Origin of the sequence: Streptomyces sp. NBC_00075 (assembly GCF_045041225.1) — a bacterium.
Classification (GTDB): Bacteria; Actinomycetota; Actinomycetes; order Streptomycetales; family Streptomycetaceae; genus Streptomyces; species Streptomyces adonidis.
Genome location: NZ_CP108243.1, coordinates 57,672 through 286,305 on the forward strand (window position 1 = coordinate 57,672; position 228,634 = coordinate 286,305).

A 228,634-nucleotide genomic window follows, 5' to 3' on the forward strand; every position below is an offset into this window, starting at 1 on the left:
AGCAGCCGCCAGGGCGGAATACCCGTCGCGCGCAAGGTCCTGATGTGTTCCTGCCCCAGGGCCTCGACCATGGAGGCGCGCGCCTGCCGGGCCACGAGGGCAGCCCCGCCGATCGCCAGGCTGAGCACCGGAAGGGCCAGGCTCTTCGCCCAGTCGACGGGAGAGTCCGCGAAGGGGGTGTAGCCGGTCGCCGGGAGCCAGCCGAGCCGGATGGAGGCGACGTAGACCAGCAGGATGCCCAGCCAGAAGGTCGGCAGGGACACCACGATCCCGGAGAAAGCTGTGATCAACCGGTCGACGAGACCGCCGCGGACCGCCGCCACCACTCCCGAGACGATGCCGAGCACACCGCTCAGGGCAGTGGCGCCGAATGCAATGGCCGCGGTCACCGGGAGCCGGGACGCCAGGTCCGGGCCGACCTCGTTGCCTCCGGTGAGGGAGGTGCCGAGGTCGCCGCGGACCGCGTGGGTGATCCAGTCCCAGAACTGGACGGCCAGCGGCTGGTTCCAGCCGAGCAGTTCGTTCTGGGCGTGGATCTCCTGCGCGGAGGCTCCCGGGCCGAGCATCACCGCGCCCGGGCTGCCGGGAATGGAGTGAACGAGTGCGAAGGTCAGGACGATCACCGCCAGCAGCGTCAGGACCGCCATCGCGGCCCGCCGGGCGAGGAATCTGGTCACGGAGCCTCCTCCTTCCTCTTCTTCTTCGAGTGGTCCCCGACCGGGCCGGTCGTCAGGAGGCCGGCTTGATCGAGGACAGGAGCGGGTAGGCGTCGTTGCCCGCGAAGGTGAGGGGCTTGACCTTCTTGGTGTTGTAACCGGCGTAGGAGTAGCTCTCGTACAGCGGGATCAGCCAGCCCGCTTCCACCAGGCGGGTGTTGAGCTTGGTGAGAGCCTCTGTCCGCTTCGCGCCGGTGGCGCCCGCGGCGGCGTCCGTGTCCTCCGTGAGCTGCTTGTCGGTCGCCTTCTGGGTGTTCAGGAACCCGCCGAGGACGACGGCCTGCATGGCTACCACCGGTTCCGGCCAGTTGAACGCGAGGTAGCCGAGCGGGGTGGTGTTCACGGCTGCGAAGGCCTCTTCGGTGGAGGCGGCGGCCTTGAGCTTCATGTCGATCCCGACTGCCTCGAGCTGCTTCTGGATCGCTTCCAGGTCGGTCTGATTGGCCTGGCTGGTGACCACCGTGAAGGAGAAGCCCTTGGCGTATCCGGCCTCGGCGAGCAGCTTCTTGGCCTTGTCCGGGTTGTAGCCCCAGGTGGTGTTGAGCGAGGCGTCGTAGCCGTCGAAGGAGGACGGGAAGGCGTTGGAGGTCGGCTTGTCGCCCTTGTGGAGACCGCTCACCAGGTCCTGGCGGTTGACGGCGACCTGGATGGCCTGGCGTACCCTCTCGTCGCCGAACGGCTTGGAGACCGTGCCCTTCTTGTCGAAGACCGGCAGGGTCACCACCGTGCCGCCCAGGGAGGACAGCCCCGTGCCGCGCGACTTGACGAACGAGGAGGTCGATCCGGCGACCGCGGCGACGTCCACCTGACCGGAGACCAGGGCGTTGGCTCTGGCCTGCGGGTCCGGCAGGGCACGGTAGACGACGGTGTCGTAGGCGAAGGCCGCGGAGTTCCAGTAACCCTTCCTGCGCACCATCGTGTACTTGCTGCCCTTGACCGATCCCGACTTGTCGAGGGTGTAGGGGCCCGAGCCGTAGGGTGCGACGCCGAGGGCCTTGCTGTCGGCGAGCCCCTTGGCGCTGACGATCATTCCGGCGTCGGAGGCGAGCTGCTCCTGGAAGGTCGGCTGGGCCTTGGCGAAGGTGAGGACGACGGTCTGGTCGTCGGGTGCGGTGACCTGCTTGATCTCGGCCTGTCCGCCCTTGGCCATGTTCCCGTACGCGACCAGGGCGGCGTCATTGCGTCGGTCGAGGTTCTTCTTGACCACGCCGGCGGTGAGCTTGCTGCCGTCTGCGAACGCCACCCCCTTGCGCAGCGTGAGGGTCAGCTGCGTCTTGTCCTTGTTGTACGCGAACTTGGTGGCCAAGCTCGGCTTGACGCCGCCGTCGGCGGTCTTGACGAAGAGCGAGTCGTACACGCTCTCGAAGAACTGCCGCATCTCCGTGTACTTGGCGGGGTCGTAGCCATTCGCGGCCGAGTCGCCGTCCATGCCGACCGTGAGGGTGTCCGACGCGGACGCCGAGGAACCGCTCGCGGAGGACGAGCTGCAAGCCGTGACACCGGTGGAGGCGAGGGCGACAGTGGTCGCCAAGAGCATGCTGTTTCTTGCCGAAGAGAGTTTGAAACGATTCATTACCGAGGCTCCTTTGCCTACGACCTGGGCGGGTCGATGCCGACGGGCGGGGACGGGGGTGGAGTCAGAAGGCGCGCACGGCGGCGGGCCGGCGGGGGGTGCGTGCCGCGATCGGGGCGCAGACACGCAGGGCGAAGTCCAGGGCCTCGTCGAAGACGGTCCGCGGATCGGGCAGACCGGCCCACAGATGGTCCGCGGAGTCGATGAGCCGCAAGGTCACCTCGCCGCCGCAGGCTCGCAGCGCGTCGGCGAACTGTTCGCTCTGGGCGCTCGGGACGAACCGGTCGGCCGTCCCGTGGGCGAGCAGGAAGGGGGGAGCGCCGGCGCAGGCGTAGGTGACCGGGCTCGCCTCCGCAGCAAGCCGGGGCGCGTCGGGGACGGGCGCACCGATCAACCGGGCCTCCCGGGAATCCGCCGCGTCGGGCACGGTCACGGCGTCGGGGCGGGACTGGCTCTGCATGGTCCGCAGGTCGGCCGGCCCGTACCAGTCCACGACACCGACCACATCGGCGTACGGAGCAGCCACCACGGGGTCGGTTTCCAGCTCCGGTCGGCAGGCAGTCAGTCCGAGCAGTGCGGCGAGGTGGCCGCCCGCCGACTCGCCCCACAGCACGACCCGTTCGGCGTCGAGCCCCAGCGCCTCGGCGTGCCGTCGTACCCAGCGCAAGGCGGCCTTGCCGTCGTGCAGTTGAGCGGGGAAGACGGCCTCCGCGCTGAGCCGATAGTCGATCGAGGCGACCGCGAAGCCGGCCGCCGCGAGCAGGTCGAACGGACTGACCTCCCACGCCTCGAAGGCCGGCCCGAACCGAGCGCGACTTCCGGTCCTCCAGCCGCCACCGTGCAGGAAGACAACGACCGGCACGGGGCCCCCGGCAGGGTGCGCGGCGGGGAGGTGGAGATCGAGCAGGAGCGGGCGGAAACCGTCCGGTGTTGCATACTCGACCCCTCGCAGCAGCCGGGTGCCCGCCGGTGTGACTTCCGTGGTGGGGAGCGGCGTGGCGCGCCCGGCCATGTCAGCCGTCCAAGGGACGCAGGTCGAACCGGAAGTCGTTGCCGTACTCGCGCGCCGCGCGGCCGATCTGTTCCGGCGAGGGGATGTACGGCGGCCGGGGCGGTTCCAGGGAGTCCGTACGGGTGCCGGACGCGGCGAAGAAGCGCTCGAAACCGCCGCTGGACACGCCCATGATCCTGGTCTCGTCAGCCTCTACACGGAAGGTGTGCAGGCAGCCCGCCGGTACGTAGCCGAAGTCGCCGGTCCTCAGCAGCTTCTCGTGTTGCTCCCCCTGCGCGTCCTGGACCCACACACGAGCCCGCCCGGAGAGCAGGAAGAACGTCTCGTGGACATCGGCGTGCGCATGTGTGGGGATCGCGTCGCCCTTGGGAGCGGAGTAGGTGAACACTCCGAACTGTCCGTCGGTCTCGTCCTTGCTGAGCAGCACGGTGATCAGTGAGTCGTACAGGTGCGCCCGCTCCCCCTCACCTGCCTCCAGGAAGAAGGGCACAGGCTTGCCCGGAAGGGAGAACTGCTCCGCACCGCTCTGTGTGAACTCCGCAGTCATGGGTCTCCTCGGAATCGGCTCGGCTCGGAACCTGAGAGGCGTCTCGTCGACGTGTGGGGTAAGAGTGGGAGAACGACCAGATCGGCACCAGCGGCAATTCCAATGAATGGCATGCGATCGAAACCTTGCCGCAATGTACGAGGAGCGGCCCGGAGGGTGAGACTGCAGGCATGACGAACCCCCCCAGCGTCTCTCGGGGCCGCCGGCCGGCCCAGGGCGATCCGGTGATCGACCGGGCGTTCGCTCTGCTCACGGCCTTCAACGAGAGTCGCCGCGCCATGACTCTCGCCGAACTGAGCCGGGTCACGGACACCCCGCCCAGTACGACACTCCGGCTCGCCCGGCGCCTGCTCCACTGGGGGGCTCTGGAACGGGAGGCCGACGGCCGCTTCGTCGTCGGTCTGCGTCTGTGGGAGGTAGCCTCACTCGCCCCCCGCGCCCACGGACTGCGCACGGTGGCGCTCCCGTTCATGGAGGACCTTTACGAGGCGACGCACCAGCACGTGCTGTTCGCAGTCCTGGACGGCACGGAAGCTCTCCTGGTCGAACGGTTGTCGGCGCGTGAGGCCATCGACGTGCTGTACCGCGTGGGCGGCCGCCTTCCGCTGCATTCCACCGGGGTCGGTCTCGTTCTCCTTGCCCACGCCGACCCGGATTTCCAGGAGACCTACCTCGCCCAACCACTGGTCCACGAACCGGAAGGCGTGCCCCTCTCCTCGGCCGCGTTGCGCCGCGCCCTCGCCGAGGTACGCCGCAACGGGATCGCCGTCGTCAACCGACAGAAACCTCGCCCGCTGCTCGCTGCCGCAGTGCCGGTGCGAGGCGCGGACGGAGACGTCGTCGCGGCTCTCTCGGTTGTCGTACCGGCGGGCCACACAGAGCCACGGTTCATCTCTCCCGCTCTGCGGGCCACAGCCCGCGCCCTGTCACGGGGCCTCGGTGCGCCCGTATCCGCCGCGCCGCCTCTGGGCCGATTTCCGGACCGTCCGTGATGATCCGACAGGGCGAACCCGGCAGTTCAGCGGCAGGTACGGTCGAAATGCCCTCCGGCTCGGCCGCCAGTTGTCGCCGCAGCGATCGGCCCTCTACTGAGCGCGCCGAAGACACCGCCAACAGCCGACCGACTCCAGCGGCGAGGTAAGCGGCGCCGATCGAGATACCGCGGGCCGGGCTCTCACTGATTGGGCGCAGACACCCGAGCAGCATCGAGGGCATCGGGCCAGCCGCGGCAGCCACGTATGGCCTGTCCTGCATGGCCACGGCTCGCACCACGGGCGCAGCATGCGAAGGCGCAGCCCGTCGGGCTGGCCCAGACGCGGCGGCTTCGGCATCGCCGCATCCGCGATCACCGACCCCGTATCCACGCCCTTGGCCCCTGTCGGGCACCATGCGCCTCCCAGCAGACTGCGGGCGCATACGCCGATCACGATCGTCAGATCCACCGCGGGCGAACAGCCGCCGCCCGGGGCGACCTCAAGCCGCCGAACATGCTGGTCGACCGCCGACCGACACAGCCTGAGGCGATGCCGGGATGAGCGTCGCACACGGCTCCGGACGCCACTCCGGCGAGGCGCCCCCGAAGCGTGCGCTCGACGTCGCAGGCCGCGGAGCCGCGACTTCCCAGGACTTGCACTTGACACGATCACCTTATCGGCAACAGTGTATCCATTATGAGTACCTGGTCTGAGCCGCAGCCCGATTCCCGGTTCGTCGTGGTAGATGGATTGCGGATCCACTACAAACGCGCCGGCGGCGGCCCGGCACTCGTCCTGCTGCACGGCAGCGCGTCGTCGCTTCAGCACTTCGACCGTGCGGCGGACCTGCTGTCGGAGTCGTTCGACGTCATCCGCCCCGACCTGCCCGGGTTCGGCCTGACAGGCCCTCGCACGGACCGCGACTACCGCATCCCGGCCTATGCCGCGACGGTGGCGGACTTCCTGGAGACCCTGGGCATGCCGCGCTACGCGGTGGCGGGCAATTCACTGGGCGGCAACATCGCCTGGAACCTCGCGCTGGACCACCCGGAGCGGCTGACCGGCCTGGTGCTGGTAAACGCCACCGGATACCCGGAGAAAGAGATACCGGCCGGCATGCGCCTGACACGCAACCCACTACTGCGCCCCCTGCTGCGGCGGGTGATGCCGCGCGGCGCCATCGAACGCAACCTGCGCTCGAACGTCGGCTCGCACTCGACGATCGTGGACGACGCCATGGTGGACCGCGCCCACCAGCTCATGAACCGGCCCGGGAACCGCTCGGCCTTCGTCGACTTCTGCAACACGGACCAGCCCGACCGCAGCGCACAGATCCCCCACATCACGACACCCACGCTGGTACTGCGCAGCACGGGCATCGACGGCCAGCACTTCACCCGGGACATCCCCGGCGCCGCAGAGCTGGTGCACCCCAACGGCGGTCACCTGCTGCCCGAAGAGGAGCCCCACTGGGTCTCGGACGCGATCGCGAAGTTCCTGCGCTCCTCCACCGACACCCCCACGCACTGAGGCCAAGGAGGCCCGTTCCATGAAGTACTTCGTCGCACCGGGCGAGGACCGACGGCTCACCGCCGAATCGCGGCAAGCCCTGCGCGGCAGTTTCGTCGAACTCTCCGACGGCGTCACGCACTACGAACTGAAGGGCCCCGAGGACGGCGAGATGGTCGTGATGGCGGGCGGCCTGACCATCCCGCTCTTCTACTGGGACGACCTCGTCACCGAGCTGAACGGCCGCGGGCTGCGGACTCTGACCTGCAGCGCGTACGGCCGCGGCTACTCGGACCGGGTGCGGGGGCGATACGACGAAACCCTCTTCGCGCGACAGCTGACCGAGTTGACCGAACGGCTCGGCCTGACCACGCGCCCGCTGCATCTCGTGGGCACCTCCATGGGGGCGCTGGTCGCCATGAACTACGCCGCCCGGCATCGCTCGTTGGTGCCCACCCTGACCATCGTCGGCCCCGCCGGTCTCGCGAAACCGCGGCCGACCTCCCCGCACCGGCTCCTGCGCAACGATCTGCTGGCCGGTGTCGTCGCCCGGCGGCGCGGCCGCCGGATACTCGAGGGGCACCTCGGGCACAACGTCCGCGACCCCGAGCTCGGCTCGAAACTGACGGACATGGTCCTCGACGCCTTTCGCTTCGAGGGTTCGCTGTACGCGGTCTTCGACACGCTGCAACACCTGCCGGTCTCCGGCCGTGACGACCTCTTCCGGCAGACGGGCGCACTGGGCATTCCCACACTGCTCCTGTGGGGCGACGAGGACGACGTCACACCCCTGGCCCACCTCAACACGGCTCGCGCCCTGCTGAAGCCCCAGCATCATCATGTCATTCCCAAGTGCGGGCACATGGCCCCATTTGAACGCCCGCGCCACGTCGCCGATCAGATCGTCCCGTTCGTGGCCGCACGCGCCGAAAGGCTCGACTCATGAACAACCCGCAGGTCGTCGACGTCCTGGTCATCGGTGCGGGCCCTTCGGGCTCCGCTGTGGCGATCGACCTCGTACGGCGGGGACTCGACGTACGGATCATCGACAGGTCTCCCCACGCCTTCGAGGGGTCCCGCGCCAAGGGCGTCCAGCCCCGCAGCCTCGAAGTCCTCGAAGACCTCGGTGCCCTCGACGAGGTGCTGGCCGGCGGCAGCATCTACCCCAAGCTCGGGATCCATGCGGGCCCCATCGCCGTGCCCTGGAAGATGTTCCCCCACAGGGAGGCCGCCCCGGACGTCCCCTACCCGAACACCTGGCTGATCCCTCAGTTCCGCACGGACCGCGCACTGCACGCCCGGCTCAGCGAACTCGGCCGTGAGATCGAGTTCGGCAGGGAACTGACCGAGCTGACGCAGGACCAGGACACGGTGGTCGCCAAGGTGGCGGGCGCGGACGGCACCGAGGAGATCGTCGCCCGGTACGTCGTAGGCGCCGACGGCGGTTCCAGCGCGGTGCGCAAGCAACTCGGCATCGGATTCGTCGGGACGACGCACGAGAGCGACCGGATGCTCATCGTCGATGCCACCGTGACCGGGCTGGCTCGCAACCGGTGGCACATGTGGCCCGGCCGCGGCGGCAAACGCATCGGCGCCTGTCCGCTCCCCGGCAGCGACATGTTCCAGTGGATGATCAGCCTCGGGCCGGACGAGGAACCTCCCTCGGACAAGGACGACATCCTCCACCGGATCCACTCCCACACCCGCGACCGGCGCATTCAGCTGCACGACATCCACTGGACGTCGGTGTTCCGACCGAACATCCGCCTGGCGGAGAACTACGGCCGAGGACGTGTCTTCCTCGTCGGTGACGCCGCGCACGTCCACACCCCGGCCGGCGCCCAGGGCCTGAACACCGGCATGCAGGACGGCTACAACCTCGGCTGGAAAGTCAGTCAGGTCCTCGCCGGGGCGAACGCGGCGCTGCTGGACACCTATGAGGCCGAGCGGCAGCCGATCGCCGCCGGGGTGCTGGGCCTATCCACGGAGAAGTGGGGCGGCATCGCCAAGCTCGACCCGTCGAGCATGAAGCGGGGCAAGGACGAACAGCAACTCGCCCTGACCTATTACGGCGGTCCGCTCGCACCCGCCGACGGCATGCGTACCTCGACGCTGCGCGCGGGTGACCGCGCCCCGGACGCCGAGCTGCTCCGCGCCGACGGGACCGGGACCCGGCTGTTCGATGCCTTCCGCGGGCCCCACTTCACCGCCATCGCCTACGGCGCCGGCGCCGCCCGGGACCTCGACGTGCTGGCCTGGCCGACGGCCGGCGCTCAGCTGAAGCGGCTGACGGTCGGGGCGCGTGCCGCCGACAACCTCACCCTTTCCGACCCTGAGAACACGCTGAAGGACGCTTACGGCCTGGACGGCGACACGCTTGTGCTGATCCGTCCCGACGGCTACATCGGGCACATCGCCACCCGGGACCTCCTCACCACCACACAATCCGCCGCGCGGGCAATGACGCCATAAGCAAGGAGCCGCACCATGTCCCAGCAGAGCCACACCTCCCCCGGCTGGAGGTCCACCGCATGAGTCGCGTACTGCTGCGCGGGGCGCAGGTCATCACGATGGTGCCGGGCCGTCCGGACGCCGAGCACGCCGATGTCCTCGTCGACGGTGACCGCATCGCCGCCGTCGGCGAGAACATCGAGGCGCCCGACACCGAAATCGTCGACTTCTCCGGCCGCATCGTCATCCCCGGCCTGGTCAACGCCCACCTGCACACCTGGCAGACCGCTCTGCGCTCCGCGGGCGCCGACTGGACGCTGATGGAGTACCTCACCCACCTCCACGGCGAGTGCGTCGGGCACTACACCCCCGCCGACATGCACATCAGCAATCTCGCCGGCGCACTGAACCAGCTCAACTGCGGCACGACCACCCTCGGCGACTGGTGTCACAACGCCCTGTCGCCCGAGCACGCCGACGCCGCCGTCGAAGGCCTGGCCCAGGCAGGCATCCGCGCCGTCTTCCTGCACGGCACGCCCTACCGCGCGCCGGACACCCCCCACCCCCTCACCGAGATCGACCGACTGCTCGAGGGCCCCGTCCGCGACCACGCCCTCCTCACCCTGGGCATGGCACTGCAAGGGCCGCAGTACACCTCGCCCGACACCGCCGTAGCCGATTTCCGAGCCGGCGCAGAACGCGGCCTCGTCGTTTCCATGCACCAGAGCGGCGGAGAACCCGCACCCGGCTGGGAAGCCGTGCGCGCCGCCGGACTGTTCAGCCCTCTGACCAACATCGTGCACGGGATCGACCTGCCCGACGACTGGCTCAAGATGCTCCTCGAAGCGGGGGTCACCTTCACCACCACCCCGGAGAACGAACTGGGCCAAGGACACGGCACACCCATCACAGGGTCCCTGCTGCGCCTGCACGCGGCGCCCTCCCTGGGCACCGACATCGACACCGCCGTACCCGGCAAGCTCCTCACCGCAGCCCGCATCGCCCTGGCCCACCAGCGCGGCCTGGACCACGCCCAACACCGACAGGAGACCGGCATGCACGCCAACACCGCTTCGGTCACCGCCAAACAGGCACTTACCTGGGCCACCGTCGAAGGAGCGAAGGCACTCGGCCTGGCCGACCAGGTGGGCCGGATCGAGGTAGGCATGCAAGCCGACATGGTCGCCATCGACGCCCGGGCATTCAACCTGTGGCCGGCACACGACCCGGTCGCCACGGTCCTGCACGCCGACATCGCCAACATCGAAGCGGTGATGGTCGCCGGCACCTGGCGCAAACGCGATCACGCCCTGCTCACGTCCCAGCTCGACGACGTCAAGGACCAGCTCCGAGAGTCCGGAGAGCGGCTGCTGCGCAGCATCGGGCCCGCAGGCCCTCAGGCCTGACACCCCAACAGGCTCGAAGCAGGAACCGCGTGCCGGCGGGCACGGCACTCCGTCCTCGCCGGCACGACGGCCGCCGTCCCCAGCCCTCGGATCCGCGCCCCCTACACACAGCAGAAGGCGACGCGAACAGGACCATGACGGCGACGACAGGCACGACCCGCGATCCTCTTCGTCAGGAGCAGATCGTCCAGGCCGCCGTCGTCCTTCTGGACGAGGGAGGCATCGAGAACCTGACCATGCGAAGGGTCGGCAGTCGTCTCGGCATCACCGGGGCGGCACTGTACTGGCACATCAAGAGCAGACACGAACTGCTCCTGCTGGCCGTCGACAGCGTGTGGGGGCAGGCTCCACTCTGTCTCGACGACCTCCCCTGGCGTGCGGCCGTCCTGGCCATGGCCGACAACCTGCGTTCGATGTGTGTCCGGCACCCCTGGCTCCTGACCGCCATGACGGTCCGACCGCTCGACGGCCCCGCCAGGCACCGCCATGACCAACACCTCCTCGCGGTCTGCCAAACGGCCGGACTCACCAGGCAGGATGCCGAGCAAACCGCCCAGAGCATCATCGCGTTCGCGATCGGCTCCGCACTCGCGGACACCCCGAGCCCGTATGTGTCCTTCGGACTGCAAGTCGATTCTCGACGGCGTCGAAGCCGGGCCCGCCGCCCATGCCTGACCCAACACGGCAGTCCCCCCTTCGGCACCGCTCCAAGACAGCGGACGGCCGAGCGGGTTGAATCGCTCACCGATGAAGACGTCGACGGGCTGCTGCTGAGCAACAGATCCAGGGCTTCGACCCAGCCCGGCTGCACCGCAGGCTCATGGTGTGGCATTCGCAACCGTCGATGCCGCGCGATCTCACGTCGTGCCGTCATTCCAGTCTGATGGGCGGATGCGGCGGCTCGCGCGAAGCAGTCGCGGGATCCGTCGCCGCCCCGCATTTACGGATCAGAGGTCGTTTTCATCCATATGCAGAGCGCCGCCACCTCCTGGTTTGCCTGATCCAGGGCTGCAGTGCTGGCGCGACTGCTGATTTGGTCGATCCTGGATGGCCGAGCGGGTTGACGTCCGGGGCGTGCTGGGGCTTACGCCTGTCCCATTCCACGGCGCCCCGTTCCGTGGTCGTGCTTTCACGGTCGAAGACGCACGCCTGGGCGCACTCTCGTCCGACGTCCGGACAGCCCCCACGTTCTGACTTCCTCCCCCGCCTAAATGCGGGGGATTCCAGCAGTCGCCCGCTGCGGTTCCTGCTTAACCGACCACCGCCCCGTCCGGGAGGACTCCCGTTGAGGTCCTACACCGTCTCCACAGAAAGACGCTGCCAGCCCGGCGTCCAGGATGTTGCGTGCCGCCTTCACGTCGCGGTCATGCACGGTGCCGCACTCGCACGTCCATTCGCGGACGTTCAGCGGCATCTTCGCCGCGACCTTGCCGCAGGCCCCGCGCAGCTTCGAGCTGGGGAACCACCGGTCGATCACGACGAGTTCGCGCCCGTACCAGGCGCACGTGTACTCCAGCATGGAGCGCAGTTCCGTCCACGATAGGTGATGGCGCGGGCGAGCTTGCCGTTCTTCAGCAGGTTGCGAACGGTGAGGTCCTCGATTCCTACCGCGGCTGAAGCCGGGGGTATCCACGAAGGAGTCCCGATGAGTGAGCGACGCCAGTATCCGAGTGATCTGTCCGATGCACGCTGAGAGTTGGTCCAACCGGTCCTGGCAGCCTGGCGCCTCGAGCGCAGCGACCGGGCTGTTGTCGTCCATCCGCGACGGGCCCCTGATCGAGAGCGGCGGCGTGAGGAGCGTACGACGCTCCCCGTACGCCCTTCACTCGTGTGCAATGTGTGCCCGGTGCTCGGCCAGCACGTCCAGTCCGAAGTCGGAGGTCAGGTCACGCCACACCGAGTGGGCGTGGTTGGCGTGGCGCTGGGTGTTGTCGTACTCGATCAGGATGCGGGGATCCTGCACCCGGTAGTAGTGCGGCTTCCCGACGTCCGTGCTGCCCGCCCAGCCGAAGTGGACCAGGTCGAGGACCGTGTCGGACGCGTAGTGGGTGTCGTAGGCGTCGGCGAGGAATTCGGGTGCCCGTCCGGTATAGAGGACTACGAGACGGCGCAGCAGGTGCCGCTGCCCTTCGTCGAGGTCGCGGCCGCTGATGCCTTTGGGAGGGAACGTGATGGCCACGCGCGCATGGTCGATGTCGGTGTATCCACTGGCCGCTTCCGCCCGGCGGTCGATGTCGTTGACGAGCCGGTCCAAGTCGGGATCTTCGAACCGTCCCCGCCACAGGTCCTGCATGTGCATCATCGTGTCGCCGTGGCGGACGTGTGGCCGGTTGCCGGAGACGATGTCGGACACGGCGCAGGGGTGGAGCAGAGCTCGCCGGAACTGGTCCGCGTCGAGGCTGCGGGCCAGTCGGCGCGCGGTGTCCTCGGGACCCTGGAGTGGGCGCAGGGTGCCTCCGAGCAGCTCGGTGGTGGCGGGGTCGGCGCCGATGAAGCAGGGGGTTGTGGAGACGAGCCGACCGGCGACGACGAGGCTGTTCAGGGAAATGTGATGACCGCCGAGTCGCCATGCCCAGATGCGATCACCAGGCCGGCCGAAGATCCGGAGCCAATAGAGGCCGGGGTCCCGACCACGCTGCCTGCCCCAGTGAACGGTCCACCCTTCCAACTGGTCCAATACGTTCTCCAGGCCCATCACGGTACTGACCGTGGCGTAGCCCGCGGTGGACAGTCCGGTGGCCACCAGTTGCATGGCCAGGCTCTGCTGGCGGGGACTCTGGTCCCGGATGGCGAGCCCACCGTGTCCCGTGGGCGTGTAGAACCAGCGCAGCCGCTCGGCCTCCGCATCCGGGTGGAGCGGAGAGTCGAAGGCGGCGAGCAGGAGTTGGTCCTCGCTCAGGGTGCCCAGCCAGGCGGCGGCGGCCTCGGCCATGGCGGTCGCCGCCTTCTCCCGCCCGGCTGCCGGGATGTGGGGCGCCGAGGCCGCTCCGTCACCGGGCACGGATGGACTCCGGGTCCTCAGAGATGTCCAGCATGACCTTGATGGCGTTGTCCCGGCGCTCGGCGTAGGTGTCGAATGCCTCCGAGACGTCGGTCAACGCGAAATGGTGGGTGACCAGTTCCGCGGTGCGGAGCCTGCCGCGGGCCGCGAGGCTCACAGCGCGGGCCAGCGAGCCGGTGCCCTCCCCGCGGACCGTCTGGATCGAGATGCCGTTCATCACCGCGTGGTTCAGGTCGGCCTGCACGGGCTGCTCGAAGAACCCGACGAGGACGACCTTCCCGGAACGCCTGGCCATGCGCAGGGCGTCGTCCACCGCACTCGGGGCGCCGGAGCATTCCAGGACGATGTCGGCGCCGATCCCGCCGGTCGCCTCCCGGACCGCGGCGACGGGGTTTTCTGTCCGGGAGTTGACGACCAGGTCCGCGCCGAAGGACTTTCCGATGGCCAGCCTCGCTTCCCGGGTGCCGACCAGGGCGACGGTCCTCGCGCCGAGTTCACGCGCGACCTGGGTGGCGAGGAGGCCTATCGGCCCGGGGCCGAGCACCGCGACGGTGGATCCCACGAGGAGGGTGCCGAGAACGTCGAACGCGTGCATCACCGTACCCACGGTGCTGAGGACGACCGCCGCGTCGAAGTCGACGCTGTCCGGCAGCCGGTGGAGGGTCGACACATGGTTGAGCGCGTACTGTGCGAAACCGCCGTTGACGGTCATCCCCTGCACTCGGTGCCCGGTGTGCCGCAGGCCGTAGTTGAGGCAGTCCGTGTAGGCCCCGGCCAGGCAGTTGGCGCAACGCATGCAACCGCGGTGAGCTTCCGTCACGACCCGGTCACCGATGCGGAGTTCGTCCACGGCGCTGCCCACCGCTGCCACGACGCCCGCGTATTCGTGGCCCGGTACGAACTCCCCCGCCGCGGGACCGCCGTCCCTGAAGAAGTGCCGGCTTCGGATCTTCAGGTCCGTTCCGCACAGGGAGGCTCTGCGGACCTGCACCAGGACGTCTTCCGGACCCACCTGCGGAACGGGGAGCGTCGTGACGGCAAGGGTGCCGGGTTCGCCCAGCACCGCGGCCTTCATGGTTTTCGGCAAGGACATAGGGGCCTCCAGTCACGGCCATGGGAATGCGTGGGGAATCGGCGAATCGCAACAGCTCTTTCCCCACCCCATCGTGCACTCGGCAAGCCCGTTTTCCCATCACGGGCCTATAGGCATCCCTTATACGCAGTGCGAGGAATTCCTATTGGAGGATCACCGCATCTCCCTGGCAGAATCGTCCTGAAGCGGCGGACATCGCCGTCGGCCGTACGGCCGGAGAACGGGGCCCCGCCCGAGGAGTAAAGAACTGTGGATCTGGGAATCTCAGGAAAAACCGCGCTGGTACTGGGTGGAGGTGGGGGTCTCGGCGGCGCCATTGCGCAAGCACTCGCCGCGGAGGGCGCCGGTGTCGCCGTGGCGGACATCAGTACCCGGGCTGCTGAACACACCGTCGAAGCGGCGGCTCACCTGGGCGGAAAGGCCGTGTCCCTCGAATGGGACCTTGGAGAACTGGGCGCAGTCGACCGGCACATCACGACGGTCGAGAGAACTCTCGGCCCAGTCGACATCCTGGTCAACAACACGGGAGGACCGCCGCCCTCGCTCGTGGGCGGACAGGATCCGGAGATCTGGCTGCGGCACTTCCAGTCCATGGTGCTGCCGGTGATCGCGATCACCGACCGGGTCGCACCCCTGATGAGGACCCGCGGCTGGGGCAGGATCATCACCAGCGCCAGCTCCGGCGTGATCGCCCCCATTCCCAACCTCGGACTGTCCAACGCCCTGCGGGGCAGCCTGCTCGGCTGGTCCAAGACACTGGCCCGGGAAGTAGCGGCCGACGGCGTCACCTGCAACGTGGTCGTTCCCGGCCGGATCGGCACCCAGCGGACGAAGACCCTCGACCAGGCCAAGGCAGAGCGGGAGCAGAGGCCCGTCGAGGAGATCTCCGCCGAGAGTGCCGCTTCGATCCCCGTCGGCCGTTACGGCGAACCGCGCGAATACGCTGCCGCCGTCACTTTCCTGGCAAGCAGTCAAGCCTCGTACATTACAGGCTCGGTCATCCGTGTCGACGGCGGCCTCATCGCCAGCCTCTGAAAAATCAAGTCAGAATCACAGGAGGCAGACATGGCAGCGCTGTCCCGCGACGCCACAGGTGTATACGCCATCGCGCCGACACCCTTCGATGAATCCGGCGGGATCGACTTCAATTCGCTCAGCCGGCTGATCGAATTCTACGGATCCGCCGGTGTCACCGGATTGACCCTGCTGGGTCAGATGGGTGAAGCCCCCAAGCTGTCCCACGAGGAAAGCGTGCGCATCGTCCGGCACGTCATCAAGCGCACCGACCTGCCGATCGTCGTGGGTGTCTCCGCACCCGGCTATGCCGCCATGCGGTCCCTGACGGCTGACGTCATGGCGGCCGGTGCCGACGGTGTCATGATCGCCCCGCCGAACACGTTGCGGACAGACGACCAGATCGTGAGCTACTACGAGGGCGCGTCGACCGCCATCGGCGAGGACGTGCCCTTCGTGATCCAGGACTACCCTCTCTCCTTCTCCGTCGTCATGACCCCCACTGTCATCGCCCGCATCGCAGCCGTCGCGCCCGGATGCGTGATGTTGAAGCACGAGGACTGGCCGGGCCTGGAAAAGATCAGCGCACTCCGCAAGCTGCAGGCCGACGGAGCGATGCCTCGGTTGTCGATCCTGTGCGGAAACGGCGGCCTCTTCCTGGACTTCGAGACGGAGCGCGGAGCCGACGGCGCCATGACGGGCTACTGCGCACCCGAACTCCTCGTCGACGTGGTAGGCCACACCGCCGCCGGCGACCGTGACGCCGCCCATGACGTCTTCGACGCCCACCTGCCCCTGCTGCGCTACGAACAGCAACCGGGCGTCGGCCTGGCGGTGCGCAAGTATGTGATGAAGCGTCGCGGAATCCTGGCCTCCGACAGCCAGCGCAAGCCCGGGGCGGCGCTGTCTGTGCGCGCACGCAGCGAGGTCGACTACCTGTTGACCCGACTGGCCCGCAAGGACAGCAGGGTGGTGGTCACGGCATGATGCGCAGTGTCCCCCGTGTACCGGAGTGTGCGCCTGCGCCGACCGGTATCGGCACACCGCACGGGCGACGCGCGACGTCCGCTCCAGTAGCTTGATCGAATGCAGCTACGTCAGCTGGAGTATTTCCTCGCGGTGTGGGAGGCCGGCTCCTTCAGCGCAGCGGCCTCACGGCTCTATGTCACGCAGCCCTCCCTTTCCCAGCAGGTCGGAGCCCTGGAGAAGGAGCTGGGCGCGGTTCTGCTGGAACGTGGCAGGCAGGGAGTGACGCTGACCCCCGCCGGCCGAGTCTTCCTGCCGCGGGCGCAGGACGTCCTCCGTATCGTCCAGGACGCCCGGGACTCGGTACGCGAGGTGGTCGAGGGCCGCAAAGGCGACGTCCATGTCCTGACGGTGCGGTCCGTCGCCTCGGGCATCCTGCCGCCGTCCGCGGCACGCTGGCACTCGACATACCCCTCGACATTGCTGCGGCTGCACGACTACTCCCACCGCCGGGACCTCGAGGAGGCCATGCGCGGCGGGCAGGGCGACATCGCGGTCGGCCCACGACCGCACCTCTGGGAAGGGCCGGTCCATTCCCTCGGGTACGAGGAGATGGTGGTGATCGGCTCCGCCGAGTACCCGCCAGGCATATCGGCGAGCCCGGCCGAACTTGCTGCTGCCGACTGGGTGCTCTACGAGCCGGAACAGGGCATGAGCGAAGTGGTGGACCGCCTGGCGGGCCACTTCGGGTTCACTCCGCGTGCCGTGGCACGCACGGGCCAGGTGTCGGCCGCGCTTCTGTTCGCGGTCGAGGGGATCGGGGTGACGGTGGCACCGGAGAACGCGGTACCGCTGCGCTGGTCGCGCCATGCACGGCGGATCGGGTCCGGCTACTTCCGGGAGCTGGTGGTTTTCAGCAGAAAGCTCCCTTCCCAACTGGCTGAACGTTACCGGGACATGCTCACCTCCGTGGAGCTGCCACTGACCGCGGAGCGCGATCTGCCCGAAGGAGCGGTCCGTGTCCAGAACTCGTCCGAGTGATCACGTCGCTCGGTCAGACCTCCTCGCGCAGGCGGGCAAGCCCGCTGAGAAGCAGGTCGAGGCCGAATGAGAACTCGTCCTCGATCGGAACCGGCATCACCCCGGCAACGGCGACGGTGGCCGGGAACAGGTCCGGATCCACACTCTGAAAGGCGGCCTCCGCCTGTGTGTCGTCGGGTCGTCCTGCGCCGCCATGCCCGTTGACCTGTACGGCGAACCCGAGGACGTAGCGGGCCAGAGTCGCGTACGCGTACGCGGCAACTCGCGGCGGAAAACCACAGTCGAGCAACACCGCGACACAGCTCTCCCGCAGTGCCATGGCGTTCGGCCCCAGCGGAATCTGCTCGACCATCAAGCGCGCCGCGTTCCGGTGCCGGGCCAAGGCGTCGAACATGGTGTGCGCGACCGTCCGCAGCGCCCGCTCCCAGCCCATCGCGAGGAGTTCGTCGCCGTTCAGCTCCACGACGCCGAACATGCGGTCCACTACATGAGCGATCAGGGCCGCCCGGTTGTCGAAGTGCCGATACAGCGTCGCCGTGCCCGAGCCCAGACGCTGAGCCAGCGTCCGCATCGACAGAGCGTCGGAGCCGTCCTCGTCCACGATCCGCAGTGCTGTGGCGACGATGCGCTCCAACGGCACCGGCGGCCGCCCAGGAGAACGCCGAGCCGACGCCGAGCCCGCCCGCGCAGGAACAGGTTCTGCCACGGAACGTCCCACCTCCTCAAGCAGCCATAACAGCAACACCGTAACCGATATGAAGACCAGCGATCCGACGAGGAGTCTGATCATCCTCCCAGCACGGGACTGTAACCGGCCCTAACAAAGCCTCTGGACGTGCCGGTGGGTGATCAGGTGGCTGCATAGCCTTCAACGAGTGTCGTTTGTCGATGAGTTCGGATGTCACGGAGGGACTGTGGGCCTCTGAATGTCGGTGAGTTCGGATGTCACTCGGGTGCGCGGATGTCTCTTCTCAGCCCGGGATCGACGGCGAGCAATTTCGCCGCGCCGGCCGAAAGCTCTGGACGATGTCGGACTGCTCGTCGGCCATCCAGCGTTCGGTGGCCGGGCGGGCCGGCCATGCCGACATCAGTGTGGCCCGCCGAGCCGTCTGCTGATCGCAGCCGTGTACTTCAGGTCTGGTTTCCGAGCCGGAGCCTCAGCTGTTGGCCAGCCTGCGGTCGAGGAGGGGGAGCAGGCGCTCCCAGTGGCGCTGTAGCCCGGCGGGGTCGAAGGCGTCGGTGTCGGACATGGTGAACCCGTGGACCGTGCCGGGGTAGATCGCGGAGGTGTAGTCGACCTTCGCGACATCCAGGGCCCGGTTGAGCTCGCCCAGGGCCTCGGGCGTCAGGTCGCTTCCGCCGCGACCGTGGTGCCATCCGTGCCCAACGACAAACGCCATCGCGACTCACCGACAGAGGCACGTCGCCGACACTTCGAAGCGCACCAGGTGCCCAGGTGTGCGCTGGACGGGACCGGACACGCATACGTGCTCGCAATCACCGGTGGCGCGGCGTACGTCAAGATCGGCTCCACCACACAACCTCGTTCACGCCTGGAGGCGTTGCGCACCGAGGCCCACCGTCAAGGAGGCGCTGTCACGCGAGCATGGCTGTCTCCGGCTCATCCCGCCTACAAGGACACCGGAGCCCACGCGCTCAGGAACTGCCGCGCGATCGCGCCGTCTACCACCGCGCGCAGCGAGTACTTTCCCGATCTCGACTTCACGGCGGCACGACGCGAAACCGTCAAAGCCTTCCTGGGCGTCCATGACACCCCGCAGTACTCAACAACGACTCCGGCAGCCGGCCTGCACCAGCCGATCCCCGGTCATGTCTGAAGCCGGTTGTCGCCCAGCGTGTGGGTTGAGTACGGGCGGCAGGTGGACTACTTCCGCCAGGGCAGTCGGCACAGCCGCTTCCGCCGGCGCCACGATGTCCCCGCACCTCGACCCGCCCCGCGCGTGTTTCCGGTCCCGAGAGTGCCTTCGCGGAGATCGCCCTGCCCTCGGCTCCCGTGATTGCCCTGTCGTGCCGCCGCCGCTGATGTGACGCCTGGCCGGCGGAAGTGTCAACACTCTCCGGCGTCCGGAACAGCACCCCAGCCACCACGAGAGCAACGCCCAGACCCAACCGAACAGCATCCGAGCAACGGACCCATTGCAGCCGGCACTGCGCCGTGCAGAACAAGCAGCAGCGCCCCAGGCCAAGGAAGTCCGGGGCGCTGCGCAGGTGCTCGGGAGGCTCCTACGCCTCAACGTACGCCACGATGGTGATCGCCCCCAGAGCCGTCGTATAGAAGATCACGCGTACCCCGTCGATCTCGTCCACGTAGTCGCGCAGCAGGGTCCCGGGCACCGCGGTGCCGAGCTCCGGGTTGACGCTGATCGCGACGATCGCGCGGTCCAGGCGGTGCGTCTCGGACGCGGTGAGCTTCGCCAGCTGGGTAAGCGCGGGCTCCACCAGGATGACGCGGGAGCGCCGCGCGCCGTGCTCAGGCGACACGGGGCTCCCCGTCGGCGAGACGGGCGAGGTGGGCGTCGCGGGCGACCTCCCACGGCACGCCGGACTCGGGCGAAGGGTAGCCGTTGGCAGCGATGTCCTCCAGTACGGAGGCGAGGACGTCGACCCGCGCGCGCTGGTCGGCCGCGTACTTGCGGACCGAGGTGGCGGCGGTCTCATCGAGCGGCTGGCGGTCGGGCGCGGGGGCCGGCTGCTGGCTCATCCGGTGCTCCTGGGCTGTCATCTGGCGGGTGTTCTCACGGTATCGCTAGAGTCCGGCCTGGAGCCCCAGAGCGGACCAACGAGGTGTGCACTCAGTGCGCCAGGGAGTTCTTACGCGCCGCCTTCGCTGCCGCTACAGCTGCGTCGAAGTCTGCGCCGTAGAAGTACTCGCCGTCGCGGTCCGTGCCGTCGAGTGCTCCGACGGCATTCAAAGCCTTCTGTTCCCAGTCACGAACCATGGTTCTGACCGGCCGCGAAATCCATGCGCGGACCAGGAAGCATCTGTAGGCTTCGGCCCTTCGCTCGTGGCTCCTGAGGTACTGCCTCACGGAGTTGTCCGGGCTGCTGGGCGTCCGCGTGACCATGCCCAACTTCAGACTGGGCTTGATCCGCTTTGACGGACATCCGAGATCAGGGGTTCTGCCCCGGGAGGATGTCCATTATGGAGAGCATGGGGAAGAAGAAGCCACGCCCTCGCCGCTCGTTCACGCCGGAGTTCAAGGCCGAGATCGTCGAGCTGTGCCGGCGCGGTGACCGCTCGGTCGGTCAGATCGCCAAGGACTTCGATCTGACCGAGACGGCAGTGCGGCTGTGGGTCAGCCAGGCCGAAGTCGACGCAGGCGAACGCGACGGACTGACCAGCAGCGAACGCGAGGAACTAGCCGCGCTGCGGCGGGAGAACCGCCGGCTGCGCGAGGACGTCGAGGTCCTCAAGCGGGCGACAGCTTTCTTCGCGAAGGAGACCCGGTGACGGTGCACCCGTTCATCGAGGCGGAAAAGCATGGCGGTCACAGCGTCAAGCGTGCGTGTGAACTGCTGCAGGTCTCCCGAACCGCCTTCTACGCCCGCCGCACCGCCAAGCCCGGTCCGCGGGCGGTCCGGGACACCGAGCTGACCGAGAAGATCGCCGAAGTCCACGAGCGGTCCCGTGGAACCTACGGGGTCCCGCGGGTCCATGCCGCCCTGCAACGACAGGGCGAGGACTGCGGACGGCGCCGCGTCGCCCGACTGATGCGCGACGCCGGGCTGCAGGGCCGCCACCGCAGGCGACGGCGGCTGACGACGATCCCCGACCCGCGGGCCGCCGCCCGGCCCGACCTAGTCGTCCGCAACTTCGCTCCCGACCCGGACGGCCTCGACACCCGCTGGTGCGGTGACATCACCTACGTTGCCACCGATGAGGGCTGGCTCTATCTGGCCACCGTCATCGACATTGCCTCCCGCCGCGTGGTCGGCTGGTCCACTGCCGACCACCTGCGGACCGAACTGGTCGCCGACGCTCTCCAATCCGCCTGCCGCGAGCGTCGCCCCGCGCGGCCGGTGATCTTTCACTCGGATCGCGGCTGCCAGTACACCAGTCAGCAATTCGCCTCGCTGGCAAGGGAGTTCAGCGTCCGCCTGTCGGTCGGCCGCACCGGGCAGTGCTGGGACAACGCGCTCGCCGAGTCCTTCTTCGCCACCATCAAACGGGAGTTGCTCGACACGAGCTCCTGGCCCAGCCGGGCCGCCGCCCGCACCGCGATCTTCGACTTCATCGAGGGCTGGTACAACTTGCACCGACTGCACAGCAGCCTCGGCTACCGCAGTCCCGCCGAATACGAGACCGCACTCGCAGCCTGACCACCACACCAATGGTGTCCGTCAAAGCGGAACAAGCTCAGGGAATCGAGCCTCCATCAGACCCGGAGCGCTTCACAACCACATCAGCCACAGCCACGTGGCGACCAGCGGATCACCAGCGGCTAGCTGATTCCAGCGATCACCGCGACACGTAATCATTCCAGTGCTGCGACGAGTTGAGCGAGGAACTCCGGCGAATTCCCGTGCGGCCAAGAGATCCGGTCCTGGCCACAAGGCAGCTCTCGGCGGCGAGGACCGTGCACTGCCGGAGTAGTTCCCCGTCCACGCGCTGCCCCTTCAGCGCCTAGTTCAGAGAAGTGACCAGCCCAAAGCTGATCGCGCCTGACCACGCGGTTCGGGGCACAGCACACCTCCGCGACGGGCCCCGAGAACACCACCACCGTACGAGCGCCAGCGCCCTCCGGCACGAGGAAGCCCAGAGCCTGCGCCCGGCCCGGGCATCACCGAGGCGACCGGGACCGCGCTGGCGTACTGGTACGCCAGGATGCCGGCATGACACCTGCGAACCCCCATGATCGAATAGGGGATGACTTCGTTCTGGACTGGTAAGCGGGTACGTCTGCGCGGTATCGAGCCTGACGACTGGGCGGCTTTCATGGGCTTCGCTGTCGACGAGGAGCGGTTGGGAGACCTGCTGAACCCGCCCCGGTCTGCCGAGGCGCTCCGGGCCTGGGCGAAGGAGCAGGCCGTCGCGAAGTCCGACGGAGACTGCTTCGGGTTGGTCATCGAAGCCGTGGACACGGGGAAGATCGTCGGGGCTGTCAGCTCGCGCGACGCTGATCCACGTGCGGGGCGGTTCGAGTACGGCGTCACGATGGGCGCCGGGCACCGGCGTAAGGGCTACGCGGCTGAGGCTGTGAGGATGCTGCTGCGCTTCATGTTCGCCGAGCGGCGATACCACAAGTGCGAAGCGCGGATCTTCGCGCACAACGAGGCATCGCTGGCCCTGCACCGTCGGCTTGGCTTCGCCGAGGAGGGGCGCCTGCGTGATCACGTGTTTTGCGCCGGCCGGTACCACGATCTCGTGGTGATGGGCATTCTCGCTGATGAGTTCGCACAGCTGCACTCGATGGGTGAACTCGAGTGAGTGCTGAGCCTCCTGGCAGATCGAGGTTGCGGTGGCTAGGGCGTCCGCCAGCGGCTCCACCGAGGCATTCACCGGCTGGTCCAGGACCTTCACCGACCCGCGGCTCTGCGCGGCGATCGTGGACCGGCTCACCTTCAACGCCACCCTCATCGAGACCGGCACCCAGTCCTACCGCCTGGCCCGCACCAAGGCGAACAAGGCGAATGAAACGAAATAGCCGACCGCGAGGGATCAGGAGCTCAGATGCTCATGCAGCATCTTCCAGCAGCCGTCCCGCCACACGATGAGGTTGGTGCCCCGCCCCTGGCCAGAGCGTGGTTCGCCGTCGACAACACCGGTCCAGGCAAACCGATAACGGCACACCGCGACTTCCGCGGTGAGCACCGGCCACTCTAGATCCCGGATCTCATACACCTCGTCGAGGATCTTCGCGAACGTCTTCTCGATCGCGGACCGGATCTCCCCGATGCCCTGATATGACCCGTCCGAGAACCAGTACGTGGCGTCCTCAGCGATGAACGGCACGACCCGCTCGATGTCATGACCGTTGTTGGCCCGCTCGTACTCGCCCATGAACGCCGCGAGTTCGGATTCCAGGGATGCCTGATTCGTCACGACGGTCATCATGCCGATGGCCGCGCTCGACCGTCACCACCGTCGTCCCCATTTGCCGCCTGGTGGTCCCACTTCAATCCGCCCTCCGGGCCACCGCGCGACGCCCGATCTTCACTGGAACAAGGGGCGCACGAGACACCGTGGACGCCCCCTACGGCTCATCGGTGGGCCAAGAGAACTTTGAATCGTGGTCCCCAAAACAAGTGCGTATAGACATCCGCATGCCGGTGACCTGTGCCCGGCCCTCGCCGGCCCTCCCGCCGCCCCGGCCGGGACCCCGCCGTACGGCGTCGCCGCCCACATGATGGGTGAACTGCCGCTGCGGGGACCCCGTTGGCCCATCACTGGGCAGATGACCGCCGTTCGGACCGAGTCCTCCGGCGCCGTACACGACCGCATTCACTGGTCCGGGGCCGGGCTGGATGTGATGGCCTCTCATCAGGGTCCGGTCAATCGGTTGCGCTGGACGCGGATCTCGCCGTGCACTGCTGACAACTTCTCTCCGCACCCGGAAAGATCACGGGCATGGCATCCCACCCGAACCAGGCCCGCGCCCTGTCCTTTGACACTGTTGCCACTCAGTACGCTGCCACCCGGCCGGACTATCCGTCGGCCCTCTTCGACGCCGTTGAGGAACTCGCCGGCCGACCGCTGGCCGGCGCCGACGTACTGGACTGCGGGGCCGGCACCGGTATCGCCACTCGGCTGATGCGCGAACGAGGCGCCCACGTCGTCGCCCTGGAGCCGGGCGCCGGTATGGCGGCCGAGCTGCGCGCGGCCGAGCCGGAGATCCCTCTGGTGCGGGGCGAGGGAAACTGCCTGCCGTTCGCCGCCTGCAGTTTCGACGTGATCACCTACGCCCAAGCCTGGCACTGGACCGACCCGGCCCGCTCCGTCCCCGAAGCCCTGCGTGTGTTACGCCCGCACGGCGTGCTGGCCCTGTGGTGGAACCAGGCCGACGTCCGCGTCCCGTGGGTCGCGGCGGAGGATGCCCGACTCGCGCCCTTCACCCGCAACTACCCGGCAACCGTGGCCGAGCTGCTCGCCTCGTTCCCGGTCCACGTGGTTACCCGCGAGATCCCGTGGTCGCGCCGGATCACCGTCGAGGAGCACACCAGGTACCTCGCCACCCACTCGCACTTCGCGGTCATGGACCCCATCGAGCGGGCCGAACTCCTCGACATGAACCGCACCGTACTGGCTCGGATCTTCCCCGAAGGCGAGCTCGACGAGCCATACCTGTGCGGCCTGACCGTCGCGCGATCAGCCACCACCCACACCTGAACGGAACCCAGCGCCCACAGACACCTCACCGCTACCAAGGTCACCTCAGAACACCCACAGTGCGTAGTCCGCCTGCGCTGACCTCCAGGGCCGTGAAGGCCGACCAGGGTCAGAAGCGGACCTCCGGGCCGTTGCCGACCGCGTGGAGGACCACGCCGAAACCGCCCAACACCCGTACAGCCTCCTCCTGATCCACAGCGGCCAGGACCTGCGGCAGCAACCGCAGCGAACCGGTCCTCGATGCCCTCTACTTGCAGCGCGGCCTCGCAACGCCGCCGACACCGCCGCCAACTGCCTCTGCCGCCACCGTCTGCGGCAGCGGATCACCACACTCCCGGCAGTACTGCCGAGCCGCCCCGCCAGCCCTCACACCACAGATCATCCAGCCGTACTTACATTACGGCCAGGGATCAAGAAACCTACTGCGCGGATGGCTGGCGGGCTCGGCCGAGTCACAGCAGGCCGGGCTGCTGCCATTCGGTGCCGAGGACGTGGTGGTCGAGGAAGTTGAGGAACGTCTCGTACCACAGGCGTGTGTGGTTCGGCTTCAGGATCCAGTGGTTCTCGTCCGGGAAGTAGAGGTATTTCGCGGGGACTTCGTGCCGCTGCAGTTCCTGGAAGAGCGTGGCGCCCTGCCCGACGGGCACGCGGTAGTCCTTGGCGCCGTGGATGACCAGCATCGGGGTGCGGATCTTCGTGACGTCCAGGTGCGGCGAGTCGGCCTCGTATCGCTCGGGGCGGGTCAGCGGGTCGCCGAAGATCCGCTGGAAGTACCAGGGCACATCGGTGTCGCCCTGAAACATTCGCAGGTCCCACAGACCTGCATGGCTGATGATCGCCTTGAACCGGTCGGTGCTGGTGGCGACCCGGTTCGCCATGTATCCGCCGTACGAGCCGCCGGCGAGCGCCGTACGTGAAGCATCGATGTCGTTGCGGGCCTCGGTCGCGTCGGTCAGCGCGATCACATCCGTGTAGGGGCGCCCGCCCCACTGCCCCCAGCCGCGCCGGTGGTTGATCTGCCCGTAGCCGGTCGACAGGGCCGGATCCGGCAGCAGCACCGCATAGCCGCGCGCGGCGAACGGCCACGGGTTCCACCGCCAGGTCCAGCCGTTCCAGCTGAACTGGGGTCCGCCATGGACGGCGACGAGCAGCGGAGCGGGCCGCTCGGCGGACGCGCCCTCGGGCAGCACGAGCCAGCCGCGCAGCACGAACCCGTCGTCCGCCTCCGCGTGCACCTCGGTGAGCTTGCCGGGCAGCTCCCCGACGCCACCCGGCGCGGGCAGCCCGGCCGGAGTCTGATCGACGATGTCGGCGTCGATCCGGACGGGCGTCGGCGGCGCGTCGACCGCGTGGCGCAGGGCGTAGAGCGTCCGCCCGTCGGGGCCCACGGTCAGCGAGCCGTACGCGCCCGAAGCGGTGAGACGTGTGACACCACCGTCCGGGTCGCGGCGGAAGACGGGCGCGTGCCCCTGCTCGTCGGACGTGAAGAAGAGCGTGTCGTCCACCGGTGAACAGGCCACGCCACCAGGCCAGTTGTCGAACCCGGGCAGCAGGTCCTGCACCGCGCCGTCGGCCAGGTCGATCCGGACGAGAGTCGCTTCCCAGGGGTCGTCGTACGTCGGGTATCGCATCCGGCAGCACACGAGGGCCGAGCCGTCGTGGGTGAACCGCGGCGCCTCGTAGAGGTGTTCCAGATCGCCGACGACGTGGATCTCCTCACCGCTCACCGCGTCGGCCACCACCACGGCGGTGCGATGCTCGTCCGGAACCCACCCAGGCACGAACCGGCAGTACGCCACCCGCGTGCCGTCCGGCGACAACGCCGCGTCCCCCGGATCCTCCAGACCGATCCCCTGCCCACCGGCGACGACCGGCTCCGCGTCAACACCGGCACGGACGAAGGTGTGCGGCTCCGCCGGGCCGAGGTCGTGGTCCCAGGCACGGGTCGGCCCGGCCTCATACAAGATCGCCGTGACCTTCGCGTCCTTTCGCGCCGCGTACAGCTTGCCGTGCGCCTCGGCGTCGGCGGCACCCGGCAGCAGCCCCGCGGTGTGGCACAGCGCGCCGGAGTCACGGGCGACGGTGACCGCGGCGATCCCGCCTGAGTGCCGGGCCACGACGACGGCCTCCCCGCGCGGCGGCAGCGCCCACAGCGCGGTGCCCTCGTCCTCGTCGCCGTCCGCAGCGCGTTCGGACAGGAAGTACAGCGTCCCGTCCGGACCGAACACCGGCCCCGACTCCCCCTTGTCGGACCGGGTCAGCCGCAGCGCGTCGCGCTCCCCAGTCGGATCGATCTCCCACAGACCGGACACGAACCGCGTCCCATCCCCGGACAACGACTGCACGGCGGCGACGAGACGAGTGCCATCGACGGACAGGGCAAGGGAGTTGACGCGGGGACAGGCGACGAGGGCGGACAGGTCACGGAAGGTGGACGGGCCACCGGAGGACTCGATCATGCGGGCGATTGTCGCCCGCGCACGATACGGACGGCCAGGGAGCATGACGTGGGGCGCCCGTCTGCCAGCAACCCTTCCGGCACACTCGCACCTCCATGGATGTAACGCCGTCCGTTAACGCCGTTACCGAGACGCTTTCACGGAACGGCCACTCCTGCCCCAGAGGCCTCACGACAGATCTCACCTGCCGCGTTGAGGAAGGAAAGCACCTACTTACCTTGTTCTTTGTCTTCCGCCCGCGTCGTAGGGCGGGGACGGAAGGTTCCAGACGGCGTCAGACCGACTGACGATCTTTCGAAGTTCGCGGGCGCTTCGCGGCGACACAGCCTGCATCACGGTGTCGAGGAGGGTTCGGGCTTCGAGAGGGTTGCCGCAGCAGTACCAGTGCACGTTGTCCCACTCGTAGTCGTGCCACAGATCACGCTCGGGCTGGTGGACGTAGTCCTTCCACAGGCCCACAGCCGCGCTGACATCCCCTGGCTGCAGATAGTTGCGTGTGTGCTCGAGACGGATGATCTCGGACAGTGCACGCAAAGACAGGCCGTCGATGATTAGCCTTGCACCTGTTGTCCGGTGGCTGCCAGGGGCGCCGACACGGATCTGTCCTGGCCGTCTACGCGGCATGGACCTTTCGGTTCGTCATCATGCGGTACATGGTGCCACGGTCTCGAATGGCGTCTCGAACGGATTCGCTCGCAAGGGGATTCGCCGGACTCGGGGGCGGCCTGCGTCTGATCATGTGCTCCGACCAAGGTGCACGTGACCACGACGAAGGCCGTGAGGGTGAGTCTGCTGCCTGATGCTGTCGGGCGGGAAGCGTTCGCAGAAGCGTCACGCTTTCTCGAATGTCGGCGGCCAGTATCAATTCCCCACGTATAGCCAGCTCGACTCCCCACGTGACGGTCACACTCAGTAGCCTCGTTTCCGGCTCGGAGGCATGGCTCATGAAGGGGTTCTGATCGTGGCGCGTACATGGCTGTCCATTCGGGTCGAGTTGGTCTCTGGGCACGGCGCAGACCTGTGGCCGCGCCCTGGCCGGATCTTCGCTGCCGCGCCCTCACACTCCTTCACCCAGTTCGCCTCGGCTATCGATCTCGCCTTCGGCCGCTGGGACTTGGCCCACCTGCACCTGTTCACGCTGTCCGACGGCACCCGGGTCAGTCCTCTGGACCGGTGGGACGGCGAGGCCCCCGACGGTACCGTGGACGGTCCCGCCACCAAGCTGAGCAGGTTGCAGCCGGGCGAGCAGTTCGCCTACGTATTCGACATGGGTGATGACTGGGCCCATCTGTGCACGGTGGCGGACAAGCACATCGACCCCCTCGACGAGCTCGGCGAGGCTCCCGATCGCCCGGCTCCCTACTGGGGTTGGGGCAGCCTGCCAGACCAGTACACACGTCGCTGGGACGGCGACGACGGGGAGACGCCGATGCCGAAGCGGCCGGCCCACGGACTCAGTGACCTGCCGCCACTCCTGCCGTGGTGGGGCGATCAGCGCCGAGGGTGACCTCACGCTACGTACACGAAATGGCCGCCACTGGGGAATCGAAGTGGCCATGGTGGGGAGCTGAAGTGGCTGCGTGCGGGGAAATCCGTGGACGGGGCCGCGGAGGAGATCCCGCGAGACCCGCGGCGGTGACGGTCACGGGGAGGATCAGGCCGATCGTGTCGGTGAGGGTGCCCCGCTTCCGCCTCACGATCTTCTTCGCGTCGTCCGTTCCCTGGCTCGTCACGGGCACGTCAGTGGAGGTCAGGGCACGTCGGCGCGCGCGCCGGTCCGGCGGCGGCAGCACGGCGGCGCCGGGGCTGCCATGGTCATGTTGTTCTCCTTGCTCGTGCCGTCCGGCTCAGTGCGGCGGCTCTCGCCAGGTGCAGATGTACGCGTTCCTCGGGGAGGTCCGGTCCGCGCATGCGGACGTGGTGGAGGTGCAGCAGGTCCGGGAGAAGGTCCTGCGGGGGCAGCGTCCCCGCGCCCTCCAGCGCGCTGCGGTAGGCGGCGAGCGCGGCGCGGCGTGCGGACCAGCTCGCGATGACGGGCGTGTCAAGCACCGGTGTGCCGGGACCCGGGGGCTTGAGGAGGGCGGACGTCAGGGCGATGGTCTGGTCGTAGACCGCCCGGGGTGGGGCGTTGCGGTCTGTGTGGGTGTGGCCGACGATCCAATGCATCGCCTCCTCGCCGTCCCCGAGCAGGCCGACGGCGATGTCGACCATGCTCGCTGCGGTCACCGCACGACTGTCGGGAGCATCCCGACCGGCGAGTGCGGTCAACTGGGCAAGGACGGCTGCCGAGTCGGCGGCGAAGAACTCCTCGGCCGCCTCCATGACCGTGGGACCACCGAAGCGCGCGGACTGCGGATAGTAGGTCTCCAGGCTCGTGTGGGTGATCAGGCCCGCGTGGCGAAGCCGCCGGGTCCACTCGCCGACCTGCCCGACCACGGTGCCGATCGAACCGGGTGCGCAGATCAGCCGGAGACGCAGGTGGTCCTCGGGATCGCGGTGGCGCGCGAACCACCAGCGGGGCTTTCCCAACTCCCCGAGCAGGGACGGCAGATGCCGGATCAGGAGCGAATCCTGACGGTCGCGATGCCCGTACAAGCCAATGGAGAGCGGGCTGCCACAGCCGGGCAACCGGCCGGCCTCCCGACCGACGACGTCACCGGATGCACGGACCGGTGCTCGGGTCCGGTCCACGGCGGCCAGCGGGATGACGATCTCGTGGACGCGCCCGCCGGTCCAGCCCAGATCCTCCGGCTCGGGCGCGGCACGCAGCAGCGCGTGGCCGTCGCGCTCCACGTGGGTACGGAGCAGGACCCTGTGCGAGGGCTCCGCCAGGTCCAGGATCATGCGCCGGTCTGAGTCGCCCAGGTACACGTGCTCGGGCAGGCCGACCTCACGACGCCACTCGGCCAGGGCCTCGTCCCACCGCGGCCACGGCGTCCCCGCGTCGGGCAGGTCACCGCTCCGGAGTGTCCAGCGGGCCGGAGACAGTACGGTGCGCCCGTAGCGCAGTGCGGGGAGGAACGGCAGGCCGGAAACGGCGGCTCCCCACGAGAACCCTGTGCAGGGGACGGCCAGTGCCACCGGTGCCTCGACCAGGAACCGCGCCAGTGGATGGGTGTGGTGGTTCAGATCCACCGCGTTGAGCAGCATCGTGTGCACCGGACGGCGGCGGGAGACCGAGAGCAGGTGCAACCGTTCGGCGTCGGCGGTCACCGCCAGGTCCGTCACGGGCAGTCGGCCCGTGTCCGGGCCGTGGTAGTCGCCGACCGGGATCACCAGCTCCGCGACCTGCGGGGCGTGCGCGACGTTCACCGAGCGTATGTACAGCGGAGTGGTACTGATCTGCGCGATCAGCGCGTCCTGTTGTGCACCGGGCAGGCCGGCGTACACGTCGGTCATTCGGCGGCGGTCGTCGGTGTCGAACAGGTGGAGAAAGCGTCCGGTGGCCATGCCGGCCGCACGGGCCACCCCGACGACGTGCAGCGTGAACTGCCCGTGTTCCAGGGCGGATACGCTCGCGGCGTGGATCCGTACCGTCACCTCGGTGCTCGGCTGCACGGGCCTGCCGGGGTTCGCCACCGCCAGTTCGTCGATCGCGGCGTCATCGAGTCGGACCTGGGGGTGGCGTCGCAGTGCGGCGTTGTACGCGAACGCCAGCAGCCTGCTGTCCCGGGCAGTCAGCGGCGAGCCCGTCGGTGCGACCGGGGAGCCGAGGTAGCCGGCCGGGTAGCCCAGGAGGTCGATGGCGTCCAGGACGGGGACCACTGCCCCCGGGCCGTAGCGGTCGAGGAAGCGAGCGTGCCAGGCAGCCCACCCGGGACTCAGTACCGCCCGCGGCGCGAGGCGGGTCAACACCGCGGCGGCCGACGCAGCCTCCACGGCCACCGCCTCCGGGATCACCAGGTCCCAGTCCAACCGCAGGTCGAGGGCGAGCACGGGTTTCACGGTGGGAGCCAGACGTCGCATCGCGGCCGTCACCCGTGCGCGCTCGGTGTGGGCGCCCGCAGAGGCGGTGGACGCGTCGTCGTGCCGTGCCAGTCCCGCCGCGACCTCACGCAACTCGGCGGTTTCGGCCGCGGGCAGGTGCTGTAGCCGTCCCAGAAGGACGGCGATGGGGTCGGAGGCCGTGACAGCGGGACGCAGATCGGTGATCAGGAATCGCTGTCGTACCAGGTTCGCGAGAAGGTTCTCGATCGCAGTGGGTGAGGCGGACGGGAAACCGGCGGAGAGCATTCTGGCAAGATCCGCCCACAGTATTGGCGCCCGCGCTCCGTCCATGGCCATGCGGACCGGCCCGGTCGCGCGTATCCGCACATGCACGGGGTCGCCGCCGTGCGCACTGCTCGCCCGGTGCTCGATCATCAGGCGTCCGTCGCGCTCGAGCGCGAGGCTGGAGGCGAGCAGCGTCAATCCGGGCCGCAGCACACGGTGTTCCTCCAGACGCTCGACGACAGCCGCCGTCCATACCGCGTCCGGTCTGGAGACCGCCCGGTGCCGGATGCCCGCACGCACCACGGGAACGGACCCCGTACGAGCGGCCTGGGCACCGGCGAACAGGCCGAACGGAGTGGCCCGTGAGCGGGCCCGCAGAAGGTAGCGCAGCACCGAAAGCACCGCGCGCCGCACGGCGAGGTCCGGCACCGGCTTGCCGGCGCATATCTGATGCACCTGTCTCGCCAGGTCCGGGCTGGAGAAGTCGACCGCGGCGGCGAAGTCGGTCGCCTGCCACAGCTGTTGAAGCCATGCCCGCCACGACTCCGGGTGTGCGGACGGGCCGGTCAGGTCCGGCCAGACAACCGGTTGGCCGGGACGCCAGACTGCCGCCCGCACCACGACCGCATCGACATGGCGGTACAAGCGGCCCCCCGGCGGCTGGGCGGTGTGGTCGTCCATGTTTCCTGACTGCCCGGTTCCGACGGCGATTACGAGTCATGGTCGTCACGGCGGCTCCTGCGCCACTCCCGTGCCCCAAGGTCACTATCAGCCGCTGACCTGGCTGAATTCCGTCCAGAGGAAACGACGTTGTAGGGGCTATTGACACATGTACGGTCTGGCTAGCGTGGGCGGATGCACGGCAAGCGGCATATTCCCATCACATCGGCGAAGGGGAGAAGACCATGACTGCTGCAATTCCCGAGAAACTGGTTGATGAGGAGTTCGGTGAACTCGACGAACTCGAAGTGATCGATTCCAGCGAGCTGAAGCTCGGCGCGGCCTACCACACGTACACCTACATCGCGGCGGAGAACACGGACGACATCTCCGACTAGGACGTCCGAGGGCCGGAGCAACTCTGCGACGGACGAGACCGGTGAGACGAGGAGGTGGGTCGTGCCGTCCAGCTCGTCGGCGGACCGTACCCGCACCGACGTCCTGTTGATCTTCCCGCCGCAGAGCGAGGCCAGGTTCTTCCCGTATCTGAGCACGCCCTACCTGACCGGCCACCTGCGGCGCCGGGGTCGGCGGGTTCACCAGGTGGACCTGAACATCGCCGTGCTCCATGAGTTGCTGCGAAGTCCCACGCTGCTGGACGACGCGGTCCGAGCCCAGGACACGGGCGACGACGGTACGGCCGTGGGCACGTGGTATCGCCGGGCGGTGGCCGACGTCTTCGCCGCGCACATCGGCGCGCTGCGCGCCCACGTCCTGCACAAGGAGCCAGCCGGCGAGCTGGGCCCCGACCTCGCGGTCCGGCTCGCCACTCTCGCCCTCGAACTCCTGGTCCGCGACACCTTCCTGGTACGCACCTGGGAGGACCTCGGACAACTCGACGACGCAGTGCACCGGGCCGCGGACCGGCCGCCCGCCGCGTCGGGCGTACCGGTCGGGTCGCTGCACAGCATGGTCACCGAACTGCTCGGCCGGCATCGCCCCCGGGTGGTCGGCCTGTCCGTGGCGTTCTTCAGCCAGCTCGCGCCGACGCTGCTGATCGCCCGCTGGGTCCGGCAGCTGGCGCCGGACACCCTTATCTGTCTGGGCGGTCAGCAGGTGATGCTCCGCCACGACAGCCTCGCCCGGCTGCCCGGTGTCCGGGAGACGGTCGACGCCCTGTGCCCGACCGCCGGGGAAGAGCCACTCGAACGCTGGCTGGACGCGCTCGACGGGACGGTTCCGCTCGCCGCAGTACCCGGCATGACCTGGCTGCCGCGTTCCGGGACCGGGCCGCGCACGGGGCCCGCGGTGACCCTGCGCTTCCGTGACCTCGGGCCGCCCGACTTCACCGGACTGCCGTTCCGCTCCTATCTCAACAACGCCCTGGAACTCGCGATCGTCTCGTGCGTCGGCTGCTACTGGGGGCGGTGCGCGTTCTGCTCGTACGGCAACCGCTCGCTCCCGCAAGGCGGTTACCAACAGGGCACCGCGGCCCAGATCGCCGACGCCGTGGAGGCCGTGGTCCGCTCCACGGACACCCGGTACGTGTCGGTCGCGGACGAGAACACCAATCTGCGGCTGGTCCTCAAAGCGATGCGCGCGGTACGCGAACGCGGCATACGGGTCCGGTTCGGCGTGCGAAGCCGGCTGGAGTCGGCCCTGACCGACCCGGACTTCTGCCACGACCTCGCCGCGGTCGGCTGCGCGATGATCTCGGTCGGCTACGAGGGCACCGCGCAGCGCCTGCTGGACCGGTTGGAGCGGGGCGTGCGCGCGGCCGACTTCCAGCGGATCCTCGACAACCTCGACGCGGCGGGCATCACCGTCCGGTTCACCGCGATGGGCCAGGTCCTGGACGAGACGCCGGAGGAATTCGAGGCATCACTGCGCTTCCTCGTCGACAACGAACGGCGGATCGGCATCGACGCGCTGGAGCTGATGGTGGCGGAGCCCGGCAGCAGACTCGTGAGCGGCCCGAAGGAGTACGGACTCGCCCTCGACACCTCGGACCGCCTCGCCGGCAACCCCGAGCTGAGCTATCTGGCCGGCCGGGTCGGCCACCCGCTGACGGTCCCCGGCGGCCCGACACGCGCCGAGGCGCTGGACCGGCTGGTACGGATCTTCCGCACTGTCAGGCCGGGCCGGACGAACGCCCCGGCGCCGTCGCACCCCGCCCCGAACGGCCATCGCGCGCCCGCCGTCGAGGCCCTGCGTCCGCACACGTGGGTACGTACCGTGCCCGCGTACGCCGATGTCGGTACGGCAGACCGTCTCACCGTCGCCGACGTCGTCCGGGAGCGGTTCTACGCGCTCCCCCGCGCCCACGTGGGACAGAGCGCCGACGGTCTGCTGACGGCCCGTACCGACCGTGGCCGTCGGCTGCTCGCCCGCCTGGCCGATGCGGCGGCGGGCACCCCCGTCCCGGCACCTTCAGCCGTCCCGGCACCCTCAGCCAGGAGCTCGTCATGACACAACCGCCACGGACCGCACCCGGAGGCGCCCGTACCGACACCATCGTGGAAGCCCCGCGCCGGATGGGCCTGGGCGTACTGATGGACATGCCGTGGGGCGGCGGACGCCTCGGCAGGCGCGGCATCGGATTCGTGGAGAGCGACGACGGCGGCGGAGACATCACCGACCGGGTCCGCGCCTTCCTGCACCGCCACGGCGGCGACTTCGCCTACTCGGCCCTCGCGTTCCAGCCGCGCTCGCGTGCCCGCGTACGGACGGCCGACTACGTGCGCGCGTACGACCGCTTCTTCGACGCGCTGCCCGTCGGGTCGGCCCACGCCTTCCACCAGACCGAGCTGAACATGGGCACGCCCGAGCACTACGACCGCCGCCCGGCCGCCGAGTTCACCAACGAACTGGCCGCCCGCTACGGCTTCTCCTGGGTGGTCGAGGACCTGGGCATCTGGAGCCTGCGCGGTATACCCATGCCCTATCCGCTGCCTCCGCCGCTGACCGAGCCGGGCCTGGAGATCGCCACCCGGAACGTCGCGGAGGCGGCCCGGCTGCTGGATCCTCCGCTGCACGTCGAGTTCCCCGGCTTCACCGAGGGCGGCTCGTTCGTCCTCGGACACATGGACGCCTTCGTGTATTTCGCCCGGCTGGCGCAGGACGCCGACGTGTGGGTGACGCTCGACGTCGGCCACCTGCTCAGCTACCAGTGGCTGCGCGGACGTACCGGAAGCAGCATGTACGACGGGATCGAGGCGCTGCCCCTGTCCCGTTGCCGGGAACTGCACCTGTCGGGCTGTCAGATCGTGGGCGGCAAGTTCCGCGACCTGCACCACGGCGTCCTGCTGGACGAGCAGCTGGAACTCACCGAGTATCTGCTGCCGCGCTGCCCGAACCTGCTCGGGGTGTCCTACGAGGACCCGATGTACCGCGAGGACGGGCAGCTGGTCGAGAAGTCCCGGCGGAACTACGCGCGGCTGCGGGACCTGGTCGCCGCCTGGCAGCGCGGGGAGGCAGCGTGACGGCGGTGGAAGCGGGCGCGTCGCTGGACGGCGAGCGGCTGACCGATCTGCTCATGCGGCTGCTGCTGGACGCGGACCTGCGGGCCCGGCTCGCCGAGGAGGGTGCCGAGGCCGTGGCGGCGGATCCCGGCGAGCTGGAGTGCCTGGCCTCAGTCGATCTGGCCGAACTGGACACCACCGCGCGCCGGTTGCGCTCCCAGGTCTGGCGGCCGGGCAGCGGCGGCAGCCTCGCGACCACGTTCCCGCGCAGTCTGCGGCTGCTCCAGGACGCCGGTGCCACGGAGTCCGAACTGCTCACCGGCTTTCTCGGCTCGCCGCACTTCGCCCGGTTCCGGCTGATCCCGTACACCGCTCCCGGGTTGTCGGCGGAGGAGGCGTTCGCGTCCTATCTGCTGGACGGCGCCGGGTCCGGGGTGCTGCGCGACACCGTGACCCACGAGCTGATGATCGCCCTGTTCACCGCGCTGACCTGCGAGCAGCCGCTGTCGTTCGTGATCGAGGCGGAGGGCATCGTCCGCACCGACCGGGGCCATGCCGCCGTACGTAGCTATGGGAAGGCGTCCGTGGCCGCCTGGGCAACCACGTCGGGCGAGCGTCCCGAGGCCGGGAGCGCTGAGAGCGCCGTGCACGCGGAGGCGGTCCAATACGCGTACTTCACCACGTCCGCCGGGCTGGCTCACGGTGTGGTGTCCGGGCGGGTGACGGCGGCCTTCGAGGCGGAATCGACGGCGCGGCGCGAGACCGCGCGGCGGGCACTGGCACGCCGCGGACTGTGGTGACGGGGAGAGGAAGCACCGTGCACATCGTGTTGGTGGACATGCCGTGGTCGTCGCTCGACGCGCCGTCCCTCGCGCTCGGCATTCTCAAGCGCCGGATCCTCGACGTCTTTCCCGACGGCGCCGCGGACGTCGAGGTGGTGCACGCCAACCTCGACTTCGCCGACTGGGTGTCCGCCCGCACGGAGTACGGCTTCGAGGAGTACGAGTTCTGCTCGACCTCGTACTTCTCCGGACACAGTGAATGGATCTTCTCGGCCGCGCTCAACGGCCGACCCCGGTGGCGGGTGGCGGAGTTCACCGAGCACTTCGGCGGGAAGATGCCGGACCGCATGCTGGCCAAGGCGCGGGAACTGCACGAACTCGCGCCGCTGTTCGTACGGGAAACCGCCGCCAAGATCGCCGCCACGGCACCGGACGTGGTCGGTTTCACCACCACGTTCGCGCAGAACGCGGCGGCCCTCGCGGCGGCCCGCATGGTCAAGGAGCTGGCACCCGGCACCGTCACCGTCTTCGGCGGCGCGAACTGCGACGGTCCGCAGGGCGCCGCGCTGCACCGCAACTTCCCCCAGGTCGACTTCGTGGTGCGCGGTGAGGGCGAGATCGCGTTCCCGCGGCTGCTCGCCGCCCTATGCGACGGCGACGCCGACGGCCTGGCCGCCATCCCCGGCCTGTGCCGCCGGGACGGGCACGGCCGGTCCGTGGCCCATCCCATGGACGCCGCCCCGCTGCCCCCGGGCGCCCTGGTCACCCCGGACTACGGCGACTACTTCGAGCGGCACGCCCGGTCCACGGCGGGCGGCTGGGTGGAGCCGCGGCTGGTGGTGGAGGCCTCCCGCGGCTGCTGGTGGGGCGAGAAGCACCACTGCACCTTCTGCGGCCTCAACGGCTCGTTCATGGAGTTCCGCAGCAAGGACCCTCGGCGGTTCGTGGACGAGATCCTCGGCCTGGTCGAGCGCCACCGCGTGCTGGACGTGTGGGTCACCGACAACATCCTCGACATGGCCTACCTCACCTCCATGGCCCCGCTCCTGAAAGAGTCCGGGTACGACCTGCGGCTGTGCTACGAGATCAAGTCGAACCTGCGGCGCGAGCAGCTGGCGACGCTGTACGCGGCCGGGATCAGCTATGTCCAGCCCGGCGTGGAGAGCCTCAGCAGCCGGGTGCTGAAGCTGATGGACAAGGGGGTGACCGGCTGTCAGAACGTACGGCTGCTGCGGGACGCGGAGACCGTCGGCGTCAACGTCAGCTGGAACTACCTCTACGGCTTCCCCGGGGAGACCGACCAGGACTACGACGAGATCATCGACCAGCTGCCCGCACTGCACCATCTCGCGCCGCCGGCCAACTCCACCCGTCTGAAGGTCGAGCGGTTCAGTCCCTACTTCGACCGGCCGGAACTGGGCTTCGGCGAACTACGGCCCGCCTCGCACTACCACCACATCTACGACCTGCCGGAGAGCGAACTCGCCGACCTGGTGTACATCTTCGACTCCCCGCACCGGGGCATCGCCGACGGCTGCCGGGATCGGTTGCGCACGGCCGTCGCCGACTGGACGCGGGCGTACCCGCGCAGCCGCCTGACCCACTGCGACCTCGGCGAGCACATCGTCCTGGTCGACACGCGGCCGGGCTTCTCCTGGCGGCTCCTCGACCTCACCGACCCGCTCGAAGTGACGGTGTTCCGGCTGCTCGACACGCCGCACAGCCCGGGGGCACTGCTGCGTAAGGCCGCTGCCCGGTGCGCGGACGCGCGGGAGCCGGACGGGAAGGTGACGGAGGAGCGCGTCGTCGGACTGCTGGCGCGCTGGCGCGACCTCGGCCTGGTCTTCTCCGAAGGCGGCCAGTACGTGCAGGTGGCGCCCGCCGTGGCCAACCAGGACCTGCTGCGGCTGGACGGCGCGGGACTGCACGGGGGCGACATGTCGCTCGTCCCCGCTCTGGCCGCCCCGGAATGGGGAGGGACCTGATGAGGCCGGAGCTGACGCTGTGGAGGGACCGCGATCCGGCGGCCAGGCGGCTGCCGGGCATCCACTGCGGCACCCTCGACGGTCCGCCGGACGACCCGGTGGACGCCGTCGGACAACTCGCCGCCGAGGGCGTCCAGTTCGTGCAGGTCCACGAACTCGTGGACCTCACCGATCCGGACGGTGCGTCAGCGGTCGCCGTCCTCCTCCTCATACGGGAACTCACCGGTCACGGCATCGCGGTGGACTGGACACTGCGCATGGCCGACCCTGCGCAGTGGCAGGCGCTGAGCCACCTGTACCCACCGGCGGCTCTCTTCCGCGGCCCCACGGGACAGGACAACGAGGAACACGTCGTCACCGCGTGGCGCGGCTCGTTCCACATCGCGAAGTGCGGCTACCGCCGCGGCCCCGGTTTCCTGGAGATCCGCGACCACCGTTGGGGCTCCTTCCGCCGCCTGGTCGTCCAGGCACCCCGGAGTACGGCGTTCCAGGGGCTGCTGGACGGCGTCCCGGTGGTCGCGTCGGCGTCGACGGAGCGGGTCCTGGAGCGTCACCTGCGCGAGAACCTGGTCCATCGCGTCGGGCGCTACGTGTGGTGGACGCCCTACCGCCTACGACGCTGGCCGCTCAGCACGACGATCCCGTAGGAACCGCTCGATCCACTGTTCCGTCAGTTCGTCGGCCTGACGCCTGATCCCCGGCGTCGGCACCGACGCGGGCGCACCGACACCGAGGAAGTCCAGGCAGTCCAGCAGGACTGCCTCGTAGTCGACGACCATGTCCTCGTAGACGACCACATGCGGAACGACACGGTGCCGGCCGAAGTACTCCTCCCACACCGACGCGTCGCGGTCGAGCATCCGCAGATGCCGACGGATCTCCTCATAGCTGTACCGGGGAGCGGCAAACGCACTCCCCTCCGGCAGATAGGTCCCGTCCAGGATCCAGACACCGGTCTGCTCGGCCATGGTGTACGACACGGCCTGCCGCAACCGGTCCCTGCGTCGGATCCAGATGTACCGAGGCGCCTGGAGGACGTCGTACGGGTCGACCTCCAGGTTTCCGAGGTGCCCCGCGTGGATCCGTAGCCCGAACACGCCGTTGGGGCTGGTGCGGTGCGTCATCAGCCGGCGCACATACCCCGCCGCCAACTCCTGCGGATCTCCGGAGTCGAATCCCCACCGCTCGAAGTAGTCCAGTACGAAGGCGTCGGCGAAGTAGTCCTCGGCGAAGCCGGCCAGCCCGGTGCGCCACAGGGCACGGGCAAGCATGTTGCTGCCGCACCGAGGGGTCGACGCCAGCACATAACGGACTGGCGGCAGACCGGTGAAGGACGGGAAGTCGAACTCCGGAGCGTTGGTCCGATAGCGCAGCACCATGAGAACACCTTCTCGCCCGGCACCAGTGGTTGTCACCGGCGGCGCAGCCCCGAGCGCGTACACCGAGCGATCTGGACCCCACCCGCATTCCCCGCACGGCCCGGGTGGCTGGGCCGGCGCCCTTGGCTCCGCCCGGGCAACTTGACCATCGCCGTGCCCACTCGCGCACAGCGGAATCTGCGCCGAGTCGAACTCAGGCCGGCAACAAGCCGATCTCGCACCTACGCCACCGCCACTACCTTCCGGCTCAAGGTCGAGTACGTCCACCGGAACTCCTTCGCCGCATGGTCCCGGCAGCCACGAAGCGGCCGTTGCCGGTGATCTGCTGGACGGGTGGGACGGCGCATCGACCGTGCTCGGCGGCTTCACCGTCGACGACTTCCGCACCGACCCAGCAGCCGGCACCGCAACCTGCCCGAGCATGAATGCGCGCATACGAAAAGCCGTCCGGACCCGCGGGCATTTCCCGAACGAGGCCGCAGCCCTCAAATGCTTCTACAAGGCCGCCATGAGGCTCGACCCCACGGGCCAGGGGCGCAAACGCTGGACCCTGCGTTGGAAGCCCGCGCGCCAGGCTTTCGACATCGCCTTCGACGGCCGACTCTCCGTCGGCCGCCGCCAACTCACACCACCCGTGTTGCACCGTCGGCTGGACAGACCCGAGAGCGTCCGGCTCCGAAGAACCCCGGTTCCGGGGCTGACGCGGTCGGCCGTTCGAGGGCGGTGCGCGTCACGAGGCCCGCCAGTGCCGACCGGGAAGGCAGTTTGGTCTTGCGGTAGATGGCCGACAGGTGGCTCTCGATCGTTCGGCAGCTGAGGAACAGCTTCGTCGCGATGGCCTGGTTGCTCAGCCCTTCCGCTACGAGCTCGGCGATCTCTCTTTCCCGTCTGGTCAGTTGGTCGAGCTCTGTCGGTGTGCTCGGGGGTTCGCCGACCTGTTCCGGTCCTGTGACGGGTCGGTCGGATTCCGTCGGACCGGGCGGGGCTTCCCCGGCGTCGGGGCGGATGAGTGCGGCGAGGTCGGACAGCAGGTGTGCGCCGCCGTCGTCGGCGATCCGGCCGGCCCGCTCCCACAGGGTGAGGGCCCGCGCGCCCTCACCCGCGGCCTGTGCCTGGATGGATGCGAGGAGCAGGGAGTACGCCTCCCAGAGCGTCGCGCCCGAGGGGGCGTAGGTCTGTGCGGCGCGCTCGAAGAGGCGGGCGGCCTCTCGTGGTTCTCCCCGGTGCTGGGCGAGTGCGGCCTCGGCGCGCAGTGCCGCACCGTGCTGGCCGTGCAGCCCCATCCGGGCGGCTTCCTCGACTGCCTGTGCGGCCCAGTGCGTGGCCTGCTCGGTGTCGCCGAGCGCGAGGGCGGTGGCGACGAGGGTGTCCAACTGGCCGGGGCGTGTGGAGGGCTGTAGTTTCCGCAGTTCGGGACCGCCCGCCGTCAGGATGGCCTGCTGAGCGCGGCGTGGGTCACCGCTGACGAGCACGGTGTGGCCGAGTACGCATCCGGCCAGTGAGGCCCACCAGTGCGCGCTGCTGCCGGCCGCGGCGACGGCCTCCTCGGCGGTCGTGAGGGCACCGGTGTCGCCCAGGGGGCGGCACAGGAGAAGGATCAGTGCCTTGAAGCACAGGGTGAAGGCCAGGAGGTCGCTGCTGCCGATGGCACGGGCGACGGATTCCGCTTCCTGCGCCGACTCCAGGGCGGCAGGCAACCGGCAGGTGGTGAGCTGTACGAAGGCCTTGCTGCTCAGCAGGTGCGGCAGGACGTGGACCTGGCCGCTGCGACGGGCGATGTCCAGCCCCCGGTCGGCGTGGCGTTCCGCGTCGGCATAGCGCTCCAGCACGGCTTCGGCCCAGGCCAGCCATACCAGCGACTCGCACAGTTCCGTGAGGTTGGGGTCGGTGCAGCCGTCCACGAGATCGGCGGCGGCATCGGCGAACCGACGGGCCGCGCCGGTGCACCCTTCGTATGCCTCCCCCAGTGACGCCAGTGCCAGGACTCCTGTCTCTCCCATGAGGTCGCCGTGCGAGCGGGCGACCACGAGGGTCCGGGCGATGTCGTCGCGCACGTCGGGGTAGGAGACGGTGTTCAGGGCGGCCATGCCGAGCGCGAGTCCCAGGGAGACCGTCTGACGCGGCCCGGGAGCGGGAGTGCGGGCCAGTTCCCGCTGCAACAGGGCGATCGCTTCCGGGGAGTGCCCGAGGTGACGTTCCATCATGGCGCACAGCGCTGTCGCGTCGCCGCGCAGTGACGCGTCGTCCTGCCCCGGGCCGCTGATCAGGGTGTGCAGGAGATCTCGGCTCTCCCGCAGGCTGCCGCCCGCTCCGAGCGCCCTGGCCCGCGCCAGCGTCAGCTCGCCGCGCTGCTGTGCGAACACGTCGTCCTCCGGCATGAGCCGCAGGACGACGTCCAGCAGATGGGCGGCCGTGCCGGGTGCCGTGTGGGCGAAGTGGGTGGCGGCCTCGCTCAGCACGGCCGCCGCCACCGGATCCCAGCCCGCCAGTGATCTCTCCACGTGGTGGGCGCGTTCGGCAGCCGGGGCACCTGCCCGGGCCAGTTCGTCCGCCGCCGTGCGGTGTATCTCGGCACGCCGGGATGCCGGGGTGTGCTCGTAGACCGACGCCCGCAGCAGCGGGTGGCGCAGAATCCAGCGACCGTCGGAGCCGAGGCGCACCAGATCCCGGCGCACCAGCGCGTCGATGCAGTCGTCGAGTTCCTCCGGCGTGGGGAGTCCGGCAGCCCTCACCATGGCTGGTGTGGCGTGGTCCCCGAGGACCGCCACCACCTCGACGGTACGGCGCTGGGCGTCGGTCAGCGCGGTCAGTTCGTCCAGAAGCAGGGAGAGGAGTCCGCTCGGCACCCCTGACGCGGTTGTCTCGTGAGCCGGGGCGGCGGTGCCCTGCTGCGGGGCACCGTGCCGGTGGGCGTGCAGAAGGGAGCGGAGATAGAGCGGGTTGCCCTCGCTCGCTTCGTAGATCTCCTTCGCGTCGGCCGCCGGCAGGTCGGGGGCGAGCGCCTCGACGGCCTCGCGTTCGGGCAGCGGGCGCAGCACCATGTGCAGGACGGCGCCGCTGTCGACGCCGCGGGTCAGCGCGGCGGCCAGCGGGTGCGGTGTCTGGCGTTCCCGGCGGGCCACGGCCAGCAGAACCCGCCCGCGCACCGGATGCCTCACCAGATGGTCCAGCAGCTCCAGGGACGCGGGATCCGCCCAGTGCACGTCGTCCAGCACCATCACCAGCCCGCCGCGCTCCCCGAGCCCGGTCAGTACGTCCGCCACCGCACGGTAGAGCCCGAACCTGTCGCGGCTGCCCGTGCCCCGTGCCGCGTCCGGCACCACACCGGCGCCGGCGCCGAACAGGACCGGTGTCGCCGCCTCGGGCACGGCATCCGAAGCGAGAAAGGCCGGGTCGGCGTCGACGAACGCGTCCGTGAACGCCTGGAACGGGGTGTACCGCTCGTATTCCGTGGCCCTGCCGCGCAGCACGGTCAGCCCGCGCCGACGCGCCCGCGTACAGAACTCGCCGAGCAGCCGGCTCTTGCCCATGCCCGCGTCTCCGGCGATGTCGATCACGGCGGGAACACCGTCCTGTCCCAGCCCGCCGATCACCGAGTCGAACCGCTGAAGTTCCTCGGCTCTGCCGACCAGCATCGTCGCCATCCCGTCCAACGCCGACACCAGCGCGTCCCCCTCCATCAATGTCCCCCTCGGTGGCGCTTCGGGCCGGTCGGCCAGGATGCCCCGAAAGTCCGTACGATCGTCATCATCTGTGCGGTGGTCATCACGGGAGGAGCCGCGTGCTGCGGCCGTGCTCCGAGTGAGAGTGGATCTTGTACACCGACGCGGCGGCCACAGCGGTCCTGCCTCGGGTCGCGGCCTCGGCGAAGAACCGGTCGCCGTCGGACAGGACGGGGTCCTGGCGGTCCAGGACGAAGGTGCCGTCGGCGCACGCCGCCCGGATCGTCGTACGGTCGTGGTAGCGCACGAGGGACCAGGCGAAGGCCCTGGCCGGGGCCGTCTCGAAGGCGTCCTGGTCCAGGACCGGGAAGTGGGCCGCCTTGCCGGGTTCCAGCGCGCCCGTGACCGCGCCCGGTCCGGCGGGTGGCCGCGTGGACCCAGGTACGGCCGACGCCGACGCCGAAGTCGTCGACAGCGAGGGAGAAGGTGAGACGCCGGGCGGTCTCCGCGGCGTCGGGGAGGCGGAAGCCGTCGTGCCGGGTGGCGTCGGTGCCCAGGCCCCGGCGGATGCCCCGTTCCGGCAGACGTGGGGTCGCGGTGTGCACGGTGCCGGAGGCCGGGGACGCCGACGCCCGTTTCGTGCCGTCGGGTTCCGCGAGGGCCTGTTCTGCGGCCGGCAGGCACCCCTCCGTGTCGGGCAGCGGCGGCCGGTCGGGGCTCATGCGGGTGGTGCGGTCGGCCGCGTCCCCGAAGGCGAAGACCACGCGGATGCCCGTCTCCAGCGTGCCCCGCAGGGCCGCCCTGCCCGGTCGTCGAAGGGTTCGCCCGCGACGACCGTCGTCGTGAAGCCGCCCCGGAGCAGTTCCAGAGCCGTCCACTTCGCCCGACTTCCCGGCGAGGGGGATCCGGCCCTGACGCGTCCCTTCAGCAGACCGAGGACGACGCCGAGACCGGCGCCGGCCAGAAACCCGATCAGGGCGCGCCTCGGCGACGCCTCCAGATCCGTCAGCGGGACCCCTTCGTCCCACATCTCGTGGGCGGCCCGTCCAACGGCCAGGGGTCCCGGAAACCGCGTGTCCGCGGCTCCGGTCACCGCCGTGACGAGCCCCCGCACCCCCCACGACTACCGCGAGCGACAGACGGGCGGTCGCCGCCGGGCTTCCCTCGGGGTCCGGCTCGTACGGACACCTGTCGACGGCATGGGGCGGCATGGGTGGTTCTCCTCCGGATCCCGACTCTTCGCCATGGGCGCTCGACCTGTTTCTAATCGATTAGAGGCATGATGCAGAAATATCATGCGATCAATGTCCACTTCTCTCAACGAAGGTGTAACTGAACGTCCGAAGGGTCCTCGTGGACAGCGACCCCGGCGTCCGGATCCGGGCAGCCGCAACTGGATGCGCCGACGAAGTGCACGGGCAGCAGGTCCGGCTCGCTCTCGGGGCCCGCCCGCCGCTCACCGAGAACGATGCGCACGGCGCGCCGCGCGAGTTCGTCGATGTCCTGCTGCACGGTGGCCAGCCGCGGTCGTTCGAAGGCACTTCGGTCGTCACCGTCGAAGGTGATGACGGCGATGTCGTCGGGAACGCGTGCACCATGGTCGAGGACCGCGCCCACGACCGCCTTCGCCAACCCGTAGGTCCCCACGACCATGCCGTCGACGTGCGGGGTGTCCCGCAGGGCACGGCCCACCTTCTCGTAGGCGTCGGCCGGTGTGAGATCGGTGCGGGCCACGGTGGTCCCGCCGGTGCTCGCCTGCCGCCACCCGGCTTCACGCAGTCCCACCACTCCCTGCGGGCCCTCCGCGCCCACGAAGACCACCTCACGTCTCCCGTGGAAGGCCAGGTGCTCTCCCGCCAGCTGCCCGGCCCGCCGGTGGTCGGAGGCGACCACCGGGGCACCGGACGCGGGAGGACGGCAGTGGATGCGCACATACCGGGCGTCCCCGGCCGCAAGCGTGTCGTCCAGCTCGAGCGCTTCCTCCTCTGCGGCCACGAAGACCCCGTCGACGTTCATGTCGAGAAACGCCCGTGTGATGGACAGCTCGGCCACCTCGGAGAAGCCGGTGTTGCCGATGAACATGAGCCCTCCGGCGGCGAAGACCTCGCGTTCGAGGGCTCTGGCGAGCGAGCCGAAGAACGGCAGGGTCGCATCGGGCAGCACCAGCCCGAACAGGCCCGTCCGTTCTCCGCGCAACGCGCGAGCCACCCGGTTCGGCCGGTATCCCAGCCTGCGGATCGCCTCCAGGACACGGCGTCGGCGCTCCTCCGACACCTGGCGCGGACCGTTGTTGAGTACGTAACTGACGGTGGCGGTCGATGTCCCGGCTTCCCGCGCGACGTCAGCGAGAGTCGGTCTTCCGATGGCGAACCCCTCACTCCCGACTCGATCACCCGGTTGGGCAAGACAACCGCCCGGCCGGCCCGGGCACCACGGTCGGTGCAACGGTACCGGCCGGGAGAGCCGCGGGGAGTTCACCGGCGAAGGCGGGAGAAGGCGGACGCCACGGCAGCGGGAGGGGGCGGCATGCGTCCCGCCGCACGCGGGTGTTTCGTCGGGTCCGGGATCGGAACGCCGCCGAAGCCCTCGCATCACCGGACACGTGGACCGCGCCCTCGCCCCCCGCTGGAACGCCCCGGCAGAGCCCTGCGATCCAGGTCGCCCTACGCCTGCGCTCCCCGCCCCGTCTCGCACCCCACCTACTACTACCTGATGGTCGGGTGAGGGGCGTGCAGTCCGTCTCGTACCGAAGCGCCCGGAAGGCCTTCCGTGAGACGGTCTGCTGGACAGACGTCCCGATATCGGCGATCTGTAGCCGAATTCGCCAAGTGGTTGAGTGTCTGTCGTCCGTTCTTCACTCTTTGCCTGTCAAGTGCCCGACGGCCAGGCCTCGGGCCCCACGCTGCAGAAGCGAGACCGGCATGGTGCGTGTCCGTGCGTCCCTTTCCCGACTGCCCGCCTATGTCCCTGGACGCAAACCCCACGGGGCGATCGTCCTGGCCAGCAACGAATCCCCGTACGGCCTGCTGCCCGGGGTGGCCGAGACCCTCGCCGAGGCCGTCGGCGGTGTGTCCCGCTACCCCGATCTGCGGGCCGTCCCGCTGATCGAGGCACTGGCCGCCCACCACAGGGTCGAACCGGAGCGGATCGCGGTGGGCGCCGGCTCCTCCGAGGTGTGTGCGCAGTTGCTGCACACGGTCGTCAGCTCCGGGGACGAGGTCGTCTTCGGCTGGCGGTCGTTCGAGGCCTATCCGATCCTCACCACCGTCGCGGGCGGTACGCCCGTGCCCGTGCCGCTGCGCGAGCACACTCTCGACCTCGATGCCATGGTGGCGGCGATCACGTCACGGACCCGGGCGGTCTTCGTGTGCAACCCCAACAACCCGACCTCCACGGCCGTGGGCGCAGGGGCGCTGTCGGACTTCGCGGACCGGGTGCCCGAGGACGTGCTGATCGTCGTCGACGAGGCGTACCGGGAGTACGCCGATCCGGCCGCCGTTCCCGACGGTCTCGCCCTCCTCGGCGACCGGCCGAACGTGGTGGTGCTGCGTACCTTCTCCAAGGCGTACGGCCTGGCGGGGCTGCGGGTCGGCTACTGCGTGGCGCCGCCCGGCATCGCCGCGCACGTGCGGCGCACCCAAGTGCCCTTCAGTGTCAGCGCCCTCGCCCAACTGGCTGCGGTGGTCGCCCTCGGCGAGCCGGCGGAGGTCGCCCGGCGGGCCGCTCTCACGGTCGCCGAACGGGAGCGTGTCACAGGGCGGTTGCGCGCGCTGGGCCACGAGGTGCCCGACTCCCAGGCCAACTTCGTGTGGCTGCCGCTGGGCGGGGACGGCGAGAACTTCGCCCTGCACTGCGCCGACGGGCAGGTCGTCGTCCGCCCGTTCCCCGGCGAGGGAGTACGGGTGACGATCGGACTGCCGGAGGAGAACGACGCCCTGCTCGCGCTCGCAGAGACCTGGAAAGGCTGACGGCCGTGCGCCCCGGTCTCTACGAACGCCACCACGAACTTCTCCGCGACGTACTGGCCGCTCTCGCGACCGGCTCGTGTCTTCGCCCCTTCAGCGAGGCGACCGGGCGGGCCCCGGCCGACGCCGGCATGAGGTCGACCCGTACGGCGGCCAAGGTGTTCCGTTCCCTGCTGGGACGCCCCTTCGAACTGGGCCAGCCCGGCGCGCTCGGCCTGGCGTGCACGGAGTCGTCGCCGTACGGCATCCGTCTGGACATCACCCACCCGCGCTGCGATCCGGCCGTGCTGGTCGCCGCGGCCGGGCGGGCGGCGGCCGGCTGGCGGGCCGCCGGGCCGTACCGGCGTGCGGGGCTCGCGGTGGAGATCCTGCGGCGACTGAACACCCGCAGTCACGAACTGGCCCTCGCGGTGCACCACACCACGGGCCAGCCGCTCGCAGCCGCACTGCGCGCTGCCGGGCCGCGCGCACAGGACCGGGCTCTGGAGGTGGTGGCCCGGGCGTACGCCGAGTCCGGGCAGGTCCCGGCCGACGGGTACTGGGACGGATCCGGGCCCGGCGGGCCCCGGCAGTCGCCGCGGGGCACCAGCACGCTCGCGCCCCGCGGGGTCTCGTTGCTCGTGGGCTGTCCCGACTTCCCGCTCTGGAACGGGTATCCGGGCCTGTTCGCCAGCCTGGTGACCGGCAACCCGGTCGTCGTGGCCCCCCACCCGCGCTCGGTGCTGCCCCTCGCGATCACCGTGCGGGTCGCCCGTCAGGTGCTGGCGGAGGCCGGGCACGACCCCGACGTGGTGACGTTGGCCGTCGCGGAACCGGAACGGCGGGTGCACCGGCGGCTGGCCGCGGACCCGGCCGTGCGCATAGTCGACTTCACCGGCCCTGCTCGCTTCGCCGACTGGCTGGAGCGCAACGCCCGCCAGGCCACGGTGTTCGCCAACCGGACCGGACCAGGCACCGTGGTCGTCGACTCGACCGACGACTACCGGGGCCTGGTGCGGAGCCTGGCCCTGGCCTCCTGTCTGTGCAGCGGTACGGTGCGCACCACACCGCAGAACATCCTCGTGCCGGAGGCGGGCTTCCCCACCGACGAGGGGCACCGGACCCTGCGGGACCTGGGCGCCGACATCGGCGACGCCGTGGACCGGCTGCTGGCGCACCCGGCACGGGTGGCACGGCTGCTGGGCGCGATCACCACCGAGGAGGTGCGCGAGGCGCTGGCGGAGGCCACGCTCCAGGGACCGGTGCTGCACGCCTCCGGCCCCGTGCCCCATCCCGGCCATCCGGACGCCGACGTGCGCAGTCCGCTGCTGGTGCGGCTGCGCGCCGGGCACACACACGTCTACACGCGGGAGTGGCCCGGGCCGGTGTCCTTCCTGGTGGGGACCGAATCGGCCTCGCACAGTCTGGCGCTGCTGCGCACCATGGCGGCACGGCACGGCGCGCCGTACGCCTCGGTGTACTCCACAGACCCGTTGGTACTGGCCGCCGCGGAGACAGCCGCGCTGGACGCCGGGGTGCATCTGGTGGAGAACCTCGCCGACCTGCCCACGGACCCGTCGTCCGACCTGGCCGAACTGCCGGGCGCGGACGCGCACTTCGTCACCGGTCGGTTCCGTGTGGTGCGCGCCCGGCGTCGCGCCCCGTCGGCGACTGCCGTCGCTCCGCCCCAGCCCCTCGTCGTACCGGCGCCCGACTGCGGTCCCGCCGCCGAACTGGTCGACGTGTGACCGGATCCGGCCACCCCCGGGTCGTCAGCTCGCCAGGTCGTCAGTTCGTCCAGTTGGCGCCGGGCCCCCGCACCTCGTCGAAGACCAGCCAGGTCCGGGTCGAGCGCACCCCCGGCACCGCCTGGATGCTCTCCAGCACGACCCGCCGCAGCGCCAGGTTGTCCGGCGCGCGCACCAGCACCAGGACGTCGAAGTCACCGGTGACAAGGGCGACATGCTCCACGTACGGCATCTCCCGCAGCGCGCGGGAGATGTCCCGCCAGGCGTTCTGCTCGATGGTCATCGTGACGTACGCACTCGTCCCCAGGCCGGCCCGCTGGGCGTTGAGGCGTGCGGTGAAGCCGGTGATGACGTCCTCGGCGACGAGCCGGCCGATACGTGTGTAGGCGTTGGCCCGGGAGATGTGCACCTGCTCGGCGAGCGCCCGTACGGAGATCCGGCCGTCCTCCAGGAGCCGGTGCAGGATCTGCCGGTCGATGTCGTCGAGCGCGACGGCAGTTCGTCCGGCCGTGGCCCCGGGCAGCGGGATTTCCTCGGACATCTTGTTCTCCCATGCCTCTGTTTTCGGCAGTTCATCGCCGATTCACCCGAAGTATTGAACACATATTTCGTGACAGCCACCATTCTCCTGTCAAGTGTCCAGAGAAAGCGAGTGCCCTCCATGTCCGTGAAGAGCCTCCGCCAGACGGTCCAGGGCCTGCTGCCGTCCCTGACGCCGGTGCGGTTCGTGGCCGAGGACGGCACACCGGTCGCCAGGCCGCCCTCCGACTACGCCGAGCCCCCGGCCGAGGCCCTGCGCGAGGCCTGGCGCCGGATGGTCCTGGGCCGCCGGTTCGACACCCAGGCGACCGCCCTCACCAAGCAGGGCCGCCTCGCCGTCTACCCCTCCAGCCGCGGCCAGGAGGCCTGCCAGATCGGCGCCGCGCTCGCGCTGCGGGAGGACGACTGGCTGTTCCCGACCTACCGCGACTCCGTCGCCCTGGTGACCCGGGACATCGACCCGGTCGAGGTGCTGACCCTCCTGCGCGGCGACTGGCACTGCGGCTACGACCCCGCCGCCACCCGTACCGCCCCCCAGTGCACTCCCCTGGCCACCCAGGTACTGCACGCGACCGGCATGGCCGAGTCCCTGCGCCGCAAGGGCGAGGACGGCGTGGCGATGGCACTCGTCGGGGACGGGGCCACCAGCGAGGGCGACTTCCACGAGGCACTGAACTTCGCGGCCGTGTTCCGCGCGCCGGTCGTCTTCTTCGTGCAGAACAACAAGTACGCGATCTCCGTACCGCTGGCCCGGCAGAGCGCGGCGCCCGCCCTGGCGTACAAGGGTGTCGGCTACGGGGTGCGCTCCGAGCAGGTCGACGGCAACGACCTGGTCGCCGTGCTGGCGGTGCTGGACTCGGCCGTCGGGCACGCCCGCGCCGGACACGGACCCGTCCTGGTGGAGGCGCACACCTACCGCATGGACGCGCACACCAACGCCGACGACGCCACCCGCTACCGGGAGGACGACGAGGTCGAGCGGTGGTCGGCGGCCGACCCGGTCGACCGCCTGGAGGCGTACCTGCGCTCGCGCGGCGCGCTGACGGACGAGGACGTGACGGCGGTGCGGGAGGAGGCCGAGCAACTGGCGGCGCGGGTGCGCGCCGGCATGAACGCGGACTCCGTGCTGGACCCGCTGGAGCTGTTCGACCACGTATACGCCGAGCCGACCCCTCAACTGCGCGAACAACGCGCCCAGTTGGTGGCCGAGCTTGCCGAAACCACCCAGGCCCAGGAGGACTGACGACCATGGCCAAGGTCACGATGGCGCAGGCGCTCAACACCGCCCTGCGCGACGCGCTCGGCGAGGACGAACGGGTCCTCGTCTTCGGGGAGGACGTCGGCCCGCTCGGCGGCGTGTTCCGCATCACCGACGGGCTGACCCGCGACTTCGGCGAGCAGCGCTGCTTCGACACCCCGCTCGCGGAGGCCGGCATCGTCGGGCTCGCGGTCGGCATGGCGATGGGCGGTTTCCGGCCCGTGGTGGAGATGCAGTTCGACGCCTTCGCCTACCCGGCGTTCGAGCAGATCGCCTCGCACGTCGCCAAGCTGCGCAACCGCACCCGCGGCCGGATCGGCCTGCCGATGGTCATCCGCATCCCCTACGCGGGCGGGATCGGCGGCGTGGAGCACCACTGCGACTCCAGCGAGGCCTACTACGCGCACACCCCCGGCCTGAAGGTCGTCACCCCGGCCACGGCCGAGGACGCGTACTGGCTGCTGCGCGACGCGATCGCCGACCCCGACCCGGTGGTCTTCCTGGAACCGAAGAAGCTGTACTGGTCCCGCGAGGACACCGACCTCCGCACGCGCACGGCGCCGCCGTTCGGGCGGGCGGCGATCCGGCGCGCGGGGCGGGACGCCACACTCGTCGCCTACGGCCCTTCGGTCCCGGTGGCGCTGGCCGCGGCCGAGGCCGCCGCCGAGGACGGGGTCGAACTGGAGGTCGTCGACCTGCGCACCCTCGTGCCCTTCGACGACGAGACCGTCACGGCGTCGGTGCGCCGGACCGGGCGCTGCGTGGTCGTCCAGGAGGCACAGGGTTTCGCCGGTGTGGGCGCGGAGATCGCCGCCCGGGTACAAGAACGGTGCTTCCACTCGCTGTCCGCGCCCGTTCTGCGGGTGGCCGGCTTCGACATCCCGTATCCGCCGCCGAAGCTGGAACACGCGCATCTGCCCGGCGTCGACCGGGTCCTCGACGCCGTCGACCGGATGCAGTTCACCGACGAGCCCGACCTCCGGCATCTCGTGGACGGAGCGGTCGCGTGACCGCCCCGACGCTGCACGAGCAGCTGTTCCGTCTGCCCGACCTCGGTGAGGGGCTCACCGATGCGGAGATCGTCGAATGGAAGGTGGCCGTCGGAGACACCGTGACCGTCGACCAGATCGTGGTCGAGGTGGAAACCGCCAAGGCCGCCGTCGAGGTGCCGGTGCCGTACGCGGGCACCGTGCTGGGGCTGCACGCGGAGGCGGGCACACCGCTGGCGGTGGGGGAACCGCTGATCACGGTGGGAGCCGCGATCACGGCCAGGCCCGCCGCCGACGCCGCCGAGCGCTACCGCGAGGAGGAACAGGCCGGGTCCGGCAACGTACTGATCGGCTACGGCACCGGACACGGACCGGCACCACGCCGTCGTCGCGGGCGTACCGTCTCGACGGCGGCCGGCGCGCCGAAGGCCGCCGCGGCCCCGACGGCCGAACCGCACGCTCCACGGGTCATCTCCCCCCTCGTGCGGCGGCTGGCCCGGGACCACGGCGTCGACCTCTCCGCACTGGCGCCCTCGGGCCCGGCCGGGGTCGTCCTGCGGCGCGACGTCGAACGAGCCATGGCCGGGAGCGTGCCGGAAACCGCCCCGGAGGGCCTGGTGCGCGCCCCGGAGAACCCTGTACGCATGCCGGAGGGCCCGGTACGCATCCCCCTGCGCGGTGTCCGCAAGGCCGTCGCCGACAAGCTGACGCGCAGCCGCACCGAGATCCCGGACGCCACGACCTGGGTCGACGTGGACGCCACCGGCCTGCTCCAGGCCAAGAAGGCGCTCGAAGCCGCCGAACCCGGCCGCCGTATCGGTCTGCTGGCGCTCTTCGCCCGGATCTGTGTCGCCGGTCTGCGTCGTTACCCCGAGCTGAACTCGGCGGTGGACACCGAACGCCGGGAGATCCTGCGCTTCGACGAGGTGCATCTGGGCTTCGCCGCCCAGACCGACCGTGGACTGGTCGTCCCCGTCGTGCGCGACGCGCACCGCCTGACGACGGTCCAACTGGCCGCGGAACTTGCCCGGTTGACCGAGCTGGCTAGGACCGGAAGCCTGCCGCCGGACCGGCTGACCGGGGGCACCTTCACCCTCAACAACTACGGGGTGTTCGGCGTCGACGGCTCCGCACCCATCATCAACCACCCGGAGGCGGCGCTCCTCGGCGTGGGCCGCATCGTCGACAAACCCTGGGTGATGGACGGCGCCCTCACCGTCCGCAAGGTCACTCAGCTGTCCCTCAGCTTCGACCACCGGGTCTGCGACGGCGGCACCGCCGGCGGCTTCCTTCGCTTCGTGGCCGATTGCGTGGAACGCCCGGCGACCCTGCTCGCCGACGTCTGACCCCGCCCCCGCCCCCGCGTCGTCGGCGGCGAGTCGACGGCCTGCCGACCGGCAGCCCTCGTCGGCCCGGCAGTTGCCGGTCCAGCTTCATCGGCGCAGCCCGTACCGCTTCGGCGAACGTGGGGGCGAGGGCCGCCAGGAGCTCGACGACCGTGCGCTAGGAGGCGTCCTGCGGCTCCTCCGGTTCCTCCGTTGCGGACGGTGCGGCGAACCGGGCCATCGCGGCGAGGTCCGGGACCATGGCGGCCAGTTCGTCCAGGAGACCGCCCAAGTCCACCACGTTCGACATCGGGAAGAGGAAGCACACTCCGAAAGTCGCGTGCGAGACCGCCGGTCCACCGAACCGCGCCAGCCGCTCCGGCAGATCCGAGGCGTAGAACCGCTCGGTCATCGCCTCCCGGTCGTCGCTCATCACCAGGTACGGGATGTCCCCGGGGAAGCGGAGGCCGAGCTCCGCCGCGCTCCAGTGCCGCTCCAGACGCAGCATCGGCCCGCTGTCCGGCACGTCGAAGCAGACCACCAGCCAGTGCCGCACGTCCCGCCGCCCGACGGGTTCCCAGAACCTGGCGACGGTGGCCGGGTGCTCGTCGAGCGGGCCGGCGACGGCGGTGCCGTAACGGGTCCGCGTCATCCAGGGGAAGTGGCCCGCGTACCCGTTCCACGGTCCGCCGTCCCTGGCGGGTACGAGCCGCCTCCAGCCGGGGCATTCGGCCAGCACGCGCATCACCCGGTCCGCCTTGCTCGCCTGGCGCGCGGTACGGACCGCGAAGGTTGCCCCGACGATGAACGGCGCCAGGAGGATGACCGACCACACGATCCACGGAAACATCGAAGTTGACGTCCTTTTCGCTCGGACTGCGGCAGTGCGTGGGCACGCAATCCTCGCCGGGGCGGGCATGTCGGCACATCGGGGGATCCACGGAGAGGCCTACGCAGAAACACGGGGACGAAGGTCGGTGCTCAGTGGCGCTTCACGGAAAACGGAACCCCTGTTCGATCGTCACGCCCGGCTTCGGCGGGCGCGCAGGGCTCGCGTCACACGCGTGATGCCGTACCCGAGCAGCCAGGGAAGAACAGTGACGCCCAGGACGCAGACGCCGATCGTGCCCAGGAAGTCGCCCCTCCAGACCGGATCGCCCGGGTGGGGTTCCCGCCGCAGGAAAAGGAGCGGCGGGAGCCCCGCCGGCTCCAGCGGGAGCAGCACCGACAACCGCCGCGGCCACCGGCCGGGACTGCCGGGTCTGCGGGCGCACATTATTCCGAGCGCGCCCATGACGAAGGGCCCGAGCGGTATCCACAGCACCGCCGGGACGAGCAGCAGCATCCACCAGTCGTCCGAATACCCCGCCTGCATCGAAGGCCCCCCTGGCACCGCGCACCACTTCCACCCCGTTCCGGGCGACTCTCCCACCCGCATTTCCGGGAGTCATCAGGGGAACCACGTAGGCGAACACGTGGTTCATGCGGGGCGCCCGACCGGAATCCGGGTGCATCAGCGGCACGCGGCCGGGGGGATTCCGCCAGGTCGGCCCCGCTCAGCGCAGAGCCGACGCCACCAGCCCGCCGATCTCCTCCGCCGACACCTCCCCGCCGTTGACCAGCCGGTCGAAGACCAACCCGTCCACGCAGGTGAGCAGGGTGACCGTACGGCCGGGCGCGTCCCGTACTCCGCGGCCCGCCAGGAACTCGGCCGCAACCCGCCGGGCCGGGTTGTCGCGCGGGACGAGGATCTCCCGCAGTTCCGGATGGCGCACACTCTCGATCGCGCAGGCGTACCGCGCGAGGGAGCGGCGTCGGCCCTCCCCGGTGAGCCGCCGTGCGCAGAAGCCCACCAGGCCGGTCACCAGTTCCCCGGTGTCGCGCGGCACCGGGGTCGCCTCACCGAGTTCCCGGAGTTCGGCCTGGTCCAGGTCGACCAGCCGGCGCACCAGGGCGGTCAGCAGGGCCTGGCGGGTGCGGAAGTACGCCGAGGTCGTGCCGGACGGCAGCCCCGCCGCCGTGTCGACCGCTCGATGGGTCAGCCCTCGTGCCCCGGCGTCGGCCAGCACGGAGATCGCCGCGTCGGCGAGAACGGTACGTCGGTCGGTGGCCACCCTTCCTTTCTACACCTGTAGAGACCTGGCCGTGTGCCGGAGTACGCTTCTTCTACATCTGTAGAAGAAGCGGGGGAATGGACATATGGATCAGGGCAGCGCGGTGGTCGTCGGCGGCGGCATAGGCGGGCTGGCCGCCGCGATCGGCCTGCGGCGGATCGGCTGGGACGTGACGGTCCTGGAGCGCGCGCCCGCCTTCGAGGACGTGGGCGCGGGCATCTCGATGCACGCCAACGGCGTACGGGCGCTGGATGCGCTCGGCGTGGGAGAGGCCGTACGTGCCGTCGTACGCCCCCTCTATACCGGCGGCACCCGCAGCCCCGGCGGCCGGCTGCTGGCCCGCATGGACGGCGCCGCCCTGGAACGCCGGCTCGGCACTCCCGTCGTCGGCGTCCTCCGCGCCGACCTGCACCGTGTCCTGCGCGAGGCGCTGCCCGCCGGGTGTGTGAAGAACGGCGAGGAGGTGGCCGGCCTCGGAGGTCTGCCCGACGCCGATCTCGTCGTCGCCGCCGACGGCGTACACAGCCTGCTGCGCGCCGAACTGTTCCCCCGTCATCCCGGGGCGGTCTACAGCGGAACGACGGTCCTGCGGGCCGTCACCGAGCGGCCGCTCCTCGACCCGCCCGACGACCTGGGGCTGACGTGGGGACCGGGCGCCGAGTTCGGTCACCTCGTGTTCGTCGACGGACGGGTGGAGTGGCACGCACTGCTCGACGTGCCGCCCGGCGTACGCCACGCCGACCCGCTGGCCGAGATGCGCCGACGCTTCGGCGGCTGGCACGACCCCATCCCCGCCCTGCTGGACGCGACCCGCCACGAGGACGTCCTGCACCACGACATCCACGAACTGGTCACCCCGCTCCCGGCGTTCACCGTCGGCCGGGTCGCCCTCCTCGGGGACGCCGCCCACGCCATGACCCCGAACCTCGGCCAGGGCGCCAGCCAGGCACTGGAGGACGCGGTGGTCCTGGCCGCCCGCCTGGCCGACGAGCCCACCGTCGGCGCGGCCCTGCGCCGCTACGACACCGAACGCCGCCGCCGCACCCGGTCCGTGGCCCGCGCCGCCCGCCAGGCCGGCCGGATGGGCCACGGTCTGACCCGTCCCCTCGCCGCCGCCCTGCGTGACACGGTTCTGCGGCTGGCCCCCTCCGGGGTCACACTGCGCGCCGCTCTCCGGCACGCCGACTGGGCTCCACCGCGGTTGCGGTGACACCCGGCGGAGACAGGCCGAGATGCCGGCCGGCATGGATCGTCGTGATCGATGCGAGCCCGGCCGGGCGTGAGACGCGGACGACGGCGCGCCCTCGCCCCGTGGGAGAGGCCGTCCCTTCGGGCCCTGGCCGTCGTCGTGGCCCGGACCGTCCTCGGCCGGCTGATCCGGGTGCACGTCAGGCCGTGGCTTCCCGGTACTCGCCGAGCCAGCGGAAGGCGCCCCCGGTGACCTGCCACAGGTGCATCGTGTCCGTGTAGCGGTAGGTGGACGCGTCGTACCGCAGGCGTTTGGTGATCCCCCGGTAGTCGGTCTCGCGCAGCCGGCCCGTGATCGCGGCCCGCTCGGCCAGGGACGCGCCCAGCCCGGTCATGGCCCCGGCCACGAAGAGCGTCGCGTCGTACGCCTCGACGGCGTACCAGGGCGGGGCGGCCGTGAACCGTGTGCGGTAGGCGGTGACGAAGGACTTCGCGGCTGTCACCCGGGCCGGGTCGAGGAACGTGGCCGCGAACAACCAGCCCTCGGCGGCGTCGCCCGCCGAAGTGAGGAAACGGGGGTCGAGGGCGCGCTGGGTGGCCAGCCGTGCCCCGGAGTACCCGGCCGAGCGCAGCGCCCGGGCAAGCCGCGCCGCCCGCGCGTAACCGCCGCCGAACACCACCGCGTCCGCCTTCGCGTCCCTCACCGATTCCGCGAGGGTACGGAAGTCGTCGTCCTCGGCGGCGGCGGTTCGCCGGATCGTGGTGCGCTGTCCGGAGCGCACGGCGTCGTCGACGGACGCGCACAGCCGCCAGCTGAAGTCGCCCTCGGCCTCGTCGTCGACCAGCACCGTCCTGCGCGCCCCGGCGGTGCGCACCAGATAGGCGACGACCGGCGCCGCCAGCATCACGTCATCGGGTCGGGTGGCCGCGTATACCCGGTAGGTGGTCGGGGACACGCCGTCGAGTCCGACCGACACACCGACCATCGGGAGCCGTGCCTGCTGGTAGAGGCCGAGGGTGGCCTTCGCACATGTGTCGGTGGTCGGCCCGAGCACCGCCCGGACCCGGTCGTCGGCGGCCAACCGCCGGGCAACCCGACGGGCCCCAGCCGCGCCGCCCTTGTCGTCGTGCACCTGGAGTGCCAGGTCGAAGCCGCGTCCGGTACGGGAGTTGTGGTGGTCGACGGCGATCCGTACACCGTTCTCCTGGGCGCGTCCCGTCGTACGACCGCTGCCGCTGAGGTCGGCGTGCAGGGCGACCACCAGCCGCGGGAGCCGGGTGGCGGCGGACGCGTGCCCGGGACGCCGGGCCGTCCACCAGGCCGCCGCACCGCCGGCCGCAAGGACACCGGCGGCCGAGCCCAGGGCCAGGAACCGGCGGCGCGACGGCGTCTCGGACAGCTCGGATGTCTCGTACGCCTGGGACGCCTTCGACATCCCCGCTGGACTGGATGTCTCCGATATCTCGGTCGCCGTGACCGCGGGCAGGGCGAGCACGGCGGCCGAACGCCGCGCGATCAGCCGGGTGAGGGGCTCCGGCAGCCAGCCCCCGTCCTCGTCCACACCGTCCAGCGCCCGCCGTATCCCGGCCACCGCGGGCCGGGCGCCGGGCTCCTTCGCCAGGCACCCCCGCAGCAGCGGCAGCAACGGCTCCGGTACACCGGCCAGGTCCGGTTCGTCATGGACCGTCCGCATCAGCGTCTCGGCGGCGGATCCGTGCCCGAAGGGGCCCGCGCCCGTCACGGCGTACGCCAGCAGACAGCCGAACGAGAACACGTCACTGGCCGGCCCGATCTCCCGGCCCCTGCCCTGTGCCTGTTCGGGCGAGAGGAACCCGGGGGAACCGACGACCGTCCCGCTCACGGTGAGCGCGGTGTCCTCCGGCATCCGGGCGATGCCGAAGTCGATCAGCCGGGGCCCGTCGACGGCGAGCAGCACATTGCCGGGCTTGACGTCCCGGTGCACCAGACCCGCCCCGTGCACCGCGTCCAGCGCCTCGGCCAGCCGCGCGCCCAGGACGCGGACGGTCCCGTACGGAAGCGGCCCGCACTCCTCCACCGCCTCGGCCAGCGAGGGTCCCGGCACGAAGGAGGTGGCGAGCCACGGCGACTCCGTGTCCGGGTCCGCGCCGAGCAGCGGCACCACCCACGGGCTGACGACCCGGCCCGCGGTCTCCACCTCACGGCGGAATCGGGCCCGGAAACCCGCGTCGTCCGCGTAGGCCGCACGGATCACCTTCACCGCGGCGAGCGCACCGCCGGCGGAGCGGGCCAGGTACACCACCCCCATGCCACCCGCGCCCAGCCGGCGCAGTGGCCGGTAGCCCGCGATCCTGACCGGATCCGCGCCGCGCAACGGCTCCATCAGCGCCGCCGCGTCACGTCGAGACCTGGAACGGCGCCACGCCCTGGTACGCGAACCGGTCTCCGTCGACCTTCCACAGGTAGACCCCGCTGCCGTCGATGACCAGAGCACCCGTCGTCTTGTCGAACGCGAGGTTGCGGCTGATCCCCTTGTAGGTGGCCGAGCGCAGCGCTGTCGTCAGGTTCGACCGGGTACGGCGCCCGGTGGTCAGCGAGCGCATGCCCTGTACGACGAGTTGCGCCACGTCGTACGTCTCCACGGCGTACCGCTGCGGATCGGCGCCGAAACGCTTCCGGTACGCGGCCGTGAAGGCCTTCGCCTCGGGCGCCGCGGTCGCGTCCATGACCGGGGCGACGACCGCCCAGCCGTCGGCCGCGTCCCCCGCCGCTGCAAGGAAGCGGTCGTCCAAGATCCCTTGGGCACCGGCCCTCGCCCCCGCGAAGTCACGGCTGCTCAGTGTCCGGGCCAGCAGCGCGGCCCGGTCGTGGAAGCCGGCGAAGGCGACGGAGTCCGCGCCCGAGGCGAGCAGGGCGTCCAGGGTCGGCCCGAAGTCGGTGCGCAGGGCGCTGACCACCTTCGGCACGGCCGGCTGCCGCGCCTTGCGCAGGATGCCCGCGAGGGTGCTGCTGATCTCCCAGCCGTAGGCGTCCGCCGCCCGGTCGTCGACGATCCCGACCGTGCGCGACTTCGCGGTGCCGCGCAGATACGCGTCGAGGTAGAACGGCAGGATCGTGTCCGTCACCCGGGCGTGCAGGAAGGACCGGCTGCCCATCACCCCCAGCACGGTGGCACCGGGCGACACCGCGATCAGGGGGAGCGAGGCGGCGTCGTACGTCGCCAGCGCGGCCAGTGCGGTGGAGTCCGTGGTGGGACCGATCACGGCCAGTACGGAACGGTCGGCGACGAGTTTCTCGGCCGCCGCGACCGACCGGGCCGGATCGCCACCGTCGTCCACCGCCTTCAGCGCGAGCGTGAACGGTTTGTCCGCACGGGAGTTGAACTGGTCGACCGCGAGCCGCACCCCCCGTTCCTGGGCCAGGCCCAGCGTCTTCTGATCACCGGTCAGGTCGGCGTGCAGACCGATGGTGTGCACGGGACCGGCGGCCTCCGGGGCGGGGGTGTCGTTCCCGCCGTCACCGGCGAGCGCCGCCCACGCGGCCGCCCCGCCCCCGGCGGTGACGGCCACCGCGCCCCCGGCCAGCAGGAGGAGACGGCGCCGGCCGACGGCTCGGGACGCGGGTTGTCCGGCGGTCGTGGTGTCCGTCGGCACGGCGCCGTCGGACGCGGGGTCGGCGGACGCGGGGTCGATCTCCGTGTCGTCGATGGAGGGCAGTGCGAGCCCGGCCGCCGACCGCTCCGCGATCAGCCGGACCAACGGCTCGGGCAGCCATGCCTCTTCGCCGGGGACCGTGTCGCCGGAGTCCGCGGGCTCGTGCGGACGTACGGCTCTCAGGGCCTCGCGCGGATCGGGCGGCGAGGCGGGCGCGGTGGCCGTGAGTGCCTCCGACAGTGCCTCGGCCGTGGGCCGCAGCCCCGGGTCCTTCTCCAGACAGCCGCTCACCACCTCGGCGAGCCCCGCCGGAACCCCCTCCACGTCCGGCACGTCGTGCACCGTCCGGTACAGCAGCGCGTCGATCGACCCGGTGCCGAACGGAGTGCGGCCGGTCGCCGCGAACGCCAGCACACACCCCAGCGAGAAGATGTCCCCGGCCGCTCCCGTGTCCTGCCCGCCCCGCGCCTGTTCCGGCGGCAGGAACCCCGGCGTGCCGACCACGACACCCGTCGAGGTCAGCGCGGGATCCGCCGGATTCCGGGCCACCCCGAAGTCGATCAGCCGGGGGCCGTCGACCGCCAGCAGTACATTGCCCGGCTTGACGTCCCGGTGCACGAGACCGGCGGCGTGCAGTTCCCCGAGCGCCTCGGCGAGCCGCGCGCCCAGCACCTTGAGGCTCGGTGCCGCCAGCGGTCCGTACTCGGCGACAGCCTCGCCCAGCGAGGGGCCGGGGACGAACGCGGTCGCGAGCCAGGGCTGTGCCGCCTCGGGATCCGCGTCCACGAGGGAGGCCACCCACGGGCTGGTCATCCGGCGGGCCGTGTCCGCCTCACGCCGGAACCGCTCCCGGAAGTCGGTGTCCTCGGCGTACTCGGTCTGGATCACCTTCAGGGCGACCAGGGTTCCGCCGGTCGAGCGGGCCAGGTAGACGACACCCATGCCGCCCGCGCCCAGCCGGCCGAGCAGCCGGTAGCCCGCCAGCCGGGCGGGATCGGAGGTACGCAGCGGCTCCATCACTTCTCCTTCAGCCGCTGCTCGACGCGCGTCAGCATCTGAGCCAGGGCCTTGCTGCCCAGTTCGTTCAGTTCCTGGTCGGTGTGCCCGGTGCCACCCGTCACGGAGACGGCCACGACGACCGTGCCCAGCCGGGCCACCATCCACCGGTACGACTGCGCGGCGCCGCCGTTCTCGGTGAACCGCCCCGCCTCCAGCACGGAGTCGTCGGCGTACTCCTGCTCCCGGGCGCCGAAGGGCGTGCCGAGGGACATCAGATCGGTGATCCGCTCGTTCGACCGGGGCCGCTGCTCCGGGCACCGCAGCACCTCCTCCAAGGTGGTGCTCACCTGTTCGTCGGCGCCGAGTGCGTCGGTGTGCACGGTGGCGACGGCCGTCACCTTGATCGCGCTCTTGCCCGCCGCGGCCGGCTGCCGGCTGTAACGGGACGTGCTCGCCAGCACCCCACGCGGCAGCTTCTCCCGCTCCCACCGGCAGCTCTCGTCCAGCACGGCCCAGGTGCCCGGGGTGCTCTCGGCCGGATCCTGAGCGCCGAAGTCCCGGCCCAGGTCGGCCGGCGCCAGGACGACGGACTCGGCCAGCAGGCCCCCGCCCTTCGCGGTGCGCGGGACGAGGGAGGCAGCGGGGGTGAACACCGACGTGGCCGAGGAGTCCGAGGAGGAGCCGGACGCGCTCGCCCGACCGCTCGGTGAGGAGACCGCCGGGGAGTCCACGGAGGAGCCCGCCGAGGCACTCGGTCCGGTCCCCCGCGACGAGGCGTCCGCCTCTGTTCCTGTCCCGCGGGCGGGGGCCGAACATCCGGCCAGCAGCAGCCCCGCCCCCAACAGGATCGCCCAACTTCCCCGCATTCCTCCGGTATTGCCTGACACTCGGTCCCCTTTGACACCGTTCTTGCCGTACGAACTCCCGACCGTAGAGGGCGGGGTGGACGGGGGCCTCCGTAGAATTACGGGGAGAACCACGTATTCCGCCGGAGGGTCCGCGTCTCCGCCGTGCGGGCACCCCGTCCGGCCGTCGCCGGGGGCCTCAACCGCAGATCTCCTCCAGGGTCAGCCCGAGGGCGAGCAGTTCGCGGTCGGCTCCGGCGGGGGCGTCGATCTCCAGGCCCGTCGGCAGTCCGTTCGGCGCCAGGCCCATCGGGATGCTCAGGCCGGGGGCACCGATGACGCTGGCGGGGCCGGTGTTGCGGATGAAGGTGGCGAAGGTGTCGACGGGTTCGCCGCACAGGACCATGCCCTGGTCGCAGGTGGCCAGATCCAGGGCGGTGGCCGGGGTGGTCGGGAAGGTCAGGCCGTCCAGACCGTGGGCGGCGAATGTCTCCGCGTAGGCCGCGCGCAGCCGCCGCCGGTGGGCCAGGGACTCGCGGTAGACATCCTCGGGGACCAGGCCCGGGGCTCCGTCGAGAACGCAGTTCTCGAAGACGCCTCGCACGTCGGGGCTCGCGATGAGGGCGGCGAGGGCGGCGAGGTCCGTCTCCGGCCGGTGCTCCGCCAGGTAGGCGGACAGCTCCACCCGGGTCTCGTACAGCACGATGGCCATACCGATCTCAAACTCGCGTTCGACGAATGCGGTGACGTCGACCGGGACCAGTTCCACGCCGGCCACGGCGAGGGTGCGCAGGGCCGCCTCCCACGGGGCGGCGACATCGTCCTGCAGCCGCTCGGTGAAGTGGCCGGTGGGCACACCCAGCCTGATCGAGCGCGGCGGACGGGCCGTCACAGGGGTGTCGTCGCCGCTGAGGACCCCGTCGAGCAGGACCAGATCCGCGACCCGGCTCGCCATGGGGCCGATGGTGTCCCGGGTGCTGGACAGGGGTGTCACGCCCTCCCCGGGATAGCGGCCGACGGTGGCCCGGAGTCCGCAGGTGCCCGTGACGGCGGCGGGAATGCGGACCGAGCCGCCCGTGTCGGTGCCGAGTCCGGCCCGCACCACGCCCGCCGCGACGAGCGCGGCGACCCCGCCGCTGCTGCCCCCGGCGAAGCGCTCGGTGTCGTACGGGTTGCGGACGGGGCCGAAGGCCTGGTTGTTGCTGGTGATGCCGAGCGCCAGCTCGTGCATGTTGGCCTTGCCCAGGATGACGGCGCCGGCCTCACGCAGCCGCCGCACCGCGGGTGCGTCGGTCGCGGGCACGAAGTCCCGCAGGGCGGGAGTGCCGGCCGTGTTGGGCAGCCCGGCGACATGGATGTTGTCCTTGACCGCGAGGGTCATGCCGGACAACGGGCCCGGCCCGCCGGGGGCCTTGGCGGCGGCCTCGTGGTCGAGGGTGATGAAGCCGCCCAGGTGCGCCGCCTCCCCGGCTCGCTCCAGTGATCTCCGCACGGACTCGGTGGTGGACTCGGTGGTGGATTCGCTCATGACCTGACCTGCTCTTTCGTGGCCCCGGGAAATTTCATGTCATCGTTAGTTCACGCGATGACATGTTGGAGGAAAAAGAGCCCTCCATCAAGTCCCACCACCTGCCACCACCAGCGACCGCCTGCGACCGTCTGTCGGCTCCGGCCGTCGCCTCCGACGACAGTGCGTGTCCAATTGCGTGGTTCCACGGAGGTACTCGCCCCGGCCGGTCCGTATGGTTCGGCGGGCCGGGCGAACGGCCCGGGGATTACCGAGGTGGTCGCAGCACAGAACGCCGACGAGTACCGACCGTCACTCCGCCCGGGGCACCAACCGGTCGATCAACGAGGGACGGAACGTGAACGGCGCACGACGGGTAATCGACGGGCGATTCGAACTGCTGGAGCAGCTGGGTTCCGGGGGCATGGGCACCGTGTGGCGGGCTCGGGACACAGTCCTTCAGCGTGACGTCGCGCTGAAGGAGGTCCGATTCGCCGGTCCGAGCGTGGCCGGAGCAGCCCCTGGAGACCTGGACGTGCAGCACGAGCGCGTGCTGCGTGAGGGCCGCGCGCTCGCCCGGCTGAGACACCCCAACGTGGTGACGATCCATCACATCGTCGACCAGGACCCGTATCCCTGGCTCGTGATGGAATTCGTTCCGGGGCTGTCCCTGCAAGACCGGCTGACCACCGGCCCGCTGGACCCTCGGGAGGCGGCCCGCGTCGGCCGGGACGTGCTGGCCGCGCTGCGCACCGCCCACGCCGCCGGTGTCCACCACCGTGACGTCAAACCGGCGAACATCCTGTTGAGGGAGGGCCCTGAACACACCACCACGGCTGTACTCACCGACTTCGGCATCGCCGGCCTCCCCGGGGTCAGCCGGCTGACCCACACCGGGGAGATGGTCGGCTCGCCCGAGTTCATGGCCCCGGAGCGGATCCGCGGCGCCGACGACGCTCCGGCGTCCGACCTCTGGTCACTGGGCATGACCCTCTACGTCTGCGTGGAGGGGACCAGCCCCATGCGGCGTGCCACCAGCCTCGCCACTCTTGCCGCCGTGCTCGGCGAACCGGTGCCACCGCCGGTGCACGCGGGCCCCCTGGCACCGGTCCTGTCGCGGTTGCTCGTGGCGGACCACCAGGAGCGGCCGGACGCCGCCGAGCTGGATGCGCTGCTCGCCGCAGCGGTCGACGATGCCGCGCGACTGAACGCCCCGGCCATGCTGAACCCGAGTGCCCCCAGGCCGACGACTCCGGCGCAGGACGAGCCCTCCGACAGCGAAGCCGACGGGCTACCGCCCACCGCCCGGTTGGAAGCACCGGCGTCCCGTCTCTTCTTCCGGCGGGCAACGCCGGTCGTGGGAGCCGCCGTGGCCGTTGCGGCGCTGATCGCCGCGGCCGCGTACCTGTCCCTCAGGTCGCCGGAGGGCGGCACCGTCCAGGCAGCGGACGGAACCGGAGCCGTCGCGACGGTCACCGCCACCGCCGTCGTGCCTGGAGCGAGCGGAACCGCGGCGAAGAGTCCTGCCACGAGCCCCGCCCCGGAGAGCGAGGCCGGGACCACCGGGCGCACGGCCGGGACCACCGGCGCCTCCGACACTTCCGAGACCTCCGACGCCTCCGAGAACCCCGGGGCCGAGGAAGTCGCCGCGTCACCGCACGACACCGACTCACCCACCTCGACCCCCACTTCGACGGCGACGTCGACCGGTTCCGGGGAGGTCGTGTCGTCCTTCGCGCTGCGAGGCAGACAGTCCGGCAGGTGCCTGACGGCGAATCTCTACAGTGCGGCGATCAGAACGTGCACGGGCGGTTCCGCGCAGGCGTGGGCGCTCGGCTCGGACGGCACCCTGAAGGGGATACACGGGTATCTGACCGCGACGGCGGGGAGCTACGCACTCAAGACCACCGCCGAGTACACCGCCGACGGCCTGCAACGCTGGGCACTGGACTCCAGCGGCGAGATCCGCAACGAGGAAACAGGCAACTGCCTGAACGCCGACGGGCAGGAGGTCGCCGACGGCACCAAGGTGACCCTGCGCGACTGCACCGGCGAGACCAATCAGGCCTGGGCCCGGACAGAGCAGTAACACCCAGGTCGGACTTGGCGATTCGCCGGAATCCGGAACCTGGCGGCGGCGAAGCCGGGCGGACAGACCCGTGCGGTACGGGCCGCGCCGTCGTGCGGCCCGATCCGGAGGGCTTCGTCGGCCTTGACCGTCCGGCCAGTGAAGACGAGGTCTTCGGCGGGCCCACGAACCGGCGTTTCATGCCCGGATGCCAGGACCTGCGGCCCGCCCACCGCGTCCGAGGGAGGAAAGGATCTGTGTACGCGGGGCCGTACGCCGCCCCTCCCGGCCGGCGGGCGGCGTACGGCCGACGAGGACGCCGGCGGGCTACCGCTCTGCGCGTGTCCCCTCCGACTGTGTGACGGCGAGTCGGATTTCGCCGAAGTAGGCCAGGTCGCAGGCCGCGACGCGGGTGGTGCCGTGCTGGTCGGGTCCTCCGGAAGAGATGCCGGTCGATCCCACGGCCGGTCGGAGTACGGCCCGGATGTGCGCACGCAGCCGGGGATCAGGAGCCGACGAGGAGACGGTCCCGTTCGGCCGCCACCTCGGGCCGCAGTTCCCGCTCGCCGTCGAACAGGCTCGGTGCCAGCGTCAGGATCGCCGCTTCTTCGGGGCCGGGCCGCAGCCGGTCGGGGCCCTGTTTCCCGCGGATCGCGGCCAGTAGTGCGTCCGGGAGGGTGCCGTCGGTGACGACGCGGAAGGATGTGCCGACGGTGAACGTGTCGTCCTGGAGAGCAGACACGATGTCGGCCAGGCCCAAGCCGTGCTCGGTGAGTACGGTGGCCGGCTCATCGCCGGTGGCCGTGCGGCATTCCTCGGCGACCGGGTTGGAGCCGGGCCGTGCGCCGAACGCCCGCGAGAGGGCCGATTCCCCGGTCAAGTCGAACTCGAAGACGGACCGGGAGAGGTCCAGGTTCCGGTCGAGGGCGAGGCAGACCTGCCGCAGCGCGGGCCGGTCCCCGTCGTCGCCAGGCCCCCACGTTCGCCTCGACGAGTCTGCGCCGTCGAGCTTTCCCCACACCCATCGGTCGTCGAGCGCGCTGTCGATGTAGTACAGGGTGTACTCGGCTTGGGGGCGAAGCCGCCCACCGGCCTGCCGAGCAGCACGGAGAACGCCGCCGTCAGATCCCGCTCCCAGAGATCGATCACTCCGATGCTCCTAGCCGAGCGGCGCTCAAGCCCAAATGTTGTGCGGATGACGCAACCGCATCCCCGAAGCCGCCCCGAAGGGCTCGACGCCGCCGCCCTCAGGGGCGGCGGACGGTCGAGGTCGATCGTGCCCATGCCCTCGGCGACCTCCAGACCGACGGACACAGGCTTCCTCAGCTGTCGAAGTCGACGGTCAGCGTCTCGGAGACGGGGAAGGTCTGGCAGGTCAGCACATAGCCGGCGTCGACCTCGGCGGCTTCGAGGGCGAAGTTGCGGCGCATGTCGGCCTCGCCCTCGATGACCAGGGCACGGCAGGTGCCGCACACGCCGCCCTTGCAGGCGAAGGGCAGGTCGGGTCGTGTCTTCTGGGCACCGTCCAGCACCGTGGCCGCGCGTGGCAGAGCCGCGGTGGTGGACCGGCCGTCGAGCGTGACGGTGACCTGGCTGACCGGTCCCCCGGCGACGGCTTCCTCGTTCCGCGACGCCCGTACCGGAGCATCGTCCGCGAAGAACAGTTCCTGGTGGACACGGTCGTCGGGTACGCCCAGGCCGGCCAGGACCCGCTGTGCGTCGCGGACCATGCCGTGGGGTCCGCACAGCCACCAGTGGTCCGCGGCGGTGACGTCGACCAGCGCGCCGACGAGCGCTGAGAGGCGCTCCGCGTCCAGGCGGCCGGAGAGCACCTCGGCCTCGCGGGGCTCGCGGGAGAGGACGTGGGCGAGCTGGAAGCGGGCCGGGTGGAGGTCCTTCAGGTCGGCGAGTTCGTCGGCGAACATCACGGATCCGGTGCGGCGGTTGCCGTACAGGAGAGTGACCCGCGAGCGGTCGTCGGCGTCGAGGACCGACTCGGCGATGGACAGCATGGGGGTGATACCTGACCCGGCGGCGATGAGTACGTGGTGCCCGGCTGCGGTGAGGTCGGGGGTGAACGCGCCCGTCGGTGCCATCACCTCCAGGATGTCGCCGGGCCGCACGTCGTGGACCAGCCAGGAGGAGAACAGGCCGCCGGACACTTCGCGTACACCGATGCGCGGCCGTGCGCCCACCGGCGAGCAGATCGAGTAGGAGCGTCGCTCGTCCCGTCCGTCGACGTCGCGGCGCAGGGTGAGCGACTGGCCCGCGCCGAAGGCGAATTCCTCGGCCAGGCCGTCGGGGATGTCGAAGCCGACGGCGACCGCGTCCTCGCACAGCCGCTGCACGGCGGCCACGCGCAGCCGGTGGAAGGCCGGGCGGCGGCGCAGCAGCGGCGTGGGGCCGGATGCCTTCAGGGCCTCCATCAGATCTCCTTGACGTACTCGAAGGGTTCGCGGCAGGCCCGGCAGCGCCAGAGCGCCTTGCAGGAGGTGGCGCCGAAGCGGGACGTCTCCTCCGTGTCGGCCGAACCGCACAGGGGGCACGGCACCGCCCTGCGGGCGGGGAACGGCGCCAGCGTCAGCGGTACCGGGCAGGGCCCGGGGCGTGGCGCCGGTCCGGGAGGCGCGATGCCGTGCTCGGCGAGGGTGCGGCGGCCGTTCGGTGTGATCCAGTCGCTGGTCCAGGGCGGATCGAGGGCCGTGCGCACCCGGACGCGCCCGTATCCGGCGTTCGTCAGGCGCGCGGCCACTTCGGCGCGCATCTCGGCCATGGCCGGGCAGCCGGAGTAGGTCGGGGTGAGGCTGACGACGACCGTTCCGTCGTCGTCGACCTCGACGTCCCGCAGCACACCGAGGTCGGCCAGGGTGAGCATGGGCAGCTCGGGGTCCGGCACGCACTCGGCGATGTACCGGGCGCGGCGCACGCGCGCCGGTACGGTCACCATGTCGCCCCCGGATGGGCACGGGCCACGCTCTGCAACTCCTCCAGCAGCGGGGCGAGATGTTCTGTGTGCTCGCCGGCGCGGCCCGATCCGGGCAGAGGCCGGCACACCGGCAGGGCCACACCGGCCGCCGCCGTGACCTGCTCCAGCACCGCCCCGACCTCGTCCCGGACGTCGCACGGGGTGAACAGCTCGTCCAGGTACGGCGCGACCTGGTCCAGCGCGTCCCGTATCCGGCGGTGGGACTCGGCGGTGCCGTCACCGAGGCGGACGACCCATTCGGCGGCGTACTGCCGGTGATACGTGAGTTCCTTGACGCCCTTGGCGGCGATCGCGGCGAGCACCGGATCGTCGCAGTCGGTGAGCCGCTCGAAGTGAGCGAGCCGCCAGCTGGAGAGGACCAGCAGTCGCACGATCGAGAACGCGAAGTCCCCGCCCGGGAGTTCGGCCAGGCGTACGTTGCGGAACTCGCCGGCGTCCCGGAAGTAGGCGTAGGCGTCCTCGTCGCGGCCGGTGCCGTCGGTCTGCCCGGCCCGGGAGTAGAGCAGGCGGGCCTGGCCGAGCAGGTCGAGGCCGATGTTCGCCAGCGCCACCTCCTCCTCCAGTTCCGGGGCGCGGGTGGTCCACTCGGCCAGCCGTTGCGCCAGGACGAGGGCGTCGTCGGCCAACGCGACGCAGACCGCGGCCAGTTCGCCGGAGTCGACACCCTCGGGCACAGTGGTGTCGACCCCGTGCAGAGGGTCCTCGAAGCCGGTGCCGTACGCCCAGCGCGTGTCGTCCTCGTGTCCCTCGGCCAGAACCAGGTGGACGTGGTCGTCACTCATGCCCTCTCCTTCAGATGTGCGGGACGTCGTCGGGGATGTCGTAGAAGGTCGGGTGGCGGTAGACCTTGTCGGCGCTCGGCGCGAAGAAGGGGTCCTTCTCGTCGCGCGAGGAGGCGGCTATGTGCTCCGAGCGCACCGCCCAGACCGACACGCCCTCGTTGCGGCGGGTGTACAGGTCCCGCGCGTGGGTGAGTGCCATCCGGTCGTCGGCCGCGTGCAGCGAGCCCACATGGACGTGGTTCAGGCCGCGCTTGCCTCGCACGAACACCTCGTACAGCGGCCAGTCCTGGTTCTCGGCGGTCATGCCACCGCTCCCTTCTTCGTACGGGCCGCCTGCCTGGCGGCATGGGCGGAGGCGGCCTCGCGGACCCAGGCGCCCTCCTCGTGTGCGGTCCGGCGCCGGGCGACCCGTTCCGTGTTGCAGGGCCCGTCACCGGAGATCACCCTGGTCAGCTCGTCCCAGTCGGGGGTGCCGAAGTCATGGTGTCCGCGCTCCTCGTTCCAGCGCAGTTCCGGGTCGGGCAGGGTCACACCGAGTTTGTCGGCCTGCGGGACGGTCATGTCGACGAAGCGCCGGCGCAGCTCGTCGTTGGTGTGCCGCTTGATCTTCCAGGCCATGGACTGCGCGGAGTTGGGCGAGGCGTCGTCCGGCGGACCGAACATCATCAGGGAGGGCCACCACCAGCGGTCCACGGCGTCCTGGACCATCTCCCGCTGTGCCTGCGTACCGCGCATCATCGTCAGCAACAGCTCGTAACCCTGCCGCTGATGAAACGACTCCTCCTTGCAGATACGCACCATCGCGCGCGCGTACGGCCCGTACGAACTCCGGCACAACGGCACCTGGTTGCAGATCGCCGCACCGTCCACGAACCAGCCGATCACACCGACGTCGGCGAAACTCAGCGTCGGATAGTTGAAGATCGACGAGTACTTCTGACGGCCCCCGATCAGCCGCTCGGTCAGGTCCGCACGGTCGGCACCGAGCGTCTCCGCCGCCGAGTACAGATACAGGCCGTGCCCGGCCTCGTCCTGCACCTTCGCGAAAAGGATCGCCTTGCGGCGCAGCGACGGCGCACGCGTGATCCACTCCCCCTCCGGCTGCATACCGATGATCTCCGAGTGCGCGTGCTGGGCGATCTGCCGGACCAGCGTCTTCCGGTAGCCCTCCGGCATCCAGTCACGCGGCTCGATCCGCCGGTCCCGCGCGATCGTCGCCTCGAAGTGCTCCTGCAACTCCGGTCCTGCGCGGCCCGGCGCCGACGCGTCGGCGTGTGTCGCGGCCATCCGCCCCACCTTCCCTACCGACCATTCGTTCGGTAAATGTCATGGATGAGTTCTTCGTCTTCCGGCGAGTGCGGAAGACGGGTCAGCGTCCGGTGAAGATCGGCTGTCGGCCCTTGAGGAAGGCCCGCACAGCGGCCCGGTGGTCCTCGGTCCCGCCCAGCCGCTCCTGGGCCGCCGCCTCGCGTTCCAGCACCACCGGCAGGGCCGCTCCGTCGGTCCGCAGCAGCGCCTTGACCTCGGCGTACGCGGCGGTGGGACCGGCGGCGAGGCGCCGAGCGAGGGCCAGGCCCTCCGCGGTGGTGCCGCCGTCCGGTACGACGCTGTGGACGAGGCCCCACCGCTGTGCCGCTTCGGCGTCGAAGCGGTCGCCGAGGAGCATGAGGGCGGCGGCTCGCGACGAGCCGACCGCCTGCGCCAGGGCCCTGCTCAGACCGCTGTCGGCGGCCAGGCCGATCCCGGTGAACGCGGTGGAGAACCGGGCACCGGCTCCCGCAACCCGCAGGTCGGCGCAGAGCGCGAGCCCCAGCCCCGCGCCGACGCAGGCGCCCTCGACGGCCGCGACCACGGGCTGCGGCAGCGCGCTCAACTCCGCCACGAGCGGGTTGTACTCGTCCCGCACGATGGCGAAGGCGGAGGCGGGATCGGTCTCCAGGGCTCGCGCGTGCTCCTTGAGGTCCTGGCCCACGCAGAAGTGCCGGCCTGCCGCGCAGAGCAGGACCGACCGAACGAGTCCGCCGTCGCCGCGCACTCGCCGTACGGCGGCGATCAGCCCGGTGCGCAGGGACACGTCCAGCGCGTTTCCCGCCGAGGGTCTGCGCAGTTCGATGACGGCGACTCCGCCGTCCAGGGTGTAGCCGACGCCGTGCCGGGCCTCTTCGTCTCCGGACGCGGCCGTGGTGCTCACTCCCATGTGTGGAACCCCTTTCCCGTCTTGCGGCCCAACTCCCCGCGGGCGACCTTCTCCCGCAGCAGCCGGGGCGGGGCGAAGCGCTCGCCGAGCGTGGCGTGCAGGTGCTCCGCGATGGCGAGCCGGACGTCGAGCCCGACCAGGTCGGTCAGGCGCAGCGGCCCCATGGGGTGCTTGTAGCCGAGCCGCATGGCGTCGTCGATCGCGTCCGGTTCCGCGACGCCCTCCTCGACCATGCGGATCGCCTCCAGGCCCAGCGCCAGGCCGAGGCGGCTGCTGGCGAAGCCGGGCGAGTCCCGGACGACGACGTCCTTCTTGCCGAGGCGGTGTGTCCAGCCGAGGACCGCGTCGACGGTGACGGCGTCGGTGTCGGGTGCGACGACGATCTCGACGAGTTCGGAGGCGGGCACGGGGTTGAAGAAGTGCATGCCCAGGAAGCGGCCGGGGCGAGTGAGGGCGGCGGCGAGATCGGTGACCGACAGGGAACTGGTGTTGCTGGCCAGCACCGTGGTCTCGCTCACCGCCCGCTCGGCGGCGGCGAGGAGTCGGGCCTTGAGCCCGGCGTCCTCGGGGACGGCCTCGACGACCAGGTCGGCGTCCGCGGGCAGGGCGTCGACGGAGGGAACCGTCGTCACCCGGGCCAGCACCTCCTCCACGGGCTCCGCGAGTGCGCCGCGTTCGGCTGCCCTCCTGAGCCCGGTGGCGACCCGTTCGAGTGCCGCTGTCGCGGCCTCCTCGCCGCTCTCCACGACGGTCACGGCCGAGCCGGCCGCCACGAAGGACTGCGCGACACCGGCGCCCATACGACCGCCGCCGATCACCCCGACGACTGCGGGTACCGAGGTCATGCCCGGCTCCTCTTCTCCAGGAAGCGTGTCATGCGGTCCTTCTTGTCCTGCCCCTCGAACAGCACCGCTTGGGCCAGGTCGTCGGCGACCGGGTGGGCGCCGGGTGAGTCGACGACGAGCTTCGTCAGGCGCAGGGCGGTGGCGGAGGAGCGGGCCATGCGGTCGAGCAGAGCATGCGCCTCGTCCAGCAGTTTCTCCGCCGGTACGACGTCGATGACCAGCCCGGCCGCCAGAGCCGCGGCTGCGTCGAGGTTCCGCCCGGCGAGCAGCACCTGCTTGGCGATCGACTCGCCGACCAGTTCGGGCAGCCGCCAGCAGGCCCCGGCCGCGGCGAGGATGCCGAGTCCCGGCTCGGGGTTGCCGAAGACGGCGTCCGGTCCGGCGATGCGCAGGTCGCAGGCGTACGACAGTTCGGCGCCGCCGCCCAGCGCCCAGCCGTCGACGGCGGCCAGCGTGGGCATGGGAAGTCTGCGCACCCGCTCGAAGAGACGGCTGTTGATGCCCTGGAGAGCTTCGTCCCGGCCGCGTCGCAACAGTTCGGCGATGTCGGCGCCGCCCGCGAAGACCCCACCGTGGCCGGTGAGCAGCAGCAGCCTCGGGCGGTGCTCCAACTCCCGGCACACATCATGAAGTTCGTCGCTCATCCGGCCGCTGATGGCGTTGCGTGCTTCGGGCCGGTGCAAGGTGACGACGACCCGGTCCTCGTGCTCCTCGACGAGCAGCGTCTCGTAGCCGGTGCCCATGGTGCTCATACGCGCTCCACGAGCATGGCGACGCCCTGACCGACTCCCACGCACAGTGTCGCCAGACCCCGGCGGGCGTCCTCGCGCTCCAGTCGGCCGAGCAGCGTCAGCAGGATGCGGGCGCCGGAGCAGCCGAGGGGATGGCCGAGCGCGATGGCGCCGCCGTCGGCGTTGACCTTCTCCTCGTCGAGCTTGAGACGGCGTATGACAGCCAGGGCCTGCGCGGCGAACGCCTCGTTCAGCTCGACGGCGTCGACGTCGCCGGCCTGCCATCCGGCGCGGGCCAGGGCCTTCTGCGTGGCGGGGACCGGGCCGAGGCCCATGAGGTGGGGCTGGACGCCGGCCGACGCGGAGGTGACGATCCGCGCGCGCGGGGTGAGCCCGTACCGCTCCACCGCCGCGGCGCTCGCGACCACCAGCGCGGCGGCGCCGTCCGACAGCGGCGAGGAGGAACCGGCGGTGACGATGCCGTCCTCGCGGAAGACGGTCCGCAGCGCGCCGAGCTTCTCCAGGGTGGTGCCGGGGCGCGGCCCCTCGTCGCGGGTGACCTCGCCGTCCTTCACCGGAACCGGCACGATCTCGCGGTCGAAGCGTCCCGCCTCCCGTGCCGCGACGGCCCGCTGATGGCTGCGCAGGGCGAACGCGTCGGACTCGCCGCGGGTGATGCCGTCCAGGGCCGCGACCTCCTCGGCCGTCTCCCCCATCGCGAGGGTCACCTTGCCCCTCTCCGGACCGGCCCCGGCGCGCACGGCCCGGTCTGCCGCCGTGAAGCGCGGGTTGGTGAAGCGCCAGCCCAGCGAGGTGTCGTGCACCTCCCCCGGCCTGGCCCAGGGGGTGCCGGGCTTGGCCATCACCCAGGGGGCGCGGGTCATGGACTCCACTCCACCCGCGACCACCAGGTCCGCCTCCCCGGAGCGGATCGCCTGGGCGGCGCTCGCGACCGCGGTGAGGCCGGAGGCGCAGAGCCGGTTGACCGTGTAGCCGGGAACCGTGTGCGGCAGCCCGGCCAGCAGCACGGCCATGCGCGCCACGTCCCGGTTGTCCTCACCCGCCTGGTTGGCTGCCCCCAGGACCACCTCGTCCACGGCCTCGCCCGGGATCCCGGCCCGGCGCACGGCCTCGCCGACCACGAGGGCGGCGAGGTCGTCGGGACGCACGGAGGCCAGTGCGCCGCCGTAGCGGCCTTGCGGGGTGCGTGCCCCGTCGATCAGGTAGACGTCGTCAGGCACGGGCGGACTCCTCGACGGGAACGGGCCGGCGCGACTGGAGCGTCGCGAAGCGGCCGGTGACGAAGGCGGGGTCGGACAGGGTGGCGCTGGCCGCCGGGTTGGCGGCGCTGCCGTGGAAGTCGCTGAAGGCGGCGGACTGGTTGACGAAGACCGCGCCGGTGAGGTTCTCCGAGAGGTGCACGCCGGCGTCCAGGGCGGCCGACTCGGCGGTGGCCAGCACCTGTTCGCTGGTGGAGTGGACTGCGGCGGTCAGCGCGCCGTACTCACGCACGGTCTCGCGGAAGACCGTGAGGCTGTGTTCGGTGGAGTCGGTGCCGATGACGAAGGAGACGGGCCCGAACCACTCACGGGTGTAGGTCTCCCGGTCGGTCCCCGCGTCGAGCCGTGCCACCAGCGGCGTACGGACGACCGCCTCCGGGTGCTCCGGGTGCTCGATCGGCGCCGACGCACGCACCGTGCGACCGAGCGCGGCGGCCTCCTCCAGCCGTGCCCGCACCGCGTCGTTGACGAGGGCGCCCAGGGTGCCGGCCGCGCGGGCCGGGTCGCCGAGCAGCCGGTCCAGCGCGGCGCCGAGGTCGGTGGCGAACTCGTCGGCGCTCTTCACACCCTGGTCGGTGGCGAAGCCCTCGCGCGGGATCAGCAGGTTCTGCGGGGTGGTGCACATCTGGCCGCTGTAGAGGGACAGCGAGAAGGCCAGGTTGTCCAGCAGCCCGCGGTAGTCGGCCGTGGAGTCCAGGACGACTGTGTTCAGGCCCGCCTTCTCCGTGTACACGGCGGCTTGGCGGGCGTGGGCCTCCAGCCAGTCGCCGAACCCGGTGGAGCCGGTGAAGTCGATGATCCGTACGTCCGGGTGGAGGGCGTACACCGACGCCGTACGGTCCTCGGGGCTCTCGGCGGCCAGGATCACCAGGTTCGGGTCGAAGCCCGCCTCGGCCAGCACCTCGCGGGCGACGCGCACGGTGATCGCGAGCGGCAGGACGGCGCCCGGATGCGGCTTGACGACGACCGGATTGCCGGTGACGAGGGAGGCGAACAGGCCCGGATAGCCGTTCCAGGTGGGGAAGGTGTTGCAGGCGATCAGCAGTGCCACCCCGCGCCCGACGGGTGTGAACCTCTTGTCCATCACCAGCGGTCCGCCCTTGCGCTGCGGCTTGCTCCATCGGGCGGCGGCCGGGTGCTTCTTCTGCTCGGCCCAGGCGTAGGCGACCGCCTCCAGGCCGCGGTCCTGCGCGTGCGGGCCGCCCGCCTGGAAGGCCATCACGAAGGCCTGGCCGGTGGTGTGCTCGACGGCGTGCGCGATCTCGAAGCTCGCCGCGTTCAGCCGGGCCAGGATCTCCCCGGCCACCCCCGCGCGGGTGTCGGGCCCGGCGTCGCGCCACGGACCGGTGGCGGCCTTCGCGGCGGCCAGCGCCTCCTCCGGGGCGACGCGGGGGTAGGTCACGTGCAGCGGGAAACCGTACGGGGACGTCTCGGTCGCCGGAACCACGCCGTGACCCGGATGACCGGGGAGCCCGAAGTGGCGTCCCAGCCACTCCCGGAAAGCGGCTTCCCCGTTCTTGGCGGCGTCCTCGCCGTACACCGACCTGCTGGGCGATTCGGGATACGGACTCCAGTGGTCCCGGACGGCGGTGGCGGCGACCGCCTGTTCGAGAAGGGCGCGGTGGCGGGCGAAGAAGTCCGGACGGTCAGGGAGGTTCTGGGGCATGCGTTCCACCTCTTGACAGCCGGCGACGCGGCTGGATTACTGGGCCGTGCCGCACAGTAACCGAACGTTCGGTCGGGAGACAAGATGGCAGAAACAGTGACACACGCCACTCACCTGGGCCTCGCCAAGACGATGCTCGCCGCGGGTGAGGCGTCCCGAGGGCTGGGCATCGAACCGAAGTGATCACGGAGTTCCGCGGACACAGCCGCAGCATCACCGGCACCGCACCGGACCCGACGACCAGGAACACGACGGCGCGCAGGACGCCGGGCACGATCACGAAGGAGTCGCGATGAGCAGCGAGACGACGGCCAGGACTGCCCCCGCATCCCGCCTGGGGGAACCACTCCCCCACGGCCTGCTGGACGACGGCGAGCGCCTGACGCCGGAACAGCTGAGAGAACTCCAGCTCGACCGTCTGCGATCGACGCTCCGGCACGCGTACGAGCACGTGGAGCCGTACCGGAAGAAGTTCGACGAGGTCGGCGTGCGGCCCGACGACTGCCGGTCGCTGGCGGACCTGGCCCGCTTCCCCTTCACCACCAAGGCCGACCTGCGGGACAGCTACCCCTTCGGCATGTTCGCCGTGCCGATGGCGGACGTGCGGCGCGTCCACGCCTCCAGCGGCACCACCGGCCGTCCCACCGTCGTCGGCTACACCGACAACGATCTCTCCATGTGGGCGGACATGGTCGCCCGCTCGATCCGGGCCGCCGGCGGACGCCCGGGTCACAAGGTGCACATCTCCTACGGCTACGGGCTCTTCACCGGCGGCCTCGGCGCGCACTACGGGGCCGAACGGGCCGGCTGTACGGTGATCCCGGCCTCCGGGGGTATGACTGCACGCCAGGTGCAGATCATCCAGGACTTCGAGCCCGAGATCATCATGGTCACCCCGTCCTACATGCTCACCCTGCTCGACGAGTTCGAGAAGCAGGGCATCGACCCGCGCACCAGCTCCCTGAAGGTGGGTGTCTTCGGAGCCGAGCCGTGGACGGAGGAGATGCGCCGCGAGATCGAGGAACGCATGGACATCCACGCCGTCGACATATACGGACTGTCCGAGGTGATCGGCCCCGGCGTCTCGCAGGAGTGCGTGGAGACCAAGGACGGCCTGCACATCTGGGAGGACCACTTCTACCCCGAGGTCGTCGACCCGATCACCGGAGAAGTACTGCCGGAGGGCGAGGAGGGTGAGCTGGTGTTCACCTCCCTCACCAAGGAGGCCCTGCCGATCGTCCGGTACCGCACCCGCGACCTGACCCGACTGCTGCCCGGCACCGCACGGCCCGCCTTCCGCCGGATGCAGAAGGTCACCGGCCGCTGCGACGACATGATCATCCTGCGTGGGGTCAACGTCTTCCCCAGCCAGATCGAGGAGATCGTGCTGCGCGTGCCCGGAGTCGCCCCGCACTTCCAGATCCAGCTCACCGAGCGCGGTCGCATGGATCACATGGTCGTACGGGTCGAGGCCCGTCCCGGCACCGGCGCCGAACAGCGCGAGGCCGCCGCCAGGGCGATCAGCCAGGGCGTCAAGGACGGGGTGGGAGTCAGCGTCGAGGTGGCGGTCGTCGACCCCGAGACCCTGGAGCGATCCCTCGGCAAGCTCCGTCGCGTCAAGGACCTCCGGCGGCCGTGACGCCCGGCCCTGCGGGAATGGCCTGGTGCGCGCACCCCGCGCACCAGGCCCGGCCGACCCGTGACCGGCCCGTCCACGACCGTGACTCCTGCTGGAGGCCGGCCGTCGGGCGCACGCCGGACGCCCACTTCTCGGTACTCGATGAGGCGGGCACGGCCGGAGCCTCGGACGGCGCGGCGGCCGTCCGGCTGGAGCAGGTCGTGCGCCTCAGTGCCGAAGTGCTCGTCGCGGAGCCGCCGTACGTCACCCTGCTCCCGCGGGTGCGGGGCAACAGCGCGGTGGAGGGGCGACCGCGTGGACGAGCTGGTCTCCCATGCGGCCTCCGAGGACGGCGTCCGCGCCGACATCGATCCGAGGCTCGCGGCCCGGCTCCTGTTCGGCACCGCCGGTGTCGCTCGTCGAGCGACACCGGCCGGACGGACGTTCCCCTTCGATCGACCGCGTGGCCGGGCCAGTTGAGCGGGACGGAGCAGACGGCTCGTGTCCGCCGGGTTCGTCTTCCCGCGCGTCCGGGACCGTTCGACCTCACGTTCGGCATCACCGTAGGGCCATGGCCCTGGCCGCGTGTGCGGTCAGGCCGGGCCGGGCGGCAGCTGTGCGCGGACCTCGAACCCGGTGGCGGTGGCCTCGGCCAGGTACATGCTCTGCCGCAGCTGTCCGTCGGCTCCCACCAGGACCGTGCCTCTCGGCCCGGCCAGGGTGAGCCCTCGCAGGGCGCGGGAGACCTCGGCACCCTGCGGCGAACCGGCTTCGCGGGCGGCTCGGGCGAACAGATGCAGACCTTCGTACGCCGACTCCGTCAGCGCCGACGGCGAGGGCGCCCATGCTCCGAACGCCGCCCGGTAACGCTGGAGGAAAGCGGCGTTCTCCGCCGTGTCCAGGTCCGAGAAGTACGGCAGGCAGGACCACACACCGCTGGCCACCTCGCCCAGGTGCTCGCGGGTGCTCTCCTCCAGCAGGGGCGCGAGCGTACGGATACGGCCGCGCAGCCCCGCGGCGTGGAACAGCCGCTCGAAGTCGATCGAGTCCCACCCCACCAGGCTGGAGAGCACCAGGTCGGCGCCGGACGCCTCGATGTCCTCCAGCACGCCGTCGAAGACCGACTCGCCGACGCGGACGAGCCGCTCGCCGACCACACGCCCGCCGTGGCGCTCGGCGATGCGGCGGCCCTGCGCGCAGACGGCCTGCGGCCAGGAGTAGTCGTTGCCGATCAGGTACCAGGCACGGCCACCGCTCTCGCGCATCAGCGCCGGTACCGCCTGCGCCAGCTGGTCCGACACCGACTCGCCGAGACGGAACAGCGTTCCGTTCTGGACCGGGCTGCCCTCGTTCGCGGCGGTGTAGAGATACAGCAGGCCCGCGGCCCGCGCGTAGCGACTCACCGCGTCGAAGGTCGCGGAGCTGTGCACGCCCACCACGGCCGCGAGGCCCCGCCGCCGGTCGAGGTCCCGCAGCCGGGCCAGTCCGGTGGCGGGGTCGGTGTGGTCGTCGATCACCTCGACGCGTACCGGGCGGTGGCCGATGCCGCCGTGGCCGTTGATCTCCTCGGCCGCGAGCGCCACGCAGTTGGCGGCGGCCCGGCCGAAGAGTCCGGCGCTGCCGGACAGGCTGGTCAGCAGGGCGACCCGGATCTCGTCGGCTCCGCCCTCGCCATCGGACGCCGCAGGGCCCGGGCTTCCCGTCATCCAGCCGAGGGCGTTGCCGTCCAGTTCCGTGACCGCGCGGATCCGGGTGCCGCCGGGCTCACGGGCGAAGGTGATGGTGATCCGCCCGGTCCACGGTGTCTCGTGCTGGAGCACGATCCGCCGGTACGGCCGCGCCTCCACGATGCGTGCCGTCCCCCGTACGGACGACTCGCCGCCCGGGGCCGCGAACGGCAGCGGTATCTCGATCCCGGCCACCGCACCGGGCCGCGCGTCCGCGAACCGCGCGGAGAACATCCAGCCTGCGCCGTCTGCCCGCCCGAACAGGCCGAACGCCTCGTGCGGGGGCAGACCGAGGTGCGTCTCGTTGACGAGGACGATCTCGCGCATTGTCACTCCTCAGCGAGCCGTGACACGGAGGGCCGGCGAAGGGACCCGTGGTCCCCCGGACATCGGCGTCCCGTCACTGCGCTGCCGTCGGGCCTCGGACCCGCATGGCGGGCCCGTCGGGCAACGCGCCCGAAGCCGTCACCCCGTCTTCGCATCGCGCGGCCCCTCCGACCGGTCCGAAGCCGCTTCCTGGCCGGTGGGCAGCGACTGCTCATAGATCTGGCGCAGGAACGCGATCGCCGCGTCCGCGCGGTTGGGGCCCAGCCGGTAACGCCGGTGCTTGCCGTCGCGCACCTCGGACACAAGTTGCGCGTCCCGCAGCACGCGCAGGTGTGCCGAGACCGCGGTCCGGCCGATCTCGGGGAAGGCGGCGGCGATGTCTCCGGCCGTGGGCTCGTGTTCCGACGCCAGAAGGGCGAGGACGGCCCGCCGGGTCGCGTCGTTGAGGGCACGGAAGACCAGGTCGCTCTCGTGGCTTCGGTCGATCACTTCCTGGATCCTCTCGCCCTTTCGGGACTCGGAGACGATGCGCCAATACATGAGCACACGTTGACCATACTGCTTCCGTGCCCGGGGGTGGCAGGATGTCGTCACTGGAGGAGACCGCATCTCGCCGCGCGGAGCCGGGACGACGACAGCAGTGAACCTGGGGATTCACGCTGGGGCCGGCCTTCCCCGAGGTGGTGGCCGGGGCAGTGCAGTTGCCGGACGCGACAGAGCTGGACGGCGTCATGTGACCTGTGGGGGTGTCTCGCCCCAAGGAGTCTCAGACTGCGCAGCTCCCACAGACGAGACGGGACGGGCGTCGCGGTCACGTGCCGCAGCGGCCGCTCAGAGGTGGTCGTCCAGGAACTTCCGTACCTCGGTGGTGGTCGTGGGCCCCGTGCCGTGCGCCACCGGCTGTCCCTCCTTCAGCAGGACGTAGGACGGGGCTCCGGTGATCCCGTATCGCCCGGTCGCGGCCGGACAACGCGTGATGTCGGCGCGGACGGCCGTCAGGCGGCCCGTGTAGTCGTCGGCGATGCCACCCACGACGAGGTCCATCACGCGGCAGGGCTCGATTGCCTTGGGCCATGTCCCGGTGAAGTACGCGAGGACCGGGACTGTGCTCATCCCGAGGATGAAATCGAACTCCGCGTCCTCACGGGGTCGGTGGACCCGATTCGCCATGGAAGCTCCTGACCTCACGTTCCGTCATTCCATCCCCATCATCCCTCGCGTGGTGCGCCAGGCCGGCCCGGCCGGTCGTCCGGTTGGCCTGTCGGAAGGGAGGCGCGGGGCCGTCACGGAACCACGGTGGTCCCCCCGCGCGAGCGGCCCGGCCCCCTGGCCCCTGGTGACCCGGCCTGGCCGCCCCGCCGGTCACCCAGCCGCAGCCCGCCGTGCGCCCGTGGGTCAGCTCGCGCCAGGACAGCACCCTCCACGACGGCATGAAAGCTGTTTTCCAGGGCGTAGCGGCCCAGATCGCCGACCATGCCCGGTGCGCATCGTCCACCGGATCCAGGCGAGCCGTATCCGCCGCCGCGCTTCTCAGAGACAGCGCCCCCGATTGGCCTTCCCGGGGCCTTGTCCGGTCTTCACCTCAACCCCCGGTCTCAGCCCGGCCAATACCGCTCTCCCCCCCGGGCCGCATGAGCCGACTGACCGCACCAGGAACGGGGCACGATTCCTGGACCGCGCGCGGACGCGGTCGTGGCCGGCCGACGTACGCGTCAGCCGGCCCGAAGACCGACCGCCAGCGTCAGTTCAAGGACCCGGTCCGGCGATGCGAGATCCGGGAACAGCTCCCGCAGCTGCGACATCCGGTACCGGACCGTCTGGGGATGGACGAACAGCGCCGCCGCCACCTCGTCCCGCCTGCCCTGGTGCAGCAGCCACGCCCGCAACGTCTCCTCCAGCCGCCGTGCGGTCGCGACAGGCAGGGTCCGCAACGGTGCGAGGGCTCGGGCACGCAGGTCTGCGTACGCTTCCGCGTCGGCGCTCAGCACCAGCTCGGGCAGGTGGTCCTCGGTGTCGCGAATATCAGAGGAGAGGGAGCGCGCGCGTACGGCTCGTGCGTACGAGGCGGACGCACCGGCCCATGGCCGGGCCGGGCCGACCACGGCGGTGCGGTCGGTCAGCTGCCGCAAGAGATGTGACCGGTCGGCATCGGGGACGAGCAGCACACCGGTGGCGTCCGGCAGATCGTCGAGAACGAGGGTGCCCGGGTCGAGCGCGCGGTAGGCAGGCCGGGCCTGGGCGGCGGGCAGCAGGACCGCGGTCAGCGAAACCGGAGGCTGCCACCCGGCCCGTTGAGCAGAGGACAGCAGCACGTCCGGGCTCGCGCCGGCGAGGAGGTCGCGGGCCAGGTGTTCCAGGTGGCGCTCGTAGGCCCTGCCCCGGGCGGCCAGTTCGTCGGCGTGGCCCGCGGCGCTCGCGGCGGAGAGCTCGTCGATGTAGGCGAAGGTCAGCTCGGCGAACTTGGCGACCTTGGCGGCGGGCAGACCTGCGGGTACGGCACCCGCTGCCAGGCATCGCCAGGCCACGCGGGCGCCGACGCGGTAGGCACTGAGCAGGGCGTCCATCGAACGGCCGTCGCGCACCTCGCCGCGGCCCAGTTCGTAGGCCGCGTCACCGGCGTCGCCGCCTGTGGTGTTCCCGCTCGCGAGGTCCAGGTAGTGCCCCAGGGCGGTGCGGACGGCTCGGCGGATGGTGCCGCCCATGTGGCCCGAAAGGGCGTTGGCGTAGGGAGGGACCTCTTCGATGATCGCCTGGACGACTTCGTCGGCGGTGCCCTTCAGCGCGGCCCGGAGTGCGGTGACCGTCGTCTCATCCAGGACCAGTTCACTGGCCCTCCGGACTGCATAACTCACGTTTTTGTTCCCTGCGAACAATTCAGCCGACCAGATTCACATCCTGCGGTCAGGACTTTACACCTTGAGGCGAAGCAAGCTGGAGCCATGACGAGTACAGCCCTCCGCAGCAGGGCGAGGAAACTGCTGGAGATGGTCACGACGCCGCTGCTGCCGTCGGACTACCTCGACCTGGTCAGCCCGCTGCGCGCGGGCGCCGACCTGCGTGGGCGCATCGAAGCCGTGCACCCCGAGACGGGTGACGCCGCGACCATCGTGATCAGGCCGGGACGGGGCTGGCGCGGCCACACGGCCGGTCAGTACCTGCGGATCGGGGTCGACGTCGACGGGGTGCGCCTGTGGCGTGCCTACTCCCTCACCTCGCCGACCAACCGCCCGGACGGCCGCGTCACGATCACCGTGAAGGCGATCCCGGACGGCAAGGTCAGCAACCACCTGGTCCGCAGGGCCAGACCTGGCACGCTGATCCAGCTCGACCAGGCGACCGGTGACTTCGTACTGCCGCAGGCCAAGCCCGCCAAGGTGCTCTACCTCACGGCCGGCAGCGGCATCACGCCCGTGATGGGCATGCTGCGCGACACCGAGTTCGACGACGTCGTCATGGTCCACTGCGCGCCACAGCCGCACGACGTGATCTTCCGCAGCGAACTGCACGACCTGGTCGCGGACAAGAAGCTGCGGCTCACCGAGGTGCACACCGACACGGACGGCAAGCTCGACATCGCCCGTCTCGACGAACTCGTGCCCGACTGGGCCGAGCGCGAGACCTGGGCCTGCGGGCCCGCCGGCCTGCTCGACGCCGCCGAAGAGCACTGGACCGAGCACGGCGTACGCGAGCGCCTGCACACCGAACGCTTCCGCCCCGGCATCGCCGCTGTCGGCGACGGCGGAGAGGTCACATTCAGCGCCACCGGCAAGACCGTCGACGCGGACGGCGCCACACCGTTGCTGGACGTCGGCGAGGACGCCGGCGTGCTCATGCCCTCCGGATGCCGCATGGGCATCTGCTTCGGCTGCGTCACGCCGCTCAAGGCGGGCGCCGTCCGCGACCTGCGCACCGGCGAGATCACCGAGGCCGAGCCTGGCGTCCTCATCCAGACCTGCGTGTCCGCCGCGGCGGGCCCCTGCGACATCGAACGGTAGGAGCACCGTGACCACCACCGACCCCACCGCCCACCTGACCGCGGAGCAGATCGAGGAGCTCGGCCGCGAGCTCGACGCGATCCGCGACGAGGTGATCGCCGTACGCGGTGAGAAGGACGCCGCCTACATCCGCAAGGTCATCTCTGCGCAGCGCAAGCTCGAACTGGTCAGCAGGGGCGTACTGCTGTTCTCGATCTTCCCGCCCGCGTGGCTGATCGGCACCGCCGGTCTGTCCGTGGCGAAGATCATGGACAACATGGAGATCGGCCACAACGTCCTGCACGGCCAGTGGGACTGGATGCGCGACCCGAAGATCCACTCCACCACCTGGGAGTGGGACCACGCCTCGCCGTCCGAGCAGTGGAAGCACTCGCACAACGAGCTGCACCACACGTACACCAACGTGATCGGCAAGGACAACGACCTCGGCTACGGCATCATGCGCGTCGACGAGGACCAGAGGTGGCACCCGTTCCACCTCGGCCAGCCGCTGTGGAACTTCCTCAACGCCTGCTTCTTCGAGTACGGCATCGCCGCGTACGACCTGGAGCTCGGCAAGAACCTGCGCAAGCGCCGCCGCAAGAACCCCGAGTTCCGTGCGCGGGCCAGGGCCGTGGGCCGCAAGATCCGCAAGCAGGTGCTCAAGGACTACGTGATCCACCCGCTGCTGTCGGGCCCGTCGTTCTTCACCACGCTCGCCGCCACGTTCACCGCGAACCTGGTCCGCAACATCTGGACCCACTCGGTGATCATGTGCGGGCACTTCCCCGAGGGCGTGCAGGTCTTCGAGCGCCGGTCGATCCAGGGCGAGACGCGCGGCCAGTGGTACCTGCGCCAGATGATGGGCTCGGCGAACATCAGCGGCAGCAAGGCCATGCACTTCATGACCGGCAACCTCTCCCACCAGATCGAGCACCACCTGTTCCCGGACCTGCCGAGCAACCGGTACGCCGAGGTCGCGGTGAAGGTGCGCGCGCTGTTCGAGAAGTACGAGCTGGAGTACGTCACCGGGCCGCTGCCCAAGCAGGTGTTCTCCGCGTGGCACAAGGTCTTCCGGCTCTCGCTGCCGAACAAGAACCCCAAGGTCAAGACGCCGGACCGCGAGCAGGAACTCGTCGCGGCCTGATTCCCGGTACTGGTTCACATCCTTCGGCCGTACCGGCCGCCGGGAGCACCGTGGACGGGCTGGGCGTTCTCCGCAGGGTGGGGCACGAACGAGACCCTGAGCGTGGCCCTGGTGCTGGTGGCGGAAGTCGGCGTCGCCAGGACGGTAGCGGGCGTTGGCGGCACCCGGCCCGCTGGTACCGCGCCCGACCCGACCTCTCCCCCGGCGACGTCGCGCTCTTCGGCCACCCCGGACAGCCTGCCGCACCCGGCAGGGTTCACGCGCACGTGGACACCCGTCTGGGGCGCCGGACAGGCGCCCCAGACGAACGATGATCAGACGGTGGGGACGACGCCGCTCTCCTCAATGACGATCTTCTTTGCGGTGGTGCCGGAGGAGCTGCCGAGCGTCTCGATCGCCTTGACGACGTCCGTGCCCTCGACGACCTCGCCGAAGACGACGTGCTTGCCGTCGAGCCACGAGGTCACCACCGTGGTGATGAAGAACTGCGAGCCGTTGGAGTTCGGACCCGCGTTGGCCATGCTCAGCAGGAACGGCCGGTCGTGCTTGAGCTGGAAGTTCTCGTCGGCGAACTTCTCACCGTAGATGCTCTTGCCGCCCGTGCCGTTGCCGTTGGTGAAGTCACCGCCCTGCAGCATGAACTCGGTGATGACCCGGTGGAAGGGCGCACCCTTGTAGCCGAACCCGTTCTGGCCGGTGGCCAGCTCACGGAAATTACGGGCGGTCTTCGGCACGACGTCATCGAAAAGCCGGAAGACAATGCGGCCGAGGTCCTGACCGTTCGCGGAAACCTGGAAGTAGACGTTCTCACTCATGGCAGCGATTCTCCACCATGGATTCAGACCCGCGGGACTCGGCGTCGGTGCGCACGTCGCCGGGACAGCTCCAGGGCGCGGGAAGCCCCGCTTCCAGGCACTGGATTCAACGGGTGAACACCCGCATCACCACAGGCTGAACACGGCTCAACACCCCACCCGGAGCAGGAGAGGCGCGCGGAGCGTCCGGGCATGGCTCGCCGCCCCGTTCGCTCTGCGGTTGGGGGAAGAAGGCTGCCGCCGAGGTGTCAGAGCGAGGCGGCGGCCGGCACGGCACGGCCCCGGCGCTTGCGGCGCCACGCGTACAGCGCGAGCGCGATCAGCGTCATCACGTACGGGATCGTCGACACCAGCTGTGGCGGTACGTCGAGCGTGCCGAGTTGCACGGCCAGTGCCTCCGCTGCTCCGAAACCGAGTGCGGCGAGGAAGACACCCCATGGCCGCAGGCCGCCGAGGAACACGGCGGCGAGGGCGATGAAGCCGCGGCCGGCCGTCATGTCCCGTACGAAGAAGGAGACGTAGCCCATGCTGAGGAAGACCCCGGCAAGTCCGGCGAGTGCCCCGCTGAGGGCGAGTCCGGTGTACTGGACACGCCGTACCGCGATCCCGACGGACTCGGCGGCGTCGGGCATCTCGCCGACCGCGCGCAGGTGGAAGCCGAAGCGGGTGCGGTAGAACAGCCAGGCGACGAACGGCGCGGCCAGGAAGGCCAGCCAGGTGACCATGTTCTGGCCGCTCAGCACATCGCCGAGCACCGGCACGTTCTCGATGCCCGGCAGGGTGACCGTCGGCAGGCTGCCGCTCTTGAGGCCGGAGGTGCCGCCCTTGTCGTCGAGGAGGCTGTAGACGGCGTAGGCGGTGCCGCCGGAGGCGAGGAGGTTGAGGCCGATGCCCGCGATGATCGCGTCGGCGCCCAGTTCCAGGCGGAGGGCGGCGAGCAGCAGGCCCAGCAGGGTCGCCATCGCGACGCCGCTGACCGCGCCCAGCGCGACGGAGCCGCTGTAGCCGGCGACCAGCGCCCCGGTGCAGGCGGCGGAGAGCATCTGGCCCTCCAGGGCGATGTTGCTGATGCCGGCTCGTTCGGCGACCAGCCCGCCGAACGCGGCGAGCAGATACGGCGTGGCGATCCGCAGCACGGCCGCCAGGAAGGCGCTGCTGAGGACGACGTCGAACACGGAACTCATCGGACGCCCGCCTGCCTGCGCGCGATGCGCCGTTTGAGCAGGTTCGGCAGCGCCTGGGCGGTGACCAGCAGCACGATGACCGCCTGGATGACCACCACGATCTCGGTGCCGACGTCCGTCTGCTGTTCCATGATGTCGCCCCCGGCGCGCAGGTAGGAGTAGAAGAGTCCGGCGACCACGACGACCAGCGGGTTGTTCCTGGCCAGCAGGGCGACCACGATCCCCTCGAAGGCGAGGCTGCCGGCGAGCCCCGGTTCCAGTCGCCCGTACACGCCCTGGACGAGATGGGCGCCGGCCAGGCCCGCGACGGCGCCGCCGATGACGAAGCTCCACTCGATGACGCGGGGCACGCGGATACCGCCGTACGCCGCGAAGTCGGGGTTGGCCCCGGTCATCCGGATGCGGTAGCCGAGCGGGGTGCGGGTGATGAGCAGCCACAGCGCGACGGCGGTCAGCAGCATCACCCCGAAGCCGATGTTGGCGCGGCCCAGCGGGACGCCGAACCAGTCGCTCAGCGGAGTGAGCGCGGAGTCCTGCTGGATGGATTTCGAGTGCACGGCGCTGCTGCCCGACTCCTTCAGCGGGCCGTTGACGAGGTAGTCGTAGACACGCACGACGATGGCGTTGAGCATCAGCGTGGCCACGATCTCGTTGGCACCGAGGCGTGCCTTCATCGCGCCGGGCACCAGGCCCATTCCGGCGCCCGCGGCGGCGGCCGCGGCCATCGGCACGAGCACGGCGACGACGGGCGGCAGCGGCACGAAGATCGCGACGGTCGCCGCCGCCAACGCACCGGCGTAGACCTGGCTTTCGGCGCCGAGGCTGATCTGCCGGGCCCGGAAGGGGATCGCGACCGACAGCCCGAGCAGGGTGAGCGTGGTGGCGTCCTCCAGCCAGCGGCCGACGCGGAAGGAGCGTTCCAGTGGGCCGGTGAGCATCACCTGGTAGGCCCGGATCGGGTCGTTGCCGGTGGCGAGCATGACGAGGAAGCCGATGGCCAGGGCAGCCAGGATGGTGGCCAGGGCCATGCTGAGGTCGACGGCGAAGTCGCGGCGTCGGGTCGTCCGGTACTGGTGCCGGTCCTCGGTCTCGATCGCTGTCAGCGGGGTGGTGGTCACGGGGCCTCCTCCCCCAGGTCTTCCAGACCGGCCGTGAGCCGGTCCCGGTCGTGCTGCTCGACGCCGAGCATGTAGAGGCCGACCCGCTTCTCGGTGAGGCCGGCCGTGTCGTCGAACCGGGCGACCAGGCGGCCGTCCTTGAGGACGAGCAACCGGTCGGACAGCGCGAGGAGTTCGGTGAGGTCGGCGGAGATCAACAGGACGGCGGCGCCCGCGTCCCGCGCGGCGACCAGCCGCTCGTACATGAACCGCATCGCGCCGATGTCCACCCCACGGGTGACCTGCGAGGCGATCAACAGGCGTGGCCCGGCGGAGAGTTCGCGGGCGACGATCACCTTCTGCATGTTGCCGCCGGACAGTGCGCGCACCGGGACCGACGGGTCGGGGGTACGGATCGCGTACTGGTCGATCAGCCGCTCGGCATGGGCGCGTACGGCACCCGGGCGCAGGACGCCACGGCGGGCGAGGGGCGGTCGGTCGTGACGGTCGACGACGAGGTTGTCGGCGATCGACGCGTCGAGAGCGGCGCCGTTGTGCAGCCGGTCCTCGGGTACGTAGCCGATGCCGGCTCTGCGGTGTCCTGCCACGTCGAGACCGGCCGTGTCGGTGCCGTCGATGTGAACCGTGCCCGCGGTGCGGCGGCGCAACCCGGCGAGGATCTCGGCGAGTTCACTCTGGCCGTTGCCCTCGATGCCGGCCACACCGACGATCTCTCCGGCGGCGACGTCGAAGGAGAGGCCGTTGAGGGACTGGCCGGTCGGGGCGTCGTAGCCGAGGCGCCGTACCCGCAGGGTGGTCTCCCCGGGTCGGGCGGGGGTGCGGTCCACGTCCAGGGACATGTCGCGGCCGACCATCATGGAGGCGAGCGAGCGTTCGGTGGCGTCGGCGGTGACGACCGTGCCCACCAGGGAGCCGGCGCGCATCACGCTCACCTTGTCGCTGATCTCCCGTACCTCGCGCAGCTTGTGCGAGATGAACAGCACGGTCATCCCGTTGTCGCGCAGCCGGCGCACGGCGGCGAACAGGTCCTCGGTCTCCTGCGGGGTGAGCACGGCGGTCGGCTCGTCGAGGATCAGCACGCGGGCCCTGCGGTGGAGTGCCTTGAGGATCTCGGTGCGCTGCCGCATCCCGACCGACACCTCGTCGACGCGCGCCCTGGGGTCGACGACGAGTCCGGACTCCTCGGCGAGCCGGGCGGTCGTCTCCACGGCCGCCTTCGGGTCGACCAGACCGCGCCGGCCCGGCTCGACGCCGAGGACGACGTTCTGGGCGACGGTGAAGGACGGCACCAGCATGAGGTTCTGGTGCACCATGCCTACGCCCAGCGCGATCGCCGAGGCCGGGCCCCGCAGCACGCGGGGCCGTCCGCCGACCAGGATCTCGCCCGCGCTGGGCTGTTCGAGACCGTAGAACATCTTCATCAGCGTGGACTTGCCCGCGCCGTTCTCACCGACGACCGCCCGGATCTCGCCCGGCGGAACCTCCAGGTCCACGGCGCGCACCGCGCGGACCCCGTTGGCGTAGGTCTTGGTGACCTGGCGGGCGGCGACGGCCGGTCCGTCCTTGCCCCATGGCTCGTTCATCGTCAAGGCCGTTCGGCTAGAGGGCGCTGGGCACCGTGACGGAGCCGGACTTGACCTCGTCGGCGGCTTCCTGGACCTCGGTACGGATCTTCTCGGGCACCAGCTCCTTGAAGTGGTCGTCGTCCACATAGCCGACGGCGTCCTCGGCGAGGCCGACGGTGGAGACCGAGCCGTACTTCAGGGAGCCCTTCTGGTCGTTCTGCGCGGCCTCGTACAGGGCGTTGCCGACGTTCTTGAGGATGGAGGTGACGACGATGTCCTTCTGCGCCTGGTCGGTGAGGGTCTGGTACTGGTCGGAGTCGACGCCGAACGCGTACCGCCCGGCACTGACAGCCGACTCGAAGGTGCCGAGTCCGGAGAGCCCGGCGACCGGCCACACCAGCGCGGCGCCCTGGCCGTACATGGCGGTGCTGATCTCCTTGCCCTTGGCCGGGTCGCCGAACGGCTTGTCGCCGCCCACGTACTGCACGAGGACGTCGGAGTTCTTTCCGCCGGCGGCCTGGAAACCCGACTTGAAACCGACGACGAAGTCCTCGATCAACGGGATCTTGACGCCGCCCATGACGCCGACCTTCTTCAGCGATTCGGTTCCCTTGAGCGCTTTCGCGGCCACCAGCTTCTCCGCCAGGAATCCCGCGAGATAACCGCCCTCGTTCTGTTTGAACGTGACGGAGTAGACGTTCTCGCACTTGTTGGAACAGGCGCCGTTCTTGCCGCTGTAGTCGACCGGGGCGTCGAAGACCCAGAACTTCTTGTCCGGGAATTCCGGGGCGAGTTTGCCGATGTAGTCGGTGACGTCGAAGGTACCGGCGGCGAGGATGTCGTAGTCGTCGGCCGAGGCTGCGTCCTCGAAGCCGGGCTCCCACTTGGTCCGGTCGGAGCCGAGCTCCACCACCTTGAGTTCGTAGCCGAGGTCCTTCTCGGCCTTTTGCAGACCCGCGTAGGCGGAGTCGAAGAACGACTTGTCGCCCAGCCCGCCATTGAGCACCAATTTGATGCGCGGCTTGCCGGAGGACGACGCTCCGGAATCGTCCCCGCCCGATCCACCGCACGCGGTCAGCGCGATCATCCCTGTCACCGTCACCACGATGGCGGCGCTTCTTCCGTATCTCATCATCGATCTCCTGATCGTTTCGTTGCTGAGTGGGTGGCTGAGTGAGCGGCTGCGTTGACAGTAGAAAGTGCAAAACGTTTTGGCTACGTTGTCCGGTTTCGGTTTGATTTCCGGTGAGGGAATTTCAGACATCGGTCAGCAGCGCGGTCGCGGCGATGCGCAGCGTCCGGTCGAAGTCCGTCTCGCGTTCCTCGGCGGTGAGCGCGTCACCGGTGCGGAGATGGTCGGACACGGTCAGCACGGCGAGGGCCTCGCCGCCCTCCGCGCAGGCCACGGCGTACAGTCCGGCCGCCTCCATCTCGACCGCGAGGGTGCCCCGGCGCTCCAGGGCGTCGAAGAGGGCGGGGCGGTCGAGGTAGAAGTGGTCGCTGCTGAACACCGGTCCGATGTGCACGGCCTCGCCGCCGCAGAGTTCCCGCTCGGCGGCGTCCTCGGCGGCACGCAACATCCGGTGGGAGGGGGCGAGGGAGAGGGTCACGCCGTCCACGAGGACGCGGCTGAGGCTGGAGTCGGTGTGCGCGGCGGAGGCGATCACCACGTCCCGCACGGACACCGAGGCCGGGATCGCGCCGGCCGTGCCGACCCGGATGATCCTGCGCACGCCGTAGTGGCGGAACAGCTCCGTCGCGTAGATCGTCACGGACGGGATGCCCATGCCGGAGGCCAGCACCGACATCGGCACGCCCCGGTGGCTTCCGGTGTAGCCGAGGATGCCGCGTACGTCGGTGACCTGCCGCGCGTCCTGGAGGAACGTCTCGGCGATCCGCCGGGCGCGGCGCGGGTCGCCCGGCATCAGCACGAGTGGCGCGAAGTCGCCCGGCCGGGCCGCGATGTGTGGTGTGCCGGTGACGGACGTACCCGCGTGCGGGGCCATCACAGCTCCGCTCCGGCGAGCCAGCGCACCAGCCGGTCCCACAGCTCGGGGTATCCGTCCCAGGCAAGGAACGGTGGCGGCGCCCAGTGCGGTGCCACGTCGGACGTGAACGCCGCCGATCTGCCCGCGCCGTGGCCGCCGACGACGAGCAGTGGATGCCCGGCACACTCGGCGAGCAGCGAGGCGTCCGGGCGGGCCGTGACCTCGTTGAGGCCCAGCAGTGCGGGCCAGGACCGCCCAAGACCCCGTACGACCGCGTGCTCGCCCACCACTTCGGGGACGGCACCGGCCGGGAGCTCCACGCGGTCGTCGCGGTCCAGCATCGTCACCGGCAGGGCGGCGGCGAGCGGGGAGCGTCCCCATCGCGCGCGGGCGTCGATGCCGCTGAAGGTCAGATAGCCGCCGATCATCAGCACCCCGCCGCCCTGCTCCACGAAGCCGCGCACCAGCTCGGACCGGTCGGGCGCGGGGACGGAGTGGTTGAAGGTCTCGGGCGGGAGCTGGAAGCTGTTGGCGCCCACATCGCTGATGACGACGACGTCGTACGCGTCGAAGCCGTCGGCTGAGGCCGGTACCCGGCTCGGGATCTCGTGCGAGGGCACATAGGTCACCTCGTGGCCGCGCGAGCGGAGCGCGTCCAGGAAGGCACCTCCGCCCTCGGTGTACTCGGAGGTGTGGAAGGCGTCGAAGCCTTTCTGGTGGACCGTGTAGGTGAACCAGGACTCGCCGACGACGAGCACTCTGGGCATGGCGAACCGCCTTTCGGGGCAGGGGGTGTTGCCGCGCGGCACGGCAACTCCGTGCGGCGCGTAGGAAGTTGGGTCAGGTGAGGGTCAGCGGGTGGCGGGTGCCGTGCTGCCGCGGACCTTGAGTTCGACGGGAAGGGTGTGCCGGGAGGCGGGCGGGACCTCGCCCCGGGTGACGTACTGGAGGAGTTGCGCGGTGGCGGTGCGGCCCACGTCGTAGGCGGGCTGGTGGACGGTGGTCAGGGGTGGATGCGCCAGCGTGGCGGCCCGGATGTCGTCGAAACCGACCACCGAGACGTCGTCCGGCACCGACAGTCCCGCCTCGCGGAGGGCGGTGAGGGCGCCGAACGCCATGAGGTCGTTGGCCGCGAAGACGGCCGTGCAGTCGTCGGGGAGGCCGTCCTCCTGGAGGAGTTCGGCGACGAGGCCGTATCCGGAGGTCTCCTTGAAGTCGCCGACGCGTTCGACGACCTCGCCCCGGAAGGCACGTACGAATCCGTTCGCCCGCGCGTTGCTGCTCTTCAGGGCACGCGGCCCGGTCAGCATGAGGGCCCGGCGGTGGCCGAGCGCCCGGAGGTGCTCGCCGACCAGCCGGCCGCCCGCCTCGTGGTCGGCGGTGGCGATGAGGGCGCCTTCGAGGCCCTCGACCTCCTCGTCGGCGAGCGCGATGGGGAACTTGCCCATCAGTGCCTCCAGTCGCCGCCGGGACGGCGGGGATCCCGAGGCGTACACCATGCCGTCGATGAACCGGCTGCGGATCATGCCGAGGTAGCGGTCCTCGCGGTCGGCGTCGAACTCGGTGTTGCACAGGATCAGGCCGTAGCCGAGGTCGTGGGCGGCGTCCTCGGCGCCCTTGGCGAGTTCGGCGAAGAAGGTGTTGCTGATGTCCGGGATCAGCAGGCCGATCACCGAGGTGGAACCGGCCTGGAGGCTGCGGGCCAGCGACGCCGGGACGTAGCCGAGCCGGTTGACGACACTTCGGACGCGGGCGGCGGTGTGCTCGTTGACCGGCCGGTTGCCGCTGAGGACGTGGGAGACGGTGGTGGCGCTCACGCCGGCCGCCGCGGCCACGTCCTTGATGGACGCGGGGCGCCGGACCGCCGCCCGCGCGTACGGCTCAGGGGTCATAGTGCTGCACCGCCCTGCCGTGGGAGGTGTCGAGGATCCGGGCCACCCGTGCGTCGGCCTCGGTCAGCAGCTCCGGCACGTCCACGGTGAGCAGTCGGCCGTCGCGCATCAGGACCCGGCCGTCCACGACGACCGTGCGTACGTCACTGGCGCGGGCGCTGTAGACCAGTGCGGCGCGCGGATCGTGCAGCGGGCGGCAGTGCAGCCCCGACAGGTCGGTCAGGACGAGGTCGGCGCGCATGCCCGGCTCCAGCGCCCCGATCTCCTTCTGGAGGCCGAGGGCCCGGGCCCCGCCGCGCATGGCCAGGCGCAGGGTGTCGGAGACGGTCATCCAGGTGGCGTCCCGCACGGCCTGCTTCTGGGTGAGGGCCAGCAGCCTCAGCGCCTCCCACACGTCCAGCGTGTTGTGGCCGGCGGCGCCGTCCGTGCCGACCGCGACCGCGACTCCGGCGCCGAGCAGATCGCGGACCGGGGTGAGCGGGGTCAGCGCGTGCTTGAGATACACCTTGGGGCAGCAGGCGACGGCGGTCGTGCCGGCGTACTCGGCCAGCAGGGGCAGGTCCTGCTCGACGATCCCGCAGCCGTGCGCGATCAGTGCCCCGGCGTCCAGTACCCCGGTCTCGTGCAGCACCCGGATCGGGGTGATGCCACGCCGCTCCAGGCTGGACCGCGTCTGCTCCAGGTGCTCGGCGGCGTGGATGTGCACCCGCAGGCCGAGCCGCCGGGCGTGCCCGGCGAGGGTCCGCAGGTCGCCGTCGTCGACCGTGTACGGGGCATGTGGCCCGAGCGAGACGGTCACCCGGCCGTCGGCCCTGCCGTGCCAGGCCTCGGCGAACCCGACGGTGGCCTCCAGGGCTTTGGCGCCGCCGCTGCTGAAGTAGGTGGGCGCGATATCGGCCCGCAGACCGGTCTCGGTGACCGCCTCGGCGATCTGCTCGGGGAAGAAATAGTGGTCGGCGAAGGTGGTGACGCCGGAGCGGATCATCTCGGCGCAGGCCAGCCTGGCGCCGATCCGTACGTCGTCGGGGGTGAGGTTGGACTCCATCGGCCAGACGCGGTCGTTGAACCAGCCCTCGACCGTCACGTCCTCGGCCGCGCCGCGCATCAGGGTCATGGGGCTGTGCGTGTGCGCGTTGATCAGGCCGGGTACGGCCAGCAGTCCGCGGCCGTCGATCACGTCGGCCGCGGGGCCCGGACCGAAGGGGCCCCCGGTCGGTCGTACGTCCTCGATGACGCCGTCCGCCACCACGATGTCCTGCGCCCGCAGGATCTCGCACTCGCCCTGCGTCGGGACCCGCAGCACATCGCAGCCGCTCACCAGGAGGCGGCCGGTCGGCGGAGGCGTTCTGTCGCTCATGGCGCACAAGCTAGATATCCAAAACGTTTTGCACAACCATGAGTTTTCACCGGGAGGGACGGTGCGGATCCCGGTCGGGGGTGCACCGCCGCAGCGAGGCGTTCGGCGGCTTGCCGGCGTTCGGCTTCGCGCCGGGGGTCTCAGGAGTCCTCCGACGAGCGGTCCGCACGGTCCCTTTCACGCGTGGGGGACGCTCCTTCTGCCACGGCGTCGCTCAGAAGCCGCCTCGGTCGGTGATCAGTCGAAGAGGGAGAGGTCGACGGACTCCGCGAGGGCGGCATAGCCCGCGTCGCTGCCGTGGAGGTTGTCTCCCATGTGCAGGTCGCTGCGGATGCGGCTGGGATCGGCGGGGTCGCGCCAGACGGCGTCGAAGTCGAGTACGCCGTCGAAGGCGCCGCTCGTGCGGATCCATGCGTTGACCTGTTCGCGCGCCTTGTCACCCTGGGCTGTGTACATTTCCGAGCCGCCGTAGGGAGCGATGGTCGCGGCATGGACCTTCACGCCGTGGGCGCGGGCTCGGGCCGCCAGCTGGAGGTGGGCTGCGATGACGTCGTCGACGTCGACGGGTGAGCCGGGGAACATCGAGAGGAAGCCGGCGGTCTCCTCGGTGCGTGGGGCGAAGGAGAAGATGAGGTCGTTGCCCACGGCGATCACCACATGGCCGAGGCCGGGCGTGGCGAGGATGTCGCGATCGAAGCGGGCGAGGGCGGCGGTGCCGATGCCGTCGTTGAGTATGCGGTTGCCGCTGATGCCCTGGCTGACCACACAGCGTGTCTGTCCGCCGCGGGCTGCCAGACGTTCGGCGAGCCTGTCCGTCCAGCGCCGGTCAGTGCCGGGGGTGGATCCCACTCCATCGACGCGGGAGTCGCCGATGACGGCGATGGCCTCGGTCGGCGTCTCAGCCTGCACTTCCACGGCCGTGAACAGGGCTTGTGCCGGCAAGGGGACGGCGTCCGCGGGCAGCGACATGAGGGCACTCGCGTCGCCGGGTATGAGCCAGCCGAGCGTGTGGAAGGTCCCGTGGCAGGTCGCGGTGTCGACTCGGCCGGGCAGGTAAAGGCTGATGGTCAGCCGAGACAGCGCGGCGGTCCGCAGATCGATGGGGTCACTGAGGATCGGCGCGCCCGCCGGCACGGTGGCGGTTGACCGGCCGCTGAAGGTCACCGCGTGATCGCTTCCGTGCTGGACTCCGTCGTCGGTGTCCGTGATGGCGACACGGGCGGCGCCGATGGTCAGCGGTGCGGTTCCGTACTCGTTGCTCACACGTATCCGGATGCGGTGTCCGCCGCCTGTGATGCGGACGATTTGCCGCAGCGTCGCGTTCTCGAAGGGCTCGAGGCAGCTGACGGAGTTGTCCGGCGCCTGCGGGGAGGCGCCCCATGTGCGAACCCATGCGACTGTGTGCGGGGCCGAACCTTCGCAGCTGGAGGGGGTGTTGCCGGCGCTGTTCATGGTCGTTGCCCTTCGGCTGTCGGGTAATTCGGGTATGACGGCGGTGCTTGAGGGCGTCGGTGCTCGACGAGTTCGATGTCAGGCGGTCTTGCCTGATGCGGTGAAGGGGCCTGGGCCTCGTTCGCGGTCTTGCGCTTCCGGACCGATGCTCCGGCGCAGGGCAGGTCGATCCGCAGCGGGTGAACGGCGCCGTGTCCGGAACGGGGCCGGGGAACCGCCGTTCGTTCTAGCTCTGCGGCGCGCCGAACCACTGGGCAGCCGCCTGCTCGAACGCGTCGCGATCGGGGGCGGGCTCGCTAGCCCAGGCCACGACGCCGTCGGGCCGAATCAGCGCGGCATTCAGCCCGAGGTTGTTGCGTGCCGGGCCGGCCGCGTAGTGGATCCGGCCTTCCCACCCCTTCGCCGCGACCTGTAGCGCACGGTCGGTGCTGAAGTCGAGCACGACTCCCTGCCCCTGGCGCAGGAGTTCGCCGAGGCGAGTGCCGTTCTCGAAGCGGAAGTCCGGGGCGGTGCGGCCGGTGAGGGGCTGTTCACTGCCCAGGTCGTAGCGGTTGAACAGCCCCGACGTCTTTCGGTACACGTGGGTCGTTCCGTCGGTGGTGCTCATCAGATCGTGGACGAGTCGACGCAGCGCGGGGGCGTTGGGGCCCGGTTTCATGGTCGCAACCTGGGCGCGGGACCAGTCGAGGACGGCGGCGCCGACGGGGTGCCGCTCGGTGGTGTAGGTGTCGAGCAGGCCCTCGGGAGCGGTGCCGCGCACGGTGGCGGCGAGCTTCCAGCCGAGGTTGACGGCGTCGCCGATGCCGAGGTTGAGGCCCTGGCCGCCCAGGGGCGAGTGGATGTGTGCCGCGTCGCCGGCCAGCAGCACCCGGCCCGCGCGATACGTCGTCGTCTGCATCGCGCGGTCGGTGAAGCTGGAGGCGAGATGGACCTCGCTCAGCGTCACGTCGGTGCCGCTGACGCGGCGCAGGACCGTCTGGAGGTGTTCACGGGTCAGCGGCCGGGAGCGGTCGAAGGTGCCGCCGTCGAAGTCCATCATGCCCAGGTGCCCTTCGAGGGGCGTACGCAGATACATGCCGTTCGGCGTCAGGTTGAACCCGAGCGGCAGCTGCTCGGGGTCGGCGAAGGCGACCTTGGCGACGTAGCCGGTGAACAGCGGCTCGGTGCCCACGAATTCGATGCCGGCGAGCTGACGTACGGCGCTGCGCCCGCCGTCGCAGCCCACCAGCCAGCGCCCCTGGTACTCCTGGCCGCCTGCCGTGACGAGGACGGATTCGGGGTCCTGCGCCACGGCCGTGACGGGAGCATCCCTGATGATCTCGGCTCCGAGCGCGGTGGCCCGCTCGGACAGCACCGCTCCGATCGCTTCCAGGCTCGTCATGAACCCCTCCATCGCCGGGCTGGGCAGCCGGGACGGGAGGGTGGCTGTGTCGATGTCGGCCGCGTCGAGCGTCATGCCCGCGAAATGGCTCAGCTCACGAGGGTCGGGCGCCTCGACCGCTTCCGGATCCGCGCCCACCTTCGCCGGGTCGACTCCCGAAGCCTGCGCCATCGCTTCCAGGAGGCCGCGGCGGTAGAACGTCTCGGCCGATGCGGCGTTCAGGCCCCGCAGCCCGAGCGGTAACGCTTTCAGGGGCGAGGTGAGTTCCGGGTCCCGCTCAAGTACCAGAACCGAGGAGCCGGACAGGGCCAACTCGCCGGCCAGGAACAGACCGACCGGGCCGCCGCCCGCGATCACGACGTCATGCATGAGAGATGTCCTTTTCGAGAAACGAACGATGGGGTCACCCAGCCAGACCGGCCGGGTCAGCACAGACGGGTGAGGCCGTCGAGGATGACGGCGATGCCGGTGAGGAACTGCTCGCGGTCGTCGTGCTCTCTCATCTGGCCGACGATGGCGTGCATGAACGGGTATGCCTCCGGGTCGAGTTCCTGCCATGCCGTCGACGCCGCGTCGAAGAACTCGTCGCGGTCCCCGGTGGGGTCGATCCCTGAGGTGTCCCCCTCGATGCGGGCGTTTTGGCTGACGGCTCCGAGGATGTAGTGCACGAGCGTCGAGGCCGCGTCGAACCAGGAGGCTCGCGGCACGCCCAGGGCACCCACCTGCCCGCCGATCCGCTCGAAGATCCCCACCGTCACCGGGCCGACCGGATTCCGGATGATCTGGAGGGTCAGCCGCGTGGCGAGCCACTGATGTGCGGCGATCGCATCGAACAGGGCCAGCGCGACGACACGGATCTCGTCCCCGGGCGTGGCCGCGGTCCCGGCCGGCCGGATGGCCAGCGCCGCACCGATCACGGTCTCCGTCGCCGTGTCGAGCAACTCGTCACGGGTGCCCACGTGGTAATAGATCGCCCCGGAACCGGTGGACAGCCGTTCGGTCAGCGCCCGGATGGTCAGCGCGCTCTCGCCGCCCGCATCGAGCATCTCGACCGCAGTGTCGACGATCTGCTCCCGGGAGAGCACCTGGTTGCGCCGCTGTGGTCGGCGTGCTCGCGTCGTCATGCCTCGATGCTGCCACATTTGGTGCAACGATCCAAATTGGTACGACGTTCCAAGCATGGCGCACGGCCCTCACCTTGGAACAGCGCACCAACGTGTTGGCCGGCCGACTCCGGCCGCAAGAGGAAAGAGGCGTCACGCACCCCCGTCACGATCATCGGAGCCGGGCTCGACGGACTCACACCGGCCCGCGCCCTGCACATCCACGGCATACCGGCAGAGGTCTACGAGGCGGAAGAACCGCCGAAGGCACGGGCACAGGACGGGATATTGCTCCCGCTGTTACAGGAAGTGCCTGAGGCCGGCACTGCGGCGTCAACTTGCTCAATGGTCGTTCGCGCTGCTCGGCGCCGGTATGGCTTCACCCTGGAGCGCGGTGCCACCACGAGCGGGCGCCGCCGGCGGTGATGGCGCGAACCGGGTCAGCCCGTGCCGGTCAGCGGTACGAGGATCACCTCGGCCGGCTCTGTCGTGTCGTTGCCGAAGCGGTGCAGTACGCCCGGGTCGACCCGCATGCCGTCGCCGGTCTCCAGCACGTGCCGGGTGTCGGCACAGTCGACGGTCAGCCGGCCCGCGGTCACCAGGAGGTACTCGGGTCCGTCGTGGTGGATGCGGTCCGGGCCGGTGTCGGTGCCGGGGGCGAGGGCGAGGGCGACCATTTCCAGGCCCTTGGCCGGGTCGTGGTGGACGGTCCGGCGCAGCACCCCGGGGGTCGGCTCGATCTGGGGCTGATCGCCCCGGCGGCGGACGGGTGAGGAGTCCTCGGGCAGGCCCTGGAACAGCTGGGCGATCTGGATGTCCAGGGCCGCGGACACGGCCACGAGGGTGCCCACCGATCCGCCCGCGACGCCGCGCTCCAGCATGCTGAGCATCGACACGGACAGCCCGGTCCGCTCGGCGATCTCCTGGAGGGTGAGCCCGCGGGAACGCCGGATGCGACGGATCTCGGCTCCCAGCCGCCGCATGGTCTGTTCGGCCTCGGTCCCCTGCGCGCCGTTGAGCCCCGTCATCGCACCTTTTCCCACCGTCACCGCCACCGTCGTCCGTAGGAGGCCCCGGGCGTCCGCCGAATTCAATACGGTCGAAAGTTTACCTGCCTCGGGATTGTCCCCCTCACGGTCAGCGGACGACGTTGCGCTGCGCTCCCAGCCCGGTGATCGACACCTCGACCACGTCACCGGGCCGCAGGAAGCGGGGCGGGTCGAAGCCGATGCCGACGCCCACGGGGGTGCCGGTGGCGATGATGTCACCGGGCAGGAGCGTGATGCCGGCGGACAGGGTGGCGATCAGCTCCGGAATGTCGAAGATCAGGTCCGCGACCCTGGCGTGCTGGCGGAGTTCGCCGTTGACGCGGGTCTCGATCTCCAGCGCGGTGACGTCGGCGATCTCGTCGGAGGTGACGGCGTACGGGCCCATCGGGCAGTGGGTGTCGAGGGACTTGCCGAGCAGCCACTGCTTGTGGTCGCGCTGGAGGTCTCGGGCCGTGACGTCGTTGACGACGACGTAACCCCAGACGTGGTCGTACGCGGACTCGCGGGTGATGCCGCGTCCGCCGCGGCCGATGACGACGCCGAGTTCGCCCTCGTAGTCGACCTCGGAGGTGAGGGCGCTGTGTGCGTAGATCGGGTCGTACGGGCCGGTGACCGCCGTGGTGGCCTTGGAGAAGAGGATCGGGCGGTCCGGGACCGCCTCCGAGCGGGACGGGGTGTCGTAACCGCTGCGGCCGAACTCGGCGGCGTGCTCGCGGTAGTTCTTGCCGACGCAGAAGATGTTGCGGACCGGGCGTGGGATCGGGGCGTGGAGCGTGAGCGATTCCAGGGCGTGCAACGGGCCGGAGCCGAACGGGTCTTCGCGCAAAGCCGGGCCCAACTGGGACCAGCGGGCGATCAGTTCGGGCAGCCCGCCGGGGGCGAGGTCGCCGAGGTCGCGGACGAGGCCCTCGGCGGGGTCGGCGAGACCCAGGCGCGGGACGTCGGTTTCCTGGCCGGTGCTGTAGGTCACGAATTTCATAGGGGTTGAACCAATCATCCGGGCTGTCAGTCAGCGAACTCGTCGGTGTAGGCCTCCCGCGCGGCGCGCCGCGAGGCTTTCTCGATGCGCCGGGCGTCCGTGACGAGGTCCGCCCGCTGCTCGGCCTCCCACGGCACATCGGTCGCCGGGGCGGGGGTGCCGTCGCCGACGACCATCTCGTAGGTGAGCCGCTTGTACGAGTACTCGTGGGGCTGGCGGTCGTGCTGGTAGATCTGGCTGCGCAGGTCCTCGTCGAACTCCTGGACGACGCCGCCGAGGATGACGTGCAAGATCCTCGCCGGGTCGACGAGGACGCCGAGATCGCGGCTCGGGTCGCCGTCGGCCACGATCAGGTCCGCGAGCATGCCCTCCGCGACGGCTCCGACCTGCCCTTCCAGGTTCATCATCCCGGCGCAGCCGCTGGTGCCGGCCTGGATGGCCTCCAGGGAGGTCAGTCCCGCATAGTCCTTCAGCAGCTGGAGTTCACGGGCGTGCCATTCGCCGTACGCGGTGACGGCGAACCCGGAGTCGGTGCCGACCGCGAACCGTACGCCGGCCTCGCGGGCCCGGTGGAGGGAGTCGGCCGTCTTGTCGAGCATCCGCTTGACGGCGTCGGCCTGATGGGCGGGGACCTCGGCCTCACGCCGGTAGTCGGCCATGTTGGCGAGCAGCAGGAGGGTGGGGACGAGCGGGGTGCCGGTCTCGGCGAGGGCCTCGATGGCGGCGTCGTCGAGGACGTTGCCGTGCATGATCCAGTCGAACCCGGCCCGCGCCGCGGCCCGTACCTCGGCGGCGCCGCGCGCGTGGATGGTGACCTTCTTGCGGAGTTGGTGGGTGAGGTCGGCGATCGCCTTCATCTCGTCGTCGGTGAACGCCTGGTACTCGCCGTACGGGCTGTCCGCGCACTTGATGAGGTCGACGCCGTTCTTGACCTGGTGGCGGATCTCCTCGCGCATCTGGTCGACGGTGTTGGTGAGGGTGCCGATGTTCCCCGCCGGTACGCCCACGGAGTCGGGGTACCAGTCGGTGAGGCCGTTGCTGGTGGTGAGGTAGCGGCCCGCGGTGGTCATCCGGGGTCCGTGCACCAGTCCGTCGCGGATGCCGTCCCGGATGCCGACGCCGATGAAGTAGCTGCCGCCGGGCTGCGAGATGCTCGTGACGCCGGCCCGCAGCACCTTGGTCGCGTTGTGCGCGGCGAGCAGGGTGCGGCGTTCGGGGCTGGTGTAGAGGTCGATCTCCTCCTCGGTGCGGGACTCGCCGTACGTCATGTGGCAGTGCACGTCGATCAGTCCGGGCATCACCGTACGGCCGGTGACGTCGAGGGTGAGGAGGGGTTCGCCCCGGGGGACGGCGTCGGCGCGCGCGGCAGGGCCGATCGCGTGGATGCGGTCGCCCCGGACGAGGACGGCGCAGTCGTCGACGGGCGGGTTGCCGAGGCCGTCGATCACCCTGCCGCCGGTGAGCAGCAGCCAGGAGTCGGTCATGTCGGGGTCCGCCCTTCAGGAGCTGTCGGATTGCGAAACACCGGATCGGGAGACGCCGAAGAAGTCGGAGAGGATCGCCACGAAGCTGTCGGGGTCCTCGAAGTAGGGGGCGTGCCCACAGCCGGGCATGACCGCGAGGGTCGCGGCGGGCAGCTCACGGTGCGCGGCCTCGCCCATGGTGAGCGGAGTCCAGCGGTCGTCGGCGCCCCAGACGAGGAGAACGGGCAGGCCGGGGCGCTCCTCGCGCAGCCGTACGTGTTGCCGGTCGGTGTTGGCCTCGGAGTTGAGGGCGAGGGCGACTCGGTGCAGTCCCTCTCGGGCTCCGGGCGAGGAGTTGATCATCGACTCCTCGCGCACCCAGGCGTCGGTGACCAGGTCCGGGTCGGAGACGAGAAAAGTGAACTTGCGGCGTACGGCGTCCGGTGAGCCGTCCGAGACCACTTCGGGTGCGACCTGGTTCTCCTGCGGAAGCTCTGAGATCCCGGTGGTGCCGATCAGGACGAGGGCAGCGACGAGGTCGGGCCGGTCGCAGGTGATCCGGGCGCCGACGTGCCCGCCCAGGGACGTACCAGCGACGGTCACACCCGAGAGCCCCAGGGCGTCCAGCACTGCCGCGACGAAGTCGCCGAGCGCGCGCGGCCGATAGTCGAGGTCGGGCCCCTTGTCGGCGAAGCCGTGGCCGGGGAAGTCGATCGCGTACACGTGCCAGCCCGCCGCGGCCAGTGCGGGCATCACCGGCCCGAACCGGTCGGCCCGCGACCCGGCCCCGTGCAGACACACCAGGACCCGGTCCCCGGCGCCGGCCTCCACGACCCTGGTACGGATCCCGAGGGCGCCGACCGGGTACGAGATGGTGTGCTCGCGGCCGTGGTGGAAGGGGTACGACGTCCTGGAGGCGTCCGGCGCGAGCGCGTCCCGCCCGCTCACCGCCTGCCGCCCCGGTACGCGACGGCCTCGATCTCGCACACGAACCGTTCCTCGACGAGTCCGGCGACCAGGAGCAGCGTGTTGGGCGGGTAGACGCCGTCGGGGTAGATCTCCGCAAAGACCTCCTTGCGGGTCTCCATGAAGACGGGGACGGTCTCCCGGCCGACCAGGAAGGTCGTGAACCTGAGGACGTCGGCGAAACCGAGACCGGCGTGCGCGAGCGCGCGTCCCACGTTGGCGAAGGCCCCGCGCACCTGCTCGGCTGGGTCGCCGTCGGCGGGCAGTGCGCCGGCCCCGTCGGTGCCGAACTGTCCAGCCACTACGACGAGTTCACCTGCCTCGGCGAGTGGTGAGTAGTCGCCGAAGGAGGCGAGTCCGGGCACGCGGGGGTGATGGGTGACGGTCATGGCGGTGATTCCCTTCGTCGTCCGACGCGTCGGTGTCAGTGGGTCGTCGCGGGGGCCGGCGCCGTGGTCCGGTCCTCGCCGGCCGCGGCGCTCTGGGCGTCGTACTCGTGGACCCAGGGCAGGTTCGTGCCCACGGCGCGGAACAGGGCGTCGCGCTCGGGGACTTCGGGGCCGTCGGGGATGTGCAGCCACCGGTTGGTGACCCAGGAGACCTTCTGGACGCGCTGGGCGCGCGGCATGCGCAGCCGCCAGTAGCGCTCCAGACGGGCGGCGGGCGGGGTGCCGTCCTCGGCGGTGAGTATCTCGGCCAGGGCGAAGGCGTCCTCGACGGACTGGTTGGCGCCCTGGCCGTGGTGCGGGAGCATGCCGTGCGCGGAGTCGCCGAGCAGGACGACGTTGGCCCGGCTCCAGGTGGGCAGGGGGCCGAGGCCGAACAGGCCCCAGCGTTCGGTGTGCGGGAGGGCGCCGATCATCTCGGTGACGGCCGGGTGCCAGCCCCGGAAGGGGGCGAGCGCGTCCTCGGTGGTGCACGGCAGGCGCCAGCGCTCCGGGTCGGGCCACTGCTTCGGGCTCTCCACCACGGCCAGGAAGGTGACGTACTCGTAGTCGGGACCGATGGGGAAGTGCAGCAGGTGGGCGCCGTCGCCGACCCAGTACTGAATGGCGCGCGGGTCCGGCAGGGACGGCAGGTCGGCGACCCGCACGACGCCGCGGAAGCCGCTGGTGCCGGAGTAGCGGACGGCGTCGGTGCCGGTGACCCAGGGCCGTACCAGTGAGCGGATGCCGTCCGCGGCGACGATCACGTCCGAGCGGCTCACGGTGTCGTCGGCCCAGTGCATCGCCGCGGTGCCGCCGGGCTCCTCGGTGAGACCGGTGAGCCTGCGGCCGAGTCGGATCGTGCCCGGCTCCAGGGCGTCGACCAGGATCCGCTGGAGGTCCTTGCGGTGGATCCCCGAGTAGCGGGAGCCGAACTCGGTGCGGTACCAGTCGCCCTCGGCGAGGACGTGGGAGGCGATCCGCGCGCCGCCGAGGCCGTCGCGGAAGATCACCTCCGTCGGGTCGCAGGAGTGGGCGTCGAGCGCGGGGCCGAGACCCAGGCGGGCGAGCAGCCGGGTGCCGTTGGCGAACAGGCCGATGCCCGCGCCGATCTCGTCGAGCTCCCGGGCCTGTTCGCAGACCTCGACGTCGACGCCCTGCCGTTGCAACGCGATCGCCAGGGTGAGACCGCCGATCCCGGCGCCGACGACGGTCACCTTCTCTTCCCGCATGACTGCTCCTTTCAACTCGGAGGGGTTCAACGACACTTGAATCGTCACCTCATCCCTCCTGCAAAGAATTACAGTCACAGTGAAAAGTTGACAAGGTGATCCGGGACACCCAGCGGCATCCCGGGCCCAATTCAACACGAATGTAATCTCACGGCCTCACGCCAGAAGCACAACAGCTTCAGTTTCATTGAAAGCCCGGATGCCACACCATCGAGATTGAGTGAGCAACCATGGATCAGACGCCCGCCTCCCCTCCCTCGACTCCCCCGTCCTCATCGATCCTGAAGGTCGGCTTCGACGAGCGGCTGCCGGCCGCCCGGACCGGCCTCTTCGGCCTCCAGCACCTGCTCGCCCTCACGGGCATCTGGATCTTCCCGGTCCTGATCGGCAGCTCCCTGAAGCTGACCCAGCTCCAGGTCAGCTACATCGTCCAGGGCTGCTTCCTGATGACCGGCCTGATCACCCTGCTGCAGTCCAGCCGTCTGCTGCGGCTGCCCATCGTGCAGGGCCCCACGGCCGCGTTCTTCGCCGCGCTGACCGCGGCGGGGGCCACCTTCGGGCTCGGCACGGCGTTCGGCTCCATGACCGTGGCCGGCCTGATCTTCATGGCCCTCAGCGTGCCGATCCGCAAGTTCGGGCTGTTCGGGCACATCGCGCGGGTCGCCGCGACCCCGGTCGTCTTCGGCACCCTGTTCGTGATCATCGGTGCGCAGCTGGCGGTCATCGGGCTGCCGGGCTGGTTCGGCGTCAAGGGACTGCCCGGCTACGGCTCCACGAACTTCTGGATCAGCGTGGTCACCGTTGTCGTCGTCATGGGCTGCCTGGTGCTCGGCGGGCACACCCTGGTGCGGCGCGGCGCGGTGGTGTGGGGCATCGCCGCCGGTTCGCTGGTCGCGGCGGTCGCGGGCGTGTGGTCGCCCTCGTTCGACGGCTCCCGTCTGCTCGGGGCGCCGCAGGCACTGCCGTTCGGCTTCGGAGTCGAGTGGTCCGTGGTCGTGCTGATGCTGCTCGCCTTCCTCCAGGCGGGCGCCGAGTCCTCCGGGATGTACCAGCTGATCGGCGGCTGGGGCGGCGAAAAGGTGAGCCTGGAGCGCACCAACCGGGGCCTGTTCACCGAGTTCCTCGGTACGACGGTCGGGTCGCTCTTCGGCGGCATCGGCACCACGTCGTACCCGGAGAACGCCGGCATCGTCCGGATCACCGGCGTCGGCAGCCGTTACGTCACCGCCACCGCCGGGGCCGCCGCGCTGGTCCTCGCCTTCGTCCCCAGTGTGGCGCTCTTCCTCGCGGGACTCCCGGGCCCGGTGCTCTCGGCCGCGTCCACCGTGCTCTTCGGCATCATCGCGATGAGCGGTGTCCAGATGCTCTCCGCCGTCGAGTGGGACGACCTCAACCTCGCGGTGACCGCACCGGCCTTCATCATCTCCCTCGGTACGCAGTTCCTGCCCGCAGACCTGACCGACCCGCTGCCGGACGCCGCACGGACCTTCGTGAGCAGCCCGATGATGCTCGGCATCGTGCTGCTGATCGTCCTGCACGTGGCCGTGAACCTCGGGCTGCGCCCCCTGCTGGAACGGCGCGGCGCCCCCGCGCCCGCGACACCGGCCACGGCCGAGGGCGCCGAGGTCCCCGCGTGAAGCCTCACCACTACGTGTACGGGCTGCGCCGGGAACTGCTCCCGGACGGCCCGTACGCGGGCTTCCTGGAGCCCGCCCGGACCGCCGTCGTCTCCATCGACCTGCACGAGGGGCACCTCTCCCCCTCCCCGGACTGCCCCTGCCCGGCCCCGCGAGGCCGGGAGATCGTCTCCGCCGTCGACGCCTTCCACCGCACGGCACGCGCGGCCGGGGCCCGGGTCGTCCACGTACGGTCGGAGCTGCGCGCCTCCGGCGTCGACGACGTACGCGGCACCTCGCCCAGCGCCTGGCGCACCACGTTCCCCCAGTTCGTCGGCCCCATCCCGGGCGCCGCCGAACACGCCCTGGCCGGCAGCCGCTGGACCGAGCTGTGCACGGAGGTCGACCCTGCCGACGAGGTGGTCTCCGGCAAGAAGCGTCTGTCCGCCTTCTACCCCACCGACCTGGACTTCCTGCTCCGTCAGCTCGGCGTCACCACCGTCGTTCTCAACGGTGTGATGGCCGACTGCTGTGTCCTGAACACCGCCTTCGACGCCTCCAACCTCGGCTACCGGGTCGTCGTCGCGGCCGACCTGGTCCGTGGCACGGACGCCGAACTGGAGAGCGCGGCGCTGTCCATGATGTCCCTGCACATGGCCCTCGTCCTGGACTCCACCGACCTGGCCCACGTCTGGTCACAGGCGAGCGGCCGGCCGTAGGCCCCGGCTCGGGTTCGCATCCGGACGATCCGCTGGTGCAGGTGCTGATGGCGCTCGGCGACGGCATGGTCTATCGGCGTGTCGTGTTCGGAGAGGAACATCAGGCGGACATGGCGCGCCAGATCGAGGATTTCAGGCGTCTGGTCCGCTCGATGACCGGCAACCGGGCCGACTCCTCCTGAGAGGTGCCACAGCCCTTCAGCCCGAGGAACCGGGGGTGGTGACGTGGCGGATGAAGGCGGCGAGTTCCGGGACCGCGGGGTGGCTGGGGGGATCGGCCCAGGCCAGGGCCACCGGCAGTGCGGGGGCGTCGGCGAGGGCCGATAGGCGACGCCCGGGTAGGGATGGACGTCGACGGTCGCTGTGGTGCCGACGCCGACACCTCGGCCGACGGCGATCGCGGCCGGCCAGTCGTCCGTGTTGCCCACCTCCATCGTGGCGGTCGGCCGGAGCGCGTCGGGCCACAGGCGGGGCGAGGTGCTCCCGGACACCGAGTTCAGGACCAGGGTGCGGTCGGCCAGGTCGGCCAGGGGCAGTTCGCCGCGCTCCGCGAGGTCGCTGTGTGCGGGCACGGCGGCGAGCCGGGATTCGTGGAAGAGCACCGTGCTGCACACCCCGGGGATGCCGAACGGACCTCGTAGCAGCACGGCGTCGACGCGCCCTTGGGCCAGGCCTGCGATACGGTCGTCGATGCGCAGCAGTTCCAGCGGCATCTGCGGATGGGCTTCCTGCCAGCGGCGCAGGACGGTTCCCGTGTGGTGGCCGAGCGCGGACCAGGCGTGCCCCGGCCGCAGCGGCCAGGGCCCCGGCCGCCCGGGATCGAAGGCGGCCTCGGCGGCGACCGCCGCGACCGCACGGATACGGATGGACTCTCCGGCGTCCGTAAGGTGCAGGTGGTGGGTGGAGCGGTCGGCGAGCCGTACACCCAAGCCCCTACCGGCAATCGGTCAGCCACCAATGGGCCCTACCGCCTCGCGGGCCGCGCGGCGGGCGGCTTGGGCGACCGGGTCGGGCAGCGGGGCGGCATCGATCAAGGCACGGGTGTACGGGTGCTGGGGAGCCGTGGCGATCTGCTCGGCCGTACCGTGCTCGACGATCCTGCTGCGGTGCATGACCGCGGTGCGGTCGGCCATGTAGCGGACCACGTCCAGGTTGTGGGCGATGAAGAGGTAGCTGATGCGGAAGCGGGCCTGAAGGTCTTTCAGCAGCGCCAGGATCTTGGCCTGGATGGAGACGTCGAGTGCGCTGGTCGGCTCGTCGCAGATGATCAGGTCGGGTGAGACCACCAGGGCGCGGGCGATCGCGATGCGCTGACGCTGGCCGCCGGAGAACGCGCCCGGGTAGCGTTCGGCGGCGTCACCGGACAGCTGCACCAGTTCCAGGATCTCGCGGATCCTCCGCTTCTGCTTCGCCCGGTCCCGGCGGCCCGCGGCGAACAAGGGCTCGGCGAGGGTGTCGCCCACCGTGCGGGTCGGGTTGAGGGAGCTGTACGGGTCCTGGAAGACGTACTGGATCCGGGTGGACAGCGCACAACGGGTACGCCGGTCGGCGTGGGTGATGTCCTGCCCGTCGAACACGATCCGCCCGCCGGTCGGAGCGACCAGGCCGACCACCGCCCTGGCCAGGGCGGACTTGCCGGAGCCGGACTCCCCCACCAGGCCCAGGGTCTCGCCTCGCCCCAGGTGCAGGCCGACTCCGTCGACAGCGGCGGCGCCCTGGGCGCGGCGGTCGGCGGGGTAACGGACGACGAGATCCTCGACCGTCAGCAGGGCGGTGCCGGTCGAGGCACCGATCACGGCCGGGATGCCGCTGGTGCGGTTCGGGTGGGTCATGGCTGGACTCCCTCGTGGTGCGGGTCCGGTGTGCCGCGCTCGGCGTGCAGGCGCGCCGGGTTGGCGGCGAGCAGGGCTCGGGTGTACTCGTGCCGGGGGTCGGCGTAGAGCCGGGTGACCGGCCCCTGTTCGACGATCCGGCCGTGGCGGACGACCGCGGCGCGGTCGCAGAGGTCGGCGACGACGCCCCAGTCGTGGGTGATCAGCAGGATCGCCATCCCGGTCCGGGCCTGGATGCCGCGCAGCAGGTCGAGGATGTCGGTCTGGACGGTGACGTCCAGTGCGGTGGTGGGCTCGTCCGCGACGAGGAGGCGGGGGCGGCAGGCCAGGGCGCGGGCGATGGCGACGCGTTGGGCCATGCCTCCGGAAAGCTGGTGCGGGTAGCGGCGGGCGACGGCTTCCGGGTCATGGAGGCGGACCTGGGCGAGCAGGTCGACCGCTTCCCGCCGGGCGGTGGCCCGGTCGTGCCCGTGGTGATGCCGGAGCGCCTCGGCGATCAGGTCGCCGACCCGCCAGGCGGGGTCGAGGGAGGCGTGCGGTTCCTGGAAGATGTGGCCGATGCGCAAGGCCCGACGCCGGGCCGGGGAGAAGCCCGCGACACCCGTGATGTCCTCGCCGTCGAGCAGTACCCGTCCGCCGGTGGTCCGCCCGCCCTGAAGGATGCCGAGGACGGCCCGGGCGAGGGCCGTCTTGCCGCTGCCCGACTCGCCGACGACGCCCAGGGTCTCCCCGTCCTGGACGTACAGGTTGGCCTGGTGGAGGACGGTCTGCCGGCCGCTGGGGGTGGTGTAGGCGACCGAGAGGTCCTGGACGGACAGCACCGGGGCGTCCGTCGCGGGTTTCGGCGCGGGGCCGGCCGGTGCCGCGGGGCGTTTCCGTGGCGGTGGGCCGTACGGCACCCGGACGCCGCTCCACTGTTCGGTGAACACGTCCCGCAGGCCGTCTCCGAGCAGACCGCAGGCGATGACGGTGAGTCCGATCGCACCGCCGGAGGCCGTGATGAGGGCGGGGGCGGCGCCCATGATCTGCGCGCCGTCACCGATCATCAACCCCCAGGAGGGGTGGGGTGGTTGGGTGCCGAAGCCGAGGTAGGCCACGCCGGTGGTCATGAGCAGCGCCATGCCGCTGAGGAGAGCGCCCTGGACCAGGACCACACCTCGGATGCGCGGCAGGACGTGGCGCAGCATGATCTGGCCGGTGGTGAGTCCGGCCACGCGTGCGGCGTCGATGAACGCCTCCTGTCGTATGGACAGGGTGGCGGCGCGTACGACACGGGTGAAGGGTGCGCACAGCATCAGGCCCATGGTCAGCATGGCCAGGTCGACATGGTTGCCGAAGATGGCGAGGACCACGAGGAGGATCACCATGCCGGGCATCGCCATGACCACGTCGGTGACGGCCCCCAGCACGCGGTCGACGCGTCCTCCGAGGAAGCCGGCCAGGATGCCGAGCAGCACCCCGAGGACGAGGGCGACCAGGACCGCCTCGGAGGCGTACAGCAGCGAGGGGCGGGCGCCGTGGATCAGTCTGCTGAGGGTGTCCCGGCCGATCTGGTCGGTGCCGAGCCAGTGAGCCGCGCTCGGACCCTGGCGGGCCGCGGTGAGCTCGCCGGTGGTGGGCGACTGCAGGGGAAGCCACGGGGCCAGCAGCGCGGCGAGGACCAGCAGGACGAGATAGACCAGGGAGGCGAGGGCCGCGGGTTTGTGCGCGAGCCGGCGCAGGGCGTCAGGCAGCTGCGGGGTGCTCATTAGCCGATCCGTACTTTGGGGTTGACCAGGGCGAACAGCACATCCACCAGCAGGTTGGCGAGGACGACGATGACGCAGAAGTAGACGGCCGCGCCGACGATGACGGGAAGGTCGTGCTCCATGGCGGCCTGGACGACGGCGCTGCCGAGTCCGGGCAGCGCGAACACGTTCTCGACGATGACCGTTCCGCCCAGCGCGGCGACGAACTGGGTGCCGCCGGTGGCGAGTACCGGGATCGCGGCGTTGCGCAGCACATGTCCGGGCAGCACGCGGCGCAGCGGGATCCCCTCGATCCTGAGTGCCTGGACGTACTGCTGGCGCAGGACGTCGTCCACGCTGTCCCGGGTCTGCTTGGCCACCGTCGCCACACCTCCGATCCCGACGGCGATCACGGGCAGCAGCAGGCTGCGCAGCCAGTCGGCCGGGGAGACGGACAGCGCGGTGAACCCGGTGGCGGGCAGCCAGCGCAGCTGCACACCGAAGTACTGGCTGAGCATCAGCGCCACCCAGAAGGACGGCAGGGCGAGCCCGATCATGGCACCGAGGTCGATCAGCCGGGCCACCACACCGCCGCGCAGGGCGGCGAGGGTGCCGCCCGCGACGCCGACGGTCACGCTCACCAGTACGGCGCCGAGGGCGAGCGGGAGGGTTACGGCGAGGTCCGCGTTGAGCACGGAGACCACCGGCTGCGGGGCGATCAGCGAGTCCCCGAGGTTGCCGCGCAGGGCGTCCCACAGCCAGGTCCCGTACTGCGCCCACAGCGGCCGGTCCAGTCCGAGCTGCTCACGCAGCGTCGGGGGTGGTCTGGATGTTCGCGTTGCCGTAGCACCGGGAGGTGGCCGTGTCGCCGTTCACCGTGATGACGATGTTGCTGACATGGTGCACGGTCAGGCCCAGGCCGGCGTGCCATTCCTCCATGAAGGAGGCGAGATCCTCCAGATTCTTCCATGTGCCCGTGGGGAAGTCGGCCTGGATGTCGTCGGTGAAGCAGGTGCGGTACAGCGACCAGTGTGTTTCCTCGTGTTCTCAGGGCTGATGGGACCGCCGGGCAGAGCGCCCGGCGGTTTGTGGCCACGGCCCGATCCTCACCCGCTTAAGTACCCCTTGTGAAGTAGGCACCTTTTTGAAATCCAGGTTCCATATGGATACCAGTAAGCGGTCCGGGTACCGGCCATCAGACCCTGTTGCGCCGGGCGGCGGACTCACGGATGCCCAGTGGTTCGCCGCGCAGATGCGGGATTGCCCCGCTCGCACGGTCATCGAGGTGCTCGCCAACAAGTGGGTTCTGTACGTCCTCGGCGCCCTTCAGCGGAACGAAGGGCCCATGCGGTTCAACGAACTGCGCCGCCTGCTGGACGGCATCACGCAGAAGATGCTCACCCAGACCCTGCGGGCCCTGGAACGGGACGGACTCGTGGCCCGTACCGTCTATCCCACGGTGCCACCCCGCCTGGAGTACGCGCTGACCGAACTCGGCTGCGACATCGCAAGGTTGACCAATGCTCTCGCCGAGTGGTCCTACCTGAACACTGAGCAGATCCTCGCCGCCCGAGAACGGTTCGCCGCCCGGGAGGCATCCCCCGAGCCCGTGTCGTGGTAGCACCCGCCGTTGCGGCGCTGGTCGCAACCGCTCGTTGATGGCCGCCGCCGGGGACGGTCACCTCGTAGCGAATCGCGAGCTTGTCGTACCTCGTGGCCACGGCCCGGTGCTTCTTGAGGCGGTATCGGCGACCGACCGCACCTCTTGCCCTTCGGCAACAGCACCTCCAGCACGGCCCATTGCTCGTCCGTCAGATCTCCACGCGCCACGAACCAAGATCACCGCACAGCCAAGATCCACTTTCGATACACGCCCTAGGAGGGCAGTCGCGGACAAGGCGCGGACTCATGCGGTGAGGCGGGAGTGCACGCTGACGGCATAGCCGCAGTCTTGGTGGTAGGGATCGCCGCTCCAGGTGGCGTAGCGCTGCCGAAGGGCCAGTCCGGCTTCCGTGCACCAGTCGTCGAACTCCGTAAGGGTCACTGGCGGTTCCGGTAGCGGCAGGTGTGCCGCGTCCAGGCCCATGCCTGTGACCAGCAGCCCGCCGGGGCTCAGCGCGGCGGCCAGTTGCCGGACGACAGCTGCCTCCGTGCCGGGGGCCAGCAGCGGGATGACGTTTCCGGCGGCGAGGACAAGGTCGAAGCCCGGATTCAGGCCGAGTGTGTCCAGACGGGCCAGGTCACCGAGGAGCCACTCTTGCGTGGGGGCACCACGGCGGGCGACGGCGAGCATCGAGGGGTCGATGTCCACGCCGGTGCAGTGGTGGCCCAACTCGGCGAGCCTGATCGCGATCCGGCCGGTGCCGCAGCCGGCGTCGAGTACCCGGGCGGCGGGCTTCAGCAGCGCGGTGCAGAAGGCGGCCTCGCCATGGATGTCGTGACCCGACTCGGCGAGCCGCGCGAAACGCCGGGCGTATTCCTCTCCGGCTTGTCCGCCGGTCAGTTCCGCCCAACGGTCGCGTTGTCCGGTCATGTTCAGCGTGCCTTCCGGTCAGCCCCGCCCAGCAGGGGCGAGGACGGTGCCATCGCGTGTCGGAGGTCGTCGGTGCAGACCCCGCAACCTGCCATGAAGGTACACAGGGCAAGGCTCGAACAGCAGCCCGGCCGGGCGCCATCTGAGCACCCGTACGTGGCCACCTACCTGCCCGGTCGTGGCGCAATCGATGGTGTGAGGACCCGGGTGTCCGCGTGCTCCCTGGAGTGGGACGGGTTCAGGGCCCTTGTCTTCGTCGACGCGAGCCGGGTGACGCTGCGCTCCAGGCGCTGGGTTTTGTACGTGGGAGCTGACACCGCTTGTTGCTCAGAGCGGGGAACGCCCGGTTTCCCGGAGGGCGGTGTTCCTGAGTTCTGGCAACACCCGGGGGCTTGCGGTGGGAACCTGGGGTGCTCTGTGGGATGAGGGTGCGATGGCGCCACCGAAGTCCAAGGTCGATCTGTACGCGGCGATCCGCCGTGATCCCCGTGCGGGGATGTCCTCCTGGGCTTTGATGCGCGAGCACGGTGTCGGATTCCGCACGGTCAAAGCGGCGTTGGAGTCGGTCTGGCCGGAGCCCTGGAAGAGACCGCGGCCCCGGGGACCCGGCTGGATGCGTACAAGCCGTTGATCGACCAGATGCTGCGGGTTGACAGGGCCTGCCGCTCTGCCTGATCGGCGGCTTGGGCACCGGCAAGTCCCACCTGCTCATCGCTCTTGGCACCGAAGCCGCCATGGCCGGCTACCGGGTGCGCTGCACACTCGCCACCAAACTGGTCAACGAACTGGTCGAGGCCGCGGACGAGAAGGTACCGACCAAGACCATCGCCCGCTACGGCCGCGTGGACCTCCTCGCGATCGACGAACTCGGATACATGGAACTGGACCGCCACGGCGCGGAGTTGCTGTTCCAGGTTCTGACCGAGCGGGAGGAGAAGAACAGCGTCGCCATCGCCTCGAACGAGTCGTTCGGCAAAGCGCACATGTTCCGGCGAACCTGTGTCAGGCAGCGCCAAAACATCACGGGTTCGCTGAGCGTCCGATCCCGTCTGCGGCCTGGAAGTCGTGATACTCGTCGCAGACGATGCCCTGGTTGACCCAGTGAGCGGGGTCCGCACCGAACTCGCGTTCGGCCAGGCGGAGGGCTTCCTCGGGGCTCGCCACTGTGCCAACTTCCTTTCCCGAGCCTTCGTCCTCCGGGTCGAGAGGCGGGAACTCGGTGATGTCGCGGAAGGTGTCGGTGCCGATGTCCTCGACTTCGCTCAGATAGACGGTGACGCCCGCGCGGCCCGGACTGACAGCGATCCAGCGAAGGCCCCGCCGACCGTCGCGCTCAATTCCACCGAGGAACTGCTCGATCTGCTTCCCTCGGTGCAGTGCCCCGAGGGCGAATGCCGGGGTGAGGTGCCGCATCTCATTGTCTCCGTTCTTGCTGGTCGGGCAGGCGTCCTGCATCGACGTGGTCCGAGAGGTAAATCATGGTGGCTTCGGGGTCCATGCCGAAGGCGGCAGCGACGAGTTTGGGATCCATGCTGTTGACCAGGTCAAGTAGTCGAGTGCGTCGGATCATGCGGGGCGGGAAGCCGCAGGCGTCGAGAACGTGACTCATATGGGCGGTGGACGCTGGCCCCGGCCGGACTTCGTCTGACGGGTGACCATCACGTGGGGATTGTCGGTCCGCTGGGCTTCGCTTTGGTCCAAACAGCGTTCCAGGACTGCCCAGGACGCGGGATCCAGGGGGACCGGATGCGGGCGGTCGCCGAGCCGGGTGGTTTGGGCATGAGGAACGTGTGCCAGCCCCAGATGGGTGGACGAAGACCTTCACCGATCCGCGGCTCTGCGCGGCCATCGTCGACCGCCTGACCTTCGGAGGGAACATCATCGAGACCGGCAGCCACTTCTACCGCCTCGCCGGCACCAGGGCCGCCCAGGCCCGAAAAGACACCGCGAGCTGATCAGTCCTTGCTCTCCGCGGCAGCGGCTTCTGTGCCGTGCCGTGTCGGGTCAGCTGTCGAGGGATCGAGTTCATCGGCAGTACGGGCCCTCCGGGTGGGAGAAAACGCCAGCACGAGTGCCTGGACGACTGCTCCGGACAGTCCGATCCACAGGGCGAAGCGATAGCTGACCTGGTCGGCGAGTACTCCGCCCAGTGGTGCACCCACCGCTACCATTCCCCAGTTCATCGAGCGGATCGTCGCGTTCATCCGCCCGCGCAGCCGATCGGGCGTCACCGCCTGGCGGTAGCTCATCTCCACCGGGCTTTCGACGCCGATGGCCAGAGACACGAGGAAGAAGCCGAGCGACACGAAGGCAAGCGCCCACGGTCCGCTGTCGGCCAGGACCAAAGGCAGCCAGCCGGCGGCGGCGAGCAGGCGGAAGGCGATCAGGGTGGCGCCGACGTCCAGTCTTCTGGCCACGCGCCCGGAGAGCGCACCGCCGAGTATCACGCCGACACTCGCGCAGGCGTAGGTCACCCCCAGACCGAATTCCCCGATCTTGAGGCTGTGCAGGGCGAAGACCACGAAGACCGTGGTCACCATGCTGTTGAAGAGGAGCATCGCGTGCGAGGTCAGGGCGATGGACGACAGCGTGCGATGCCGGTAGACCCAGGCCACGCCCTCGCGCAGCTCACTGCCCAGGCTGCGCCGTGCGTCTCGATCGGGGACGGGGTCGGGTGCCTTCACCGAGGCGAGGAGCAGGCCGGACATCAGATAGGTGAGGGCGTCCACCAGCACGGCAAGCGGCGCTCCCATGATTTTGACCAGTGTCCCGGCGATCAGAGGGCCGGTCGAGCCGGCCACCGCGTCGGCCTGTTGCACACGAGCGTATCCCGCGTTGAGCAGCTCTTTTGGTACCAGCTGTGGCACATACGACTGGTTGGCCGCCTCGAACAGCAAAGACAGCACCCCGAACACGAAGACGAACATGCACAGCGCGGGGATGCTGAGCAGATCCAACGCATACAGCACTGGTATCGCCCCGAGCAGGACTGCCCTTCCGAGGTCCGTGGCGACCATCATCGGCTTGCGCCGCCAGCGGTCCACCACGACCCCGGCTATGAGCCCGAAGAGCAGATACGGAACCCAGCGAGCGGCATTGACGATGCCGACCTCCGTGGCGGATGCGCTCAGCGTCACGGCGGTAAGGATCTGCAACGCCAGTCCCGTGACCTGAGAACCGAACGCAGACACAGCCGAGGCGGTCAAGAAACGTACGTACCCAGGGACTTCCACCAGGCGCGGCATGATCGGACCGTACCAGCGAAGATCACCGGCAGACGATGACGGAACAGGTCACCCAACGACGGTGGAAGATGCGGACGGGGTCTTCCGGCCAGTCGGATACCGGTCTGGTCGCGGGCGGCGGGCAGCCGAGCCGGGGACCGGCCCCCTTAGACGTCATCTCATTTGGTTCGGTAGCCTGTCCGTCGTGGTTTCGATCGTTGAGCGGCTGGTGCCGGATGAGTTGTGGGAGCTGTTCCAGCGAGTGGTGCCGGAGGCGCCGTCGCGGCCTCAGGGCGGCGGTCGGCGTCGGCATGGTGACCGGGAGGTACTGGCGGCAATCGTGTTCGTGGCCACGTCGGGCTGCACGTGGCAGCAGCTGCCGTCCGCGTCGTTCGGTCCGTCGGGAGCGACGGCTCACCGGCGCTTTGCCGAGTGGTCGAAGGCCCGGGTGTGGGCCAAGCTCCACCGCCTGGTCCTCGACGAACTCGGCTCCCGCGGCGAGCTGGACTGGTCCCGCTGTGCGATCGACTCCGTCAACATGCGGGCCCTGAAAAGGGGAGCTGACAGGCCCGAATCCTGTGGATCGAGGCAAGTACGGCTCGAAGATCCACCTGATCACCGAGCGGACCGGTCTGCCCCTGTCCGTCGGGATCTCCGGGGCGAACCTGCACGACAGCCAGGCGCTGATCCCGCTGGTGAAAGGGATACCGCCGATCCGCTCCCGGCACGGACGCCGACGGCGCAGGCCGGCCAAACTCCACGCCGACAAGGGATACGACTACGACCACCTGCGGCGATGGTTACGCGGACGCGGCATCCGGCACCGCATAGCCCGCAGAGGCATCGAGTCCTCGACCCGCCTTGGCCGCCACCGCTGGACCATAGAACGCACGATGTCCTGGCTCGCCGAATGCCGCAGACTGCACCGACGCTACGAGCGCAAAGCCGATCACTTCCTGGCCTTCACCAGCATCGCCTGCACCCTCATCTGCTACCGCAGACTCGCCAAATGAGATGACGTCTAAGTCCACGGTCTGCGGGGTGTTGCGAGGGCGTGGCCACGTCGCGCTCGACGCCGACGAGGACGGCTTCAGTCGCTGGATCGACCGGGCCACGGGCGAGGTCGTGATGGATCCCCCGGATCCGGTTCCCGAGGGCTGGCTCGACCGATACGGGTGGGCGATCGCCCGCGAGCGCGTTGAGACCCTCGTCGAGGAGTCTCGTTCCCGAATCGCGTTCTTGTGCGGGTCGGTGGAGAACGAGGCAGACGTCCGCGATGTTTTCGACCTCGTCGTGTGCCTGGTGATCGACGAGGACACCCTCCGCCACCGGCTCGCGACCCGCACCACGAACGCATTCGGTCAACATCCCGAAGAACTCGCAGCTGCCCTGAAGTGGAATCCTCAAATGCGAGCGATCTACGAAAGGCGTGGCGCGACGATCATCGATGCGTCCAAGCCGGTGACCGAGGTGGTGGACAGCGTGATCGACGCAGTTCAGGGGCTGGCAGGGTCCGCCGGATAACCGTCGAGCACCACCATGCCGGGTCGGCCGACCGACCCGGCTGAGCCCCTTGACACCCAACCCTCGTCTCAACGTGCGGTACACGGTCACCGGGGCGGCTTCGGGGCGCGGGCCGGGTGCCGGCACGGCGTGCTCAGCCGACCCACGTATTGGTCAGCGTCTGCACGGCCGAGCCGTCGAGATCCTTGAGCTTCGTTCCGGCGAAGGCGCGGGCGGCGTCGGAGGTGAGCACTCGGAAGGCGGGCCGCTCGGCCGCGAGCAGATCGACGATCTGCGCTGCCACGTCCTGCGGCGTCTGCGCGCCGGCGAAAGCGCCGCGGGTGCGGTCCAGGTAGGCGGACAGGGCCGGCGCGTACGGCCCGGCCTGCTCCAGCGCTGTGTCTGCGAGACCCACGTTGCTGACGAACTCGCTGGCCACCGCGCCCGGCTCGACCACACTGACAGCCACGCCCGCCGTGGCCGCGACCGGCGCGAGGGACTCCATGAAGCCCTCGACCGCGAACTTGGCGGCGCAGTACGCCTCGTTGAAGGGCTGGCCGATCACTCCGCCGACGCTGGTCACGGTCAGCACGCGGCCCTTGCCCGCCCGCAGCAGGGGCAGCGCGGCCTTCGTGACGTGGAGCACGCCGAAGAAGTTGGTCTCCATGACGGCGCGTACGTCGTCGATGCTCTCCTGTTCCAGGGTGCCGACGTGACCCGCGCCGGCGTTGTTGACCAGCGCGTCCAGTCGGTCGACGCCGGCCAGGCACGCCTCGACGGAGGCCGGGTCCGTCACGTCCAGGGAGCGGACGTCAACGGTGGCTCCGGCTTCCTGCGCTGCCGCCATCAGCGGGCCCGCCTTGGCGGTGTCGCGCATGGTGGCGATCACTTGCCAGCCGCTGCGCGCGGCGGCGACAGCGGTGGCCAGGCCGATGCCGGAGGAGGTGCCGGTGATCAGGACGGTCTTGGTACGCATCTGCGGTGACCCCAACTTACTTATGTTACATAACTAATATGTGCCATAACTATGTGGCGGGATATTTCATCTTGTCAAGCACCTGGGTACGCTGGGCGTCATGTCCAACCCGTCGGATGAGCTCACCAGGGAGATCGTCGGGCTGTTCGCGGCCGTCAACCTCCGCTACACCCAGGAGTCCGAGGCCGCCGCGGCGACCCACGACCTGACCCCGCTCCAAGCCAAGGCGCTCCTCGCCGCAGAAGGCCCGGTCCCGACGCGCCGCATCGCCGAGCGGCTGCACGCGGAGCCGTCCAACGTGACCGCGATCATCGACCGGCTGGAGTCCCGGGGCATGGTCGAGCGCAGCCCCGACCCGGGCGACCGGCGCGTCAAGCGCGTCGCGGCCACCCCCGCCGGCCGCACTGTCGCCGCCGACCTGCGCGCCCGCATGCCTTTCGCCGCCGAACCCCTGGCCCGGCTCACCACGCAGCAGCGCGAGACCTTGCGCGAGCTGCTGCAGCTGGTCCTGGAGGCATGACGACAGTCGGCAGACCGCCTCCCGTTGCTCGACGGACAGCGCGTGGTCGGCTCGAACGAATCGCGGGCGCGGACCCTGAGGCCTTGCAGGGTGGCCACCGATCGCGTGACAGGCACTGTGGCCACACCGCACAAGGCTCCCGTGCCGTTGAGGGAGATGTTCGACGTCCCAACCCCATCGGCGCAGGAGATGCTCCTCTTGCCTGTCAAGCGACGTGATGTGGGGGGTGACGCCGCGCAGATGGGCCAAGGCTGCATCGGAGCGCGGTCGTTCGGGGTTGTCGCCGACTGCTGCGAGGAGCCGGGCCGCGGTTTCGGGACCGACCCCGTTGACGGCCAGCAGGTCCGGGGCGGCTTGGGCGGCGAGAACGTTCGGCTCGGCGTCGTATTCGTGGATGTCGCCGGTAGCGCGGGGTGAACTCGGTGGCCGTGGTGCGGTTGGTGAGGCCGGCGTCGGGTCGCTGGCGAGCACAGGTGGCGATGAGGTCTGCGGTCGCCATGCCGCGGAGCTGGGCGCGCAGCGCATCGGGGGCTCGTGATCATGGTGCTGCTGATCTGATTGACCGCCTGCGTTCGGGCCTTGACCGCCGAGGCGCGCTGTGCAGGACGCGGAGGCGTTCGGCGGCTCCGTCGGGGTCTTGGGGGCAATTTGGTTGCCCGCCCGGAGGTGGCCGACTGCTTGGCGGCGCAGGCGTCGATCGGGTCGGACTTGGCGTGCTGGCGGCACATCCGCCGGTCGGGCTGGTTGACATCGAGGACAGTCGGGCCGGCGGCGGTGAGCACACGGGCAAGCCGCGTGCCGTAGGAGCCGGCAAAAGGCACTCTCATCAGCTGGAACAGCACACTGGTCCGCGAGAGCGGCGCGCTCAGCAGTTCCAGAAGCCGAGCACCGCCCCGCGAGCAGGACGCCGACCGTCTCGACCACCTTCCGCAACAGCGGAGTGTGCCGCTGGAAGCGCGCGGTCAGCCCCGGCACCCGCTCGACAAGTGCCGCCTCCCCCGCGAGCGGGGTTCTCGCAGGACAAGCGGCGCACGCTCAACCCGATGCGCACCGTCCGGCCACCGGTCGCCGCTGTCGGCGAGACGGTGTACGCAGCGGCTGTGCACCCGGCCGCTGTCGCACATACTCCCTTGGTCTGCCGCAAGCCTCCACAGCAGAACTGAATTCAATTAAGGTTCGGTTGGCATCGTTGACGAGGAGGTCAATCATGGCGTTCGTTCTCATCCATGGGGCAAGCTTCGGCGCGAACTGTTGGGACGAGCTGATCCCCCATCTAAGTGCGGAAGCGTTGGCGGTCGACCTTCCGGGGCGCGGGAGCAGGGCCGGAGCCGACCTGGGCACGGTCACTCTCGCGGACTGCGCCGACGCGGTCCGCGAAGACGTCGAAGCGAAGGATCTGCGCGACGTGGTGCTGGTCGGTCACTCCTTCGCGGGCGTCACGATCCCGCGTGTCCTGGACCTCATACCTGACCGGATCCGCCGCGTCGTCCTCGTGTCGGCCGTGGTGCCGGCGGACAGATCCCGGGTACTCGACCAGATCGACCCCGGGGTGCGGGGTCTGGTGGAGCAGTCCATCGCCGGCGGCGTCTACCACCAGACCCGCGAGGGCGCCGCCGCCATGCTGTGCAACGACATGGACGAGGCGACCACCGCGTCCACCCTGGACCGGCTGACCGACGACTCGGCCGCCCTGCTCAGCGAAACCGTGGACCTGAGCGGCTACCGACGCCCGATCCCCCGAACGTACGTGCACCTCACCCGGGACCAGTGCTACGTCGAGGAACTCCAGCAACGATCCATCGCGCTGCTTCAGCCGGACGTCATCGATCTCGACACGGGCCACATGGCCATGGTCAGTGCGCCCGAAAAGCTTGCCGCCGTCCTCAACGCGATCCACGGCTGATCGAGTCAGCGTCAGCCAGCGGGGGTGGGAAAGTCTCCGCGGCCGGGCGACAGCCGGACCGACAGTCGCTGACGGCGTGAATGGGTAGGGATAGCGGGATCGATCACCGATGTGCTCAGCCGGTGGCTCGTGACGGATCCAGGGATCGGGCGAAGTCTGCGAGCGTACGGAAGTCGTCCTCGCGCAGTCCGATGCGCGGGTTGACGTGGTGCAGGAGCCCAGGCCCACGGTGGTGGGCGGTCACGTATGCCTGGTCCGGATCGCTGTGTTCGTCGTCCAGCCAGGCGAAGGGCCGGCCGTTGGCGTAGTCCACCAAGGGGCCGGTCTTCCAGTGGACCCCGTCGGGGCGTTCCTGGAGCAAGGCGTCGCCGAAGTCGACGAAGGGGAGTTCGGGGAGGCCGAGCACCGGGGCGATCCACTGGTTGGCTTTGTCCATCCATGTGGTGGCCCAGCACAGTTCGTAGCCGAGTTGGAGCAGGTGTTGCCCGTGCTCTGGGTTGAGCCAGACCCGCAGGGGTCGCCGCCGGGCCGAGAGTCCTCTGTGTTCGTCCGGAGTCCCGCTGTCCCAGGGCACTCTGATCGTGGTGTAGCCCTCGGGTCGCCTCTCCGGCTTCGCCGCATAGGGGTTGAGCGGCCCGTCCACATCGAGTAGCAGCAGCGGTCGGTTCACGATCTCCCCCGGTCTTCCCCACCATCGGCGGCGCCATGGAAGCGTAGCTCCAGCGATCGTCTCGGCGTCGGTGGTACGGACCGCAGTGGTCCGGATTCAGTGAGACAGGCTGCCTTGCGGCGCTGCCCGGCGTCAGCGAGAGCGGGCGGACTGTAGTCGGTGCAGGGCGGGTTGAGGTTGGTGCCGGGCGGGACGATCTCGTCGGTTCGAGTTCTGCGTCATGACCCCGCCCGGCGCCTATCGCGGCCCGCCGCGCCACCTTGCGGTTACCGCGTTGCGGTGGCGAGTGCCGCGACCGTGTCCGCGAGTGTTTCGGGACCGCGCGAGTTGCTGAGCACGACCTGGTGCCCGGCCTCGATGGCGAGCCGCGCGATGGTACTGCCGATGTATCCGCTTCCGATGAATCCCACGGTCGTCATATCTTTGGCGTTCCTCCAGAAGAGCCGAACCCTTGTCATTGCCGGACTCGTTGCGATTCGGGTTCTTGCGGTCAGCTGGCGGGGAAGTAGTGGCCGTTGTCCAGATCGGCGAGCAGGCCGGGCTGAGCGGGTTCCCAGCCAAGGGTCCGGCGGGTGATGAGGTTGGACGCCGGGTAGTTCTGCGTGACGATGTTCGCGAGGAACCCGAAGTATCCCGGCACCATCAGTACGTCTGCGGGAACACTGACGGCGGGCAGGCCCAGACGGCTGCCGATGGCCTCGGCGATATCGCGGAGCGGGATGGCCCCGTCCCCGACCGCGTGCCAGTATTTGCCGCCCGGCCCCTTCTCCAGCGCCAAGCGGAACAGGGAGGCGGCATCGCGGACGTGCACGGCGTTCCACAGGTTCGCGCCGTCTCCGGGGTAGCCGACGAAACCCTTCTCCTTCGCGAGCGCGATCAGCTGTACGAGGAAGCCGGCGCGATCGGTCGTGCTGTGCGCGATGTTGGCGATCCGCACGACCGAAGACCGCACTCCCTGCTCGGCCAGGCCGATGACGGCGGTTTCCACGACGTTGCGAACCCGCAGGGTGCCCTTGTACTCATCGCCGCCGGGGAGGGCCGGGTCCTCCTCTGTGGCCGGTCGGCCCAGGTTCCCTGGCGAGCCGATGCTCCCTGCCGCGACCAGCGGCTTTCCGGTTCCCGCGAGTGCCTCGCCGTACGCGAGCATGATCGGGAGCTCTGCGGCGGCCACGGCGTCGAGCCCGCCGGAGGGAAGCAGGTCCTGCCTGTGCGCGACGTGGATGACGCCGTCGGAGTCCGCGGCCGCTTCCTTGAGTCCGTCGAGATCCTCGAGGTCGCCGCGACGCACCTTCGCGCCGAGCGCGGACACCGCCGCCGCGGCCGTGTCCGACCGGGCCAGGCCGGTGACCTCGTGCCCGGCGGCGATGAGCTCGGGAATGATGTACGAACCGGAATGGCCGGTCCCGCCAGTGACGAAAACGCGCACGCTACTGCTCCTTGTAAATGATGTGGCGCGGGAAGTGGTGGTGCGGGTGCGCTCAGCCGAGAATGCTGACGCCGAGGAAGAAGTTGGTGTGCTTGACGGAGTGGGCGACGAGGCCCAACTGCATCAGGGCGACGTTTTCCAGTGCTCGCGCCATTTCCAGCCGCCCGTTGTCCATCGGGCGCAGTCCCAGGCTCTCGATGAACGCCGACACACGTGTCTTTGCCTGCGCGCCGGAACTGCCCTCGGGTGTGACAAAGCCCTGGAAATCGGGGGCGACGGGGTTGGTGATGTCGATGATGACCTTGCCGCGCAGCGCGTCCCCGTACTCGCTGACCACCGCCGCCGCGTCGGCGTACGGCACGGCGAGGACAACGATGTCCCCGGCCAGGGCGCCGGCCATGTTCCCCGGGCCGATAATGCTGATACTGCTCATTCGCGAGCCTGCTTTCTCAAGCTGAATTCTGATTTTGGGGTCCAGCCATCAAGTCCCAATGTCAAACCCTTATACCGAATTCACTCCGGCCCCATTAGGCACCTATTAAGAATGTCATTGGCCTGAGTGCAGTGTCCAAGACCTCTTTCAGTCGTGGTGATACCCTGGAGGTATCACCGGGCCGGGAGGCGTCATGGATCTGGACCTGCGCAAACTGCGTTACTTCGTCGCCGTGGCCGACCGGTTGCACTTCGGCCGCGCCGCCGATGAGCTGCATATCGCGCAGCCGGTGCTCAGCCGGCAGATCCGCGCGCTCGAGCAGGATCTCGGCGCCTCGCTGTTCACCAGGGATCGCCACGGCGTGGCGCTGACCGACGCGGGCCGGCAACTGCTCGACGACGCCGGTCCGCTGCTCGCCTCCGCGCACGCGGTCCGCCGCCGGGTGTCCGTGGCCGCCCGCGGCAGCCGGCGGCTGACGGTCGGTTTCCGGGCCGGCATCCCGGTCATCCCGGCGGCGCGGGAGTTCGAGGCCCGGCACCCGGACGTGGTCGTGGACGTGCAGCGGATCGAAGGGGACGACCAGGCCCCGATGCTGCTCGACGGCCGCATCGACGTCGCCTATGTGCGGCTGCCCATCGACGAGGCCGGCCTCCGCGTCACCCCGCTGTACACCGAGCCGCGGGTGGCGGTGCTGCCCTCCGGCCACCGGCTGGCCGGCAAGGAGGAACTCACCGAGGCCGACCTGGCCGGCGAACCGCTGCTCTGGCATCCCGACCCGAGCACACAGCCCACCAGGCGCCCGCACCCCAACGCCGGCTACCTGGTGCGCGGGGTGGACGAGACGCTCGAGCATGTCGCGGCAGGCCGGGGCATCTCGTTCCTGGCCCGTTCGGCGACCGTGTTCTCCTCACATCCGGACGTCATCTACGTACCCGTCTCGGATCTGGCACCCGACCAGGTGTGCCTCGCGGTGGCGGCAACGCGCACCTCGCCACTGGTCGACGACTTCCTCACCGCAGCGCAGGCGACGGCCGAGATCACGGCAGAATGCGGGAATCATGAAATGTGGCAGCTCGCACGCGATGCCGTTTCGAAGAACGGTTGAGCAGCCCGACAGCTGAGGAAGCGTCGGGTCCTACCCGCGCGTGGGCTCCAGGACGAAGACGGGGATCACGCGGTCGGTCTTCTCCTGGTATTCGGCGTACGGCGGATACGCGGCGACCGCGCGCTTCCACCATTCGGTCTTCTCGTCCCCGGTGATCTCACGGGCGGTCATGTCCTGGCGTACGGGCCCGTCCTGGAGCTCCACGTGCGGGTCGGACGTGACGTTGAAGTACCAGACCGGGTGATGTGGGAAGCCGCCCTTCGAGGCCACGGCCGCGTACCGCCCCTCGTGCTCCACGCGCATCAGCGGGATCTTGCGGATCTTGCCGCTCTTCGCGCCGCGCGTCGTGAGAATGACGACGGGCAGGCCCGTGTCCCAGAGCGTCGTGCCCTGCGTGCCGCCCGAACTCTCGTACAAGTCGACCTGTTCACGGATCCACTGCGCCGGGCTCGGCTCGTACTCGCCCTCAAGAGGCATCGCATTCACTCCATCGTCGTGTCGTGAAGTGTGGTGCCCGACGGGTGGTCAGGTAAACGGGAAGTACTCCCGACCAGCAGCGGCGTGGGCGCCGGCCTGCGCAATCCGCCCCTGCACGACAGCGCGCAGCGAATCAGTTGGTCGCCGGACCCGGCCAAACGGCCGAGGCATCATCCCGGTCCGGGTCGGGCAGCCGCACCGGGCGGACGGGGATCGTGCGGGTGTGTCCGTCCGTCACCGCCGTCCAGGGGGCGGGATGGCCCGAGTAGCACAGGGTGGTCAGGACGAAGACGCCGTCTGCGTAGACCTCGACGTACTCGCCGATGGTGAGGATCCGCAGGGTTCTTGCGGGTTCGGTCAGGGTCGTCTCGCCCAGGGGTGCGTCGGCGGGGCCGGTGATCCAGAGGTTCTTGCCGTCGCAGCCGACCCGCAGGGCGGGGCCGTCGGCCGCTGTTCGCAGGGTGATCTCGACGCGGCCGGAGACGTCGAGGTCGCCGACCGCGTGCAGCGTCGGCTCCTTCGTCTCCTCGCCCAGCCAGACGTCCAGTCCCGGCCACCACTCCAGGCGGGGTGCTGAATCGGCCGGTACGACAAGGGACTTGGGCTGGGCCAGCATGCCGCGGCAGCGTTCACCGGAGTCGGTGAGGTCGACGCGGCGGGGTGTGGTGTGGAGGACGACTCGAGAGCCGTCGGGAGCGGCGATGACGCGAGGGGCGTACGAGCCGGTCGGGCCCAGCGGGCCACGGCGGGTCCACGGTCCCCTCAGACGCGGCGCGGTCCATGCCTCGAAGCCACGCGTCGCGCCGATCGAACCGATCAGCAACCAGCTGCCGTCGTCGAGGCGTTCGAGGACCGGGCACTCCAACTCGTCCACGTCACCGGGTGAGATGAGCGGCGGATGGACCGTCCAGTGCTCCAGGTCGTCCGAAGTCGCCCACGCCACGCAGCCGCCGACCTCCACCGGCAGGGTGGTGTCGGCCGCGCAGACGACCATCACCCAGCCGTCGCCCTCGTCGTCGCGTACGACGAACGGGTCGCGCCAGCCCATGCGTTCGCCGGTGCGATACCAGCGGGCGTCCGCCTCGACGACGGGTCCGGTGCCGTGGCGGCGCCAGCCGGTGCCGTCCGTGCGGTCGGAGTACGCGAGGCCGACCGACTGGAGCGGCCAGCCGCCTTCCGTCAGTCCGCTCACGCCCGTGTAGAACATCGCCATTCCGTCGCCGTACGGGACGGGGTGCATGGTCCACACCGCCTGCTGGTCGAAGCGGCCGGGGAGGCCGTTGCCGAAGGCGGTGCCCTCGGGCCGCCAGGCGACCAGGTCGGTGGAGGTGGCCCTGCCGTACGAGGTCTCCATCCGCAGGTGGTCGAACTCGGCCGTCCACGGGCCCTGGAGGTGCAGCACCGCGTAGGTGCCGTCGTCGTCGCGGAGCAGGGCGAAGTCGTTCACGCAGAGGCCGGGCGGGGCGTATCGCATGCACAGTTCCTGTCGGCTCGCAGCGCCCAAACGTATGCGCTGACCATTGACCTGGAAGGTCTCGCTTGAGAATCGGCCCAAGTAAAACTGAACGCAAACGCTTGCGCAACAAGGAGGTCGGGTTTACGGTCTCGTCACCCCCAGATCACACCGATGTGAAACCCGACGGGAGAAAAGCGCTGTGACCGTCAGCATCACCGATGTCGCCCGCGCCGCCGGAGTCTCGGCGTCCACCGTGTCCCGCGCCCTGCGCGGACAGCCGGGCGTCTCCGACGAGGTGCGCGCCCAGATCACGGCCGTAGCCGCACAGCTCGGCTATACGGCGTCCCGCTCGGCGTCCAGTCTGGCGAGCGGGCGCACCTTCACGATCGGCGTCGTGGTCCCGTACGTGGGCCGCTGGTTCTTCGGCACCGTGCTGGACGCCGCCGAGCACGAGTTCAGCGCCGCCGGGTACGACGTACTGCTGTACAACCTGGGTTCGCCGGAGACACGCAAGCGTTTCTTCACCAAGATGCCTGTCCGCAAGCGGGTCGACGCCGTGCTGTCGCTGCTCATCCCCGACGAGGAGGAGTCCGCCGCGCTGCGCTCGCTCGGGGTGCCGCTGGCCAGTACGGTCGGCGGCGCCCGGCCCGGCTTCACCGTGGTCGGTATCGACGACCGGGCCGGTACGGAGAGCGCCGTACGGCATCTGGTGAACCTCGGCCACCGCCGGATCGGCATGATCAGCGGGTCGAGCGGGCCGCAGCACTGGACCACGCCCGTCGCGCGCCGTCAGGCGTATCTGGATGTGCTGGCCGACGCCGGGATCGAGCACGATCCGGCCCTGGAGGCGGACGGCGACTACACCGTCGAGGGCGGCGAGCGGGCCATGACCGAACTGCTGGCCGCCTCCCGGCCGCCGACGGCCGTGTTCGCCCAGTCCGACGAGATGGCGATGGGCGCGCTGCGGGCGCTCAGGAGGCATCGGCTCCGGGTGCCGGACGACGTGTCCGTCGTCGGCTTCGACGACCACGAACTCGCCGACGTGATCGGGCTGACCACCGTCGCCCAGCCGGTCGCCGGGCAGGGCGCCGAGGCCGCCCGGCTGCTGCTGCGGCAGCTCGACGAGCCGGGCAGCGAGACGCCCGGGCATGTGCAGATGCCCATCCGACTCGTCCTGCGCGAGACGACCGCCCCGCCGCGCCCGCGCGGACCGCAGTAACCCCTCATCCCCGCCACGGCCGTCAAGGCCCCGCTCCCCCACGCCGTACTGCACCGCACCAGCGCACTTCAAAAACCCTCGCACCGCACGGAGGCACAGCCATGAGCTCGACCAGCAGAAGGTTCCGCCGTACAGCCTGTACGGGCCTCGCCCTCGCCCTGCCCCTCGCGGCGCTGGCCGCCTGTGGCGGCGGCAGCGGCACCGACGCTTCCGCCGAGGCCGGAAGCGGCAAGGGCACCATCAGCGTCTGGGCCCACCAGGGCCAGAAGAGCGAGGCCGCCGCACTACAGAACGCGGTGAAGTCCTTCAACTCCTCGCAGAGCGCGATCAAGGTCGACCTGAAGCTGATACCCGAGACCGACTACACCAAGACCATCACCGCGACCAGCGCCTCCGATCTCCCGGACGTGATGGAGTTCGACGGTCCGACGATGGCGAACTTCGTCTACAACAAGAAGCTCGCCCCGATCGACGACTACGTCTCCGCCAAGACCATGGGCAACGCCACCGACGCGAGCAAGGCTCAGGGCAAGATCGACGGCAAGCACTACGGCCTGGGCATGTTCGACTCCGGGCTCGGGATCTACGGCAACAAGAAGTTGCTGGACGCGGCCGGGGTGAAGTACCCGACGGGCCTGTCGGACGACTGGACGGCCGCCGAGTTCACGGCCGCGCTGAAGACGCTCAAGGCCAAGGACTCCGACGGCAAGACCCTCGACGTCCAGGAGAACAACGGCTTCGCCACCGAGTGGGGCACCTACGGCTTCGCCCCGATCGTCTGGTCGGCAGGAGGTTCGCTGCTGAAGGACGGCAAGGCGGAGGGCGTACTCGACTCCTCGGCCGTGGTCTCGGCGCTGAAGACCTTCCAGTCGTGGAAGACGTACGTCGATCCCAACACCGACGGCAACGCCTTCGCCAAGGGCAGGGTGGCGCTGAGCTGGGTCGGCCACTGGATGTACCCGGCCTACAGCGAGGCCCTCGGCGACGACCTCGTCGTGCTGCCGCTGCCCGACTTCGGCAACGGCCCCAAGACCGGCCAGGGTTCGTGGGCCTGGGGCATCGGCGCCGACAGCAAGAACGCGAAGGCCGCCGGCACGTTCCTGGACACCCTCCTGGACGACACCAACGTCACCGCGATGACGACGGCCAACGGGGCGGTGCCCGCGACGAGGACGGCGCTGGCGAAGAGCGAGCTGTACAAGCAGGGCGGCCCGCTCCAGCTCTACGCCGACCAGCTCGCCAAGCCCTGCGGCGACAGCGACATCACCGAGTCCTGCGTCGCCGTGACCCGTCCGGTCACCGCCGGATACCCCACGATCACCGCCAAGTTCAGCGAGGCCCTGAACTCGATCTACGGCGGCGCCGACCCGAAGAGCGCCCTGGAGAAGGCCGCCCGCGCCATCGACCAGGACTTCTCCGACAACGCCGGTTACCAGATCCCGTAGGACCGTGTCGGCCGCGGCGGGCACGCGCAGACGCTGCCCGCCGCGCCGGGAACAGGACCCACCCGTGAGAACAGTGGACCCAGTGGAACCCGCACACCCCGCACACCCCTCCTCCGCCGCGGCCCCCGACCGGGAGCAGACCCCGCCCATGACCGCCGTGAAGACCGCCCGCCCGACGCGTTCCGGGCCCAGGAACCGCGACTGGTTGCACGGACTGCTGATGTCCACCCCCGCCGTCGCCGGGCTCATCGCGTTCGTCGGCATCCCGTTCGGCTACGCCGTCGTCCTCTCCTTCTACAACGTGCGCCTCGGCTCGCCCCTGGCCCCCTCGTTCTTCGGCCTGGAGCAGTACCGGCGGCTGTTCACCGACCCGGACCTGTCGGGCCCGTTCCTGCGCGCGCTGCTGAACAACCTGACGTTCGCCGTGGTCGTCGTACCCCTCCAGACCGGCCTCGCGCTGGCGCTGGCGATCCTCCTCAACCGCAAGCTGAAGGCGATCGGCCTGTTCCGGTCGCTGTTCTTCATGCCGGTCGTCTTCCCCATGACGCTGGTCGCGGTGATCTGGCGGCTCATCCTGGCCCGCAGCGACCAGGGCCTGCTCAACTCCGCGTTGGACGCGGTGAGTTTCGGCAACTGGGGTGCCTTCGACTGGCTCGGCGACACGGCCACCGCGATGGCCTCGGTGATCGTGCTGTCGGTGTGGCAGGGCGTCGGCTTCCAGATGGTCATCCTGCTGGCCGGCCTCCAGCAGATCCCCGGCGAGCTCTACGAGGCCGCCGAACTCGACCGCGCCACGCCCTGGCAGCAGTTCCGGCATGTCACGCTGCCCGGTATCCGCGGCACGCTCGTCTTCGTCGCCATGCTCACCTCGGTGCTGTCCTTCCGGGTCTTCGACCAGGTGTACGTCCTCATCCACGGCGGCGGTCTCGACGAGGACGCCACCCGCACGGTCATGTACCAGGCCGTCAGCACCGCCTTCGACCAGAACAACATCGGCCAGGCGTCCGCGATCACCGTCGTCTTCTTCCTGATCGTCGTCGCCCTGACCCTCATCCAGCGCCGCGTCGTCCGGCCCGACCACGAGGACTGACCCGCCACCATGGCCCTGACCCACGCGCCCCACCGCCGCCTGCGCCGCTTCACCGACTACGCCGTCCTCAGCGTGCTGGCCTTCGTCTTCGTCCTGCCCGTCCTCTACTTGTTGCTGGGCAGCCTCAAGCCCTCCGACGAGGTACTGAACGGTCTGTCCGGTTTCCTCCCCACCCACCTGTCCTTCGACAACTACGCGAACGTCCTCGACGCCCTGAACTCCGACAGCACCGGCTACTTCTGGCGCTTCATGGGCATCTCGCTGCTCGTCGCGTTCGTGGTCGTGACCGGCGGTCTGTTCGTCAACTCGATGGCCGCGTACGGCATGTCACGGCTCAAGTGGCGGGGCCGGGAAGCCGTGTTCACGCTCGTCCTGCTGCTGATGCTGGTCCCGTTCGAGTCGGTGGCCGTGCCGCTCTTCTACATGTTCAACGACCAGCGCAACACCCTCTACATCCAGGCGATCCCGTTCATCGCCAACGCCTTCTCGGTCTACCAGTTCCACACGTTCTTCCGCTCGATCCCGCCGAGCATCGAAGAGGCGGCCCGCCTCGACGGCGCGGGCCCCTGGCGCACCTTCTTCGCGATCATCGTGCCGATGTCGAAGCCGGCCTTCGCTTCCGTGGCGATCCTGACCTTCCTCACCCAGTGGGGCTCCTTCCTCTGGCCGGTCCTGATGGTCTCCGACCCCGCCGTCCGCCCGCTCCCCCTCGAAATGAGCGTCTTCCAGGGTCAGCAGCCTCCGGACTGGGGCCAGATCCTCGCCTTCGGCGTCCTCCTCGTGCTGCCCGTCCTCGTCGTCTTCGCGTTCTTCCAGCGCTGGTTCGTGCAGGGCGTCGCGAGCTCCGCCGTCAAGGGCTGAGCAGGGGGTTCCTCACGACGTGGCGGCTGCCCCCAGTGGCCCCGACAGCTTGCCCTCGACCGACAGGTTTCCTTAGCGTTGACGCGTGACCACCTCACCCGCCCGAGCGGGGAACCTGCCGACGGCCTACACGACGTTCGTCGGCCGGCGGCGGGACATCGCGGAGATCCGCCGCCGCCTCGCCGAAGCCCGTCTGCTGACGCTGACCGGTGTCGGCGGGGTGGGCAAGACGCGGCTGGCGCTGGAGGTCGCGGCCACGGCGCGCAAGGCTTTCGCCGACGGGGTGTGGCTGGTGGATCTGTCCCCGGTGCAGGATCCGGCGACCGTGGCCGAGGTGACCGCCACCGCTCTCGGCATGCCCGATCTGTCGGCCAGGCCCGTCGTCGAACAGCTCACGGCGTATCTGGCCGAGCGCCAGTGCCTGATCGTGCTGGACAACTGCGAGCACCTGGTCGACGCCTGCGCCGCACTGGCGGACGCGCTGCTGTCGGCGGCCCCCGGCCTGCGTGTCCTGGCGACCAGCCGGCAGACCCTCGACCTCGCCGGAGAGCACGTCTTCACCGTCGCTCCGCTGTCGGTGCCCGACGAGGCCGTCGAACTGCTGCGCGACCGGGCCGCCGCGCACCGTCCGGAGTTCGACGTCACCGACGCCAACCGGGCCGCCGTGACGCGCCTGTGCACCCGCCTCGACGGTCTGCCGCTGGCGATCGAGCTGGCCGCCGCCCGGCTGCGTACGCTCACCGTCGACCAGGTGACGGACCGCCTGGAGGACCGCTTCGCCCTCCTCACCGGCGGCAGCCGCGCCGCCCGCCCCCGGCAACGCACCCTGCGCGCGCTCATCGACTGGAGCTACGAGCTGTGCACCCCCGCCGAGCGGCTGCTGTGGAACCGGCTGTCGGTGTTCGCCGGCGGCTTCGGCCTGGACGCGGCCGAGGGCGTCTGCGCGGACGATGCCAGTGCTGACGGGATCTCCCGCGCAGACGTCCTCGACCTCCTCGACCGTCTCGTCGCCCAGTCCGTCGTCCTCATCACCGAACGCGAGGGCCAGCCGCGCTACTGGCTGCTGGAGACCATCCGCCAGTACGGCGCGGAGAAGCTCGCCGAGTCCGGTGAGGGGAACCGCGTCCGCGTGCTGCACCGCGACTTCCACCGCGGCCTCGCCGAGCGGATCGCGGACGGCTGGTACGGCCCCGGCCAGGAGGAAGGCCTGGCTCGGCTGCGTGCCGAGCACGGGAACCTGCGCATCGCGCTGGAGCAGAGCGACCCCCAGTCCGCGCTGGCGCTGGCCGCCGCGCTGCGCTTCCACTGGTGCGCCGACGGCTTCCTCGGCGAGGGCCGACGGTGGCTGGAGCGTGCCTTGGCGGCGGCCCCGGATCCCACCCCCGCCCGGGCCAAGGCGCTGTGGGTGGCCGCCTGGGCCGCGCTGCTCCAGGGCGACCATCCGGCGGCGGACCGGGCACTGGCGGAGGCCGAAGAACTGGGCCGTCGGCTCGACGACCCCGTGGTGTCCGCGTACGTCCAGGGCTTCCGGGGAACGTCGGCGCTGTTCCGAGGGCATCTGGAAGAGGCCGCTTCCTGGTACGAGCGGGCGGTGGCCGCGCACGACGCGGTGGGCGACGGTCCTGGCGCCCTGATCTCCCTCTTCCAGCTCGCCGTCGCCCAGGCCCACACCGCCGATCCGCGCGCCGAGCGGACCGGACGCCTGGCCGTGACCACCGCCGAGGAACACGGCGAACGGTGGAGCAGGTCGTACGCACTGTGGGCCCTGGGCCACGACGCCTGGGTGCACGGCGACGCCGACTCCGGTACGGCGCTCACCCGGGCCGGACTCGACATCCAGCAGGGCTTCAACGACTACGTCGGCACCGCGCTGATGATGGAGCTGCTGGCCTGGATCACCGCGTCCCAGGGCGATCATGCGCGGGCCGCACGGCTACTGGGCTCCGTCCGGTCCCTGTGGCAGCACATCGGCACCACGATCGCCGCCTTCGGCCCTCATCTCGCCGAGCGGCACGACCGGTGCGAGCGGTCGGTCGTACGGGCGCTGGGCACGGCGGCGTACGAGGCGGCGCTCGCCGAGGGCGGCGTGCACGACCGGCCGGCGCGGGCCATCGCGTACGCGCTCGACGCCCCGCCGGAACCGGCGCCCCCGCCCAGGGCGGGCCGGCTGACCCGTCGGGAACGCGAGGTGGCCGCGCTGGTGGCCCAGGGGATGAGCAACCGGCGGATCGCCGCCGCGCTGGTCCTGTCGCCCCGTACGGTCGACGGCCATGTCGAGCACATCCTGGCCAAGCTCGGCTTCGGCTCACGGGCGCAGGTCGCGGCCTGGGTGACGGAGCACCACGTACCCACCCCTTAGGCGACCGGGTACCCACCCCGCGAGCAACCAGGTACCTACCCCGTAGTTCCACCCATAGCCCCTGCGGGCCCCCGGGCCGATCGTGGCCGCATGGTGCACATCGACGTGGACGAGAGCCGCTGCGACGGCTTCGGATTCTGTGAACAGGCCGCGCCCGAGGTCTTCGGGCTCGACGACGACGGGGTCGTGACCGTCCTGCTGGACGAGATCCCCGGCGAGCTGGCCGAGAAGGCCGAGGCGGCGACCCGGGCCTGTCCCGTGGCGGCGCTGAGGGTCGGCCGATGAGGGCGGTCGTGGTCGGCGGTTCGCTGGCCGGAGTGACGGCCGTCGACGAGTTGCGGCGCCAGGGCTGGGACGGGGCGATCACGCTCGTCGGGGACGAGCCCCGGGAGGCGTACACCCGGCCGCCGCTGTCCAAGGGCGTGCTGAAGGGCACGGAGGACGCCGCATCGGTCGCGTTGCCCGCGCTCGGCGGAGACGTCGACGTCCTGACCGGAACCCGGGCGACCGGCCTGGACCTGGACGCCCGTCGGGTGCGGGTCGAGGGCGGCGAGGAGATCCCGTACGACAGACTCGTGATCGCCACCGGTGCGCGGGCCCGCACGCTGGGCGAGCACGGGCTCGTCCTGCGCACCCTGGACGACGCCCTGCGCCTGCGCGCCGAACTCGCCCGGGCCCGGAACCTGTTGGTGATCGGCGGCGGCTTCCTCGGGATGGAGATCGCCTCCGTCGCCGCCGGACTCGGGCTCGACGTCACCGTCGTCGACCTCCAGGCACCCTTCGTGGCCACGCTGGGGCCCTACCTGGCCGGGCTGTTCGAACGGGCCGCGCGGGAACACGGCGTACGGACCGTCGTCTCCCCCGGCGGCGTCACCCCGATGCCGTACGGCGCTCAACTCGCCGACGGCAGACGGCTGGAGGCCGATCTCGTCGTCACCGCCGTCGGCTGCCGCCCCAACATCGAGTGGCTTGAGGGCTCCGGACTGTCCCTGCTCGGCGGGGTCGTGGTCGACGAGCACTGCCGGGCCGGTGCCCCGGACGTCGTCGCCGTCGGCGATGTCGCCGCATTCCCCACCGGCGACGGGCGCTTCCGGCGCACGCCGCACTGGGACAGCGCGATCGGCCAGGCCAGGGCCGGTGCCGCCGCGCTGCTGCACGGCGACGGAGGACCGCCGTACACACCTCAACCGTACTTCTGGACCGAGGCGTTCGGTCTGGCGGTCAAGCTCGCCGGGACCCTGCCGGCCGCCGGGGAACCCACCGTACTGAAGGGCTCGCTCTCCGACCTGTCCGCGCTCCTGCGCTGGGACCACGCGTCCCGCCCGGTGGCCGCCGCCCTCAATCACCGTATTCCCGTGGCCCGTTTGCGCGCGCTCGCCGCGTAACGCCTTCTGCCGCCCACCCCATCTCGGCCCATCTCAGCCCACGGTCAAAGGAGATCGTCATGACCACCGCCACTCCCCTGTCCTCCGACGTCGACCTGTTCAGCGACGAGGCGCTCGCCGACCCGTACCCGCAGTACAAGGCGCTGCGCGATCTGGGTCCTGCCGTGCATCTGAGCCGACACGGCCTGTGGTTCATCTCCCGCTACGACCAGGTGCGTTCGGCTCTCGGCGACTGGGAGACCTTCTCCTCCGGGCAGGGCATCGGCCTCAACCCCGGCTTCAACGAGGCCTGGGCCAGCGCTCTGATCAACATGGATCCGCCCGCGCAGACCCAGCAGCGCAAGCTGTTCACCGACCGGCTCTCCCCGCGTGCGCTGCGACCGGTCGCCGAGGGCATCGACCAGCGTGCCGAGCAACTGGTGGACGCCTTGGTGGCGTTGGGGACCTTCGACGCCGTCACCGACCTCGCGCAGGACCTTCCGGTCCACGTGATCATGGATCTGATCGGCTGGCCGCAGGAGGGCCGCGACCAGTTGCTCGACATGGCCGCCGGATGGTTCGACTCCTCCGGGCCGGTCTGCCCGCGTACGGCGGCGGCCGTGCCGAAGGTCGAGGCGCTGATGGGTTTTCTCGCCGAGGTCGTGACGAAGGAGAACCTCGTCCCGGGCGGCTTCGGCTGGACCATGATCGAGGCCCACAAGGCGGGCCGGATCCCCGTCGAGGGCGCGATCGGTCTGCTCGCCGGCTATGTGGTGGCCGCGTTCGACACCACCATCTCGGCGATCTCCAGCGGCATGTGGCTGTTCGCCCGTCACCCCGAGCAGTGGGACCTGCTGCGCGCGGACCCGTCGCTGGTGCCCTCCGCGTTCAACGAGATCGTCCGTGTGGAGAGCCCCATCCAGGTCTTCTCCCGGGTCACCACCCGTGAGGTCGATCTCGGCGAGGGAGTCGTCATCCCGTCCGGCGCCCGGGTCCTGCACAGTTACGGCGCCGCCAACCGCGACGAGCGGCACTTCCCCGACCCCGACCGCTTCGACGTCACCCGCAACCCGGTCGACCACCTCGCCTTCGGCTACGGCAACCACGGCTGCGCGGGCCAGGGCCTGGCCCGCCTCGAAGTCCACGCCGTCCTCAAGGCTTTGGCCGCCCGCGTGCAGCGCATCGAGCTGACCGGTGAGCCGGTCCGCGCCCTCAACAAAATCACCCGGGGCTTCCGGAGTCTGCCGGTACGGGTCTCCTGACAAGCGGACCGATGCCCACCCGGAGATGACCGGGTGAGCATTTCCGCAATCCCTGACAGACAGTCAAGAATGGCGATCTCAATCACGCCTATCCCGATTCTCGTCGGTGTGCTTTGATGAGGGCGCCCGGGCGAGTGCCCGTTGTTCGACGGGGAGCGAGGGCAGAGATGGCGACGTACGTCCTGGTACACGGTGGCGGCCACGGCGGCTGGTGCTGGCAGCGACTGACGCCACTGCTGCGGGCGGCGGGGCACGAGGTGTACACGCCGACGCTGACCGGCCTGGGCGAGCGCGCCCATCTGCTGCGCCCGGACATCGATCTGGACACCCACATCACGGACGTCGTGAGTGTTCTGCGGTACGAGGACTGCACCGATGTGATCCTGGTGGGGCACAGCTACGGCGGGATGGTCATCACCGGAGTCGCCGACCGGGCAGCCGAGCGGATCGCCCACCTCGTCTACCTCGACGCCGCGATTCCCGAGAACGAGCAGTCCCTCGTCCAGGTGGCCGGCGAGCTCATGGCCGCGGCCCGGGCCGGGTCCCGCGTGGTGGACGGTGTGGAACTGGTGCTGTGGCCCGACTCCGACGCCGTCAAGTACTACGGGATCACCGAGCCCGAGGACGTCGCGTGGATGTGGGACAGGCTCACGCCGCATCCGTGGAAGTGCTTCGAGCAGCCACTGCGGCTGAAGGACCCCACGGCCCTGACCCGGATCCCCCGCACCGAGGTCCACACCACGTCGTCCTTGTCCATGGCCCCGCCCGGCACCTCGGAGGCGCTGGCCGGCAACGAGCGGACGTGGGTGGTCGATTCCGGCCACGACCTGATGGTGACCGCACCGACGGCGGTGGCCGAGATCCTGTTGGGGCTCGCCGCCGACTGATCGGCCGAACAGCGGGGCCGCGGCCGACCTAAAGGGTGTCCCGTGGCTGGGAGGTGGCCCCAGGCTGAGCCGACCACTTCGGCAGCGATCTTGCGGAGGCTGACACCACAGCCATGGAGATATCCCTGCGGGAACTTCAGGACAGCGACTTGCCGGTCTTCTGGGAGCAGTTGACGGACCCCGAATTGCAGCAGGCCATACCGCGGTGTTCGGTTCGCCCTCCGAGCGGGAGGTCACCTATGTCGTCGGGCGGTCCCACTGGGTCGAGGCATCGCCTCCCGGACGCTCGCTGAGCTGATCAAGCTGGAGGCGACCCGCCCGCAGCACGCCGACGCCGCCGCTGACAACGCCGGGTCCATCCGGGTCCTGGAGAAGTGCGGCTTCGTCGTGACCGGGCGCACCCATTGCTTCGCGCGGGCTCGGGGCCAGGAGATCGATCTCGTGCACCTGACGTTGAGCTGAGCGAGACGGTCAGGTCAGGAGGAGGCTGGGCCACGAGTTCGCCGTGGCGATGGGCGACGCGGACGACATCAACAACAGGATCGGTCTTCAGCCGGCGGACGACGTGGAGTCCGAGGAGGACTGCCTGCAACGCGCCCGCGAGATGTGGGCAGCCGGCGAGCTGGCCACGCGAGAAGACCTGGAGACAGACCCGACCTGATTCGGCGTCATAGTTCGGGGTGCGGCGCGGGGGCACCGCCAAATGGTCAGGCAGCGCCCCCGCCGTCGAGGAGGGCCACGACCATCCGGCGGACCGCCTCCGTGATCAGCCCCGGGGAGGTCGCCAGGTTCATTCGTACGAAGCCCGCTCCCCCGGTGCCGAAGCCCGTCCCGGAGTTGAGGGCGACCCGGCCGCGCTCCAGGAATACGGTCGCCGGGTCTGCGGGGAGGTCCAGCGCTCGACAGTCCAGCCACGCCAGGTACGTGCCCTGGGCCGGTTCGTAGCGCACGGCCGGGAGGTGCTCGGCCAACAGGTCGGCCAGCAGACGGCGGTTGTCGTCTAGGGCCGCGAGCAAGGCGTCGAGCCAGTCCCCGCCGTCCCGCAGGGCGGCCGTGTGGGCGAGGACGCCGACGTGGCTGGGGCCGTGGCTGACCTCTTCGGGAATGCGGGCCAGGTCGTCCGACGCGCCGGGGCCGGCGACGGCGAGGGCGGCCTTGAGTCCCGCGAGGTTCCAGGCCTTCGACGCCGACATCAGCGACAGGCCGTCCTCGGCGCCCGGCACGGTCAGGTACGGGACGAACCGCACGCCTCCGGCCAGGAGCGGTGCGTGGATCTCGTCCGCCACAACGCGCACACCGTACGTCCGGGCCAGTCGCGCGGCATCCGCCAGCTCGGTGGCGGTGTGCACCGTACCGGTCGGGTTGTGCGGGCTGCACAGTAGGTACACGGGCCGATCACCACCCTTCGCGGCACGCCCGAACGCCTCCTCCAGCGCCGCGAAGTCGATCCGGAAGTCCGGGCCCAACGGGGCTTCCAGGATCGGTCTGCCCATGTTCCCGACGAACTGGTAGAACGGCGGATACACAGGCGAGTTGACGATCACAGGATCGCCCGGCCCCGAGACCAGCTTGAGCATCTCGACGATGCCCAGCATCACATCGGGCACGATCGCCGTACGCTCCACCGCGAGGCCGTCCCAGCCCCACCGCTTGCTCGCGAACTCCGCGAGCGCCTCGGCGTATCCCGTGCCTGCCGGATATCCGGTGTCCCCGAGCGCCACCGCGTCGGTGATCGCCCGCGCGACCGGCTCGGCCAGCGGCACGTCCATCTCGGCCACCCACAACGGCAGTACGTCGTCCGGGTAGGTGCGCCACTTCATGCTCGTCCGCTTCCTCAGCTGTTCCAGGGAGAGGCTGCGCAGCGGGTTCGAGCCGTCGGGGACAGGAGTTTCTCGCGGAGAGGTGTCCATGCGGCCAAAATACGCGAAGGGGTCTGAACGAAATCCACGTCTTTCGGTCCCGACCCGCTCGCGCTCACGCATGCACCTCCATGTCGCCGACCGGCACGGCGCAGCACAGCAGCGCCTGGCCGGTGTCCAGTGGTACGGCCGGTTCGCTGAGGTGGGCGACCTTGCCGGTGATCCGCTGGCGGCAGCTTCCGCAGGCTCCGGCGCGGCAGGCCGAGGGCAGCTTGATGCCCTCGGCTTCGGCCGTGTCGAGGAGCGTGCCGGTGTCCGCGGTCCAGGTGGCACGCGTGCCGCTCGCCGTGAACTCCACGGTGAACGGGCCGGGCTCGGGCGGTGGCCGTTCGTCGAGGGCCACCGGGCGCGGTGACAGGAAGCGCTCGTCGGTGACGGCGTCGCCCGGGACGCCTGCGGACAGCAACGCGTTGCGCACCTTGTCGACGAAGCCGGGCGGGCCGCAGAGGTACGCCTCCACCGTCCCGTCCGCCGCCAGTTCACGCAGGTCCGCTCCGGTGGGACGGCCGGGTCTCGCGCCGTACGGCAGTTCGGCCCCGGGGTCGGTGACGTACAGCCGTGCTGTCGAGTGAGGCAGTTTCGCGAGGAGTTCGAGCACCGGTTCCCACAGCGGGGTCTCGGCGCTGCTGCGGACGACGTTCAGCACGGTGACCGGGCGCTCGGGGGCGGTGTCCAGCAGGGTGCGGAGGATGGGGAGCACGGGGGTGATGCCGATGCCCGCCACCGCGAGCAGGAGCGGGCGGTCGGAGGAGGCGTCGGTCGTCAGCTCGGTGCCGTACGGGCCGGACAGGAGCACGCGGGAGCCGAGCGGCAGGGCGTGCAGCCAGGGTGACATACGACCGTCAGCGATCCGTTTGACGCTGATGCGCACTTCGGTCTCGGCCGCCCCCGTGAGGGTGTAGCAGCGCCACAACGGGCCTTCCTCGTCCGTGAGATGGAGGCGGAGGTGCTGGCCGGGGCGGCACCTGGCCCCGGCGGGGTCGCGGAAGGCGAAGGTCGTGACGGTGGGGCTCTCCTCGGTCCGCCCGATCAGTTCGGCCCACCGGGGACGGCCGGGTTCTGCCAGGCGGGCGGCGTACCGAGGCATCGCGGGTGCGTTCCCCCGGTGCACGAGCCGGTCCCCCACCTCGATCCGGCCCCCGCGTACGACCCGGGCGTACACCCCGCAGTACAGGTGCCCGAAGCGTGAGGCCAGCAGCGCCGGGACGTTCAGGTCTCGCACCCGCGTTCCGGGGCGGACGGTGGTGGCGCGGCAGCGCTCGGTCGGGAACGTGAACTCCAGTTCCGCCGCGCCGAGTTGGACCCGATGTCCGGGCAACTCCAGCTCGTGCCAGGCGCCGAGGCCGGAGACGTAGAGGTTGGCCCGGAAGCGGAGGGGATCGACCGGTACTCCGGCCGCCTGCGAAAGTGCCTCCACCGTGTCGAGGTTGATGACAGAGAGGGGTGCGTCGGGCCAGTCCCACAGTGCGGCGCCGGGGCGCTCCAGGCGGACCGGCCCGAGCAGGTCACGGATCCGCTCGTCGGTCTCCCTCAGGTCGCCGCCGTCCAGGGCGATCCGCAGCTCACGGCCGTCGGGGGCGGTGAGGCGCAGGGCGTCCGGCTCCGACGTCAGTCCGTAGGCGCCGAGTTCGGCGTGCTTGCGCAGGCGCAGCAGGACCTCGCTGGAGATCCAGCCGCTCGCGTTCGCCTTGACCGGCACCGCGTCCTCGGAGAGGCCGAAGGCACGGTCCAGCGGGAGTCCTTGACCTGCCGTCAGCTCGGTATGGGACAGCGGTTGGCCAGGCAGTCCCTTGACGGGGTACCGGTACAGGGCCGTCAGAAGTGCTCCCACGCCGACTCCTCCCCCGCCGTGCAGGGACCGCCGTCGTGACAGCTCAGTCGGCCCTCCGCCAGGTCCAGCCGGACCGTGAGGAGTGTGCGCCACTGCTGGTGGAACGTCAGCCCCTGCTGCGGATGGCAGCACACCGGGGCGCCGTCGCTCTCGTGGACGTCGAGCAGCTCGGTCCAGCGGGCCGGATCGGGCGAGGCGAGCAACTTCCGCCGGGCGGCGAGGTGTTCGAGCCGGGCGTAGGTCCCGGCGGTGGGTGCGGCCAGCTCCCCGGCGGCGAGGCGGGGATCGAGGAAGTGGTTGGTGTGCAGGAGGTATCCGTCGCTGTCCGGGGGCAGTACGGCGGTTCCGGCCGGGCTGAGTTCGACGCACACGGCGTCGCCGTGCCGTCCGTCGTGGGCGACGACCGTCAGCACGGTGGACGCCGAGACGTCCGCCGACCGGGCGATGTCGACGGCCTCGGCGAGGGTGGCGGCCTCGTCGAGGATCCTGCGGGCCACGATGTGCACCGGGACGCCGATGCGCGCACCGTCGGCGGTGTGGCTGAGGATGTTGAAGTGCAGCCCGAGACCTGCCGAGTTGAGGCCGATCTTGCCGAGGATGCCGGCCTCTGTGAAGGTCCGCACCTCACCGGTCCGGCCGGTGGGGTGCCGGACCAGGTTCTTGGTGTCGGTGAACTCCTCGTGCCAGTCCCAGGTCTGGATGGTGTGCGGGGCGCCGGGGCCGCCGACGTACACGGCGGTGGTGCACTCGCCGTCGGCGGTGGCGCCGACGGTCGCGAGGATCTCGGTGCGCGCGTTGAGCATCCCGAGCTGCCACGGCTCCACACCCGCGCCCCGGGCCAGGGCGACGAGTTCGGTGTGCAGGGCGGGCGCCCAGCGCCGTATCTCCTCGGCAGCCTGTTCGCCGTACGACGGCAGCAGCGCGGGATCGACGTGTACGGCTTCGAAGAGCCGCCGGTACTCGGTGATGCTCCTGCGTATGCGGGCCCGGTCGGCGGTGCCGACGGTGTGGCCGCGTTCCGCCGGGTCGGCGGTGTCGGTGTGGTGGCGGGCGATCACCGGGCGCTGCTCAGGATCGCGTCCCACATCACCTCGGCCGCGATGGCGCCGAGGCCCACGGAGTTGATGGCGTGGGCGCCGACCCGGGAGGGGGTCGTCGGCAGGTCGACCTCGTCGGTGGTGAGGGTGAAGAGGGTGTCGCCGTCGAGGTTGGTGTGGAAGGGCTGGATGCCCCGGTTCATGGAGCCGTGCACCTGTCTGCCGAACTGTTCCAGGGCCCGGTCGTCGAGCCGTACGTTGGTGATCAGCGCCGAGATGGTGGTGTTGCCGTGCGCGGTGGTGGGGCCGTCGCCGGCGAAGGCGGCCTGGTAGTCGAGGTGGGGCAGGCGGCGGGTGCCGGTGGCGGGGTCGTAGTTGCCGCGGATCACGGTGCCGTCGCGGTCGACGATCACGCCGACCGCGTTGACCACGGTCACGGCGAGGATCCTGATGTCGCCGATCTGCCGGAAGGCGGCGCCCTGGCCCGAGAACTCGCAGCGGGTGTAGTCGATCTTGCCGACGGAGGCGCTGATCCCGGCCCCGGCCCGGCCCACGGGGACCCGGTCCGTCGAGGCCATGCGCAGGGCGGCCCGGCCGAGGGCCGCGTCGGGGACCACGGCGTTCCCGCGGGCGGCGAAGTCGTAGATGATCGCGCCCGACACGCACTTGAGGGCGTCCCAGCCGACCTGGTGGTCCACCCGGGCCCGCAGCTCGTCGGCGACGCCGGCGCAGGCGCCCAGCCCGTAGAGGGAGCCGCCGGAGAGGCAGATGGCGTGGGCGTACTGCTTGTCGCCGTAGGAGAGGCCGATGGCGCCGCCGCGCTCGTCGATGAACATGCGGGCGCCGGCCGGGACATGGACCACGGTGGTGCCGGTGGGGCCCTCCGTGTACTGGGCGGTGCCGACCTCGACGCCGGGGAAGTCGAACTCGACGGTGCCTCGGCCGGGGCTGGGCTGCGGGACGAGGTCGAAGTCGTCGTTGCTCTTGGCCGGGCCGAAGGACGGTGGCGGGATGATCCGGGCGGCCGGTGCCGTGTGCTCGGTGAGCGTCATAGCGTCTCCAGGAGCTGTCGTGAGTAGGGGTGCTGCGGGGTGGCGTAGAAGCGCTGGGCGTCGGCGAGTTCGACGATCTCCCCGGCGCGCATGACCGCGACCCGGTGGGCGAGGTAGCGCACGGCGGCGAGGTCGTGGGAGATGAACAGGGCGCCGAAGCCGTGCTCGGTCTGGAGGTCGTGGACCAGGTTGAGGATCTGTGCCTGCACGGAGACGTCGAGGGCGCTGACGGCCTCGTCGAGGACGATGAACTTGGGGTGGGTGATCAACGCACGGGCGATGGCGACGCGTTGGCGCTGGCCGCCGGAGAGTTCGTGCGGGAGCCGTTCGGCGAAGGAGGCTGGCAGGCCGACCTGGTCGAGGATGCGCAGGACCGCCGGGTGGTGGGTGCGCAGTCGGCCGCCCTGGGCGGCGGCGAGGGGTTCGGCGACCGAATCGGCCACCGTCAGACGGGGGTTGAGCGACCAGTGGGGGTTCTGGAGGACGGCCTGGACCTCTCCGGCGCGGGTGCGGCGGCCGCCGTACGGGAAGCGGACGGCGCCGGACGTGGGGCGGCGCAGGCCGAGGGCGACGGAGCCCGTGGTGGTCTTGCCGGAGCCGGACTCGCCGACCAGGCCGAGGGTCTCGCCGGCGGCGATGCTGAAGCTGACGTCCTTCACCGCGGTGAGTTTCTTGAACACGACGGACACGGAGTCCAGTTCGAGGACCGGTTCGCTCATCGGACCTCCTCCTTCGCCGGTCGCGCGGTCGATGCAGTAGCTGCCGTAGCCGGGTGGTGGCACAGCAGCGTCCGGTCCTCGACCGTGCGGGGTGCCGGGCGGGTCGTACGGCAGTCGTCGGCGGCCGAGAGGCAGCGCGGGCAGAAGACGCAGCCGGGGGTGTCCTCGGTGAGGACCGGTGGGGTGCCGCCGATGGTGAGGAGCCTGGTGCCGTCCTTCGCGCGGGCGGGGTCGGCGGCGGACAGGGCTGCGGTGTAGGGGTGTCGGGGTGCGGTGAGGACCTGGGCGGTGGCTCCGTCCTCGACGACACGGCCGCCGTACATGACCGCGATGCGCGCGCACCGGCGGGCGACTCCGCCGAGGTCGTGGCTGAGCCACAGCACGGTGGTGCCGTTCTCGGCGGCGAGCCCGAACAGCAGGCGCAGCACTTCCTCGCGGACCTGGGTGTCCAGGGCGGCGGTGGGTTCGTCGGCGATCAGGAGGTCCGGTTTGCGGGCCATGGCCATGGCGACGATGACGCGTTGGGCCATGCCGCCGGAGATCTCGTGCGGGTAGAGGCGCAGGACGCGTTCGGGGTCGTTGATGCGGACGCCGTCGAGGAGCGCGGCGGGGTCCGCCTCGGTGGCCCGCAGGGCCAGCCGCAGCTGGCGGCCGATGCGCAGGGTCGGGTCGAGGGCGCCGACGGGGTCCTGCGGGACGAACGCCAGCCGGTCGCGTCGGAGTCGGGCGAGTCGGTCGGGCGGCATGTCGAGCACGGACTCGCCGTCGAGCAGGACCCGTCCGCGCGGGAACACGGTGGCCTTCGGCAGCAGGCGACCGACGAGCAGGCCCAGGGTGGACTTGCCGGATCCTGACTCGCCGACGATGCCGACGGTCTCGCCGCGGTGGACGGTGAGGGAGGCGCCGTCGAGGGCGCGGACGGCGCGCTTGCCGGTGCGGTACTCGGCGACGACGTCCTCGATCTCCAGCAACGGTGTCGTCATACCAGCGACCTCGTCTCTCGGGGCTCGAAACGGTCGCGCAGGCTGTCCCCGATGAGGTTGACGGCCATGATGGCGGCGATCAGGACGACTCCAGGGGCGATGATCAGCCAGGGCGCGCCGACCATGTAGAGGCCGCCCTCCTGGATGAGCAACCCGAGGGAGGCGTCCGGGAGTTGGACGCCGTAGCCGAGGAAGCTGAGGCCGCCCTCGACGAGGATGCCGACGGACAGGGCGTAGGTGCCCTGGACGGCGACGGTGCCGGCGACGTTGGGCAGGATGTGCCGGAGCATGATCATCGGGGCGCGGACGCCGCTGATCCGGGCGGCGGTGACGAACTCGCGGCGGGCGACCGCGCGGGCGGCGATGCCGACCATGCGGGTCATCAGCGGGACGGTCACCAGGACGATCGCGGCGAGGGCGGCCGTACGGCCGGGGCCGAGGACGGCGGCGACCAGGACGGCGAGGACGATGGCGGGGAAGGCGTACAGCACGTCCCCGATCCGCAGGATCATCTCGGCGGTACGGCCGCCCCGGTAGCCGGCGAGGACACCGAGGGCCGTGCTGATGACCGCCGTGCAGGTGACGGCGAGGGCGGACAGCAGGAGCGTGGTGCCGACGCCCTGGAACAGCCGGGGAAGCAGGGAGCGGCCGAGGTTGTCGGTGCCGAGGGGCCAGCTCGCGGCCGGGGGTTGCAGGCGCGGGCCGACGATGGCGTCGGGGCGGCCTCCGATGCCGGCGAGCTGTCCGACGAGGGTGACGAGGACGAGGGCGACGAGCACCCACAGGGCGGTGCGGAAGAGGCCGTCGTAGCCGCGCATGGCTGCCGCGCGGCGGATACGCCGAGGGAGGGATCCGCCTGCGGCGGTCACGCCGGACTTCGGGGCGGGCGACTCGGGGCCCGGGGCCGTCGGGTCGGCGTTCGGTGCGGGCGGCTCGGGGCCCCGGCCCGTCGGGTCGGCGCTCGGCGCGGCCAACTCGCCGCCCGGAACTGCCAGATCGACATCCGGCGCAGCCGACCCGCCGCCCGGAACCGCCAGATCGACATCCGGCGCAGCCGACCCGCCGCCCGGAACCGCCGTCCCTGCGGTCCGCGCGGCCAGGTCGGTCTCCGGGTTCCGGGTCGGACGGGGCCGGAGTTCCTTCCTCCTCATCCCCTCGCCTCCTTTCCGACCGTGCCGATCCTCGGGTCGAGCAGCCCGCTGACCAGGTCCACCAGCAGGTTGGTGGTGATGAACACGGTCGCCGCGAGGAGCACGCCCGCCTGGATCACCGCGTAGTCGCGGCGGTCGAGGCCGTCGACGAGGTACGAGCCGAGGCCGGGGACGTTGAAGAGGCGCTCCACGATGACCGTGCCGCCGAGGAGGTAGGCGCTGAGGGTGGCCACCAGGGTGAGGACGGGGACCGCCGCGTTGCGCAGGACGTGGTGGCGCACGATGAATCCCTTCGGTTCGCCACGGGCGACCGCCGCCGCGATGTGGGGTTCGACGAGCACGCCGAGCACCGCGTCACGGGTCGTGCGGGCGGTCGCGGCGACGCAGAACACGGCGAGGACGCAGGCGGGCAGGATCAGGGAGCCGACGGAGCCGAGCGGGTCCTGGGACCAGGGGACGTACGTCCCGACGGTCAGGCCCAGGCTGTACCGGGTGAACAGGAACACCACCAGGCTGCCGAGGACGAACTCCGGCAGGCTCATACCGAAGGCGCTGACCAGCCGGCCCGGCACTCCCCCGCGTCCGCCGCCGTCCCGGGTGCCGGTGTACACGCCGAGCGGGACGCCGACGGCGACGGTGAGGAGGAGGGCGAGCACGGTGAGGGTGACGGTGACCGGGAGGCGGTCGCCGAACTCGGCGGCGACCGGGGTACGGGCGGCGAGCGAGGTGCCGAAGTCTCCCTGGACTGCGTTGCGCAGCCAGTATCCGTACTGCTCGACGACCGGCCGGTCGAGGCCGAAGCGGGCCGCGGCCTCCGCCTTCTCGGCACGGCTCGCGAGCGGGCCGAGGACGAGGTCGGTGTAGCTGCCGGGCATGGCGCGGACCGCCGCGAAGATCAGCACCGAGGCGCCGAAGAGGGTGAGGGCGGCGGTGGCGGTACGGCCCAGGAGCCAGCGGATGTGGTCCATGGCCGGCTACTTCGCGCCCGGGAGCGTGTAAGAGGTGAGGTCGCGCAGGAAGTTGCCGTAGCCCTCGGAGGAGCGCAGGGTGGGGCTGACCTGGTCGGTGCGGTAGCCGATGACGGAGGGGCGGGTCACCAGGGGCAGCATCTGGGCGGCGGTGTCGACGCGGGCGCACAGGTCGGCGAGGGTCTTGGTGCGGGTACTGCCGTCGGGCTCGCTCGCGGCCTTGTCGATGAGGGCGTCGAGGGTCTTGTCGTCGTTGAGGAAGGTGCCGGAGAAGCCGGCGATGACGGGGTCCCACCAGCGGGACACCATGGAGGCGTCGACGTATCCGGCGAACCAGCCGATGGCGAGGTCGAAGTCGGGCTTCGCGCCGAACACCTTGGCGCCGTAGGTGGTGTCGTCGTACTTCTGGATCTTGACGGTGACGCCGGCGGCGGCGAGCTGCTGCTGGATGACCTGGGCGATCTGGCCGACGGCGGGCTCGGAGGTGTAGACGGCGAGGCGCAGGGTGCCGATGTTCTTCAGGGCGGTGGTGTCGCCGGTGGTGGCGGGGAGCTTCGCGGGGTCGCAGGCGCCGGGCAGGACGCTCGGGGTGACGCCGGTGGGCTGGGACTGGCCGCCGAGGGCGACGGAGGCGATCTCGGTCCGGTTCAGGGCGCTGTTCAGCGCGAATCTGATCTTCTCGTCGGCGAGCGGTGAGTCGGGGTTCTTCGAGTTCTGGATCAGGTAGTAGAAGTCGCTGTTGGTCTGGCTGACGACCTTGGCGTTCTTCGTGCCGGTCAACTGGTCCATGGAGTCGACGTTGTTGAAGTTCACGAATGCCGCGCTGCCGTTGCGCAGAGCGGCGAGCCGGGCGGCTTCCTGCGGCACGATCTCGATCTTCAGATCGCTGATGCGGATGTTCTTCGTGTCGCGGTAGGACGAGTTGCGGGTGAAGTTCCAGTACTGGTCCTGCTTGTGGTTCTTCACCACGAACGGGCCGGTGCCCAGCATTTCCTTCTGCGGGTCGAGCGAGCCGTCGTCGATCTCCTTCATGGGGAGGATCGCGGCGGGGGTGTTGGCGAGCGCGGCGAGGAACGGCGTGTAGGCCTTGGTGAGTTCGACGGTCACCTGGTCCGCGCCCGTTGCCTTGACGGACTTCACCGGGCCGAGCTGAGCGGCGTAGGCGGCCTTGGACTTCAGCAGGCGCTGGATGCTGCCGACGACGTCGGCGGGGGTGAGCGCGCGGCCGTTGGAGAAGGTCACGCCCTTGCGGAGGGTGAAGACGTAGGTCGTGGCATTCGGCTGCTTCCAGGAGCTGGCGAGCAGGGGTTCGATACCGAACTTGGGATCGATGGTGACGAGGGGCTCGTAGACGAGGGACTCGATCGACCAGGAGCGGGCGGTGGCGGCGGTCTGCGGGTCGAGACCGCCGGCCTCCACGGAGTCGTAGTCGAGCTGGACGGTGAGCGGTCCGGAGCCCTTCAGAGAGGTGTCGGATTCCGCGAGGTAACCGGACTTCGACGCCTTGCCGGCGGTGCCCGCATCCGTGGTGGCAGGCGCGGAACAGGATGTCATGGCGGCCGAGAGAGCGGCGGAACAGGCGACGAGGAGTGCTGATCTTCGCATTCTCGCTCCTCCTTTCGGAGAGTTTGCCGGATCGTTCCGGCAATTACGGTGAGAGAACCGGTGGTTGGGGTGACACGGGATTCCTGTGACGCTTTCGGAGAACGCCTACGCAGAGGTGGAGGCGCGGAAGTGGAGGTCGATGGGAAGGGGACGCACGGTCCCCCGTGGCGTCTCGCCGGAGAGGATCTCGCAGAGCAGCCGGGCGCACTCGGCGCCCATGGTCCGCGGCCGTAGGTCGACCGCGGTGATCGGGGGTTCCGCCGTGCGCATGGCGGAGCTGTCGACGCAGGAGGCGAGGAGCAGGTCCTGGCCCACCGTGCGTCCGGCGGCGCGCAGTTCGGGCAGTACGGCCGCGGCGGCGCCGTCCGCGGCGCACACGATCGCGTCGATGTCCGGCGTCCGCGTGAGCAGTTGCCGTACGGCAGCCTGGAGCACGTGGGGCGGGGAGCCGAACGGCTCCTTGCTGACGAGTTCGGGCAGGCCGTGCTCGGCGCACCAGCGGGCGTGGGTCCGCTGGAGGGTGAGGGCCCAGTCGCCGGTGGTGTCCGAGGCGACGAACGCCGGGCGGCGGGCGCCGGACGCGTAGAGGTGGTCGAGGAGTTCGGTCATCGACGCGTCGTGGTCGGAGCGTACGACCCCGGTGGGCTCACGGTCGCCGACGTACCGCTCGGCCGTGACGACCGGCAGTCCGCTGCTCATCAGCTGCTCGACGAACGGGTCCTCGGCGATCGGGTCGCACAGCACCAGGCCGTCGACCTGCGGGATCGTGCCGCGTCGCTGCGGGAGGTGTCCGGAGGACAGCAGGGTGACGTTGAGTCCGGCGCGGGCGGCCTGTTCGGCGACGCCGAAGACGAACGACATGTAGTACTCGGCGCTGGTCAGGAACTCGGGGATGTGCAGCGCGATGGTCTCGGTGACCGAGGTGCGCAGGCTGCGGGCGGTGCGGTTGGGCGCGTAGCCGAGCCGCTCGGCCGCCTCCAGCACCGCCCTGCGGGTGGGCCCGGACACCCGGCCGTGGCCGCGCAGCGCGTCCGACGCGGTGGTCTTGGACACCGCCGCTTCCCGGGCCACGTCGGCGATGGTGGGCGCGTCGGGCCCGGGGGGCAGGTCAGGAATCCTGGTCGACATGGCGGGTCACCAACCGTGAGTGAGGACGTCGTCGAGAGCGGCGACGAACACGTCCGCGCTGTCCCGGGTCAGACACAGCGGCGGCTTGATCTTCAGCACGCACTGCCGGTCGGAGGTCGGCTGCATGATCACGCCGAGTTCGCGCAGCCGCTCGCAGATCGCGGCGGTCTCCTCGGTCGCGGGCTCCAGGGTCGTACGGTCGCGCACGAACTCCACGCCCAGGTAGAGGCCCGAGCCGTGCACGGCGCCGATCAGCGGGTGCCGGTCGGCGAGTTCGACGAGCCGTTCCTTCAAGTGGCCGCCCACGTCAAGGGCGTTGTCCTGGAGGCCCTCGTCGCGCAGGACGTCGAGGACGGTCAGGCCGACGACCGAGCTGACGGGGCTGCCGCCGGAGGAGGAGAAGAAGTAGCCCTGGGTGCGGTAGGCGTCGGCGATCTCGCGTCGGGTGATCACCGCGCCGAGCGGGTGTCCGTTGCCCATGGCCTTGGCGACGGTCACGACGTCCGGTACGGCGCCCTGCTGCTCGAAGCCCCAGAAGTGGGTGCCGAGCCGGCCGTAGCCGACCTGCACCTCGTCGGCGATGCAGAGGCCTCCGGCGGCGCGGGTGGCTTCGTAGACCTGCTTCAGGTAACCGTCGGGCAGGGCCATGCCGCCGGCGTTGCCGTAGTACGGCTCGCACAGGAAGGCGGCGGGTGCGCGGCCCTCGGCGGCGAGTTCGGTGATCCGGGCGGCGGCCTCGGGGCCGTAGCGCCAGGCCTCCTCGCCCCGGTAGCGGCCCCGGTAGGTGTTGGGCGCCGCGACCGTGTGCACCCAGTCCGGGCGCGAGGAAAGGGCGTTGGGGTTGTCGGCGACGGAGGTGGAGACGGCGTCGCTCGCGAAGGTCCAGCCGTGGTACGCCTCCTCCACGGCGACGACGTCCTGCCGTCCGGTCGTCGCCCAAGCGAGCCTGAGTGCGAGGTCGACGGCTTCGGAGCCGCTGTTCACCAGGAACACGGTGTCGAGTTCGGCGGGGAGCAGTGCGGTGAGCCGTTCGGAGAGCTCGACCACCGAGGCGTAGTGGAAACGGGAGTTGGTGTTGAGCCGCTGCCACTGGCGGTGGACGGCGTCGCTCAGGGCGGGGTGGCCGTGGCCGAGCACGGTCACGTTGTTGAGCATGTCGAGGTAGCCGCGGGCCTGGGTGTCCACCAGGTGGTGCCGCCAGCCGCGTTCGATGCGAGGCGGGGCCTCGTAGTAGTGCTCCTGGACGGTGGCGAGGGAGTTGTTGCGGCGCTCCAGCAACTCCGGTTCTCCGGCGGGAGGTTCGGGAGCGGCGGTGAGCAGGAGTGCGGTGGGGTCCGGGCACACGTCGAGCCAGCCGGCGGCGAGGTCGGGGGTGGCGAAGCGGGGTGGGCGCACGCCGGGGAGCCGGGAGAGCTGGACGTGCAGCCGGTGCGGGCCGTCGTGATCGGCGACGATACCGAGCAGTTGGCCGGGCTTGACGGGGCCGGAAGGCAGGGGGCCGGTGTCGAGGCCGTCCAGGATCAGGTCCGGGCCGTCTTCCTGACGGAGTGTCACCACACGGTCGGCGTCCCGGGTCAGCGTGCCCTCCCAGGGCGCCCGCACCTCCAACGGGCCGGTGACGTACAGCTCCACGCCGAGCGCGCAGGTCTCGGGCGGGGTCTCGGTGTCGACGGTCGTGCGGGTCAGCCGGTACTCGCCGTGCCGGGTCCGGGCTGCCTGATGGTCCGTCAACAGCGAGGCAGCGAGGGCTTGTTCGACGTCGGTGTCCTGCCAGCGGCCGGTGTGCAGATCGTCGGCGAGCACGGACAGATCGAGGGCCGGTACGGCGTCGGGGAGTTCGGGCACCAAGCGGTCGCCGGTGAACGGCGCGCGGGGCGCCGACAGGCCCAGCGCGTCCCGGAGTTGTGCCGTCATCACCTGCGCCGGGACCGAGGTCGCGACCTCGAACATCGTCCACTCGCGGTCCAGCGCGGCCGAGGCGTAGTCGTTGTCCGGGTCGAGCCGCACGTCGTACTGGCCGCTGACCACCAGGACGGCCGCGCGCAGCACGACCAGCGGCCAGAGCACGGCGATCTCGTCGTCGCCGAGCGGGCGTTCCGCATGGAAGGCGCGCACGGCGGGCAGTACGGACGTCGGGCCCGCCCCGTGGTGGTGCAGGACGGAGGTGCAGGCGACGGCCAGTTCCGCGACCGTCCAGCCGAGGCCCAGGTCGCCGAAGTCGATCACACCGACGGGCAGCGGGCGGCCGTCGGGGGCGGTCTCGCAGACCACGTTGTTGTCGGTGATGTCGCCGTGGACGACCTGGGCCGGCAGCCGGTCGGTGTGCGGCTCGACCAAGGCGTGCGCGGCGCGGGCGGCACGGAGCACCCGCTGGGCGCGGAACTGGTCGGGCAGGTGCGGGGCCAGTGTCTCGACCACCGGGAGCGCGTTGCGCAGGTCCCACAGCCTGACCCGGTCCGGCTCGGCGGCGTCGAGACCGGCCAGGGCGGCGGCGACCTGTCCGGCGATGCCGCCGAGCCGGGCGACGACCGACGGGGCGAGGTAGCGGCTGTCCATGATCGGCTCGCCGGGAACGAAGTCCAGGAGCAGACAGGCGAGTTCCGAGCCGCCGACGGTGAGCCACTGGAGCCGGTCGCCGTCGACCCCGGGCCGGGCCCGCGGGAGCCTCAACTCCGGGAGTGCCGTGGCCAGTTCGTCGATGGCCGCGCACTGTGCACGGAGGGCGGCGGGGACGGTGGCCGGGTTGGCGATCTTCAGGACGTGTTCGGCGGTGTCGGTGCGCACCCGGTAGTTCTGGTCCTGCTGGCTGCCCAGTGACTGGACGTCGCCACGCACCCCGAACCGCTCGGCGAGCAGCGCGAGCACGTCGGCCTCGTCGACCGGGGCGATCGGCTCGACGAGCCAGTCGGCGGAGGGAAGACCCATGGGTGGCACCGCTTCTCCTGCGTGTGTCTCTTGCCGTGGATGTCTCCGGCATAGCGCGTGACTTGCATGCCGGAACGTTCCGGCAAACGTAGATCCGACATCCCGGAGCGTCAATACCATCAGGGGACATTTCAAAAAAATTGAAAGTTTGGGGTTGGTAAGGCTACCCTCACCTCGCCCCCGCCGCTCAGCGGCCACTCGCACCTCCTGGATGGCGTCATGAGAGTCCCCTCCCTCGGAAGAACCCTGGCCGCCTGCGCGGCCTCCGCCCTGCTCGTACTGACCGGCTGTGCGGACTCCGACTCCGATTCCGACTCCGCCGGTTCGCCGGAGGCCTCCTCCTCGGCGTCCGCCGCCGCGTTCCCCGTGAGCATCAAGCACGCCTTCGGTACGACGGTGATCGAGAAGAAGCCGACGCGCGTCGCCACGATCGTGTGGAGCAACCACGACGCCGCACTCGCCCTCGGGGTCGTCCCGGTCGGCATCCCGAAGCAGACGTACGGCGACCAGGACGGCGACGGCGTGCTGTCGTGGACCACGAAGAAGCTGACGGAACTGAAGGCCGACACGCCCGCGTTGTTCGACGAGTCCGACGGCCTGGACTTCGAGGCGATAGCCGACACCCGCCCGGACGTGATCCTCGCCGCCCACTCCGGCCTGTCCAAGGCCGACTACACCACCCTCAGCGAGATCGCCCCGACCGTCTCCTACCCCGACACCGCGTACGGCACGACCTGGCGGGACACCGTCCGGCTCGACGCCGAGGCGCTGGGCCTCGCCTCGGAGGGCGACGCGCTCGTCGCGAGCCTGGAGAAGTCGATCGACGAGGCGGCCGCGAACCACCCCACGATCGCGGGCCGTACCGCGCTGGTCGGCTACATCGACCCCAAGGACTTCAGCACCGTCGGCTACTACACGACCCACGACGCCCGGAACCAGTTCTCCGTCGACCTCGGCATGAAGTACCCGGACAGCCTGACGGACCTGTCCGCGAAGACCGAGGAGTTGTACGCCACCATCAGCGCGGAGAAGGCCGACGTCTTCGACGATGTCGACATCTTCGTGACCTACGGCGACGACAAGCTCCTGGGCAGGCTCCAGAAGGACCCGCTGCTCGGAAAGATCCCGGCGATCGCGAAGGGCGCCGTCGTCGTCCTGGAGGACAACTCCGAGCTGGCCGCCGCACTCTCCCCGCCCACCGCGCTCACCATCCCGGCCACGACCGACGAGTACGCGGGTCTGCTCGCCGACGCGGCGGCCGACCTCACGTGAGAACACGCTCGTCGCTGTGGCTGCCGGCCTGTGTGCTGCTGGTCGCCGTGGCCGCCGTGCTGTCCGTCATGTTCGGCGCCCGGACGGTCTCCCCCGGCGACGCGCTGGCCGCCCTCGTGCACGGCGACGACGGTTCCCTCGCCCGGGCCGCCGTCCGGCAGCGTGTCCCCCGTACGGGGCTCGCGCTGCTGGTCGGCGCGGCGCTGGGCACGGCCGGCGCGGTGATGCAGAGCCTGACCCGCAATCCGCTGGCCGACCCGGGGATCCTCGGCGTCAATGCCGGTGCCGCGCTGGCGGTCGTCTGCGGCATCGCGTACCTCGGCATCAGCACGCCCGCGCAGTACATGTGGCTGGCGGTCGCCGGGGCGGGTGCGGCGGCCGTGCTCGTGTACGTCATCGGCTCGCGTGGGCGGGGCGGTGCGACGCCGGTGAAGCTGGCGCTCGTCGGGACGATGGTCACGGCGGCGTTGTCCTCGCTGGTCAGCGCGGTGCTGCTGCCCCGTCTCGACGTGGTGGACACCTTCCGGTTCTGGCAGATCGGCGGGGTGGGCGGCGCGTCGGCGGACGGCATCCTCCAGGTACTGCCGTTGCTCGGCGTCGGTTTCGTGCTCAGCCTGGCGTCCGCGCGCGGCCTCAACGCGCTCGCGCTCGGCGACGACCTGGCCACCGGTCTGGGTCAACACGTCGCCCGTACCCGCCTGTTGGCGGCCCTCGGGGCGGTCCTGCTGTGCGGGGCCGCGACCGCGGCGGCGGGCCCGATCGGCTTCGTCGGGCTGGTCGTCCCGCACCTGGTCCGGCTGCTGACCGGCCCCGACAACCGCTGGGTCCTGCCGCTGTCCGCCCTCATCGGGGCGGCCTTGGTGACCCTCGCAGATGTGACGGGCCGTCTGGTGGCCCGGCCCGAGGACATGGAGGTCGGCATCGTGACGGCGGTCATCGGGGCGCCGGTGTTCATCGCCGTCGCCCGACGGCAGAAGGTGCGTGAGCTGTGAGCGAGACCGTCGGGGCCACCGGGGTCGAGGTGATCCGTCGCGGCCGACGGCGCCGGGTCCGCCGTAGACGAGTGGTGATCGCCTGCTTGGTCACGGTGCTTGCCGCACTGTTCGTCATCAGCCTGTGCGTCGGTCACACCGTCTACTCCCCCTACGACGCCCTGCGCGTCGTCCTCGGTGAGACCGTGCCCGGCGCCTCCTTCACCGTGGGGCGGCTGCGGTTGCCTCGGGCGCTCACCGGGCTGCTTGTCGGGTTCGCGTTCGGGCTGGCGGGGGCGACCTTCCAGACGCTGCTGCGGAACATGCTGGCCAGTCCCGACGTCATCGGCATCACGTCGGGGGCGAGTGCCGCGGCCGTCTTCGCGATCATCGTGCTGGGGCTCGGCGGCACGCCGGTGTTCCTCGTCGCCGTACCGGCGGGCATCGCCGTCGCGCTCGTCATCTACCTGCTGACCTACCGTCAAGGGGTGCTCGGCGCACGGCTCGTGCTCGTCGGCATCGGGATGGGCGCGCTCCTCAACAGCGTGACCTCGTATCTGCTGCTGCGGGCGCCGGCCTGGGACGTGCAGGAGGCGATGCGCTGGCTGACCGGGAGCCTCGGCTCGGCGTTCTGGGACGGAGTGGGCCCGCTGACCGCAGGAGTGGTGCCGCTGTCGGCCGTACTGCTGGCTCTGGAGCGCCCGCTGACGGCGCTTCAGCTCGGTGACGACAGCGCCCGCGCGCTCGGCACCCGGGTGGAGACCGTACGGCTGACCCTCGTGCTCGGCGCGGTCGGGCTGACCGCGCTCGCCACCGCGGCGACCGGCCCCATCGCCTTCGTCGCCTTTCTCTCCGGGCCGGTCGCCCAGCGGCTGACCGGCGGCAACGGCTCACCGCTGCTGCCCGCCGCGCTCACCGGCGCGGTCCTCGTCCTGGCCGCCGACCTCATCGGCCAGTTCGCCTTCGACACCCGCTTCCCCGTCGGTGTCGTCACCGGAGCCCTGGGCGCGCCCTGGCTGCTGTGGCTGCTGGCCCGCTCCCGTCGTACCTCTCGCGGTGAAGGAGTCCTGTGAGCGCCACCCGTACCCTCACCGTCGAGGCGGCCCGCTTCGGTTACGCCGGACGGATCGTCGTCGACGGCCTCGACCTGCGGATCCCGCCGGGCGCGGTGACCGTGATCGTCGGCGCGAACGCCTGCGGCAAGTCCACGCTACTGCGCGGGATGGCCCGGCTGCTGGCCCCCGAGCGCGGGTCGGTGCTGCTCGACGGCAAGGACATCCACCGCACGCCCACTCGTCAAGTGGCCCGCGCGCTGGGCCTGTTGCCCCAGTCCCCCACGGCGCCCGAGGGCATCGCGGTGGCCGACCTGGTGGCGCGTGGCCGCACCCCGTACCACGGACTGCTGGGCCGCTGGACCCCGGCCGACGACGAGGCGGTGGCACGCGCCATGACGGCGACGGGCGTACTGGACCTCGCCGACCGTCCCGTCGACGAACTCTCCGGCGGACAGCGCCAGCGGGTGTGGATCGCGACCGCCCTCGCCCAGGAGACCGACGTCCTGCTGCTCGACGAACCGACCACCTACCTCGACGTCACCCACCAGGTGGAGGTCCTGGACCTGCTCACCGACCTCAACCGCGACCGGGGCACGACCGTCGTCATGGTCCTGCACGACCTCAACCTCGCCGCCCGGTACGCCGATCACCTCGTCGCCGTGAAGGACGGCGCCCTGTACGCGACGGGCGCCGCGACCGAGGTGGTGACCCCGCGGACCGTCGCGGACGTGTTCGGCCTGCGCGCCGAGGTCATCGACGACCCGGTGTCGGGCGCCCCACTGGTCCTGCCCGTGGGCAGGCACCACACGCGGGGCGCCTAACCCTCCCCCTCCTGGTCGTCCCGCTCCGCCTTGTACCTGCGCCAGGCGGCGGGCAGTTGCTGTACCTCAAGGAGCCAGCCCAGGTAGTCGCGCATGTTGCGGATGCGCTGGTGGGCGGGGCCGCCGGGGACGGTCCCGGCCAGCGCCCGTGCGGCGAGGTCGCGCTGGCTGCGGAGATAGCCCTGCTCCTTGTCCAGGAAGCCGCCCCAGACGTCCTCGTCCATGACGTAGTAGTGGGCACGGTCGTCGGGGCGCCGCACCCGGCGGACGAATCCCGCCGCGATGAGACTGCGGGTGTACGTCGACACCGAACCGCGGCTGGCTCCGGCCACCTCGGCCAGCTCCTCCGCCGACACGCCCTCGGCCGCGTCGCTGACCATGAGATACGCGGCGATCCGTCCTTCGATGCGCGAGGATCCCATGCTCTGCCAGTAGTCCGCGAAGCTCTCGATGAACCAGTCCGGGAACCTCTCCCCGGCCCGCTCGTCCATCTCGCCCTTCGGCCCGCCGTCCTGCGGTTCCACTGCTCTGCCTCCCCGGCGCATGATCTTCCGGGGAGCCTAGGGAACATGCCACGACGGGGCAAACGTCGGACGGCCCCCCGGCCGTCACGGGCACCGAAGCCCTCCCCGGCCGGACTCTGACACACCGAGCCCGAGCAGCGTCGCCACCTCCGGGTCGGCGAGGGCGAGAGCCGCCCGGCGGGCCTCTGCGGCGGTCGGTGCGGACAGGGCCGCCTCGGCGATCGCCCGGCACCGGGCGAGGGTGTGGCGGCGGAGGGCATGACGTACCGCGGGCAGCGCCGGTGCGGACATCGAGAGGCTGGTCACGCCCATTCCCGTGAGGGCCAGGGCCATGAGGGGGTCGGACGCCGATTCCCCGCACACCCCGACCGGCTTGCGCGCGGCCGTCCCGGCGCGGGCGGTCGCCGCGACGAGGTCCAGCACGGCGGGCTGCCAGGGGTCCAGCAGATCCGCCAGTCCGCCGCTGAGGCGGTCGGCCGCCATCGTGTACTGGGCGAGGTCGTTGGTGCCGATGGAGACGAAGTCCACCTCGGCGAGGATCGAGGAGGCCCGGAGCGCGGCGGCCGGTACCTCGATCATCGCTCCGACGGTCTGCACGCCGTGGGCGCGGGCGAGGCGGGCGAAGGTGCGGGCCTCGTCGGGGGTGGAGATCATCGGAGCCATCGCCCAGACACTGGGGCGGTCCGCCGGCGGCAGCGCGCGGGTGGCCTCGCCCAGGGCCGCGAGCTGCTCTTCGAGGAGTTCGGGCAGCGTACGGACGAGCCGGTAGCCGCGTACCCCGAGCGCCGGGTTCTCCTCTTCCTCCTGGTCGTCCTGGGTGGCGAACGCGAGGGGTTTGTCGGAGCCGGCGTCGAGGGTGCGGACCACTGTCCTGGCACCCTGCGTCGAGGCGAGGGCGCGCGCGTACACCGGGGTCTGCCGCTCGCGCGACGGTGCCTGGACGGCGTCGAGGAAGAGCACCTCGGTACGGAAAAGCCCCACCCCTTCGGCCGCCGAGGGGCCGAGCTGCTCGATGTCGTGGACGGTGCCGACGTTGGCGAGCAGCGCGACCGGCCGGCCGTCGGCGGTCGCGCCGGGGGCGGTGTCGTCGGCGAGCGCGCGCTCGTTCTCCGCCCGGGCGCGGAGGGAGTCGACCAGGGCCTCGTCGGGATCGACGGTGACGGTGCCGTTCGCGGCGTCGACGGCGACGACCGTTCCCTCGGGAATCAGCGTCGCGCCGGACGCCCGTACGACGCACGGTATGCCGAGCTGGCGGGCGATGATCGCCGTGTGCCCGGTGGGCCCGCCCGACTCCGTGACCAGGGCGGCCACCTTCGTCAGGTCCAGGGAGGCGGTGTCGGCGGGCGAGAGGTCGACGGCGCAGACGACGGACGGCTCCCGCAGCTCGGGCAGTCCGGGAGCGGGCAGCCCGAGGATCCGGGCGACCGCGTGATCGCGCACGCTCCTCAGGTCGGTCGAGCGCTCCGCGAACAGGCCCCCGGCCGCGGTGAGCAGCGCGACGACCTCGGCGACGGCTCCGTCGACGGCGAGGGCCGGGCCCTGCCCCTCCTCGATCAGGGCGCGTACCCGGTCGGCCAGTTCGGGATCCGTCGCCATGTCGGACGTGGAACGGAGTACGTCGCCGAGTGCGCCCGGTGCGGTGGCGGCCCGTTCGTCGAGTTCGGCGGCCACCTCGGCCAGGGCCCGCCGGGCCAGGGCGAGCGCCTCGGGGGCGTCCGACGGATCGCGCAGGGGTTGCGCGTGCGCAGGGATGGCGGGCACCGGCCGTACGAGGGCGAGCGGTGCGACGGCGGCCGAGCGTCCGACTCCGAGTCCGGACACCGTCCGGGACCGGATCCGGGTCTCGTTCGCGGTGGCCATCACTGTCCGTCGAGTTCGGTGGCGAGCAGGGCCGCGAGGTGGTCGAGTGCGGGCCCGGCCGTCTCGTCGTCGGAGGCGAGGACTACCTGCTCGCCCTCCTTGAGGCCCAGGCTCATCAGCATGAGCGTGCTGCTCCCCGAGACCGGGTTCCCGTCCGTCCTGCGGACGGTGATGCGATGGCTGGTCTCCGCCGCCGCGCGGGCGAAGGCGGCCGCGGGCCGGGCGTGCAGCCCCTGCGAGCACAGAACGGTGGCGTGGCGCTCAGGCATTTCCCACTCCTTGAGGGGGGTTGTCGTTTCGGCAAGGCACACCAGCGCCGCCCAATTCACGGCGCTGAGAGGGGGTAAAGGGAAAACGGTCAAAGGGCGATCCGGTCGACGGACACAGGGGGTACGAACCCCACGTCGACGACCTCGGCCCGGGACCCGGTGATCTCGACGGTCGACACACTGCAATTGGCGAGCGGGACGACTCCGGTGAACCCGACGAGTGTCAGGTAGGTGACCAGCGTGATGCCGTGACTGACGACCAGGACCTCACCGTCCGGATGGGCGCGCACGATCTGTTCGAAGGCGTCGGCGACACGGGCGACGTAGTGCGCGGCCGGTTCCCCGCCGGGCAGCCCGGGACGCCTCCCGCTGATCACATCTGCAAAGAATTCTCGGGGGTCGACCTCGCCGAACAGCTCGCTCTCGGGCTGTCCGTCCAGCGCGCCGAACGCGTACTCCCGCAGTCCGTCGTCCGCGCGCAGCCGCAGTCCGTCGTGATGCCGGAGGATCTCCCGCGCGGTGGCCGTCGTCCGCCCGGAGGGGCTGGCCCAGGCCGCCGTCAGCTCGACGCCGGCCAAGTGGTCGGCGGTGGCCCGCAGTTGTTTGAGGCCGCCGGGTGTCAGGGGTGAGTCGCACCAGCCCTGGAGACGGCCGGCGACGTTGTACTCGGTGCGCGCGTGCCGTACGAGATGCAGTCTCATCGCAGGCCTGCCGACGGCGCGTCCGCCGGTGCGGCGGGGGCGACCACCTGACTGCGGATCTCGTCCAGGGCGTCCATCACCGCGACACTCTCGTCCAGCGGCATGAGCGGGCTCTCCAACTCGCTCTCGCGCAGGCAGCGTTCCACTTCGAGAGCCTGGAAGTGCATGCCGCGTCCGGGCAGAGCGGGCGGGTCGTAGCGGCGTACGGGGCTGCCGGGACGGCCCGCGTCGTACCGCGTGAAACCCGTCGAGGTGAACCAGTAGGGGTCCAGCTCGATCCAGCCCTCCGTGCCGATCACGGCGGCGGTGTTCGGGCCGGGGGTGTCCATGCTGGTGACAGTGGTGGACGTCGTTCCCCCGCCGTGCCTCATCAGGACCGACGCGCTCGTGTCGACACCGCTCGGCGTCGCAGAGCCCGTGACGGTGATCCGGTGCGGTGCGCCCAGGAGGTGGAAGGCGCACGAGATCCCGTACACGCCCAGGTCCGCGACGGCGCCGCCGCCGAGCGCCGGGTCGTGGTGCCGGCCGGTGGGTGAGTCGTCCAGCTTCTGGAAGTGGTGGGTGACGACGCTTCTGAGGTCGCCGAGCGAACCTCGGGCCAGCTCGGCGCGCACCTCGGCAAAGGTGGGCAGGAACCGGGTCCACATCGCCTCCATCAGGAACACCGACCGGGCGCGGGCCGCGTCCACGAGCCGCCGGGCCGAGGGGGCGTCGGACGTGAACGACTTCTCGACGAGCACCGCATTGCCCGCCTCGATCGCGAGCAGCGCCTGCTCGGCGTGGAAGGGCTGGGGCGTCGCCACGTACACGACGTCGACGTCCGGATCCTCGACGAGGGCCCGGTAGGACCCGTGGGACCGCGGGATGCCGGTCTCCTCCGCGAACCGTGCCGCACGGGCGGGGTCGCGCGCCGCGACCGCCGACACACGGAGTCCGGCGGCGGTGAGGTCCTCGGCAAAGACACGGGCGATCTTGCCCGCGCCGAGGATCCCCCACTGGACTTCACGCGTTCGCATTCGCCACTCCCCGCTGTCGTTCGGTCGCCGCCGATTGGCGTGACCGCACAAAAAAAGACCCGGGAGCGTCTGCCTCTCGGCAACTCGTCCCAGGTCTTGCCCGGCTCACGCCGGTCACAATCCGTGCCTCGCACCGTAGCCGCGAGTCGGTCCGCGCGTCAACGGGATCACCGCCACACCGTATACAACCCCCTCCGGGGAAAAAGGTCGTGCAGGATGTCTGGACACGGATAAACCCGGCGTCTACTGTCTCGCCCCAAGACACCTCCAGGTGTCGCACCAAAGCTGGGATTGTTACTGGACCACAGGCAAAACCCAAGCTGAGACCCGCCGTTCCCCGGAATGGCAATTGGGCCGCGGCTTGGGTTTTTTTGTTGCCCGATTCCGGGCAGGCAGGTCCGGGACAGCGGGGCTCGAGGAGGAGCCGTGACAACTGCAAGCAAGTACGCATCGATCGCCGAGGACGTCCTGAAGGGCGTCGGCGGCAAGGAAAACGTCAGGTCCCTCACCCACTGCGCGACCCGGCTGCGTTTCGTTCTCGTCGACCCGGCCAAGGCGGACAAGGCCGCCGTGGAGTCCACCCGCGGTGTCATCACGGTCGTCGAGGCGGGCGGCCAGTTCCAGGTCGTCATCGGCAACACGGTCGACCGGGTCTACGCGGAGGCCCTCGCCCAAGGGGTGGAAGGGGGCGGCACCAGCTCGTCCGGTGGCCTGCTCGCCCGGACGATCGACCTCGTCACCAGCATCTTCACCCCGTTCCTGTGGGTCCTGGCGGGCGTCGGCCTCCTCAAGGCGTTCCTCGCGGTCGCCGTGAAGATCAGCCCGGACTTCGGCACCACGTCGACGTACGCGATCTGGTTCACGGCCGCCGACGCCACCTTCCAGTTCCTGCCGATCCTGCTGGCCGTCACCGCCGCCAAGCGGTTCAGGGCGAACCAGTTCACGGCGATCGCCGTCGCCGGCTCCCTGGTCTACTCCGCCACCATCGCCGTCATGCCCGGCCCGGACGGCACGACTCTGACGCTCCAGGCATTCGACCAGGGAGGCGGGAAGCTCACCTTCCTCGGCATCCCGGTCGTGATGGTCACCTATCTGTCCGCCGTCATCCCGACCATTCTGGCGGTGTACTTCCAGTCGCACGTGGAGCGTCTGGTGGAGCGGGTGACACCGGACGTGGTCCGCAACTTCGTGACTCCGCTGGTCACGATCGCGGTCGTCGTACCCGTCACGTTCCTCGCCATCGGACCGGCCTCTACCTGGATCGGCGACGGCCTCGCGTCCGGCGTCGACCATCTCTGGGGGCTGGCTCCCTGGGCGGCCGGCGGTGTGCTCGGCGGGCTCTGGCAGGTCTTCGTCCTCTTCGGCGTCCACTGGGCCTTCGTACCGATCATCGCCCAGCAGCTGGCGACCACGGGGCACTCCGAACTGACGGCGGCGCTGTTCGCCCCGGTGCTGGCCCAGGCGGCCGCGACGTTCGCGGTGTTCCTCAGGACCCGTGACCGCGACCTCAAGCTCGTGGCCGGCCCGGCCGCCGTCTCCGCCTTCCTCGCGGGCATCACCGAGCCGGCGATCTACGGTGTCACGCTGCGCCTCAAGCGTCCGTTCGTCTTCGCCTGCGTCGGCGGTGCGGTCGGCGGTGCTGTCGCGGCGGCGGGTGGTTCAGCCGTCGAGGGGTTCGTCCTGCCCGGCGCCATCACCCTGACCGCCGCCCTGGGCGTCGGCAACTTCGCCCTCCAGCTGATCGGCTGCGCGATCGCCATGGCCATCGCCTTCGCCCTGACGATGGTCCTCGGATTCAAGGACCTGCCCACGGCGGGCGGTACCGCCACCGGCACCCCGGACGCGGCGGTCGAGAAGGCGGCGGTCGAGGACGTGGTGGCGACGCTCCAGATACCGGTCGCGGGGAAGGTCGTACCGCTCGACGAGGTTCCCGACCAGGTGTTCGCCTCCGGGGCGATGGGCTCCGGCCTGGCGGTGGTCCCCAGCGAGGGCAAGGTGTACGCGCCCGTCTCGGGCACCCTCGTCAGCGCGATGCCGCACGCCTTCGGCATCCGCAGCGACGCCGGCGTGGAAGTGCTCGTGCACATCGGCCTGAACACCGTCGAACTGCAAGGCAGGGGCTTCACCCCCGCCGTCACCCAGGGACAGCGGGTGAACGCCGGTGATCTGCTCACCGATGTCGACCTTCAGGTGGTGAAGGACGAGGGCTACAACCCCATCACCGTGCTGATCGTGACCGACCCGGGCAGCCACACCTCGGTCGTGCCCACCGCCACCGGTGACGTACAGGCCCGGCACGCCGCACTCGACCTGATCGGCTGAGGAGAGAGACCCATGACCGACCCCACCACCCCCCGCCCCTTCCCGGCAAGCTTCCTGTGGGGCGGCGCGACGGCCGCCAACCAGATCGAGGGCGCCCACGACACGGACGGCAAGGGCGTCTCCATCCAGGACGTCCTGCCCCGCGGCATCGTGGGCTCCCGCACCGAGCACCCCACGCCCGACAACCTCAAGCTGGAGGGCATCGACTTCTACCACCGCTACGCCGAGGACATCGCCCTCTTCGCCGAGATGGGCTTCAAGGTCTTCCGGTTCTCCATCGCCTGGAGCCGTATCTTCCCGAACGGCGACGACGAACTGCCCAACGAGGAAGGCCTGGCCTTCTACGACCGCGTCCTCGACGAGCTGGAGAAGCACGGGATCGAACCGCTCGTCACGATCTCCCACTACGAGACCCCGCTGGCGCTCGCGGAGAAGTACAACGGCTGGGCGAGCCGCGAGCTGATCGGCTTCTACGAGCGGTACGTCCGCGTCCTGTTCGACCGCTACGGCAGTCGCGTCAAGTACTGGCTGACCTTCAACGAGATCAACTCGGTGCTGCACGTGCCCTTCATGAGCGGCGCGATCCCGACGCCGAAGGAGGAACTGTCCCGGCAGGACCTCTTCCAGGCCGTCCACCACGAACTCGTGGCGAGCGCGCTGGCCACCAAGATCGCCCGTGAGAAGGCGCCGGACGCGAAGGTGGGCTGCATGGTGATCGCCATGCCCCTGTACCCGCTCACGCCCGCCCCCTCCGACGCCCTCGCCGTGATGCACGCCGACCACGCCAACCTCATGTTCGGCGACGTCCACGTGCGGGGCGCCTACCCGGGATACGCGCTGCGTCATCTGCGCGAGAACGGCATCGAACTCGACATCACCGACGAGGACCGCGAACTCCTCACCCACACCGTCGACTTCGTGTCCTTCAGCTACTACATGAGCATCTGCGAGACCGCCGACCCCGAGCTGCGCAAGGCGGGCGAGGGCAACATCATGGGCGGCGTGCCGAACCCGACGCTCCAGGCCAGCGAGTGGGGGTGGCAGATCGACCCGACGGGTCTGCGCATCGTGCTGAACCAGTTCTGGGACCGGTGGCAGAAGCCCCTGTTCATCGTCGAGAACGGCCTCGGGGCCAGGGACGAACTGATCGAGGTGGACGGCCGGCCCACGGTCGAGGACGACTACCGCATCGCCTACCTCAACGACCATCTGGTCCAGGTCGGCGAGGCGATCGCCGACGGTGTCGACGTCCTCGGCTACACCACCTGGGGCTGCATCGACCTCGTCAGCGCCAGCACCGCCCAGATGAGCAAGCGCTACGGGTTCGTCTACGTCGACCGTGCCGACGACGGCAGCGGCACCCTGGCCCGCCACCGGAAGAAGTCCTTCGCCTGGTACGCCGACGTCATCCGCAGTCAGGGCGCCAGCCTGCTGCGGGGCGACGGGAGACCGTAGTCCCCGCCATGCTCCCGGCGAGGCCCAGGAGCGCGGCTATCCTGCTCCTGGGCCTGGCCAGTAAGGACTCACGCAACGATGCGCGTCAAGAAGATCTTCAACAACAACGTCGTACTGGGCGTCGACGAGCACGGCGCCGAAACCGTGTTCCTGGGTCGAGGGCTCGGTTTCCAGGTCAGGCCCGGGGACGCGGTGGACGCCGACCGCGTCGAGCGTCAGTTCGTGGCCCAGGCGATGCCCGCCGAGCGCCTCGCCGCCCTGGCCGCCGAGATACCCCTCGAAGAGATCGCGGTCATGGAAGAGGTCGTCGCCGCCGCACGGGCCCGGCTCGGCGAGAAGATCAGCGAACACGTTCTGCTGCCGCTGGCCGACCACGTCCACTTCGCGCTCGCCCGGGCCCGCGCCGGAGCCTCGATCGAGTACCCGCTGAAGTGGGAGATCGAGAACCTCTATCCGGCGGAGGCCGAGATGGGCACGGTGGCCCTGGACATCATCGAGCGGCGGCTCGGCGTACGGATGGACGAGACCGAGGCCCTGCCCCTCGCCCTGCACTTCGTCAACGCCCAGATCGGCTCGGGCGACATCGCGGCGACCGTGCAGATGACGCAGTGGCTGCGGGTCGCGCTGGAGACGATAGGTGAGGACTTCGGCGTCACGATCGACCAGCGCTCCCTCGCGGCGGCGCGGTTCGTCACCCATCTGCGCTACCTCTTCCTGCGTGCCCGGGACGGCAAGCAGTCCCCGGAGGTCGGTGACCAGATCGGCGAGGCGGTCAGGACCGCCAGGCCCCTCGAATACGCCTGCGCCGAGCGGCTGGCGCACCGGATGGAGGAGCTTTTCGACCGGGAGGTGGGCCGGGAGGAGATCCTCTATCTCGCGCTGCACGTCAGTCGCCTGACGGGACACGGCCAGTCCGACACGACGGAGGGCACCCATGCCGGCGCCTAGCGGCGAGCAGGACGCGGGCGCGATCCTTCGTGGCGTCGGCGGCCGGGAGAACGTCACCCGGCTGACGCACTGCTTCGTCCGCCTCCGGTTCGTGCTGCTCGATCCGGCGGCCGCCGACCTCGATGCCCTCCGGGCGCATCCCCTGGTCGCCTTCGCCGTGTGGCAGGCGGACGAGCTGCACGTCGCGCCCCGACGTGACCTCTTCCGGCTGTTCGCGGAACTCAGCGACGAGGTCGGCGACACCGGCGCTCCCTGAAGGAATGCGCGACGGGCGGGCCGGGTGTCCCCGGCCCGCCCGTCGCGGGTGCCCTTCCGATGGATCGGGTGTCGTCAGGAGAGCTTGATCAGGGTGTAGTCGTCGCAGTATCCGGCCGCGGCGCCGGAGTTCTTGTAGCAGTAGGTCGCGGCCGAGGTGACGGCGGCGCCCGTGGTGAAGAAGATGGGCTGCTGGGCGTAGGACGTCGTCGAGCCCCGCAGATACGTCTCCGTGCCGCCGAAGCTCTTCACGCCGACCGCCACCTCCTCACCGGCGGTGGCGACCTTGGCCCACGCGGCCAGCAGGTAGGTGCCGCTGGAGGTGAGACCGCTCACCGTCTGGATGGCGCCGCTGGCACTGACCCCGGTCTGGAGGGAGTACGTACCGCTGCGGGCGTTGGACGCGACCACGCTGGACGCCGTACCCGTGCTCTGGGTCCAGGGGGTCAACGCGGCTGTCTCGAAGCCCGGGTTGGTGACCGCGTTGGTGGCGGACGAGAGGGCCTCCACCGCGATGTCGTCGCAGTAGCCCGCGCCGCTACCGCCGGAGTTCTTCCAGCAGTAGACCGTGGCCGTGGTGTTGGAGGAGCCGGTGGTGAACAGGACCGCCGCCTGGGTGTACGACGTCGTCGCCACGTTGGTGAACGTCTCCGTGCCGCCGTAGCTCTTGACGCCGATGGCGAGGGTCTCGCCGGCGGTGGCCACCTTGCCCCAACCGGTCAGCAGGTACGTGGTGTTGGGGCTGAGGCCGGTCAGGGCCCGGTTGGCGCCGCTGCCGCTGGCCTGGGTGGTCAGCGCGTAGCTTCCGGTGCGGGCGTTGGCCGCGGTGACGGACGGGGCCGCTCCACTGTTCGTCCAGGGGCTCAGCGCCCCCGACTCGAAGCCGGCGTTGGCGACGAGGTTGCCGCCGGTGCCGTTGTAGGCGCCGATGTTGGGCGCCGCCGTCGCGGAGACCGCGTTGCCGAAGGCGTCCAGGCCGCCGTTGTCACTGATGACCGCGCCGGCTCGGATCACCGGGGAGGACGGGTAGACCTGGTAGGCGTTCTCGCCCGTGTACGAGGAGGAGGTGTCCGCGCCGCCGGGGTTGCGGAACTGCGGGTCGGTCACGACCTTCGCCGAGTCGGTGGGCTCGGAGGACGGGTGGGCGCCGTAGAAGAGGTTGTTGGAGTAGACGGAGCCGGAGCTGGTGGTGAAGTAGCCGCCGGTGCCGTAGTTGAAGACCGCGTTGTTGCGGAAGGAGAGGGTGCCGGTGACGCTCGATCCCCTGCGTGAGTACAGGATCGGGGTGTTCAGGCCGCTCTTGTTGACGTAGATGCTGTTGTTGTAGATGAGCGGGACGGCGACCGAACTGCCGCTCTTGTTGGGGACGTTGCCGACTAGGTGGAAGACGCCCGTGCCGTGGGTCGGGGTGCCGGCGGCGGGGCAGCCCGCGTTGGTGCCGTCGTTCTCGCTGATGTTGTAGCGGATCACCGTGCCGTCGCTGGGGACGGTCGAGGTGGGCTCGTTGGCGATGGTGAACGGCGGCATGATCAACATGAAGCCGCCGAGGTTCTGGTGGCTGTAGTTGTACTGGAACGTGGTGTTGTGGTTGCCCCAGTCCACGTCGAAGCCGGTGCCGTCGGCGCCGTCGACATGGCAGTAGACCTCGTTGTTCTGGACGACGGTGTCGTTGCTGCCGGACATCCAGATACCGGCCGAGGCCTGGTTGCAGTACTGGCCGGAGGGCGGACAGTTCTCCTTCGCACCGCCGTAACCGGCCTTGTTGCCCTCGATGAGGGCGCCGTCGTTCTTGACGACGAGGATGTCGTCGGCGCCGCTGTAGGTGATCGTGTTGTCGCGGATGACGGTGTTCGTGGTCTGGCCGGTGCCCTGGCCGTCCCCGTCCGGGGTGACGGCGACGGCGATACGGTCGACGTGGTCGAAGGTGTTGTCCTCGACCAGCACGTCGTCCCAGGTGGAGACCGGGGTGGTGTGGTTGGTCTGGACGCCGACACCCGCGTTGGTGGCGTACCAGCCGCCCGAGTAGCCGCTGATGTTGTGGATGTACATGTCGTGCACCCGGATGTGGTGCAGGACGCCGCCCGAGCTGTTCTCGGCGAGGACGCCGGAGCGGTAGGCGGGCGAGGCGGCGCCGTTGGTGAGTTCCAGGCCGCCGATCTCCCAGTACTGCTGGTTCAGGAGGTGGATGACGGGGCCGGTGGCTCCGGCCGCGTCGATGACCGGCTTCGTGCCGGTCCCGTACGAACCCATGGTGATGGGGCTGCCGGAGGCGCCCGAGCCGCCGGGGGCGAGCTGGCCGGTACAGGTCGTGCCGGCGGCGAAGAGGATGCTGTCGCCCGCGGTGAAGGTGGTGCTGTTGACGCCGCTGACCGAGTTCCAGGGGCTGGCCTGGGTGCCGGTCCCGTTGGTGGCGGCCGAACAGTTCACGTAGTAGGTGGTGCTCGCGGCCAGGGCGGTCTGGGCAGGGATGAGAAGGGCGCCCGCCAGTGTGGCGAGCAGGGTGAGGATGCGGGACGCACGGACGCCCGGGCGGTCCGATCTGCGACGCTTCATTGCGACGCTCCTTGCTGGGTGAAGGTGTCCGCCGCGCCGCGGGATGCGACGCGGGGCTTCCTGCACCGGGCGGACCGAAGCGGATCCGCCCGGGGGCTGTGAAGCGGCCGTCTCAGCTCAGCCGGAGGGGCGTTTCGAGTACGGAGGCGTGCCGCATGCCCGTCGGCAGCGTCAGGACGACGGGCTCCCAGGCCACGCCGTCCTTGCTGCGGGCCGCGCCGTACCTGCCTTCGAGGAAGTGGTCGAAGATCATGACCATGTCGTCTCCGCGGCGGAAGATCGACGGTCCCTCCACCACCGAGGGGGTGACCGGACCGACGGAGGAGGTGTGCGGACCGCCGGGGGTGTCGAAGGTGATCAGGTGGATGTCCTTGTGCGCGGTGGCGAGGTCGTTGGTGCCGCGTTCGTCCTTGTAGGCCATGAGGAATCCGCCGTCGTCCAGCTCCCGCACGGTGGCGTCGATGACCGAGTGCCCGGGGTCGAAGAACACGGCGGGGGCCGAGAAGGTCCTGAAGTCCTCGGTGGTGCAGTGCCAGATGCGGTGGTTCTGGCTGATGTGCTCGTAGTCGTGGCCCTCGGCCGTGCCCCCGACCTCGACGACCGACGACCAGATGAGGTGGTAGAGCCCTCTCCCCCGGTCCAGGAAGAACTCCGGGGCCCAGGCGTTCTGGGCGCCCTCCACACTCGTCATGACCGGGATGAGCTCCTGGTCCGACCAGGTGAGAAGGTCGGCGGAGGTGGCGTGGACGATGTACGGGCTCGTCCAGCCGTCGGTGGCCAGCAGATGGAACAGACCGTCGGGACCCAGCCCGATGAACGGATCCCGCAGTCTGCCGGTGCCGACCGTTCCCCGCAGGACGGGCCGACCGCCGTTCACGGGCACGAACTCGTGGCCGTCGTCGCTGTGGGCGAGGTGCAGCGCCTCGTCGGCGTTGGTGAAGTAGGAGACCACGTACATCGTGGGAGGGTCCTTCCGGGACGTCGGGGCAGGGGGAAGTCCCCGACGGTGGGGGCGTCGAGTGTCGGGAGGCCGCGGATCGACCGGCCGGGGTGGGTCAGGACTTGACCGCGCCGGCGGACATGCCGGCCACCACCTGGCGCTGGAAGAAGACGAAGATGACCAGCAGCGGCAGGACGCCCAGCAGGGCGGCCGGGAACAGGGTGGTCGGCTGCACGGTGTTCGGGTCGATGAACGAGTACGCGTTCACCATGACCGTCCGCTTCTCGGGGTCCTGGAGGAACACCAGCGGAACCAGCAGGTCGTTCCAGACCTGGAGGGCTACGAAGGTCAGCAGCGTGCTGGTGACCGGGCGCAGCAGCGGCAGGATGATCGTGAAGAACGTCCGGAAGGCACCGCAGCCGTCGAGTGCCGCCGCCTCCTCCAGGTCGCCCGGGATGGAGCGGATGAAGCTGGTGTAGAAGAACACGGCGACCGGGAGGTTCAGGGCCGTGTAGATGAGGACGACTCCCGTGTAGGAGTCCAGCAGGTTCAGGTCGCGCATCAGCAGGTACAGCGGCGCCACCACGACGAACACGGGCACGGAGGTGCCCAGGATGAACAGCCGGTACACGGCGGTGGACCAGTGCTGGGTGATCCGGGCGAGCGGATAGGCGGCGAGCGAGCCGACCACGGTGACGACCACGCACGAAACCCCGGTGATGAGCAGGGTGTTGAGGGTGCTGCGCCCGTAGTGGATCTGGCTGAAGGCGTCGGTGAAGTTCCGCAGGGTGAACGAGTGCGGGATGCCCAGCGGGGAGCGGGCCACGTCCGCCGCGGTGCGCAGTGAGGTGGCGACCGTGAAGAGGAAGGGCAGGACGAACAGCAGTGTGCCGAGGCACAGCAGCACGGTGCCCAGACCGCCGGTCAGCCGGCGCAGCCGGACGCCGGGCGCCTTGGAGGTCGTACGACTGCCGGGGAGGCGGTCGGTGGGCCGGGGGCCGGAGACCGACGGGACGTCCGGCGCGGTGGTGTCTGAAGTCATGGTGGTGATCCGTCAGATTCCGTGAGAGGCCGTCAGATGCGTCGCTCGCGCAGCCGGAGCAGGGAGGAAGTGGCGCTGGACAGGACGACCACGGTCACCAGGAGGACGACCGACAGGGCGACGCCGTAGGCGAACTTCCCGCCGCCGAAGACGTTCCGGTACACCAGCAGGGTCAGGGTGTCCGTGGCTCCGGCCGGGCCGCCCTTGGTCAGCACGAGGGGGAACTCGAAGACCTTCAGCGAGCCGATGAGGCTCAGCGTCACGTTGACGGTGAGCGCGGGGGCGAGCAGCGGCCATTCGATGCTGACGAAGCGCCGCCAGCCGGTCGCGCCGTCCAGCGCGGCCGCCTCCAGGAGTTCGGTCGGCATGCTCATGTAGCTGGCGAGGAAGATCGCGCAGGAGTAGCCGGTGAACATCCAGATGTTGACCGCGGCCACCGAGTAGAGCGCGGTGGAGGTGTCGCCGAGCCAGACGTGGTTGAGGCTGTGCAGGCCGACCAGGTCGAGCAGGGCGTTGATGCCGCCGGTCGGCGCGAACAGGTACGACCAGATGAAGGCCGCCATCACCGGTGAGATGAGCGTCGGCGTCAGCAGGACGACGCTGAGCGCCTTGCGGACGCCTGGGCGGCGGAACAGCATGCTCGCGAAGAGCAGCCCGAGGCCGTTCTGCACGACCACGACGACGACCGCGTACAGCACGGTGTGCCACAGGGCCGCGGAGACGGCCGGGTCGTCGGCCATGTCGCGGTACTGCTGGGTGCCGACGAAGTTGGCGATCGGGCCGCCGAGGCTGTCCGTCATGCTCAGGTACAGGCCGCGGACCAGCGGATACAGCATGAAGGCGCCGTACAGGACGATCGCCGGAAGCAGGAAGGCCGCCATGGTGGCTGGCCGTCGGTGGAACACGAGGGTCCTCCTCTTCCCGGATGGCCGTGGTGGGGGCGGACAGGAGCCGTCCTCCCGCCCCCACCACGGCGGACCAGGGGTGGCCGGGTTACTTCGCGGACGCCGCGGTCTGGATGTCCTTCAGCGTCTGCGCGGCGGACGCCGTGCCCAGCAGATAGGCCTGGATCTTGGAGCCGGTCGTGGTCTCGGCGGCGGCGCCGTACCAGGAGTTGGACGGGAGGATCCGGTAACGGCCGTCCTTGAAGGCGGTGGTGAAGACCGTCGTCTCGGTGCTCTCCGGTGTGGTGCCGCCGGTGAAGGGCGACTCCGCGTTCTCGGCTGCCAGGAACTTGGCGAGGTTCTCGTTCTGGGACCAGAACTTGACGTACTCGCGGGCCGCGTCACCTTGCTGGGACTGGGAGTTGACGCCCCACATGGTGCCGGCGAAGAGCATGCCGTTGGGCTTGGTGCCCGCGGCGCCGCCCGGCCAGGGAGCGAAGGAGACCGGGAAACCGGCCTTCTTGATGTTGGAGACCTGCCAGGCGCCCTGGTACCAGAAGGCGCTCTTGCCGGCGCTGAAGTCCTGCGGGCCCTGCGACCACTCGTCGATGCCCAGCTCGTTCTTCCAGTTGACGTATCCCTTGTCCTCAAGGGTCTTCAGCTGGTCCAGCGAGCTCTTCCAGTCGGGGTCGAACGAGGTCTTCCCGGCGAGGAAGTCGGCGTCCCACTGCTTGTTCTTCTGGTAGACGAGGGTCGATCCGGCGGCCTGGAGGACCGAGCTGCCGGTCCAGGCGCTCTTGTCGGGCAGCGAGATGGGGGTGATGCCGGCCTTCTTGACCTTGGCGAGGTCCGCGAGGAACGTCGGCCAGTCGGCGGGCACTTCGGTGATGCCCGCCTTCTTCAGCAGGTCCATGTTGGCGTACAGGCCGATGCCGATCAGCTCCATCGGCATGGCGAGGGTCTTGCCGTCGGACTGCGCGAACGGCTTGGCGTCCGGGGCTATTCGGCTCGCCCACGACTCGTCGGACAGGTCGGCGAGGTAGCCGGAGGCACCCCACTTCTTCATCTTGTCCGTGTCGACCATGATGACGTCACCGGCCTTGCCGCCGAGCAGCTCCGGCTGGAGCTTCTGGACGTAGGTGTCGTTCGCGGTGATGTACTCGAAGTCGACCTTGATCTTGGGGTGCGCCTTCTCGAACGCCTTGTTGATCTCCGCGACGTTGGCGGGCTCCGCGCCGCCGCCCTTCCAGGCCTGCACGTGGATGGTCACCGTGCCGTCACTGGACGCGCCGGACGACCCGCCGCCGCACGCGGCCAACGACACCGTCATGGCGGCGATCGTGGTGGCGACCGCGAGACGTCTCCCAGAGCGCTTCATTGCACACCTCACCCATCGTCGGTAGGACCGACTTGTTCTCTGCGAATGGTTTGACCCGTCCGGTCGGTGTTCGCGTGGGTACGACAGCGACAGGCACGGAAGGAGTAGGTCAGCCGGAGTTGCGGCGAACGTTACGAGTTGATGGCCGGGACTGTAACGCAAAACTTAGGCGACATCTATACGTAACTTTCCGTGACCGCCCGCGCTGACCCCGCGAGCAGCCGATTGCCTGCTCGGGCCCGATTTCATTGACGAACACCGAGCCTTATCGTTACAGTTTTCCTTACCTTCGGTTGAAACTTTGGTGTTTCCTCCGGGCCAGTGAGAGAGTGAGCGCCTCAATCGGGGGCGCAGAAGGGGGACTTGAGTGGCCGGGCGGGTGACCATCGCGCAGGTGGCCGAGGAGGCCGGCGTCTCCGCGATGACCGTGTCCAACGTCATGAACGGCAAGCCCGGGGCCTCCGAGGAGACCCGGCGCCGGGTCATGGAGGTGGCGGGGAAACTCGGCTACCGGCCCAATGTCGCGGCCCGCAACCTCAAGGCCGGCCGCAGCGGGCTCGTCGGGCTCATCGCCCTGGACCTGACCAGCCAGTACGGACTGGAGATCCTCCGCGGAGTCGCCGACGAACTGGCCGGCGCAGAGCAGGAGCTGCTCGTCAACGCCTCGTACCACGACGCGGTGCGCGAGAAGGACCGCATCGAGTTCCTGACCCGCGGTCTCGTCGACGGGGTGCTCCTGATCGCCCCCGTCCTGGAGGACGAGACGGTCAAGCTGCTGCGCCGGCAGAAACTGCCCTGCGTCATCATCGATCCACGGCGCCTGGACGTGCCCCTCCCCCGGCTGACCGTCGACAACTACCACGGGATGCGGCAGGGCACGCAGCACCTGATCGACCTGGGACACACCCGGATCGCCTATCTCCGCGGCGAGGAGGACCTGGAGAGCACGTCCATCCGCTTCCAGGGCTTCGAGGACGCGATGCGGCTCGCCGGGCTGGAGGTCGACGAACGGCTGGTCGCCTCGTGCGACTTCTCCTACGCCTGCGGCTTCCGCACCGCCACCCGCCTGATCACCGAACACCGTCCCACGGCGATCGTCGGCGGCGCCGACCTCATGGCGCTCGGTGCGGTCGATGCCGCCCGGGCCTGCGGCCTCGACGTGCCCACCGACTTCTCGGTCGTCGGCTTCGACGACCTCCCGCAGGCGGCGCAGAGCTTCCCCGGTCTGACCACCGTGCGCCAGCCCCTCCACGACATGGGCCAGAAGGCGGCGCGCGCGCTGCTGTCGCTCATCGACGGGCAGAAGCTGCTCATGGAGCACATGGAGGTCGGCACGGAACTCGTGCTGCGCAACTCCACGGCCCCGCCGTCGACCCGGTCCGTCGGGGGATGACGCCCGACTCCGTTCCGGGCCTGCGCACGACGAACCCGGGCCGCTCTTCAGGGAGTCGCGTCAGCGCGCCGCCGCGCGGACGGTGAGACAAGCGCCGCCCGAGGTCGGCTGGGTCGCGTCGGCATCCGTACGGGAGACGCCGACCATCAGCAGGAGATCGGCGATCACCAGCGCGAGGAGCAGCCGCAGTCGGGCAGGTGTCCACGACATGAGAGGGACTCCTTTCCTCTGAGGGCGGTTTGATCAGGCGTCCCGCCTGCGCAAGGTCACGGCCGCCAGCCCGAGCAGCGCCGCCGTGTAACCCGCGACGAGCAGCAGGGACGGCCAGGGGCCGAGGCTGCGGACCGTCTCCGGGGTCGCGTCCGAGGTCTGGGTGAGTTTCTGAAGGGCGGCCGTCGGTGAGAGACCCGCGACCCAGCGCTGGGCATCGCCGAAGAGCGGCCCGAGGAGGGACGGCAGGAGCAGCAGGCCGATCACGGCGGTGACGGCACCCGCCGAGTGGCGTACGAGGGTGCCGACCGCCAGGCCGAGCAGCGCGGCCACCGCGAAACAGGCGGCGACGCCGAACAGGGCGGGCAGCGGCTCCCCTTGGGCGTACGTCCCGTCTTCGAGCATCGCGTCGCCGACGAGGTAGGCGAGGGTGCAGGAGGCCAGCGCCAGGGCATACGTCAGCCCCGCGAGCAGCGCCGCCTTCGCGGCCAGTACGGTGGCGCGGCGCGGGGTGGCGGCGAAGGTGGTGCGGATGCTGCCGCTGCCGTACTCGCCGGTGATCAGCAGTGCGCCGACGACCGCGGCGAGCATCTGGGCGGTGACCGACAGAGTCAGTCCGGCGCCGAGCACCGTGTCGTCCGGCCGCAGGCTCCCCGTCGCCGCGACGAACACCGCGCCGAGCACGGGGACGACGGCGGTCGCGAAGCTCGTCCACACCAGGGAGCGCACGCTGCGGAACTTGATCCACTCGTGCGCGAACGCCTGCGGAAGACCGGCTCGTGTCTGCATGGAGATGGTCATCGGGCGGCCTCCTGCGGTGTCCGGTACTCGGTCGAGTCGTGTGAGAGGGCCGTGTAGACCTCCTCCAAGGAGGAGTGCGCGGGGGTGAGTTCGTGTACGGCGATGCCGTGATCGCGGGCCAGGTCGCCGATGGCGGCTGCGTCGAGGCCGTCCACGCGCCAGCCGCCCCGGGCGTCGAGCCGTACGGTCGCGCCCGTGGCCTCCATCAGCTCCCGGAGCCGCTCCGGTTGCGGGGAGCGAACGAGCACATGGGCACGGGAGTCGGCCTCGATGAACTCCCGCACACTCGTGTCGGCCAGCAGTCGGCCCCGGCCGATCACGATCAGGTGGTCGGCGGTCAGCTCCATCTCGCTCATCAGATGGCTGGAGAGGAAGACCGTACGGCCCTGCCCGGCAAGGGACTTCAGCAGCGTACGGATCCAGCGGACGCCCTCCGTGTCCAGGCCGTTGACCGGCTCGTCGAGGATCAGCACCTCCGGGTCGCCGAGCAGCGCGGCGGCGATACCGAGCCGCTGGCTCATCCCGAGCGAGAAGCCCTTCACCCGCCGCCCGGCCACCTCGGTCAGACCGGTCAGGTCCAGGACCTCGGCGACCCGGCGGCGCGGGATGCGGTTGCTCGCCGCCAGCCCGGTCAGATGCTGGTGAGCCGTACGCCCGCCGTGCACACCCTTGGCGTCCAGCAGCGCGCCGACCGTACGCAGGGGCGCGGGCAGTTCGGCGTACCGCCGGCCCGCCACGGTGACGGAGCCCGCGGTGGACGCGTCGAGGCCGAGGACGAGGCGCATGGTGGAGGATTTTCCGGCGCCGTTCGGGCCGAGGAAGCCGGTCACCCGGCCGGGCCGGACGGTGAACGTCAGTCGGTCGACGGCGGTCCGGTCGCCGTAACGTTTCGTGAGGTCGCGTGCTTCGATCATGCCGACGACGATAGGAAGCCGGGACGATCCGGACATCCGCCGCCGGGAGTCGGCCGCTACTCCTACGGGAGTAGCCGTCGCGGGACCTGGTCCCACAACGCCGAGAAGCCGGCCGCGCTCACCCGCTCAGCCTTCCCCCGGCCTGACCAGACCCGTCTCGTACGCCAGCACCACCAGCTGCGCCCGGTCCCGTGCCCGGAGTTTGGTCATCGCGCGGCTGACATGGGTCTTCGCCGTCAGCGGGCTCATCAGCAGCTCCCGGCCGATCTCCTCGTTGCTCAGCCCGGCCGCGACGAGCGCCATCACCTCGCGCTCACGTTCGGTGAGCACCGCCAGCCGCTCGGCGCCCGCCGCCTCGGGGCCCTTGAGCCGGGCGAACTCCTCCACCACCGAGCGGGTCACGGCCGGGGCGAGGAGGCTCTGCCCGGCCGCGACGGTACGAATCGCCGCCCGCAGTGCGTCCGGCTCGATGTCCTTCAGCAGGAACCCGGCCGCCCCGTACCGCAGCGCCTCGAAGACATAGCCGTCGACCTGATACGTGGTGAGTACGACCACGCGTACGCCGTCGAGGTCGGGGTCGGCGGCGATGCGGCGCGTGGCCTCGATTCCGTCGACGCCGGGCATGCGGATGTCCATCAGGACGACGTCCGGCCGGGTCAGCCGCACCGCTTCCACGGCCTGTCGCCCGTCGGCCGCCTCCGCGACGACCACCAGGTCGTCGGTCAGGTCCAGCAGAGCGCGGAACCCCGCCCGTACGACGGTCTGGTCGTCCACCAGCACCACACGCACCGTCACGATCGCTCCCCTCCGTCGCGGGCCGGCAGTTCGGCCCGCACCCGGAACCCGCCGCCGGGCAGCGGCCCGCAGTCGATCGTGCCACCGGCCGCCGCCGCCCGCTCGCGCATCCCCACCAGCCCGAAGCCACCCGCGCTCGGCGACGGCGACGGCCGACCGTCGTCGACGACCTCCACCGTCAGCCGACCGTCTCCCCGGACGACTGACACCGTCGCGTGCCGACCACCGGAGTGCTTGACCACGTTCGTCAGCGCCTCCTGCACGATCCGGTACGCCGCCAGTCCCACCACCGACGACGCCCCGTCCGGCGCTCCCTCCCGCCGGAGGGCGATCTCCACAGCGCCGCCGGCGAACCGGTCGACCAACTCGTCCAGCTGCTCAAGCCCCGGCGCGGGTTCCACCGGATCCCCCTCCGGCGCCCGCAACACGGTGACGGTGGCCCGCAGCTCCCGTACCGCCTCCTTGCCCGCCACCCGCACCTGCCGCATCGCCGCCCGGGCCACCTCCGGCTTCACATCGAAGGCGTCCAGCGCCACGCCCGCCTGCACGGTCATCGCGGTGACGGTGTGCGCGACGACGTCGTGCAGCTCGCGGGCGATCCGCACCCGTTCCTCGCCGACCCGGCGCGCCGCCTCCCGCTCCCGGTCCGCCTCGGCGCGGGAGGCCCGGGCGGCGTACTCGTCGAGCAACTGCTGCCGCATGCGCACCACTTCACCCAGCAGCAGGGGCACCAGCGGCCACAGCATCTCCAGTACCGGCAGCCCCTGAGGGTTCACCACGTCGTGGCCCACCCACAGAGCGACCGCACCCGAGGTGAGCGAGGCGATCAGCCCGGTCCGCACGGTGCGACGCCGGTCGCCCAGCACCGCGACCGAGTACAGCGCCACGATCACCGGCAGGTTCAGCAACTCCCCGATGTGCCCGTACAACGCCCACCCGGCACACGCCGCCCCCGTCACCACCGCGACCACCACGGGCCACCGCCGCCGCCACACCAGGGCAATGAGTGAGACCGCCAGCAGCAACCAGGTGAACCGGTCCGCCTGCCGGTACTCGGGGTCGTTCGACCACGCGTCTAGCCCGGTGAACCAAGCGACCACGGCCACCACGAGCAGATCCACGGCCCTGGGCGAGAGGTTCCGCGGCCAGGCGGGCAGACGATCGAAGGGCGTCACGTGTACACGGTACGAGCGGAGATGCCTGGGCGCGTACGACAGCGGGAGTAGGCGCGTGCGAGCCGTCGGACCGTGGGTCCGTGTTAGCAACGGGAGCTGAGCGAGCAACTGCGCATCGACCACGGTGTGATGGTGGGCTGCATCGACGGCCTGGAGCACTCGGGGCTCGTCCACCGCGAGCGGCACCCCAAGAACCGCCGGGCCGACGCGATCACGCTGACTCCGGACGGTCTGGTGGCGCTGGCGAAGATCCTCGACGTGAAGTGAGCCGGGCCGGCCCAGGAGCGGGCGCCCGCAGCGCGCGGGCCGTCCCGTACGGGACGGCTCCGGCCGACTCCCTCGCCGGGCGTCCTCGTGCGACGCGGCCTCGGACCGGCACCAGCCAGGGCGGGGCTCCCCTGCCCTCAGGACTCGTCGCCGACGGTGTTGTCTTCCGGAAGCCTGCGGGCCGGGCCTCCTCGCGGAAGGCCCGCCCTGCTGAGGAGGGGCGAACAGTGCTACGCGCGCAGTCGCTTGATCAACGTCTCGGCGGCGGTGAGGAGCTCGTCCTTTGTGGTCGTTGTCTGCTGGAAGTCGATCAGTACCTCGTCGGCGCCCGCCCCGACCGTGCTGAGGAGGTAGTCGGCGATCTGGTCGATCGTTCCCGTGTTCGGGACGAGTTCCGCCGGGGCCTCGTCCTGAGTCAATCGAGGGTTGACGCGTAGGACCATGCGCAGTGCGGACGCGTCTCGTCCGGCCGCGTCCGCGGCGAGCCGGATGGTGTTCCACATCGCCGTCAGCGCGGGCAGGGGCAGTCCCACCGCGAGCCAGCCGTCCGCGCGGCGGCCGATCCGTTCGAGGGCGCTGGGTGAGAACCCGCCGAGCAGAACCGGCGGACGGGGACGCTGCACGGGCTTGGGTTCGACGGCCGAGGGCGGGATCGTCCACCGTTCGCCGTCGTGCCGTACGGTCTCGCGGGTCCAGATCGTCTCCGCGACGTCCAGCCACTCCTCGAGACGGGCCCCGCGTCCCTCCCACGGCACACCGGCTGCCCGGTACTCGTCCCGCAGCCAGCCGATGCCCAGGCCGACGTCCAGCCGACCGTGGCTGACGACGTCGAGGGAGGTGAGTGTGCGGGTGAGCAGGACAGGGGTGTGCCAGAGGGCGTTGAGCGTGCTGGTGCCGAGCCGTACGCGCGTCGTCACGCCCGCGGCCAGGGTCAGGACGGTGAGCGGGTCCAGGAAGGTGCGGTACTGCTCCGGCATCGTGCCGTCGCCGCCCGGATAGGGGTCGCTGGGTTCGTGCGGCGCGAGGATGCGGTCCGCGGCCCACAGGCTGTCGAAGCCCATGCTCTCCGCGGCGCGAGCCACCTCGACGATCGCCTCTGGCGTGGCGAACGTGCCGTACTGGGGCACGGCCAGACCTATCCGCATCTGGGACATCTGGGGAGACTCCTTCGCATGGCAACGGCCCGACGGGCCTGCGGGCGGCCCACGCTAGGCCGCTCTTGTGCACGAGGAGTGCGTGAAAAGTGGGCGCGGACGGTCTCCAGGTACGAGGTTCCGGGCGTCGCCGTCGGGGTCAGCCGTGGGATCGGCGCCGTCGGGCTCGCTCGCTCCGTACGAGGCGACATGCATGACTCGCGATGTACGCCCCGCCGGTCGCGGTGCGCGCTGCGACGCCCCCGCCAAGCCGATCGAGGCGGCTCGGGGCCGGGCGGGTCCAGCCCGACGTGGCGTTGGGCTTGATCCGCTTTGACGGACATCCGAGATCAGGGGTTCTGCCCCGGGAGGATGTCCATCATGGAGAGCATGGGGAAGAAGAAGCCACGCCCTCGCCGCTCGTTCACGCCGGAGTTCAAGGCCGAGATCGTCGAGCTGTGCCGGCGCGGTGACCGCTCGGTCGGTCAGATCGCCAAGGACTTCGATCTGACCGAGACGGCAGTGCGGCTGTGGGTCAGCCAGGCCGAAGTCGACGCAGGCGAACGCGACGGACTGACCAGCAGCGAACGCGAGGAACTGGCCGCGCTGCGGCGGGAGAACCGCCGGCTGCGCGAGGACGTCGAGGTCCTCAAGCGGGCGACAGCTTTCTTCGCGAAGGAGACCCGGTGACGGTGCACCCGTTCATCGAGGCGGAAAAGCATGGCGGTCACAGCGTCAAGCGTGCGTGTGAACTGCTGCAGGTCTCCCGAACCGCCTTCTACGCCCGCCGCACCGCCAAGCCCGGGCCGCGGGCGGTCCGTGACACCGAGCTGACCGAGAAGATCGCCGAAGTCCACGAGCGGTCCCGTGGAACCTACGGGGTCCCGCGGGTCCATGCCGCCCTGCAACGACAGGGCGAGGACTGCGGACGGCGCCGCGTCGCCCGACTGATGCGCGACGCCGGGCTGCAGGGCCGCCACCGCAGACGACGGCGGCTGACGACGATCCCCGACCCGCGGGCCGCCGCCCGGCCCGACCTCGTCGTCCGCAACTTCGCTCCCGACCCGGACGGCCTCGACACCCGCTGGTGCGGTGACATCACCTACGTTGCCACCGATGAGGGCTGGCTCTATCTGGCCACCGTCATCGACATTGCCTCCCGCCGCGTGGTCGGCTGGTCCACTGCCGACCACCTGCGGACCGAACTGGTCGCCGACGCTCTCCAATCCGCCTGCCGCGAGCGTCGCCCCGCGCGGCCGGTGATCTTTCACTCGGATCGCGGCTGTCAGTACACCAGTCAGCAATTCGCCTCGCTGGCAGGAGAGTTCAGCGTCCGCCTGTCGGTCGGCCGCACCGGGCAGTGCTGGGACAACGCGCTCGCCGAGTCCTTCTTCGCCACCATCAAACGGGAGTTGCTCGACACGAGCTCCTGGCCCAGCCGGGCCGCCGCCCGCACCGCGATCTTCGACTTCATCGAGGGCTGGTACAACTTGCACCGACTGCACAGCAGCCTCGGCTACCGCAGTCCCGCCGAATACGAGACCGCACTCGCAGCCTGACCACCACACCAATGGTGTCCGTCAAAGCGGAACAAGCTCACGTGTACCGTCGGCAGCTCGCACTCGTACGGGCTCAGCACCTCGTACGGCAATGACGCGCTCCTCGGTCCACGCCTCGTCGAAGTCGGCGTCCGGCCCCAGGTTCGTCGCGCCGGATGTCGGCGCCCTCGATCAGCCCGCCGAGTAGGAGCCGGTCGCGGCTCTGCTGGGCGCGCAGGCTGGGCAGCGTCAGCAGCCGCAGCCCTCTCCCACTCCACCTCATCGGCATGCTCCTCCTTCGCGCTCCACCGGGAGGTCCGGTCCGGAGGTGCCCAGGCCCGGGATCCGTCGGCCGACGAGCAGATAGATGACCACGCCGGCCAGGGCGAAGCAGCCGACACCGGGGAACATGGTGGTGCCGTCGTAGGCCGCGAGCAGCAGGCCGCCGGTGAACGGGCCGACGAAGACGCCGAGTTGGGCGAAGGCCTGCGCGCCGAAGTAGGCGCCACGGCGTGCTTCCGGCGCGATCCGGTCGATGATGGCGAACTCCGCCGGATAGATGAGGATCTCGCCGAGCGAGAAACACCACCATCGCGACGACGAAGTGCCAGATCTCCGTCCTTGCGCAGGAACACAGCCAGGAAGGGGACGGTGACCGAGTTGGCGAGGCTCATGCTTCTCGATCTCGTACGGAGCGTCGTGCGCGGGTGAGGAACTGTTGCAGGGTTCGGCCGTACGCCAACCGGGCACGGCCGTCAGGCTGCCGGGCGGCGGCGGGGCGTCACTCGTGCCCGTGCTCCCCCGAGCCGCTCTCCTGGGCGGTGTCGCCGCCGAGGTCCGCCTGGACGGTGAAGTTCGCGGTCCGGACCTTGCCCTCGTGCTTGAAGTCGAGGAAGAGGCGGTAGCCGTGGGCGCTGGGCGCGGTGGCGGTGAAGGAGACGGTCGGACCGGGCTTCGTCCTGGGGTAGCCGGCCTCGCTGTTGGGGTGGACGTGGAGGTAGGCCAGGTCGCCGGCGCGCAGGGCGACCAGGTGCCCGTAGGCGCCGAGGTAGGGCTGCAGGTCGGTCACCGGCCTGCCGTCCTTGCTCACCTCGAAGGTCAGCTCCCGTGCGGAGCCGGCGTCGAGGTCCCCGCGCAGGGTGACCGTGTAGCCGTCGACCTTGCTGGTGGGCACCTGCTGGGGCAGCGGCTGCGGCTGGTAGCTCCCCGCGACCGCCAGGTCGGTGCCCAGGGTGAGGCTTTCGCCGTCCCCGGCGGCCGGGGCGAAGTCCGCGAAGAGGCGGTAGTCGCCGGCCGTCGGCAGATTCACGGAGACGTGCCACGTGCCGTCGGTGGACCGCGTGGGGTGCAGGTGACGGTAGACGGTCAGGTCGCGGGAGGCCAGGATCAGGTGGAGTTCCTTCTCCTGTTCCACCGTGTAGTCGGTGACCGGTCGCCCCTTCGCGTCCAGGACGGCGAACCGTATCCCGGTGGCGCGCCCGCGCTCGATCCGCGGGGTCTTCAGGTCGATCGAGTAGCCGTGGGCCGAGACCTGCAACCCCTCGGGGACTTCCACGGCATCGTCCGCGCCGCCGCCCTCCGCCGTCTCGACCTCAACGGCGGCATGCGTACCCGCTTCGGTGCCCGAGTCGTCGGATCCGGCCAGGCTGCCCACACCGTAGGCCGCGCCGAACACAAGGGCCAGTGCTGCGACGAAGCCGGTGATCTTCGGCCAGGTCTTCATAAGAGTCTCCCTGGAAGGGCCGACAGCAGGAACGTCATACGACGAAACATATACCCCCATGGGGTATCTTGCAATGGATGTGAACATACACCCAGGGGGTATATCTTCTACCCCCTGGGGGTATGCCAGCAAGATCGCGACATACCCGACGGTCTGAGACCTTCCGGGACCGGCGGCCCCCCGGCTCCGCGTTTCCTCCCCGCCAGGACGCGCCGCTCCCGCTGACGCGGCTGCCGGCCGTCCCGGCCAACCCCAGGGGGTGTACGACCGGGGGCCGGCCGGCCGCTGGTCACCATCCGATACCGCTCATCAGATGCATGGCTGAACACGGCGAAACGCATGACTCTCCCTCCGCTTGGTGGCTGTCCTCGGAGAACAGCCGCCAGGTGGCATCGGAGCATCCTTCCCCGATGAGTTGCCGTACACGGCTTGCGTCGCTGACGGCCCGCTTACACCACAGGAGCGGTAAGCGCGGGGCATGCCCCAGCGGCACAAGGTGGCACCTCTGCTCTGCCACCCCACGAATCGGCAGCAGTCCATGGCAGCGGCACCGGCCGGACGGGATGGAGCGGAGTGGTCGACAGAACTGTCCGGTTGGGCCGTCGACCTGTTGATCGCTGCGGTGACCGCGCCGGTGGAGGCGCGGGCGCGGTGTTCCCGTTGCCCTGGCAACTGAGCGTGCTCGGCGTACCCAGCCGGGCGGTCACCCCCACCAACCTGCTGTTCAACGTCGTGGCCAGGCCAGGCACACCGCCCAGCCGACGGAGCCCTCGCCCCGCGACCGGTCCTCACAGCGCATGACCATGGCTGTACGCGGCACCAAGGTAGGCGGCGCGATCGCGGAAATCGCCGTCTCAGCCAGGGCAGTCCGTACGTCCTTCGTCGAAAGCGGGCCATACCGCATCCGGCCGAAGGGGCGTCATACCGGTCACAACCGAGGGTGGGGCAAGCGGCGCTGGGCCCCTTGCCCCACCCTCTGGATGGACTCCTGTCAGATCACCGCCGTCTGAGACTCAGGAGCCTCGCGGGTCAGGCGGCCGGTCCTGTTCAGTCCGTAAAGGGACGCGGCGCAGGCCAGTCCCAGGACGAGCAGCGCCAGCCAGGGCAGTGCGGCCATGCCCGCCGACCGCGCGGCGTCGAGGGCCGCCCCGGTGAGCAGGTTGCCCAAGGTGATGCCGACACCGCAGATGGTGTTGTAGAGGCCGTAGTGCGTGGCCACGAGGCGGTCGCCCGACAGGCGGACGATCGTGTCCATCTCGAAGGGGTACGCGATCATCGTGCCCAGCGCCAGCAGCAGCGCGGCCAGCGTCGGTGGGACGGCGGCGAGCAGCCGGCGCCCCAGCCCCTCGTCCGGTATGGGCACGGCCGTTGCCACGAGCAGCGGTACGAACGCCACGCCCATGCTCAACAGCCCCCAGGCCAGGGCCTGTCCGGGCTCCAGCCTCGCCTTGCACCACGCGGTCACCCGGGTCTGGCCGAAGATCGTAGCCAGGCCCGAAGCCGCGAAGAGCACCGCGACGGCCGCGGTTCCGAACTCGCCGTCGCCGCCCAGGCGTCGCACCTCCAGCGGCAACGCCAGGTAGACCTGGAAGGAGAGCACGTACGAGCCGATCATGGCCGTGGAGAACAGCAGGAAGGCGCGGTTGCGCAGGATCCCGCGCCACTGGGCCAGCACCCGCTCGCGCCCGTCGGCTTTCGCGTCCGCCGCGTCGTCCGCCCGCCTCGTGGGCAGCGAGCGGATCTGTACGACGCTCAGCAGCGCGAAGACCGCCGCCGAGACGAGGCAGGTGACTCGGAAGTCGAAGCCGGTCAGCAGCATCCCCACCAGCGGGCCCAGCAGTATGCCCGCCTGATAGAAGACGTTGAAGAGGGCGAACGCCTCGACGCGGCGCTCCCCCGCGTCAGCGGCGAGATAGGCACGTACGGCCGGGTTGAACAACGCCCCCGCGAAACCGGTGGCCGCCGAGGCGGCGAGCAGCGCGGGAACCGAGTCGACCAGGCCGAGCGTGGCGAAGCCCACCGTGCGCAGCACGCATCCGGCGACTATCAGCGGCTTGTAGCCGAGCCGGTCGGCAAGGGTGCCGCCGATGAGGAACATGCCCTGCTGGCTGAAGTTCCGTACGCCCAGGATGAGTCCGACCAGCCAGCCGGCCAGGCCGAGGGAGCCGGACAGGTGGGCGGCCAGGTACGGCATCAGCATGTAGAAGCCGAGGTTGATGGTGAACTGGTTCACCATGAGCAGTTGGACGCTCCGCTCGTAGGAGCGGACCTGCGTGAGCATCGTCCTCACCGCGCCGCACCGCCTTCGGCACCGGCTGTCCCGGCCATCGGGGAGAGGGGGTCGCTGACCCTCGTGCAGCGGGTCCAGCGGGTGACCTCCTTGTCGTCGGGACGGCCGACGACCTCGGGTTCGGGCGCGGGAGTAACGCCCAACAGCCCGTGCCTGGCGCAGTATTCGTCGTCGTAGACGGTCTCCAGGTACCGCTGGGGCCCGTCAGGGAAGATCGCCACGATCCGGGTGCCGACGGGGGCCGTACGGGCGAGCCAGCCGGCCACCAGCGCGACCGCGCCGACGCTCCAGCCGCCCGTGGCGTAGTGCGAGGAGGCCAACTTCCTGCACGCCCAGACCGATTCGCCCGGTGCCACCCAGTGCACCTCGCTGAAGTTCTCGTAGGCGACGTTGCGCGGGTGGATGCTGGAGCCGAGGCCGCGCATCAGACGGGGCCGGGCGGGCTGGCCGAAGATGGTCGAGCCGACGGTGTCCACGCCGACCAGTCGCATCCCGGGGTACAGCTGGCGCAGGACGCGCGAGATGCCGGCCGAGTGACCGCCTGTCCCGACACTGCAGACCAGGATGTCGATGTGGCCGACCTGCGAGGCGAGTTCGAGGGCCAGCGGGGTGTAGGCCGAGACGTTGTCCGGGTTGCCGTACTGGTCGGGGCACCAGGCGTCGGGGCTCCGCGTCAGCAGTTCGGCGACCCGGTCTCGGCGGGCCTGCTGCCAGCCGCCCGTGGGGTGCGGCTCCGCGACCATGTCGACGGTGGCGCCGTAGGCCGTGAGCAGACGGTTCATCGACGGTTCGAGGCCCGGGTCGGTGACCAGGGTGACGGGGTGCCCGTGGACCATTCCGGCCAGGGCCAGGCCGAGGCCGAGAGTGCCGCTGGTCGACTCGATGATCGGACATCCCGGGCGCAGGTCGCCGCGGGCGCGGGCCCGTTCGACCATGTGCAGGGCGGGACGGTCCTTGATGCCGCCGGGGTTGAAGCCCTCCAGCTTGGCCCAGAAGCCCCGGTCGGGCGGGGACAAGGGCTGGGACACGCGCAGGACAGGGGTGTTGCCGACCAGCCCGGGGAGGGTGGAGGCGGCGGGGGTGAAGTCACTCGTGGTCAGAGAGTGCATCTCTTTCGCTCTCGTTCGATGCGGACGCGTGCGGATGCTCGTCTCGCGCGCCGGCGGATGCGAGGCGCGCGGCGGGTCCGGCCGGGGCCGACCTGCCAGGGCGACGCCTATACGCGCCACTGGCAGAGGACGATGAGAGCGGACCGGCCACCGCTCGGCGGGAGTCTTCGCGCGGCGCCCCGGGGATCGTGCGAGAGGCGGTCCGCCGCATCCGTCGGCGACGCCGCGCCGACGGTCGCGGGCGATGAGACACGAGCCGAGGACTTCGAGAACGCGGCTGCCTCGGAAGGGGCGTCGTGACAACGGTCGGGAGTCCCCGATGCGTCGAGGCTTTCGCCCTCGGAGTCGTCCGGGGGCGGCGGGGCTTCACTCGACGCGGCGGCCGAGTGACCGTACGGCTGCTCCGACGTATGGAGCTGATCGCTGAGGCACGTCAGCACCGCGAGCAGCAGGGCGTACAGCACACCCCAGACGAATCGGTTCCTCCGAAGCGAACACGCCGTATGGGCATGGATGCGGACGGTGGCAGGCGTGGGGGGCACAAGTCCTCCGTGCGGCCCTGCCCCGGCCGGAAGCATCACGGCAGGGACAGAGATCAGTGGGATGGCGGAAACGGTCGTCGTCCATCCCCGCACCGCGCCGAAGAACGCCAGGCGGAGGAGGTCAGACGCCAGGAAGGCGCGCTGACCTAGATACGCAGAACCGCGGAGTCCGCCGCATGCGCTGTCGGGGCTACGAGGTCCCGGGCCGCGGCGTGACGAGCGTCCACCAGACGGGGCAGGCCGTTGTCATCGCTCTCCGAACTCAGCGAAGACAGGCAGGGCACGCCCACACCGGGCCCCTGCGGAGACTGCCCCAGCGCACACTCCCCGCCGGCATGGTGCTGCCCGCGACCGTCGTGATGGTCCCCCGACGGATCGTCGGACGCCGCGCTCACGGGCACCGCCGACGTGGCGATCGCAACCTTTTCGCGGTCCGCGATGGGCTCGAAACGAACGCCGGACACCACAGCGCCTTCGTCGGAAGCGACATGACGCACCGTGGCATCGGGGCTGACAGCGTGCGTATACAGCAGACCGAAGAGGAACAGGCCCAAGCCCAGCACGCGCCACAGAACCGCTGTCGAGCGGCTCCGCTGCGCACCGGAGGGCGACCAGGCCGTAATCACGCCGTGATCCTAACCCGCCTCGGAAGCCCCTTGCGTTGCGAAGGACAGGAACACTGCGTGAACAAGCCAAGTGCGCCTGAATCTGCCACCCCCGTGAGACCAACCACAGGGACGGGAAAGGAACTTCGCCAACTGCAAACAGTCGGTACGACGCCTCGCGGCGAAGACGCGACCGGTGGGCCGCCGGGGTGAGTCCCCGGCGGCCCACCGTCTCATGGAGCTGCGTCAGCTCTTGCCGACCATCTTGTCCATCTGCTCGATCTCGGCGGTCTGGGCCGTGACGACGGCGTCCGCGAGCTTCGTCGCGGGGCCGTACCTGCCGTCGGCCTTCTCCGCCTCGGCCATCTCGACGGCGCCCTCGTGGTGCTGGACCATCATGTCGAGGAACATCTCGTCGAACTCGGCGCCGGATGCCTTCGCCAGCTTGTCCATGTCCCCGCTGCTCATCATTCCGGGCATGCCGGAGGACACGTCGTGGCCCGCCATGCCGGACATGTCGGCGGGAACCTCCTCGCCCCATGCGGTGAGCCAGCCGGACATCGTCCTGATCTCCGGGTCCTGCGCCCCCTTGATCTTCGTGGCGAGGTCCTTGACCTCCTGCAACGAGGCACGGTCGGCGGCCAGTTCGGCCATCTCGACGGCCTGGCGGTGGTGCTGGATCATCTCCGTGGCGAAGTCGACGTCGGCGTCATTGTGTTCGCCGGCCTGGTCCGAGGCGGACGCGGGTGCGGACGGGCTGGAGTCGGAACCCATGGATCCCATGTCGTGCCCTCCGGCGCCACAGGCGGTGAGCACGAGGGCGGCCACTCCGGCGGTGGCGGCCAGGGCGGTACGGCGGATGAGTTTGCGGTGTGCGGTCATGGTGGAACTCCTGGGATCGGATCTGCGAAGGGCGTGCCGATACGCGGCGCCGCGCCCTCATGGGCATGCGGCGTCACGCGGATCGCTCTAGATCCGCAGGAGTTGGAGTTCGGAGAGTGAAGGCGGCGCCCGGCCGCCGTCGGGGCCGCTGCCGCCCGGAGAAGTGACCACGAGCGGCACTCCGTCGCGGGCCACCGGATCGGGCAGCAGTACGGGCACCACACCGGGTGCCCCGCTCACCGACGCGGAGGCACAGGTCGGATCCGCATGCGCCGCGTGGCCCTGGCAGTCGCCGCGGTGATCGCACTCGGCGGGCTCGGACACCGTGGCCCCCGTGTCCATGCCCGCGGACGCCACCGTCCGGTCGTGCCCGCGAACAGCCGCGGCCTCCGGTACCGGTCCGAGACCGTGCATACCGAGCAGGCCCAGCAGCAGAGCGCCCACGAGCAGCCCACAGGACCGCAGTATCGATTGCGGTCCAGGGGCGAGCTGTACGCGGCGCGTCACGGCGCCATCGTAGGCACAGGACGATTGATCCCCCGCTTCCAGGACGTACCCGAGGCGGACCACGCACCGACCGAGCGGGCGCGTCCGCCACCGGGGAAGTCCGACAGACCCAGCCGTCTACTATGGATCTGCGTATTCACTCGCGCATTCGGTGGCGAAAGGAAGTCAGGTCCATGCGACGGCTGGGGGACCTCGAGGCGGAGATCATGGACCGCCTCTGGACATGGAACCGTCCGGCCACGGTGCGGGAGGTCGTCGACGACATCAACAAGACCCGCCCCGTCGCGTACACAACAGTGATGACCGTCACCAACATCCTGTACACCAAGGGCTGGCTGCTGCGCGGCAAGCAGGGGCGCGCCTGGCTGTACACGCCGGTCCGCAGCCGCGAGGCGTACGCCGCCGCGCTCATGGAGGACGGCCTGGGGGAGAGCAAGGACCGTCCGGCCGCGCTGGTCCACTTCGTCGAGCGCATGTCCGAGGAAGAGGTGGCCGCCCTGCGCAGGGCCCTGCGGAACGTCGGACGACAGGCGAAGTCGTGAACGCGGCCCCCGTCCTGGCCGGCTACACGGTCGCGGTGGGCTTCGTCGCTCCGCAGCTGATGCTCCGCAGCAGTTGGCCGTACCGGGCTCCGGCCCTGGCGGCGGCGGTGTGGCACGCACTCACGCTCTCGTTCTCGATCGGCGTGGCGCTCTTCGCGTACAACCTCGCCATGCCGACCGAGCACCTGCACGCCGGTCTCGTCGGCCTGCTGCACTCCTGCGGGCTCGATGTCGGTGCGGGCACGCCCGACCCCGGCACGGCGGACCGGCTGGCTGTCGGCGTGCCCGCCGCCGTCGGGACCGCCTTGTCGGCCGGATTCGTCTTCCACGTCGTGCGGGCCCGGCGGGCGCGCGCACAGCACCGGGAGGCCCTCGACCTGGTGGGCCGCCACTCGGCACGCCTGTGTGCCACCGTCCTGCCGTACGACATCCCCGCCGCGTACTGCCTGCCCGGCCGCCACCCCCGGATCGTGATCAGCGACGCCACCGTGCGTCAGCTCACACCGGATCAGCTCGGCGCCGTGCTGGAGCACGAGCAGGCGCACATCGCGGGCCGCCATCACCTGGTCCTGGCTGCCGTGGAAGCCTTCCACTCGGTGTTCCGCCGGCTCCCGCTCGCCCGCCATGCCCGAGAGCAGACGGCACTGCTGCTGGAGATGATCGCGGACGACCGTGCCCTGCGCAGTCACTCCGACGAGGTGCTGGCCACCGCGATGTACGAGATGGCCGCGGCCCGCACCCCCAAGGGCGCCTTCGCCGCGGGCGGCCACACCGTCCTCATCCGCGTGAAGCGGGTTCTCGGTCCACGCGCGGCGCCCCATCCGGCCCTGTGGAGTTCTGTCGCAGCCGTGGCCCTCGCGGTTCCGCTGCTGCCGCTGCTGGTCGCCTGCCCGCCCGGGCTCGGCTGACCGATTCACGTGAAACGCATGTGACTCGGACTCGCTTGCGATTCCCACTACGAAGCTACTAAGTTCTAACGCGCTTGACGGGTCGGCGCACTGGGCGTCGGTACGACGGCCGCCGCAGTCCGTCGCCTGGTACACCAACCGCGCAGAGGAGTCACCCCACGATGGGAACCCACCGTCGGCCGAAGCCGCCCAGCCGTGCCCGGATAGCCACCCTCGGCATGGCCGCCGGCGCCGTCAGCCTCCTGCCGACACAGAGCCAGGCGGCCCCCCAGCCCACGGTGGACGAGGTGCGCAAGCAGGTCGAGGAGCTCTACGAGGAGGCCGAGGCTCCCACGGAGGAGTTCAACGCCGTCAGCGCGGAGCAGGAGAAGCTGCGGCGCGAGGTGGACGGCGCGCGGGACCGGCTGGCCCGCAAGCAGCAGGAGGTCAACGAACTGCGGGAGCAGATCGGCCCGTTGGCGGCCGCACAGTACCGCAGCGGCGGCATCGACCCGAGTGTGCAGCTGTTCCTGTCCGGCGACCCGGACGAGTACCTCGACCAGGCCGAGATACTCGACCGTACGAGCAGCCGCCAGGCCGACGCCCTACGCGCGATGCAGGTCAAGCAGCGCGAGCTGACGCAGGAACGCGCGGACGCCCAGCAGCGCATGAAGGCCCTGGAGGAGACGCGTGCCAGGGCCGCCGAGAAGAAGGACGAGGTCCAGGGCAAGCTCGCCAGGGCGCGCAAGCTCCTGAACAGTCTGACCGCCCAGCAGCGCGCCAGGATGGAGGCCGCCCAGGAGCGCGACGACGCCGCCGCGGGCGCCAGCGACTCCCCCGCCTCCTACAACGGCCCCGCCAGCGGTCGCGCCAAGACAGCCATCGACTTCGCGTACGCCCAGCTCGGCAAACCGTACGAGTGGGGTTCGACCGGCCCCGACTCCTACGACTGCTCAGGACTCGTGGGAGCGGCCTGGCGCACGGCGGGGGTCTCCCTGCCCCGCACCGTCAAGGAGTTGTACGACGCGGGCCGCAAGGTGTCCAGGTCGGACCTACAGCCGGGCGACATCATCTACTGGTACAACGACAACCAGCACAACGGCATGTACGTCGGCGACGGCAAGGCCATCCACGCGCCGCGCACCGGCAAGAACATCGAGATCGTCCCGCTGGACTCCATGCCGTTCTTCGCCGCGTCCCGGCCCTGAGCACCAGCACCCGTACCCCACAAGGAACTTCAGTGACCGCACGTCCGGCCGTCTGTGAGCTGCCCGCCGTCGTGGGCACCTCGATCGCCTTCCTGGCCCTCGCCGCCTGCGGCGGCTCCGCGGGTACGGGCACGGTGGCGTCGGACTCGTCGGAGATGCTCTCCCACGTGCATGGCCTGGGTGTCGATCCCGCCGACGGGCGCGTGTACGTCGCCACCCACAACGGCCTCTACACCGTGGCCCCGGGCGGGAAGCCGAAGCTCGTCGGCGACAGCCGGGACGACTTCATGGGCTTCACGGTGATCGGTAAGAACACCTTCATCGCCAGCGGACACGGCGTCCCGGGCAGTGACCGTCCGGGGAACGTCGGTCTGATCGAGAGCAAGGACGCGGGCGTCACATGGACGTCCCGGTCGCTGTCCGGGGAAGCCGACTTCCACTCTCTCGACTCGGCCAAGGGAACCGTCTACGGATACGAGGCCGGCCGGGTCCGGGTCAGCAGCGACCTCAAGAGCTGGGACGACCGGGCCTCGCTCGACACCCTCGACCTCGCGGTCGGCCCGGCCGGAGACCAGCTGCTGGCCACGACCGCCGACGGCGTCGTGGCCAGCACCGACGGCGGCCGTACCTTCGGCAAGGGTGACGAGCCGGTCCAGGCGTTTGTGGCCTGGCCCGCGGAGAAGTCCCTGTTCGGCATCGACCCGTCCGGGACACTGAGCAGCAGCGCGGACGGCGGCAAGACATGGAAACAGCTCACGACCGTGCCCGGCGGACAGCCCCAGGCGCTGACCGCGGTGGACGCCGAGCGTGTTCTCGCCGCTACACAGACCGCAGTGTACGAATCCCTCGACGGCGGAAAGACCTTCACCGAGCTCGCGCCCCTCGCCTCGTGAAGAGCCCAGCCCTTGCACGGCCTTTCCACCGGTAGTCGCGGCTCGCTCTGACGAGTCACCACCGGCAGCGGACGGCGCCGCAGCACCGCCTTCGGTACCGCCTCCCGCGCGATGGCCGAGGTGAACTCTGTCCTCGAAGTCCGGTGGCAGATCGTCCTCCGGGTTCCGCCACCGGTTCGCGCCCGGCACCCAGATCTCGCGTCGGCGCAGCGTGTCCCGCAGCGAGACGAGCACGCCCGCTTCCGAGTCCCCGGTACCGGAGTCCGGTCACGCGGAGTACGGCCACGGCCGAACGACGCCAAAACCAGTCATCTACTAAGTAGCTTAGCTGTTGTCGGGTAGCGTAGGCGTCACGCCCCTTTCAACGGGAGCGAACCGGAGGGGATATGACCGGATTCACCGACACCTACGCCCAGAGCAGCATCCTCGGCGCCATTCAGGTCGCAGCCGACACGAAGGAGGACCGGAGCGGATTCCTGTCGGCGGTCTCCACCTTCGGCGCCGTCGCAACGGTGCTGGCCATCATCTTCGGCGCGGCTCTGATAGCGGAGCTGGCCTGGCGGGAGAGGCGGCAGCGCAGGCGGGAAGCGGCGACGGCATCCGGCTTCGAACCCGCGCCCCGCGAGGGGGACATCTCGCCGTGACCTCCTGCACGCCGCGTCCGGACGCGCCCACCGCCGGCCGATGCGCCCGCCCGGACGGCGCGAGGTGAACGTCAGGCCCGGTAGGCCACGTTCGCCATCATCCCGGCCTCGCCGTGGTACGCGTTGTGGCAGTGCAGCATCCACTGACCCGGGTTGTCGGCGTCGAAGAAGACGGACAGCTTCTTCCTGGGCAGCACGATCGCCGTGTCCTTGCGCGGCCCGGAGTCGCCCAGTTGGTACGTGTGCCCGTGCAGGTGCATCGGGTGCCACATGTCGGTGTCGTTGACGAAGTCGAGCCGGACGCGCTGACCGTCCTCGACGAGGATCGGGTGGGCCCCGGGGTCGTTCATGTCGAACGGCGTGCCGTTGATGGCCCAGTCGTACCTGCCCATGCCGCCGGTCAGCTTGATCCGGTGCGTGACGTCGGCCTTGGCGGACTTCAGCCGTACGTCGTCGGCGGCACGCAGCTGGGACGCGCTCATGATCACGCCGTCGAGTTCCTTCGGGCGGACGGTCGCCTTCGGCGCGCTCCCCGAGCCGGTACGGACGAGAGCGAGACCGTTCGCGTCCTTGCCCTCGGCCAGCGCGACGAGCGGGAAGACCCCGTCGCCGAGGGTGACCAGGACGTCGTACCGCTCGCCCATGCCGACCAGCAGGGCGTCCACCTCCTGGTGCCGGACCGGGAAGCCGTCGGTGTGCGTGACGGTCAGCCTGTGGTCGCCGAGGGCGACCCGGTAGGCGGTGTCCCCGCCCGCGTTGATGATCCGCAGGCGCACCTTCCCGCCGGGCTTTCCGGTGTGGACGTCCGGGTCGGCCGCCACCCGGCCGTTGATCAGGTGGTGCGGGTACTTCACGTCGCCGGCGTCGCCGCCGAGCAGGTCGCTCCCGGCACCCATGAGCATGAACCTCATCGACATGCCGCCGGACGAGGCGGAGGCCGAGGGGGACGCCGAGTCGCCGCCCATGTCCATCCCGCCCCCCATGTCGTGGCCCTCCATGCCGCTGGAACTGGAGCTCGGACCTGCGCTCTCCCCCATGTCCATGCCGCCCATGCCCTGCTCGAGTTCCGCGAAGACCTCGTCGGGGGTGCCGGTGACGCCGTCGACCCAGTCGTCGAGGAGGACGACCCACTCGTCGTCGTAGGCGAGGGTCTCCCTGGGGTCCTCGACGATCAGCGGGGCGTACAGGCCGCGGTCGAGCTGGACGCCGACGTGCGGGTGGAAGAAGTACGTGCCCGGCGCGTCGGCGACGAACTCGTAGGTGAACGTGGAGCCGGCCCGGACGGCGGTCTGGGTGGTGGGCGGTACGCCGTCCATGTCGTTGCGCAGCGCGATGCCGTGCCAGTGGACCGACGTGGTCGTCCTGTTCGGGAGCTGGTTCGACAGCTCGGCGACCAGGGTGTCACCGACGGAGAGGCGGACCTCCTTACCGGGGGTGCGGCCGTCGAAGGCCCAGGTCCTGGGCATGACGCCGCCGCCCAGGTCGATCATGGCGGGCGCCGCGGTCAGGGCGAGCCGCTGCCGGCGTCCGGTGCCCTTGCGCTTCTTCTCGGCGGCGGCGACCGCCGAGCCGGAGGGCTTCACCAGTGCGTTGCCGCCATCGGAGCCGGAGCCGCTGCTGCACGCCGCGAGCGCGCCCGCCCCGGCGGCCCCCAGTCCGGCGAGCAGGACGGAGCGTCGGTCGATGCTGTTCATGGGGTTGTGTCCTCTGGGTCGAAACTGCCGATGTGGTCGCGGAGGGACGGCACATCACGCGCCGCCCGGCGCGGCCTAGATGCGCAGTCGCGAGAGGACGGACAGATCTGGCGGGGCTCGGCCGACCGTGGCGCCGGGTGTACGTCCGGCCACCGCCTGGCCCGGGTTCACCAGCGGGTCGAACACGGCCCGGGCGGGAACGGCGAGCTGCACGGAGTCGATGCTCGCCATGGCGCAGTGCTGCATACCGGGCGCGGCACACGCGCCGTCGCCGTGGGCGCTGTGGGAGGAGTCGTCCGAGACCGACGGTGCCGTCTCGTCCGGCATGACGTGAGCGGCATGGGCCATGCCCGGCATGACGGCATGGGCTGCGCTCGGCATGGACGGGACGCCCGTCGCGGACGTCTCGTGGTGGACGAGCACGGCCAGCGCGACGCACAGGGTGAGGAACACCCCGTACGCCCAGCGGACGGCTGTGCCGCCGCTGCGAGCCGTTCGTGCCGTCATGAGCTCCACTCGTCCTCACCGATCGACGAGGTCCCCATGCTACCCCCTGGGGGTACCCGGGCAACGCGACCGACGCACGGCGGCGGTGCCCTGAACCGACGGCCGAGGCGGACCTGAACCGGCTCCCGCTCCGGAGAGCACCGCGCCTCCGGCTGACAGCTCGGGGTGGCGCCGTGGCACCGGACCGCGCCGTGGTGGGCGGCCGCGCCGACGCCGTACGAGTCGACGCCCGCCCCCTGGCACACCGACGACGTACGCCGCAGATCCATATCGCCCGGCCGCGAAATCCCACCGTCCCCTGAACGCTCCTCAACCTCAGGACGTACTAAGGGCACTAGCAGTCGACCGCCCAGGAGACGCCCACGAGCGCTCCGCGCGACGAGGCCGCGTCCCGGCATCACAGTCCGGCCGCGCTCGGACGATCAGGAAGGTGAAGATGGGGATCATGGCGCTCAGTTGGGCCATCGCGTTGGTCGCCGCCCTGGTGGCCGCCGTCAGCGCGGTCCGCGTGGTGACCACCAGCGGCGCGGTCCGGCTCGCGGCCGGAGGTGACCTGCTGATGGGCCTATGCATGGCCGCCATGGCGCTGCCGGCGACGGTCGCCTGGTACGCGGGCTACGGCATGTGGTGGTCGGGAGCGTTCGCCCTCCTCGCGCTCGGAGGCTTGGCGATGGCGTTCAGGCACACGCGCGAAGGCGGATGGAAGCACGGCCGTCACTGGGTGCACCTCATCGTCGGCAGCGTCGGCATGCTGATCATGACGCTCGCCATGACGAGCACGTCGTCCGGCCCGGTGCTGGCCCTGGGACATTCCTCCATGGCGCACATGCCGGGCATGGAGAACACCGCGAGCACCGCGCACGGCCACGAGACGGCCGGCGCGGAGTCCATGGCGGGGATGGAGTCCATGGCGGGGACGGGCTCCGCGCACGGAACGGACATGCACGGTATGACGCAGGCCGCGGCCGACACCGGCGCTGCCACCGGGAGCGCCTCCGTGTGGCGGCTCCTGATCGTGGCGCTCGCCGTGTACTTCGTGCTGTCGATCGGGGCGTCCGTGTGGGCCAGGACCCGGGGCACCCGCAAGGGCGGCCGGAGCGCCGGGGCCCGGTTCAGCTGGGGTCGATGGCTGCTCGCCATGCCGGACACGGTGTTCGTCTTCCTGGCATCGCTGACGACCTCGGTGTGGGACAGGACCCGTACGGCACAGCGGGCGGGCCACGGGCGGCGCCGCAAACTCGGAGCCGCGCCGGAGGCGGCGCTGGCGGCCCACATCGGCATGGGCGGGACCATGTCCGCAATGCTGCTGATGATGGCCGTGTGAGGGCCGGCCGGCACTGACCGGCACGGGGCGCTGTCGCCCTCCACGAAGCCGCTCGGCGCTCGTGGCCGAGGCGGAGGCGGAGGCGGAGGCGGAGAATGGACACAAGCGATTCATGCGCCCGGGCGGGCTCGGACCCGTGATCCCCGGCCCAGGCCGCTCTCGGGTGCCGACCGAAGGGTCCGATCCGGTGTCGCCTTCGCCTCGCCGCCGACGTGCCGTTCCCCTGGTCCTGGGAGCAGTCGCCGCCCTGCTGCTCGCGACCGCCTGTTCCGACGGGGACGGGGAACCCTCCCCGGCCCCTCCGAGCCCCCCGACCTCATCAGCACCCTCCTCGCCGGAATCCGCGGGCGCGCTCCGCATCACGACGGAGGACTTCGCGTTCAGCCCGGCCGATCCCGAGGTGGGGCCCGGCGAGAAGATCACCGTGGTCAACAAGGACTCCGCCGCGCATACGGTCACGGCCACGGACGGCGACGCCTTCGACACGGGGAGCATCGCGGGCGGAGAGTCCGGGACGTTCACCGCCCCCTCCGAGGCAGGCCGCTACGCCTTCGTCTGCACCTTCCACCCGAACATGACGGGCACGCTGATCGTCCGTTGAGCCGCCGAGGGTCCGGTCCGGCACCGGTTCGGCGAGCAGCCAGGCGAATCCCCACTGACCTGTCGCCGCAGATCACGCTTCTACTAAGCCAGTTAGCTAATTGCGGGCAGCGCCACTACCGACAGAAATACCCCTAGGGGGTATAGTGTTGACGTCTCCGGAGGGCCAGGGAACCACACCCCTCCCGGGAACGACCCACGCATCCACACCCTGAGGAAGTAGCCATGACCACTGAGACGAACTCCGGCTCCTGCTGTGGCTCCGGTTCCTGTGGCTCCGGCGCCACGGTCGACGTCCAGGACGTCGGCGTCACCACCGTCTACAAGGTGTCCGGCATGACCTGCGGTCACTGCGAGGGCGCGGTCTCCCAGGAGATCTCCGCACTGGACGGCGTCACCGCGGTCACGGCGGTCGCCACGTCCGGCGAGGTCAGCGTCACCTCCGCCGGCCCGCTCGACGAGGAGGCCGTCCGCGCCGCCGTCGACGAGGCAGGCTACGAACTCGTCGGCCGAGCCTGACGAAGCCTTCGGGGCCACCCCGGCCCCGGACACGCGAATTCCTCCCGCGCCGGGACGTATCGCTCCGCTGATACGGACGCCGTACGCCCCGGCCTGCCCCTGGAGACACGCATGACCAGCACGGCTCCCGAAAAGACACTCCCCGGCACGGCGCCCGCGCCCGCCGCCGAGGTCGAGCTCTCCATCGGCGGCATGACCTGCGCCTCGTGCGCCGCCCGCATCGAGAAGAAGCTCAACCGCATGGACGGCGTCACCGCGACCGTCAACTACGCCACCGAGAAGGCGAAGGTCTCGTTCCCGGAAGGCGTCGCGGTCGCCGACCTCATCGCCACCGTCGAGAAGACCGGCTACACCGCCGAGGAGCCGCCCCCGCCCGCATCGGGCCCGGTGGACGGAGGCGGAGCGCAAGCCGCTCCGGCGGCGGACGGCGAGCTGCTGTCGCTGCGACAGCGGCTGCACGTCTCGCTGGTGCTCACCGTGCCCGTCGTCCTGATGGCGATGGTTCCGGCCCTGCAGTTCGACAACTGGCAGTGGCTGTCGCTGACTCTGGCCGCACCGGTCGTCGTCTGGGGCGCCTTCCCCTTCCACAAGGCCGCGTGGACCAACGCCCGGCACGGCGCCGCGACCATGGACACGCTGGTGTCGATCGGCACGCTCGCCGCACTCGGCTGGTCGGCGTGGGCGCTGTTCTGGGGGCACGCGGGGATGCCGGGCATGCGCCACGGCTTCGAGTTCACCGTCTCCCGAGGGGACGGTTCCTCCTCCATCTATCTGGAGGCCGCGGCCGGGGTGACGGCGTTCATCCTCGCGGGCCGGTATCTGGAGGCTCGCGCCAAGAGGAAGTCGGGTGCCGCGCTGCGGGCGCTCATGGAACTGGGCGCGAAGGACGTCGCGGTACTGCGCGGCGGCCAGGAAGTACGCGTACCCGTCGGGCAGTTGGCGGTCGGCGACCGCTTCGTCGTACGGCCCGGGGAGAAGATCGCGACCGACGGCACCGTCGTCGAGGGCGCATCGGCGGTCGACGGCTCCATGCTCACCGGCGAGTCCGTACCCGTCGACGTGAGCGTCGGCGACGCCGTCACCGGCGCGACCGTGAACGCCGGCGGCCGGCTCGTCGTCGAGGCGACACGCGTCGGCACGGACACCCAGCTCGCGCGAATGGCGAGGCTGGTCGAGGACGCGCAGAACGGCAAGGCCGAGGTGCAGCGGCTCGCCGACCGGATCTCCGGGGTCTTCGTACCGGTCGTCATCCTCATCGCGGTCGCCACGTTCGGAGTCTGGCTCGGCGCCACCGGCGACACCGTCGCCGCCTTCACCGCCGCCATCGCCGTCCTGATCATCGCCTGCCCCTGCGCACTGGGCCTGGCCACCCCGACCGCCCTGATGGTCGGCACCGGCCGCGGCGCCCAACTCGGCATCCTCATCAAGGGCCCCGAGGTCCTGGAGTCCACCCGCCGCGTCGACACCGTCGTCCTGGACAAGACCGGCACGGTCACCACCGGCCGGATGACCCTCCAGGACGTGTACGTCGCCCCTGGCGTGGACAAGGACGAACTGCTGCGGCTGGCAGGCGCGTTGGAGCACGCCTCGGAGCACCCCATAGCCCAGGCCGTCGCGGCGGGCGCGACCGAGCGGACCGGAAGCCTTCCCGTCCCGGAGAGCTTCGAAAACATCGCCGGCCTCGGTGTCCAGGGCGTGGTCCACGGCCACGCGGTGCTCGTCGGCCGCGAGAGGCTCCTGGCCGAGTGGTCCATCGAGCTGCCCCGGGAACTGGCCGAGGTCAAGGCCGCGGCGGAGGCCGAGGGCCGTACGGCGGTCGCCGTCGCCTGGGACGGCGAGGCGCGCGGTGTCCTCACCGTGGCCGACGCGGTCAAGGAGACGAGCGCCGAGGCAGTGGCCGAACTGCGCAGGCTGGGCCTGACGCCCGTCCTGCTGACCGGCGACAACCAGCTCGTCGCCGAGTCGGTCGCGAAGGCCGTCGGCATCGACGAGGTCATCGCCGAAGTCCTCCCGCAGGACAAGGTCGACGTCGTCAGGCGGCTACAGAGCGAGGGCCGTACGGTCGCGATGGTGGGCGACGGCGTCAACGACGCCGCCGCCCTCGCCACCGCCGACCTGGGCCTCGCGATGGGCACCGGCACCGACGCGGCGATCGAGGCCGGCGACCTGACCCTCGTACGCGGAGACCTGCGCGTGGCCGCCGACGCGATCCGCCTCTCCCGCAAGACCCTGGCCACCATCAAGGGCAACCTCTTCTGGGCCTTCGGCTACAACGTCGCCGCCATCCCGCTCGCCGCCCTCGGCATGCTCAACCCGATGATCGCCGGGGGCGCGATGGCCTTCTCGTCGGTGTTCGTGGTGACCAACAGCCTGCGGCTGCGGTCGTTCAAGTGAGCGTGTGAACAACGCTGTTGACCGAGGCACCCGGCCGGAAGGCCGGGCGCCTCGGTGTCGTGCCAGGCCGAGATCAGGTGCACAGCAACCGGGCGATGGCTCGCGTAGCCTCAGTGAGGCTTCACGGACGCCTTCACCGTCTGCGCCCTCGCCGCGGCGGCAAGCGCCGCCGTGGCCCGTGCGGCTGCCCAGGAATCCATTGAATGTCAGTGCCTCGTGCGAGGCTCACGGCATGGCCGAGTGGGACCTGGAGAACGCTGATCCGCGCCGACAAGCAGGAGCACGACACCATACGGTGCCCGCCTTCCACGTCCGCCGGTTCGCCAACTCCCAGAACCAACTGTGGGTACGCGATGGAACAGATACTCCAGAAGGTCGAGGGCAGAGCTGCGAGAGCGCTGCGCCGAGTGACGTCAGCCGTGACGATGGCGCCCTTCCGACCAGCGCTCGCCTCCAGGAAGAGTGCGAGTCCGACTCTCGTCACCCGCTCCAGATTGAGGCCCCGGGGCGACGTCCTGGGGCCCTCATGGTTTCTGCGGTGATCCTCCGAGAACAGGGGCCGGGAAAACGCAGCGGTTCCGGTCACTCCTCGCCGGTGGGGAGCCGGACGGTGAACGTGGTCGATCCGGGGCGGCTCCGGAGGCGGACGCTCCCCTCGTGGGCCTCCGCCACCGCCGCCACGATGGACAGGCCGAGGCCGGTGCCGGTGCCCGCGCCCTCTGTGCGGCGGCGGTCGGCGTGGGTGAAGCGTTCGAAGACCTTGGGCCGGATGTCCTCGGCGACGCCCGGTCCGTCGTCGTGCACCTTCAGTACCGCCGTACCGGCGTCGGTCCGCAGGGAGACGGTCACCGTGGTCCCGACGGGTGTGTGCAGACGGGCGTTGGCCAGCAGGTTGGCCAGCACCTGATGGAGCCGGTGGGCGTCGCCCGGCACCGTCACCGGCTCCTCCGACAGCTCCAGCGTCCAGTGGTGCCCGGGGCCGGCGGCCTGTGCGTCCGTCACGGCGTCCAGGACGAGCCGGGTCAGGTCGACGGGACGCCGTTCCAGGGGGCGACCCGCGTCGAGGCGGGCGAGGAGCAGCAGGTCGTCGACCATCTCGCCCATGCGGGCCGCTTCGGCCTCGATGCGCTCCAGGGCACGCACGACCTTCCGGGGCACCGGGTCCGGGTGCAGCAGCGCCAGTTCCGCGTGCCCGCGGATCGATGCCACGGGCGTGCGCAGTTCGTGGCTGGCGTCGGCGGCGAAACTGCGCAGCCGTTCCTCACTCGCGTGCCGTTTGGTCAGCGCGTCCTCGACATGGCCGAGCATCAGGTTGAAGGCGCTGCCGACGCGTCCTACCTCACTGCGCGGGTCGGCCTCGGGCGCGCGCGGCCACAGTTCCACCTCGCCGCTGGAGAGCGGCAGCTCACTGACCCGGGTGGCGGTCGCGGCCACCCTGCTGAGCGGTCGCAGCGACCAGCGCACCCACAGCGCTCCCACGACGCCGGCGAGCGCGAGGGCCACACCGAGGACGACCGCGGCGACCAGTTCCAGCCGGTGGACGGCGGCCTCCACGGACTCCGTGGGCAGCCCGGTGATCAGGACGTCCCCGTCCCTGCCCTCGGTCGCCATCATGCGGTAGTCGTCCAGCGTCGAGAGGTCGACCGTGTGTCCCTCGCCGTCGGCGGGCAGCCCGGCGAGCCGTCTCCGGTCCCGCGCGCTCAGCTCGACGGTCACCGTGCCCGTACCGCTGCCGGACGCCACCACCGCCGCGTTGGTGACCGTGCTGCCGACCAGCCGGGCGCCGAAGGTTCCGGCGGCCTGGCGGCGTGTGTCGCCGTCGCCGTCCTCGTCGCCGTCGTGATCGGAAGGAAGCGGGACGCCGTGCTCCAGGCTCGCCGGGAACCGTACGCCCGCCTCGCGCAGCTGCTGGTCGAGCCGGCCGGTGAGGAAGCCGTTCAGCTCCACCACCGCCGCCACCCCGACGGCCGCACAGCTGACCGCGAGCAGCACGACGAGCCCGGCGGTGAGCCGCGCCCGCAGCGTGTGCGGGCGGGGGAACCGCACCCGGGGCCTCACCGGGTCACCGGCTTGAGCACGTATCCGGCGCCCCGCACCGTGTGGATCATGGGCGGGCGGCCCGCGTCGACCTTCTTACGCAGGTATGAGATGTACAGCTCGACGACATGGGCCTGTCCGCCGAAGTCGTAGGACCACACCCGGTCGAGGATCTGCGCCTTGCTGAGCACACGGCGCGGGTTGCGCATGAGGAAGCGGAGCAGTTCGAACTCCGTCGGGGACAGCTCGACGAGTTCGCCGCCGCGGGTGACCTCGCGGGCCTCCTCGTCCATGACGAGGTCGCCGACGGTCAGCCGCGGCCCGTCCTCCGTCTGCCGGGCCATGCCGGCCCGGCGCAGCAGTCCGCGCAGCCGGGCGACGACCTCCTCCAGGCTGAAGGGCTTCGTCACGTAGTCGTCGCCGCCCGCCGTGATGCCCGCGATGCGGTCCTCGACCGCGTCCCGTGCGGTCAGGAAGAGCACACACACGTCGGGGCGTACGGCGTGCAGCGAGCGCAGTACGGCGAAGCCGTCGGTGTCCGGGAGCATGACGTCGAGGACGACGGCGTCGGGCAGCAGTTCGCGCGCCTCGGCGACGGCCGAGACGCCGTCGCCCGCCGTGCGGACCTGCCAGCCCTCGTAGCGCAGGGCGCCGGAGAGGACCTCCGCGAGGTCGGGGTCGTCGTCGACGACGAGGACCCGGAGCGGAGTGCCGTCGGTCCGGGTCAGCGCGGGGCGGCCGGGGCCGCGGGAGCGGGGAGTGTTCATCTCGGTTACCAGGATGCGGTCTCACCGCGTCCCCGGCCGCCTTCCCGACCTCTGAGTTCCCTCTGAGTCCGCTCTGCCACCGGGCCACCCGGCCGCCCCCTCCCACCTGCGGTTCGGCCGCGTCGCGGGCGACGCGCTGAGAGCGGGCTCAGAGACTGCGTCGGCACAGTGTCGTTTCCGGACGGCCGACAGGACGTACGGAAACCGAAGGGACACACGGATGACGACGGCGTACGCGCAACGAAGGGTCGCCCCCGCGCCTCCCGCGCCCCGGCGCTCCCCCGCCGGCCCGGTGCTCGCCCTCCTGTGGGGCGGGGCCGCCGCCGTGGTCGCCCTGTGGTGGCACGACACGGGGTCGGTCGTCGGTACGGCCGGCTGGCTGACCGGGGCCGGGCGGATCGCGGGGCTGCTGTGCGGGTACGCCTGTGCCGTCCTCGTCGGCCTGATGGCCCGCGTACCGCTGCTGGAGCGGCAGATCGGGGCGGACCGGGTGACGCGCTGGCACGCGATGGCGGGCCGCTACACGGTCTGTCTGCTGGTGGCACACATCGTGCTGATCCTGCTCGGATACGCCGCCCAGGACGGCTCCTCGTTCCTCGACGAGGCGCTCACGGTGGTCCTGGACTACCCGGAGATGCTGAAGGCCACCGCGGGCACGGTCATCCTGTTCGCGGTCGGGATCGTCTCGGCCCGTGCGGTGCGCCGCCGGGTCGGCCACGAGTTCTGGTACTACGTGCACCTGCTCACGTACGCCGCGGTCTTCCTCTCCTTCGGCCACCAGCTGGCCCTGGGCTCCGACTTCACCGGCAACAAGGCGGCCCAGGCCGCCTGGTACGCGCTCTACCTGGGTGTCGCGGCCCTGGTGGGGTGGTTCCGGATCCTCGCTCCGGTACGGCTCAACCTGCGTCACCGGCTGCGGGTCGACTCGGTGCACCGGGAGGCGCCGGGCGTGCACTCCGTCGTCATACGTGGCCGACGGCTGGACGAGATGGGCACGCGGCCCGGGCAGTTCTTCCGCTGGCGGTTCCTCACCGAGGGCATGCGCTGGACCTCCACGCCGTACTCCCTGTCGGCGCCGCCGCGCCCGGACGTGCTGCGCATCACCGTCAAGGCGCTCGGCGACCACAGCGCCGCCGTCCCCCTGCTGCGGCCGGGCACCCGGGTGTGGGCGGAGGGTCCCTACGGGGCGCTGACCGCCGACCGGCAGAGCTCGTACAAGTCCCTGCTGATCGCGGGCGGTGCCGGCATCACCCCTCTGCGAGCCCTGTTCGAGACGCTGCCCGGCGACGTCACCCTCCTCTACCGCGCCCGCACGGTGGAGGACCTCGCCCTGGGCGGCGAGCTGGAGGCGATCGCACGATGGCGCGGGGCGAAGGTGCTCTACGCGCTCAACGGCCCGCACGGCCGGCGCCCGGACCTCACGGCTCCCTCACTGCGCGCCGCCGTGCCCGACCTGGACGCCCACGACGTGTACCTGTGCGGCCCGCACGACTTCGCGCGGGACCTGTACGAGGCACTGCGCGCCGCCGGGGTCCCGGACCGCCGTATCCACCACGAGTCCTTCGAGCTGTGAGGCCCCCTTGCACACGTTGAGGAAGAACCGTCCCCTGCGCCGCATCGTGCTGGCGAGCGCCGCGACCGTCTCCGGCATGGTGCTGCTGCTGTCACTGAAGCCACACACGATGCCGACCGTCTCCGGGTTGGCCACCTCCCCCGCGCCGTCCAGCAGTTCGGGTACGTCGACCGGGGCCACCGGGTCGGGCGGCTCGGCGACGGGCACCCGGACCCTCACCGGGGACTCGGTCCAGACCCGCTACGGCCCCGTCCAGGTCCGCGTCACCGTGAAGAACGGGAAACTCACCGATGTCACCGCGGTCACCTATCCCCAGGAGAACCCGAGGGACGAGCAGATCAACAGTTACGCGATCCCGCAGCTGACGCGAGAGGCGCTCACGGCTCAGAGCGCCGACATCGACACCGTCTCCGGAGCCACGTACACCAGCGAGGGCTACCGCCAGTCGCTCCAGTCGGCGCTGGACTCCGCGAGCCGCTGAATCCCGGCCGGGCCGGGTACGGCGGTGTGCCTCATCGGTCGCCCCTTGTCGCGGAAGGCGACCGGTCGAACAGCCGGACCGGGTTGACGCACAGGATCCGCTGGGCCTCGGTGGGGCTGAGCTCCGCGGTGAGCCAGGTCAGGGTCGTGCCGTAGGCCCGGCCTTCCTCGTGGCGGGTCCAGGGCCAGTCGCTCCCCCACAGCATCCGCTCGCCGCCGCCGACGCTCAGCAGGCCGCGCAGCATCGCGGTGGCCGCCCGCGGCGCCGAACGACACGGCGCGGAAGCCTTCACCCACACATGCGGCGCGGCCAGCAGCCGGGAGAGCGCGGCGGAGCCGGGGTAGGTCAGCGACGGGGCCGTCGGCAGTCCCAGGTGGCCGACGACCACCGCGCCGGGCCAGCGAAGCAGCCAGGGCTCCAGTTCCGCCCATTGCAGTTGCTGTGCCTGGACCTCCAGGTGGAGCGCGCGGGCGGCGAGTTCGTGGGCCAGTCGCTGCCAGAGCCGCTCGCCCAGCGGGGGCACCGGGCGGCCGACCAGATTGGGACGGATCCCGCACACGCCCGCAGCCACGAGCCGGTCGAGTTCCTCCCCCGGTGTCCGGGGATCGATGACAGCCACCCCGCGGAGGCGTTCCGGCGCCTTGCCAAGGGCGTCCAGCAGATAGGAGCTGTCCGTCCCGAGGAAGCTGGGCTGCATCAGGACCCCGGCCGCGAGGCTTCTTGTGGCCGTCCGCATCGTTCGGTCCGCCGGGCCCGACGGCTCACCGGCTCTTTGTGGCGTCAGGGCCGGCCCCGACCGGACACCCATGTCCTGTCTCAGCCCGCAACCCGGCACAGCGCGCAGATTAGGCGCTCATGCACTTTTTGCGGATGGAGAAACCTACGAACCTGAGAATCCGCTGAGTATTCCGCGCTCACATCCGTATCTATGGACGCGCTTCCCCCATGCCGGAAGTCCTGCCGACTCCGGCAGATGTCCCTGAGAGGCCCGATGACACGCAACACGCGAAGAAGATCGAAGACTGCCCGCCGGGCGGTAGGCGCGGCGGCCGCACTGGCCATCGGTGCCGGTGGGTTGGTGGCGGTCAACATCTACGCCTCGGCCGACGAGACCGGCGCGTCGAAGGGCTCCGCCCAGAACCAGGTGCTCGCGGCCGGCGGCTCCACCATCGACTGCCCCGATGTCGGCCAGCAGTTGACCTCCGTGCCCGCCCAGGCGAAGGCCCAGGTCGACAGGGAGCTGGCGCTCCTCGACAAGCAGATCTCCGAGGCGTACCAGCGCCTTTCCACCTCGCAGAGGGCGATCGCGCAGGACCCCAACTTCGCCCAGAACGCGATCATCGGCCCGCTGAAGGACAAGCGGAAGGCGACGATCGACCGGATCGCCACCGCCATCGGCCGGGTGGCGGCCAAGCCGCAGGGCCTTGACGCCCTGGCGGCCTGCACGCTGAAGGCCACCGGCAACCAGCCCGCCGCCGGCCAGCCCAGCGCCAGCCCGAGCCCCAGCAACAACACCAATGCCGGCGTGGCGGGCAACGGCCCCGTCGCCGCCGACTTCGTGGACATCACCAAGGTGAAGGCCAACGTGAGCGCGCCGGCCAGGTCGGCGAAGGCGTCGAAGGGTTCCTTCGTCACCAAGTGCGGGGTGAACGCCAACAAGCTGTACAACAGCGACAACGTGATCGTCGCGCCCGGTGTCACCAACGGCGCGCACCACGTGCACGACTACGTCGGCAACCAGGACAACGACGCCTTCTCCAGCGACCAGGACTTCGCCAAGGCCGCGACCAGTTGCCAGAACCAGGGCGACAAGTCGACGTACTACTGGCCGGTGCTGCGCCTCCAGGACGGCACCAAGGAGTTCGACAACGACAAGCTGGGCGGCGGCGCCGAGGGCAACACCGGCCGGATCCTGACGGCCAAGCAGGCCACCCTGGACTTCGTGGGCAGCCCCCGCGGCAAGGTGGTGGCGATGCCCAAGTTCCTGCGCATCATCACCGGTGACGCCAAGGCGTTCGTCAACGGCACGGCCAACGCCAACGCCTCCTGGAGCTGCACCGGCTTCGAGAACAAGGTGCAGTTGAAGGACAAGTACCCGCTCTGCCCCCGCGGCAGCAACGTGGTGCGCACCTTCAAGTTCCAGAGCTGCTGGGACGGCACGAACATCGACAGCGCCAACCACCGCACCCACGTGGCGTTCGCCGACGCCGCCGGCAACTGCCCGACCGGCTTCAAGGCCATCCCGCAGCTGGTGCAGCGACTGGTGTACGCGGTGAAGGCGCCCAGCGTGAAGGACAACGGGAAGACCACTCCGTTCTACGCGCTGGACGGTTTCCCCGAGCAGCAGCACAAGCCGGTCACCGACCACGGTGACTTCATCAACGTCTTCGACGCGAAGCTGATGAACAAGCTCGTCCAGTGCATCAACACCGGACGCAAGTGCAGCTGAGTCCGGCCGAGTCACCGAGCGGTGGGCGTCGTCGTACCTGACGGCGCCCACCGCCATGTGCGGAGTGCACCGAGCCTTCAAGCGGGCTCCTGGTCGCCGAGCGGTCCGGGCAGCGGCTGTTCGAACCACACCACCTTGCCCGTGCTCACCCGTGTCACCCCCCAGCTCTGTGCCAGCTGGTCCACCAGGAAGAGCCCCCGGCCGCCTTCGTCGCTGAGCCGGGCGTGTCGCATCCTCGGCACCAGGGGCGAGTTGTCACCCACCTCGCAGCGCAGCACGTCCGTGCAGAGCAGTCGCAGGGTGATCGGCCGGGAGGCGAAGCGCACGGCGTTCGCCACGACCTCGCTCACCATGAGTTCGGTGGACTCCACCAGGGCATCGAGACCCCAGTCGCGCAGTGTCCTGCGGGTCAGCCGACGGGCCTGTCGCGCGGTCTGCGGACGGGGAGCCATGTACCAGTACGCGACGGTCTCCGGCAGGATGCCCTCGAACCGGGCGGCGAGCAGCGCGATGTCGTCGTCCCGGTCCCCCGCACCCAGCGTGCCGAGCGCCTGATCGCACACCTCTGCCGGCTCCGGGGGCCCGGAACCGGAGGCGGCGGCCCGCAGGCGTGCGCGCAGCCGGTCCACCCCGGTCAGGACGTCCGAGTCGCGGGACTCGACCAGGCCGTCGGTGTACAGGAGAAGGGTCGATCCGGCCGGTGCGTGCATCTCGGTGGTCTCGAATCCGCCGCCACCCACGCCGATCGGTACTCCGGGAGGCACCGGCAGGACCTCCGTACTGCCGTCGGGGTGCAGGAGCACCGGCGGCAGATGGCCCGCGTTGGACACCAGCAACCGGTGCAGTACGGGGTCGTACATGGCGTACAGGCAGGTCGCCGTGTGTTCGCTGCCCAGCCGCTCAGCCTGTTCGTCGAGGTGGTGCAGGACCTCGTCGGGCGGCAGGTCGAGGCCGGCCAGGGTCTGCACGATGGTGCGCAGCTGTCCCATGATCGCGGCCGAGGTCATGGAGTGGCCCATCACGTCGCCGATGACGAGGGCGACCCGGTTGCCGGGCAGCAGGATCGCGTCGTACCAGTCGCCGCCGACCTGCGCGGTCCGTGAGGCCGGCAGATAGCGGCTGGCCAGCTGGACCCCGGTGGGCTCGGGCAGCGAGGGCGGGAGCATCGTGCGCTGGAGCGCGTCCGCGACGGACGCCTCCCGCGCGTACAGCACCGCTTTGTGGATGCCGAGGGCGGTGTGGGTGGCGAGTTGGGAGGCGACGAGCAGGTCGTCGCCGGTGAAGTCCGCCCTGCCGGGGCCGCGGATGAGGACGACGCTGCCCATGGCGTGGCTGCGGCCGTGGAGCGGGGCGAGGATCAGCCGTCGTCCTGGCGGCACCGTGCCGGGCGAGTTCGCCACGCCCAGCAGCTCGGCCACGACGGAACGGATGTCCGGCAGGTCTCCGAACACCGGCCGCCCGGCCCGCAGCAGGCCGGCGAGCGGACCGGTGGGAGACAGTCGTACGACCTCGGCCGCCCGGGCGGTGTCGGCGACCGGTGGGAGTGGGCCGGAACCGCGGACGGCCGCCTCGCGCAGGGGTGCGCGGTCCATCGTGTGCAGTCGTAGGACGCCGGGCGGTTCGGCGACCTCGTCGCCGACCGGGAGCGGGGCGTACAGATGGACGAGCGCCACATCGGCGAAGGCCGGTACGGCCGCCCGGCACAGCTCCTGCAACATCTCGTCGAGGTCCATGCCGCGGGCGATCTGCCGGGTCGCCGCGTCGAGGTAGCTGAGCCTGTCGGTCTGCGGCCCGGCGATGTCGGGCCGGGGACCGCCCGGCCGTACGGCTGGTGCTGCCGCAGCCGCCGCACGCATCGCTCGGCCGCTCCCCTCGGAGCCGGGATTCGCACCTGACTGTGCGCGTGCCCCGTCGGAGCGGGCCCCGGAGCCGGGCGACGGGGCCGCGGCCGCGCACTGCGGCCGACGCGCGCGACCAGCGGCAGCTGCCTGGTGCACGTCGGCCGCCTGCTCGCCGACCGTCCACCCGTCGGCCGCCTGCCCGCCGGTGCCTCCATCGGCTCCGAGGTGCTTCGTCACGCGTTTCCTTCCGACCGTGCGGACCCCGCCGCGGGGACGGGATGATCAGAGGGCGTCAGGCGGGCCGTCTACAGCGCAGGAAGATCTGCACCTCGGGCGGGACGTCCGCGCTCGCCGGAGCGTACGAGTACGAGGACTCCTCGACGATCTCGAAGCCCGCTTCCTCGACGACCTCGCGCAGTTCCTCCCGCAGATAGCCGGACACCCGGATGGTGCTTCCGATGAACGGGATCGAGAAGTCGTCGACATCGGCCTCCACCATCGACAGCGCGAACAGACCGTCCGGCAGGAGCAGGTGGTGGATGGTGCGCAGCGCGAGGGGAATCTCGGCGCGCGGCAGCATGAGCAGGGAGAAGAAGGCGGTCACCGCGTCGAAGCGGCCGAGGTCCCGGGGGCCTCCGGGCCGCAGATCGGCGATGTCGGCCTGGTGGAACACCCCGGTGGGCACGTACTTGTGGGCGAGCGCGACCATCCGCTCCGAGAGGTCGACCCCGACGACCTGGAAGCCCGACTCCGCGAGCTGGCGGGAGGTCGGAAGGCCGGTGCCGCATCCCAGGTCCAGCACCCGGGCCCCGGGCGGCAGCGACTCGACGAGCCATGCGGCGGACGCGATCTGCCCTTCCTTGTGCGGGAAGGCCTCGTCGTAGCGGTCCCCAATGGCGTCGAAGGCCTCGGCCTGACCGGTGCGGTCGAGCCACATGCTCCCGTAGCCGACTTCGTCGGCGGGGTTGGTCACGAGGATTCTCCTTCAGCCCTGTATGTAACAGTTTGTGAGTAATTTTTTCACAGTTATCCAAGCTTAGGCGTAGATCGACCGCGATGGCCGCCGTGGCCCAATTCCAGTGATCGATCGAGTCCTGGCGCGACCGCGCTCAGGTCAGTCGGTGGGCTTCATACGGAAGGCGGGACCGGGGACGCTCTCGATGTCCTCCGCCTCCACCGCGTGGCCCTGTTCGCAGCGGATCCGGGCGTCGACGTGCGCGCCGCAGCCGCGGTGTCGCGTGATCACAGCCGGGCCCTCGGGGTCGGCGCGATAACGGTCGCCCCACTGCAGGAGCCCCATCACGGCCGGGACCAGGTCCATGCCCTTGGGCGTGATCACGTACTTGGGCCGACTTCGCGATCCCGGTTCCTTGTACGTCTCGGCGGCCAGGATGCCCTCCTCCACGAGCATCCGCAGGCGCGCCGCGAGGAGGTTGCGAGGGCAGCCGAGGACGCGTTCGAAGTCGCTGAAACGGGACGAGCCGTACCAGACCTCGCGCAGGATCAGGATCGTCCACTTCTCACCGACGACCTCGAGGGTCCGGGCGATCGAGCAGTTCGACACGTCCCGGTCGAGACGGGGGTCCAGTCCGGCGTCCTGATGAGCTTCGGTCCTCGCATCCATGGGGTGATACTAACTTCACCTGAGTTTACTTTTCTATACTCAGCAAGTAGCGTCGCGACCAGTACACAAGCCGTCGACCATCGAGAAGATCACCCAGAAAGGGCGGCCGGCATGAAGGCATTCGTCGTCGAGAAGTACGGCAAGGACGGCGCACGCGCCGCACAGGTACCCGAACCCCCGGTCGGGGACCACGACGTCCTGGTCAGAGTGAGCGCCGCCAGTATCAACCCGCTGGACAAGATGGTCCGCGACGGGGAGTTCGAGCGGCTCCTGAAGTACAGGCTCCCGTTCGTCCTCGGCCATGACCTGGCCGGTGTCGTGACGCGCGTCGGCTCCGCCGTACACAGCTTCAAGGCCGGCGACGAGGTCCACGCCCGTCCGCGCGACCTGCGGATCGGCGGCTTCGCGGAGTACATCGCGATCGACGTGGAAGACGTCGCGCCCAAGCCGGCCTCGCTCACCCTCGACGAAGCGGCGGCGGTGCCGCTGGTGGCCCTGGCCGCCTGGCAGATCCTCGTCGACCGAGCCGATCTGAAACCGGGCCAGAAGGTGCTCGTCCACGCCGGTGCCGGTGGCCTCGGGTCGACGGTCGTCCAGCTCGCCAAACACCTCGGCGCCGAGGTGGCGACAACCACGTCCCCCGACACCGAGAAGCTGGTCAGGAGCCTCGGCGCGGACATCGTCGTCGACTACACCAAGGAGGACTTCTCCACGGTGCTGTCCGGCTACGACCTCGTGCTGGACTCCCTGGGTGGCACGAACCTGGAGAAGTCGCTCACGGTACTGAAGCCCGGCGGCCTGGCCATCGGTGTCGTCGGCCCACCCGACGCCGGGTTCGCCAAGCAGCTCGGCGCCCCCGCATTCATGGGTGTGGTCATGAACGCGCTCAGCCGCAAGATCCGCAAGCAGGCCGGGAAGCTGGGCGTGCGCTACGAGTTCTTCTTCATGCAGGCCAACGGCTCCCAGCTGCGCAGGCTCGGCGCCCTCTACGACAGTGGGCAGCTGCGCCCGGTCATCGACAGGACGTTCCCGTTCGACCGGACGCTGGAGGCGATGGCGTACGTCGAACAGGGCCGCACCACGGCGGGCAAGGTCGTGGTCACGATGGCGCCCGAGAGCGACTGAGGTCAGTTCGGCAGTGTCCGTCAGCCGTGCGACGCACGCACCCAGGCAGGACTGCGGTCCTTGTCGACCAGGGCCGCACGGACACCCTCCAGGAAGTCCGGCGTACGGATCGTCGTGCGCGTGAGAGCGAGTTCGGCGTCGAGACACTCGCGCAAGGTGCGCTGTCTGCCGCGGGCCAGCAGGGCGTGGGTGATCTCCAGGCTCTGCGGCGAGGCGGACTCCAGAGCGGCCAGCGCGGAAGCCGCCCACGACGTGTCGAGGTGGTGCAGGCGTTTCTCGATCTCACCGAGGGTCGGCGCGCCGAACGCCCAGTCGATGTCCCCGCGTACCGCCGCCAACCCGCTCTCCGCCACCGGGGAACGGCCCGCCAGACGGTTGAGTACGACGTCCACCGGATCGCCGGGACGGTCGGCCAGGGCGTCCGCGACCGCGTCGAGCCCGTCCGCCGGGACGAAGTGCGTGGCCAGTCCCGTGTACAGGGCGTCGGCCGCGTCGAGGCGGTGTCCGGTCAGGCCCAGATACATGCCGATCGCGCCGGGCAGCCTCGGCAGAAAGTAGCTCGCCCCGACGTCCGGAAAGAACCCGATCCCGGTCTCGGGCATCGCCAGCACCGCACGCTCGGTCACGACGCGGAAGCTGCCGTGGACGGACAGCCCGAGACCACCGCCCATGCACACACCGTCGATGAGCGACACGACCGGCACGGGATACCCGGCGATCCGGGCGTTGAGCCGGTACTCGGACGCGAAGAACCGCTCACTGGCCCCGGCATCCCCGGCGAGGCTGTGCTCGCGGATGGTACGGATGTCCCCACCGGCGCAGAACGCCTTCGGACTGGTACTGGCGAGCACCACGGCGGACAGCGGGGCGTGCTCCCACCCGGCGAGCGCACGGTCGATGGCGGCGACCATGCCTGTCGTCAGGGCGTTGAGCGCCTTGGGCCGGTTCAACAGGATCCGGCCCACGCCCCGATCGACCTCGGTGAGCACGTCAGCCGGAGCGGTGTCGGCGCCAGGGGTGGGCATCGTGCGTCAGGGCTCCTTGCTCGCCGGGGGTCGGGGGTCAGGCGTAGATCTGCGGGATCGCACAGCGGACATCGTGCGCCCTGCTGCGATGCGGAGGCTGCCTCGGGCGCCCCGGCGGCGTGACCGGTGCCGATCAGAGTGGGGCGAGACGGGCCCTGAGCAGGCAGAACTCGTTGCCTTCGGGGTCGGTCAGGACATGCCACTGCTCCTCCCCCGTCTGGCCGATGTCGGCCGGGCGCGCGCCGAGCTTCAGCAGGCGTTCGAGTTCGGCGTCCTGGTCGCGGTCAGTGGCGTTGACGTCGATGTGCAGCCGGGACTTCCCCTTCTCCGGCTCGTCCCTGCGACTGAGGATGATCGTCGGCTGCGGACCACCGAACCCTTCGCGCGGTCCGATCTCCAGCGTGCCGTCGTCCTCGCGGTCGAGGACGACGAAGTCCAGGACCTCGCACCAGAACCGCGCCAGCACCTCAGGGTCGCGGCAACCGAGGACCAGCTCACTGATACGACATGCCATGGACGAAACCTGCTCTCAGCCTGGGAACTGCCCGGAAACCGCCAGGAAGGCCACACGCGAACCGCAGGTCCCCAGCAGGGAAAACACCCCCGCGAACGTACCGGATGAGGCGAGCGCGGGCGAACTGATTTCAGGGGCGATCCGGTCCGGGGCCCGGCGCGGCCGCGCGGGAAGGAGGCACCGGGAAGAGCATGCAGCTGCTGGTGGCGTGGGCGAGCAGGCGGTCCGTCCCGTCGACCAACTGGGCCTGGGCGAGGGCGGTTTGACGGCCCTTGCTGACGACCGTGCCGATGGCGCGCACCGTGCCCGTGTCCACGGTGATCCGGCGCAGGAACTTCACCGTCAGGTCGAGCGAGGTGTACGCCATGCCCTGCGGGAGGGTGGACTGGACGGCGCAGCCCGCCGCCGAGTCGAGCAGGGTGGCGAAGACACCGCCGTGCACGCTGCCGATGGGGTTGTAGTGCTCCTCCCCCGGTGTCAGGGAGAAGACCGCCCGGCCGGGCTCCACCTCGTCGAGGGTGAAGTCGACGGAGTGGTTGATGGGCGGCCTCGGCAGGCGCCCCTCCAGCAGTTCGCGCAGGAAGTCGACACCGGACATACACCCGGCGGCCTCCGCCAGGATCGCGGGATCTTCCCATTGATACGTACGTGTCCGTCCCACGACCGAGCACCTTCCCGTCCTCTGACTTTTACAAATGAAGCTAGCCGCGCCTTCACCTGACTGTCAATGGCGAAGCCAGCCCCTTACGATGGCGGTATGGAGTGGCTTGAGGCGAGCACGGAGAACTGTCCCGTCCAGCGCACGCTCGACGTGGTCGGAGAGAAATGGACCTTGCTGATCCTGCGTGACGCCGTCAACGGGGTCCGTCGCTTCGACGACTTCCACCGCCATATCGGCCTGTCGGAAGCCGTCCTCAGCGACCGCCTCCGGAAGCTGATCACGGCGGGCGTCCTCAAGACCGTCCCCTACCGGGAGCCGGGCAGCCGCGCCCGCAACGAGTACCGCCTGACCCGCAAGGGCTGGGACCTGTGGCCGGTCCTGCTGGCGCTGAGCCAGTGGGGCGAAAAGCACGCCCTCGGCCCCGAGGGCCCCGTACTGGACATCCGCCACGCCGAATGCGACGCCCCGGTCCGCGTCGTCGTCGAGTGCTCAGCCGAGCACTCGACCCTCACCCCCGGTGAGATCACCGCCCGGCTGGGGCCCGGTGCCCGTCCCCGGTCGTGAGCCCTGCGCCCCGGCCCGGGCCTTGAGCCAGTCCGGTGGCACCGCCGCACTTGGGGTGTACGCGGCCGCCCAAGCCGACCCACATCACTCAGTCCGCCTCGGTGGACGGCACGCCTCGCCCGAGCCCGGCTCAGGGGCCCGGCCCCGGATCCGGCTGCACCGCCTCGGTGATCCCCGCCCTCGCCGCTTCGAGTTGGGCGGCGAAGGCTATGCCCAGGAACAGGGCCACACCGGTCAGGTTGGCCCACAGCAGGAGGGCGACGAACGCCGTCAGGGGTCCGTACACGGCGCCGAACGCCCCGCTCTTCGCGACGTAGAGCGCCAGCAGCCAGGTCGCCGTGATCCACAGGACCAGGTGGACCGCCGAGCCGAACGCGAGCCAGGTGTAGCCCGGTTGGTCCCTGCGCGGAGCCCAGCGGAAGATCACCGCCGACGCGACCCAGGCGAGCAACACGCCCAGGGGCACTTCGAGAGGCCGCCACCAGTCGAGCAGTTCCCGGGGCCAGCCGAGGGCCTCCACCACCGCGTTCCCGATGGCGTCCCCCGCGACGAGCACGAGGAATCCCAGGACCATCGGCATGCCCGCCGTGAGCGCGAGAAGCAGGGAACGCCCGTACTTGGCCAGGAACGGCCGGTCGCGTTCGATGCCGTAGATACGGTTGGCGCCCCGCTCGACCTGCCCCATCGCCGAGGCGAGGTTGAGTACGGCGAAGGCCAGGCCCAGCCACATGGCGACGGCGTTCCCGACTCCGGAACCGGCGCTGCGCGCGGTGGCGTCCAGGGCGTCCTCGACCAGGCGCGCGCTGGCGCCCGGCACTATCTGGCCGAGGGTGAGTTCGATGATCCGCCCGACGCTCTCCGTGTGCACGGTGGTGGCCACGCCGACCAGCGCGATCGTGAACGGCACCAGGCCCAGGACCACTTGGAACGCGAGCGAACGGGAGTTGGTGAAGCCGTCGGCGTAGCGGAAGCGGGAGAACGCGTCGAGGAGCAGTCGGCGGCCGCCGTAGTGCCTCAGTGCGGTGAGCGCCTCGTCGCCGGACAGCTCCTCCCCGATCATGTCCCGCGTCTGCGGAACGTGTACGACGGTCCCCATCGAGAACGTCTCCTCCTGTCGTCCGTACGGCGAGACGAGGAACGCGATCTTGCCGCGGGGAGAACCGTACAGCCGGACGGTTGTGGGGATCGGTCGTCAGGAGGATTCGGGGTCGCAGCGGCGACGGTGAGCGGGGTGGGGATCAGAAGGGCATGCGGCCACGGGTACGGCGGCCGGCCGAGCCGCTGCGGCCCACGGCTCGGGAACTCGTCCGGAACGGCTTGCTGAGAAGTTTGCCCAGGAAGCCGGGCGCCTTTCCGCCGGTGCGCGCGCCGGCGCCGAGCGAACGCTGCGTGCCGCGTTCGGGGTGGCGGGACAGACGCGGGACGAGGAAGGCCAGCACGGCCAGGACCACACATACTCCGACAACTGCGGCGATGATCACGAGTCTGCTCCCTTGGTCGGTCGGGAGGAGACGGGTGCCCCGGAGCCGCGCACCTACGCGTGACGGACGAGGCTCCCCGCGCCGGGAGTCGAGGCGTCTGACGCCTCGCCTCGCCCGCCGGGGAGCCTCGCCCGTCGTGCGTCAGCCTCCGATGCCGGACTCGGTGGCCGCTCCGATCAGTTCAGCCGCGTCGGCCGGGCGGATGAAACCCGCGGCGGCCCCTCGTACGGTCGCGGCCGTCCACTTCGCGACGAACGTGGCGTGGTCGGGGTACAGGGCCGCCAGTTTCTCGGCGGGGAAGGGGGTGGTCGTACCGAACAGGAAGCAGAACGACGCCCCGGTCTGCCCGAGGCCGGACAGGACGGCGACCGGCGCCTCGACCGACGGTGTGCGGACGCCGCCCACGACATTGCCGTGGGCGTCCAGGACGAAGGCGGGCGCGGAACCGGAGGTGTCCACCTGGAGGCGGGGTGCCTTGGCCGGGGGGATGCCGGTCTTCACCCAGCGGTTCAGTGCGAACTCGGCGGTGTCCAGGACGTAGTGCGCCTGGCCGGTGTTGATCGGCGAGCCGCAGCCGGTCCGGGTCGGGGGGCTGAGCATGGCCTTCAGTCCCTGGAGGCCGACGGTGCCGCTGCCGTCGTCGATCGTGCCGAGGCCGATGTAGGCGTCGGCGTGGGCGGTGCCGGCCACCTCCCAGAGCCGGAGGCGGTGCGAGTCGGCCTGGCGGGCGGACAGCGAACCGAGCGCGATCACGTCGGTCTCGGCCTGGACGACGAGCACCGGTGCGTCCAGGTCCGGGCGGAAGCGGACGACCGCCGGAGTCGGGACGTCCGCCTGGGGCGCCTGCGACAGGGGTGCGCCGATGTCCCGCCGGCTGTGCACGAGGAAACCGTCGTACACCGACACCAGGGGCTGGATCGCGTTGATGTAGGTGGTGAGGCGGAACGCGGACTGCGACTCGCCGTTGGCCAGCACGACGCGGGGCCGGAGCCCGTCGAGAACCGTGGCCGCGGAGTCCCGTACGGCCTGGCCGGCCTGGCTGAAGATGTCGTAGGAGTAGCTGTCGCCGGGGTGGGACAGGTCCGCGTAACGGACCGGGTCCGCGGTCCTGGTGGCGGTCACTCCGGTGGCCTGGGCGGAGACGCCCACCCAGGCGTAGCCCTCGCGGATCAGTTCGTTGTGGGCGTAGATCCACTCCGGGGCGGCGTCGAGGCCGCCGCTGACGTTCAGCCACTCCACGACGACGGTCCCGTTGAAACGGGCGGGATCCGCGGGCCGGTTCACCACGATCCGGGTGGTGTACGGGGCACTGCTCGCCGGCGTCACCTGCCAGCGGCCGTCGGCGTCGAGGGGCTCCTCGGGTACGTAGGACTCGGCGGTCCCGGACAGGAGGTACTCGGACCGGGTGTATCCCACGCTGCCGAGGTCGAACGCCGTCGCCTGCAGTACGACGGCGCCGTTCCCGCCCGTCACCGGCCCGCTGACCGTCGGACTGGCGGCTGCCTGGGCGGCCGGTCCCGAGTCCGTGCCGCCGGGCTGTGCGGCGACCGCCGAGGAGGTTCCGAGGAGGAGCGGGAGGATCAGCGCGACTGCGGTGAGGAGTTGAGGGCGGGTTTTTCTCGCCCACTGGATCTTCATATGCATGACTTCTCCTGGGTCAGAAAACTCGGCCGACGTCCTGGCGGACGATGGTCTGCATGCTGTGTTCGGCGAGGGCGGCGATGGTCATGGAGGGGTTGCAGGCGCCGGTGGAGCCGGGGATGCGGGCGCCGTCGAGGACGTAGAGGCCCTTGTGGCCGAGGACGCGGCCGGTGAGGTCGACGGCGTCGCCCATGGGGACGCCGCCCAAGGGGTGCCAGGTGGAGGCGGCGCTCGCGTTGGTGTCGATCATCATGCCGCCGCCCGCCGTGGCGATGGCCCGCATCCGGGTCGCGATCAGTGCCTGGAGGGCCGCGTCGGCATCGGTGGGCCAGGTGAGCACGGCGTCGTCGGTCGTGGCGTCGTACGCCCAGGTGCCCGCGCCGTCGACGATGCCGAAGCCGACCACGGTCAGCGCGGTGACGCCGGGCTGCTGGATGGGCGAGCCCGCGTGGATGACGGTGAGCGGGATGGGGCTGGTGGGGTCGGTGCCGCCGACGCAGGCGGGGCCGCCCTGCTGGGTTCCGGCGTCGCCGGTGGGGTTGATCCAGGCCCAGATCCGGTCGCCGTTGTTGCCCCACCGGGTGCCGATGGCGTCGGGCAGGCCCGGGATCAGGTTCTTGGCGCGGGACTTGACGAGGAGTCGGGTGGTGCCGGGCGAGCCGGCGTTGAGGAACACCGCGTCCGCCGTGATCCGGATCCGCTCCTGCACGGTGCCGGCGGTGTCGATACGGTCGACGGACAGCACCCAGCGCTTGTCCGCGCCGAGAGCGAGGTCGCGGACGACATGCAGGGGCGCCACCTCGACCAGGCCGGTGGACTCCGCCTGGGCGAGGTAGGTGACGTCGATGGAGTGCTTGCCGCCGTTGTTGACGCCGAAGGCGATGTCGCTGGTGGTGTAGGTCGGCTCGTACTGGCCGGTCAACTCGCCCCGGGCGTAGCTCCAGTCGATGGGCAGCGGCACCTTGAACGGGGTCAGGCCCGCCTTCGGCGCGGTCTCCTGGAACAGGCGGGAGGACGTGTAGGGGGCGGAGGCCAGCAGGTCGTACGGGATGGTGGAGATGCCCAGCATCCGGGCGACGGTGGGATACGCCCACCGGTCGAGGTCGTCGTAGAGGCCGGCCGCCACGGGGATGGACGTGGCGAAGTTGGCCTTCGTGGGCTGAAGCGTCATGCCGTGGTACATGAGCGAGCCGCCGCCGACCGCGGCCCCGACCATGGCGGTCATGCCGTTGCCGACGACGGGTTCGAGGACGCCGGTGAAAGGCGTCCAGGTCTTGTCGACACCACCGACGATGGAGTGGTCGGTCAGCCAGGCGGAGCGGTTGTCCATGTTCGAGAAGCGGCAGAAGGTGGTGGCGTTCGGGCCGGTGCGCCAGCGCAGACCCCGCTCCAGGACCAGGCTGGACACCCCGGCCTGGGCCAGTCGCAGCGCGGTGACGCCACCACCGAAGCCGGTGCCCACGACGACGGCGCGTTCGCGCCGTTCCGTCACGGAGGGCGCGGCGGAGGACGTCACGGCGCGGGCCCGGCCCGCGCCGGTCACGGATCCGCCCACGGCCGCCGCGCCGAGAGCGGTCGCGGTCAGCAGTCTGCGGCGGGTGAGCGTGGAGGAAGGGGAGTTGAGGGGAGAGGAGTTGTTGTCGGACATGGGACTCCCGTCGAGGGGCGTGGGGACGATTCGGGGATGTCGCGAACATGTCAATTCGGACCTTTGAGGCCAACCCTGCCGAGGCGGTCCCGCCGACCGATGGGCGCCGGAGTGGCGCCGTCGGCTCGTCAGCCGCACGGGACGCAAGGTGGGGACGAAGGCAGAGGCCTGTTACTCGTGAGCGGCGACGCACCTCAGGTTGCCCATGCACTTCATGAGGACCGGCGGAATGCGGGCCTCAGGGGCGTCGGAGGCGCCGCCCGGTGCGATGACAGACGCACCTCCGGTGACGGTGACGCCTCTGCCGTACAGACCTGTGGTGGCCATGGGGCATCCCTTGCGTGGGGGGCTGGTGGTGCGGCAACACCGTACTGCGTTCTGTCACTGCGCGCCATGAAGTCGCACCGTGACATCAATTAGGATCACCGCACCGAGGCGAGGAGGAACGGATGGCCGGGCGATCCGGTGCGGGCGTGGGGCGACCTCCGTTGACGGAACGGCGCCGTGCGGAGACGCGCATGGAGATCGCCGACGAGGCGGTACGGCTGTTCGTCGAGCGGGGCGTGGCGGGAACGACGGCGGAGGACATCGCCGCGGCCGCCGGACTCTCCACCCGCACCCTGTGGCGCTACTTCCGCTCGAAGGAGGAGTGCGCGCGGCCCCTGCTCACGGTGGGCATCGAGGTGCTGACCGAGCGCCTGCGCGACTACTGGAACGGCAGCCGCACGCTCGCCGAGGCGATCTCGGCCATCGAGGAGCCCGGCATCCCGGTGGCGCAGCACCTGGAGACCCTGCGCGGCCTCGTCCGCCTGAGCCGGGACGAGCCCGGGCTGCGCGCCGTCTGGCTGGAGGCGCACTTCGACGCCGAAGTCGTCCTCGCCGGTCTGATCGCCGAAGGCACCGACCGCCGTGAGGACGACTTGGCCGTCCGTCTGGAGGCGGGCATGATGAACACCGCGCTGCGCGTCGCGGTCGAGCACTGGGCCCTCCAGCCCCACGAGCCGACCGGCCCACCGCTCGGCGCGACCCTCGGCCAGGCCCTGCACGCGATCACCCAGTTCCTCGACGCGGACACGGACCCCGCTCCCGGCCGGAAGCCACTGATCCGCCTCCCGGCCATGGACTCCGGGGGCGAGTAGTCGGCGTCCGGGCCGTCCCGGCGAGAACGATCTGCCGGGACGCCGAGGACGAGCCGACGGCCGGGGCGAGGTCCTCATGGAGCGAGGTGAAGTCGGCGCCGCGCTCGGAGCGGGCGATCTGCCGAGCCGACGCGACAGCAACCCCGCGATCAGCAGCCGGCGCGGGACGGGGCCGGGTTCCGGTCGGGCCGTGGGAGGTGGATACGGTGCCGCTCCGTTCCCGTCCGCCGACGACATGCGTTTCCCGCCCGTGAAGACCCCCTCGGACGCGGTGTCCCGGTGGCGGTCCGGCCCCGCCGACCTCCCGCGTGGGACGATCGGGCTGTGGTCTGTGTGGTTTCGGTACGCGAGGAGACCGCGTCGCCCGTTCTGGTCGCGCGACCTGGGGTGGGTGTGAGTCGTGGCGCGTGACCTGGTGCTCGGTGTCGACGCGGGACACACGGTGACGAAGGCCGTGCTGTTCGACGCGACCGGCCGGCCGGTCGCGCGGGGCAGCGGCATGCTTCCGCTGAGCACCCCTCGGCCCCACTGGGTCGAGCGGGACATGGACGACGTATGGCGGACGGCGCGGCAGGCCATCGCGGCCTGTCTGGCCGAGGCGGGTCCGGACGCGGGCCGGGCCGTCGCCGCGGTGGGACTGGCCGCGCACGGCGACGGTCTGTACGCCGTCGACGGGCGGGGCCGGCCGGTGCGGGCCGCGATCGTGGCGATGGACACGCGCGCCGAACCACTGCTGGAGGAGTGGCGGGGCACTCCTGTCTGGTCGCGCGCCCTGGAGCTGTCGGGCACGGTGCCCTTCGCGGGTTCCCCCGCCGCCCTGCTGGCCTGGCTGGCCCGCCATGAGCCCGAGGTGGTTCACGAGGCCCGTTGGCTGCTGTCCTGCAAGGACTGGCTGCGGCTGAGGCTGACGGGCGCGGTGGCCACCGACCCGACGGACGCCAGCGCCTCGTTCACGGACATGCGGCGGGGCGGGTACTCGCCTGAGCTGCTCGATCTGTACGGTCTCGGCGCGCTCTCCGACCTGCTGCCGCCGGTACTCGCGTGCGACGCGGTGAGCGGGACCGTCACCCCCGAGGCCGCGGCCCTCACCGGGCTCACCGCCGGCACGCCCGTCGTCACGGGCGCCCATGACGTCGACGCCGCCGCGCTCGGGATCGGCGGCACGGCGCCGGGCGAACTGTGCCTGATCGCCGGGTCGTTCAGCATCAACCAGGTGGTCGTCGAGCACCCGGTCGTCGATCCGCGCTGGCAGGTCCGTCACTTCGTCCGCCCCGGACAGTGGATGACCATGTCCACCTCGCCGGCGTCGGTGGCGAACCTGGAGTGGTTCCTGCGGGTCACGGGCAGCCCGGCCGAGCAGCGGGACGGCGTCCACGAGACGATCGGCCGCGAGGTCGAGGCCCAACTGGCCGGACCGTCCGAGGTGTTGTTCCACCCGTTCGTCTACGGCTCCCCGCATCCGCATCCCACCTCCGGGACGTTCCTCGGGCTGCGCGGCTGGCACGAGCGCGGGCATCTGCTGCGGGCTCTGATGGAGGGCGTCGTACTCAACCACCGCTGGCATGTCGACGCGCTCTGTTCGAAGCTGCCGGTCACCGGGGCGGCACGGCTGACCGGGGGCGCCGCACACAGCGAGGTGTGGAGCCAGATGTTCGCCGACGCGCTGCGGCGGCCGGTCGTGGTGACCGACGTGCGCGAGAGCGCGGCCCGGGGCGCGGCCCTGCTGGCCGCCACCGCCGTCGGGCTGCTCGACGACGTGACGGACCCGCGCGCCGGCGCCACGGTCCTCAGGCGCCACGAGCCCCGTCCCGACCGGGTCGCCGTGCTCGACGAGGCGTACGAGGTGTACCGGGAGGCGCTGGAGGCCCTCGGACCGGTCTGGGCCCGTCTGGACGCGCCGGAGGCCTGAGGCCCGTCCGCCGGATCAACCGCAGAGGCGGGTTCCGGCGCTCCCACCTGCGGCGATGCTGCGCTGAGGTGATTCGCCAGGAGCCCCCGACCGACCTCCCGGCACCCTCCTCACACCCCCTCCGAGCCGTCTTAACGATAAGTAACGAAAAGTTATCTCGCAAAATACGTTAACAAAGGCGCAGTCTCCTGCTAATAATTCCGCCATCGAAACGCGCCCGACCCCCCAGGGACGCATCCCGCACGAGAGGTCCCCCGTCACATGCGATCGACCAGATACGCCCTCATAGCCGGCGCCGCCGCCACCGCCCTGCTCGCCACCGCCTGTTCCGGAGCCGGAGCCGGCGGGTCCTCGGACGGGGGCAAGAGCATCAACGTCCTCATGGTCGGCAACCCGCAGATGGAGGACATCGCGAAGCTGACCAAGGACAACTTCACCAAGGACACCGGGATCAAGGTCAACTTCACGATCCTTCCCGAGAACGAGCTGCGCGACAAAGTCACCCAGGACATCGCCACCCAGGCCGGCCAGTACGACGTCGCCACCATCGGCGCGTACGAGGTGCCGATCTGGGAGAAGAACGGTTGGCTGCACGACCTCGGCACGTACGCCGACAAGGACACCAGCTTCGACAAGGCCGACCTGCTCAAGCCGATGGTGCAGTCGCTCACCGGCTCGGACGGCAAGCTCTACGCCCTGCCGTTCTACGGCGAGTCCTCGATGCTCATGTACAACAAGAGCGTCATGAAGGCGAAGGGCATCACCGTGCCCGAGCACCCGACCTGGCAGCAGATCGCCGACATCGCGGCCAAGGTCGACGGCGCCGAACCCGGCATGAAGGGCATCTGCCTGCGCGGGCTGGCCGGCTGGGGCGAGCTGGGCGCGCCGCTGACGTCCATGGTGAACACCTTCGGCGGCACCTGGTTCACCAAGGACTGGAAGGCGCAGGTCAACACCGGCGGCTTCAAGAAGGCCACCGAGTTCTACGTCAAGCTGGTCAAGGAGCACGGCGAGTCCGGCGCCCCCCAGGCCGGGTTCACCGAGTGCCTGAACGCGCTCAGCCAGAAGAAGGTCGCGATGTGGTACGACGCGACCAGCGCCGCCGGATCACTTGAGGACCCCGCCTCCAGCAAGATCGCCGGCGATGTCGGCTACGCGTACGCGCCGACCGTCGAGACGGACAGCAGCGGCTGGCTGTGGGCCTGGTCGTGGGCCATGCCGAAGACCACGAAGAACGCGGACGCCGCCTCGCAGTTCATGCTGTGGGCGTCCAGCAAGAAGTACGAGAACCTGGTCGGCGAGAAGCTCGGCTGGGCGCGTGTCCCGGCCGGCAAGCGGGCCAGCACGTACGAGATCCCGGAGTACAAGAAGGCCGCCGCGTCGTTCGGTGACATCACGCTGAAGTCCATCGAGGGCGCCGACCCGGCGAACCCGGGCGTCCAGCCCCGGCCGACCGTGGGCATCCAGTACGTGGCCATCCCCGAGTTCCAGGACCTGGGCACCAAGGTCACCCAGGAGATCTCCGCCGCCATCGCCGGCAAGACCAGCGTGGACAAGGCGCTCGACGACGGTCAGAAGCTCGCCGAGGAAGTCGCCAAGACCTACCAGAAGTGACCTTCAGCGCCCGGCCGGCCCTGACGCCGGCCGGGCGCCGCTTCACCGACCCCGGCCGTCACCGGCGGAGGAAAGTTCTCATGACCACGCTCACCGCACCCCCCAGGCAGGCTCCCCCACCCGTCCGTCCCCGGAAGTCCTCGGGCTCGGCGGCCAAGTGGAAGCGGCGCGTCCCGCTGCTTCCCGCGCTGATCTTCACCATCGTCGTCACTCAGCTGCCGTTCGTGGCCACGCTGATCATCTCCACCTTCCAGTGGAACATCCTCAAGCCCGGCGAGCGCCACTTCGTCGGCCTCTCCAACTTCTCGTTCGTCTTCACCGACGAGCGGCTGCGCACGGCGGTCCTCAACACCGTCGTGCTCACCGCGTCGGTGGTGGTCATCAGCGTGATCCTCGGCCTCGGCCTGGCGATGCTGCTCGATCGCCGGTTCGTGGGCCGGGGGCTGGCGCGCACCCTGCTCATCGCCCCGTTCCTGGTCATGCCGGTCGCGGCGGCGCTGCTGTGGAAGCACGCCATCTACAACCCCGACTACGGCCTGCTCAACGGCACCCTGAACGCCGTGTACCGGTTCTTCGGAGCGGACAACGGCCCCACCGTCGACTGGATCTCCTCCTACCCGATGCCCGCCGTCGTGGTGTCGCTGGTGTGGCAGTGGACGCCGTTCATGATGCTGATCCTGCTGGCCGGCCTCCAGGCGCAGCCCGGTGACGTCCTGGAGGCGGCCCGTATGGACGGGGCCTCCGCGCTCCAGACGTTCAGGCACATCACGCTGCCGCATCTGCGCCAGTACATCGAGCTGGGTGTGCTGCTCGGCACGATCTACGTCGTGCAGACCTTCGACGCGGTCTTCACCATCACCCAGGGCGGCCCCGGCTCGCAGACGACCAACCTGCCGTACGAGATCTACCTGACCATGTTCCGCAAGTACGAGTACGGCGAGGCGGCCGCCGCCGGTGTCGTCGTCGTGCTCGGCGCGTTCGTCATCGCGACCTTCGCGCTGCGCACCATCGCGTCGCTGTTCCGCGAGGAGACCTCCCGATGACCCACGCAGCAGTCGCCCCCCGAGGGGGCAGGTTCCGGAAGCTCCTCCGTGGCAAGGACGACCCCAACTCCCCGCGCCTGTCGCCGCTGTGGACGTTCGTCGCCTGGCTGGCCACGCTGGCGTTCTTCGCGCCGGTGGCGTGGATGGTGCTGACCTCCTTCCATCAGGAGGCCGACGCGGCGACCAACCCGCCGACCCCCTTCGCCCCGGTCACCTTCGACCAGTACAAGCTGCTGTTCAGCCGGGACATCACCCCGTTCCTCCTCAACTCGGCCATGGCCAGCATCCTTTCGACGGTGCTGGTGCTTGCCCTGGCGGTGCCGGCGGCGTACGCGCTGTCCATCAAGCCGGTCGAGAAGTGGACCGACGTGATGTTCTTCTTCCTGTCCACGAAGTTCCTCCCGGCCATCGCGGCCCTGCTGCCGGTGTACCTGATCGTCAAGGACGCCGGGATGCTGGACAACGTGTGGACGCTCGTCATCCTCTACACGGCGATGAACCTGCCGATCGCGGTGTGGATGATGCGCTCGTTCCTCGCCGAGGTCCCCAAGGAGATCCTGGAGGCCGCCGAGGTCGACGGCGCCGGCCTGCTCACCGTGCTGTGGCGGGTCGTCGCACCGGTCGCCATGCCCGGACTCGCCGCCACCTCACTGATCTGCTTCATCTTCAGCTGGAACGAGTTCATGTTCGCCGTGAACCTCACCGCGACCCAGGCGTCCACCGCGCCGGTGTTCCTGGTCGGCTTCATCACCAACGAGGGTCTGTTCCTGGCCCGGCTGTGCGCGGCCGCCACCCTCGTGTCACTGCCGGTCCTCATCGCCGGATTCGCCGCCCAGGACAAGCTCGTACGAGGCCTCTCCCTGGGAGCGGTCAAGTGAGAGCGGCTGTGATCACGGGGCCCGGCGCCATCGAACTCGCCACTGTCGACGACCCCTCGCCGGGCCCGCGCGAGGTCGTCGTGGAGGTCGCGGCCACCGGGATCTGCGGCACCGATCTGCACATCCTCCAGGGGGAGTTCGCCCCGAAGCTGCCCATCGTCCCGGGCCACGAGTTCGCCGGGGAGGTCGTGGGCCTCGGCAGCGAGGTGACCGAACTCGCGATCGGCGACCGTGTCGCCGTGGATCCGTCGCTGTACTGCTTCGAGTGCCGCTACTGCCGCCTCGGCCACAACAACCTCTGCGAACGCTGGGCCGCCATCGGCGTCACCCACCCGGGCGCCGCCGCCGAGTACGCCGTGGCGCCCGTCGCCAACTGTGTACGACTGCCCGACCACGTGGACGTCCAGGACGCGGCGCTGATCGAGCCGCTGTCCTGCGCGGTGCGCGGCTACGACGTCCTGCGCAGCCGGCTCGCCTCCCGTGTGCTCGTCTACGGCGCCGGAACCATGGGCCTGATGATGCTCCAGCTGGCCAAGGCCACGGGCGCCGCGAGCGTCGACGTCGTCGACATCAATGCCGAACGTCTGGCCACGGCCTGGCAGTTGGGCTGCTCCGCCGGTGCCGCGTCCGCCGACGAACTCGACCGGCCGCCGTACGGCTGGGACCTGGTCGTCGACGCCACCGGCAACGCGCGGGCGATCCAGGACGCTCTCGGCCGGGTCGGCAAGGGCGGCACGTACCTGCAGTTCGGGGTCGCCGACTATGCCACCCGGGCCACCATCGAGCCGTACAGGATCTACAACCAGGAGATCACGATCACCGGGTCGATGGCCGTCCTGCACAGCTTCGAGCGGGCCGCCGACCTCTTCGCCACGGGTGTCATCGACCCGCGCGTCTTCATCAGCGACCGCCTTCCCCTGGCCGCGTTCCCGGACGCGATCGCCCGTTTCCAGGCCGGTCTCGGCCGCAAGATCCAGATCCAGCCCGGTCTCGCCTCCGCGTGAACACCCGAACCGAACGGACCCCCACCATGACCGAGCAGATCCGCCGCGTTCTCGTCCGCTCCCTGGACGACATCAGCATCGAGCACGTGCCCGCGCCCGTCCCCGGGGACGACGAACTCCTCGTACGCACCACGGTCGTCGGTGTGTGCGGCTCCGACACGCATGCGGCGGCCGGGCACCATCCCTTCATCGACCTGCCCTACCGCCCCGGTCACGAGGCGGTAGGTGTCGTCGCCGGGGCAGGGAAGGCGGCCGGGGACTTCGCGCCCGGCGAGCGGGTGATCATCGAGCCCAACCTGTACTGCGGCCGGTGCCCCCAGTGCCTCTCCGGCCGCTACAACATCTGCCAGGAGCTGAAGGTCTTCGGCTGCCAGACTCCCGGCGCGATGACCGACCTGTTCACCATCCCGGCCGGCCGCGTCCACCGTGTCCCGGACGGGATGACGGACATCGAGGCCGCCCTCGTCGAGCCGCTGGCCACTCCGGTGCACGCCGTGGCGAAGGCCGGTGACCTCACCGGCCGTACGGTCGTCGTCCTCGGTGCCGGGCCCATCGGGCTGCTCGTCCTCGCCGCCGCCCGGCACGCGGGCGCCGCGAAGATCGCCGTCACCGACCTGCTGGACGGCAAGCGGGAGCGCGCCCTGCGCCTCGGTGCCGACGCGGCCCTGCCCGCCGACGCCACCGACCTGGTCGAGCGGGCCCACACGGCGCTCGGCGGACCGGCCGACGTGGTCTTCGACTGCGTCGCGCGCGAGCAGTCGATGGCGCAGGCCATCGACCTGGTCACCAAGGGCGGCACGGTCATCGTCGTCGGCGTCGGCGCCGCGGGCACCACCCCCGTCCGTCTCGACCTGGTCCAGGACCGGGAGATACGTATCGAGGGCACCCTGATGTACACCGGCGACGACTACCGCACCGCGATGTCCCTGATCTCGTCCGGCGCCGTCGACACCGCCGAGATCGTCACCGCCACCTACCCGCTGGAGGACGCCGCCAAGGCGTTCGCCGCGTCTGTAGACCCCGAACAGGTCAAGGTGCTGGTCACCGTGGACGGTGTCTAGTTCCGGGGAGCGGACGAAACACGGCCCCCACCGGGCCGTGTGGGAAACTGCGAGATCGGAGCGACCGGGAAGGAGGGGCGCCGTGACCGCGCGTACCCGACTGTCACAGGCGGCCGTCGAGGAGCGGCGGCAGGCCGTGCTGCGGTATGTCGCCGAACACGACGAGACCCGTATCGACGACCTCGCCCGGCACTTCGACGTCAGTCTGATGACGATGCACCGGGACCTCGACGACCTCGCCGGGCGCCATCTCCTGCGCAAGGAGCGGGGGCGGGCCGTCGCCTTCCCCGCCCTCACCATGGAGACGGCCACCCGCTTCCGTGAGAACAGCGCCCTCGCGGCCAAGAACGCGCTGTGCGCGGCCGTCGTCAGCCGGATCAGGCCGGGCAGCACGGTGCTCATGGACGACTCGACGACCTTGTTCCCCCTGGTCCCGGCGCTGGCCGAGCTGGACCAGCTGAACATCGTCACCAACTCCGTCGGCCTCGCGCAGCGCCTCGGTGCCGCGCCGGGCGTGAGTGTCACGTTGCTCGGCGGTCACTACCGCGGCGACTTCAACTCCTGCACCGGTCCCTCCGTCACCCGCGCCCTGTCCCTGATCCGGGCCGAC

Annotated in this window: 206 protein-coding genes and 12 pseudogenes (2 of these 218 only partly in view); 91 read left to right on the forward strand and 127 right to left on the reverse strand. The window is 70.5% G+C overall.

The genetic code is table 11. The annotated features are described in order from the left end of the window. From OG787_RS00245 to OG787_RS00260, 4 genes are all read right to left on the reverse strand, one after another. Positions 1–677: the 5' portion of an ABC transporter permease gene (locus OG787_RS00245; protein ID WP_405533889.1), read on the reverse strand. Its footprint begins 265 nt before the window's first position; the window shows 677 of its 942 coding nt (coding positions 1–677); the start codon lies at positions 675–677; its stop codon lies beyond the left edge, outside the window. Positions 678–729: 52 nt separating this feature from the next. Continuing rightward, positions 730–2,247: an ABC transporter substrate-binding protein gene (locus tag OG787_RS00250; RefSeq protein ID WP_405533890.1), complete on the reverse strand. Its 1,518-nt coding sequence runs from the start codon at positions 2,245–2,247 to the stop codon at positions 730–732. A 106-nt stretch (positions 2,248–2,353) separates the two neighbouring features. After that, complete coding sequence (locus OG787_RS00255; RefSeq protein WP_405533891.1) at positions 2,354–3,301, reverse strand: alpha/beta hydrolase fold domain-containing protein; 948 nt, start codon at positions 3,299–3,301, stop codon at positions 2,354–2,356. Between the two features lies 1 nt (position 3,302). Beyond that, complete coding sequence (locus OG787_RS00260; protein ID WP_405533892.1) at positions 3,303–3,848, reverse strand: quercetin 2,3-dioxygenase; 546 nt, start codon at positions 3,846–3,848, stop codon at positions 3,303–3,305. A 170-nt stretch (positions 3,849–4,018) separates the two neighbouring features. Between OG787_RS00260 and OG787_RS00265 the strand changes: the two genes are divergently transcribed. The 6 genes from OG787_RS00265 (at position 4,019) to OG787_RS00290 (ending at position 11,072) form a co-directional block, all read left to right on the forward strand. Next, entirely contained in the window at positions 4,019–4,840 is an 822-nt protein-coding gene (locus OG787_RS00265; RefSeq protein WP_405533893.1) for an IclR family transcriptional regulator, read from the forward strand. Positions 4,841–5,518: 678 nt separating this feature from the next. Then, entirely contained in the window at positions 5,519–6,352 is an 834-nt protein-coding gene (locus OG787_RS00270) for an alpha/beta fold hydrolase (RefSeq protein WP_405533894.1), read from the forward strand. A gap of 19 nt (positions 6,353–6,371) precedes the next feature. Next, a complete protein-coding gene (locus OG787_RS00275; protein ID WP_405533895.1) occupies positions 6,372–7,277 on the forward strand; it encodes an alpha/beta fold hydrolase in 906 nt (301 codons plus the stop codon). Then, positions 7,274–8,803, forward strand: coding sequence for an FAD-dependent oxidoreductase (locus OG787_RS00280; RefSeq protein ID WP_405533896.1), 1,530 nt, complete (start codon positions 7,274–7,276; stop codon positions 8,801–8,803). The genes OG787_RS00275 and OG787_RS00280 overlap by 4 nt, the downstream gene beginning before the upstream one ends. Positions 8,804–8,862: 59 nt before the next feature. After that, positions 8,863–10,188 carry an amidohydrolase family protein gene (locus OG787_RS00285; RefSeq protein ID WP_405533897.1) on the forward strand — a complete coding sequence of 442 codons (1,326 nt, stop codon included), beginning with the start codon at positions 8,863–8,865 and terminating at the stop codon, positions 10,186–10,188. A 134-nt stretch (positions 10,189–10,322) separates the two neighbouring features. After that, positions 10,323–11,072: a TetR/AcrR family transcriptional regulator gene (locus tag OG787_RS00290; protein WP_405533898.1), complete on the forward strand. Its 750-nt coding sequence runs from the start codon at positions 10,323–10,325 to the stop codon at positions 11,070–11,072. 323 nt (positions 11,073–11,395) lie between these two features. Here OG787_RS00290 and OG787_RS00295 read toward each other — a convergent pair. From OG787_RS00295 to OG787_RS00305, 3 genes and pseudogenes are all read right to left on the reverse strand, one after another. Continuing rightward, positions 11,396–11,796: pseudogene (locus tag OG787_RS00295) on the reverse strand (RNA-guided endonuclease InsQ/TnpB family protein); the annotation flags it as partial. Positions 11,797–12,010: 214 nt separating this feature from the next. Then, positions 12,011–13,189 carry a DUF3500 domain-containing protein gene (locus OG787_RS00300; RefSeq protein ID WP_405533899.1) on the reverse strand — a complete coding sequence of 393 codons (1,179 nt, stop codon included), beginning with the start codon at positions 13,187–13,189 and terminating at the stop codon, positions 12,011–12,013. After that, complete coding sequence (locus OG787_RS00305) at positions 13,179–14,282, reverse strand: zinc-binding dehydrogenase (protein WP_405533900.1); 1,104 nt, start codon at positions 14,280–14,282, stop codon at positions 13,179–13,181. Before OG787_RS00305 ends, OG787_RS00300 begins: the two co-directional genes overlap by 11 nt. Positions 14,283–14,531: 249 nt before the next feature. Between OG787_RS00305 and OG787_RS00310 the strand changes: the two genes are divergently transcribed. The 3 genes from OG787_RS00310 (at position 14,532) to OG787_RS00320 (ending at position 17,303) form a co-directional block, all read left to right on the forward strand. Then, positions 14,532–15,317 (forward strand): SDR family oxidoreductase, encoded by a 786-nt coding sequence (locus OG787_RS00310; protein ID WP_405533901.1) that lies wholly within the window; start codon positions 14,532–14,534, stop codon positions 15,315–15,317. Between the two features lie 30 nt (positions 15,318–15,347). Continuing rightward, positions 15,348–16,283 carry a dihydrodipicolinate synthase family protein gene (locus OG787_RS00315; protein WP_405533902.1) on the forward strand — a complete coding sequence of 312 codons (936 nt, stop codon included), beginning with the start codon at positions 15,348–15,350 and terminating at the stop codon, positions 16,281–16,283. Positions 16,284–16,382: 99 nt separating this feature from the next. Further along, the gene (locus OG787_RS00320) at positions 16,383–17,303 is read left to right on the forward strand and encodes a LysR family transcriptional regulator (protein WP_405533903.1); all 921 of its coding nucleotides are present in this window, start codon (positions 16,383–16,385) and stop codon (positions 17,301–17,303) included. A 13-nt stretch (positions 17,304–17,316) separates the two neighbouring features. On the opposite strand, the gene OG787_RS00325 is transcribed toward OG787_RS00320, so the two are convergent. Next, a complete protein-coding gene (locus OG787_RS00325; protein ID WP_405540373.1) occupies positions 17,317–17,943 on the reverse strand; it encodes a TetR/AcrR family transcriptional regulator in 627 nt (208 codons plus the stop codon). 517 nt (positions 17,944–18,460) lie between these two features. Then, a pseudogene (locus tag OG787_RS00330) lies at positions 18,461–18,655 on the reverse strand (dienelactone hydrolase family protein); the annotation flags it as partial. A 135-nt stretch (positions 18,656–18,790) separates the two neighbouring features. On the opposite strand from OG787_RS00330, the gene OG787_RS00335 reads away from it, so the two are divergent. Then, entirely contained in the window at positions 18,791–19,141 is a 351-nt protein-coding gene (locus OG787_RS00335; RefSeq protein ID WP_405533904.1) for a hypothetical protein, read from the forward strand. Positions 19,142–19,547: 406 nt separating this feature from the next. On the opposite strand, the gene OG787_RS00340 is transcribed toward OG787_RS00335, so the two are convergent. From OG787_RS00340 to OG787_RS00350, 3 genes are all read right to left on the reverse strand, one after another. After that, a complete protein-coding gene (locus OG787_RS00340) occupies positions 19,548–19,805 on the reverse strand; it encodes a hypothetical protein (protein WP_405533905.1) in 258 nt (85 codons plus the stop codon). Then, positions 19,795–20,025, reverse strand: coding sequence for a hypothetical protein (locus OG787_RS00345; protein WP_405533906.1), 231 nt, complete (start codon positions 20,023–20,025; stop codon positions 19,795–19,797). Before OG787_RS00345 ends, OG787_RS00340 begins: the two co-directional genes overlap by 11 nt. A gap of 91 nt (positions 20,026–20,116) precedes the next feature. Further along, positions 20,117–20,389 (reverse strand): hypothetical protein, encoded by a 273-nt coding sequence (locus tag OG787_RS00350; RefSeq protein WP_405533907.1) that lies wholly within the window; start codon positions 20,387–20,389, stop codon positions 20,117–20,119. Positions 20,390–20,475: 86 nt separating this feature from the next. Here OG787_RS00350 and OG787_RS00355 point away from each other — a divergent pair, with 86 nt between their 5' ends. The 4 genes and pseudogenes from OG787_RS00355 to OG787_RS00370 all read left to right on the forward strand — a co-directional run. After that, on the forward strand, positions 20,476–20,775 hold the full coding sequence (locus tag OG787_RS00355; RefSeq protein WP_159056163.1) for a transposase: 300 nt from the start codon (positions 20,476–20,478) through the stop codon (positions 20,773–20,775). Then, positions 20,772–21,644, forward strand: coding sequence for an IS3 family transposase (locus OG787_RS00360; protein WP_405533908.1), 873 nt, complete (start codon positions 20,772–20,774; stop codon positions 21,642–21,644). The genes OG787_RS00355 and OG787_RS00360 overlap by 4 nt, the downstream gene beginning before the upstream one ends. Positions 21,645–22,191: 547 nt before the next feature. Beyond that, on the forward strand, positions 22,192–22,752 hold the full coding sequence (locus OG787_RS00365) for a GNAT family N-acetyltransferase (protein WP_405533909.1): 561 nt from the start codon (positions 22,192–22,194) through the stop codon (positions 22,750–22,752). Positions 22,753–22,798: 46 nt separating this feature from the next. Beyond that, positions 22,799–22,969 (forward strand): annotated as a pseudogene (locus OG787_RS00370) (ATP-binding protein); the annotation flags it as partial. A gap of 14 nt (positions 22,970–22,983) precedes the next feature. Here OG787_RS00370 and OG787_RS00375 read toward each other — a convergent pair. Then, complete coding sequence (locus OG787_RS00375; RefSeq protein ID WP_369033956.1) at positions 22,984–23,367, reverse strand: nuclear transport factor 2 family protein; 384 nt, start codon at positions 23,365–23,367, stop codon at positions 22,984–22,986. A 525-nt stretch (positions 23,368–23,892) separates the two neighbouring features. Between OG787_RS00375 and OG787_RS00380 the strand changes: the two genes are divergently transcribed. After that, positions 23,893–24,651 (forward strand): class I SAM-dependent methyltransferase, encoded by a 759-nt coding sequence (locus OG787_RS00380; protein WP_405533910.1) that lies wholly within the window; start codon positions 23,893–23,895, stop codon positions 24,649–24,651. 452 nt (positions 24,652–25,103) lie between these two features. On the opposite strand, the gene OG787_RS00385 is transcribed toward OG787_RS00380, so the two are convergent. Next, the gene (locus OG787_RS00385; protein WP_405533911.1) at positions 25,104–27,110 is read right to left on the reverse strand and encodes a S9 family peptidase; all 2,007 of its coding nucleotides are present in this window, start codon (positions 27,108–27,110) and stop codon (positions 25,104–25,106) included. A gap of 961 nt (positions 27,111–28,071) precedes the next feature. Between OG787_RS00385 and OG787_RS00390 the strand changes: the two genes are divergently transcribed. Then, positions 28,072–28,617, forward strand: a complete 546-nt coding sequence (locus OG787_RS00390; RefSeq protein ID WP_369033950.1) for an IS1096 element passenger TnpR family protein — start codon at positions 28,072–28,074, stop codon at positions 28,615–28,617. Between the two features lie 112 nt (positions 28,618–28,729). Here the strand turns inward: OG787_RS00390 and OG787_RS00395 are convergent. Together OG787_RS00395 and OG787_RS00400 are read right to left on the reverse strand one after the other, a co-directional pair. Then, a pseudogene (locus OG787_RS00395) lies at positions 28,730–28,861 on the reverse strand (IS5/IS1182 family transposase); the annotation flags it as partial. A 64-nt stretch (positions 28,862–28,925) separates the two neighbouring features. Beyond that, positions 28,926–32,003: a lantibiotic dehydratase gene (locus OG787_RS00400; RefSeq protein ID WP_405533912.1), complete on the reverse strand. Its 3,078-nt coding sequence runs from the start codon at positions 32,001–32,003 to the stop codon at positions 28,926–28,928. A 224-nt stretch (positions 32,004–32,227) separates the two neighbouring features. Here OG787_RS00400 and OG787_RS00405 point away from each other — a divergent pair, with 224 nt between their 5' ends. The 6 genes from OG787_RS00405 to OG787_RS00430 all read left to right on the forward strand — a co-directional run bounded on the left by OG787_RS00405 (position 32,228) and on the right by OG787_RS00430 (position 38,857). Then, positions 32,228–32,380 carry a hypothetical protein gene (locus OG787_RS00405; protein ID WP_369033948.1) on the forward strand — a complete coding sequence of 51 codons (153 nt, stop codon included), beginning with the start codon at positions 32,228–32,230 and terminating at the stop codon, positions 32,378–32,380. 61 nt (positions 32,381–32,441) lie between these two features. Continuing rightward, the gene (locus OG787_RS00410) at positions 32,442–34,451 is read left to right on the forward strand and encodes a B12-binding domain-containing radical SAM protein (protein WP_405533913.1); all 2,010 of its coding nucleotides are present in this window, start codon (positions 32,442–32,444) and stop codon (positions 34,449–34,451) included. Then, the gene (locus OG787_RS00415) at positions 34,448–35,464 is read left to right on the forward strand and encodes a DUF692 family multinuclear iron-containing protein (RefSeq protein ID WP_405533914.1); all 1,017 of its coding nucleotides are present in this window, start codon (positions 34,448–34,450) and stop codon (positions 35,462–35,464) included. The genes OG787_RS00410 and OG787_RS00415 overlap by 4 nt, the downstream gene beginning before the upstream one ends. Continuing rightward, positions 35,461–36,243 carry a hypothetical protein gene (locus tag OG787_RS00420; protein WP_405533915.1) on the forward strand — a complete coding sequence of 261 codons (783 nt, stop codon included), beginning with the start codon at positions 35,461–35,463 and terminating at the stop codon, positions 36,241–36,243. Before OG787_RS00415 ends, OG787_RS00420 begins: the two co-directional genes overlap by 4 nt. 17 nt (positions 36,244–36,260) lie before the next feature. Next, positions 36,261–38,210, forward strand: coding sequence for a RiPP maturation radical SAM C-methyltransferase (locus OG787_RS00425; RefSeq protein ID WP_405533916.1), 1,950 nt, complete (start codon positions 36,261–36,263; stop codon positions 38,208–38,210). Continuing rightward, positions 38,210–38,857 (forward strand): DUF5825 family protein, encoded by a 648-nt coding sequence (locus tag OG787_RS00430; RefSeq protein ID WP_405533917.1) that lies wholly within the window; start codon positions 38,210–38,212, stop codon positions 38,855–38,857. Before OG787_RS00425 ends, OG787_RS00430 begins: the two co-directional genes overlap by 1 nt. Here the strand turns inward: OG787_RS00430 and OG787_RS00435 are convergent. Next, positions 38,822–39,589, reverse strand: a complete 768-nt coding sequence (locus OG787_RS00435; protein WP_369033942.1) for a Stf0 family sulfotransferase — start codon at positions 39,587–39,589, stop codon at positions 38,822–38,824. The two genes, OG787_RS00430 and OG787_RS00435, sit on opposite strands and share 36 nt — an antisense overlap. A gap of 418 nt (positions 39,590–40,007) precedes the next feature. Here OG787_RS00435 and OG787_RS00440 point away from each other — a divergent pair. Further along, positions 40,008–40,193, forward strand: a pseudogene (locus tag OG787_RS00440) (IS256 family transposase); the annotation flags it as partial. Positions 40,194–40,212: 19 nt separating this feature from the next. On the opposite strand, the gene OG787_RS00445 reads toward OG787_RS00440, so the two are convergent. The 3 genes from OG787_RS00445 to OG787_RS00455 all read right to left on the reverse strand — a co-directional run bounded on the left by OG787_RS00445 (position 40,213) and on the right by OG787_RS00455 (position 45,843). After that, complete coding sequence (locus OG787_RS00445) at positions 40,213–43,269, reverse strand: AAA family ATPase (protein ID WP_405533918.1); 3,057 nt, start codon at positions 43,267–43,269, stop codon at positions 40,213–40,215. 85 nt (positions 43,270–43,354) lie between these two features. After that, positions 43,355–43,558, reverse strand: a complete 204-nt coding sequence (locus OG787_RS00450) for a hypothetical protein (RefSeq protein WP_405533919.1) — start codon at positions 43,556–43,558, stop codon at positions 43,355–43,357. 1,010 nt (positions 43,559–44,568) lie between these two features. Next, positions 44,569–45,843, reverse strand: a complete 1,275-nt coding sequence (locus OG787_RS00455; RefSeq protein ID WP_369033939.1) for a LacI family DNA-binding transcriptional regulator — start codon at positions 45,841–45,843, stop codon at positions 44,569–44,571. 329 nt (positions 45,844–46,172) lie between these two features. Here OG787_RS00455 and OG787_RS00460 point away from each other — a divergent pair, with 329 nt between their 5' ends. After that, entirely contained in the window at positions 46,173–47,219 is a 1,047-nt protein-coding gene (locus tag OG787_RS00460; RefSeq protein WP_405533920.1) for a histidinol-phosphate transaminase, read from the forward strand. Positions 47,220–47,224: 5 nt separating this feature from the next. Then, entirely contained in the window at positions 47,225–48,943 is a 1,719-nt protein-coding gene (locus OG787_RS00465; protein ID WP_405533921.1) for an aldehyde dehydrogenase family protein, read from the forward strand. Positions 48,944–48,983: 40 nt separating this feature from the next. Here the strand turns inward: OG787_RS00465 and OG787_RS00470 are convergent, their stop codons facing one another. After that, complete coding sequence (locus OG787_RS00470) at positions 48,984–49,484, reverse strand: Lrp/AsnC family transcriptional regulator (RefSeq protein WP_369033936.1); 501 nt, start codon at positions 49,482–49,484, stop codon at positions 48,984–48,986. A gap of 120 nt (positions 49,485–49,604) precedes the next feature. Here OG787_RS00470 and pdhA point away from each other — a divergent pair, with 120 nt between their 5' ends. The 3 genes from pdhA to OG787_RS00485 are packed head-to-tail and all read left to right on the forward strand — an operon-like array spanning position 49,605 to position 53,076. Further along, entirely contained in the window at positions 49,605–50,726 is a 1,122-nt protein-coding gene (gene pdhA / locus OG787_RS00475) for a pyruvate dehydrogenase (acetyl-transferring) E1 component subunit alpha (RefSeq protein ID WP_405533922.1), read from the forward strand. Positions 50,727–50,731: 5 nt separating this feature from the next. Beyond that, on the forward strand, positions 50,732–51,751 hold the full coding sequence (locus OG787_RS00480) for an alpha-ketoacid dehydrogenase subunit beta (RefSeq protein ID WP_405533923.1): 1,020 nt from the start codon (positions 50,732–50,734) through the stop codon (positions 51,749–51,751). Then, the gene (locus OG787_RS00485) at positions 51,748–53,076 is read left to right on the forward strand and encodes a dihydrolipoamide acetyltransferase family protein (protein WP_405533924.1); all 1,329 of its coding nucleotides are present in this window, start codon (positions 51,748–51,750) and stop codon (positions 53,074–53,076) included. Before OG787_RS00480 ends, OG787_RS00485 begins: the two co-directional genes overlap by 4 nt. A 157-nt stretch (positions 53,077–53,233) precedes the next feature. Here OG787_RS00485 and OG787_RS00490 read toward each other — a convergent pair whose 3' ends face one another. The 3 genes from OG787_RS00490 to OG787_RS00500 all read right to left on the reverse strand — a co-directional run bounded on the left by OG787_RS00490 (position 53,234) and on the right by OG787_RS00500 (position 55,169). Further along, positions 53,234–53,905 carry a hypothetical protein gene (locus tag OG787_RS00490; protein ID WP_369033932.1) on the reverse strand — a complete coding sequence of 224 codons (672 nt, stop codon included), beginning with the start codon at positions 53,903–53,905 and terminating at the stop codon, positions 53,234–53,236. Between the two features lie 171 nt (positions 53,906–54,076). Next, positions 54,077–54,430, reverse strand: a complete 354-nt coding sequence (locus tag OG787_RS00495; protein ID WP_405533925.1) for a hypothetical protein — start codon at positions 54,428–54,430, stop codon at positions 54,077–54,079. A 181-nt stretch (positions 54,431–54,611) separates the two neighbouring features. Next, the gene (locus OG787_RS00500; RefSeq protein ID WP_405533926.1) at positions 54,612–55,169 is read right to left on the reverse strand and encodes a TetR/AcrR family transcriptional regulator; all 558 of its coding nucleotides are present in this window, start codon (positions 55,167–55,169) and stop codon (positions 54,612–54,614) included. A gap of 85 nt (positions 55,170–55,254) precedes the next feature. Here OG787_RS00500 and OG787_RS00505 point away from each other — a divergent pair, with 85 nt between their 5' ends. After that, positions 55,255–56,379 (forward strand): FAD-dependent monooxygenase, encoded by a 1,125-nt coding sequence (locus tag OG787_RS00505; RefSeq protein ID WP_369033929.1) that lies wholly within the window; start codon positions 55,255–55,257, stop codon positions 56,377–56,379. Between the two features lie 178 nt (positions 56,380–56,557). Here the strand turns inward: OG787_RS00505 and OG787_RS00510 are convergent, their stop codons facing one another. From OG787_RS00510 to OG787_RS00525, 4 genes are all read right to left on the reverse strand, one after another. Further along, a complete protein-coding gene (locus OG787_RS00510) occupies positions 56,558–58,720 on the reverse strand; it encodes a bifunctional serine/threonine-protein kinase/ABC transporter substrate-binding protein (RefSeq protein WP_405533927.1) in 2,163 nt (720 codons plus the stop codon). 13 nt (positions 58,721–58,733) lie between these two features. Beyond that, complete coding sequence (locus OG787_RS00515; RefSeq protein WP_405533928.1) at positions 58,734–61,007, reverse strand: bifunctional serine/threonine-protein kinase/ABC transporter substrate-binding protein; 2,274 nt, start codon at positions 61,005–61,007, stop codon at positions 58,734–58,736. Further along, positions 61,007–61,876 (reverse strand): hypothetical protein, encoded by an 870-nt coding sequence (locus OG787_RS00520; RefSeq protein WP_405533929.1) that lies wholly within the window; start codon positions 61,874–61,876, stop codon positions 61,007–61,009. Before OG787_RS00520 ends, OG787_RS00515 begins: the two co-directional genes overlap by 1 nt. Positions 61,877–62,033: 157 nt before the next feature. Further along, complete coding sequence (locus tag OG787_RS00525) at positions 62,034–63,362, reverse strand: amidase family protein (RefSeq protein ID WP_405533930.1); 1,329 nt, start codon at positions 63,360–63,362, stop codon at positions 62,034–62,036. A 337-nt stretch (positions 63,363–63,699) separates the two neighbouring features. Between OG787_RS00525 and OG787_RS00530 the strand changes: the two genes are divergently transcribed. Then, on the forward strand, positions 63,700–65,430 hold the full coding sequence (locus OG787_RS00530; protein ID WP_405533931.1) for a protein kinase domain-containing protein: 1,731 nt from the start codon (positions 63,700–63,702) through the stop codon (positions 65,428–65,430). Positions 65,431–65,914: 484 nt separating this feature from the next. On the opposite strand, the gene OG787_RS00535 is transcribed toward OG787_RS00530, so the two are convergent. The 11 genes from OG787_RS00535 to paaN form a co-directional block, all read right to left on the reverse strand. Further along, the gene (locus tag OG787_RS00535) at positions 65,915–66,430 is read right to left on the reverse strand and encodes a hypothetical protein (RefSeq protein WP_405533932.1); all 516 of its coding nucleotides are present in this window, start codon (positions 66,428–66,430) and stop codon (positions 65,915–65,917) included. A 301-nt stretch (positions 66,431–66,731) separates the two neighbouring features. After that, positions 66,732–67,835: a 1,2-phenylacetyl-CoA epoxidase subunit PaaE gene (gene paaE, locus OG787_RS00540; protein WP_405533933.1), complete on the reverse strand. Its 1,104-nt coding sequence runs from the start codon at positions 67,833–67,835 to the stop codon at positions 66,732–66,734. Next, complete coding sequence (gene paaD, locus OG787_RS00545) at positions 67,835–68,356, reverse strand: 1,2-phenylacetyl-CoA epoxidase subunit PaaD (RefSeq protein WP_405533934.1); 522 nt, start codon at positions 68,354–68,356, stop codon at positions 67,835–67,837. The genes paaE and paaD overlap by 1 nt, the downstream gene beginning before the upstream one ends. After that, positions 68,350–69,177: a 1,2-phenylacetyl-CoA epoxidase subunit PaaC gene (gene paaC, locus OG787_RS00550; protein WP_405533935.1), complete on the reverse strand. Its 828-nt coding sequence runs from the start codon at positions 69,175–69,177 to the stop codon at positions 68,350–68,352. The genes paaD and paaC overlap by 7 nt, the downstream gene beginning before the upstream one ends. Before the next feature lie 10 nt (positions 69,178–69,187). Next, positions 69,188–69,481 carry a 1,2-phenylacetyl-CoA epoxidase subunit PaaB gene (gene paaB / locus OG787_RS00555; RefSeq protein WP_405533936.1) on the reverse strand — a complete coding sequence of 98 codons (294 nt, stop codon included), beginning with the start codon at positions 69,479–69,481 and terminating at the stop codon, positions 69,188–69,190. Next, entirely contained in the window at positions 69,478–70,464 is a 987-nt protein-coding gene (gene paaA / locus OG787_RS00560; protein ID WP_405533937.1) for a 1,2-phenylacetyl-CoA epoxidase subunit PaaA, read from the reverse strand. Before paaA ends, paaB begins: the two co-directional genes overlap by 4 nt. Before the next feature lie 82 nt (positions 70,465–70,546). Continuing rightward, on the reverse strand, positions 70,547–71,374 hold the full coding sequence (locus OG787_RS00565; protein WP_405533938.1) for an enoyl-CoA hydratase/isomerase family protein: 828 nt from the start codon (positions 71,372–71,374) through the stop codon (positions 70,547–70,549). Beyond that, positions 71,365–72,219, reverse strand: a complete 855-nt coding sequence (locus tag OG787_RS00570; RefSeq protein ID WP_405533939.1) for a 3-hydroxyacyl-CoA dehydrogenase family protein — start codon at positions 72,217–72,219, stop codon at positions 71,365–71,367. Before OG787_RS00570 ends, OG787_RS00565 begins: the two co-directional genes overlap by 10 nt. Further along, a complete protein-coding gene (locus OG787_RS00575) occupies positions 72,216–72,971 on the reverse strand; it encodes an enoyl-CoA hydratase/isomerase family protein (RefSeq protein ID WP_369033916.1) in 756 nt (251 codons plus the stop codon). The genes OG787_RS00570 and OG787_RS00575 overlap by 4 nt, the downstream gene beginning before the upstream one ends. After that, entirely contained in the window at positions 72,968–74,191 is a 1,224-nt protein-coding gene (locus OG787_RS00580) for a thiolase family protein (RefSeq protein ID WP_405533940.1), read from the reverse strand. The genes OG787_RS00575 and OG787_RS00580 overlap by 4 nt, the downstream gene beginning before the upstream one ends. Further along, on the reverse strand, positions 74,184–75,896 hold the full coding sequence (paaN, locus tag OG787_RS00585) for a phenylacetic acid degradation protein PaaN (RefSeq protein WP_405533941.1): 1,713 nt from the start codon (positions 75,894–75,896) through the stop codon (positions 74,184–74,186). The genes OG787_RS00580 and paaN overlap by 8 nt, the downstream gene beginning before the upstream one ends. 292 nt (positions 75,897–76,188) lie before the next feature. Between paaN and paaK the strand changes: the two genes are divergently transcribed. Next, on the forward strand, positions 76,189–77,535 hold the full coding sequence (gene paaK / locus OG787_RS00590; RefSeq protein WP_369033913.1) for a phenylacetate--CoA ligase PaaK: 1,347 nt from the start codon (positions 76,189–76,191) through the stop codon (positions 77,533–77,535). A 294-nt stretch (positions 77,536–77,829) separates the two neighbouring features. After that, the gene (locus OG787_RS00595; protein WP_405533942.1) at positions 77,830–77,994 is read left to right on the forward strand and encodes a hypothetical protein; all 165 of its coding nucleotides are present in this window, start codon (positions 77,830–77,832) and stop codon (positions 77,992–77,994) included. A 113-nt stretch (positions 77,995–78,107) separates the two neighbouring features. On the opposite strand, the gene OG787_RS00600 is transcribed toward OG787_RS00595, so the two are convergent. From OG787_RS00600 to OG787_RS00615, 4 genes are all read right to left on the reverse strand, one after another. Beyond that, complete coding sequence (locus OG787_RS00600; RefSeq protein WP_405533943.1) at positions 78,108–79,568, reverse strand: ABC transporter substrate-binding protein; 1,461 nt, start codon at positions 79,566–79,568, stop codon at positions 78,108–78,110. A gap of 138 nt (positions 79,569–79,706) precedes the next feature. Further along, the gene (locus OG787_RS00605; RefSeq protein ID WP_369033911.1) at positions 79,707–80,057 is read right to left on the reverse strand and encodes an ArsR/SmtB family transcription factor; all 351 of its coding nucleotides are present in this window, start codon (positions 80,055–80,057) and stop codon (positions 79,707–79,709) included. Between the two features lie 342 nt (positions 80,058–80,399). Then, positions 80,400–80,738, reverse strand: coding sequence for a thioredoxin family protein (locus tag OG787_RS00610; protein WP_369033910.1), 339 nt, complete (start codon positions 80,736–80,738; stop codon positions 80,400–80,402). A 542-nt stretch (positions 80,739–81,280) separates the two neighbouring features. Next, positions 81,281–82,420: a PucR family transcriptional regulator gene (locus tag OG787_RS00615; RefSeq protein WP_405533944.1), complete on the reverse strand. Its 1,140-nt coding sequence runs from the start codon at positions 82,418–82,420 to the stop codon at positions 81,281–81,283. Positions 82,421–82,507: 87 nt separating this feature from the next. Here OG787_RS00615 and OG787_RS00620 point away from each other — a divergent pair, with 87 nt between their 5' ends. Next, positions 82,508–83,563, forward strand: coding sequence for a ferredoxin reductase (locus OG787_RS00620; RefSeq protein WP_405533945.1), 1,056 nt, complete (start codon positions 82,508–82,510; stop codon positions 83,561–83,563). Between the two features lie 7 nt (positions 83,564–83,570). Continuing rightward, positions 83,571–84,689: a fatty acid desaturase family protein gene (locus tag OG787_RS00625; protein ID WP_405533946.1), complete on the forward strand. Its 1,119-nt coding sequence runs from the start codon at positions 83,571–83,573 to the stop codon at positions 84,687–84,689. A 314-nt stretch (positions 84,690–85,003) separates the two neighbouring features. On the opposite strand, the gene OG787_RS00630 is transcribed toward OG787_RS00625, so the two are convergent. From OG787_RS00630 to OG787_RS00685, 12 genes are all read right to left on the reverse strand, one after another. Then, positions 85,004–85,504: a peptidylprolyl isomerase gene (locus tag OG787_RS00630; RefSeq protein WP_405533947.1), complete on the reverse strand. Its 501-nt coding sequence runs from the start codon at positions 85,502–85,504 to the stop codon at positions 85,004–85,006. A 248-nt stretch (positions 85,505–85,752) separates the two neighbouring features. Beyond that, on the reverse strand, positions 85,753–86,688 hold the full coding sequence (locus OG787_RS00635) for an ABC transporter permease (protein WP_369033905.1): 936 nt from the start codon (positions 86,686–86,688) through the stop codon (positions 85,753–85,755). Further along, positions 86,685–87,806 carry an ABC transporter permease gene (locus tag OG787_RS00640; RefSeq protein WP_369033904.1) on the reverse strand — a complete coding sequence of 374 codons (1,122 nt, stop codon included), beginning with the start codon at positions 87,804–87,806 and terminating at the stop codon, positions 86,685–86,687. Before OG787_RS00640 ends, OG787_RS00635 begins: the two co-directional genes overlap by 4 nt. Further along, entirely contained in the window at positions 87,803–89,389 is a 1,587-nt protein-coding gene (locus tag OG787_RS00645; protein WP_405533948.1) for an ABC transporter ATP-binding protein, read from the reverse strand. Before OG787_RS00645 ends, OG787_RS00640 begins: the two co-directional genes overlap by 4 nt. 16 nt (positions 89,390–89,405) lie before the next feature. After that, on the reverse strand, positions 89,406–90,503 hold the full coding sequence (locus tag OG787_RS00650) for a BMP family protein (RefSeq protein WP_369033902.1): 1,098 nt from the start codon (positions 90,501–90,503) through the stop codon (positions 89,406–89,408). 124 nt (positions 90,504–90,627) lie between these two features. Further along, positions 90,628–91,377: a purine-nucleoside phosphorylase gene (gene deoD / locus OG787_RS00655; protein ID WP_405533949.1), complete on the reverse strand. Its 750-nt coding sequence runs from the start codon at positions 91,375–91,377 to the stop codon at positions 90,628–90,630. Beyond that, positions 91,377–92,126 (reverse strand): glutamine amidotransferase, encoded by a 750-nt coding sequence (locus OG787_RS00660; RefSeq protein WP_405533950.1) that lies wholly within the window; start codon positions 92,124–92,126, stop codon positions 91,377–91,379. The genes deoD and OG787_RS00660 overlap by 1 nt, the downstream gene beginning before the upstream one ends. 84 nt (positions 92,127–92,210) lie before the next feature. Next, a complete protein-coding gene (locus OG787_RS00665; RefSeq protein WP_405533951.1) occupies positions 92,211–93,251 on the reverse strand; it encodes a LacI family DNA-binding transcriptional regulator in 1,041 nt (346 codons plus the stop codon). Continuing rightward, a complete protein-coding gene (locus OG787_RS00670) occupies positions 93,241–94,608 on the reverse strand; it encodes an amidohydrolase (RefSeq protein ID WP_405533952.1) in 1,368 nt (455 codons plus the stop codon). The genes OG787_RS00665 and OG787_RS00670 overlap by 11 nt, the downstream gene beginning before the upstream one ends. Positions 94,609–94,845: 237 nt before the next feature. Further along, positions 94,846–95,871 (reverse strand): SGNH/GDSL hydrolase family protein, encoded by a 1,026-nt coding sequence (locus tag OG787_RS00675; RefSeq protein WP_369033897.1) that lies wholly within the window; start codon positions 95,869–95,871, stop codon positions 94,846–94,848. Between the two features lie 415 nt (positions 95,872–96,286). Beyond that, complete coding sequence (locus OG787_RS00680; RefSeq protein ID WP_405533953.1) at positions 96,287–97,810, reverse strand: FAD-dependent monooxygenase; 1,524 nt, start codon at positions 97,808–97,810, stop codon at positions 96,287–96,289. A gap of 56 nt (positions 97,811–97,866) precedes the next feature. Then, positions 97,867–98,565, reverse strand: coding sequence for a TetR/AcrR family transcriptional regulator (locus OG787_RS00685; RefSeq protein ID WP_369033895.1), 699 nt, complete (start codon positions 98,563–98,565; stop codon positions 97,867–97,869). A gap of 150 nt (positions 98,566–98,715) precedes the next feature. Between OG787_RS00685 and OG787_RS00690 the strand changes: the two are divergent. Then, positions 98,716–98,835 (forward strand): annotated as a pseudogene (locus OG787_RS00690) (FAD-dependent monooxygenase); the annotation flags it as partial. Positions 98,836–98,984: 149 nt separating this feature from the next. On the opposite strand, the gene OG787_RS00695 reads toward OG787_RS00690, so the two are convergent. The 6 genes from OG787_RS00695 to OG787_RS00720 form a co-directional block, all read right to left on the reverse strand. Beyond that, positions 98,985–99,572, reverse strand: coding sequence for a helix-turn-helix domain-containing protein (locus OG787_RS00695; RefSeq protein WP_369033894.1), 588 nt, complete (start codon positions 99,570–99,572; stop codon positions 98,985–98,987). Between the two features lie 109 nt (positions 99,573–99,681). Then, positions 99,682–100,572, reverse strand: coding sequence for a fumarylacetoacetate hydrolase family protein (locus OG787_RS00700; protein WP_405533954.1), 891 nt, complete (start codon positions 100,570–100,572; stop codon positions 99,682–99,684). Between the two features lie 26 nt (positions 100,573–100,598). Continuing rightward, entirely contained in the window at positions 100,599–102,056 is a 1,458-nt protein-coding gene (locus OG787_RS00705; RefSeq protein WP_405533955.1) for an amidohydrolase family protein, read from the reverse strand. Between the two features lie 15 nt (positions 102,057–102,071). Then, entirely contained in the window at positions 102,072–103,022 is a 951-nt protein-coding gene (locus OG787_RS00710) for an alpha/beta fold hydrolase (protein ID WP_405533956.1), read from the reverse strand. Beyond that, positions 102,980–103,390: a RidA family protein gene (locus OG787_RS00715; protein ID WP_405533957.1), complete on the reverse strand. Its 411-nt coding sequence runs from the start codon at positions 103,388–103,390 to the stop codon at positions 102,980–102,982. Before OG787_RS00715 ends, OG787_RS00710 begins: the two co-directional genes overlap by 43 nt. A gap of 35 nt (positions 103,391–103,425) precedes the next feature. Then, complete coding sequence (locus OG787_RS00720) at positions 103,426–104,658, reverse strand: FAD-dependent oxidoreductase (protein ID WP_405533958.1); 1,233 nt, start codon at positions 104,656–104,658, stop codon at positions 103,426–103,428. 230 nt (positions 104,659–104,888) lie between these two features. On the opposite strand from OG787_RS00720, the gene OG787_RS00725 reads away from it, so the two are divergent. Both OG787_RS00725 and OG787_RS00730 read left to right on the forward strand, forming a co-directional pair. Continuing rightward, positions 104,889–106,295, forward strand: a complete 1,407-nt coding sequence (locus OG787_RS00725; protein ID WP_405533959.1) for a uracil-xanthine permease family protein — start codon at positions 104,889–104,891, stop codon at positions 106,293–106,295. Then, a complete protein-coding gene (locus OG787_RS00730; protein WP_369033887.1) occupies positions 106,292–106,993 on the forward strand; it encodes a cysteine hydrolase family protein in 702 nt (233 codons plus the stop codon). The genes OG787_RS00725 and OG787_RS00730 overlap by 4 nt, the downstream gene beginning before the upstream one ends. 359 nt (positions 106,994–107,352) lie before the next feature. Here the strand turns inward: OG787_RS00730 and OG787_RS00735 are convergent. The 5 genes and pseudogenes from OG787_RS00735 to OG787_RS00755 all read right to left on the reverse strand — a co-directional run. Continuing rightward, positions 107,353–107,706: pseudogene (locus tag OG787_RS00735) on the reverse strand (LysR substrate-binding domain-containing protein); the annotation flags it as partial. A 234-nt stretch (positions 107,707–107,940) separates the two neighbouring features. Next, positions 107,941–108,825: an ATP-binding cassette domain-containing protein gene (locus tag OG787_RS00740; protein ID WP_369033886.1), complete on the reverse strand. Its 885-nt coding sequence runs from the start codon at positions 108,823–108,825 to the stop codon at positions 107,941–107,943. Next, positions 108,822–110,573: a dipeptide/oligopeptide/nickel ABC transporter permease/ATP-binding protein gene (locus OG787_RS00745; RefSeq protein WP_369033885.1), complete on the reverse strand. Its 1,752-nt coding sequence runs from the start codon at positions 110,571–110,573 to the stop codon at positions 108,822–108,824. The genes OG787_RS00740 and OG787_RS00745 overlap by 4 nt, the downstream gene beginning before the upstream one ends. Further along, entirely contained in the window at positions 110,573–111,247 is a 675-nt protein-coding gene (locus tag OG787_RS00750; protein WP_369033884.1) for an ABC transporter permease, read from the reverse strand. The genes OG787_RS00745 and OG787_RS00750 overlap by 1 nt, the downstream gene beginning before the upstream one ends. A 109-nt stretch (positions 111,248–111,356) precedes the next feature. Then, on the reverse strand, positions 111,357–111,575 hold the full coding sequence (locus tag OG787_RS00755; protein WP_369033961.1) for a nuclear transport factor 2 family protein: 219 nt from the start codon (positions 111,573–111,575) through the stop codon (positions 111,357–111,359). Between the two features lie 262 nt (positions 111,576–111,837). Here OG787_RS00755 and OG787_RS00760 point away from each other — a divergent pair, with 262 nt between their 5' ends. Then, on the forward strand, positions 111,838–112,173 hold the full coding sequence (locus tag OG787_RS00760; protein ID WP_405533960.1) for a winged helix-turn-helix transcriptional regulator: 336 nt from the start codon (positions 111,838–111,840) through the stop codon (positions 112,171–112,173). A 285-nt stretch (positions 112,174–112,458) separates the two neighbouring features. On the opposite strand, the gene OG787_RS00765 is transcribed toward OG787_RS00760, so the two are convergent. After that, positions 112,459–113,085: a class I SAM-dependent methyltransferase gene (locus tag OG787_RS00765; protein WP_369033882.1), complete on the reverse strand. Its 627-nt coding sequence runs from the start codon at positions 113,083–113,085 to the stop codon at positions 112,459–112,461. Positions 113,086–113,738: 653 nt separating this feature from the next. Between OG787_RS00765 and OG787_RS00770 the strand changes: the two are divergent. Then, positions 113,739–114,059, forward strand: a pseudogene (locus tag OG787_RS00770) (ATP-binding protein); the annotation flags it as partial. Positions 114,060–114,105: 46 nt separating this feature from the next. Here the strand turns inward: OG787_RS00770 and OG787_RS00775 are convergent. Beyond that, positions 114,106–114,540 (reverse strand): hypothetical protein, encoded by a 435-nt coding sequence (locus OG787_RS00775; RefSeq protein ID WP_369033881.1) that lies wholly within the window; start codon positions 114,538–114,540, stop codon positions 114,106–114,108. Positions 114,541–114,890: 350 nt separating this feature from the next. Here OG787_RS00775 and OG787_RS00780 point away from each other — a divergent pair. Continuing rightward, a pseudogene (locus OG787_RS00780) lies at positions 114,891–115,040 on the forward strand (AAA family ATPase); the annotation flags it as partial. Here OG787_RS00780 and OG787_RS00785 read toward each other — a convergent pair. Continuing rightward, the gene (locus OG787_RS00785) at positions 115,041–116,330 is read right to left on the reverse strand and encodes an MFS transporter (protein ID WP_369033880.1); all 1,290 of its coding nucleotides are present in this window, start codon (positions 116,328–116,330) and stop codon (positions 115,041–115,043) included. Positions 116,331–116,523: 193 nt separating this feature from the next. Between OG787_RS00785 and OG787_RS00790 the strand changes: the two genes are divergently transcribed. Further along, positions 116,524–117,322, forward strand: a protein-coding gene (locus OG787_RS00790; RefSeq protein ID WP_405540375.1) for an IS5 family transposase whose coding sequence is annotated in 2 segments (ribosomal slippage) — positions 116,524–116,870 and positions 116,869–117,322 — 801 coding nt in all. Because the reading frame shifts where the segments join, the coding sequence is not laid out codon by codon here. A gap of 28 nt (positions 117,323–117,350) precedes the next feature. Further along, the gene (locus OG787_RS00795) at positions 117,351–117,833 is read left to right on the forward strand and encodes a hypothetical protein (RefSeq protein WP_405533961.1); all 483 of its coding nucleotides are present in this window, start codon (positions 117,351–117,353) and stop codon (positions 117,831–117,833) included. Positions 117,834–117,966: 133 nt separating this feature from the next. Here the strand turns inward: OG787_RS00795 and OG787_RS00800 are convergent, their stop codons facing one another. Then, positions 117,967–118,788 carry an SDR family oxidoreductase gene (locus OG787_RS00800; protein WP_405533962.1) on the reverse strand — a complete coding sequence of 274 codons (822 nt, stop codon included), beginning with the start codon at positions 118,786–118,788 and terminating at the stop codon, positions 117,967–117,969. 100 nt (positions 118,789–118,888) lie between these two features. Here OG787_RS00800 and OG787_RS00805 point away from each other — a divergent pair, with 100 nt between their 5' ends. Next, positions 118,889–119,308 (forward strand): MarR family winged helix-turn-helix transcriptional regulator, encoded by a 420-nt coding sequence (locus tag OG787_RS00805; RefSeq protein WP_369033431.1) that lies wholly within the window; start codon positions 118,889–118,891, stop codon positions 119,306–119,308. 276 nt (positions 119,309–119,584) lie between these two features. Here the strand turns inward: OG787_RS00805 and OG787_RS00810 are convergent. Continuing rightward, positions 119,585–119,833 (reverse strand): annotated as a pseudogene (locus OG787_RS00810) (hypothetical protein); the annotation flags it as partial. Between the two features lie 682 nt (positions 119,834–120,515). Here OG787_RS00810 and OG787_RS00815 point away from each other — a divergent pair. Next, a complete protein-coding gene (locus OG787_RS00815) occupies positions 120,516–121,211 on the forward strand; it encodes an alpha/beta fold hydrolase (protein WP_405533963.1) in 696 nt (231 codons plus the stop codon). A gap of 115 nt (positions 121,212–121,326) precedes the next feature. Here OG787_RS00815 and OG787_RS00820 read toward each other — a convergent pair whose 3' ends face one another. The 4 genes and pseudogenes from OG787_RS00820 to OG787_RS00835 form a co-directional block, all read right to left on the reverse strand. Beyond that, entirely contained in the window at positions 121,327–121,881 is a 555-nt protein-coding gene (locus tag OG787_RS00820) for a hypothetical protein (protein ID WP_369033428.1), read from the reverse strand. A 284-nt stretch (positions 121,882–122,165) separates the two neighbouring features. Further along, positions 122,166–122,300: pseudogene (locus OG787_RS00825) on the reverse strand (NAD(P)-binding domain-containing protein); the annotation flags it as partial. 71 nt (positions 122,301–122,371) lie between these two features. Beyond that, positions 122,372–123,307: an SDR family oxidoreductase gene (locus tag OG787_RS00830; RefSeq protein ID WP_369033427.1), complete on the reverse strand. Its 936-nt coding sequence runs from the start codon at positions 123,305–123,307 to the stop codon at positions 122,372–122,374. A gap of 52 nt (positions 123,308–123,359) precedes the next feature. Then, entirely contained in the window at positions 123,360–123,740 is a 381-nt protein-coding gene (locus tag OG787_RS00835; RefSeq protein ID WP_405533964.1) for an NAD(P)-binding domain-containing protein, read from the reverse strand. Positions 123,741–123,933: 193 nt separating this feature from the next. Between OG787_RS00835 and OG787_RS00840 the strand changes: the two genes are divergently transcribed. Then, positions 123,934–124,845: a LysR family transcriptional regulator gene (locus OG787_RS00840; protein WP_405533965.1), complete on the forward strand. Its 912-nt coding sequence runs from the start codon at positions 123,934–123,936 to the stop codon at positions 124,843–124,845. A 30-nt stretch (positions 124,846–124,875) separates the two neighbouring features. Here OG787_RS00840 and OG787_RS00845 read toward each other — a convergent pair whose 3' ends face one another. Next, the gene (locus tag OG787_RS00845; RefSeq protein ID WP_369033424.1) at positions 124,876–125,322 is read right to left on the reverse strand and encodes a nitroreductase family deazaflavin-dependent oxidoreductase; all 447 of its coding nucleotides are present in this window, start codon (positions 125,320–125,322) and stop codon (positions 124,876–124,878) included. Positions 125,323–125,455: 133 nt separating this feature from the next. Further along, complete coding sequence (locus OG787_RS00850) at positions 125,456–126,796, reverse strand: mucin-1 (RefSeq protein ID WP_405533966.1); 1,341 nt, start codon at positions 126,794–126,796, stop codon at positions 125,456–125,458. Between the two features lie 181 nt (positions 126,797–126,977). Here OG787_RS00850 and OG787_RS00855 point away from each other — a divergent pair, with 181 nt between their 5' ends. The 10 genes from OG787_RS00855 (at position 126,978) to OG787_RS00900 (ending at position 137,926) form a co-directional block, all read left to right on the forward strand. Next, positions 126,978–127,997, forward strand: a complete 1,020-nt coding sequence (locus OG787_RS00855) for a LacI family DNA-binding transcriptional regulator (protein WP_369033422.1) — start codon at positions 126,978–126,980, stop codon at positions 127,995–127,997. Positions 127,998–128,098: 101 nt separating this feature from the next. Further along, positions 128,099–129,442, forward strand: coding sequence for a sugar ABC transporter substrate-binding protein (locus OG787_RS00860; RefSeq protein WP_369033421.1), 1,344 nt, complete (start codon positions 128,099–128,101; stop codon positions 129,440–129,442). Between the two features lie 73 nt (positions 129,443–129,515). Further along, complete coding sequence (locus OG787_RS00865) at positions 129,516–130,532, forward strand: carbohydrate ABC transporter permease (protein ID WP_369033438.1); 1,017 nt, start codon at positions 129,516–129,518, stop codon at positions 130,530–130,532. A gap of 9 nt (positions 130,533–130,541) precedes the next feature. Further along, positions 130,542–131,393, forward strand: a complete 852-nt coding sequence (locus OG787_RS00870; RefSeq protein ID WP_369033420.1) for a carbohydrate ABC transporter permease — start codon at positions 130,542–130,544, stop codon at positions 131,391–131,393. An 85-nt stretch (positions 131,394–131,478) separates the two neighbouring features. After that, positions 131,479–133,752 carry an ATP-binding protein gene (locus OG787_RS00875; RefSeq protein WP_405533967.1) on the forward strand — a complete coding sequence of 758 codons (2,274 nt, stop codon included), beginning with the start codon at positions 131,479–131,481 and terminating at the stop codon, positions 133,750–133,752. A gap of 90 nt (positions 133,753–133,842) precedes the next feature. Then, entirely contained in the window at positions 133,843–134,037 is a 195-nt protein-coding gene (locus OG787_RS00880; RefSeq protein ID WP_369033418.1) for a ferredoxin, read from the forward strand. Beyond that, entirely contained in the window at positions 134,034–135,137 is a 1,104-nt protein-coding gene (locus tag OG787_RS00885) for an NAD(P)/FAD-dependent oxidoreductase (RefSeq protein ID WP_405533968.1), read from the forward strand. Before OG787_RS00880 ends, OG787_RS00885 begins: the two co-directional genes overlap by 4 nt. Before the next feature lie 59 nt (positions 135,138–135,196). After that, positions 135,197–136,378, forward strand: coding sequence for a cytochrome P450 (locus OG787_RS00890; RefSeq protein WP_405533969.1), 1,182 nt, complete (start codon positions 135,197–135,199; stop codon positions 136,376–136,378). A 167-nt stretch (positions 136,379–136,545) separates the two neighbouring features. Continuing rightward, a complete protein-coding gene (locus tag OG787_RS00895) occupies positions 136,546–137,265 on the forward strand; it encodes an alpha/beta fold hydrolase (RefSeq protein ID WP_405533970.1) in 720 nt (239 codons plus the stop codon). A 505-nt stretch (positions 137,266–137,770) separates the two neighbouring features. Beyond that, on the forward strand, positions 137,771–137,926 hold the full coding sequence (locus OG787_RS00900; protein WP_369033414.1) for a hypothetical protein: 156 nt from the start codon (positions 137,771–137,773) through the stop codon (positions 137,924–137,926). Between the two features lie 46 nt (positions 137,927–137,972). Here the strand turns inward: OG787_RS00900 and OG787_RS00905 are convergent, their stop codons facing one another. The 11 genes from OG787_RS00905 to OG787_RS00955 all read right to left on the reverse strand — a co-directional run bounded on the left by OG787_RS00905 (position 137,973) and on the right by OG787_RS00955 (position 152,583). After that, positions 137,973–139,175, reverse strand: coding sequence for a MalY/PatB family protein (locus OG787_RS00905; protein ID WP_369033413.1), 1,203 nt, complete (start codon positions 139,173–139,175; stop codon positions 137,973–137,975). 64 nt (positions 139,176–139,239) lie between these two features. Further along, entirely contained in the window at positions 139,240–141,015 is a 1,776-nt protein-coding gene (locus tag OG787_RS00910) for an MOSC domain-containing protein (protein WP_405533971.1), read from the reverse strand. Beyond that, the gene (locus tag OG787_RS00915) at positions 141,000–142,100 is read right to left on the reverse strand and encodes a C45 family autoproteolytic acyltransferase/hydolase (RefSeq protein WP_405533972.1); all 1,101 of its coding nucleotides are present in this window, start codon (positions 142,098–142,100) and stop codon (positions 141,000–141,002) included. Before OG787_RS00915 ends, OG787_RS00910 begins: the two co-directional genes overlap by 16 nt. Then, positions 142,070–143,104, reverse strand: coding sequence for a P1 family peptidase (locus OG787_RS00920; protein ID WP_405533973.1), 1,035 nt, complete (start codon positions 143,102–143,104; stop codon positions 142,070–142,072). Before OG787_RS00920 ends, OG787_RS00915 begins: the two co-directional genes overlap by 31 nt. Beyond that, a complete protein-coding gene (locus OG787_RS00925; protein WP_405533974.1) occupies positions 143,101–143,823 on the reverse strand; it encodes an ABC transporter ATP-binding protein in 723 nt (240 codons plus the stop codon). Before OG787_RS00925 ends, OG787_RS00920 begins: the two co-directional genes overlap by 4 nt. Then, complete coding sequence (locus OG787_RS00930; RefSeq protein ID WP_405533975.1) at positions 143,820–144,806, reverse strand: ABC transporter ATP-binding protein; 987 nt, start codon at positions 144,804–144,806, stop codon at positions 143,820–143,822. The genes OG787_RS00925 and OG787_RS00930 overlap by 4 nt, the downstream gene beginning before the upstream one ends. Further along, a complete protein-coding gene (locus OG787_RS00935) occupies positions 144,803–145,957 on the reverse strand; it encodes an ABC transporter permease subunit (protein ID WP_405533976.1) in 1,155 nt (384 codons plus the stop codon). The genes OG787_RS00930 and OG787_RS00935 overlap by 4 nt, the downstream gene beginning before the upstream one ends. Next, entirely contained in the window at positions 145,954–146,925 is a 972-nt protein-coding gene (locus OG787_RS00940) for an ABC transporter permease (protein WP_405533977.1), read from the reverse strand. Before OG787_RS00940 ends, OG787_RS00935 begins: the two co-directional genes overlap by 4 nt. A gap of 6 nt (positions 146,926–146,931) precedes the next feature. Next, positions 146,932–148,530: an ABC transporter substrate-binding protein gene (locus OG787_RS00945; RefSeq protein WP_405533978.1), complete on the reverse strand. Its 1,599-nt coding sequence runs from the start codon at positions 148,528–148,530 to the stop codon at positions 146,932–146,934. Between the two features lie 105 nt (positions 148,531–148,635). Continuing rightward, positions 148,636–149,658, reverse strand: a complete 1,023-nt coding sequence (locus OG787_RS00950; protein ID WP_369033404.1) for a LacI family DNA-binding transcriptional regulator — start codon at positions 149,656–149,658, stop codon at positions 148,636–148,638. 6 nt (positions 149,659–149,664) lie between these two features. Then, entirely contained in the window at positions 149,665–152,583 is a 2,919-nt protein-coding gene (locus OG787_RS00955) for an aminotransferase (RefSeq protein ID WP_405533979.1), read from the reverse strand. Between the two features lie 219 nt (positions 152,584–152,802). On the opposite strand from OG787_RS00955, the gene OG787_RS00960 reads away from it, so the two are divergent. The 4 genes from OG787_RS00960 to OG787_RS00975 are packed head-to-tail and all read left to right on the forward strand — an operon-like array spanning position 152,803 to position 156,702. Continuing rightward, complete coding sequence (locus OG787_RS00960; RefSeq protein ID WP_405533980.1) at positions 152,803–153,855, forward strand: iron-siderophore ABC transporter substrate-binding protein; 1,053 nt, start codon at positions 152,803–152,805, stop codon at positions 153,853–153,855. After that, positions 153,852–154,847, forward strand: a complete 996-nt coding sequence (locus OG787_RS00965) for a FecCD family ABC transporter permease (protein WP_369033401.1) — start codon at positions 153,852–153,854, stop codon at positions 154,845–154,847. The genes OG787_RS00960 and OG787_RS00965 overlap by 4 nt, the downstream gene beginning before the upstream one ends. Then, entirely contained in the window at positions 154,844–155,899 is a 1,056-nt protein-coding gene (locus tag OG787_RS00970) for a FecCD family ABC transporter permease (RefSeq protein WP_405533981.1), read from the forward strand. The genes OG787_RS00965 and OG787_RS00970 overlap by 4 nt, the downstream gene beginning before the upstream one ends. Continuing rightward, positions 155,896–156,702, forward strand: a complete 807-nt coding sequence (locus OG787_RS00975; protein ID WP_405533982.1) for an ABC transporter ATP-binding protein — start codon at positions 155,896–155,898, stop codon at positions 156,700–156,702. The genes OG787_RS00970 and OG787_RS00975 overlap by 4 nt, the downstream gene beginning before the upstream one ends. Here OG787_RS00975 and OG787_RS00980 read toward each other — a convergent pair. The 5 genes from OG787_RS00980 to OG787_RS01000 form a co-directional block, all read right to left on the reverse strand. After that, complete coding sequence (locus tag OG787_RS00980; RefSeq protein WP_405533983.1) at positions 156,699–157,226, reverse strand: GbsR/MarR family transcriptional regulator; 528 nt, start codon at positions 157,224–157,226, stop codon at positions 156,699–156,701. The genes OG787_RS00975 and OG787_RS00980 overlap by 4 nt on opposite strands. A gap of 84 nt (positions 157,227–157,310) precedes the next feature. Then, positions 157,311–159,086 carry a phosphoenolpyruvate--protein phosphotransferase gene (locus OG787_RS00985; RefSeq protein WP_405533984.1) on the reverse strand — a complete coding sequence of 592 codons (1,776 nt, stop codon included), beginning with the start codon at positions 159,084–159,086 and terminating at the stop codon, positions 157,311–157,313. Then, positions 159,086–159,355 (reverse strand): HPr family phosphocarrier protein, encoded by a 270-nt coding sequence (locus OG787_RS00990; protein ID WP_369033397.1) that lies wholly within the window; start codon positions 159,353–159,355, stop codon positions 159,086–159,088. Before OG787_RS00990 ends, OG787_RS00985 begins: the two co-directional genes overlap by 1 nt. An 89-nt stretch (positions 159,356–159,444) precedes the next feature. After that, the gene (locus tag OG787_RS00995) at positions 159,445–160,056 is read right to left on the reverse strand and encodes a histidine phosphatase family protein (protein WP_405533985.1); all 612 of its coding nucleotides are present in this window, start codon (positions 160,054–160,056) and stop codon (positions 159,445–159,447) included. Next, positions 160,053–161,072, reverse strand: coding sequence for a Gfo/Idh/MocA family protein (locus OG787_RS01000; RefSeq protein WP_369033395.1), 1,020 nt, complete (start codon positions 161,070–161,072; stop codon positions 160,053–160,055). Before OG787_RS01000 ends, OG787_RS00995 begins: the two co-directional genes overlap by 4 nt. A 426-nt stretch (positions 161,073–161,498) precedes the next feature. Here OG787_RS01000 and OG787_RS01005 point away from each other — a divergent pair, with 426 nt between their 5' ends. The 4 genes from OG787_RS01005 (at position 161,499) to OG787_RS01020 (ending at position 166,053) form a co-directional block, all read left to right on the forward strand. After that, a complete protein-coding gene (locus tag OG787_RS01005; protein ID WP_405533986.1) occupies positions 161,499–163,394 on the forward strand; it encodes a beta-glucoside-specific PTS transporter subunit IIABC in 1,896 nt (631 codons plus the stop codon). Positions 163,395–163,406: 12 nt separating this feature from the next. Further along, the gene (locus OG787_RS01010) at positions 163,407–164,849 is read left to right on the forward strand and encodes a glycoside hydrolase family 1 protein (protein ID WP_405533987.1); all 1,443 of its coding nucleotides are present in this window, start codon (positions 163,407–163,409) and stop codon (positions 164,847–164,849) included. Between the two features lie 78 nt (positions 164,850–164,927). Next, positions 164,928–165,797, forward strand: a complete 870-nt coding sequence (locus OG787_RS01015; RefSeq protein WP_405533988.1) for a PRD domain-containing protein — start codon at positions 164,928–164,930, stop codon at positions 165,795–165,797. After that, entirely contained in the window at positions 165,784–166,053 is a 270-nt protein-coding gene (locus OG787_RS01020) for a PTS transporter subunit EIIB (protein ID WP_405533989.1), read from the forward strand. Before OG787_RS01015 ends, OG787_RS01020 begins: the two co-directional genes overlap by 14 nt. A 74-nt stretch (positions 166,054–166,127) precedes the next feature. On the opposite strand, the gene OG787_RS01025 is transcribed toward OG787_RS01020, so the two are convergent. The 5 genes from OG787_RS01025 to OG787_RS01045 form a co-directional block, all read right to left on the reverse strand. Then, positions 166,128–168,605, reverse strand: a complete 2,478-nt coding sequence (locus OG787_RS01025) for a carbohydrate binding domain-containing protein (protein ID WP_405533990.1) — start codon at positions 168,603–168,605, stop codon at positions 166,128–166,130. Positions 168,606–168,717: 112 nt separating this feature from the next. Next, entirely contained in the window at positions 168,718–169,563 is an 846-nt protein-coding gene (locus tag OG787_RS01030) for a glycoside hydrolase family 43 protein (protein ID WP_405533991.1), read from the reverse strand. A gap of 97 nt (positions 169,564–169,660) precedes the next feature. Next, positions 169,661–170,587 (reverse strand): carbohydrate ABC transporter permease, encoded by a 927-nt coding sequence (locus tag OG787_RS01035; RefSeq protein WP_405533992.1) that lies wholly within the window; start codon positions 170,585–170,587, stop codon positions 169,661–169,663. Between the two features lie 32 nt (positions 170,588–170,619). Then, positions 170,620–171,492, reverse strand: coding sequence for a carbohydrate ABC transporter permease (locus OG787_RS01040; protein ID WP_369033387.1), 873 nt, complete (start codon positions 171,490–171,492; stop codon positions 170,620–170,622). 88 nt (positions 171,493–171,580) lie between these two features. Then, entirely contained in the window at positions 171,581–172,849 is a 1,269-nt protein-coding gene (locus tag OG787_RS01045; RefSeq protein ID WP_369033386.1) for an ABC transporter substrate-binding protein, read from the reverse strand. 367 nt (positions 172,850–173,216) lie between these two features. Here OG787_RS01045 and OG787_RS01050 point away from each other — a divergent pair, with 367 nt between their 5' ends. Continuing rightward, complete coding sequence (locus OG787_RS01050) at positions 173,217–174,242, forward strand: LacI family DNA-binding transcriptional regulator (RefSeq protein ID WP_369033385.1); 1,026 nt, start codon at positions 173,217–173,219, stop codon at positions 174,240–174,242. Between the two features lie 60 nt (positions 174,243–174,302). Here the strand turns inward: OG787_RS01050 and OG787_RS01055 are convergent, their stop codons facing one another. The 5 genes from OG787_RS01055 to OG787_RS01075 form a co-directional block, all read right to left on the reverse strand. Then, on the reverse strand, positions 174,303–174,452 hold the full coding sequence (locus OG787_RS01055; RefSeq protein ID WP_405533993.1) for a hypothetical protein: 150 nt from the start codon (positions 174,450–174,452) through the stop codon (positions 174,303–174,305). A gap of 33 nt (positions 174,453–174,485) precedes the next feature. Next, on the reverse strand, positions 174,486–175,253 hold the full coding sequence (locus OG787_RS01060) for an ABC transporter permease subunit (protein WP_405533994.1): 768 nt from the start codon (positions 175,251–175,253) through the stop codon (positions 174,486–174,488). Further along, positions 175,250–176,167: an ABC transporter ATP-binding protein gene (locus OG787_RS01065; RefSeq protein WP_405533995.1), complete on the reverse strand. Its 918-nt coding sequence runs from the start codon at positions 176,165–176,167 to the stop codon at positions 175,250–175,252. The genes OG787_RS01060 and OG787_RS01065 overlap by 4 nt, the downstream gene beginning before the upstream one ends. Positions 176,168–176,293: 126 nt before the next feature. Then, entirely contained in the window at positions 176,294–176,962 is a 669-nt protein-coding gene (locus tag OG787_RS01070; RefSeq protein WP_369033381.1) for a response regulator, read from the reverse strand. Beyond that, positions 176,959–178,137, reverse strand: a complete 1,179-nt coding sequence (locus OG787_RS01075) for a sensor histidine kinase (protein WP_405533996.1) — start codon at positions 178,135–178,137, stop codon at positions 176,959–176,961. Before OG787_RS01075 ends, OG787_RS01070 begins: the two co-directional genes overlap by 4 nt. A 96-nt stretch (positions 178,138–178,233) precedes the next feature. On the opposite strand from OG787_RS01075, the gene OG787_RS01080 reads away from it, so the two are divergent. Continuing rightward, positions 178,234–178,404 (forward strand): MarR family transcriptional regulator, encoded by a 171-nt coding sequence (locus OG787_RS01080; protein ID WP_405540376.1) that lies wholly within the window; start codon positions 178,234–178,236, stop codon positions 178,402–178,404. 230 nt (positions 178,405–178,634) lie between these two features. Here OG787_RS01080 and OG787_RS01085 read toward each other — a convergent pair whose 3' ends face one another. Then, complete coding sequence (locus OG787_RS01085; protein ID WP_405540377.1) at positions 178,635–179,549, reverse strand: TIGR03619 family F420-dependent LLM class oxidoreductase; 915 nt, start codon at positions 179,547–179,549, stop codon at positions 178,635–178,637. Positions 179,550–179,918: 369 nt separating this feature from the next. On the opposite strand from OG787_RS01085, the gene OG787_RS01090 reads away from it, so the two are divergent. Then, positions 179,919–180,227: an IS3 family transposase gene (locus OG787_RS01090; protein WP_037724813.1), complete on the forward strand. Its 309-nt coding sequence runs from the start codon at positions 179,919–179,921 to the stop codon at positions 180,225–180,227. After that, the gene (locus tag OG787_RS01095; RefSeq protein WP_369034875.1) at positions 180,224–181,096 is read left to right on the forward strand and encodes an IS3 family transposase; all 873 of its coding nucleotides are present in this window, start codon (positions 180,224–180,226) and stop codon (positions 181,094–181,096) included. The genes OG787_RS01090 and OG787_RS01095 overlap by 4 nt, the downstream gene beginning before the upstream one ends. 258 nt (positions 181,097–181,354) lie before the next feature. On the opposite strand, the gene OG787_RS01100 is transcribed toward OG787_RS01095, so the two are convergent. Continuing rightward, the gene (locus tag OG787_RS01100; protein WP_405533997.1) at positions 181,355–181,825 is read right to left on the reverse strand and encodes a hypothetical protein; all 471 of its coding nucleotides are present in this window, start codon (positions 181,823–181,825) and stop codon (positions 181,355–181,357) included. 31 nt (positions 181,826–181,856) lie between these two features. Further along, complete coding sequence (locus tag OG787_RS01105; protein ID WP_405533998.1) at positions 181,857–182,798, reverse strand: hypothetical protein; 942 nt, start codon at positions 182,796–182,798, stop codon at positions 181,857–181,859. 538 nt (positions 182,799–183,336) lie between these two features. Between OG787_RS01105 and OG787_RS01110 the strand changes: the two are divergent. After that, positions 183,337–183,545, forward strand: a pseudogene (locus OG787_RS01110) (sulfite exporter TauE/SafE family protein); the annotation flags it as partial. 244 nt (positions 183,546–183,789) lie between these two features. On the opposite strand, the gene OG787_RS01115 reads toward OG787_RS01110, so the two are convergent. The 5 genes from OG787_RS01115 to OG787_RS01135 all read right to left on the reverse strand — a co-directional run bounded on the left by OG787_RS01115 (position 183,790) and on the right by OG787_RS01135 (position 188,733). Next, entirely contained in the window at positions 183,790–185,079 is a 1,290-nt protein-coding gene (locus OG787_RS01115) for an MFS transporter (RefSeq protein ID WP_405533999.1), read from the reverse strand. A gap of 5 nt (positions 185,080–185,084) precedes the next feature. Next, on the reverse strand, positions 185,085–186,197 hold the full coding sequence (locus tag OG787_RS01120) for a PLP-dependent cysteine synthase family protein (RefSeq protein WP_405534000.1): 1,113 nt from the start codon (positions 186,195–186,197) through the stop codon (positions 185,085–185,087). 688 nt (positions 186,198–186,885) lie between these two features. After that, a complete protein-coding gene (locus OG787_RS01125) occupies positions 186,886–187,365 on the reverse strand; it encodes a hypothetical protein (RefSeq protein WP_405534001.1) in 480 nt (159 codons plus the stop codon). Positions 187,366–187,590: 225 nt separating this feature from the next. Continuing rightward, a complete protein-coding gene (locus OG787_RS01130) occupies positions 187,591–188,226 on the reverse strand; it encodes a DUF305 domain-containing protein (RefSeq protein WP_405534002.1) in 636 nt (211 codons plus the stop codon). 87 nt (positions 188,227–188,313) lie between these two features. Beyond that, positions 188,314–188,733: a DUF6153 family protein gene (locus OG787_RS01135; RefSeq protein WP_405534003.1), complete on the reverse strand. Its 420-nt coding sequence runs from the start codon at positions 188,731–188,733 to the stop codon at positions 188,314–188,316. 173 nt (positions 188,734–188,906) lie between these two features. Between OG787_RS01135 and OG787_RS01140 the strand changes: the two genes are divergently transcribed. The 5 genes from OG787_RS01140 (at position 188,907) to OG787_RS01160 (ending at position 192,907) form a co-directional block, all read left to right on the forward strand. Further along, positions 188,907–189,275 carry a BlaI/MecI/CopY family transcriptional regulator gene (locus OG787_RS01140; RefSeq protein WP_369033370.1) on the forward strand — a complete coding sequence of 123 codons (369 nt, stop codon included), beginning with the start codon at positions 188,907–188,909 and terminating at the stop codon, positions 189,273–189,275. Further along, the gene (locus OG787_RS01145) at positions 189,272–190,183 is read left to right on the forward strand and encodes a M56 family metallopeptidase (RefSeq protein WP_405534004.1); all 912 of its coding nucleotides are present in this window, start codon (positions 189,272–189,274) and stop codon (positions 190,181–190,183) included. The genes OG787_RS01140 and OG787_RS01145 overlap by 4 nt, the downstream gene beginning before the upstream one ends. Positions 190,184–190,344: 161 nt before the next feature. Next, on the forward strand, positions 190,345–191,370 hold the full coding sequence (locus OG787_RS01150; protein ID WP_405534005.1) for an NlpC/P60 family protein: 1,026 nt from the start codon (positions 190,345–190,347) through the stop codon (positions 191,368–191,370). A gap of 32 nt (positions 191,371–191,402) precedes the next feature. Beyond that, entirely contained in the window at positions 191,403–192,263 is an 861-nt protein-coding gene (locus OG787_RS01155) for a F510_1955 family glycosylhydrolase (protein ID WP_405534006.1), read from the forward strand. Between the two features lie 386 nt (positions 192,264–192,649). Next, positions 192,650–192,907 (forward strand): hypothetical protein, encoded by a 258-nt coding sequence (locus OG787_RS01160; protein ID WP_405534007.1) that lies wholly within the window; start codon positions 192,650–192,652, stop codon positions 192,905–192,907. Between the two features lie 71 nt (positions 192,908–192,978). Here the strand turns inward: OG787_RS01160 and OG787_RS01165 are convergent, their stop codons facing one another. Together OG787_RS01165 and OG787_RS01170 are read right to left on the reverse strand one after the other, a co-directional pair. Beyond that, positions 192,979–194,601 (reverse strand): multicopper oxidase family protein, encoded by a 1,623-nt coding sequence (locus tag OG787_RS01165; RefSeq protein WP_405534008.1) that lies wholly within the window; start codon positions 194,599–194,601, stop codon positions 192,979–192,981. Between the two features lie 75 nt (positions 194,602–194,676). After that, complete coding sequence (locus OG787_RS01170; protein ID WP_369033364.1) at positions 194,677–195,108, reverse strand: DUF6153 family protein; 432 nt, start codon at positions 195,106–195,108, stop codon at positions 194,677–194,679. A 173-nt stretch (positions 195,109–195,281) separates the two neighbouring features. Between OG787_RS01170 and OG787_RS01175 the strand changes: the two genes are divergently transcribed. From OG787_RS01175 to OG787_RS01195, 5 genes are all read left to right on the forward strand, one after another. Beyond that, positions 195,282–195,410, forward strand: coding sequence for a hypothetical protein (locus tag OG787_RS01175; RefSeq protein WP_405534009.1), 129 nt, complete (start codon positions 195,282–195,284; stop codon positions 195,408–195,410). A 134-nt stretch (positions 195,411–195,544) separates the two neighbouring features. Further along, entirely contained in the window at positions 195,545–196,432 is an 888-nt protein-coding gene (locus tag OG787_RS01180; RefSeq protein WP_369033436.1) for a DUF5134 domain-containing protein, read from the forward strand. 187 nt (positions 196,433–196,619) lie between these two features. Continuing rightward, positions 196,620–197,033, forward strand: a complete 414-nt coding sequence (locus OG787_RS01185; protein ID WP_405534010.1) for a cupredoxin domain-containing protein — start codon at positions 196,620–196,622, stop codon at positions 197,031–197,033. A gap of 224 nt (positions 197,034–197,257) precedes the next feature. After that, entirely contained in the window at positions 197,258–197,551 is a 294-nt protein-coding gene (locus OG787_RS01190; RefSeq protein ID WP_369033362.1) for a heavy-metal-associated domain-containing protein, read from the forward strand. Positions 197,552–197,662: 111 nt separating this feature from the next. Next, a complete protein-coding gene (locus tag OG787_RS01195) occupies positions 197,663–199,945 on the forward strand; it encodes a heavy metal translocating P-type ATPase (RefSeq protein WP_405534011.1) in 2,283 nt (760 codons plus the stop codon). Positions 199,946–200,527: 582 nt separating this feature from the next. On the opposite strand, the gene OG787_RS01200 is transcribed toward OG787_RS01195, so the two are convergent. Both OG787_RS01200 and OG787_RS01205 read right to left on the reverse strand, forming a co-directional pair. Continuing rightward, positions 200,528–201,991: a sensor histidine kinase gene (locus OG787_RS01200; protein WP_405534012.1), complete on the reverse strand. Its 1,464-nt coding sequence runs from the start codon at positions 201,989–201,991 to the stop codon at positions 200,528–200,530. 8 nt (positions 201,992–201,999) lie between these two features. Next, positions 202,000–202,749 (reverse strand): response regulator transcription factor, encoded by a 750-nt coding sequence (locus OG787_RS01205; RefSeq protein WP_369033359.1) that lies wholly within the window; start codon positions 202,747–202,749, stop codon positions 202,000–202,002. 220 nt (positions 202,750–202,969) lie between these two features. Between OG787_RS01205 and OG787_RS01210 the strand changes: the two genes are divergently transcribed. Then, positions 202,970–204,322, forward strand: a complete 1,353-nt coding sequence (locus tag OG787_RS01210) for a ferric reductase-like transmembrane domain-containing protein (protein ID WP_405534013.1) — start codon at positions 202,970–202,972, stop codon at positions 204,320–204,322. Positions 204,323–204,329: 7 nt separating this feature from the next. After that, positions 204,330–204,803: an FMN-binding protein gene (locus tag OG787_RS01215; RefSeq protein ID WP_405534014.1), complete on the forward strand. Its 474-nt coding sequence runs from the start codon at positions 204,330–204,332 to the stop codon at positions 204,801–204,803. Positions 204,804–204,834: 31 nt separating this feature from the next. Here OG787_RS01215 and OG787_RS01220 read toward each other — a convergent pair whose 3' ends face one another. Next, positions 204,835–205,611, reverse strand: coding sequence for an amidohydrolase family protein (locus OG787_RS01220; RefSeq protein WP_405534015.1), 777 nt, complete (start codon positions 205,609–205,611; stop codon positions 204,835–204,837). A gap of 183 nt (positions 205,612–205,794) precedes the next feature. Here OG787_RS01220 and OG787_RS01225 point away from each other — a divergent pair, with 183 nt between their 5' ends. Continuing rightward, positions 205,795–207,252 (forward strand): DUF1996 domain-containing protein, encoded by a 1,458-nt coding sequence (locus tag OG787_RS01225; RefSeq protein ID WP_405534016.1) that lies wholly within the window; start codon positions 205,795–205,797, stop codon positions 207,250–207,252. Between the two features lie 77 nt (positions 207,253–207,329). Here the strand turns inward: OG787_RS01225 and OG787_RS01230 are convergent, their stop codons facing one another. The 3 genes from OG787_RS01230 to OG787_RS01240 all read right to left on the reverse strand — a co-directional run bounded on the left by OG787_RS01230 (position 207,330) and on the right by OG787_RS01240 (position 210,717). Continuing rightward, the gene (locus OG787_RS01230) at positions 207,330–209,330 is read right to left on the reverse strand and encodes a SpoIIE family protein phosphatase (protein WP_405534017.1); all 2,001 of its coding nucleotides are present in this window, start codon (positions 209,328–209,330) and stop codon (positions 207,330–207,332) included. Between the two features lie 55 nt (positions 209,331–209,385). After that, complete coding sequence (locus tag OG787_RS01235) at positions 209,386–210,030, reverse strand: class I SAM-dependent methyltransferase (protein ID WP_369033434.1); 645 nt, start codon at positions 210,028–210,030, stop codon at positions 209,386–209,388. Between the two features lie 177 nt (positions 210,031–210,207). Beyond that, positions 210,208–210,717 (reverse strand): winged helix-turn-helix transcriptional regulator, encoded by a 510-nt coding sequence (locus tag OG787_RS01240; protein WP_405534018.1) that lies wholly within the window; start codon positions 210,715–210,717, stop codon positions 210,208–210,210. Between the two features lie 111 nt (positions 210,718–210,828). On the opposite strand from OG787_RS01240, the gene OG787_RS01245 reads away from it, so the two are divergent. After that, positions 210,829–211,842 (forward strand): NADP-dependent oxidoreductase, encoded by a 1,014-nt coding sequence (locus OG787_RS01245; protein WP_369033353.1) that lies wholly within the window; start codon positions 210,829–210,831, stop codon positions 211,840–211,842. Between the two features lie 20 nt (positions 211,843–211,862). Here OG787_RS01245 and OG787_RS01250 read toward each other — a convergent pair whose 3' ends face one another. The 3 genes from OG787_RS01250 to OG787_RS01260 form a co-directional block, all read right to left on the reverse strand. Then, positions 211,863–212,867 carry an enoyl-CoA hydratase/isomerase family protein gene (locus OG787_RS01250; protein WP_405534019.1) on the reverse strand — a complete coding sequence of 335 codons (1,005 nt, stop codon included), beginning with the start codon at positions 212,865–212,867 and terminating at the stop codon, positions 211,863–211,865. A 133-nt stretch (positions 212,868–213,000) separates the two neighbouring features. Further along, positions 213,001–213,381 (reverse strand): VOC family protein, encoded by a 381-nt coding sequence (locus tag OG787_RS01255; RefSeq protein WP_369033351.1) that lies wholly within the window; start codon positions 213,379–213,381, stop codon positions 213,001–213,003. A 130-nt stretch (positions 213,382–213,511) separates the two neighbouring features. Then, complete coding sequence (locus OG787_RS01260; protein WP_405534020.1) at positions 213,512–214,042, reverse strand: PaaI family thioesterase; 531 nt, start codon at positions 214,040–214,042, stop codon at positions 213,512–213,514. Positions 214,043–214,138: 96 nt separating this feature from the next. On the opposite strand from OG787_RS01260, the gene OG787_RS01265 reads away from it, so the two are divergent. Then, positions 214,139–214,606, forward strand: coding sequence for a winged helix-turn-helix transcriptional regulator (locus tag OG787_RS01265; protein WP_405534021.1), 468 nt, complete (start codon positions 214,139–214,141; stop codon positions 214,604–214,606). A gap of 130 nt (positions 214,607–214,736) precedes the next feature. Here the strand turns inward: OG787_RS01265 and OG787_RS01270 are convergent, their stop codons facing one another. From OG787_RS01270 to OG787_RS01290, 5 genes are all read right to left on the reverse strand, one after another. Beyond that, the gene (locus tag OG787_RS01270) at positions 214,737–215,702 is read right to left on the reverse strand and encodes a YihY/virulence factor BrkB family protein (protein ID WP_405534022.1); all 966 of its coding nucleotides are present in this window, start codon (positions 215,700–215,702) and stop codon (positions 214,737–214,739) included. A 142-nt stretch (positions 215,703–215,844) separates the two neighbouring features. Beyond that, entirely contained in the window at positions 215,845–216,087 is a 243-nt protein-coding gene (locus OG787_RS01275; protein ID WP_405534023.1) for a DUF6411 family protein, read from the reverse strand. 141 nt (positions 216,088–216,228) lie between these two features. After that, positions 216,229–217,731, reverse strand: coding sequence for an alpha/beta hydrolase domain-containing protein (locus tag OG787_RS01280; protein WP_405534024.1), 1,503 nt, complete (start codon positions 217,729–217,731; stop codon positions 216,229–216,231). 13 nt (positions 217,732–217,744) lie between these two features. Continuing rightward, positions 217,745–219,376: a GMC oxidoreductase gene (locus tag OG787_RS01285; RefSeq protein ID WP_405534025.1), complete on the reverse strand. Its 1,632-nt coding sequence runs from the start codon at positions 219,374–219,376 to the stop codon at positions 217,745–217,747. A 171-nt stretch (positions 219,377–219,547) separates the two neighbouring features. Next, entirely contained in the window at positions 219,548–219,703 is a 156-nt protein-coding gene (locus OG787_RS01290; protein ID WP_369033344.1) for a hypothetical protein, read from the reverse strand. A gap of 122 nt (positions 219,704–219,825) precedes the next feature. Between OG787_RS01290 and OG787_RS01295 the strand changes: the two genes are divergently transcribed. From OG787_RS01295 to OG787_RS01330, 8 genes are all read left to right on the forward strand, one after another. Continuing rightward, complete coding sequence (locus tag OG787_RS01295) at positions 219,826–220,515, forward strand: TetR/AcrR family transcriptional regulator (protein ID WP_405534026.1); 690 nt, start codon at positions 219,826–219,828, stop codon at positions 220,513–220,515. 400 nt (positions 220,516–220,915) lie between these two features. Next, a complete protein-coding gene (locus tag OG787_RS01300) occupies positions 220,916–222,424 on the forward strand; it encodes an FGGY-family carbohydrate kinase (protein ID WP_405534027.1) in 1,509 nt (502 codons plus the stop codon). 261 nt (positions 222,425–222,685) lie between these two features. Further along, complete coding sequence (locus OG787_RS01305) at positions 222,686–224,038, forward strand: sugar ABC transporter substrate-binding protein (RefSeq protein ID WP_369032372.1); 1,353 nt, start codon at positions 222,686–222,688, stop codon at positions 224,036–224,038. Between the two features lie 80 nt (positions 224,039–224,118). Then, the gene (locus OG787_RS01310) at positions 224,119–225,081 is read left to right on the forward strand and encodes a carbohydrate ABC transporter permease (RefSeq protein ID WP_405534028.1); all 963 of its coding nucleotides are present in this window, start codon (positions 224,119–224,121) and stop codon (positions 225,079–225,081) included. Beyond that, positions 225,078–225,959 carry a carbohydrate ABC transporter permease gene (locus OG787_RS01315; protein WP_405534029.1) on the forward strand — a complete coding sequence of 294 codons (882 nt, stop codon included), beginning with the start codon at positions 225,078–225,080 and terminating at the stop codon, positions 225,957–225,959. Before OG787_RS01310 ends, OG787_RS01315 begins: the two co-directional genes overlap by 4 nt. Further along, positions 225,956–226,963: a zinc-dependent alcohol dehydrogenase family protein gene (locus tag OG787_RS01320; protein WP_369034187.1), complete on the forward strand. Its 1,008-nt coding sequence runs from the start codon at positions 225,956–225,958 to the stop codon at positions 226,961–226,963. The genes OG787_RS01315 and OG787_RS01320 overlap by 4 nt, the downstream gene beginning before the upstream one ends. A gap of 26 nt (positions 226,964–226,989) precedes the next feature. Then, entirely contained in the window at positions 226,990–228,024 is a 1,035-nt protein-coding gene (locus OG787_RS01325) for a zinc-binding dehydrogenase (protein ID WP_369034188.1), read from the forward strand. An 82-nt stretch (positions 228,025–228,106) separates the two neighbouring features. Further along, positions 228,107–228,634 carry the 5' portion of a DeoR/GlpR family DNA-binding transcription regulator gene (locus tag OG787_RS01330; protein WP_405534030.1) on the forward strand. It continues 279 nt past the right edge of the window, so the window shows 528 of its 807 coding nt (coding positions 1–528); its start codon is at positions 228,107–228,109; its stop codon lies off the right edge, out of view.

Excerpts from the sequence above, each read along its gene's own strand:
- OG787_RS00255 (WP_405533891.1), bottom strand. The coding sequence starts at position 3,301 with ATGGCCGGGCGCGCCACGCCGCTCCCCACCACGGAAGTCACACCGGCG.
- OG787_RS00260 (WP_405533892.1), bottom strand. The coding sequence starts at position 3,848 with ATGACTGCGGAGTTCACACAGAGCGGTGCGGAGCAGTTCTCCCTTCCG.
- OG787_RS00265 (WP_405533893.1), top strand. The coding sequence starts at position 4,019 with ATGACGAACCCCCCCAGCGTCTCTCGGGGCCGCCGGCCGGCCCAGGGC.
- OG787_RS00270 (WP_405533894.1), top strand. The coding sequence starts at position 5,519 with ATGAGTACCTGGTCTGAGCCGCAGCCCGATTCCCGGTTCGTCGTGGTA.
- OG787_RS00275 (WP_405533895.1), top strand. The coding sequence starts at position 6,372 with ATGAAGTACTTCGTCGCACCGGGCGAGGACCGACGGCTCACCGCCGAA.
- OG787_RS00280 (WP_405533896.1), top strand. The coding sequence starts at position 7,274 with ATGAACAACCCGCAGGTCGTCGACGTCCTGGTCATCGGTGCGGGCCCT.
- OG787_RS00285 (WP_405533897.1), top strand. The coding sequence starts at position 8,863 with ATGAGTCGCGTACTGCTGCGCGGGGCGCAGGTCATCACGATGGTGCCG.
- OG787_RS00290 (WP_405533898.1), top strand. The coding sequence starts at position 10,323 with ATGACGGCGACGACAGGCACGACCCGCGATCCTCTTCGTCAGGAGCAG.
- OG787_RS00305 (WP_405533900.1), bottom strand. The coding sequence starts at position 14,282 with ATGTCCTTGCCGAAAACCATGAAGGCCGCGGTGCTGGGCGAACCCGGC.
- OG787_RS00315 (WP_405533902.1), top strand. The coding sequence starts at position 15,348 with ATGGCAGCGCTGTCCCGCGACGCCACAGGTGTATACGCCATCGCGCCG.
- OG787_RS00320 (WP_405533903.1), top strand. The coding sequence starts at position 16,383 with ATGCAGCTACGTCAGCTGGAGTATTTCCTCGCGGTGTGGGAGGCCGGC.
- OG787_RS00345 (WP_405533906.1), bottom strand. The coding sequence starts at position 20,025 with ATGAGCCAGCAGCCGGCCCCCGCGCCCGACCGCCAGCCGCTCGATGAG.
- OG787_RS00350 (WP_405533907.1), bottom strand. The coding sequence starts at position 20,389 with ATGGTCACGCGGACGCCCAGCAGCCCGGACAACTCCGTGAGGCAGTAC.
- OG787_RS00355 (WP_159056163.1), top strand. The coding sequence starts at position 20,476 with ATGGGGAAGAAGAAGCCACGCCCTCGCCGCTCGTTCACGCCGGAGTTC.
- OG787_RS00365 (WP_405533909.1), top strand. The coding sequence starts at position 22,192 with ATGACTTCGTTCTGGACTGGTAAGCGGGTACGTCTGCGCGGTATCGAG.
- OG787_RS00380 (WP_405533910.1), top strand. The coding sequence starts at position 23,893 with ATGGCATCCCACCCGAACCAGGCCCGCGCCCTGTCCTTTGACACTGTT.
- OG787_RS00385 (WP_405533911.1), bottom strand. The coding sequence starts at position 27,110 with ATGATCGAGTCCTCCGGTGGCCCGTCCACCTTCCGTGACCTGTCCGCC.
- OG787_RS00400 (WP_405533912.1), bottom strand. The coding sequence starts at position 32,003 with ATGGACGACCACACCGCCCAGCCGCCGGGGGGCCGCTTGTACCGCCAT.
- OG787_RS00405 (WP_369033948.1), top strand. The coding sequence starts at position 32,228 with ATGACTGCTGCAATTCCCGAGAAACTGGTTGATGAGGAGTTCGGTGAA.
- OG787_RS00415 (WP_405533914.1), top strand. The coding sequence starts at position 34,448 with ATGACACAACCGCCACGGACCGCACCCGGAGGCGCCCGTACCGACACC.
- OG787_RS00430 (WP_405533917.1), top strand. The coding sequence starts at position 38,210 with ATGAGGCCGGAGCTGACGCTGTGGAGGGACCGCGATCCGGCGGCCAGG.
- OG787_RS00435 (WP_369033942.1), bottom strand. The coding sequence starts at position 39,589 with ATGGTGCTGCGCTATCGGACCAACGCTCCGGAGTTCGACTTCCCGTCC.
- OG787_RS00445 (WP_405533918.1), bottom strand. The coding sequence starts at position 43,269 with ATGGAGGGGGACGCGCTGGTGTCGGCGTTGGACGGGATGGCGACGATG.
- OG787_RS00455 (WP_369033939.1), bottom strand. The coding sequence starts at position 45,843 with ATGCGAGGGCTTCGGCGGCGTTCCGATCCCGGACCCGACGAAACACCC.
- OG787_RS00460 (WP_405533920.1), top strand. The coding sequence starts at position 46,173 with ATGGTGCGTGTCCGTGCGTCCCTTTCCCGACTGCCCGCCTATGTCCCT.
- OG787_RS00470 (WP_369033936.1), bottom strand. The coding sequence starts at position 49,484 with ATGTCCGAGGAAATCCCGCTGCCCGGGGCCACGGCCGGACGAACTGCC.
- pdhA (WP_405533922.1), top strand. The coding sequence starts at position 49,605 with ATGTCCGTGAAGAGCCTCCGCCAGACGGTCCAGGGCCTGCTGCCGTCC.
- OG787_RS00480 (WP_405533923.1), top strand. The coding sequence starts at position 50,732 with ATGGCCAAGGTCACGATGGCGCAGGCGCTCAACACCGCCCTGCGCGAC.
- OG787_RS00490 (WP_369033932.1), bottom strand. The coding sequence starts at position 53,905 with ATGTTTCCGTGGATCGTGTGGTCGGTCATCCTCCTGGCGCCGTTCATC.
- OG787_RS00495 (WP_405533925.1), bottom strand. The coding sequence starts at position 54,430 with ATGCAGGCGGGGTATTCGGACGACTGGTGGATGCTGCTGCTCGTCCCG.
- OG787_RS00505 (WP_369033929.1), top strand. The coding sequence starts at position 55,255 with ATGGATCAGGGCAGCGCGGTGGTCGTCGGCGGCGGCATAGGCGGGCTG.
- OG787_RS00510 (WP_405533927.1), bottom strand. The coding sequence starts at position 58,720 with ATGGAGCCGTTGCGCGGCGCGGATCCGGTCAGGATCGCGGGCTACCGG.
- OG787_RS00515 (WP_405533928.1), bottom strand. The coding sequence starts at position 61,007 with ATGGAGCCGCTGCGTACCTCCGATCCCGCCCGGCTGGCGGGCTACCGG.
- OG787_RS00525 (WP_405533930.1), bottom strand. The coding sequence starts at position 63,362 with ATGAGCGAATCCACCACCGAGTCCACCACCGAGTCCGTGCGGAGATCA.
- paaE (WP_405533933.1), bottom strand. The coding sequence starts at position 67,835 with ATGGAGGCCCTGAAGGCATCCGGCCCCACGCCGCTGCTGCGCCGCCGC.
- paaD (WP_405533934.1), bottom strand. The coding sequence starts at position 68,356 with ATGGTGACCGTACCGGCGCGCGTGCGCCGCGCCCGGTACATCGCCGAG.
- paaC (WP_405533935.1), bottom strand. The coding sequence starts at position 69,177 with ATGAGTGACGACCACGTCCACCTGGTTCTGGCCGAGGGACACGAGGAC.
- paaB (WP_405533936.1), bottom strand. The coding sequence starts at position 69,481 with ATGACCGCCGAGAACCAGGACTGGCCGCTGTACGAGGTGTTCGTGCGA.
- paaA (WP_405533937.1), bottom strand. The coding sequence starts at position 70,464 with ATGGCCGCGACACACGCCGACGCGTCGGCGCCGGGCCGCGCAGGACCG.
- OG787_RS00565 (WP_405533938.1), bottom strand. The coding sequence starts at position 71,374 with ATGGGAGTGAGCACCACGGCCGCGTCCGGAGACGAAGAGGCCCGGCAC.
- OG787_RS00570 (WP_405533939.1), bottom strand. The coding sequence starts at position 72,219 with ATGACCTCGGTACCCGCAGTCGTCGGGGTGATCGGCGGCGGTCGTATG.
- OG787_RS00575 (WP_369033916.1), bottom strand. The coding sequence starts at position 72,971 with ATGAGCACCATGGGCACCGGCTACGAGACGCTGCTCGTCGAGGAGCAC.
- paaN (WP_405533941.1), bottom strand. The coding sequence starts at position 75,896 with ATGCCCCAGAACCTCCCTGACCGTCCGGACTTCTTCGCCCGCCACCGC.
- paaK (WP_369033913.1), top strand. The coding sequence starts at position 76,189 with ATGAGCAGCGAGACGACGGCCAGGACTGCCCCCGCATCCCGCCTGGGG.
- OG787_RS00600 (WP_405533943.1), bottom strand. The coding sequence starts at position 79,568 with ATGCGCGAGATCGTCCTCGTCAACGAGACGCACCTCGGTCTGCCCCCG.
- OG787_RS00610 (WP_369033910.1), bottom strand. The coding sequence starts at position 80,738 with ATGGCGAATCGGGTCCACCGACCCCGTGAGGACGCGGAGTTCGATTTC.
- OG787_RS00620 (WP_405533945.1), top strand. The coding sequence starts at position 82,508 with ATGACGAGTACAGCCCTCCGCAGCAGGGCGAGGAAACTGCTGGAGATG.
- OG787_RS00630 (WP_405533947.1), bottom strand. The coding sequence starts at position 85,504 with ATGAGTGAGAACGTCTACTTCCAGGTTTCCGCGAACGGTCAGGACCTC.
- OG787_RS00635 (WP_369033905.1), bottom strand. The coding sequence starts at position 86,688 with ATGAGTTCCGTGTTCGACGTCGTCCTCAGCAGCGCCTTCCTGGCGGCC.
- OG787_RS00645 (WP_405533948.1), bottom strand. The coding sequence starts at position 89,389 with ATGAACGAGCCATGGGGCAAGGACGGACCGGCCGTCGCCGCCCGCCAG.
- OG787_RS00650 (WP_369033902.1), bottom strand. The coding sequence starts at position 90,503 with ATGAGATACGGAAGAAGCGCCGCCATCGTGGTGACGGTGACAGGGATG.
- deoD (WP_405533949.1), bottom strand. The coding sequence starts at position 91,377 with ATGGCCCCGCACGCGGGTACGTCCGTCACCGGCACACCACACATCGCG.
- OG787_RS00660 (WP_405533950.1), bottom strand. The coding sequence starts at position 92,126 with ATGCCCAGAGTGCTCGTCGTCGGCGAGTCCTGGTTCACCTACACGGTC.
- OG787_RS00665 (WP_405533951.1), bottom strand. The coding sequence starts at position 93,251 with ATGACCCCTGAGCCGTACGCGCGGGCGGCGGTCCGGCGCCCCGCGTCC.
- OG787_RS00670 (WP_405533952.1), bottom strand. The coding sequence starts at position 94,608 with ATGAGCGACAGAACGCCTCCGCCGACCGGCCGCCTCCTGGTGAGCGGC.
- OG787_RS00680 (WP_405533953.1), bottom strand. The coding sequence starts at position 97,810 with ATGCATGACGTCGTGATCGCGGGCGGCGGCCCGGTCGGTCTGTTCCTG.
- OG787_RS00685 (WP_369033895.1), bottom strand. The coding sequence starts at position 98,565 with ATGACGACGCGAGCACGCCGACCACAGCGGCGCAACCAGGTGCTCTCC.
- OG787_RS00695 (WP_369033894.1), bottom strand. The coding sequence starts at position 99,572 with ATGACGGGGCTCAACGGCGCGCAGGGGACCGAGGCCGAACAGACCATG.
- OG787_RS00700 (WP_405533954.1), bottom strand. The coding sequence starts at position 100,572 with ATGAAATTCGTGACCTACAGCACCGGCCAGGAAACCGACGTCCCGCGC.
- OG787_RS00705 (WP_405533955.1), bottom strand. The coding sequence starts at position 102,056 with ATGACCGACTCCTGGCTGCTGCTCACCGGCGGCAGGGTGATCGACGGC.
- OG787_RS00715 (WP_405533957.1), bottom strand. The coding sequence starts at position 103,390 with ATGACCGTCACCCATCACCCCCGCGTGCCCGGACTCGCCTCCTTCGGC.
- OG787_RS00720 (WP_405533958.1), bottom strand. The coding sequence starts at position 104,658 with ATGCGGGAAGAGAAGGTGACCGTCGTCGGCGCCGGGATCGGCGGTCTC.
- OG787_RS00725 (WP_405533959.1), top strand. The coding sequence starts at position 104,889 with ATGGATCAGACGCCCGCCTCCCCTCCCTCGACTCCCCCGTCCTCATCG.
- OG787_RS00740 (WP_369033886.1), bottom strand. The coding sequence starts at position 108,825 with ATGACCCACCCGAACCGCACCAGCGGCATCCCGGCCGTGATCGGTGCC.
- OG787_RS00745 (WP_369033885.1), bottom strand. The coding sequence starts at position 110,573 with ATGAGCACCCCGCAGCTGCCTGACGCCCTGCGCCGGCTCGCGCACAAA.
- OG787_RS00765 (WP_369033882.1), bottom strand. The coding sequence starts at position 113,085 with ATGACCGGACAACGCGACCGTTGGGCGGAACTGACCGGCGGACAAGCC.
- OG787_RS00775 (WP_369033881.1), bottom strand. The coding sequence starts at position 114,540 with ATGCAGGACGCCTGCCCGACCAGCAAGAACGGAGACAATGAGATGCGG.
- OG787_RS00785 (WP_369033880.1), bottom strand. The coding sequence starts at position 116,330 with ATGCCGCGCCTGGTGGAAGTCCCTGGGTACGTACGTTTCTTGACCGCC.
- OG787_RS00800 (WP_405533962.1), bottom strand. The coding sequence starts at position 118,788 with ATGCGTACCAAGACCGTCCTGATCACCGGCACCTCCTCCGGCATCGGC.
- OG787_RS00805 (WP_369033431.1), top strand. The coding sequence starts at position 118,889 with ATGTCCAACCCGTCGGATGAGCTCACCAGGGAGATCGTCGGGCTGTTC.
- OG787_RS00815 (WP_405533963.1), top strand. The coding sequence starts at position 120,516 with ATGGCGTTCGTTCTCATCCATGGGGCAAGCTTCGGCGCGAACTGTTGG.
- OG787_RS00835 (WP_405533964.1), bottom strand. The coding sequence starts at position 123,740 with ATGAGCAGTATCAGCATTATCGGCCCGGGGAACATGGCCGGCGCCCTG.
- OG787_RS00840 (WP_405533965.1), top strand. The coding sequence starts at position 123,934 with ATGGATCTGGACCTGCGCAAACTGCGTTACTTCGTCGCCGTGGCCGAC.
- OG787_RS00845 (WP_369033424.1), bottom strand. The coding sequence starts at position 125,322 with ATGCCTCTTGAGGGCGAGTACGAGCCGAGCCCGGCGCAGTGGATCCGT.
- OG787_RS00850 (WP_405533966.1), bottom strand. The coding sequence starts at position 126,796 with ATGCGATACGCCCCGCCCGGCCTCTGCGTGAACGACTTCGCCCTGCTC.
- OG787_RS00860 (WP_369033421.1), top strand. The coding sequence starts at position 128,099 with ATGAGCTCGACCAGCAGAAGGTTCCGCCGTACAGCCTGTACGGGCCTC.
- OG787_RS00870 (WP_369033420.1), top strand. The coding sequence starts at position 130,542 with ATGGCCCTGACCCACGCGCCCCACCGCCGCCTGCGCCGCTTCACCGAC.
- OG787_RS00880 (WP_369033418.1), top strand. The coding sequence starts at position 133,843 with ATGGTGCACATCGACGTGGACGAGAGCCGCTGCGACGGCTTCGGATTC.
- OG787_RS00885 (WP_405533968.1), top strand. The coding sequence starts at position 134,034 with ATGAGGGCGGTCGTGGTCGGCGGTTCGCTGGCCGGAGTGACGGCCGTC.
- OG787_RS00890 (WP_405533969.1), top strand. The coding sequence starts at position 135,197 with ATGACCACCGCCACTCCCCTGTCCTCCGACGTCGACCTGTTCAGCGAC.
- OG787_RS00895 (WP_405533970.1), top strand. The coding sequence starts at position 136,546 with ATGGCGACGTACGTCCTGGTACACGGTGGCGGCCACGGCGGCTGGTGC.
- OG787_RS00905 (WP_369033413.1), bottom strand. The coding sequence starts at position 139,175 with ATGGACACCTCTCCGCGAGAAACTCCTGTCCCCGACGGCTCGAACCCG.
- OG787_RS00920 (WP_405533973.1), bottom strand. The coding sequence starts at position 143,104 with ATGACGCTCACCGAGCACACGGCACCGGCCGCCCGGATCATCCCGCCA.
- OG787_RS00925 (WP_405533974.1), bottom strand. The coding sequence starts at position 143,823 with ATGAGCGAACCGGTCCTCGAACTGGACTCCGTGTCCGTCGTGTTCAAG.
- OG787_RS00930 (WP_405533975.1), bottom strand. The coding sequence starts at position 144,806 with ATGACGACACCGTTGCTGGAGATCGAGGACGTCGTCGCCGAGTACCGC.
- OG787_RS00935 (WP_405533976.1), bottom strand. The coding sequence starts at position 145,957 with ATGAGGAGGAAGGAACTCCGGCCCCGTCCGACCCGGAACCCGGAGACC.
- OG787_RS00940 (WP_405533977.1), bottom strand. The coding sequence starts at position 146,925 with ATGGACCACATCCGCTGGCTCCTGGGCCGTACCGCCACCGCCGCCCTC.
- OG787_RS00945 (WP_405533978.1), bottom strand. The coding sequence starts at position 148,530 with ATGCGAAGATCAGCACTCCTCGTCGCCTGTTCCGCCGCTCTCTCGGCC.
- OG787_RS00950 (WP_369033404.1), bottom strand. The coding sequence starts at position 149,658 with ATGTCGACCAGGATTCCTGACCTGCCCCCCGGGCCCGACGCGCCCACC.
- OG787_RS00955 (WP_405533979.1), bottom strand. The coding sequence starts at position 152,583 with ATGGGTCTTCCCTCCGCCGACTGGCTCGTCGAGCCGATCGCCCCGGTC.
- OG787_RS00960 (WP_405533980.1), top strand. The coding sequence starts at position 152,803 with ATGAGAGTCCCCTCCCTCGGAAGAACCCTGGCCGCCTGCGCGGCCTCC.
- OG787_RS00985 (WP_405533984.1), bottom strand. The coding sequence starts at position 159,086 with ATGGCCACCGCGAACGAGACCCGGATCCGGTCCCGGACGGTGTCCGGA.
- OG787_RS00990 (WP_369033397.1), bottom strand. The coding sequence starts at position 159,355 with ATGCCTGAGCGCCACGCCACCGTTCTGTGCTCGCAGGGGCTGCACGCC.
- OG787_RS00995 (WP_405533985.1), bottom strand. The coding sequence starts at position 160,056 with ATGAGACTGCATCTCGTACGGCACGCGCGCACCGAGTACAACGTCGCC.
- OG787_RS01000 (WP_369033395.1), bottom strand. The coding sequence starts at position 161,072 with ATGCGAACGCGTGAAGTCCAGTGGGGGATCCTCGGCGCGGGCAAGATC.
- OG787_RS01010 (WP_405533987.1), top strand. The coding sequence starts at position 163,407 with ATGACCGACCCCACCACCCCCCGCCCCTTCCCGGCAAGCTTCCTGTGG.
- OG787_RS01015 (WP_405533988.1), top strand. The coding sequence starts at position 164,928 with ATGCGCGTCAAGAAGATCTTCAACAACAACGTCGTACTGGGCGTCGAC.
- OG787_RS01020 (WP_405533989.1), top strand. The coding sequence starts at position 165,784 with ATGCCGGCGCCTAGCGGCGAGCAGGACGCGGGCGCGATCCTTCGTGGC.
- OG787_RS01025 (WP_405533990.1), bottom strand. The coding sequence starts at position 168,605 with ATGAAGCGTCGCAGATCGGACCGCCCGGGCGTCCGTGCGTCCCGCATC.
- OG787_RS01030 (WP_405533991.1), bottom strand. The coding sequence starts at position 169,563 with ATGTACGTGGTCTCCTACTTCACCAACGCCGACGAGGCGCTGCACCTC.
- OG787_RS01035 (WP_405533992.1), bottom strand. The coding sequence starts at position 170,587 with ATGACTTCAGACACCACCGCGCCGGACGTCCCGTCGGTCTCCGGCCCC.
- OG787_RS01045 (WP_369033386.1), bottom strand. The coding sequence starts at position 172,849 with ATGAAGCGCTCTGGGAGACGTCTCGCGGTCGCCACCACGATCGCCGCC.
- OG787_RS01055 (WP_405533993.1), bottom strand. The coding sequence starts at position 174,452 with ATGTCGTGGACACCTGCCCGACTGCGGCTGCTCCTCGCGCTGGTGATC.
- OG787_RS01060 (WP_405533994.1), bottom strand. The coding sequence starts at position 175,253 with ATGACCATCTCCATGCAGACACGAGCCGGTCTTCCGCAGGCGTTCGCG.
- OG787_RS01065 (WP_405533995.1), bottom strand. The coding sequence starts at position 176,167 with ATGATCGAAGCACGCGACCTCACGAAACGTTACGGCGACCGGACCGCC.
- OG787_RS01085 (WP_405540377.1), bottom strand. The coding sequence starts at position 179,549 with ATGCGGATAGGTCTGGCCGTGCCCCAGTACGGCACGTTCGCCACGCCA.
- OG787_RS01090 (WP_037724813.1), top strand. The coding sequence starts at position 179,919 with ATGGAGAGCATGGGGAAGAAGAAGCCACGCCCTCGCCGCTCGTTCACG.
- OG787_RS01105 (WP_405533998.1), bottom strand. The coding sequence starts at position 182,798 with ATGAAGACCTGGCCGAAGATCACCGGCTTCGTCGCAGCACTGGCCCTT.
- OG787_RS01115 (WP_405533999.1), bottom strand. The coding sequence starts at position 185,079 with ATGCTCACGCAGGTCCGCTCCTACGAGCGGAGCGTCCAACTGCTCATG.
- OG787_RS01120 (WP_405534000.1), bottom strand. The coding sequence starts at position 186,197 with ATGCACTCTCTGACCACGAGTGACTTCACCCCCGCCGCCTCCACCCTC.
- OG787_RS01130 (WP_405534002.1), bottom strand. The coding sequence starts at position 188,226 with ATGACCGCACACCGCAAACTCATCCGCCGTACCGCCCTGGCCGCCACC.
- OG787_RS01140 (WP_369033370.1), top strand. The coding sequence starts at position 188,907 with ATGCGACGGCTGGGGGACCTCGAGGCGGAGATCATGGACCGCCTCTGG.
- OG787_RS01150 (WP_405534005.1), top strand. The coding sequence starts at position 190,345 with ATGGGAACCCACCGTCGGCCGAAGCCGCCCAGCCGTGCCCGGATAGCC.
- OG787_RS01160 (WP_405534007.1), top strand. The coding sequence starts at position 192,650 with ATGACCGGATTCACCGACACCTACGCCCAGAGCAGCATCCTCGGCGCC.
- OG787_RS01165 (WP_405534008.1), bottom strand. The coding sequence starts at position 194,601 with ATGAACAGCATCGACCGACGCTCCGTCCTGCTCGCCGGACTGGGGGCC.
- OG787_RS01170 (WP_369033364.1), bottom strand. The coding sequence starts at position 195,108 with ATGACGGCACGAACGGCTCGCAGCGGCGGCACAGCCGTCCGCTGGGCG.
- OG787_RS01180 (WP_369033436.1), top strand. The coding sequence starts at position 195,545 with ATGGGGATCATGGCGCTCAGTTGGGCCATCGCGTTGGTCGCCGCCCTG.
- OG787_RS01190 (WP_369033362.1), top strand. The coding sequence starts at position 197,258 with ATGACCACTGAGACGAACTCCGGCTCCTGCTGTGGCTCCGGTTCCTGT.
- OG787_RS01195 (WP_405534011.1), top strand. The coding sequence starts at position 197,663 with ATGACCAGCACGGCTCCCGAAAAGACACTCCCCGGCACGGCGCCCGCG.
- OG787_RS01205 (WP_369033359.1), bottom strand. The coding sequence starts at position 202,749 with ATGAACACTCCCCGCTCCCGCGGCCCCGGCCGCCCCGCGCTGACCCGG.
- OG787_RS01210 (WP_405534013.1), top strand. The coding sequence starts at position 202,970 with ATGACGACGGCGTACGCGCAACGAAGGGTCGCCCCCGCGCCTCCCGCG.
- OG787_RS01220 (WP_405534015.1), bottom strand. The coding sequence starts at position 205,611 with ATGGGTGTCCGGTCGGGGCCGGCCCTGACGCCACAAAGAGCCGGTGAG.
- OG787_RS01225 (WP_405534016.1), top strand. The coding sequence starts at position 205,795 with ATGACACGCAACACGCGAAGAAGATCGAAGACTGCCCGCCGGGCGGTA.
- OG787_RS01235 (WP_369033434.1), bottom strand. The coding sequence starts at position 210,030 with ATGTGGCTCGACCGCACCGGTCAGGCCGAGGCCTTCGACGCCATTGGG.
- OG787_RS01240 (WP_405534018.1), bottom strand. The coding sequence starts at position 210,717 with ATGGATGCGAGGACCGAAGCTCATCAGGACGCCGGACTGGACCCCCGT.
- OG787_RS01245 (WP_369033353.1), top strand. The coding sequence starts at position 210,829 with ATGAAGGCATTCGTCGTCGAGAAGTACGGCAAGGACGGCGCACGCGCC.
- OG787_RS01250 (WP_405534019.1), bottom strand. The coding sequence starts at position 212,867 with ATGCCCACCCCTGGCGCCGACACCGCTCCGGCTGACGTGCTCACCGAG.
- OG787_RS01255 (WP_369033351.1), bottom strand. The coding sequence starts at position 213,381 with ATGGCATGTCGTATCAGTGAGCTGGTCCTCGGTTGCCGCGACCCTGAG.
- OG787_RS01265 (WP_405534021.1), top strand. The coding sequence starts at position 214,139 with ATGGAGTGGCTTGAGGCGAGCACGGAGAACTGTCCCGTCCAGCGCACG.
- OG787_RS01270 (WP_405534022.1), bottom strand. The coding sequence starts at position 215,702 with ATGGGGACCGTCGTACACGTTCCGCAGACGCGGGACATGATCGGGGAG.
- OG787_RS01280 (WP_405534024.1), bottom strand. The coding sequence starts at position 217,731 with ATGCATATGAAGATCCAGTGGGCGAGAAAAACCCGCCCTCAACTCCTC.
- OG787_RS01285 (WP_405534025.1), bottom strand. The coding sequence starts at position 219,376 with ATGTCCGACAACAACTCCTCTCCCCTCAACTCCCCTTCCTCCACGCTC.
- OG787_RS01290 (WP_369033344.1), bottom strand. The coding sequence starts at position 219,703 with ATGGCCACCACAGGTCTGTACGGCAGAGGCGTCACCGTCACCGGAGGT.
- OG787_RS01295 (WP_405534026.1), top strand. The coding sequence starts at position 219,826 with ATGGCCGGGCGATCCGGTGCGGGCGTGGGGCGACCTCCGTTGACGGAA.
- OG787_RS01305 (WP_369032372.1), top strand. The coding sequence starts at position 222,686 with ATGCGATCGACCAGATACGCCCTCATAGCCGGCGCCGCCGCCACCGCC.
- OG787_RS01310 (WP_405534028.1), top strand. The coding sequence starts at position 224,119 with ATGACCACGCTCACCGCACCCCCCAGGCAGGCTCCCCCACCCGTCCGT.
- OG787_RS01315 (WP_405534029.1), top strand. The coding sequence starts at position 225,078 with ATGACCCACGCAGCAGTCGCCCCCCGAGGGGGCAGGTTCCGGAAGCTC.
- OG787_RS01325 (WP_369034188.1), top strand. The coding sequence starts at position 226,990 with ATGACCGAGCAGATCCGCCGCGTTCTCGTCCGCTCCCTGGACGACATC.